At 68.6% G+C, this 228,099-nt stretch carries 193 protein-coding genes and 1 pseudogene (1 of these 194 only partly in view); 96 read left to right on the top strand and 98 right to left on the bottom strand.

Annotation, left to right across the window (positions count from 1 at the left end):
- The 5 genes from narH to AC1DP9_RS17115 all read right to left on the bottom strand — a co-directional run.
- Window positions 1-1,327 carry the 5' portion of a nitrate reductase subunit beta gene (narH, locus tag AC1DP9_RS17135; protein WP_477107997.1) on the bottom strand. It extends 227 nt beyond the left edge of the window, so the window shows 1,327 of its 1,554 coding nt (coding positions 1-1,327); the start codon lies at window positions 1,325-1,327; its stop codon lies off the left edge, out of view.
- Complete coding sequence (locus tag AC1DP9_RS17130; RefSeq protein ID WP_477107996.1) at window positions 1,324-5,052, bottom strand: nitrate reductase subunit alpha; 3,729 nt, start codon at window positions 5,050-5,052, stop codon at window positions 1,324-1,326. The genes narH and AC1DP9_RS17130 overlap by 4 nt, the downstream gene beginning before the upstream one ends.
- Window positions 5,053-5,217: 165 nt before the next feature.
- Window positions 5,218-6,600 (bottom strand): NarK family nitrate/nitrite MFS transporter, encoded by a 1,383-nt coding sequence (locus AC1DP9_RS17125; protein ID WP_092296931.1) that lies wholly within the window; start codon window positions 6,598-6,600, stop codon window positions 5,218-5,220.
- Between the two features lie 37 nt (window positions 6,601-6,637).
- On the bottom strand, window positions 6,638-7,927 hold the full coding sequence (locus AC1DP9_RS17120; RefSeq protein ID WP_092296934.1) for an MFS transporter: 1,290 nt from the start codon (window positions 7,925-7,927) through the stop codon (window positions 6,638-6,640).
- Window positions 7,928-8,092: 165 nt separating this feature from the next.
- Window positions 8,093-9,331: an MFS transporter gene (locus tag AC1DP9_RS17115; protein ID WP_441645589.1), complete on the bottom strand. Its 1,239-nt coding sequence runs from the start codon at window positions 9,329-9,331 to the stop codon at window positions 8,093-8,095.
- Between the two features lie 115 nt (window positions 9,332-9,446).
- Between AC1DP9_RS17115 and AC1DP9_RS17110 the strand changes: the two genes are divergently transcribed.
- Both AC1DP9_RS17110 and AC1DP9_RS17105 read left to right on the top strand, forming a co-directional pair.
- On the top strand, window positions 9,447-10,406 hold the full coding sequence (locus tag AC1DP9_RS17110; protein WP_477107995.1) for a LysR family transcriptional regulator: 960 nt from the start codon (window positions 9,447-9,449) through the stop codon (window positions 10,404-10,406).
- A 196-nt stretch (window positions 10,407-10,602) separates the two neighbouring features.
- On the top strand, window positions 10,603-11,211 hold the full coding sequence (locus tag AC1DP9_RS17105; protein ID WP_477107994.1) for a hypothetical protein: 609 nt from the start codon (window positions 10,603-10,605) through the stop codon (window positions 11,209-11,211).
- A gap of 31 nt (window positions 11,212-11,242) precedes the next feature.
- Here AC1DP9_RS17105 and AC1DP9_RS17100 read toward each other — a convergent pair whose 3' ends face one another.
- Window positions 11,243-11,560, bottom strand: a complete 318-nt coding sequence (locus tag AC1DP9_RS17100) for an H-NS histone family protein (RefSeq protein WP_092296944.1) — start codon at window positions 11,558-11,560, stop codon at window positions 11,243-11,245.
- A gap of 411 nt (window positions 11,561-11,971) precedes the next feature.
- The gene (locus AC1DP9_RS17095) at window positions 11,972-13,372 is read right to left on the bottom strand and encodes an NCS2 family permease (RefSeq protein ID WP_092296949.1); all 1,401 of its coding nucleotides are present in this window, start codon (window positions 13,370-13,372) and stop codon (window positions 11,972-11,974) included.
- Between the two features lie 497 nt (window positions 13,373-13,869).
- On the opposite strand from AC1DP9_RS17095, the gene AC1DP9_RS17090 reads away from it, so the two are divergent.
- Complete coding sequence (locus tag AC1DP9_RS17090) at window positions 13,870-14,832, top strand: chemotaxis protein (protein WP_092296952.1); 963 nt, start codon at window positions 13,870-13,872, stop codon at window positions 14,830-14,832.
- Window positions 14,833-15,133: 301 nt separating this feature from the next.
- Here AC1DP9_RS17090 and AC1DP9_RS17085 read toward each other — a convergent pair whose 3' ends face one another.
- The 5 genes from AC1DP9_RS17085 to AC1DP9_RS17065 all read right to left on the bottom strand — a co-directional run bounded on the left by AC1DP9_RS17085 (window position 15,134) and on the right by AC1DP9_RS17065 (window position 20,309).
- Window positions 15,134-15,787 (bottom strand): peroxiredoxin, encoded by a 654-nt coding sequence (locus AC1DP9_RS17085; RefSeq protein ID WP_092296955.1) that lies wholly within the window; start codon window positions 15,785-15,787, stop codon window positions 15,134-15,136.
- Window positions 15,788-15,945: 158 nt separating this feature from the next.
- Entirely contained in the window at window positions 15,946-17,067 is a 1,122-nt protein-coding gene (locus tag AC1DP9_RS17080; RefSeq protein ID WP_477107993.1) for a dihydrolipoamide acetyltransferase family protein, read from the bottom strand.
- A 9-nt stretch (window positions 17,068-17,076) separates the two neighbouring features.
- Window positions 17,077-18,054 carry an alpha-ketoacid dehydrogenase subunit beta gene (locus AC1DP9_RS17075; RefSeq protein ID WP_092296961.1) on the bottom strand — a complete coding sequence of 326 codons (978 nt, stop codon included), beginning with the start codon at window positions 18,052-18,054 and terminating at the stop codon, window positions 17,077-17,079.
- Window positions 18,047-19,138, bottom strand: coding sequence for a pyruvate dehydrogenase (acetyl-transferring) E1 component subunit alpha (pdhA, locus tag AC1DP9_RS17070; protein ID WP_454757675.1), 1,092 nt, complete (start codon window positions 19,136-19,138; stop codon window positions 18,047-18,049). The genes AC1DP9_RS17075 and pdhA overlap by 8 nt, the downstream gene beginning before the upstream one ends.
- Before the next feature lie 175 nt (window positions 19,139-19,313).
- The gene (locus AC1DP9_RS17065; RefSeq protein WP_477107992.1) at window positions 19,314-20,309 is read right to left on the bottom strand and encodes an aliphatic sulfonate ABC transporter substrate-binding protein; all 996 of its coding nucleotides are present in this window, start codon (window positions 20,307-20,309) and stop codon (window positions 19,314-19,316) included.
- A gap of 233 nt (window positions 20,310-20,542) precedes the next feature.
- Here AC1DP9_RS17065 and AC1DP9_RS17060 point away from each other — a divergent pair, with 233 nt between their 5' ends.
- The 7 genes from AC1DP9_RS17060 (at window position 20,543) to AC1DP9_RS17030 (ending at window position 27,401) form a co-directional block, all read left to right on the top strand.
- A complete protein-coding gene (locus tag AC1DP9_RS17060) occupies window positions 20,543-21,412 on the top strand; it encodes a TauD/TfdA dioxygenase family protein (RefSeq protein WP_477107991.1) in 870 nt (289 codons plus the stop codon).
- Window positions 21,413-21,449: 37 nt separating this feature from the next.
- Window positions 21,450-22,493, top strand: coding sequence for an ABC transporter substrate-binding protein (locus AC1DP9_RS17055; protein WP_255370888.1), 1,044 nt, complete (start codon window positions 21,450-21,452; stop codon window positions 22,491-22,493).
- Between the two features lies 1 nt (window position 22,494).
- Window positions 22,495-23,358: an ABC transporter ATP-binding protein gene (locus AC1DP9_RS17050; RefSeq protein WP_477107990.1), complete on the top strand. Its 864-nt coding sequence runs from the start codon at window positions 22,495-22,497 to the stop codon at window positions 23,356-23,358.
- A 27-nt stretch (window positions 23,359-23,385) separates the two neighbouring features.
- A complete protein-coding gene (locus AC1DP9_RS17045; protein ID WP_477107989.1) occupies window positions 23,386-24,255 on the top strand; it encodes an ABC transporter permease in 870 nt (289 codons plus the stop codon).
- Between the two features lie 73 nt (window positions 24,256-24,328).
- Window positions 24,329-25,096 carry a class I SAM-dependent methyltransferase gene (locus AC1DP9_RS17040; protein ID WP_477107988.1) on the top strand — a complete coding sequence of 256 codons (768 nt, stop codon included), beginning with the start codon at window positions 24,329-24,331 and terminating at the stop codon, window positions 25,094-25,096.
- A gap of 84 nt (window positions 25,097-25,180) precedes the next feature.
- The gene (locus AC1DP9_RS17035) at window positions 25,181-25,963 is read left to right on the top strand and encodes an IclR family transcriptional regulator (protein WP_477107987.1); all 783 of its coding nucleotides are present in this window, start codon (window positions 25,181-25,183) and stop codon (window positions 25,961-25,963) included.
- Between the two features lie 202 nt (window positions 25,964-26,165).
- Window positions 26,166-27,401 (top strand): GGDEF domain-containing protein, encoded by a 1,236-nt coding sequence (locus AC1DP9_RS17030; RefSeq protein WP_477107986.1) that lies wholly within the window; start codon window positions 26,166-26,168, stop codon window positions 27,399-27,401.
- Between the two features lie 6 nt (window positions 27,402-27,407).
- On the opposite strand, the gene hutC is transcribed toward AC1DP9_RS17030, so the two are convergent.
- A complete protein-coding gene (hutC, locus tag AC1DP9_RS17025) occupies window positions 27,408-28,130 on the bottom strand; it encodes a histidine utilization repressor (RefSeq protein ID WP_092296988.1) in 723 nt (240 codons plus the stop codon).
- Between the two features lie 296 nt (window positions 28,131-28,426).
- On the opposite strand from hutC, the gene AC1DP9_RS17020 reads away from it, so the two are divergent.
- Genes AC1DP9_RS17020 through AC1DP9_RS17010 form a run of 3 tightly spaced genes read left to right on the top strand, consistent with a single transcriptional unit; the run spans window position 28,427 to window position 31,248 of the window.
- Entirely contained in the window at window positions 28,427-29,422 is a 996-nt protein-coding gene (locus tag AC1DP9_RS17020) for a tripartite tricarboxylate transporter substrate binding protein (protein WP_477107985.1), read from the top strand.
- Window positions 29,423-29,432: 10 nt separating this feature from the next.
- A complete protein-coding gene (locus AC1DP9_RS17015; RefSeq protein WP_441592864.1) occupies window positions 29,433-30,437 on the top strand; it encodes an ornithine cyclodeaminase family protein in 1,005 nt (334 codons plus the stop codon).
- A gap of 1 nt (window position 30,438) precedes the next feature.
- A complete protein-coding gene (locus tag AC1DP9_RS17010) occupies window positions 30,439-31,248 on the top strand; it encodes a phosphate/phosphite/phosphonate ABC transporter substrate-binding protein (protein WP_477107984.1) in 810 nt (269 codons plus the stop codon).
- Window positions 31,249-31,260: 12 nt separating this feature from the next.
- Here the strand turns inward: AC1DP9_RS17010 and AC1DP9_RS17005 are convergent, their stop codons facing one another.
- The 3 genes from AC1DP9_RS17005 to AC1DP9_RS16995 are packed head-to-tail and all read right to left on the bottom strand — an operon-like array spanning window position 31,261 to window position 34,299.
- Window positions 31,261-32,100 (bottom strand): citryl-CoA lyase, encoded by an 840-nt coding sequence (locus AC1DP9_RS17005; RefSeq protein ID WP_441592866.1) that lies wholly within the window; start codon window positions 32,098-32,100, stop codon window positions 31,261-31,263.
- On the bottom strand, window positions 32,097-33,326 hold the full coding sequence (locus tag AC1DP9_RS17000; protein WP_477107983.1) for a CaiB/BaiF CoA transferase family protein: 1,230 nt from the start codon (window positions 33,324-33,326) through the stop codon (window positions 32,097-32,099). The genes AC1DP9_RS17005 and AC1DP9_RS17000 overlap by 4 nt, the downstream gene beginning before the upstream one ends.
- A gap of 22 nt (window positions 33,327-33,348) precedes the next feature.
- Window positions 33,349-34,299: a Bug family tripartite tricarboxylate transporter substrate binding protein gene (locus AC1DP9_RS16995; RefSeq protein ID WP_477107982.1), complete on the bottom strand. Its 951-nt coding sequence runs from the start codon at window positions 34,297-34,299 to the stop codon at window positions 33,349-33,351.
- A 354-nt stretch (window positions 34,300-34,653) separates the two neighbouring features.
- On the opposite strand from AC1DP9_RS16995, the gene AC1DP9_RS16990 reads away from it, so the two are divergent.
- Window positions 34,654-35,904 carry an Hsp70 family protein gene (locus AC1DP9_RS16990; RefSeq protein ID WP_092297010.1) on the top strand — a complete coding sequence of 417 codons (1,251 nt, stop codon included), beginning with the start codon at window positions 34,654-34,656 and terminating at the stop codon, window positions 35,902-35,904.
- Window positions 35,905-35,937: 33 nt separating this feature from the next.
- Here AC1DP9_RS16990 and AC1DP9_RS16985 read toward each other — a convergent pair whose 3' ends face one another.
- The 8 genes from AC1DP9_RS16985 to AC1DP9_RS16950 all read right to left on the bottom strand — a co-directional run bounded on the left by AC1DP9_RS16985 (window position 35,938) and on the right by AC1DP9_RS16950 (window position 44,752).
- Entirely contained in the window at window positions 35,938-36,636 is a 699-nt protein-coding gene (locus AC1DP9_RS16985) for a phosphorylase (RefSeq protein ID WP_255370890.1), read from the bottom strand.
- Window positions 36,633-38,651 (bottom strand): squalene--hopene cyclase, encoded by a 2,019-nt coding sequence (gene shc, locus AC1DP9_RS16980; RefSeq protein ID WP_441592868.1) that lies wholly within the window; start codon window positions 38,649-38,651, stop codon window positions 36,633-36,635. Before shc ends, AC1DP9_RS16985 begins: the two co-directional genes overlap by 4 nt.
- A gap of 78 nt (window positions 38,652-38,729) precedes the next feature.
- Window positions 38,730-39,578: a presqualene diphosphate synthase HpnD gene (gene hpnD, locus AC1DP9_RS16975; protein ID WP_441592869.1), complete on the bottom strand. Its 849-nt coding sequence runs from the start codon at window positions 39,576-39,578 to the stop codon at window positions 38,730-38,732.
- A 201-nt stretch (window positions 39,579-39,779) separates the two neighbouring features.
- The gene (locus AC1DP9_RS16970) at window positions 39,780-40,385 is read right to left on the bottom strand and encodes a DUF2889 domain-containing protein (RefSeq protein WP_477107981.1); all 606 of its coding nucleotides are present in this window, start codon (window positions 40,383-40,385) and stop codon (window positions 39,780-39,782) included.
- Between the two features lie 94 nt (window positions 40,386-40,479).
- Entirely contained in the window at window positions 40,480-41,628 is a 1,149-nt protein-coding gene (locus AC1DP9_RS16965) for a porin (protein WP_092297020.1), read from the bottom strand.
- Between the two features lie 276 nt (window positions 41,629-41,904).
- Window positions 41,905-42,561: a hypothetical protein gene (locus AC1DP9_RS16960; protein WP_477107980.1), complete on the bottom strand. Its 657-nt coding sequence runs from the start codon at window positions 42,559-42,561 to the stop codon at window positions 41,905-41,907.
- A 13-nt stretch (window positions 42,562-42,574) separates the two neighbouring features.
- Window positions 42,575-43,702, bottom strand: a complete 1,128-nt coding sequence (locus AC1DP9_RS16955) for a CaiB/BaiF CoA transferase family protein (RefSeq protein ID WP_477107979.1) — start codon at window positions 43,700-43,702, stop codon at window positions 42,575-42,577.
- 87 nt (window positions 43,703-43,789) lie between these two features.
- Entirely contained in the window at window positions 43,790-44,752 is a 963-nt protein-coding gene (locus AC1DP9_RS16950) for a tripartite tricarboxylate transporter substrate binding protein (RefSeq protein WP_477107978.1), read from the bottom strand.
- Between the two features lie 287 nt (window positions 44,753-45,039).
- On the opposite strand from AC1DP9_RS16950, the gene AC1DP9_RS16945 reads away from it, so the two are divergent.
- From AC1DP9_RS16945 to AC1DP9_RS16935, 3 genes are all read left to right on the top strand, one after another.
- Window positions 45,040-47,847 (top strand): winged helix-turn-helix domain-containing protein, encoded by a 2,808-nt coding sequence (locus tag AC1DP9_RS16945; RefSeq protein WP_477107977.1) that lies wholly within the window; start codon window positions 45,040-45,042, stop codon window positions 47,845-47,847.
- A 155-nt stretch (window positions 47,848-48,002) separates the two neighbouring features.
- Window positions 48,003-49,088 (top strand): Zn-dependent alcohol dehydrogenase, encoded by a 1,086-nt coding sequence (locus AC1DP9_RS16940; protein ID WP_092297031.1) that lies wholly within the window; start codon window positions 48,003-48,005, stop codon window positions 49,086-49,088.
- Window positions 49,089-49,147: 59 nt separating this feature from the next.
- Window positions 49,148-50,068, top strand: coding sequence for a TauD/TfdA dioxygenase family protein (locus AC1DP9_RS16935; protein WP_477107976.1), 921 nt, complete (start codon window positions 49,148-49,150; stop codon window positions 50,066-50,068).
- Between the two features lie 75 nt (window positions 50,069-50,143).
- Here AC1DP9_RS16935 and AC1DP9_RS16930 read toward each other — a convergent pair whose 3' ends face one another.
- The 3 genes from AC1DP9_RS16930 to AC1DP9_RS16920 are packed head-to-tail and all read right to left on the bottom strand — an operon-like array spanning window position 50,144 to window position 53,374.
- Window positions 50,144-50,974 (bottom strand): SDR family NAD(P)-dependent oxidoreductase, encoded by an 831-nt coding sequence (locus AC1DP9_RS16930; protein ID WP_092297035.1) that lies wholly within the window; start codon window positions 50,972-50,974, stop codon window positions 50,144-50,146.
- Window positions 50,975-51,010: 36 nt separating this feature from the next.
- Window positions 51,011-52,198, bottom strand: a complete 1,188-nt coding sequence (locus AC1DP9_RS16925; protein WP_477107975.1) for a lipid-transfer protein — start codon at window positions 52,196-52,198, stop codon at window positions 51,011-51,013.
- 36 nt (window positions 52,199-52,234) lie between these two features.
- Window positions 52,235-53,374, bottom strand: coding sequence for an acyl-CoA dehydrogenase family protein (locus AC1DP9_RS16920; protein WP_477107974.1), 1,140 nt, complete (start codon window positions 53,372-53,374; stop codon window positions 52,235-52,237).
- Window positions 53,375-53,624: 250 nt separating this feature from the next.
- Between AC1DP9_RS16920 and AC1DP9_RS16915 the strand changes: the two genes are divergently transcribed.
- The 8 genes from AC1DP9_RS16915 to AC1DP9_RS16880 all read left to right on the top strand — a co-directional run bounded on the left by AC1DP9_RS16915 (window position 53,625) and on the right by AC1DP9_RS16880 (window position 63,671).
- On the top strand, window positions 53,625-54,761 hold the full coding sequence (locus AC1DP9_RS16915; RefSeq protein WP_477107973.1) for an acyl-CoA dehydrogenase family protein: 1,137 nt from the start codon (window positions 53,625-53,627) through the stop codon (window positions 54,759-54,761).
- A 30-nt stretch (window positions 54,762-54,791) separates the two neighbouring features.
- Window positions 54,792-55,985 (top strand): lipid-transfer protein, encoded by a 1,194-nt coding sequence (locus AC1DP9_RS16910; protein ID WP_092297045.1) that lies wholly within the window; start codon window positions 54,792-54,794, stop codon window positions 55,983-55,985.
- Window positions 55,986-56,013: 28 nt separating this feature from the next.
- Entirely contained in the window at window positions 56,014-56,457 is a 444-nt protein-coding gene (locus AC1DP9_RS16905; RefSeq protein WP_092297048.1) for a MaoC family dehydratase N-terminal domain-containing protein, read from the top strand.
- 13 nt (window positions 56,458-56,470) lie between these two features.
- On the top strand, window positions 56,471-56,890 hold the full coding sequence (locus AC1DP9_RS16900) for a MaoC family dehydratase (protein ID WP_092297051.1): 420 nt from the start codon (window positions 56,471-56,473) through the stop codon (window positions 56,888-56,890).
- Window positions 56,891-56,938: 48 nt separating this feature from the next.
- On the top strand, window positions 56,939-57,772 hold the full coding sequence (locus tag AC1DP9_RS16895; RefSeq protein ID WP_092297054.1) for an SDR family NAD(P)-dependent oxidoreductase: 834 nt from the start codon (window positions 56,939-56,941) through the stop codon (window positions 57,770-57,772).
- 84 nt (window positions 57,773-57,856) lie between these two features.
- The gene (locus tag AC1DP9_RS16890) at window positions 57,857-59,410 is read left to right on the top strand and encodes a long-chain-fatty-acid--CoA ligase (RefSeq protein WP_477107972.1); all 1,554 of its coding nucleotides are present in this window, start codon (window positions 57,857-57,859) and stop codon (window positions 59,408-59,410) included.
- Window positions 59,411-59,416: 6 nt separating this feature from the next.
- Window positions 59,417-62,194 (top strand): helix-turn-helix transcriptional regulator, encoded by a 2,778-nt coding sequence (locus tag AC1DP9_RS16885; protein ID WP_477107971.1) that lies wholly within the window; start codon window positions 59,417-59,419, stop codon window positions 62,192-62,194.
- Window positions 62,195-62,249: 55 nt separating this feature from the next.
- Window positions 62,250-63,671 (top strand): aldehyde dehydrogenase family protein, encoded by a 1,422-nt coding sequence (locus AC1DP9_RS16880; RefSeq protein WP_092297062.1) that lies wholly within the window; start codon window positions 62,250-62,252, stop codon window positions 63,669-63,671.
- 248 nt (window positions 63,672-63,919) lie between these two features.
- On the opposite strand, the gene AC1DP9_RS16875 is transcribed toward AC1DP9_RS16880, so the two are convergent.
- Window positions 63,920-64,123, bottom strand: coding sequence for a cold-shock protein (locus AC1DP9_RS16875; protein WP_039009350.1), 204 nt, complete (start codon window positions 64,121-64,123; stop codon window positions 63,920-63,922).
- A gap of 851 nt (window positions 64,124-64,974) precedes the next feature.
- Between AC1DP9_RS16875 and AC1DP9_RS16870 the strand changes: the two genes are divergently transcribed.
- The 9 genes from AC1DP9_RS16870 to AC1DP9_RS16830 all read left to right on the top strand — a co-directional run bounded on the left by AC1DP9_RS16870 (window position 64,975) and on the right by AC1DP9_RS16830 (window position 80,192).
- A complete protein-coding gene (locus AC1DP9_RS16870) occupies window positions 64,975-67,863 on the top strand; it encodes a bifunctional glycoside hydrolase/polysaccharide deacetylase family protein (RefSeq protein WP_477107970.1) in 2,889 nt (962 codons plus the stop codon).
- Window positions 67,826-71,968, top strand: a complete 4,143-nt coding sequence (locus AC1DP9_RS16865; RefSeq protein WP_477107969.1) for a tetratricopeptide repeat protein — start codon at window positions 67,826-67,828, stop codon at window positions 71,966-71,968. Before AC1DP9_RS16870 ends, AC1DP9_RS16865 begins: the two co-directional genes overlap by 38 nt.
- A 42-nt stretch (window positions 71,969-72,010) precedes the next feature.
- On the top strand, window positions 72,011-72,568 hold the full coding sequence (locus tag AC1DP9_RS16860; protein WP_092297071.1) for a penicillin-binding protein activator LpoB: 558 nt from the start codon (window positions 72,011-72,013) through the stop codon (window positions 72,566-72,568).
- A gap of 40 nt (window positions 72,569-72,608) precedes the next feature.
- Window positions 72,609-74,111, top strand: coding sequence for a PelD GGDEF domain-containing protein (locus AC1DP9_RS16855; protein ID WP_477107968.1), 1,503 nt, complete (start codon window positions 72,609-72,611; stop codon window positions 74,109-74,111).
- Between the two features lie 3 nt (window positions 74,112-74,114).
- The gene (locus tag AC1DP9_RS16850) at window positions 74,115-75,101 is read left to right on the top strand and encodes a tetratricopeptide repeat protein (protein WP_092297074.1); all 987 of its coding nucleotides are present in this window, start codon (window positions 74,115-74,117) and stop codon (window positions 75,099-75,101) included.
- Window positions 75,098-76,693, top strand: coding sequence for a GT4 family glycosyltransferase PelF (gene pelF / locus AC1DP9_RS16845; RefSeq protein ID WP_441592878.1), 1,596 nt, complete (start codon window positions 75,098-75,100; stop codon window positions 76,691-76,693). Before AC1DP9_RS16850 ends, pelF begins: the two co-directional genes overlap by 4 nt.
- A 1-nt stretch (window position 76,694) precedes the next feature.
- On the top strand, window positions 76,695-78,065 hold the full coding sequence (gene pelG, locus AC1DP9_RS16840) for an exopolysaccharide Pel transporter PelG (RefSeq protein ID WP_441592879.1): 1,371 nt from the start codon (window positions 76,695-76,697) through the stop codon (window positions 78,063-78,065).
- A gap of 266 nt (window positions 78,066-78,331) precedes the next feature.
- Complete coding sequence (locus AC1DP9_RS16835; RefSeq protein WP_092297083.1) at window positions 78,332-79,048, top strand: response regulator transcription factor; 717 nt, start codon at window positions 78,332-78,334, stop codon at window positions 79,046-79,048.
- Window positions 79,049-79,061: 13 nt separating this feature from the next.
- Complete coding sequence (locus AC1DP9_RS16830) at window positions 79,062-80,192, top strand: sensor histidine kinase (RefSeq protein WP_441644286.1); 1,131 nt, start codon at window positions 79,062-79,064, stop codon at window positions 80,190-80,192.
- 125 nt (window positions 80,193-80,317) lie between these two features.
- On the opposite strand, the gene AC1DP9_RS16825 is transcribed toward AC1DP9_RS16830, so the two are convergent.
- A complete protein-coding gene (locus AC1DP9_RS16825) occupies window positions 80,318-81,187 on the bottom strand; it encodes an MlaA family lipoprotein (protein WP_477108009.1) in 870 nt (289 codons plus the stop codon).
- A 167-nt stretch (window positions 81,188-81,354) separates the two neighbouring features.
- Complete coding sequence (hpnN, locus tag AC1DP9_RS16820) at window positions 81,355-84,081, bottom strand: hopanoid transporter HpnN (RefSeq protein WP_477105648.1); 2,727 nt, start codon at window positions 84,079-84,081, stop codon at window positions 81,355-81,357.
- A 168-nt stretch (window positions 84,082-84,249) separates the two neighbouring features.
- On the opposite strand from hpnN, the gene AC1DP9_RS16815 reads away from it, so the two are divergent.
- Window positions 84,250-84,891 (top strand): MlaC/ttg2D family ABC transporter substrate-binding protein, encoded by a 642-nt coding sequence (locus tag AC1DP9_RS16815; protein ID WP_092297096.1) that lies wholly within the window; start codon window positions 84,250-84,252, stop codon window positions 84,889-84,891.
- 45 nt (window positions 84,892-84,936) lie between these two features.
- Here the strand turns inward: AC1DP9_RS16815 and AC1DP9_RS16810 are convergent, their stop codons facing one another.
- From AC1DP9_RS16810 to ispH, 4 genes are read right to left on the bottom strand one after another with little or no spacing between them, the layout of a single operon-like run.
- Window positions 84,937-85,377: a DNA-binding protein gene (locus AC1DP9_RS16810; RefSeq protein WP_454757688.1), complete on the bottom strand. Its 441-nt coding sequence runs from the start codon at window positions 85,375-85,377 to the stop codon at window positions 84,937-84,939.
- Window positions 85,343-85,948: a nucleotidyltransferase domain-containing protein gene (locus AC1DP9_RS16805; protein ID WP_441592883.1), complete on the bottom strand. Its 606-nt coding sequence runs from the start codon at window positions 85,946-85,948 to the stop codon at window positions 85,343-85,345. The genes AC1DP9_RS16810 and AC1DP9_RS16805 overlap by 35 nt, the downstream gene beginning before the upstream one ends.
- A gap of 47 nt (window positions 85,949-85,995) precedes the next feature.
- Window positions 85,996-87,156, bottom strand: a complete 1,161-nt coding sequence (gene hpnH, locus AC1DP9_RS16800) for an adenosyl-hopene transferase HpnH (RefSeq protein WP_477107967.1) — start codon at window positions 87,154-87,156, stop codon at window positions 85,996-85,998.
- Window positions 87,157-87,189: 33 nt separating this feature from the next.
- Window positions 87,190-88,188: a 4-hydroxy-3-methylbut-2-enyl diphosphate reductase gene (ispH, locus tag AC1DP9_RS16795; RefSeq protein WP_092297108.1), complete on the bottom strand. Its 999-nt coding sequence runs from the start codon at window positions 88,186-88,188 to the stop codon at window positions 87,190-87,192.
- A 212-nt stretch (window positions 88,189-88,400) separates the two neighbouring features.
- Between ispH and hpnA the strand changes: the two genes are divergently transcribed.
- Entirely contained in the window at window positions 88,401-89,393 is a 993-nt protein-coding gene (gene hpnA, locus AC1DP9_RS16790; protein ID WP_092297111.1) for a hopanoid-associated sugar epimerase, read from the top strand.
- A 30-nt stretch (window positions 89,394-89,423) separates the two neighbouring features.
- Here the strand turns inward: hpnA and AC1DP9_RS16785 are convergent, their stop codons facing one another.
- The 4 genes from AC1DP9_RS16785 to AC1DP9_RS16770 all read right to left on the bottom strand — a co-directional run bounded on the left by AC1DP9_RS16785 (window position 89,424) and on the right by AC1DP9_RS16770 (window position 92,421).
- Entirely contained in the window at window positions 89,424-90,566 is a 1,143-nt protein-coding gene (locus AC1DP9_RS16785) for a glycosyltransferase (RefSeq protein ID WP_477108008.1), read from the bottom strand.
- A 20-nt stretch (window positions 90,567-90,586) separates the two neighbouring features.
- Window positions 90,587-91,495, bottom strand: a complete 909-nt coding sequence (locus AC1DP9_RS16780) for a ferritin-like domain-containing protein (RefSeq protein WP_477108007.1) — start codon at window positions 91,493-91,495, stop codon at window positions 90,587-90,589.
- A 236-nt stretch (window positions 91,496-91,731) separates the two neighbouring features.
- Window positions 91,732-91,998 carry a hypothetical protein gene (locus AC1DP9_RS16775; protein ID WP_092297117.1) on the bottom strand — a complete coding sequence of 89 codons (267 nt, stop codon included), beginning with the start codon at window positions 91,996-91,998 and terminating at the stop codon, window positions 91,732-91,734.
- A 153-nt stretch (window positions 91,999-92,151) separates the two neighbouring features.
- The gene (locus tag AC1DP9_RS16770; RefSeq protein ID WP_092297120.1) at window positions 92,152-92,421 is read right to left on the bottom strand and encodes a hypothetical protein; all 270 of its coding nucleotides are present in this window, start codon (window positions 92,419-92,421) and stop codon (window positions 92,152-92,154) included.
- A 199-nt stretch (window positions 92,422-92,620) separates the two neighbouring features.
- Here AC1DP9_RS16770 and AC1DP9_RS16765 point away from each other — a divergent pair, with 199 nt between their 5' ends.
- Window positions 92,621-93,733 carry an AGE family epimerase/isomerase gene (locus AC1DP9_RS16765; protein ID WP_477107966.1) on the top strand — a complete coding sequence of 371 codons (1,113 nt, stop codon included), beginning with the start codon at window positions 92,621-92,623 and terminating at the stop codon, window positions 93,731-93,733.
- 28 nt (window positions 93,734-93,761) lie between these two features.
- Here AC1DP9_RS16765 and AC1DP9_RS16760 read toward each other — a convergent pair whose 3' ends face one another.
- Window positions 93,762-94,619: a LysR substrate-binding domain-containing protein gene (locus AC1DP9_RS16760; RefSeq protein ID WP_477107965.1), complete on the bottom strand. Its 858-nt coding sequence runs from the start codon at window positions 94,617-94,619 to the stop codon at window positions 93,762-93,764.
- Window positions 94,620-94,748: 129 nt separating this feature from the next.
- On the opposite strand from AC1DP9_RS16760, the gene mdtD reads away from it, so the two are divergent.
- Window positions 94,749-96,155 (top strand): multidrug transporter subunit MdtD, encoded by a 1,407-nt coding sequence (gene mdtD / locus AC1DP9_RS16755; RefSeq protein ID WP_477107964.1) that lies wholly within the window; start codon window positions 94,749-94,751, stop codon window positions 96,153-96,155.
- Between the two features lie 21 nt (window positions 96,156-96,176).
- Here mdtD and AC1DP9_RS16750 read toward each other — a convergent pair whose 3' ends face one another.
- The 3 genes from AC1DP9_RS16750 to AC1DP9_RS16740 all read right to left on the bottom strand — a co-directional run bounded on the left by AC1DP9_RS16750 (window position 96,177) and on the right by AC1DP9_RS16740 (window position 97,646).
- Window positions 96,177-96,548 (bottom strand): hypothetical protein, encoded by a 372-nt coding sequence (locus AC1DP9_RS16750; protein ID WP_177219960.1) that lies wholly within the window; start codon window positions 96,546-96,548, stop codon window positions 96,177-96,179.
- Window positions 96,545-97,216, bottom strand: a complete 672-nt coding sequence (locus AC1DP9_RS16745; RefSeq protein ID WP_477107963.1) for an alpha/beta hydrolase — start codon at window positions 97,214-97,216, stop codon at window positions 96,545-96,547. Before AC1DP9_RS16745 ends, AC1DP9_RS16750 begins: the two co-directional genes overlap by 4 nt.
- A gap of 118 nt (window positions 97,217-97,334) precedes the next feature.
- Window positions 97,335-97,646, bottom strand: a complete 312-nt coding sequence (locus AC1DP9_RS16740; protein ID WP_092297134.1) for a hypothetical protein — start codon at window positions 97,644-97,646, stop codon at window positions 97,335-97,337.
- Window positions 97,647-98,130: 484 nt separating this feature from the next.
- Here AC1DP9_RS16740 and AC1DP9_RS16735 point away from each other — a divergent pair, with 484 nt between their 5' ends.
- The 5 genes from AC1DP9_RS16735 (at window position 98,131) to AC1DP9_RS16715 (ending at window position 109,252) form a co-directional block, all read left to right on the top strand.
- Window positions 98,131-102,228 carry a cobaltochelatase subunit CobN gene (locus AC1DP9_RS16735; protein WP_477107962.1) on the top strand — a complete coding sequence of 1,366 codons (4,098 nt, stop codon included), beginning with the start codon at window positions 98,131-98,133 and terminating at the stop codon, window positions 102,226-102,228.
- Between the two features lie 112 nt (window positions 102,229-102,340).
- The gene (gene cobN / locus AC1DP9_RS16730) at window positions 102,341-106,168 is read left to right on the top strand and encodes a cobaltochelatase subunit CobN (protein ID WP_477107961.1); all 3,828 of its coding nucleotides are present in this window, start codon (window positions 102,341-102,343) and stop codon (window positions 106,166-106,168) included.
- A complete protein-coding gene (locus tag AC1DP9_RS16725) occupies window positions 106,165-107,202 on the top strand; it encodes a magnesium chelatase ATPase subunit I (RefSeq protein ID WP_092297144.1) in 1,038 nt (345 codons plus the stop codon). Before cobN ends, AC1DP9_RS16725 begins: the two co-directional genes overlap by 4 nt.
- A 62-nt stretch (window positions 107,203-107,264) precedes the next feature.
- Window positions 107,265-107,876: a vWA domain-containing protein gene (locus tag AC1DP9_RS16720; protein ID WP_477107960.1), complete on the top strand. Its 612-nt coding sequence runs from the start codon at window positions 107,265-107,267 to the stop codon at window positions 107,874-107,876.
- 146 nt (window positions 107,877-108,022) lie between these two features.
- Complete coding sequence (locus tag AC1DP9_RS16715) at window positions 108,023-109,252, top strand: methyl-accepting chemotaxis protein (RefSeq protein ID WP_477107959.1); 1,230 nt, start codon at window positions 108,023-108,025, stop codon at window positions 109,250-109,252.
- 26 nt (window positions 109,253-109,278) lie between these two features.
- Here AC1DP9_RS16715 and AC1DP9_RS16710 read toward each other — a convergent pair whose 3' ends face one another.
- Window positions 109,279-110,181, bottom strand: a complete 903-nt coding sequence (locus AC1DP9_RS16710) for an alpha/beta hydrolase (protein ID WP_441592891.1) — start codon at window positions 110,179-110,181, stop codon at window positions 109,279-109,281.
- A 293-nt stretch (window positions 110,182-110,474) separates the two neighbouring features.
- Between AC1DP9_RS16710 and AC1DP9_RS16705 the strand changes: the two genes are divergently transcribed.
- Together AC1DP9_RS16705 and AC1DP9_RS16700 are read left to right on the top strand one after the other, a co-directional pair.
- Window positions 110,475-110,825 (top strand): hypothetical protein, encoded by a 351-nt coding sequence (locus tag AC1DP9_RS16705; protein WP_092297157.1) that lies wholly within the window; start codon window positions 110,475-110,477, stop codon window positions 110,823-110,825.
- A gap of 137 nt (window positions 110,826-110,962) precedes the next feature.
- Entirely contained in the window at window positions 110,963-111,565 is a 603-nt protein-coding gene (locus tag AC1DP9_RS16700) for a TetR/AcrR family transcriptional regulator (protein ID WP_477107958.1), read from the top strand.
- Window positions 111,566-111,684: 119 nt separating this feature from the next.
- Here AC1DP9_RS16700 and AC1DP9_RS16695 read toward each other — a convergent pair whose 3' ends face one another.
- From AC1DP9_RS16695 to AC1DP9_RS16675, 5 genes are all read right to left on the bottom strand, one after another.
- Window positions 111,685-112,431 carry an alpha/beta fold hydrolase gene (locus AC1DP9_RS16695; protein WP_477107957.1) on the bottom strand — a complete coding sequence of 249 codons (747 nt, stop codon included), beginning with the start codon at window positions 112,429-112,431 and terminating at the stop codon, window positions 111,685-111,687.
- Complete coding sequence (locus AC1DP9_RS16690; RefSeq protein WP_477107956.1) at window positions 112,428-113,459, bottom strand: M14 family zinc carboxypeptidase; 1,032 nt, start codon at window positions 113,457-113,459, stop codon at window positions 112,428-112,430. Before AC1DP9_RS16690 ends, AC1DP9_RS16695 begins: the two co-directional genes overlap by 4 nt.
- 64 nt (window positions 113,460-113,523) lie before the next feature.
- On the bottom strand, window positions 113,524-114,438 hold the full coding sequence (locus tag AC1DP9_RS16685) for a LysR substrate-binding domain-containing protein (RefSeq protein ID WP_092297168.1): 915 nt from the start codon (window positions 114,436-114,438) through the stop codon (window positions 113,524-113,526).
- Window positions 114,439-114,551: 113 nt separating this feature from the next.
- The gene (locus AC1DP9_RS16680) at window positions 114,552-116,702 is read right to left on the bottom strand and encodes a phosphocholine-specific phospholipase C (protein WP_477107955.1); all 2,151 of its coding nucleotides are present in this window, start codon (window positions 116,700-116,702) and stop codon (window positions 114,552-114,554) included.
- A gap of 53 nt (window positions 116,703-116,755) precedes the next feature.
- Entirely contained in the window at window positions 116,756-116,971 is a 216-nt protein-coding gene (locus AC1DP9_RS16675; RefSeq protein WP_255370894.1) for a hypothetical protein, read from the bottom strand.
- 451 nt (window positions 116,972-117,422) lie between these two features.
- Here AC1DP9_RS16675 and AC1DP9_RS16670 point away from each other — a divergent pair, with 451 nt between their 5' ends.
- On the top strand, window positions 117,423-117,908 hold the full coding sequence (locus AC1DP9_RS16670; RefSeq protein WP_092297174.1) for a hypothetical protein: 486 nt from the start codon (window positions 117,423-117,425) through the stop codon (window positions 117,906-117,908).
- A 9-nt stretch (window positions 117,909-117,917) separates the two neighbouring features.
- On the opposite strand, the gene AC1DP9_RS16665 is transcribed toward AC1DP9_RS16670, so the two are convergent.
- The gene (locus tag AC1DP9_RS16665; RefSeq protein WP_477107954.1) at window positions 117,918-119,066 is read right to left on the bottom strand and encodes a DSD1 family PLP-dependent enzyme; all 1,149 of its coding nucleotides are present in this window, start codon (window positions 119,064-119,066) and stop codon (window positions 117,918-117,920) included.
- Between the two features lie 106 nt (window positions 119,067-119,172).
- Here AC1DP9_RS16665 and AC1DP9_RS16660 point away from each other — a divergent pair, with 106 nt between their 5' ends.
- The 4 genes from AC1DP9_RS16660 to AC1DP9_RS16645 all read left to right on the top strand — a co-directional run bounded on the left by AC1DP9_RS16660 (window position 119,173) and on the right by AC1DP9_RS16645 (window position 123,121).
- Window positions 119,173-120,525: a tetratricopeptide repeat protein gene (locus AC1DP9_RS16660; protein ID WP_477107953.1), complete on the top strand. Its 1,353-nt coding sequence runs from the start codon at window positions 119,173-119,175 to the stop codon at window positions 120,523-120,525.
- A 43-nt stretch (window positions 120,526-120,568) separates the two neighbouring features.
- Complete coding sequence (locus AC1DP9_RS16655) at window positions 120,569-120,940, top strand: DUF6152 family protein (protein WP_441592897.1); 372 nt, start codon at window positions 120,569-120,571, stop codon at window positions 120,938-120,940.
- 6 nt (window positions 120,941-120,946) lie between these two features.
- On the top strand, window positions 120,947-121,453 hold the full coding sequence (locus AC1DP9_RS16650; protein WP_441592898.1) for a DUF6644 family protein: 507 nt from the start codon (window positions 120,947-120,949) through the stop codon (window positions 121,451-121,453).
- A gap of 120 nt (window positions 121,454-121,573) precedes the next feature.
- Window positions 121,574-123,121: a methyl-accepting chemotaxis protein gene (locus tag AC1DP9_RS16645; RefSeq protein ID WP_477107952.1), complete on the top strand. Its 1,548-nt coding sequence runs from the start codon at window positions 121,574-121,576 to the stop codon at window positions 123,119-123,121.
- A 21-nt stretch (window positions 123,122-123,142) separates the two neighbouring features.
- On the opposite strand, the gene AC1DP9_RS16640 is transcribed toward AC1DP9_RS16645, so the two are convergent.
- Both AC1DP9_RS16640 and AC1DP9_RS16635 read right to left on the bottom strand, forming a co-directional pair.
- The gene (locus AC1DP9_RS16640) at window positions 123,143-123,736 is read right to left on the bottom strand and encodes a 2-hydroxychromene-2-carboxylate isomerase (protein ID WP_092297192.1); all 594 of its coding nucleotides are present in this window, start codon (window positions 123,734-123,736) and stop codon (window positions 123,143-123,145) included.
- Window positions 123,737-123,787: 51 nt separating this feature from the next.
- Complete coding sequence (locus AC1DP9_RS16635) at window positions 123,788-124,516, bottom strand: SDR family oxidoreductase (RefSeq protein ID WP_441592899.1); 729 nt, start codon at window positions 124,514-124,516, stop codon at window positions 123,788-123,790.
- A gap of 133 nt (window positions 124,517-124,649) precedes the next feature.
- On the opposite strand from AC1DP9_RS16635, the gene AC1DP9_RS16630 reads away from it, so the two are divergent.
- From AC1DP9_RS16630 to alaC, 4 genes are all read left to right on the top strand, one after another.
- Window positions 124,650-125,339, top strand: coding sequence for a PadR family transcriptional regulator (locus AC1DP9_RS16630; protein WP_092297198.1), 690 nt, complete (start codon window positions 124,650-124,652; stop codon window positions 125,337-125,339).
- 20 nt (window positions 125,340-125,359) lie between these two features.
- A complete protein-coding gene (locus AC1DP9_RS16625) occupies window positions 125,360-126,172 on the top strand; it encodes a siderophore-interacting protein (RefSeq protein ID WP_477107951.1) in 813 nt (270 codons plus the stop codon).
- Window positions 126,173-126,241: 69 nt separating this feature from the next.
- On the top strand, window positions 126,242-126,631 hold the full coding sequence (locus AC1DP9_RS16620; RefSeq protein WP_092297204.1) for a hypothetical protein: 390 nt from the start codon (window positions 126,242-126,244) through the stop codon (window positions 126,629-126,631).
- Window positions 126,632-126,748: 117 nt separating this feature from the next.
- Window positions 126,749-127,963, top strand: coding sequence for an alanine transaminase (alaC, locus tag AC1DP9_RS16615; RefSeq protein ID WP_477107950.1), 1,215 nt, complete (start codon window positions 126,749-126,751; stop codon window positions 127,961-127,963).
- A gap of 9 nt (window positions 127,964-127,972) precedes the next feature.
- On the opposite strand, the gene AC1DP9_RS16610 is transcribed toward alaC, so the two are convergent.
- Entirely contained in the window at window positions 127,973-128,941 is a 969-nt protein-coding gene (locus AC1DP9_RS16610; protein ID WP_441592900.1) for a Bug family tripartite tricarboxylate transporter substrate binding protein, read from the bottom strand.
- A gap of 134 nt (window positions 128,942-129,075) precedes the next feature.
- Window positions 129,076-129,987, bottom strand: coding sequence for a LysR family transcriptional regulator (locus tag AC1DP9_RS16605; protein WP_092297444.1), 912 nt, complete (start codon window positions 129,985-129,987; stop codon window positions 129,076-129,078).
- Window positions 129,988-130,373: 386 nt separating this feature from the next.
- On the opposite strand from AC1DP9_RS16605, the gene AC1DP9_RS16600 reads away from it, so the two are divergent.
- The 3 genes from AC1DP9_RS16600 to AC1DP9_RS16590 are packed head-to-tail and all read left to right on the top strand — an operon-like array spanning window position 130,374 to window position 135,089.
- Window positions 130,374-131,729 (top strand): MmgE/PrpD family protein, encoded by a 1,356-nt coding sequence (locus AC1DP9_RS16600; protein ID WP_441592901.1) that lies wholly within the window; start codon window positions 130,374-130,376, stop codon window positions 131,727-131,729.
- A 27-nt stretch (window positions 131,730-131,756) separates the two neighbouring features.
- Window positions 131,757-133,895 (top strand): acetate--CoA ligase family protein, encoded by a 2,139-nt coding sequence (locus tag AC1DP9_RS16595; RefSeq protein ID WP_477107949.1) that lies wholly within the window; start codon window positions 131,757-131,759, stop codon window positions 133,893-133,895.
- A 33-nt stretch (window positions 133,896-133,928) separates the two neighbouring features.
- Window positions 133,929-135,089, top strand: coding sequence for an acyl-CoA dehydrogenase family protein (locus AC1DP9_RS16590; protein ID WP_477107948.1), 1,161 nt, complete (start codon window positions 133,929-133,931; stop codon window positions 135,087-135,089).
- A 17-nt stretch (window positions 135,090-135,106) separates the two neighbouring features.
- On the opposite strand, the gene AC1DP9_RS16585 is transcribed toward AC1DP9_RS16590, so the two are convergent.
- Window positions 135,107-136,009 carry a LysR family transcriptional regulator gene (locus tag AC1DP9_RS16585; RefSeq protein WP_441592903.1) on the bottom strand — a complete coding sequence of 301 codons (903 nt, stop codon included), beginning with the start codon at window positions 136,007-136,009 and terminating at the stop codon, window positions 135,107-135,109.
- Between the two features lie 98 nt (window positions 136,010-136,107).
- Here AC1DP9_RS16585 and AC1DP9_RS16580 point away from each other — a divergent pair, with 98 nt between their 5' ends.
- The 4 genes from AC1DP9_RS16580 (at window position 136,108) to AC1DP9_RS16565 (ending at window position 139,673) form a co-directional block, all read left to right on the top strand.
- The gene (locus AC1DP9_RS16580; RefSeq protein WP_477107947.1) at window positions 136,108-137,127 is read left to right on the top strand and encodes a Bug family tripartite tricarboxylate transporter substrate binding protein; all 1,020 of its coding nucleotides are present in this window, start codon (window positions 136,108-136,110) and stop codon (window positions 137,125-137,127) included.
- Between the two features lie 24 nt (window positions 137,128-137,151).
- Window positions 137,152-137,907 (top strand): PIG-L deacetylase family protein, encoded by a 756-nt coding sequence (locus AC1DP9_RS16575; protein ID WP_477107946.1) that lies wholly within the window; start codon window positions 137,152-137,154, stop codon window positions 137,905-137,907.
- Window positions 137,904-138,617, top strand: coding sequence for a 4-carboxy-4-hydroxy-2-oxoadipate aldolase/oxaloacetate decarboxylase (locus AC1DP9_RS16570; RefSeq protein ID WP_477107945.1), 714 nt, complete (start codon window positions 137,904-137,906; stop codon window positions 138,615-138,617). Before AC1DP9_RS16575 ends, AC1DP9_RS16570 begins: the two co-directional genes overlap by 4 nt.
- 114 nt (window positions 138,618-138,731) lie before the next feature.
- Window positions 138,732-139,673: a LysR family transcriptional regulator gene (locus AC1DP9_RS16565; RefSeq protein ID WP_092297234.1), complete on the top strand. Its 942-nt coding sequence runs from the start codon at window positions 138,732-138,734 to the stop codon at window positions 139,671-139,673.
- An 8-nt stretch (window positions 139,674-139,681) separates the two neighbouring features.
- On the opposite strand, the gene AC1DP9_RS16560 is transcribed toward AC1DP9_RS16565, so the two are convergent.
- Complete coding sequence (locus AC1DP9_RS16560) at window positions 139,682-140,080, bottom strand: PIN domain-containing protein (RefSeq protein WP_477107944.1); 399 nt, start codon at window positions 140,078-140,080, stop codon at window positions 139,682-139,684.
- The gene (locus AC1DP9_RS16555) at window positions 140,077-140,310 is read right to left on the bottom strand and encodes a hypothetical protein (RefSeq protein WP_092297239.1); all 234 of its coding nucleotides are present in this window, start codon (window positions 140,308-140,310) and stop codon (window positions 140,077-140,079) included. Before AC1DP9_RS16555 ends, AC1DP9_RS16560 begins: the two co-directional genes overlap by 4 nt.
- Before the next feature lie 275 nt (window positions 140,311-140,585).
- On the opposite strand from AC1DP9_RS16555, the gene tcuA reads away from it, so the two are divergent.
- The 8 genes from tcuA (at window position 140,586) to AC1DP9_RS16515 (ending at window position 148,670) form a co-directional block, all read left to right on the top strand.
- A complete protein-coding gene (tcuA, locus tag AC1DP9_RS16550; RefSeq protein ID WP_092297242.1) occupies window positions 140,586-142,022 on the top strand; it encodes an FAD-dependent tricarballylate dehydrogenase TcuA in 1,437 nt (478 codons plus the stop codon).
- Window positions 142,009-143,181 (top strand): tricarballylate utilization 4Fe-4S protein TcuB, encoded by a 1,173-nt coding sequence (gene tcuB, locus AC1DP9_RS16545; RefSeq protein WP_477107943.1) that lies wholly within the window; start codon window positions 142,009-142,011, stop codon window positions 143,179-143,181. Before tcuA ends, tcuB begins: the two co-directional genes overlap by 14 nt.
- A gap of 42 nt (window positions 143,182-143,223) precedes the next feature.
- Entirely contained in the window at window positions 143,224-144,012 is a 789-nt protein-coding gene (locus tag AC1DP9_RS16540; RefSeq protein WP_092297248.1) for a class II aldolase/adducin family protein, read from the top strand.
- A gap of 116 nt (window positions 144,013-144,128) precedes the next feature.
- Entirely contained in the window at window positions 144,129-145,106 is a 978-nt protein-coding gene (locus tag AC1DP9_RS16535) for a Bug family tripartite tricarboxylate transporter substrate binding protein (protein WP_092297251.1), read from the top strand.
- Window positions 145,107-145,137: 31 nt separating this feature from the next.
- On the top strand, window positions 145,138-146,028 hold the full coding sequence (locus AC1DP9_RS16530) for an amidohydrolase family protein (RefSeq protein ID WP_092297254.1): 891 nt from the start codon (window positions 145,138-145,140) through the stop codon (window positions 146,026-146,028).
- Between the two features lie 72 nt (window positions 146,029-146,100).
- Window positions 146,101-147,096, top strand: coding sequence for a Bug family tripartite tricarboxylate transporter substrate binding protein (locus AC1DP9_RS16525; RefSeq protein WP_092297257.1), 996 nt, complete (start codon window positions 146,101-146,103; stop codon window positions 147,094-147,096).
- Between the two features lie 4 nt (window positions 147,097-147,100).
- Complete coding sequence (locus tag AC1DP9_RS16520) at window positions 147,101-148,141, top strand: D-2-hydroxyacid dehydrogenase (RefSeq protein WP_477107942.1); 1,041 nt, start codon at window positions 147,101-147,103, stop codon at window positions 148,139-148,141.
- Window positions 148,142-148,229: 88 nt separating this feature from the next.
- Window positions 148,230-148,670, top strand: a complete 441-nt coding sequence (locus AC1DP9_RS16515) for a response regulator (protein WP_092297447.1) — start codon at window positions 148,230-148,232, stop codon at window positions 148,668-148,670.
- Window positions 148,671-148,695: 25 nt separating this feature from the next.
- Here AC1DP9_RS16515 and AC1DP9_RS16510 read toward each other — a convergent pair whose 3' ends face one another.
- The gene (locus AC1DP9_RS16510) at window positions 148,696-149,337 is read right to left on the bottom strand and encodes an HD domain-containing protein (protein ID WP_477107941.1); all 642 of its coding nucleotides are present in this window, start codon (window positions 149,335-149,337) and stop codon (window positions 148,696-148,698) included.
- Between the two features lie 133 nt (window positions 149,338-149,470).
- On the opposite strand from AC1DP9_RS16510, the gene AC1DP9_RS16505 reads away from it, so the two are divergent.
- Window positions 149,471-150,457 (top strand): GlxA family transcriptional regulator, encoded by a 987-nt coding sequence (locus AC1DP9_RS16505; RefSeq protein WP_477108006.1) that lies wholly within the window; start codon window positions 149,471-149,473, stop codon window positions 150,455-150,457.
- 3 nt (window positions 150,458-150,460) lie between these two features.
- Here the strand turns inward: AC1DP9_RS16505 and AC1DP9_RS16500 are convergent.
- The 8 genes and pseudogenes from AC1DP9_RS16500 to AC1DP9_RS16465 form a co-directional block, all read right to left on the bottom strand.
- Window positions 150,461-151,636 (bottom strand): annotated as a pseudogene (locus AC1DP9_RS16500) (MFS transporter); the annotation flags it as partial.
- A 33-nt stretch (window positions 151,637-151,669) separates the two neighbouring features.
- Entirely contained in the window at window positions 151,670-152,410 is a 741-nt protein-coding gene (locus AC1DP9_RS16495; RefSeq protein ID WP_477107940.1) for an SDR family NAD(P)-dependent oxidoreductase, read from the bottom strand.
- A 117-nt stretch (window positions 152,411-152,527) separates the two neighbouring features.
- A complete protein-coding gene (locus AC1DP9_RS16490) occupies window positions 152,528-153,457 on the bottom strand; it encodes a LysR family transcriptional regulator (RefSeq protein WP_477107939.1) in 930 nt (309 codons plus the stop codon).
- 24 nt (window positions 153,458-153,481) lie between these two features.
- Entirely contained in the window at window positions 153,482-155,308 is a 1,827-nt protein-coding gene (gene lpdA / locus AC1DP9_RS16485) for a dihydrolipoyl dehydrogenase (protein WP_477107938.1), read from the bottom strand.
- A gap of 103 nt (window positions 155,309-155,411) precedes the next feature.
- Window positions 155,412-156,323, bottom strand: a complete 912-nt coding sequence (locus AC1DP9_RS16480) for a substrate binding domain-containing protein (protein ID WP_477107937.1) — start codon at window positions 156,321-156,323, stop codon at window positions 155,412-155,414.
- 29 nt (window positions 156,324-156,352) lie between these two features.
- On the bottom strand, window positions 156,353-157,219 hold the full coding sequence (locus AC1DP9_RS16475) for an alpha/beta fold hydrolase (protein ID WP_477107936.1): 867 nt from the start codon (window positions 157,217-157,219) through the stop codon (window positions 156,353-156,355).
- A gap of 144 nt (window positions 157,220-157,363) precedes the next feature.
- Window positions 157,364-158,005 (bottom strand): CGNR zinc finger domain-containing protein, encoded by a 642-nt coding sequence (locus AC1DP9_RS16470; RefSeq protein WP_477107935.1) that lies wholly within the window; start codon window positions 158,003-158,005, stop codon window positions 157,364-157,366.
- 51 nt (window positions 158,006-158,056) lie between these two features.
- On the bottom strand, window positions 158,057-159,028 hold the full coding sequence (locus AC1DP9_RS16465; RefSeq protein WP_477107934.1) for a LysR substrate-binding domain-containing protein: 972 nt from the start codon (window positions 159,026-159,028) through the stop codon (window positions 158,057-158,059).
- Between the two features lie 104 nt (window positions 159,029-159,132).
- Between AC1DP9_RS16465 and AC1DP9_RS16460 the strand changes: the two genes are divergently transcribed.
- The gene (locus AC1DP9_RS16460; RefSeq protein WP_477107933.1) at window positions 159,133-160,461 is read left to right on the top strand and encodes a D-serine ammonia-lyase; all 1,329 of its coding nucleotides are present in this window, start codon (window positions 159,133-159,135) and stop codon (window positions 160,459-160,461) included.
- On the opposite strand, the gene AC1DP9_RS16455 is transcribed toward AC1DP9_RS16460, so the two are convergent.
- The 6 genes from AC1DP9_RS16455 to AC1DP9_RS16430 all read right to left on the bottom strand — a co-directional run bounded on the left by AC1DP9_RS16455 (window position 160,449) and on the right by AC1DP9_RS16430 (window position 167,396).
- A complete protein-coding gene (locus AC1DP9_RS16455) occupies window positions 160,449-161,432 on the bottom strand; it encodes a Bug family tripartite tricarboxylate transporter substrate binding protein (RefSeq protein ID WP_477107932.1) in 984 nt (327 codons plus the stop codon). The two genes, AC1DP9_RS16460 and AC1DP9_RS16455, sit on opposite strands and share 13 nt — an antisense overlap.
- A 174-nt stretch (window positions 161,433-161,606) precedes the next feature.
- The gene (locus AC1DP9_RS16450; RefSeq protein WP_477107931.1) at window positions 161,607-163,928 is read right to left on the bottom strand and encodes a caspase family protein; all 2,322 of its coding nucleotides are present in this window, start codon (window positions 163,926-163,928) and stop codon (window positions 161,607-161,609) included.
- Between the two features lie 17 nt (window positions 163,929-163,945).
- Window positions 163,946-164,620 (bottom strand): matrixin family metalloprotease, encoded by a 675-nt coding sequence (locus tag AC1DP9_RS16445; RefSeq protein ID WP_441592918.1) that lies wholly within the window; start codon window positions 164,618-164,620, stop codon window positions 163,946-163,948.
- A 20-nt stretch (window positions 164,621-164,640) separates the two neighbouring features.
- Window positions 164,641-165,429 carry a hypothetical protein gene (locus AC1DP9_RS16440; RefSeq protein ID WP_477107930.1) on the bottom strand — a complete coding sequence of 263 codons (789 nt, stop codon included), beginning with the start codon at window positions 165,427-165,429 and terminating at the stop codon, window positions 164,641-164,643.
- A 12-nt stretch (window positions 165,430-165,441) separates the two neighbouring features.
- Window positions 165,442-166,386: a hypothetical protein gene (locus AC1DP9_RS16435; RefSeq protein WP_477107929.1), complete on the bottom strand. Its 945-nt coding sequence runs from the start codon at window positions 166,384-166,386 to the stop codon at window positions 165,442-165,444.
- Between the two features lie 107 nt (window positions 166,387-166,493).
- Window positions 166,494-167,396: a LysR family transcriptional regulator gene (locus tag AC1DP9_RS16430; RefSeq protein WP_477107928.1), complete on the bottom strand. Its 903-nt coding sequence runs from the start codon at window positions 167,394-167,396 to the stop codon at window positions 166,494-166,496.
- A 131-nt stretch (window positions 167,397-167,527) separates the two neighbouring features.
- Here AC1DP9_RS16430 and AC1DP9_RS16425 point away from each other — a divergent pair, with 131 nt between their 5' ends.
- The 5 genes from AC1DP9_RS16425 to AC1DP9_RS16405 all read left to right on the top strand — a co-directional run bounded on the left by AC1DP9_RS16425 (window position 167,528) and on the right by AC1DP9_RS16405 (window position 172,243).
- Window positions 167,528-168,772 (top strand): alpha-hydroxy acid oxidase, encoded by a 1,245-nt coding sequence (locus AC1DP9_RS16425; RefSeq protein WP_477107927.1) that lies wholly within the window; start codon window positions 167,528-167,530, stop codon window positions 168,770-168,772.
- Between the two features lie 54 nt (window positions 168,773-168,826).
- Entirely contained in the window at window positions 168,827-169,504 is a 678-nt protein-coding gene (locus tag AC1DP9_RS16420; RefSeq protein ID WP_477107926.1) for an RraA family protein, read from the top strand.
- Window positions 169,501-170,568 carry a hydroxyacid dehydrogenase gene (locus AC1DP9_RS16415; RefSeq protein ID WP_477107925.1) on the top strand — a complete coding sequence of 356 codons (1,068 nt, stop codon included), beginning with the start codon at window positions 169,501-169,503 and terminating at the stop codon, window positions 170,566-170,568. Before AC1DP9_RS16420 ends, AC1DP9_RS16415 begins: the two co-directional genes overlap by 4 nt.
- A 76-nt stretch (window positions 170,569-170,644) precedes the next feature.
- A complete protein-coding gene (locus tag AC1DP9_RS16410; protein WP_477107924.1) occupies window positions 170,645-171,658 on the top strand; it encodes a tripartite tricarboxylate transporter substrate binding protein in 1,014 nt (337 codons plus the stop codon).
- 120 nt (window positions 171,659-171,778) lie between these two features.
- Window positions 171,779-172,243, top strand: coding sequence for a RidA family protein (locus AC1DP9_RS16405; protein WP_441592920.1), 465 nt, complete (start codon window positions 171,779-171,781; stop codon window positions 172,241-172,243).
- Between the two features lie 23 nt (window positions 172,244-172,266).
- On the opposite strand, the gene AC1DP9_RS16400 is transcribed toward AC1DP9_RS16405, so the two are convergent.
- The 5 genes from AC1DP9_RS16400 to AC1DP9_RS16380 all read right to left on the bottom strand — a co-directional run bounded on the left by AC1DP9_RS16400 (window position 172,267) and on the right by AC1DP9_RS16380 (window position 178,347).
- Window positions 172,267-173,562 carry a CaiB/BaiF CoA transferase family protein gene (locus tag AC1DP9_RS16400; RefSeq protein ID WP_477107923.1) on the bottom strand — a complete coding sequence of 432 codons (1,296 nt, stop codon included), beginning with the start codon at window positions 173,560-173,562 and terminating at the stop codon, window positions 172,267-172,269.
- Window positions 173,563-173,567: 5 nt separating this feature from the next.
- On the bottom strand, window positions 173,568-174,725 hold the full coding sequence (locus AC1DP9_RS16395) for an acyl-CoA dehydrogenase family protein (RefSeq protein ID WP_477107922.1): 1,158 nt from the start codon (window positions 174,723-174,725) through the stop codon (window positions 173,568-173,570).
- A 27-nt stretch (window positions 174,726-174,752) separates the two neighbouring features.
- A complete protein-coding gene (locus AC1DP9_RS16390) occupies window positions 174,753-175,733 on the bottom strand; it encodes a Bug family tripartite tricarboxylate transporter substrate binding protein (protein ID WP_477107921.1) in 981 nt (326 codons plus the stop codon).
- Between the two features lie 26 nt (window positions 175,734-175,759).
- Window positions 175,760-176,968 carry an acetyl-CoA C-acetyltransferase gene (locus AC1DP9_RS16385; RefSeq protein ID WP_477107920.1) on the bottom strand — a complete coding sequence of 403 codons (1,209 nt, stop codon included), beginning with the start codon at window positions 176,966-176,968 and terminating at the stop codon, window positions 175,760-175,762.
- 65 nt (window positions 176,969-177,033) lie between these two features.
- Window positions 177,034-178,347 (bottom strand): acetyl-CoA hydrolase/transferase family protein, encoded by a 1,314-nt coding sequence (locus tag AC1DP9_RS16380; RefSeq protein ID WP_477107919.1) that lies wholly within the window; start codon window positions 178,345-178,347, stop codon window positions 177,034-177,036.
- A gap of 248 nt (window positions 178,348-178,595) precedes the next feature.
- Here AC1DP9_RS16380 and AC1DP9_RS16375 point away from each other — a divergent pair, with 248 nt between their 5' ends.
- Window positions 178,596-179,762: an acyl-CoA dehydrogenase family protein gene (locus tag AC1DP9_RS16375; RefSeq protein WP_441592924.1), complete on the top strand. Its 1,167-nt coding sequence runs from the start codon at window positions 178,596-178,598 to the stop codon at window positions 179,760-179,762.
- Window positions 179,763-179,861: 99 nt separating this feature from the next.
- Window positions 179,862-181,394: a class I adenylate-forming enzyme family protein gene (locus AC1DP9_RS16370; RefSeq protein WP_477107918.1), complete on the top strand. Its 1,533-nt coding sequence runs from the start codon at window positions 179,862-179,864 to the stop codon at window positions 181,392-181,394.
- A 15-nt stretch (window positions 181,395-181,409) separates the two neighbouring features.
- On the opposite strand, the gene AC1DP9_RS16365 is transcribed toward AC1DP9_RS16370, so the two are convergent.
- On the bottom strand, window positions 181,410-182,312 hold the full coding sequence (locus tag AC1DP9_RS16365) for a LysR family transcriptional regulator (RefSeq protein WP_092297325.1): 903 nt from the start codon (window positions 182,310-182,312) through the stop codon (window positions 181,410-181,412).
- A 428-nt stretch (window positions 182,313-182,740) separates the two neighbouring features.
- Here AC1DP9_RS16365 and AC1DP9_RS16360 point away from each other — a divergent pair, with 428 nt between their 5' ends.
- Window positions 182,741-183,511: an alpha/beta fold hydrolase gene (locus AC1DP9_RS16360; protein WP_092297328.1), complete on the top strand. Its 771-nt coding sequence runs from the start codon at window positions 182,741-182,743 to the stop codon at window positions 183,509-183,511.
- A 73-nt stretch (window positions 183,512-183,584) separates the two neighbouring features.
- Window positions 183,585-184,487: a ketopantoate reductase family protein gene (locus AC1DP9_RS16355; protein ID WP_477107917.1), complete on the top strand. Its 903-nt coding sequence runs from the start codon at window positions 183,585-183,587 to the stop codon at window positions 184,485-184,487.
- A 40-nt stretch (window positions 184,488-184,527) separates the two neighbouring features.
- Here the strand turns inward: AC1DP9_RS16355 and AC1DP9_RS16350 are convergent, their stop codons facing one another.
- The 3 genes from AC1DP9_RS16350 to AC1DP9_RS16340 all read right to left on the bottom strand — a co-directional run bounded on the left by AC1DP9_RS16350 (window position 184,528) and on the right by AC1DP9_RS16340 (window position 187,731).
- A complete protein-coding gene (locus AC1DP9_RS16350) occupies window positions 184,528-186,030 on the bottom strand; it encodes a tripartite tricarboxylate transporter permease (RefSeq protein ID WP_092297334.1) in 1,503 nt (500 codons plus the stop codon).
- A gap of 10 nt (window positions 186,031-186,040) precedes the next feature.
- Entirely contained in the window at window positions 186,041-186,502 is a 462-nt protein-coding gene (locus tag AC1DP9_RS16345; RefSeq protein WP_092297337.1) for a tripartite tricarboxylate transporter TctB family protein, read from the bottom strand.
- Window positions 186,503-186,759: 257 nt separating this feature from the next.
- Window positions 186,760-187,731 carry a Bug family tripartite tricarboxylate transporter substrate binding protein gene (locus AC1DP9_RS16340; protein WP_477107916.1) on the bottom strand — a complete coding sequence of 324 codons (972 nt, stop codon included), beginning with the start codon at window positions 187,729-187,731 and terminating at the stop codon, window positions 186,760-186,762.
- A 176-nt stretch (window positions 187,732-187,907) separates the two neighbouring features.
- On the opposite strand from AC1DP9_RS16340, the gene yddG reads away from it, so the two are divergent.
- Window positions 187,908-188,813 (top strand): aromatic amino acid DMT transporter YddG, encoded by a 906-nt coding sequence (gene yddG / locus AC1DP9_RS16335; protein ID WP_477107915.1) that lies wholly within the window; start codon window positions 187,908-187,910, stop codon window positions 188,811-188,813.
- Between the two features lie 15 nt (window positions 188,814-188,828).
- On the opposite strand, the gene AC1DP9_RS16330 is transcribed toward yddG, so the two are convergent.
- The 10 genes from AC1DP9_RS16330 to AC1DP9_RS16285 all read right to left on the bottom strand — a co-directional run bounded on the left by AC1DP9_RS16330 (window position 188,829) and on the right by AC1DP9_RS16285 (window position 201,304).
- A complete protein-coding gene (locus tag AC1DP9_RS16330) occupies window positions 188,829-189,806 on the bottom strand; it encodes a Bug family tripartite tricarboxylate transporter substrate binding protein (RefSeq protein ID WP_092297346.1) in 978 nt (325 codons plus the stop codon).
- Window positions 189,803-191,119: a DUF1254 domain-containing protein gene (locus tag AC1DP9_RS16325; RefSeq protein ID WP_477107914.1), complete on the bottom strand. Its 1,317-nt coding sequence runs from the start codon at window positions 191,117-191,119 to the stop codon at window positions 189,803-189,805. Before AC1DP9_RS16325 ends, AC1DP9_RS16330 begins: the two co-directional genes overlap by 4 nt.
- A 30-nt stretch (window positions 191,120-191,149) precedes the next feature.
- Complete coding sequence (locus AC1DP9_RS16320; RefSeq protein ID WP_477107913.1) at window positions 191,150-192,469, bottom strand: DUF1254 domain-containing protein; 1,320 nt, start codon at window positions 192,467-192,469, stop codon at window positions 191,150-191,152.
- Window positions 192,470-192,493: 24 nt separating this feature from the next.
- Entirely contained in the window at window positions 192,494-194,647 is a 2,154-nt protein-coding gene (locus AC1DP9_RS16315) for an acetate--CoA ligase family protein (protein ID WP_477107912.1), read from the bottom strand.
- A 100-nt stretch (window positions 194,648-194,747) separates the two neighbouring features.
- Window positions 194,748-195,821 (bottom strand): porin, encoded by a 1,074-nt coding sequence (locus AC1DP9_RS16310; protein WP_369823491.1) that lies wholly within the window; start codon window positions 195,819-195,821, stop codon window positions 194,748-194,750.
- Between the two features lie 46 nt (window positions 195,822-195,867).
- Window positions 195,868-196,884 carry a Bug family tripartite tricarboxylate transporter substrate binding protein gene (locus tag AC1DP9_RS16305; protein ID WP_477108005.1) on the bottom strand — a complete coding sequence of 339 codons (1,017 nt, stop codon included), beginning with the start codon at window positions 196,882-196,884 and terminating at the stop codon, window positions 195,868-195,870.
- Between the two features lie 97 nt (window positions 196,885-196,981).
- Window positions 196,982-198,139: an acyl-CoA dehydrogenase family protein gene (locus tag AC1DP9_RS16300; RefSeq protein WP_477107911.1), complete on the bottom strand. Its 1,158-nt coding sequence runs from the start codon at window positions 198,137-198,139 to the stop codon at window positions 196,982-196,984.
- Window positions 198,140-198,178: 39 nt separating this feature from the next.
- The gene (locus AC1DP9_RS16295; protein WP_477107910.1) at window positions 198,179-199,375 is read right to left on the bottom strand and encodes an acyl-CoA dehydrogenase family protein; all 1,197 of its coding nucleotides are present in this window, start codon (window positions 199,373-199,375) and stop codon (window positions 198,179-198,181) included.
- Window positions 199,368-200,078 (bottom strand): enoyl-CoA hydratase/isomerase family protein, encoded by a 711-nt coding sequence (locus AC1DP9_RS16290; protein WP_477107909.1) that lies wholly within the window; start codon window positions 200,076-200,078, stop codon window positions 199,368-199,370. The genes AC1DP9_RS16295 and AC1DP9_RS16290 overlap by 8 nt, the downstream gene beginning before the upstream one ends.
- Window positions 200,075-201,304 carry a CaiB/BaiF CoA transferase family protein gene (locus tag AC1DP9_RS16285; RefSeq protein ID WP_477107908.1) on the bottom strand — a complete coding sequence of 410 codons (1,230 nt, stop codon included), beginning with the start codon at window positions 201,302-201,304 and terminating at the stop codon, window positions 200,075-200,077. Before AC1DP9_RS16285 ends, AC1DP9_RS16290 begins: the two co-directional genes overlap by 4 nt.
- A gap of 195 nt (window positions 201,305-201,499) precedes the next feature.
- Between AC1DP9_RS16285 and AC1DP9_RS16280 the strand changes: the two genes are divergently transcribed.
- From AC1DP9_RS16280 to AC1DP9_RS16260, 5 genes are all read left to right on the top strand, one after another.
- Entirely contained in the window at window positions 201,500-202,501 is a 1,002-nt protein-coding gene (locus AC1DP9_RS16280; protein ID WP_255370897.1) for a LysR family transcriptional regulator, read from the top strand.
- A gap of 199 nt (window positions 202,502-202,700) precedes the next feature.
- A complete protein-coding gene (locus AC1DP9_RS16275; protein WP_477107907.1) occupies window positions 202,701-203,954 on the top strand; it encodes an alkyl sulfatase dimerization domain-containing protein in 1,254 nt (417 codons plus the stop codon).
- 9 nt (window positions 203,955-203,963) lie between these two features.
- Window positions 203,964-204,983 (top strand): Bug family tripartite tricarboxylate transporter substrate binding protein, encoded by a 1,020-nt coding sequence (locus AC1DP9_RS16270; RefSeq protein WP_477107906.1) that lies wholly within the window; start codon window positions 203,964-203,966, stop codon window positions 204,981-204,983.
- 119 nt (window positions 204,984-205,102) lie between these two features.
- Entirely contained in the window at window positions 205,103-205,720 is a 618-nt protein-coding gene (locus AC1DP9_RS16265) for an ABC transporter ATP-binding protein (protein ID WP_477107905.1), read from the top strand.
- Complete coding sequence (locus tag AC1DP9_RS16260; RefSeq protein WP_477107904.1) at window positions 205,717-206,514, top strand: ABC transporter permease; 798 nt, start codon at window positions 205,717-205,719, stop codon at window positions 206,512-206,514. The genes AC1DP9_RS16265 and AC1DP9_RS16260 overlap by 4 nt, the downstream gene beginning before the upstream one ends.
- Before the next feature lie 86 nt (window positions 206,515-206,600).
- On the opposite strand, the gene AC1DP9_RS16255 is transcribed toward AC1DP9_RS16260, so the two are convergent.
- Entirely contained in the window at window positions 206,601-207,320 is a 720-nt protein-coding gene (locus AC1DP9_RS16255) for a GntR family transcriptional regulator (protein ID WP_092297376.1), read from the bottom strand.
- Window positions 207,321-207,513: 193 nt separating this feature from the next.
- Here AC1DP9_RS16255 and AC1DP9_RS16250 point away from each other — a divergent pair, with 193 nt between their 5' ends.
- The 5 genes from AC1DP9_RS16250 to AC1DP9_RS16230 all read left to right on the top strand — a co-directional run bounded on the left by AC1DP9_RS16250 (window position 207,514) and on the right by AC1DP9_RS16230 (window position 213,030).
- On the top strand, window positions 207,514-208,815 hold the full coding sequence (locus tag AC1DP9_RS16250) for an MFS transporter (protein ID WP_477107903.1): 1,302 nt from the start codon (window positions 207,514-207,516) through the stop codon (window positions 208,813-208,815).
- A 25-nt stretch (window positions 208,816-208,840) separates the two neighbouring features.
- Entirely contained in the window at window positions 208,841-210,034 is a 1,194-nt protein-coding gene (locus AC1DP9_RS16245) for a serine hydrolase domain-containing protein (RefSeq protein ID WP_477107902.1), read from the top strand.
- A 63-nt stretch (window positions 210,035-210,097) separates the two neighbouring features.
- Complete coding sequence (locus AC1DP9_RS16240; RefSeq protein ID WP_092297385.1) at window positions 210,098-210,826, top strand: maleate cis-trans isomerase family protein; 729 nt, start codon at window positions 210,098-210,100, stop codon at window positions 210,824-210,826.
- A gap of 27 nt (window positions 210,827-210,853) precedes the next feature.
- On the top strand, window positions 210,854-212,272 hold the full coding sequence (hydA, locus tag AC1DP9_RS16235; RefSeq protein ID WP_477107901.1) for a dihydropyrimidinase: 1,419 nt from the start codon (window positions 210,854-210,856) through the stop codon (window positions 212,270-212,272).
- Window positions 212,273-212,283: 11 nt separating this feature from the next.
- Window positions 212,284-213,030 (top strand): aspartate/glutamate racemase family protein, encoded by a 747-nt coding sequence (locus tag AC1DP9_RS16230; RefSeq protein ID WP_477108004.1) that lies wholly within the window; start codon window positions 212,284-212,286, stop codon window positions 213,028-213,030.
- Here the strand turns inward: AC1DP9_RS16230 and AC1DP9_RS16225 are convergent.
- The 5 genes from AC1DP9_RS16225 to AC1DP9_RS16205 all read right to left on the bottom strand — a co-directional run bounded on the left by AC1DP9_RS16225 (window position 213,027) and on the right by AC1DP9_RS16205 (window position 219,503).
- Entirely contained in the window at window positions 213,027-214,100 is a 1,074-nt protein-coding gene (locus AC1DP9_RS16225) for an alpha-hydroxy acid oxidase (RefSeq protein ID WP_477107900.1), read from the bottom strand. The genes AC1DP9_RS16230 and AC1DP9_RS16225 overlap by 4 nt on opposite strands.
- Window positions 214,101-214,105: 5 nt before the next feature.
- On the bottom strand, window positions 214,106-214,792 hold the full coding sequence (locus AC1DP9_RS16220; RefSeq protein WP_092297391.1) for a Fe2+-dependent dioxygenase: 687 nt from the start codon (window positions 214,790-214,792) through the stop codon (window positions 214,106-214,108).
- Between the two features lie 76 nt (window positions 214,793-214,868).
- On the bottom strand, window positions 214,869-217,142 hold the full coding sequence (locus tag AC1DP9_RS16215; RefSeq protein WP_477107899.1) for a TonB-dependent receptor: 2,274 nt from the start codon (window positions 217,140-217,142) through the stop codon (window positions 214,869-214,871).
- Between the two features lie 220 nt (window positions 217,143-217,362).
- The gene (locus tag AC1DP9_RS16210; protein ID WP_477107898.1) at window positions 217,363-218,766 is read right to left on the bottom strand and encodes an ATP-binding protein; all 1,404 of its coding nucleotides are present in this window, start codon (window positions 218,764-218,766) and stop codon (window positions 217,363-217,365) included.
- Window positions 218,763-219,503: a response regulator gene (locus AC1DP9_RS16205; RefSeq protein WP_477107897.1), complete on the bottom strand. Its 741-nt coding sequence runs from the start codon at window positions 219,501-219,503 to the stop codon at window positions 218,763-218,765. Before AC1DP9_RS16205 ends, AC1DP9_RS16210 begins: the two co-directional genes overlap by 4 nt.
- 194 nt (window positions 219,504-219,697) lie before the next feature.
- Here AC1DP9_RS16205 and AC1DP9_RS16200 point away from each other — a divergent pair, with 194 nt between their 5' ends.
- The 5 genes from AC1DP9_RS16200 (at window position 219,698) to AC1DP9_RS16180 (ending at window position 226,700) form a co-directional block, all read left to right on the top strand.
- Complete coding sequence (locus AC1DP9_RS16200) at window positions 219,698-220,210, top strand: sigma-70 family RNA polymerase sigma factor (RefSeq protein WP_477107896.1); 513 nt, start codon at window positions 219,698-219,700, stop codon at window positions 220,208-220,210.
- Complete coding sequence (locus tag AC1DP9_RS16195) at window positions 220,203-221,189, top strand: FecR domain-containing protein (RefSeq protein ID WP_477107895.1); 987 nt, start codon at window positions 220,203-220,205, stop codon at window positions 221,187-221,189. Before AC1DP9_RS16200 ends, AC1DP9_RS16195 begins: the two co-directional genes overlap by 8 nt.
- Window positions 221,190-221,289: 100 nt before the next feature.
- A complete protein-coding gene (locus tag AC1DP9_RS16190) occupies window positions 221,290-223,530 on the top strand; it encodes a TonB-dependent receptor (RefSeq protein WP_477107894.1) in 2,241 nt (746 codons plus the stop codon).
- A 52-nt stretch (window positions 223,531-223,582) separates the two neighbouring features.
- Complete coding sequence (locus AC1DP9_RS16185) at window positions 223,583-225,916, top strand: TonB-dependent siderophore receptor (RefSeq protein WP_477107893.1); 2,334 nt, start codon at window positions 223,583-223,585, stop codon at window positions 225,914-225,916.
- A gap of 280 nt (window positions 225,917-226,196) precedes the next feature.
- The gene (locus AC1DP9_RS16180) at window positions 226,197-226,700 is read left to right on the top strand and encodes a helix-turn-helix transcriptional regulator (RefSeq protein WP_092297411.1); all 504 of its coding nucleotides are present in this window, start codon (window positions 226,197-226,199) and stop codon (window positions 226,698-226,700) included.
- Window positions 226,701-226,721: 21 nt separating this feature from the next.
- On the opposite strand, the gene AC1DP9_RS16175 is transcribed toward AC1DP9_RS16180, so the two are convergent.
- Window positions 226,722-227,282: a Fur family transcriptional regulator gene (locus AC1DP9_RS16175; protein ID WP_477107892.1), complete on the bottom strand. Its 561-nt coding sequence runs from the start codon at window positions 227,280-227,282 to the stop codon at window positions 226,722-226,724.
- 172 nt (window positions 227,283-227,454) lie between these two features.
- Window positions 227,455-228,099: UDP binding domain-containing protein (locus tag AC1DP9_RS16170; protein WP_477107891.1), on the bottom strand; the 645-nt coding region annotated here is incomplete at its 5' end.

The following is a 228,099-nucleotide window of genomic DNA, read 5'->3' as shown; positions in this document are numbered from 1 at the left end:
ACATGTCCTCCACCTGCGCCGGGGTCAGCCCCACCTGCCGCAGCACGGCGAGGTCCGCCTCGCCATCCACGACTTCCGAGCGCTTGAACGCCCGCATGGCCAGCATGCGCTGCAGGGCGGTCAGCACTGGCGCCACGTCGCCGGCGGTCAGCAGGTTGGCGAGGTACTTGAGCGGAATGCGCAGGCTCTGCACGTCCGGGATCATCCCGTTCATGCCCATGAAGCCGCTTTCCGCCGCCGACTGGATCGGCGAGAGCGGCGGCACGTACCAGACCATCGGCAGCGTCCGGTATTCGGGATGCAGCGGGAAGGCGATCTTCCATTCGCAGGCCATGCGATAGACCGGCGACTTGCGCGCGGCATCGAGCCAGCTCTGCGGAATGCCCTGGCGCAGCGCCTCGGCCTGCACGGTAGGGTCGTTCGGGTCGAGGAAGACGTCGAGCTGGGACTGGTACAGGTCGCGCTCGTCCTCCACGCCGGCGGCGCTGGCGATGCGATCCGCGTCGTACAGCATCACGCCGAGGTAGCGGATGCGACCGACGCAGGTCTCGGAGCAGACGGTCGGCTGGCCGCCCTCGATGCGTGGGAAGCAGAAGGTGCACTTCTCCGCCTTGCCGCTCTGCCAGTTGAAATAGATCTTCTTGTATGGACAACCAGAGATGCACATCCGCCAGCCACGGCACTTGTCCTGGTCGACCAGCACGATGCCGTCGTCCTCGCGCTTGTAGACCGAGCCGCTCGGGCAGGACGCCACGCAGGCCGGGTTCAGGCAGTGCTCGCACAGACGGGGCAGGTACATCATGAAGGTGTTCTCGAAGGTCGAGTACATCTCCTTCTGCACGTTCTCGAAGAGCTGGTCGCGGCTGCGCGAGGCGAACTCGCCGCCGAGGTCATCCTCCCAGTTCGGCCCCCATTCGATCTTCTCCATCTTCTTGCCCGTCAGCACGGACACCGGCCGGGCGGTAGGCGGCGTCGGCATCAGCGGCGCCTTCTGGAGGTGCTCGTAGTCGTAGGTGAACGGCTCGTAGTAGTCGTCGATCTGCGGCAGGTTCGGGTTGGCGAACAGGTTCGACAGAATCCGCGCGCGGCCGCCCTGGCGTGGCGTGAGCGAGCCGTCGGGCTGGCGCTGCCAGCCGCCGTTCCACTTGCGCTGGTTCTCCCATTCCTTGGGGTAGCCGATGCCGGGCTTGGTCTCGACGTTGTTGAACCAGGCGTACTCCACGCCGTCGCGGCTGGTCCAGACGTTCTTGCAGGTCACTGAGCAGGTATGGCAGCCGATGCACTTGTCGAGGTTCAGCACCATGGCCACCTGGGCACGGATCTTCATCGCGGGGCTCCTTCTTCTTGTGCGGACCGTGGCAGGGGGGTATCCATCCAGTCCACCTTGTTCATCTTGCGCAGGATCACGAATTCATCGCGATTGCTGCCGACCGTGCCGTAGTAGTTGAAGCCGTAGGCCAGTTGCGCGTAGCCGCCGATCATGTGGGTCGGCTTGGTGACCGCCCGCGTGACCGAGTTGTGGATGCCGCCGCGCATGCCGCTCATCTCGGCGCCGGGTACGTTCACGATCTTTTCCTGCGCGTGATACATCAGGCACATGCCTTGCGGCACGCGCTGGGACACCACCACCCGGGCGGTCAGCGTGCCGTTGACGTTGAAGACCTCCACCCAGTCGTTGTCGCGGATGCCGTTGGCGCGCGCCTCGGCCTCCGAGATCCACACGTGCGGCCCCCCGCGCGAGAGCGTGAGCATGCGCAGGTTGTCCGAGTAGGTGGAGTGGATGCCCCACTTCTGGTGCGGGGTGATCCAGTTCAGCACCAGCTCCGGGTTGCCGTTGGGCTTGCGGCCCAGCATCGGCGCCACCGTGCGGGTGTCGATGGCCGGCCTGTAGACGCAGGCGCCCTCGCCGAAGTCGAGCATCCACCGGTGGTCCTGATAGAACTGCTGGCGCCCGGTCAGCGTGCGCCAGGGAATCAGCTCGTGGACATTGGTGTAGCCGGCGTTGTAGCTGACTTCCTCGGATTCCAGCCCGGACCACGTCGGCGCGGAGATGATCTTGCGCGGCTGGGCCTGTACGTCCCGGAAGCGGATCTTGTCGTGCTCCCGACCCAGTGCCAGGTGGGCGTGCGGGCGGCCCGTGATCTTGGACAGCGCCTCCCACGCCTTCACCGCCACGTGGCCGTTGGTCTCGGGCGCGAAGGTCAGGATCATCTCGGCGGCGTCGATGGCCGTCTCCAGCCGGGGCCGGCCGTAGCTGACGCCGGCTTCGGTCACGGTCTGGGTCAGGTGGCCCAGTTCGGCCACCTCGTGCCTGGTATCCCAGCCGATGCCCTTGCCGCCGTTCCCGAGCTTGTCCAGCAGCGGGCCCACGGAGGTGAACTTCTTGTAGAGGTCCGCGTAGTTGCGCTCCACCACGGTCATCGACGGCGCCGTCTTGCCCGGGATCAAATCGCACTCGCCGTGCTTCCAGTCGCGCGGCTCGAAGGGCTGGCCCAGCTCGCCCGGCGTGTCGTGCAGCAGCGGCGTGCAGACCAGATCCTTGCGCGTGCCCAGGTACGGGCCGCCAATCTCGCTGAACTTCTCGGCGATGGCCTTGTAGATCTCCCAGTCGGTCTTGCTCTCCCACAGCGGCTGCACGGCCTCGGAGAGCGGGTGGATGAACGGGTGCATGTCCGACGTGTTCAGGTCGTCCTTCTCGTACCAGGTGGCCGTGGGCAGGACGATGTCGCCGTAGAGGCAGGTCGTGCTCATGCGGAAGTCGAGCACCGTCAGCAGGTCCAGCTTGCCCTCGGCGGCCGGGCGGACGTTGACCTCGCTCGGGCGGATGGCGTCGCGCTCGTCGCTGAACACGGCGTTCTGCGTGCCGAGCAGGTACTTGAGGAAGTACTCGTGGCCCTTGCCGGAACTCCCCAGGATGTTGGAGCGCCACACGAACATATTGCGCGGGAAGTTGGCCGGGTTGTCGGGGTCGTCGCAGGCGAATTGCAGGGCGCCGGACTTGAGCTGGTCGACGGTATAGGCCACCGGGTCCTGCCCGGCGCGCTCGGCGGCGTCCACCACATCGAGCGGATTGGCGCCCAGCTGCGGCGCGGATGGCAGCCAGCCCATGCGCTCCGACTTGGCGTTGAGGTCCAGCAGCGACAGCCCGGCGTAGCGCGCCTTGTCCGCCGTGGGCGCGAGGATCTCGTCCACGGCGAGCTTCTCGTGGCGCCACTGGCTGGTGTGGTTGTAGAAGAACGAGGTGCCGTTCATCTGGCGCGGCGGGCGCGACCAGTCCAGCCCGAAGGCCAGCGGCGCCCAGCCGAACTGGGGCCGCAGCTTTTCCTGCCCCACGTAGTGCGCCCAGCCGCCGCCGCTCTTGCCGATGCAGCCGCACATCATCAACAGGTTGATGATGCCGCGATAGATCATGTCGTTGTGGTACCAGTGATTCAGCGCGGCGCCGACGATGACCATGCTCTTGCCCTGCGTGCGGTGGGCGTTCTCGGCGAACTCGCGCGCCACCTGCGTCACCAGGCGGGCCGGCACGGTCGTGTGCTTCTCCTGCCAGGCGGGGGTGTAGGGCACGTCGTCCTCGAACGAGGCCGCCACGTTCGGCCCGCCCAGGCCCTGGTCCACGCCATAGTTGGCCAGCTGCAGGTCGTAGACCGTGGCGACCAGCGCCGTGCTGCCATCGGCCAGCGTCAGGCGGCGCACCGGTACGCGGCGGCGCAGCAGCGCGTCATGCTCGCCGCCGAAGTAGGGGAAGCCGACTTCCGCCACGGTGTCTTCATGACCGAGCAGCGACAGGCGCGGATCGATCGTCTTGCCGTCCTGGCTGTCGCGCAGCTCCAGATTCCAGCGGCCGGCCGTGTCGTCGCCGGGCGTCCAGCGGAAGCCGATCGAGCCGTTCGGGGCAGTCACCTCCCCGCTGGCATCGTCGATCAGCAGCGTCTTCCACTCCGCATGCCGGGACTCGCCGAGACTGCCGTCGAGATGGGAGGCGCGCAGGAAGTGATCGGGCACCAGCGTGCCGTCCTGCTCGCGCAGCCGCACCAGCATCGGCATGTCGGTGTACTGCTTCAGGTAGTCGCGGAAGTAGGCGGACTTGCCGCCCACGTGGAATTCCTTGAGTACGACGTGGCCCATGGCCATGGCCAGCGCGGCGTCGGTGCCCTGCTTGGGGGCGAGCCAGATGTCGCCGAACTTGACCATCTCGCCGTAGTCGGACGAGACCGCCACGGTCTTGGTGCCCTTGTAGCGCACCTCGGTGTAGAAGTGGGCGTCCGGCGTGCGCGTCTGCGGCACGTTGGAGCCCCAGACCATCAGGTAGGTGGCGTTGTACCAGTCGGCGGACTCGGGCACGTCGGTCTGCTCGCCCCAGGTCTGCGGGCTGGCCGGCGGGAGGTCGCAGTACCAGTCGTAGAAGGACAGGCAGGCGCCGCCGAGCAGGCTCAGGTAGCGCGCGCCGGCCGCGTAGGACACCATCGACATGGCCGGGATGGGCGAGAAGCCGATCACGCGGTCCGGGCCGTACTGCTTGACCGTGAACGCGTTGGCGGCGGCGATGATCTCGGTGGCCGTGGCCCAGTCGGCCCGGACAAAGCCGCCCAGCCCGCGCACGCTCTTGTAGCGGGCGGCGCGTTCGGGGTCCTGGCTGATCCAGGCCCAGGCGGCGATCGGGTCCATGGTCTGGCGCGCCTCGCGCCACATGGCCATCAGCCGGCCGCGGATCATCGGGTACTTCACGCGCTGGGCGGAGTAGACGTACCAGCTGTACGAGGCGCCGCGCGGGCAGCCGCGTGGCTCATGGTTGGGCAGGTCCGGGCGCGTGCGTGGGTAGTCGGTCTGCTGGGTTTCCCAGGTAATCAGGCCGTTCTTGACGTAGACCTTCCACGAGCAGGAGCCCGTGCAGTTGACGCCGTGGGTGGACCGCACCACCTTGTCGTGCTGCCAGCGGGTGCGGTAGCCGTCTTCCCACTTGCGGTCTTCGTTGACCACGGCGCCGTGGCCGTCGGCATAGGTGGACGTGACGCGCGACAGGAACTTCAGTCGATCGAGGAAATGACTCATGGTTTGGCTCCAGCAGGGACACTTGCAGCTTACGGAGCGCGTGCCGCGCAGGCCATTCGCTGGTGGAGCAGGGGAGACGACGGCGATCGGCCTAGGCGGGACCCGTCGGCATCGTCCGGAAGAACTATGCCGACGGGCGGGGTTGACACGCGGGTGATGCACGAATCAGCAGGGCATGGCCGCGTTGCGGCGCGCGTAGCACCACCAGGTAATCGCGGCGCAGCTGATATAGAACAAGATGAAGAGATGGAGCGCAGCGTCCGGCGCGCCGGTCATCTCCAGCGCGGTGCCGAAGCTCTTGGGGATGAAGAAGCCGCCGTACGCGCCGATGGCGCCGGAGAAGCCGAGCACGGCGGCGGATTCCCGGGCGGCGTCCTGCACGGCCACCCGCTGGGCGGGCGCGCCCGGGCCGGCGGCGCGCAGGCGCTCGGTCAGGAAGATCACCGGGATCATGCGGAAGGTGGAGCCGTTGCCGATGCCGGTCAGCGCGAACAGCACGATGAACGCGCCCAGGAAGCCGCTGAAGCTGCCGCCCGTGCCGTTGTGCGGCAGCGCCGCCAGCACGGCCACCACGCCGCCGATCATGCCGAGGAAGCTCCACAGCGTGACCCGCGCGCCGCCGAGCTTGTCTGACAGCCAGCCGCCCACCGGGCGCGTCAGCGCGCCGACCAGCGGGCCCAGGAAGGCGTAGGCCGTGGGGTTCACGTTCGGGAACTGCGACTTGGTCAGCAGCGCCAGCCCGGCCGAGAACCCGATAAACGAGCCGAAGGTGCCCACGTAGAGCCAGCACATCAGCCAGTTGTGGCGGCGCCGGAAGATCACCGCCTGCTCCGCGAACGAGGCGCGGGCATCGGCAATATCGTGCATGCCGAACCACGCCGCCAGCGCCGACACGGCGATAAACGGCACCCAGATAAAGCCCGCGTTCTGGAGCCAGAGCTGTTGCGTGGCGCCGTTGGCCGCGTATTCCTGCCCGGCTCCGCCCAGCGCGCCGAACACGGCCACCGACACCACCACCGGTGTCACGAACTGCACGATCGAGACGCCGAGGTTGCCGATGCCGGCGTTCAGGCCCGTGGCGAGCCCCTTGCGCGCCTTCGGGAAGAAGAAGCTGATGTTCGCCATCGACGAACTGAAGTTGGCGCCGCCCAGCCCGCACAGCAGGGCCAGCCCCAGCAGCGTCGGGTAGCTGGTGGACGGGTCGCGCAGCGCGAAGCCCATGCCGAGCGCCGGAATCAGCAGCAGCGCGGTGGAGATGGCGGTGAAACGCCGCCCGCCGAAGATCGGCACGAGGAAGGAGTAGAAGATGCGCAGCGTGGCGCCGGACAGCGCCGGCAGGGCGGTCAGCCAGAACAGCTGGTTGCCGGTGAAGTGGAAGCCGGCGCGGTCCAGGTTCACGGCCACCACGCTCCAGAGCATCCAGACCACGAAGGCCAGCATCAGCGCGGGAATGGAGATGCAGAGGTTGCGGTAGGCGATGCGCGCGCCCTGGTATTTCCAGAACGCCGGGTCTTCAGGTTCCCAGCGGGTCAGTACGGAGGTGCTCATGGCGTTGTCTCGTCGAAGGGGGGAAGGTGGGAAAGATTCAGGCCACCGCCGGGGCGGCGCCGCGATGGCTGTAGTGCATCCACACCAGGCTCACGCAGACGGTGCCGTACATCAGCATGAAACAGCTGCTGCGCACGCCGGTCAGGTCGGCAAGCGCGCCGAACAGGATCGGCAGGATGAAGCCGCCGAGCCCCCCGGCCAGCCCCACCACGCCGGAGACGGCGCCGATGTTCTGCGGGAAGTCATTGGCGATGAACTTGAATACCGACGCCTTGCCGATGGCGAACGCGATGCCCACCGCGAACAGCAGCACCGTGAACAGCGTGGGGGACAGGCCGAGGTGGAAGGCCAGCGGACCGTTGGCGGTCTGGATCACGAGGTCGGTCTGCGGGTAGCTGAGCAGGAAGAAGCCAACCCAGCTCACCCACATCACCCACCAGGTGGTGCGATGGGCGCCGTAGCGGTCCGAGATCCAGCCGCCGATGGCGCGCAGCATGCCGCCGGGCAGGGAGAAGCACGCGGCCAGGAAGGCGGCGATGCGGATGTCGAACCCATATTCGCCGATGTAGTAGCGCGTCATCCACAGCGCCAGCCCCACGTAGCCGCCGAACACCACCGAGTAGTACTGGGAGTAGCGCCAGACCCGTGGGTCGCGCAGCATGGCCATCTGGGCACGCCAGCCGGCGCTGCTGGCGGCCACGCGGTGCGCCGGGTTGCTGGCCGAGAAGACCCAGAACAGCAGCGCCGTGGCCAGCATCGCCACCGCGTAGACCTTCGGCACGATGGTCCAGGTGCCGGCGGCGGCGATCAGCGCCGGGGCGACGAATTTGGTTAGCGCGGCCCCGGAGTTACCGGCGCCGAAGATGCCCATCGCCAGCCCCTGCCGATGGCGCGGGAACCAGCGCGCCACGTAGGGCGTGCCCACCGAGAACGAGCCGCCGGCCAACCCGAGCAGCAGCCCGAGCGCCAGCAGCTGCCAGAGGGTGGTGGCATAGGCAAGCAGCCAGATCGGCACCACGGTGGCCAGCATCAGCAGGAAGAAGACGATGCGGCCGCCGTAGCGGTCGGTCCAGATGCCCAGCGGCACGCGGATCAGCGATCCGCTCAGCACCGGCATGGCGGCCAGCAGGCCGAATTCGGTGTCGTTCAGGCCAAGCTGCTGCTTGAGCGGAATGCCGAGCACGGCGAACACCATCCAGACAGCGAAGCAGATGGTGAACGCGAACGTGCTGGAGGCCAGCACGCCGTTGGCGCGCAGGGAGATCGCCGGCGCGTCGTGCAGGACGGCGGAGGAGGGGGGAGAGGACGAGGATGAGGGGGAGGCCATCGAGAGGTCCTAATGGACAACAAGGGATGGCCCCCAGCGTAGGCACGGCTGCCTGCCGTGCCTATTCGCCGGCCGGGGAGCGGGCGGGGCGGGTGGCCCCTGTCGATGGAACTAGTCCGGTTGGTGATTATCGATCGGACAAATTCGAGAACGTGGGTCAGGCAGTCACGATGCCTCCGGGGCCAGCCCGGCGGCCTGACCGCCATCGCTCCGCCGTTCGGCCCGCACGGCCAGCAGCGCGATGCCCAGCGCGCCCAGCGGCGCCAGCGCCGCGATCCACGGCAGCGCGGTCAGCCCCGGGCCGTGGTCGACCACCACGCCACCGAGCCACGCGCCAATGCCGTTGCCGAGGTTGAACGCGGCGATATTGAAGCTCGACGCCAGGTTCTGGCCCGCCCCGTGGGCGTGGCGCAGCACGCGCAGCTGCAGCGGGGAGACCGTGGCGAACGCGGCCACGCCCAGCGCGCCGACGAACGCCACCACCGCCACTGGCTGGTGGAGCGCCAGCGTCATCGCGGCCAGCACCAGCGTCAGCACCGTCAGCGAGCCCAGCAGCGCACCCGTGGGACGCCGGTCCGCCATGCGTCCGCCGAGGATATTGCCGATGATCATGCCGCCGCCGAACAGCAGCAGGATGGGCGACACCGCCGCCTCGCCGTAGCCCGAGACCCGGGTCAACAGCGGCTGCACATAAGTAATCACCGCGAAGATACCGACCGATTGCAGCACCGTCATCAGCAGGCCGAGCAGCACTTGGGGGCGGGCGATGGTGCGCAGTTCGTCGGCAAGGCGGGCCGGCGCGGCGTCGTCGCGGCTGCGCTGCACCAGCAGGGCGATCACCGCCAGCGAGGCCAGGCCGATCACGGTCATCGCCCAGAACGTGCTGCGCCAGCCGAAGTGCAGGCCGAGCCAGGCGCCGGCGGGCATGCCGAGCAGCGTGGCCAGCGTGAGGCCGGAGAACATCACCGAGATCGCCGAGGCGCGGCGGTTGGCGGGCACGAGGCCGGTGGCCACCACGGCGCCCACGCCGAAGAACGTGCCGTGCGTGAGCGAGGTCACCACGCGCGCAATCATCAGCGTGGTGTAGTCGGGCGCCAGCGCGCAGGCGGCGTTGCCGATGGTGTAGATCGCCATCAGCACCAGCAGCACGGCCTTGCGCGGCATGCGGCGGGTGAGCAGGGTGAGGACCGGCGCCCCGGCGAACACGCCGAGCGCGTAGCCGGAGACCAGCATGCCGGCGGCGGCGATGGTCACGCCGAGGTCCGCCGAGACCTGGAGTAGCAGCCCCATGATGACGAATTCGGCACATCCGATGCCGAACGAGCCGGCGGTCAGGGCATACAGCGCCACGGGCATCCGCGAGGACGGGCCGGTGGCGGGGGTGGAAGGGAGGGGCGCGGCCATGTCGGGAAGTTGGGGACGGATTCTGGAAGGCGCCAGTGTCGGCCTTTCGCAGCTTCCGAAAAACGGGCAAGATCCAGAATCAGTTTCAAGAAATCATTGAGAATCGGATCGGATCATGGACCGGATTGGCGACATCGGCTTGTTTCTGCGCGTGCTGGACCTCGGCTCGATCAGCGCGGCGGCGCGCAGCCTCGACCTCTCGGTGGCCGTGGCCAGCCAGCGGCTGCAACGGCTGGAGCGCGACCTGGGCGTGCGCCTGCTGCATCGCACGACCCGGCGGCTGCATGCCACCCCCGAAGGCGCGGTGCTGGCGGAGCAGGGCCGGGCGCTGGTGGAAGACCTGGAGGCGTTGTCCGGCTCGCTGCGGCAGGCGGGCGCCGGCGTGACCGGGGTGCTGCGGATTACCACCTCGGCCTCGTTCGGCCGGCAGTATCTGTCGCCGCTGCTGCCGGATTTCCTGCGCGCCCATCCCGGCGTGCGCCTCAGCATCAGTCTGACCGACCATGTGCTCGATCTGGTCAGCAGCGGCTTCGACCTCGCCATCCGCATCGGCACACTGGCGGACTCCACGCTGGTAGCGCGCAAGCTGGCGGACAACCAGCGTCTGCTGTGCGCCTCGCCCGACTACCTGGCGCAGCATGGCGGGCCGCAGACGCCGCAGGACCTCGCCCATCATCAATGCCTGATCCTGGTCGGCAGCCAGGGCCGCTCCGATGTCTGGCGGATGGGCGATGGCGCCGGCGGCGAGGTGGCCGTGCGCGTGCAGGGCCGGGTGGAGGCCAATACGGGCGAGTTGCTGGCCGATGCGGCGCTCGCCGGCTTCGGCATCGCCATGCATTCAGTCTGGCATGTCAGCGCCGACCTGCGGGCTGGCCGGTTGGTGCCGGTGCTGCCCGACTACCCGCTGGCCGACAGCGGCATCTACGCGGTGATGCCGCAGCGCCGGCTGGTGCCGCCGCGCGTGCGGGCCTTCGTCGATTTCCTCGCCGAACGGTGGGGCGAGGCCCCGCCCTGGGCTGCCGGCTGGGCTGATGGCGGGGCTGATGGCGGGGTGGATGGCACCCGGGCTGGGTGATGGTCACGAGACAAACTGCTTAAATCTTGAGCAGTCCGGTGGGGTAACGCACAGACGCGGCCCCGGGGGTGCGACGCCACAGGATATCCACAGAACCTGTGGATATCCTCAACGTGGGCCAGACCACGCCCCAAAAGCGCCTCCTGCGGCTATGCTGTGCCACCATCCTCGGTCAACTGTCAGCTTCGTGCTTCCTATGCGCAAGATCCGGCTTGTTGCGGCAAGGGTTTTCCCGATTTTTCTCGTGGTTGTGGCCGGAGCCGGCCTGTCCGGCTGCGTGGCCCAGTACCGCGTGCCCTCGGGCGCCCCCTATGCCAGCGTGCGGCTGCTGACCAATACCGATGAGAACACCACCTTCAGCGTGGTGGACCCGGCGAAGTGCCCGACGCCGGCCCGGCCGCTTGTGCTGGCCGGCATGGGCAAGCAGCTCGCCGCGATGGGACGCGACCGGGGGCTGGACATGGCAGGTAGTTCCCCCGAGCCGCCCGCGCAGACGCGCGAGCGCAAGGTGGCGGTCGGCAAACGGGTGTATGTCGCGGTGACGTCGATGGCGGCGCCGCCGGCCGAAGAGATACGCTGCGCGGCGGGGGTGTCATTCATTCCGCAGTCAGGCGCGCAATATGAAATCCGCTATACGCGCGATGAAGCGGCGAGCCAATGCGCGGCGCGCGTGCTGCGCCTGCAGCCAAGGCCCGATGGCGGGGCCAATCTGGTGCAGGAAACCAGCCAGCAGGGATTCCGGGCGTTGCGAAAGGAGTTGATTTGCGACGCGCCGGGCGTTGAGCCGGCGCGCGCAGGGCAATAAGCGTCAGCGCTTATCGAGAGGAATATCGAACTCAGGCTTGTTCGATCAGGAAGCGCTCGGGGCGCTTGCCCAGCCATGCCGGGGCGCGGCCACGGCCCGACCAGGTCTTGCCGGTTTTCGGGTCCTGGTATTTCGGGGGCAGCGCTGCGGTCTTGCGTGCCGGGCTGGCACCGCTGCCAGCGGGACGACCACGACGGCGCTTCGGCGCAATATCGTCGACCGTCAGGTCGTAATCGGCCATCAATTGGCGAATCTGCGCCACGACGCCAGAGACTTCATTGGCGCGCACCTCGCTGAGTTTGGCTTCCAGTGCTTCTTTTTCAGCCAGTAGTTGCTTGTAGGTCGGCATTTTGGATCCCCGTTCAGATTGTTGTTCGCGGCATGTTACAGGACATTGCTGACTATTGTCGTGACTAGTGGTCCCATAAAATATTACAAAAGATAAACGGATTTTCCTAATGAAAAACGTTTGTTCCAGATGTGGGATCTGAATCGGACTACGCAAGTCCGTATTTTCGGATTTGAACGAATTTCAATGTCGATGCATTTCGACGAATGCCGACGAATCTCGACCAATGCCGAAATCGCGGAGCGAAAATCGCCGCGCATGACAGGCGCCGCGCAGGATTGGCGGCACTGATATTTTTGGCGACTCGGCAAGAAAAAAACCCCCGGAGGGAAAGACTCCGGGGGCTGCGAATTCCACTGGTTACCCAGGGTGGTACCGCACACATCGTTGACCGATGGGATCGGACATTTCTTAGATTGCCCAGCCTCCGGCATAGAAGGCGGCCAGCGCCACGGCAATGGCCACGGTGCCGATATTGAGCTTGCGCCATTCGCCCGAGACGATTCGGCCAATCACCAGCGTGCAGAAACCGAGCATGATGCCGGTGACGATATTGCAGGTCAGCACGATAAAGACCGCGCAAACCAGACCGGCCATGGCATCGACCAGATCGTCCATATGCAGGCGGCTGACGCTGGACAGCATCAGCAGGCCCACGTACATCAGCGCAGGCGCCGTGGCGTACGACGGCACCAGCCCGGCCACCGGCGAGAAGAACATCACGGCCAGGAACAGCACGCCGACGGTCACCGCTGCGAGGCCGGTGCGCGCGCCGGCGGCCACGCCCACGGTGGACTCGATATAGGCCGCCGCCGGGGCGCCGCCGAACATCGCCGAGAAGATCGAGCTGACCGAGTCGGCGGTCAGCGCGCGGCCGCCGTTATGGATGCGGCCGGTGGCGTCGAGCTGGTTGGCCTGGCCGGCCACCGCGCGGATCGTGCCGGTGGCGTCGAACACGGCGGTCATCACCAGCGCCAGCACGCTGGGCAGCACGGCGGCGGACAGCGCGCCGCGGATGTCCATCGCACCGATCAGCGAGGCATGGCCGGGCGTCGACAGGCTCGGCAGCGCGAACACGCCGGTGTACTTCACGGCCGGGTCGAACATCAGGCCCAGCGCCGAGATGACGATGATGACCAGCAGGATGCCGCCCGGCACGCGACGGCGCTCCAGGCCGAAGATCGCCGCCAGCCCGAGTACCGACATCACCACCGGGAACGCCGTGATGTGGCCCAGTTGCACGGGCAGGCCGGGGCCGGGATTCTTGACCACCAGGCCGACCTCGTTCGAGGCAATCAGCAGTAAGAAAAGTCCGATGCCGATCCCCGCGCCATGGGCTACGCCGGCCGGCAGGTTGCGCAGGATCCAGGCGCGCACGCCGGTGACCGAGATCGCCGTGAAGACCACGCCCATCAGGAACACGGCGCCGAGCGCCACCTCGGGAGAGAGCTTCTGTCCGAGCACGAGGCCGAAGGCCATGAAGGCGGTGAGGGAGATGGCGCAGCCGATGGCGATGGGCAGCTTGGCCCAGAGCCCCATCAGCAGCGAGCCGAAGGCCGTGGTCAGGCACACGGCCACGAACACCGCGCTGGTGTCGAAGCCAGCCTTGCCGAGCATGCCCGGCACCACGAACACGGCATAGACCATCGCCATGAAGGTGGTGGTGCCGGCCACCACCTCGCGGCGCCGCGTACTGCCGCGTGCGCTGATCTGGAAATACTCGTCGATTTTTCCCGCGCGGCCGGCGCGCGTGCCCTGCGCGTGCGCTACGTCATCCACGTCCGTGACGGACGGATACGGCTGTTCGATCATGATGGTCTGCCTCCTTGCAGGGGCGCCGCGCCGGTCCGCGTACGGATACGGCGTCAGCTTGTCTCACGTGGTTCTGGGTGCGAGGGCGGAGGTCCCGGTGGCATCGTGCTCGGGGTGCGGGCGTCTCTTTCCTCGGTGTCCGGCCCGGGGGCCGGTGGCCGGTCGGCTGCCTCTGGCGGGCAGGATCCGGCGAGGCTCAACGGTAGGGGAGCGCTGCGCCGCTTTCATCATCGGGGCGCGATGCGGAACATGCGGGGCGCCGAATAACCACGGGTTTGCGGTGCTTCCGGAGGCTCAGGGATTTCCCTCGGTGGACGGCCGGACGGCGATTTTGGCCTTCGATGGGCCCTGGAAGGTAGGTTCCGGTCACATGGCCGGGGCATCCTGCCGGAAAGCGGGCGGGATCGCTAAAGGTCCCGGCGGCGGCGCCGATAGACCTTTGGCAACACCTGTCCATTTACCCATAGTCACCCCCAGCCAGCAGCGGAGCAAGCACGATGACCAGCGCGATGAGAGACATTGACGAGCGCACGAACCTGACCAACAACAATCAGTTCGAACTGCTGTTGTTCCGACTTGGCGACGCGGCGAACAGCGGGCAATCCGAACTGTTCGGCATCAACGTATTCAAGGTCCGCGAAATCCTGGTGATGCCGTCGGTGACCACCGTGGTGGGCGCCGAGCCGTCCATCCTCGGCATGGCCGACATCCGGGGTCAGGTGATTCCTGTGATCGACCTGCCGCGCCTGCTGGAGTGCCAGCCGAAGTCCGGCCTGAACATCATGCTGGTGACCGAGTACGCGCGCTCCACCCAGGGCTTTGCCGTGGAAGCCGTGGAAGAGATCGTGCGCCTGGACTGGAGCCAGGTGATCTCGGCCGAGACCAGCGTCAAGGGCGGGCTGGTGACCAGCATCGCCAAGCTCGATGTCGGCGGCGAGAACCCGCGTCTGGTGCAGGTGCTCGACGTGGAGCAGATCCTGCGCGATGTGCTGCCCACCCGCCAGCCGGACGTGGACCCTGCCACCGTGGGCCCGGCGCTGAACCTGCGCCCTGGCACCAAGGTGCTGGCCGCCGATGACTCGGCGCTGGCGCGCGGCCTGATCGAGAACGGCCTGAAGGCGATGGGCGTGCAGGTGGTGATGACCAAGACGGGCCAGGAGGCATGGGAGATGCTGGGCAGCATCGCCGATCTCGCCGCCTCGCAGGGCAAGACCATCCGCGACGAGATCGCGCTGGTGCTGACCGACCTGGAAATGCCCGAGATGGACGGCTTCACGCTCACGCGCAAGATCAAGAGCGACGCACGGCTCAAGTCCCTGCCGGTGGTCATCCACTCGTCGCTCTCCGGCGAGGCCAGCGAGGAGCACGTGCGCAAGGTTGGCGCCGATGCCTATGTGTCGAAATTCCTGGCGAAGGATCTCGCGGACACCATCCGCGGCGTGATGGCCCGCCATCCGTAAACGCGTCTTTTCCCCTCTCCCTTTGGGAGAGGGGCAGGGGAGAGGGCCGGCGGTTCAACATGCAGTGTCGCATCGAGAACCACTTGCCCTCTCCCCCAACCCCTCTCCCGCAAGCGGGCGAGGGGAGCAACGCCTCCCCTCTCCGAAACCAGTTGCATAAAAATCGGGCAGTCCAGCTCTTTCCAATGCTGGCGCGGGTTTGCGGGTCGCGGGGTGGGCGATTATCCACTGGAACTGTGGATAGCTCTCGTTCGCATTCTTCGCCCGCCTGCCCCGGCTCTCCGCTGTATACATCAGTCGCTTACTTCGGCTGCTCCACCGTACGCAGGTACGGCTTCAGCGTCTTGAAGCCCTGTGGATATTTCTTCTTCGCATCGTCGTCCGAGACCGAGGTCGGGATGATCACGTCCTCGCCCGGTTTCCAGTTGACGGGCGTGGCCACGGTGTGCTTTGCGTTGAGCTGGAGCGAGTCCAGCAGGCGCAGCACCTCGTCGAAATTGCGGCCCGCGCTCATCGGATAGACCAGCATGGCCTTGACCTTCTTGTCCGGGCCGATCATGAACACCGAGCGGATCGTGGCGTTGTCCACGGCGGTGCGTTTGCCGCCGCTAGCCTCGGGGTGAATCATGTCGTACAGCTTGGCCACGTGCAGGTCCGCGTCGCCGATCATCGGATAGTTGACCGCGCTGCCCTGGGTCTCCTCGATGTCCTTGGCCCAGCGCTGGTGGTCGTCAACCGGGTCGATCGACAGGCCGATGATCTTGGTATTGCGCTTGTCGAATTCGGGCTTGAGCTTGGCCATGTAGCCCAGCTCGGTCGTGCAGACCGGGGTGAAGTCCTTCGGATGCGAAAACAGGATCGCCCAGCTGTCACCCATCCATTCGTGAAAGCGAATCTTGCCTTCCGTGGTATCAGCGGTGAAGTCAGGGGCTTCTTCGCCTAGTCGAATTGCCATGTCGCACTCCTTGTTTCAGTCAGGGCCAGGTGGATGATTGGGCTGCCAGCGTCGCCGGGGAACTCCAGTATAGGAATTACACGGTGAAAAAACTCCCTCCACGGGCGTATGGTCGGCGTAGTCTCGGCGTCACATTTCGGAGGGGGAAAGGGACGGAGCTACGCCGGCCGCTCCAGGTCCACGATCACCGCGCGCAGGAAGCGCGCCGCCTCGCCGCCCGTGACCACGCGGTGGTCGAAGGTCAGCGAGAGCGGCATCACGCGATGCACGGCGGGCTGGCCGCCGGCCGCCACCACTTCGTCACGTATACGCCCGGCGCCAAGGATGGCCACCGTGGGCGGCACCACGATGGGCGCCGCGTAGCGGCCCGCGATCATGCCGAAGTTGGACAGCGTGATGGTGTTGCCGCGCATCTCCTCCGGGGCGATGGTGCGCGCGATGATGTCCGCGCGCATGCGGTCGAGCCCGGTGCGCAGGTCGGCGGCGTCGCGCTTGCCGACGTTGCGCAGCACCGGCACGAACAGACCCTCGGGCAGGTCGGCAGCAATGCCGACGTCGATCCGCTCCAGCACATGGCGCCGCCCGCTCTGGCCCTCGTACCACGCGTTGAGCCCCGGTTCGGCATGCACGCCGGCCACCAGCGCCCGCACCAGCCGGATCGTGATGTCGTTACCCGGCCCCGCATCCTGCTGCCAGGCGTGCAGGTCGGCATCGTCCATGACCGTGGCCGCCGCCACCTCGCTCTGTGCGCGGGCCATGTTCTGGGCCATCGCCCGGCGCACGCCCCGCACCACTTCGGCCGGGCCGAGATCGGCCAGCGTGGTGGCCACGCGCTGCACGTCCGTGGCCGTGATCAGGCCGTCATGGCCGGAGGGCGTGACCATGGCGAGGTCCACCGACAGCTTGCGCGCCAGCGCCCGCACCGCCGGCGTGGCCTTGATGCCGTGCGCGCCACCCGGACCGAGCGGCGCGGCGGCTTCCGCCAGCACCTGCGTGCCGACCTTCACCGCGCCCACCACGGTGCCGGCATCGTCCTGGGCGCTGCCGACCCCCTCGAAGCCCACCAGCGGCGCGCCGAGGTGGACGATATCGCCCGGCTGCGCGAACAGCTTGGCCACCTGGCCGCTGAATGGCGATGGAATCTCGACGATGGCCTTGGCGGTCTCCACGGACAGCAGCGGCTCGTCCGCCGCCACGCTGTCCCCGGGTTTGACGTGCCACGCCACGATCTCCGCTTCCTGCAATCCCTCGCCCAGATCGGGCAGCTTGAAGGTCCGCATGAACGTCTCCTAGGCCGCCAGCGCGCGCCGCGCGGCATCGACAATCCGCGCCACGGAGGGCAGGTAGCTGTGCTCCAGCCGGGCCAGCGGCACCACGGTGTCGTAGCCGGTCACGCGCTGCACTGGCGCGCTGAGCGAATAGAGGCCGGCATCGGCCAGATTGGCCGCGATCTCCGCGCCGAGCCCCGCCGTGCGCGGCGCCTCGTGCACGATCACGCAGCGGCCGCTGCGGGCCACGGATTCGAGGATGGTGTCCATGTCGAGCGGCTTCAGCGTCGCCACGTCGATCACGGCGGCGCCGATGCCTTCGTCGGCCAGCTGGTCGGCGGCGGCCAGCGTCTCCTGCAGCATCGCGCCCCAGCTCACCAGCGTGAGGTCGGCACCGTCGCGCAGCGTGAAGCAGGCGTCTAGCGGCAGCGCCTCGCCATCGTCGGGTACCTCCTGCCGGAACAGCCGGTAGAGCCGCGTCGGCTCCAGGAAGATCACCGGGTCCGGATCGCGGATGGCCGCCAGCAGCAGCCCGTAGGCCCGCGCGGGCGAGGATGGCATGACCACGCGGATGCCCGGCATGTGGGCGAACATCGCCTCGGGGCTTTCGGAATGATGCTCGGGCGCGTGGATGCCGGCCCCGCTCGGCGCGCGCACCACCATCGGACAGCCCAGCCGGCCGCGCGTGCGGTGGCGCATGTGGCCGGCGTGGTTGAGGATGTTGTCGATGGCCGGGTAGATGAAGCCCGCGAACTGGATCTCGGCCACCGGCTTGAGTCCCATCGCCGCCATGCCGATGGCCGCGCCGACGATGCCGCCTTCGGCCAGCGGGGTGTCGATCACGCGCGCCTCGCCAAAGCGCGCCTGCAGGCCCACCGTGGCGCGGAACACGCCGCCGTTGACGCCGATGTCCTCGCCCAGCAGCACCACGTCCGGGTCGTGCGCCAGCGCGTGGGCCAGCGCCAGGTTCACCGCTTCCACCAGATGCAGTTCAGCCATGATGGGCTCCTGGCGGGGTCGTCTGATATTGGCGCGCCATCTCGCGCTGGGCTTCCAGCGCGGCGGGCAGGGTGGCGTAGAGGCAGTCGAACATCGCGCCGGTGTCGGGCGGCGGCAGGGCCAGGTAGGCGTCCACGGCAGCGGCCACGGCCTGCTGGCATTCGCGGATCAGCGCCTCCTCCCGGCCCGGGTCCCAGGCGCCCTGCGCGGCGAGGTAGTCGCGCAGCCGCACGATGGGCTCCTGCGCCCAGGCGGCCTTGACCGTTGCTTCGTCGCGGTAGCGCGAGGCATCGTCGGCCGTGGTGTGGTCCCCCAGCCGGTAGGTCACGGCCTCGATCAGCGTGGGGCCGCCGCCGGCCCGGGCGCGGTCGATCGCCTCGCCCACGCGGTGCCGCACCGCGATCACGTCGTTGCCATCGACCTGCTCGCCGGGAATGCCGGCGGCGATGGCCTTCTGGGCGAGCGTCTGCGCGGCGGTCTGCTTGCTGCGCGGCATGGAGATCGCCCACTGGTTGTTGTTGACGACGATGACCAGCGGCACGTGCCACGCGCCGGCCATATTCATCCCCTCGTAGAAATCGCCCTTGGAGGTGCCGCCGTCGCCGACGATGGTCACCGCCACGCGGGGCTGCCCGCGCAGCTGGAACGCATAAGCCACGCCGGCCCCGTGGCCCACCTGGGTGCCGATCGGCACGCAGTTGCCGAAGTCATGCGGCGCCGCCGCAAAGCCGCTGCCGCGCTCGTCGCCGCCCCAGTACAGCAGGCTCTCGGTCATGGTGACGCCCCGCACAAACTGCGCGGCGTGGTCGCGGTAGGACGGCACCAGCACGTCGTCCGGCAGCATGGCGGAGGCCACTCCGACGCCAATCGCTTCCTGCCCGAGCGCGGACGCGAACGTGCCGATCTGGCCCGTGCGCTGCATGGCGATGGCCTTGAGGTCGAACTGGCGGGTCAGCACCATGGCGCGATACAGCGGCAGCAGCGCGGCCGGGTCGCGGGCGAAGGGGGGAAGGTCTGGGCTGGCGGTGCCCTGGGCGGAAAGGTAGCGGGTAAAGCCGATCTCGAAGCGCGCAACAGTGTCCATGTGGATGTCCCCGTGTTGGAACCCTGTCAGGTTCGCGGTGCCCTGTGCGGCGCAGCATCTTGTGGACGCTGCTGCCTTCGAGTGTAGGGCACGGATGCGGGGAGCGGGCGTGCGCTGCCGCACGGGGCGGCGGATCGGCTTACCGGGGGGACTGAGGACGGCTGACTTCGGCGCCTTACACCGGCTTCCACACCGGCGAGGCCGCCACGGTCACTTTCCTCGGCAGGATGGACTGCGCGGCGAAGGCGTCGGCGATGCGCTGCTGTTCCTCGAGCGAGGCGGCGTCCACGGCCTGTACCTGATAGGTACGGCGCAGGTTGGCGGCCTCCACGGTGGCCGGGTCGAGCCCGATCAGCGGCGCATGCCATGCCGCCGCCGGACCCGGGTTGCGCTTGATCCAGTCGCCCGCGCGGCGCAGTTCGTCATAGACCACGGCCAGCACGTCGGGCCGACGCTTCGCGTACGGCGTGGCGGCGAGATAGAAGCGCCGGTAGCTGGCCAGCTTCGTCCCATCGCGCAGGATGCGGGCATTGGCCTGGCGCTGCACTGCTGCGAGGAACGGGTCCCAGATTACCCAGGCCGCCACGCTGCCGCGCTCGAAGGCCGCGCGGGCGTCGGCGGGCGTCAGGTAGGCCGGTTCGATGTCGCGCACGGACAGCCCCGCTTCGGCCAGCGCCTCCACCAGCAGGTAGTGCGCCCCCGCGCCCTTGGCGAATGCCACGCGCTGGCCCTTGAGCTGGGCGACGGTGCGGATCGGCGAGTCCTGCCGCACCACGATGGCCTGCGCCGTGGGCGAGGGCGTCTCGATGGCGTAGTAGGTCAGCTGCGCGCCGGCGGCCAGCGCGAACGGCGGCACCGCGTCCGCCACATCGGCGGTGAGGTCGAGGTTGTTGACGTTCAGCGATTCCAGCAGCGGCAGGCCCGAGGTGAACTCGTGCCACTGCACGTTCACCTTCAGCGGGGCGAGGGCCTTCTCCAGCGTCTCGCGCGACTTCAGCCAGATCATCAGCGTGGAGGACTTCTGGTAGCCAATGCGCAGCGTCTCGGCGCCATCGGCGGCGTGCGACAGGCTCGACAGGGTCGACAGCAGCGGGAGCGCGGCGCTCCCCAGGCCGGCCAGGACCAGGCGGCGGCGGGTGGGGTCGCGGGTGAGGTCAGATACGTGCGACATGGCGGATTTCCTTCGTTCGGGTGGGTGTCTAGCCCGCCAGCCTAGCCGCCAGCGCCCGCGTGGCGAACGAAGCTTCCCGCCTTTGCTTATGCGGATTGGCGCCATATGCGACAACCGCATAACCGCGCGCGATTTCATTCGTTGTTCCGATATCGCCCGCTCTTTACAGTGCATAGCTTGTACCCGGTTCCCCCCGTTCCCCGGTCCCCCAAGAAGCCGAGAAGCGCATTGCCATGACGACTGCCACCCTTCAGGATTTCGAGATCCGCCCGTTCGACGCCGCGCTTGGTGCGGAAGTGATCGGGCTCGATCTGAACCAGCCGCTTTCCACGACGGACTTCCAGCGCCTCCATCGCGCCCATCTGGACCACCACGTGGTGGTCTTCCGCGACCAGCGCATCACGCCCGCGCAGCAAATCGACTTCAGCCGCCGCTTTGGCCCGCTGCAGATCCACGTGCTGCACCAGTTCCAGTTGCCCGGCCATCCCGAGATCCTGATCGTCTCGAACGTGGTGGAAGACGGCAAGCCGATCGGGCTGGGCGATGCCGGCCACTTCTGGCACTCCGACCTCTCCTATAAGGAGAAGCCCAGCCTCGGCTCGCTACTGCACGCGCGGGAGCTGCCCGAGGAGGGCGGCGACACGCTGTTCGCCAATATGCATACCGCCTGGGACGCGCTGCCGGCCGACCTGCAACGCCGGGTGGAGGGCCTGCAGGCCGAGCACACCTACCTGGCCCGCTACGCCGAGCTGCAGGCGCGCAGCCCGTGGCGGCCCAACCTCTCGCCCGAGCAGATCGCCCAGGTGAAGCCGGTGCTCCAGCCCGTGGTGCGCACGCATCCGGAGACGGGCCGCAAGGCGCTGTTCGTCAGCGAGCACTTCACCACGCGCATCGCCGGCCTGCCGGAGGACGAAAGCCGCGCGCTGCTGGACGAGCTGTTCGCCCATAGCGTGAAGCCCGCGCACGTCTACCGCCACCAGTGGCAGCCGAACGACCTCGTGTTCTGGGACAACCGCTCGCTGCTGCATCTGGCCGCCGGCACGCCCGACCACCTGCGCCGCGTGATGTACCGCACCACCATCGAAGGCGATACGCCGTTCTGAACGCGACACCGAACCGAAATCCATCCGGAGCCCCTGCATGTCCCTGTCCATTCTTTCGACGACCCTGAAACGCCGCGCCGCCGCCGCCGTCCTGACCGTACTGATTGGGCAGTGCGCCAGCCTCGCCCTGACCGGCGTGGCGCACGCCGAGGGCCGCCTGCGCATTGCCGAGCAGTTCGGCGTGGTCTACCTGCTGCTGAACGTGGCCCGGGACCAGCAACTGATCGAGAAGCACGGCAAGCAGCAGGGCGTGGATGTCAAGGTGGAATGGACCCAGCTCTCGGGCGGCGCCGCCGTCAACGACGCGCTGCTCTCGGGCGCCATCGACATCGCCGGCGCCGGGGTGGGCCCGCTGCTGACGGTGTGGGACCGCACGCACGGCAAGCAGAACGTGAAGGGCGTGGCCTCGCTCGGCAACTTCCCGTACTACCTCGTCAGCAACAATCCCAAGGTGAAGTCGATTGCCGATTTCTCCGACAAGGACCGCATCGCGCTGCCGGCCGTCACGGTGTCGGTGCAGTCGCGCGTGCTGCAACTGGCCGCCGCCAAGCAATGGGGCGACAAGGAGTTCAACCGGCTCGACAAATGGACCGTGGCCGTGCCCCACCCGGACGCAGCGGCGGCCATCATCGCCGGCGGCACCGAGATCACCGGCCACTTCGGCAACCCGCCGTTCCAGGAGCAGGAGCTGGCCGGCAACCCCAACGCGCGCATCGTGCTCAGCTCGTATGACGTGCTGGGCGGGCCGAGTTCCGCCACCGTGCTCTACGCCACCGAGAAGTTCCGCAACGAGAACCCCAAGACCTACCGCGCCTTCGTCGATGCGCTGGCCGAGGCCGCGCAGTTCGCCACCGCCAATCCGGAGGCCGCCGCCGACCTCTATATCCGCGTGAACAAGGCCAAGATCGACCGCGCGCTGCTGGTCAAGATTCTGCGTAACCCGCAGGTGCAATTCAAGGTCACGCCGCAGAACACCTTCGCGCTGGCCGAGTTCATGCACCGCGTGGGGGCGATCAAGAACCAGCCGAAGACCTGGCAGGACTACTTCTTCCAGGACCCGGCCACGGCCCAGGGGAGCTGACATGTCTGAACCGCTGCACCCAGGCGCGCATCTGCGCGTGATTCCGGGCCGGTCGCCGTCTTCGTCACCGTCTGCGCCGCTGTTGCAGGTGGATGGCGTCTCGCTCGAATACCGCACCGACGCGCGCGTGGTGCGTGCCACCCACCGCGTGAGCTTCGACGTGCATGGCGGAGATCGCTTCGTGCTGCTGGGCCCGTCCGGCTGCGGCAAGTCCACGCTGCTCAAGGCCGTGGCCGGCTTCGTGCCGCCAGTCGAGGGCGAGATCCGCCTGGAAGGGCGGCGCGTGGCGGCGCCGGGGCCGGACCGCATCGTCGTGTTCCAGGAATTCGACCAGCTGCCGCCGTGGAAGACGGTGAAGCAGAACGTGATGTTCCCGCTGCGGCGCTCGCGCGGCATGGGCGCCGCCGAGGCCGCCGAGGTGGCGCTGCACTTCCTGAACAAGGTGGGGCTGGCGCAGTTTGCCGATGCCTATCCGCACACGCTATCCGGCGGCATGAAACAGCGCGTGGCGATTGCCCGCGCGCTGGCGATGCGGCCCAAGGTGCTGCTGATGGACGAGCCGTTCGCCGCGCTGGACGCGCTGACCCGGCGCCGCATGCAGGAGGAACTGCTCGAACTGTGGCACGACGCCGCCTTCACGCTGCTGTTCGTGACCCATTCGATCGAGGAGGCGCTGGTGGTCGGCAACCGCATCCTGCTGCTGTCCCCGCACCCGGGCCGCGTGCGCGCGGAACTCAACAGCCACCAGTTCAGCCTGGCCAGCCAGGGCAGCGCCGATTTCCAGGCCGCCGCGCAGCGCATCCACCAGATGCTGTTCGATCAGCCGGCAGAGACCGCCGGCGAGCGGGGCAGGGCGCACGCGTAGCGTCCCAGCGAATCAATTCGACCGATCATGACCACCCTCGACACCCCCATCCGCCCTGAATACGAACTGGCGCTCGAGCCGTTCACCGCTGTGCCGCTGTCGCGGCCGTTGCCCTTCCATCGCCGCCTCTGGCAGCAGGGCTGGGTGCGCAAGGCGGTGATCCTGCTGGCGCTGGCGGTGCTCTGGGAAATCCTCGCCCGCATCCAGGACAACGACCTGCTGCTGCCCACCTTCCTGGCCACGGCGCGGGCGTTTGGCGAAGGCATCGCCAATGGCGAGCTGCCGGGCAAGGCGGCGGTGTCGCTGTCGGTGCTGGTGCAGGGCTACGCGGCGGGCATCGCGCTGGCCTTCGTGCTGACCACGCTGGCCGTCTCCACCCGGCTCGGGCGCGACCTGCTCGACACGCTGACCGCCATGTTCAATCCGCTGCCGGCCATCGCGCTGCTGCCGCTGGCGCTGCTCTGGTTCGGCCTGGGCAGCAAGAGCCTGATCTTCGTGCTGATCCACTCGGTGCTGTGGCCGCTGGCGCTGAATACCTACGCAGGCTTTCGGGGCGTGCCCGAGACGCTGCGCATGGCCGGGCGCAACTACGGGCTGCGCGGCCTGCGCTATGTGGTGCTGATCCTGCTGCCGGCGGCGCTGCCGGCCGTGCTGTCCGGGCTCAAGATCGGCTGGGCCTTTGCCTGGCGCACGCTGATTGCGGCGGAACTGGTGTTCGGCGCGTCGTCGGGCAAGGGCGGACTGGGCTGGTTCATCTTCCAGAACCGCAACGAGCTGTACACGGACCGCGTGTTCGCGGGCCTCGCCACGGTGATCCTGATCGGGCTGGCGGTGGAGGGGCTGGTCTTCACCACGCTGGAGCGTGTGACCGTACGGCGCTGGGGCATGCAGCACTGACCCGGTTGGCCCGTTACCCCGTTGCCCGGCGGCGAGGGGCGGAGTAAGGTACGTGGTCTCGTCCGGAGCCCCCATGACCGCCATCCACAATGCCGCCGCCCAGGGTTTTGCCGCCCAGGCCGATACCTACGCCCGCGGGCGTCCCGAATATCCCGCCGAACTGGCGCACTGGCTGCACGACACGCTGGGGCTCGCCCCGGGCAAGTCGGTGGTCGATCTAGGCGCCGGCACCGGCAAGTTCACCCGCCTGCTGGCCGCCACCGGCGCCAGCGTGGTGGCCGTGGAGCCGGTCGCCGAGATGCGCGCCCAGCTTGCCGCCAAGCTGCCGGACGCCACCGTGCTGGCCGGCACCGCCGAAGCCATCCCGCTGCCCGACGCCAGCGTGGACGCCGTGGTCTGCGCGCAGGCCTTCCACTGGTTCGCCAACCCCCCCGCCATGGCCGAGATCCGCCGCGTGCTGCGCCCCGGCGGCAAGCTCGGGCTGGTGTGGAACGTGCGCGATGAATCGGTCGACTGGGTGGCCCGGCTCACGGCCATCATGACCCCGTTCGAAGGGGATGCCCCGCGCTACTACCGGGGTGACTGGAAGCGCGTCTTTCCCGCCGAAGGCTTCGGGCCGCTGCGCCTGACGGAATTCCCCTACACCCACACCGGCGCGCCGGAGCAGGTCATCGTGGACCGCGTGATGTCGGTCAGCTTCATCGCCTCGCTGCCCCCGGCGCAGCAGGACGCGGTGCGCGCCCAGTTGCACGACGTCATCGCCACCGACCCGGCGCTGCGCGGCCAGACGGCGGTGGCGTTCCCGTACACCACGGCCGCCTATTGCGCCGAACGGGGCTGAAACCCTTAGCCCGGGCGGATTGACAAGCCCCGGGCCGTTCTATACGGTGGACGCCCATTCCAACCGGCCGTCCGCCGCTCCCTCATGCCACGTAAAGCCGCCCAACTCTCCGAAGCCGACAAGCATGGCGCCGCAGGCGGCGCCGTGGCCGTGGACCGGGCGCTGTTCGTGCTCTCGGTCTTCCGGGAAGGGGATACCGCGCTCGGCCTGGCCGAACTGGCGCACCGGAGCGGTCTATATAAGAGCACGCTGCTGCGGCTGCTGGCCTCGCTCGAGCATGCCCGGCTGGTGCAGCGGTTGCCCGATGGCCGCTACGGGCTCGGCCCGGAAGTCGCCCGGCTCAATGCGGTCTACGCGGCGTCGTTCTCGCTGGAGCAGGTGGTGGTGCCCGCGCTGCGCGAGCTGGTGCGCGACACACGCGAATCGGCCGCCTTCCACGTGGAGCAGGGCGAGCATCGCCTGTGCCTGTACCGCGTGGATTCCCCCCAGCCCGTGCGCGACCACATCCGCGCCGGCGATCTCCTGCCGCGCAACCGTGGCGCCGGCGGCCGGGTGCTGCGGGCGTTCTCGGGCGCACGGGGCGAGATCTACCAGCGCATCCGCGAGGAAGGGGTGATTGCCATGGTGGGCGACCGCAGTCCGGACATCGCTGGCGTCTCCGCGCCGGTGTTCGGCCCGGCCGGCGAACTGAAGGGCGCGCTGACGCTGACCTGCCCGACGCCGCGTTTCTCGGAAACCTTCCGCGATCAGGTGCTCGCCGCTGCGCGCCAGCTCACGGCGGCACTTGGCGGCACCTTCCCGGAAGTCCAGCCGGCCCGCGCCCCGGCGGTGCCCGCAGGGCAGAACGACCCATCTGACGAAGACTGATCCGCACGGATTTCCGTAGTAATTTCAAAACGTTGCGTGCGCGCTAACCCGGCTTAACGGGGGTGCCGCCGCACGCCGTGCACGGGCTATGATGCGCCTCTCCGGTCGCAATTGCCGTTATCAGCGCGCATCCTGCGGCCAGGATCAGGGTAAACCGCAATAACGGCAGCCGCCCCCGGTCGCTTTAGAGGATGTTGAATCCGTGCACCTGGCCCAGCAGACCATTCTGGTCGTCATGATGGTGGTGTTCTCCAGCACGCTGGTAATGGCGGCGGGGCTCGTGCTCGCGCTGCGCGCCAACGAGGCTGGGCGGCTGTGGGCGGGCGGCCATGTCATCGCCTCCGGGGCCGGGCTGGTCGTGGCGGCCAGCGTGGGCGCCGGGTCGCTCCAGCTCGGGGCGCTCGGCGCGGGAGCCTATATCGTCGGCCGGCTGGCGATCTATCGCGGCGTGCGGGTCTATTACGGCCTGCCCGAGCGCGCCATGCTGCTGCGGGCCACCGGCGCCGTGGTGATGGTCCTGATGGTGCTGATGAGCGGGCTGGCGGACGGCCCGCTGCTGATCCACGCCATCGGCTACGGCGTGCTGGCCATGACGTCGTTCACCACCCTCATTACCCTGCTGCGCAGCGCGCGCGGCCGTACCAGCATCGGCGGGCCGCTGGTGCTGGCCTCCCATCTGGTGCTGCTGGGCTCCCAAGTGGCGGCGCTGGGGCAGGCGGCGTCATTCCACGGGCACGTGATGGTGCCGTTCTTTGCCCAGACCGCCTCGTCGGTCTGGCCGCTGGCGCCGCTGGTGGCGGTGCTGCTGGGCCTGTTCGGCTTCAGCCTGATGGCGATGGAACAGATCATCGCGCGGAACGAGAGCGGGGCGCGGGTCGATGCACTGACCGGCCTGCTGAACCGTGGCGCGCTGGACATGACGGCCATGGGACTGGTGGCGCGCTGGCAGCGCGAGCGCGAGGCGCTGTCCTGCCTCGTCATCGACGTGGACCACTTCAAGCAGGTCAACGACACCCACGGCCACCACGCCGGCGACAACGTGCTGCGCGAGATTGCCGCCGCGCTGGACAACTCGCGCCGCGCTTCGGACATCGCCGCGCGCTACGGTGGCGAGGAATTCTGCATCCTTTGCCCCCACACGGACGAACAGCAGGCCACGGCGCTGGCCAACCGCATCCTGCGCAAGGTGCGCGCGATCGAACTGCCGGGGCGGGGCGGGCACGCCAGCGTCAGCATCGGCGTGGCGCAGCTGCACGGCGGCGCCACGAGCCGCGAGTCGCTGTGGCGCAACCTGTTTTCCGAAGCCGACCGTGCGCTCTACATGGCCAAGCAGCGGGGCCGCGACCAGTTCGTGCTCGGGTCGAGCATGGTGATCGACGAGACCCCGGAAGCGCAAGAAGACACGCCGGCGTCGATGGACTGCGCCACCGCCGCCTAGCCGGGCCTACCCCAGCGCCCCCCCGAAGCGATACCGCTTGCCCGGGTGCCACAACACCACCAGCGAGGCCACCGCATCGCGCGAGAACGTGCGGCGGCGCAGCACCAGCGCCGGCTCCGCCTCGCCGATGGCCAGCATCTCCGCCACCTCGGCCGTGGGCAGTTGCGCCTCGATCTGGTACTCGGCGCGCTGTAGCGGCGCCACCCGCATCAAGTGCTCGTTGGGCGTGACCGCGCCAAAGTCGATTTCCATATAGCCCGGCGCCAGCGCCGGATTGACCCAGCGGTCTTCCACCTGGATTGGCGCGTCGTTCTCGTAGTGCAGGATCACCGAATGGAACAGCATGCTGCGCTCGGCCACGCCGAACTGGGTGGCCAGCATGCGCGTGGCGTGCTGGCGTTCCAGCCGGAACAGCGCGCTGCGGTGGCGGTGGCCGCGCGCGCGGATCTCCTCGGCAATGCTGCGGATCTCCACCACGGTGGCTTGATAGCGCTGCGGCGCCACGAACGTGCCGGCGCCCTTGCGCCGCACCAGCACCTGCTCCGCCTCCAGCTCGTTGAGCGCGCGGTTCACGGTCATGCGCGAGACCCCGAACTGGGCCGCGAGCCGCAGTTCGGGCGGGATGGCGTCCCCCTCGCCCCAGGTGCCGGCCTCGATCTCCCCCTGCACATAGTCCTTGATGCGCTGGAAGGCGGGCGTCGGCGTGGCGGACGATGGGGTCGATGACATGGAGGCTCCTGGCTCTCTGTAATGGTGCGCGCGGTCCGCTTCTGTGAAATGCGGCGCCGGCCACCCCTGACGATGCCCGCGCATTGTGCCGCATCGCACCAACGTCGTGCGAGACATGGTGATGACGCGGCGATTGCACGGCTTATGCGAAAACCGCTTTTCGATCTGCAAAAAGTTGTCTATACAGTATCAGACAGGATCGATAAGATCAGTCTATACAAGCTGCTGCCGAAGACAAGCCGAAGTCACGGTGTCATGGCGACAGCATCGCGATTGAAAAGCACGGGGAGCCCGAAGTGAATCGTCATCTTTCCAGGCTGGCAGCGGCATGGCTGCTGCCGGTAGCGCTGTCGTGGGCGGCGTCAGCCAGCGCACAGCCGGACACCCATTCGACCTATCCCGCCAAGCCGGTGCGGATCATCGTGCCATTCGCCGCCGGCGGTGTGGCGGACGCGCTGCCGCGCCTCATCGGCCAGAAACTGGGCGAGAAGTGGGGAAAGTCCATCGTGGTGGACAACAAGCCCGGCGCCGCCGGGAATATCGGCATGGAGGCCGTGGCCCGCGCCGCGCCGGACGGCTACACGTTGGGCCTGGCCCCGGCCGGCAACCTGACCGTGAACCCCATCCTGTTCCCGAAACTCGGCTATGAGACGCGCGACTTCGTGCCCGTGACCATGCTCGCGGCGTCGCCGAACGTGCTGGTGGTGAATCCGGCCGTCCACGCCCGCTCGCTGAAGGATCTGATCAGCTACGCCAAGGCCCACCCGGGCGAACTCAATTTCTCCTCGCCCGGCAACGGCAGCGGCGCGCATCTGGCGGGCGAGCTGCTGAACCTGGAGGCCGGCATCAAGATGGTTCACGTGCCCTACAACGGCATGGCGCCCGCACTCAACGACGTGCTGGCCGGGCAGGTACAGATGATGTTCGGGGGGATTTCCACGGTGTTGCAGCACATCCGCACCGGCAAGCTGGTGCCGCTGGCCGTGGCCAGCCCGCGCCGCCTGCCGCAGTTGCCGAACGTGCCGACGGTGGCGGAATCGGGCTATCCGGGCTTCGACGTGACCTCCTGGTACGGGCTGGTGGCGCCGAAGGGCACGCCGGACGCCATCGTCCAGAAATGGCAGGCCGATGTGGCCACCGTACTGCGCCAGCCCGACGTGAAAGAAAAACTCGACGCGCTGGGCCTGGAGCCCGTGGGCAACAGCGCGCAGGCGTTCGGCGGCACCATCGCCGCCGAGACGCTCAAATGGCGCGCCATCGTGCACCGCGCCAACATTCCCCCGATGCAGTAAGGAGACCGCCGTGAAAGAGTTGTACCTGACCTACCTGAACGGGCCGGACGTGGCCGAACTGGCGCTGACTGATGCCGAGATCCTGGCGGCGGTGGAAGGCGCGCTGGCCGCGCAGGGCCGCCGCGAGACCGTGATCGAGCCGCGCGTGCACCTGGTGCCGGAGTCGTCGGACAAGGGCCATTTCAACGTGCTGCGTGGCTTTATCAAGCCGCTGCACGTGGCCGGGGTGAAGGTGGTTTCGGACTATGTCGATAACTACAAGCAGGGCCTGCCGTCGGAAATGGCGCTGCTGAACCTGTTCGACCCGGACAACGGCGTGCCGCTGGCCGTGATCGACGCCACGGCCATCACCGACATGCGCACCGGCGCCGTGACGGCGCTCGGCGCGCGGCATCTGGCGCGCAAGGGCAGCAAGATCCTCGGGCATGTGGGCGCTCGCGGGACCTCGTACTGGAACGTGCGGCTGCTCGATTCGATCTTCGATTTCGACGAAATCCGCGTCCATTCGCGCCGCCCGGAGAGCCGCGACGCCTTTGCCGCCCGGCTGACGCGCGACCTCGGCAAGCCGGTGATCGTGACTGACGACTGGGAGTCCTGCGTGCGCGGGGCGGACATCATCGTGGAAGCCTCCCGCCTGCCGGCGCCCACGCCGATGCTGCTGACCGAATGGATCAAGCCCGGCGCGCTGGTGATTCCGTACGGCACGATGAGCGCCGTGGAGCTGTCGCTGACCGACATCATGAGCAAGATGGTCGTGGACGACTGGGGCCAGTGCCGCAAGGGGCTGCCGTTCGGCGCGCTGCGCCAGCACGTGGACAGCGGGCGGCTGAACGAGGAAAACCTCCATGCCGAGCTGGGCCAGATCGTGGCGGGGCTGAAGCCGGGCCGCGAGCGCGACGACGAGACCATCCTGTTCTGGCACCGCGGGCTGTCCACCACGGATATCGCCCTCGGCCATGCCATGCTGACCAAGGCGCGGGCGCTGGGGCTCGGCCAGACGCTGCGGTTTGCCTGAGATGGCGCACGGCGTTGCCTCGACGCGCATGTACAACGCCACGCCGGCAGTGGCCGAGGCGTGGCAGCGGCTGTTCGTGCAGGTCTTCGCCGATCTCGACTGGCCGGTGCGCGTGATTCCGCACGCCTGGCCGGCCTCCCTGAAGGCGCTGTGGCAGCGGCGCGACCTGGTATGCGGCTTCATGTGCGGGCTGCCGTTTGCCGAGCACGTGGCGCCCGTGGTGCCGCTGGTGGCGCCGGTGCCGGCGGTGGCGGCGTACGGCGGGCTGCCGCGCTATCGGAGCGAACTGCTGGTGCGGCGCGAATGCGGCTGGCGCAGCCTGCCCGATACCTTCGGGCAGCGCTTCGGCTGGATGGTGCCGCATTCGCAGTCGGGCTATCAGGCGGCGCGGCTGCTGCTGGCCCCGTACGCGGGAGAGTCGGGCAGCGCGCTGTATTCGGCCTCGGTCGGCCCGCTCGACACGCCGCCGCGCGTGCTGGAAGCGCTGCAGGGGCGACAGATCGACGTGACCGCCCTCGACAGCTATTTTCTCGAACTCGTACGAAAGCATGAGCCGGCGTGGCTGGCCGGGGTGGATACCATCGCGGTCACGCCCTGGACGCCGATCCCGCTACTGGTAGCCGCGCAGACCCTGCCGGCGCCGGACCGGGAGCGGCTCGTGGACAAGCTGTGCAGCCTGCACGAGGACGCCCGCTACGTGGCCCTGCTTGAGGCGGTGGTAGTGCAGCGCTTCGTCGTGCCCGACGTGGCCGCCTACGACAGCCTGCCGCTGGCAGCGGCAGGGGCGACGCAGTATCCGGAGATCCGCTGACGGCGTCTCGGGCTATTGCGCGCCCGGCACATCCCGCTGCGGCACGCCGTCGTACGTCCAGATGAACTGGCGGGGGATGGGGCCCTTGTTGCGGCCGCCTTGCTGGGTTTGTTCCCAGGCGTGGGAGAGGATGCCGACCGAGCGCGACAGGCAGAACAGGCCGCGCGCGAGCGGGGCCGGGAAGCCCAGTTCGGCGTAGATCACCGCCGTGGCGCCGTCGATATTCATCGGAATCGGCTTCGCCCGGCCGGCGCCGAGCGCCTGCTCCACCGCGCGGGCGATGCCCGCGTAGCGGCCGGAGACCACACCGGCGGCGGCCGCCTGATCCACCAGCGCCAGCAGGCGCGGGGCGCGCGGGTCGAGCGGATGGAAGCGATGCCCGAAACCTGACACAAACTTGCCGCGCAGCTCCCGGTAGGCCTGCAGCGCCGCCGCCACGGCTGCCTCGCGCGTGGCGCCGGCATCCTCGCGCTGCGCCACGTCCTGATACAACTCCACCGCCTGTTCGCCGGCGCCGCCGTGTACGTCGCCCAGCACGTTCACGGCCGATGCCATCGCGTTGTTCAGCCCCACGCCGCACGTGGCCGCCATGCGCGCAATGGCGATGCTCGGCGCCTGCGGGCCATGGTCCACCGCCGCCATCAGCGCGGCGTCGAGCAATTCGCCCTGGCCGGGCCCCGGCAGGTCGCCGCGCAGCATCAGCCAGATCATCTGGGCGAACGAGACATTGCCGATCAGTTGCTCGATGGGGTAGCCACGATAGCGGATCTCGCCCGGCTTCATGTCGATGATTTCGGTGTGCCACCAGTCCTGCGAGGCCTGCTGGCCGGCGTCGATCGTCTTGTCGCTCATAGCGCGCGCTCCTGTTTCAGGGTGTCGATGTCGGCGTCGGCGTAGCCGAGTTCGACGAGGATGTCGCGGGTGTGCTGGCCCAGTTCGGGCGGCGGGGTGTCCACGGCGGGTGCCTGCCCGTTGACCTTGAAGCCGGTGCGCACCAGCCGGATGTCGCGGCCCACGCCGGGCACATCGGGGAAATCGCCGATCATGCCGCGGTCGCGCACCTGCGGATGGGCCAGCGTGTCGGGCACGTTCAGCACCGGCCCGGCCGGCACGCCGGCCTCGTTCAGCCATTGCCACCAGACCGTGGCGGGCTCGCGGGCCAGTTCCGCCTCGAGCGCCTCGGTCAGCGCGCGGCGGTTGGTCAGCCGGGCCTGGCGCTGCGCGAAGCGTGCATCGGTGGCCAGTTCGGGGCGGCCCAGCACGCGGCACACGGCCTCGAACTGCTCCTGCTTGTTCGCGGCGATGTTGAGCAGGCCGTCGCCGGTGCGGAAGGTGCCGGACGGGCTGGCCGTCATGTTCTCGTTGCCCATCGGCGAGGGCGCCTTGCCGGCGATCAGGTGGTTGGAGACCACCCAGCCCATCGTGGCGAGCGTGGCTTCCAGCATCGACACATCGAGGAAATAGCCCTCGGTGCGCGTGGTGTCCGCCAGCGACGCCGCGATGGCGAAGGCCGCCGTAATGCCGCCGATGGTGTCGGAGACCGGATAGCCCACGCGGTACGGCGCGGTTTCCGGGTCGCCGGTGATGCTCATCACGCCTGACATGCCCTGGATGATCTGGTCGTAGGCAGGCAGGTCCGAGAGCGGGCCGTCCTGGCCGAAGCCCGAGATCGCGCAGTAGATCAGGCGCGGATTCACAGCCTTCAGGTCTTCATGGCCAAGGCCGAGCCGCTTCATCACGCCGGGCCGGAAGTTCTCGACCAGCACATCGGCACTGGCCACGAGCTTGCGGAACACCTCCTTGCCGCGCGCGTGCTTGAGGTTGAGCGTGATCGAGCGCTTGCCCGGGTTCTGGGCGAGGAAGGACACGCCCATCAGGCGCTGGTTCAGGTCGGCATCGGCGCCAAGCTGGCGCGCGAGGTCGCCGGTGCCCGGCGTCTCCACCTTGATCACCTCCGCGCCCATGTGCGCCAGCTGATGGCAGCAGAACGGGCCGGCCAGCACGTTGGTGAGGTCGAGCACGCGGATGTTGCGGAGCGGCTTGTTCGGTTGCGGGTGCGGTTGCGGTTGCGGTTGCATGACGGGTCCTGCCTTGAAAAGATTACTCAGCCTTGGCGCCGGACTCACGCACGATGGTGCCCCAGCGCGTGTTCTCGGCCTTGATGACGCTGGCCAGGTCGGCGGGGCTGCCGCCGCGCGGCTCGCTGCCTTCCTCGCGCAGCCTGGCCACGGTGTCCGGGTCCTTCAGGGCCTTGTTCACCTCGGCGTTCAGGCGCTGCACCACCTCGGCGGGCGTGCCGGCCGGGGCCACGAGCGCCTTCCAGTCCTCGGCCTGGAAGCCGGCGTAGCCCTGTTCGGCCACGGTGGGCACGTTGGGCAGCAGCGGCAGGCGCTTGGCGGAGGTCACGGCCAGCGCGCGCAGCTTGCCGGCCTTGAGCATCGGCAGGGCGATGGGCGGCGTGGCGAAGTAGAAGTCGGTCTGGCCGCCCATCAGGTCGGTCAGCGCCGGGGAGGCGCCCTTATACGGCACGTGCAGCGCCTTGATGCCGGCGCGGCGCTGGAACATCTCGCCGGTCAGGTGGCCCACGGTGCCGGTGCCGGCGGACGCCATCGACAGCTGCTTGGCCTTGCCCGCCGCCACCAGATCGGCCAGCGTCTTGAACGGCGCATCCTGCCGCACGATCACCACCACCGGCTGGGCGGATACCAGCACCACGGGCGTGAAGTCGCGCACGGCGTCGTACGGCATCTTGGGATAAAGCGACGGATTGATGGCGAGGTTGGCGGTCTGGCCCATGCCGACCGTGTAGCCGTCCGCGCGGGCCTTGGCCACCGTATCCAGCCCGATATTGCCGCCGGCGCCGGCGCGATTCTCGACCACCACGGTCCAGTGCGTGGCCGCCCCGACCTTGTTGAAGACGAGGCGCGACAGCACGTCCGTGCCGCCAGCCGGCGGGAACGGCACCACCAGCCGCACGGGCTGGTTCGGCCAGGCATCGGCAGCCAGCGCGGCGGGAGCGCCGGTCAGCAGCGGGGCCGCAAGCAGCGTCATCGCCAGCGCGCGGGCCGGCAACGGAAGGGCGGAACGGAGGCGGGAACGAAGGCGGGAACGAAGGCGGGAACGGATAGGGGCGGAACGGATAGGGGCGGAACGGATAGGGGCGGAACGGATAGGGGCGGAACGGAACATGCGGGTGTCTCCAGCGGTTTTCGTGTTTCCGGATGTGCTTTAAGAAGTTCTGTAAGATAGAACATCGATCTTAAAGAAGGAACACGCGAAGGATAGGAGGACGCGACGGGGCATGTCAAGTCGGCAATGACGAGGGGGTGGGCATGGCCATTGCGTCTGCCTGAGCCGTCCGGCTCCACTACAATAGCGGCCCAGAATTGAAAGGTAGGCAGAACAATGTCCCACGCTTGCGGTCTCGACTTCGGCACGTCCAATTCCACGGTAGGCTGGCTGCGCCCCCACCAGCCGGTGCTGTTGCCGCTGGAAGATGGCAAGACCACGCTCCCGTCGGTGATCTTCTTCCATGCCGAGGACCCGCTGGTCAGCTATGGGCGCGCCGCGCTGGGCGACTATCTGGCCGGCTACGAGGGCCGGCTGATGCGCTCGCTCAAGAGCCTGCTCGGCACGTCGATGATGGACGACAGCACCGAGGTCATGGGCCAGGCAATGCCCTTCCGCCAGCTGCTGGCCCATTTCATCGGCGAACTGAAACGCCGCGCCGAACTGGCGGCCGGCACCACGTTCACCAAGGCGGTGCTGGGCCGGCCAGTGTTCTTTATCGACGAAGACCCCAAGGCCGACCAACTGGCCGAGGACACGCTGGGCGAGATCGCCCGCGCGGCGGGCTTCCAGGAGATCGCGTTCCAGTACGAGCCGATTGCCGCCGCGTTCGACTACGAGGCCGGCATCTCGGGTGAGGAACTGGTGATGGTGGCCGACATTGGCGGCGGTACGTCCGACTTTTCGCTGGTGCGGCTGTCACCGGACCGCGCCAAGAAGCTCGACCGCAAGGCCGACATCCTGGCCAACGGCGGTGTCCATATCGGCGGGACCGACTTCGACCGCGCCCTGAGCCTGGCCAGCGCCATGCCGCTGCTGGGGCTGGGCAGCCAGCTACGCAACGGCAAGGAAATGCCGTCGAGCCAGTATTTCGATTTGGCGAGCTGGCACACCATCAACCTGCTCTACACGCGCAAGGCGTGGTCGCTGGTGATGGATAACTACCGTGACGCCGCCGAGACCGAGAAGCTGGACCGCCTGATCCGGCTGATCAAGGACCGCGCCGGCCACTGGCTCGCCATCCAGGTAGAGGCGGCCAAGATCGCGCTGTCCGAGGAAGAAAAGACCTGGGTGGACCTGCACCGCATCGCCCCGGACACCCAGCTGCTGATTACGCGCGACGACTTCGATGGCGCCATCGCCAAGCTGGTGACGAAGACCGAGAGCACGGTACGCCACATGCTGGACACAGCCGGCGTGACGGCGGATCAGGTCGATACGATCCTGTTCACCGGCGGCTCCAGCAGCGTGCCGCTGCTGCGCCAGCGCCTGGCGGAACTGCTGCCGGGCGCCAAGCGCGTGGAAGGGGATCTGTTCGGCGGCATCGGCTCAGGCCTCGCGCGCGATGCGGCGCGGAAGTTTGGGTGAGTTGGTTGGCCGGTTCGCCGGTTAGGACGAGTCCTAAGCCAGCGCCGACGCAGGCAAGCCGAATTCCTCGCCCAGCGCCCGGCGGGCGGCTTGCAGCGCGCGGCGGGCTGCCGCGGCGTCCTGGCCCAGGCGCAGCAGGCCGGGCAGGTGATGGGGGGCCTTGAGCAGGCCGATGAGGATGGCGCCGATATCGGTGCTGCCATCGGCGCCCATGCCGGCCACGGCCAGCGGTGGCACGGGGCGGTCGGCCGGGTCCACCACCACGCGCAGCGCGGTGAAGGGCAGGCCGTGCGCGCGGGCTATGCGGGCGGCGATGTGCGATTCCATGTCTACCGCCAGCGCGCCGTGCAGGCCATGCAGCGCGGCCTTGTCCGCCACGGTGGTCACGGCGGTGTCGGCGCCGGCCAGCAGGCCGGGCACCGCCTGCGGCAGCGCGCGGCGTAGGGCGGCGCTCCAGAACGGGTCGGTGCGGAACGATTCGGCGCCAGCGCGCACGCCGGTGGCCACGATGACCGTGCCCGGCGGCAGCGTCGGGTCGAGCCCGCCCGCCACGCCAAAGCTGATCACCCCCGCGAAGCCGCCCGCGCGGCCATGCTTCAATGCTTGGTCGAGGGCCCGCGCCAGCGCGGCGTCACGGCGGCCGTACAGCGTTTCGATACCGGGGCCGGCTGCGATCTGCGCCTCGAAGCGCATGCCGCTCACCGCCAGCACCGGGGCGTGGGCGGGGCTCACAGGCCCCACGCCACGGCGTGGTTACCCTCGCGCAGCAGGTTGCGGAAGCGCGCCAGCGCCCACAGCGGGAAGAAGCGTGCATAGCCGTGGTAGCGCAGGTAGAACACGCGCGGGAAGCCCACGGCCGTGAAATACGGCTCGTCCCAGAAACCATGGCTGGCCTGCGTGCGCAGCAGGAATTCCACGCCGCGCACCACCGCCGGATGGTCGCCGGCGCCGGCTGCCATCAGGCCCAGCATGGCCCAGGCGGTCTGCGAGGCCGTGCTCGGCGCGCGCTCGTAGCCGCGATAGGCGATCTTGTAGCTGTCGCCCGACTCGCCCCAGCCGCCGTCCGGGTTCTGGATCGACAGCAGCCACTTGGCCGCGCGCTGCACTTCGGGCGCGTTGGCGCCGATGCCGGCGGCGTTCAGGCCGCACAGCGCGCTCCACGTGCCATAGATATAGTTGGTGCCCCAGCGGCCGAACCAGCTGCCGTCCGCTTCCTGCTCGTCCAGCAGGTAGCGCAGCGCGCGCGCGGCGGGCTCGCTGTTGGCCGGCATCTGGCCGAGCTGGCAGAGCATGGCCAGGCAGCGCGCCGAGACATCGGCCGTGGGCGGGTCCAGCAGCGCGCCGTGGTCGGCGAACGGGATGTTGTTCAGGTAGAGATGGGTGTTCTCGGGCTCGAAGGCGCCCCAGCCACCGTTGCTGCTCTGCATGCCGACGACCCACTCGCAGGCACGCGCCACGGCGGTCTTGTAGCGGTCGGTCCGGTCGCCCTTGTCGGCGCGGTCCATCGCGGCGGCCACCACGGCGGTGTCGTCCACGTCCGGATAGTGGGCATTGGCGTACTGGAAGGCCCAGCCGCCGGGCCGCACGTCCGGGCGGCGCACGATCCAGTCGCCCTTGAGGTCGAGTTCCTGCAGCGGCACCAGCCAGTCCAGGCCGCGCACGGCGGCGGCGATGGCGCGCGGCTCGCCCACTTCCAGCAGCGCGTGGCTGGCCAGCGAAGTGTCCCAGACCGGCGACAGGCAGGGCTGGCAATAGGCTTCATCGTCGCGGACGACCAGCAGCTTGTCGATCGAGCGGCGCGCGATGGCGCGGTCCGGGTCGCTCTCGGGCACGCCGAGCACATCGAACATCAGCACCGAGTTGACCATCGCCGGGAAGATGGCGCCGAGGCCGTCTTCGCCGTTCAGGCGCTCCACGGTGAACGTGCGGGCGCGCTCGATGGCCCGCGCGCGCAGGCTGCGCGGGAACAGCGGCTCGGCCACGCGCACCACGGCGTCCAGCGCGCGGAACACGCCCACCCAGAGCGGGCTCTGGTGCGGCGCGCGCGCCGGCAGCCGGGTGGACTGGGCCGGGCGCAGGAACAGTTCGTCGATGCCGATCTTGCGCGGGTTGCGCGCCCGCGGACGCAGGCTGTTCAGCACCAGCAGCGGCACGATCACCGTGCGCGCCCAGTACGAGACCTTGGAGAGATGGAACGGGAACCACTGCGGCAGCAGCATGATTTCCACGGGCATCATCGGCACGGCCTGCCACGGCATCACGCCGTACAGGGCCAGCAGGGTGCGCGTGAAGACGTTGCTCGCCTCGGCGCCGCCCATCCCGTGGATGGCGGCGCGGGCGCGGCGCATGTGCGCGGCCTCGGGGTCGTCCCCGGCCATCTTGAGCGCGAAGTAGCCCTTCACGCTGGCGCTGATGTCGGAGGCGCCCGCGTGAAACAGCGGCCAGCCGCCATCGGCGTTCTGGATGCGGCGCAGGTAGTTGGCGATCTTGCCCTCGAGCACCGGGTCGGCCTGCTCGCCGAGGTAATGCACCATCAGGATGTATTCGGCCGGGATGGTGGCGTCGGCTTCCAGCTCATAGACCCAGTGGCCATCGGCCTGTTGCTGGGCGAGCAGGGTATCCACGGCATGGGCGATGCCGGCGTCGAGCGGGTCCGGCAGGGCAGGCTGGGCGAGCCGGTTCACGCTGGCGGCCAGCGCGTCGGTGGTGGCGAATTCGGGGCGGGTGATCGTTGCGGCCTGGTTCATCAATTCTGGGGGCACTTCTCTCTCTGCGGATGGCGCGCCGGGCGGCGGCCCATCCTCTTCCATATTAGGTGTGTCGGGTCAGGCAATGGCATGCCGGAGCAGGATCCACACGAGCTTGGCCTTGGGCACGCGCACACGCGTGCGCGGCGGCTGCCAGCCACGCGCCAGCAGGCGCGTGAGAATGCCGTGGTAGACCTCGAACATGATGCGCGGCGAGCGCACCACGCGCGCCGGGCAGCGCGCCATGATGGCGGCGGAGGCGTCGTAGTGGGCCTGCGCTTCCCGCGCGAGGCCCTGGCAGACCGTGCCGATGGCGGGGTGATGGATCACCGCGTGCGGCGTGCCGATCGGGATGCCGGCGGCGGCCAGCGCCTCGGCGGGCAGGTACAGGCGGCCGATGCCGGCGTCCTCGTCGATATCGCGCAGGATATTGGTCAGCTGCAGCGCGCGGCCCAAATGGTGCGCCAGCGCAATGCCGGGTGCTTCGTCGATGCCGAACACGCGTACGGCCAGCCGGCCCACGGCGCTGGCCACGCGGTCGCAATAGGTGTCCAGCGTGGCGGCGTCCGGCGCGACGATGGTCGACACGACGTCCATGATCATGCCGTCGATGACGTCGCAGAAGTCTTGCTGCTGGAGGTTGAATGCCTGGATCTGCACATTCAGCGGCTCAAGCGCGGCGGGCGCCCGGCCGGCGTAGCAGGCGGCGATGTCCGCGCGCCACTGCTCGAGCGCGGCCAGACGATCGGCGTGCTGGGTGTCGCCATCGGCAATATCGTCCACGGCGCGGCAAAACGCGTAGATCTCGAACATGGCCTGCCGCTGGGAGGCGGGCAGGATGCGCATGGCCGTGTGGAACGAGCTGCCCGATGACACGGCGGCTCCCGCGAGCGGGGCGCCTGGCGTTGCGATTTCAGTACCGGCCACGGGTTTCCTCGGCACGCTTGTCGGGTCCGCGGGGCCTGTCAGACGCCGTCCGGTGGACTGCCATGGAAACTGCGGGATGGCGCTGTGCGGACGGAGCCGCGGGCGGGGCGCGGATTCGGAGTTTTTTGAAGTCGGGCGATTATAACAACTTCATTGCAAGCGAGCGATGTGGCGAAATCCGCACTATATGTGGATGGACGATCACTCTTGCGGCGTGGACTCGCGTACCGGCGCTGCCCGGCGGTGCATCGGCCAGATAACCTGGGCGGCCTCGCCGTCCAGGCGGTAGGCGTGGCAGGTATCCAGCACCCAGGGCTGGGGCAGCGGGGTGCTGCCGTGGAGCTTGGTGTGCCAGGGCGTTTCCTCGCGCTGGATCGACATCATGGTCTGCATCGCCGTGGTGGCGAGCGGGCCGAGCAGGTCGGTCAGGTGCGTGCAACCGCGCACGCCGGCCAGCCGTTGCCGGGCTGCCTGATGAAAGCCCTTGCCGATGCGCAGCCCGATCAGGGTGGCGTAGGCGGCGTTGATCTCGGCGCAGTAAGGCGTGGGGCCGGTCTCGGTACGGGCGGCGAAGTGGTGGATCACCATGCCGGCATCGACGGTCATGGTCAGGTGCATCCGGTGCAGGTGGCCGCCGGCGGGCAGGTCGGTGAACGGCAGCTCGGTGGCGACGGCGGAGATGTCCTGCATCTCGGCCTCGATGTCGTAGCGCCCATCGTCGCGCAGGTAGCCGCGGCACAGGATGCTGCGGGTATGCCGCAGCGTACGGCCGGGGGGCGTGGTGGCGTCTGGTACGGCGTTGGCCATGGTCGTCATCCTTGGGACTGTGGGGGTCTGTCAGGGATGATGCCGTTCCCGGGGGGGTGGGGGTCCCCCCCAAGAACGGGTGGCCGGGGGGCGGTCAGAAGATCTGGCGCACGCCGATCGTGACGCCGACCATGTTCTGCTGGCCAGACATGGTCGGGTACTTGAAGGCGTAGGCCGTGGCCAGGCCGTCGAAGCTCAGCCCGCCGTTGTGGGCGTAGCCGACCGACATATAGACGTCGGTGCGCTTGCTGAAGTTGTAGGTGGTGGTGAAGGTGACCTGCTGCATATTGGGCGGATTGGTCTCGGCCGCCGTGGCCGTGGCGCGCGCGCCCTTCACGTCCGCGTAGTAGTAGGCCAGCGAGAGGCCCCAGGCCGGCGTGGCCTGGTAGTTCACGCCCGCCCACCAGTAGTCGTCACGCAGCAGCGTGGCGCCGCTGGCGAACTCGCCTTTGTTGTAGCGATAGCCAAGCGTGAACTTGAACGGGCCGGTGTTGTAGAGGCCCGCCGCGCCGAGCTTGGTCATCTTGCCCGGTGCGCCGACCTGCGCCGCCGGGCGCCATTCGTCGGCAGCAATCGCCAGGCCCAGGCCGGTGCCGTTCAGGTACATCAGCGAGGCGCCGTAGCCGGTGTTGTCCTTGAAGTTGCCCGGCACCTCGCCGGCGCCGCCGTTGGCCAGGGCGATGGCGGCGTTCTGCACGGCCACGCCGGTGCCGAACGAGAAGTGCGCGGCGGCCTGGATCGGGCCCCACTTGCCGATGTACTTGGCCATGTTGTCTTCGCGGTAGTTCAGGCCCATCCACCAGATGCCCGGCTCGTACGTGGCGGCGAAGCGCATCGGCGCGAAGTTGGCCATGCCCTCGAAGAACGAGGTGTACTGGCGGCCGAAGGTCAGCTTGCCGAAGGCATCGTTCTGCAGGCCGACGAACGACTGGCGATTGAACAGCGGTACGCCCTGCAGGGAACCGCTATCCCACTGGAAGCCACTTTCGAGCACGAACAGCGCCTGGTTGCCGGCGCCGAGGTCTTCCACACCACGCAGGCCCCAGCGCGAGGCGGACAGGCCGCCCACGGAGGGCATGCCGACGCGGCTGCCGCCCTGGTTGGGCGTGGCGGCCGAGGCGGCGACCCGGTTGACGTACTCGATGGAACCATCGACCACGCCATACAACGTGACGCTCGTCTGCGCATGGGCCGTGATCGCGAGCGGGGCCAGCGCTGCCAGGGTAATGAACTTCCGTTTCATGCTTGAGGGTCTCCTTATCGTTCTAGGAACCAGCGCATTGGCTGGCTGCGCGTCCGCTTTCACGGCGCACGCACAGTAAAGCGCGGATGCCCTTCAAACCTGCCCACTCCCGATGGGCGGACTGTGGCATTTGCGCACTACCCATCCGTGCAGACCCTTACCTCCTTCGCACGCTGTCTTGCCCAACATCGCCCAAAAAAAATCCGACCCTGAGGTCGGAGTAAAGGCCATCGCCGGAACCGACATCCAGCGATGGAGGGCCTGTTCAGGAAAGCTTCAGCGGTACAGCGGGGCCGCATGCCGGGCGGGTACCACGGCCCAGACGGCAAACGGTTCGAACGGGGGCACGCGCCGCACCCATTGCGTGGCGCAGGTGCCGCAGCGATACCGGCATTCGGCCGCCCCATGGGGCCGGGGCGGCTCGTTGACGCCGTCCCGCGCCAGTTCGGCATGCGGGGTATAGCGGCGGATGTCCTGGCGCAGGTCGTCGCAGTCGCCGCACATGTCGGGCGCGACGGCTGGCGATGTCGATGGCGCTGCCACAGACGTCGCCGGGGTGTCGTCGCGCATCGGACGGATGCCCGGCGCGCGGCTCCATCGCTGCACGCTGGCCCAGTAGAGCGCGCGCAGGGCGCGGTCCGTGGTGCCGGCGGCGGTGCGCCGGCCGATCTCCAGATGCCCCTGCTGGAGCAGCCCCTGCTCCGCGCCGCAGGCCAGGCAGACCAGTTGCCGCCGGCCTTGCGCCTGCCGGATCCATTGGTCGAGCAGCCGCGCGCGCGAGGCCGCCGCATCGCGGCTGGGCATGCCATGCCGCGCCAGCGTGCGGTCCAGCTCATCGCGCACCGCGCGCACCTCCGCGATCAGGGCGGACAGCTTCGGCTGGAGGCGCCCGGCCGGTTGCGGCGCGGCGCCGCGTTGGGTTGCACTCGCCATCACAACGCTCCGCTCAAGCCTTGGCGGAAGAACGCCAGACGCTGGCGGCGCCTTGCGCCAGCCCGGCCGCGATTTCGGCCGTATGCTGACCGTGCGTCGGGATGGCGCCCGGCTGGCGCGCTTCGCCGTCGAAGCGCGGCGCCGGCGCGGCCTGGAGCCGGCCTTCGCTCTCCACATAGACGCCACGCGCCACGTTGTGCGGGTGCCTGGCCGCTTCCTCGGGGCTCAGTACCGGGCCGAAGCAGACGTCCGTGTTCTCCAGCAGCGCGCTCCATTCGGCGCGGGTGCGGCTGGCGAACAGTTCCGCGAAGTGCCGGTGCAGTTCTGGCCAACGCTTGCGGTCCCACTGCCGTGCGAAGCGCGGATCCTCGGCCACGCCGAGCTTTTCCAGCAGCAGCGCGTAGAACTGCGGCTCGATCGACCCGACCGTGATGCAGTGCCCGTCCGCGCAGCGGTAGGTGGCGTAGAAGTGCGAGCTGTCGAAGATGTTGTCGCCGCGCTGGCCGGTGACGAAGCCCTTGGCCTGCGTGGCGAGCAGCAGTTGCAGCATGTGCGCCGAGCCGTCGACGATGGCCGCATCGACCACCGTGCCCTTGCCCGTGGCGCGCGCGTTGAGGATGCCGGACAGCAGGCCAATCGCCAGATACAGCGCGCCGCCGCCGATGTCGCCCACCACGGTGATGGCGGAGGAGGGCGGCTCGACCGGCCCGCCGTTGTAGTACAGCGCGCCGGACAGCGAGATGTAGTTGTTGTCGTGCCCGGCGGCCTGCGCCATCGGGCCGGACTGGCCCCAGCCGGTCATCCGGCCGTAGACCAGGCGGGGATTGCGCGCGTGGCAGGCATCGGGGCCCAGGCCCAGGCGCTCCATCACGCCGGGACGCATGCCTTCGATCAGCGCGTCGGCGTCCTCGATCAGGCGCAGCACCAGCTCGCGGCCTTCCGGCGTCTTGAGGTCGGCCACGACCGAGCGCTTGCCACGGTTGATCACGTTGCCTGCGGGGGGCGGCGTGCCCGTACCCGTGCCCGGGGGCAGGCTGCGTTCCACCGCGATCACATCCGCGCCGAGGTCCGCCAGATGCATGGCGCAAAACGGCCCCGGGCCAATACCGCAGATTTCCACGATCCTGATGCCAGACAACATGATGTTCTACCGTTGGATGAAGGGAGGGGCCTAGGTTACGGTCAGGCCCTCCCACCCCCTCCCCCCCGCATCGGGTAGGTAGCGGGGTCAGTCCAGCCGGGCGCCCGTGCTCATCACCAGCCGCTGTTGCACCGGGTACATCGCCTCGTAGTTGGCCAGCGCCTGCTTGCTGCTGTTGCCGATCGGCTCCATGGCGATGGCGCGCATGCGGGCGCGGATCGGCTCCGAGGCAATCGCGGCGCGTGCAGCACTTTCCAGCTTTTCGACGACCGGGGCGGGCGTGTTGGCCGGCACCATCATCACCACGCGGCCGGTGACCTGGAACTCCGGATCGGTCAGGCCGGCCTCGGCCAGCGTCTGCACGTTGGACAGGCCGGGCAGGCGGCGGTCCGACGCCACCGCCAGCACCTTGAGCTTGCCGGTTTCGACGAACGGCTTGGCGGCGAAGGCGGAGACGAAGGCGAGGTCGATCTGGCCGCCCACGAGGTCCTGGATCATCGGTGCCTCGCCCTTGTAGGCTACGTGCGTGATGTCGGCCTTGCGCGTGCGGGCCAGGTGCGAGCTGACCAGATGGCCGTAGGAGCCCACCCCCCACGAGCCGAAGCTGGCGTGGTGGTGCGCGGTCCAGTCCAGCAACTCCTTCATGTCCTTGGCCGGCACGTTCGGGCTGGCCACCAGCAACACGCCGGCGGTGCAGATCTCGGTGACGAAGGCCAGTTCCTTGCGGGTGTCGTACGGCAGCTTCGTATACAGGAACTGATTGTTCAGGATCGCCTGGGTCAGTGTGATGCTGACCGTGTAGCCATCGGCAGGTGCCTTGGCCACCACATTCGTGCCGATCATGCCGGATGCGCCGGGACGGTTTTCGACGATGACCGGCTGGCCGAGGCGCTTGCCCATGTCATCGGCCAGCGCGCGCGAGACAATGTCGGCGGCGCCGCCCGGGGTGAACGGCAGGACGAAGGTGATCGGGCGGTTGGGGTAGGGCGATTGCGCCGCCGCGGCCTGGGCGAGGCATGCCAGTACGAGCATGCAGGTCTTCTTGAACATCGTGTCTCCTGGTCGGCGCGGTCAGGCCGCGCATCGTGATTTTTGGCGCTGCGGCGGGAAGGGGATCCCTGCCGCCGACGCCATCATGCACGGCGCCTGCGCGTCACGACCCACCCGGTCCGGGTGGACGTTGGGGAGGCCCGGGCCCCCGTGCGCGCCGGAAACCCAGGCGCGGCGCGGCCTCCAGACTGACCCCGATGGTCCGGCCGGTGGCGCGTCTCTATAATGCGGACTTCCCATCGCGCAGAACTCCTGCCTGGGTGACGAGCCCGGCACAATCGACACACATGTCTTCGTTTGACCCGGCGCCCAAGCCATTGTCGGAGGCTTCCGCGCGCAACTTCGAGCCCATCGCCGGTACCAAGCTGGTGCCGCCGAGGCCTGCCCGCCGCCCGCTGGCGCGGGAGGCCCTTGCGGCGCGCCTGCTCGAAGCGCGGCACAAGCGCTGCGTGATCGTTCAGGGGCCGGCCGGGTGCGGCAAGACGTCCGCGCTGGTGAGCTGGCGCCAGTCGCTGGTGTCGCTGGGCTTCGAGGTGGCGTGGCTGTCCTTGTCCGAGGAGGACGACGATCCGGCCCGCTTCTTCGATTGCCTGCTCGCCAGCATCGGCTTGATCGATGCCGACATCGTCCGCGACGCGGCGTCGCTGGTGGGCGACGGCAGCGATGCCTCGGCCATCGAGCATTGGGTGGTCACGCTGATCGAGGCCATTGCCGCGCAGCCGCGCGACCTCGTGCTGATCCTGGACGATGTGCACCTCCTAGAGGACGCCCGCATCTGGCAGATGCTGCAATGGCTGTTCGACTATGCGCCGCCGCACCTGCACATCGTGCTCTGTTCGCGCGCCGCGTTGCCGCTCTCGCTGGCGCGGCTCGATTCGCAGGGACTGGTGGCCACGCTGGACCTGCGCGACCTGCGCTTCAGCCCCGAGGAGTCCGAAGCCTACCTGCGCGACCAGCTCGGCGAGATCTCGCCGCGTGACGCGCGCCGTCTGCACGAGCTGACCGATGGCTGGATTGCTGGCCTGCAGCTGTTCGCGCTCGACATCAAGGCCAAGCACGGCACCGGCACGCCGGGCTTCTTCCCCGGTTCCACCAGCACGCTGCGCGACGCCAGCGCCTTTGCCGATTATTTCGAGCACGAGGTGCTGCGCCAGCTCGGCACGGACGACCAGGAACTGCTGACCTGCGTGGCCATCTGCAGCCGCTTCTGCGCGCCGCTGTGCGCCACGCTGGTGGGCGAGCCGCGCGCCGTGGCGCGCATGACCACCCGGTTGGTGCGGCTGGACAGCAGCAACCTGTTCATCATCCAGGTCAGCGGCCACGACCATGAAAGCTGGTACCGGCTGCATCCGCTGTTGCGCGAGGTGCTGCTGGCGCGCGTGGCGCGGATGCCGCAGGCCCGGCAGCATGCGCTGCACGCGGCCGCGTGGCGCTGGTTCGAGCAGCGCGGGCAGGTGGAGGAGGCGGTCCGGCACGCGGTGATGGCCGGCGAGGCCGGCGCGGCGGCCGACGCCATCCAGACCTGCGCGCCAGAACTGCTCGCGCGTGGCAGCTTTCGCCAGCTGAGCGGCCTGCTGCGCCTGCTGCCCGTCGCGCAGATCGAGTCGCGCTTCGCGCTGCAGCTGATGCAGGCCCACGTGGATTTGCGCTCGCTCAGGCTGGACGCCACCGCGCGGGCCATCCCCCGGCTGGAAGCCCAGGCCGCCGCGCTGGGCGCCCGCGAGCGCTTCGCGGTCATCGTGCTGCGCGGGGCCATGGCGCTGATGCGCGACGATATCGGCGCGGCGGTGGCCCTGCTGCCCGAACTCGAAGCCGCCCCGCCCGATGCCGACGATTTCGTGCTGACCTCGCGCGCCAACGTGCTGGGCTGGCTGCACATGCATCGGGGCGAGTACGAACGCGCCCGCCAGATACTGGCCGATGGCACGCATCACGGCGGTGGCGGCATGCTCAGCAACCTGATCGGGCGATGCCTGTCCGGCCTGAGCCTGTCGATCGAAGGCAGGATGCTCCAGGCCGAGCCCGTGTTCCGGCAGGTGCTGCACGAGGCCGACCAGCTTGGCGCCGAGTACGTCGGCGTGGCCCACATGGCGGCGGTGCTGCTGAGCGAGACGTTCTACGAACTCAACGAGATCGACGCCGTCTGCACGCTGCTGGAGCGATGGATTGGCCAGCTGGAAACGGTGTCGGTGCCGGATGCGACGCTGCGCGCGCTGCTGATGCTGTCGCTGTCGCACCGCGTGGCTGGCCGGCGGCTGGAGGCCGCGGCCTGCCTGGACCGCCTGGAGGACTACGCGGTGCGCAACAACCTCGACCGCCTGCTGGTGATGGCGCTCAACGTGCGCTCCCGCTGGCAGTTGCGCGAAGGCGAGACCGATCTGGCCGAGGCGACCATCGAGCGCGTGCGCAAGCTGGCCGCCGTCAACGCGGGCCGGACCGATGTGTGGGAGATCGCCGCGCACGCGCAGTTGGCCTGCATCGGCCTGTGCCTGCATCGGCATGATTTCGACGGGGCGCTGGCCCGGCTCCACCCGATGCTCTCCAGCCCGGTGCTGGCGTCGCGCGGCCGGCATGGCGCCATCGTCCATATGCAATGCGCGGTGGCCGAGAACGGCCGGGGCAATGGCCGTGCCGCGCGGGAACATCTGGTCGAGGCGCTGCGCCTGGGCCACCGGCTGGGCCTGCTGCGCAGCCTGCTCGATGCCACCTCGGGCGGCGTCACGCTGCTGCGCACGGTGCTGGCCGAAGGCACGCTCGATCCCGTACTGGCGTTTTATACGAAGCGGCTGCTCGAGGCATCGGGCCGCTGGCGCGAGCGCGAGGCGCCCGCCGCGCCGGCCCGCCGCTCCGCGCCGATCAAGGCCCTGAGCGAGCGCGAGACCGAGGTGCTGACCTTGATCTCCCAGGCGATGTCGAACAAGATGGTGGCGCGCACGCTGGCAGTCTCGCCCGAGACCGTGAAGTGGCACCTCAAGAATATCTTCATGAAACTGGGCGTGAGCGGACGCGACGAGGCGGTGGCGCTGCTGCGCGACCTCGCCGCCGATGCGCCCGCCAGCGGCAAGCCGTCCGCCAGCCGTCCGTCTTCCCAGTAGTTCCGCCGTACCGCTGCACCGCCACCCCCCCTTCCCGGGGAGGGGTGACGCCGTCGCACCGCTGTAACGTCCAGATCCGTGGGCGGGCGTCCTTCCGGCATCTCTTTCGGCATGCCCGCCTGTTTGTCCGTCCCATCGCATTTAGAGGTTCAGCCATGAAAGCTGCGGTATTCCATCGTCCCGGCCAACCCCTCAGTATCGAGGACATCGCCATCGCCAAGCCCGGCCCGCGCGAGGTGCTGATTCGCACCCGCGCCGTCGGCGTCTGCCATTCCGACCTCCATTTCGTCGACGGCGTGTTTCCGCACCCGGCGCCGGTGGTGCTGGGCCATGAGGCCGCCGGCGTGGTCGAGCAGGTGGGCTCGGAGGTGCGCACCGTCAAGCCGGGCGACCACGTGGTGACCTGCCTGTCGGTCTACTGCGGCCACTGCGAGCACTGCCTGACCGGGCACCTGTCGCTGTGCGAGTCCCCCGACACCCGCCGGTCCAAGGGCGATGAGCCGCGCCTGGCCTACCAGCACAAGCCGATGCCGCAGTTCGCCAACCTGTCGGCCTTCGCCGAGCAGATGCTGGTGCACGAACACGCCTGCGTGGCGATCCGGCGCGACATGCCGCTGGACCGCGCCGCGCTGATCGGCTGCGCCATCACCACGGGCACCGGCGCGGTGGTCAACACCGCCAAGGTGGCGCCCGGCGAGACGGTTGCCGTGATCGGCTGCGGCGGCATCGGGCTGGCCGCGATCAACGGCGCGGCGCTGGCCGGCGCCGGGCGGATCATCGCCATCGACATGCTCGACAGCAAGCTGGAACTGGCGCGGCAGTTCGGCGCCACGGACCTGATCCAGGCGAAGGACATCGACGTGGTCGCGGCCGTGCGGGAGCTGACCGGGCAGGGCGTGCACCACGCTTTCGAGTGCATCGGCCTGAAAGCCACTGCCGAGCAGGCCTTCGGCATGCTGCGGCGCGGTGGCACCGCCACCGTCATCGGCATGATCAAGCCAGGTACCAAGCTGGAGATCGATCCCTTCCATCTGCTGTACGAGCGCCGCATCCAGGGCTCGATGATGGGGTCCAACCGCTTTCCGGTGGATATGCCGCGCCTCGTCGATTTCTACATGGCGGGCAAGCTGCACCTCGACCAGATGATTTCACGCCGCCTCCGGCTCGAGCAGATCAACGAGGCCTTCGACGAGCTGCGGCGCGGCGAACTGGCGCGCTCGGTGATCGTGTTCGACAGCTAAACCGCCCCGCACGTCCGCGCGGGGCTGCATTCCCACGACGATAAAACGAGGAGACAACCATGCAACCTGCAGCAACCGCCGTCGCCGAAGACGCGCCCCCCGCGCGGACCCCCGCCCAGGACACCGAAGCCTGGCCGTTTGGCGTGCGCCGCTCCACCCCGACGATCGGCGCCGAGATCACCGGCATCGACTTCGCCCGGCCGCTCGATGAAGAGACCCACCTCGCCCTGCGCCGCGCGCTGCTGCTGTACAAGGTGCTGTTCTTCCGCGACCAGCACATCACGCCGGCGCAGCACGTGGCCGCCGCGCGCCGATTCGGCGAGCTGGAGGTCCATCCGATGATCCCGCACCATCCGGAGCACCCGGAGCTGGTGGTGTTCGGCCGTGACGGCAGCGCGCGTGGCCGCGAAAACCTCTACCACTCCGACGTGACGTGGCGCCAGATGCCGTCGATGGGCTCGATGCTGCGCTGCGTGAGCTGCCCGGAGGTGGGTGGCGACACCATCTGGGTGAACATGGTGGCGGCGTACGAGAACCTGCCGGACGAGATGAAGGCGAAGATCGCCCGACTGCGCGCGGTGCATGACGCCATGCCGACCTTCGGCCAGGCCCTCTCCGACGCCAAGGTCGAGGAACTGCGCAAGCTGTATCCGCCGATGGTGCATCCGGTGGTGCGCACCCATCCGGAGACTGGCGAGAAGATCCTGTTTGTCAATGAAGGCTTCACCACCCATTTCGACAACTTCAGCAAGGTGCAGCCGTACCGCATCGGCTCTGATTTCCGTCCCGCAGAGCTGGACCTGCTGCAATACCTGTTCCGCCAGGCCGCCGCGCCCGAGTATCAGGTGCGCCTGAAGTGGGAGCCGGACACCATCGCGCTGTGGGACAACCGCTCCACGCAGCACTATGCGGTGCAGGACTACTTCCCGGCGCCGCGCCATATGAACCGCGCCACCATCATCGGCGACCGCCCGGTCTGAGCGCGCGGGGCAGGGAATGAAAAACGGGGCGCATGCCGCAGTGGCATGCGCCCCGTTCTCATTGGAGCGTGGGGATCAGAACCCGCCGCGCCCGCCGCCGCAGATGATGGTCTGGCCGGTGACGTAATCGGACTCGGGGATGCAGAACATGAAGACCGAACCGGCGGCTTCCTCGGGCGTGCCCGGGCGGCCCAGTGCGATTTCCTTGCTGGCCTGCACGATGCGGTCCGGGTTCACGCCGACCTTGATGTCGCGCCCTTCGATGCTGACGGTCTTCTCTTCGGCGGTCGGCTCGGTCAGGCGCGTGGCGATGAAGCCGAACGCCACGCAATTCACGTTGACCTTCATGCGGCCCCACTCGCGGGCCAACGTCTTGGTCATGCCCATCACGCCGGCCTTGGCGGCCGAGTAGTTGACCTGGCCGGCGTTGCCCTGCGTGCCGGAGGTCGACGAGATATTGACCACCTTGCGGAACACCTCGCGGCCGTCCGCCGCCTCGGCCTTGCTGGCCTCGCGGAAGTAGGGCTGGGCGGCGCGCAGCAGGTTGAAGGGCGCCTTGAGGTGGCAGTCAAGAATCGCGTCCCACTGCTCGTCGCTCATCTTCTGGATCACGTTGTCCCAGGTGTAGCCGGCGTTGTTGACGATGATGTCGATGCCGCCGAACGATTCCAGCGTGGCCTTGACGAGGCGGTCGCCGAAGTCCGGCGCCGTGACGTTGCACGGAAAGGCCAACGCCTGGCCGCCGGCGGCGCGGATCTCCGCCACGACTTCGTTGGCCGGGGCCGCGTCGAGGTCGTTGACGACCACGCTGGCGCCCTCATTGGCGAATTTCAGCGCGATGCAGCGGCCGATGCCGCGTCCCGCACCGGTGACGATGGCGACCTTGCCTTCCAGTTTCCTGCTCATGGTGTGACTCCTCTTGTCTCTTGTAGATGGGTAGCGTCAGTTCTTGCCGTAGAGCGTGACCACGCACGCGCCGCCAAGACCGAGGTTGTGTTGCAGGGCCAGGCGCGCGCCTTCCACCTGGCGCTTGTCGGCCGTGCCGCGTAGCTGATGGGTCAGTTCGTAGCACTGGGCCAGCCCGGTGGCGCCGAGCGGGTGCCCCTTCGACAGCAGGCCGCCGGACGGGTTGGTCACGACCTTGCCGCCATAGGTGTTGTCGCCGTCCATCACGAACTTCTCGCCCTCGCCGGTGGGGCAGAAGCCGAGCGCCTCGTAGCTCAGCAGCTCGTTCTGGGCGAAGCAGTCGTGCAACTCGCATACGTCGATGTCCTGCGGGCCGATGCCGGCACGCTCGTACACCAGCTTGGCGGCGGCGCGGGCCATATGGCCGCCGACGTAGCTGATCATCGAGGGCGGATCGAACGATTCCACCGGGTCCGTCGTCATCGACTGGGCCACGATGACCACATCCGAACGCAGGTTGTGCTTGCGGGCAAAGCGCTCCGAGACGATCAGCGCGGCGGCGGCGCCGCACGTCGGCGGGCAGGCCATCAGGCGGGTCATCACGCCGGGCCACATCACCTTGTCGTTCATCACGTCTTCGGTGGTCAGCACGTTGCGGAACAGCGCCAGGGGGTTGTTGGCGGCGTGGCGGCTGGCCTTGGCGCGGATGGCGGCAAAGGTCTCCATGCGCGTGCCGTAGCGCTGCATGTGCTCGCGGCCGGCGCCGCCGAAGCTGCGCAGTGCCTGGGGAATGTCCGTGACGTCCTCGGTCAGCTTCTTGAGGATCGGCTGGAAGCGTGCGCGCGTGGGCGGGCGGTCGTCCCAGTGGGACTTCAGCGCGCCGGCCTGCATCTGCTCGAAGCCGAGCGCCAGCACGCAGTCGGCATCGCCCAGCGCCACGGCCTGGCGGGCCAGGTACAGCGCGGTGGAACCCGTCGAGCAGTTGTTGTTGACGTTGACGATGGGAATGCCGGTCAGGCCCACCTCGTACAGCGCGGTCTGGCCGCAGGTGGAGTCGCCGTAGACGTACCCCGCATAAGCCTGCTGGACCAGCTCGTAGCCGATGCCGGCATCGGCCAGCGCGCGGCGCACGGCTTCGGCGCCCATGTCGGTGTAGCTGGCGCTCGCGCCGGGCTTGGCGAACGGGATCATGCCCACGCCGCCGATGATGACTTTCTCGCTCATATCTATCCTCTCTCTATAGGGGGGAGCCGCCCGCCGTTACAGCTTGCGGGCAATCAGGTCGCGCATGACCTCGTTGGCGCCGCCCACCACGCGTGAGACGCGGTAGTCGGTAAAGGCCCGCGCGATGGGGTACTCGAGCATGTAGCCGTAGCCGCCATGGAGCTGGACCATATCGTCCAGACACTTCCACAGCGTCTCGGTGGCGTGCATCTTGGCGATGGCCGCCTCGTTCACGGTCAGCTTGCGGCGCAGGTGCTCGCCGAGGTAGTAGTCGACCATGGTGCGGATGGCCACGGCATGCGCCTTGGCGTCGGCCAGCTTGAAACGGGTGTTCTGGAAGTCCCAGATCGTGCCGCCGAAGGCCTTGCGCTCCTTCACATAGTCCACCGTGATGCCAAGCAGGCGCTCCAGCGCCACGGCGGCGTAGAGCGCGATGATCAGGCGCTCCTGGGCCAACTCCTGCATCAGGTAGCCGAAGCCCTGGTTCACCTCGCCCAGCAGGTTGCTGGCCGGCACGCGTACGTTGTCGAAGAACAGTTCGGCGGTGTCCGCGGCGGGCTGGCCCACCTTGTGGAGCTTGCGGCCCCGGCGGAAGCCCGCGCGGTTGGTCTCCACCATGATCAGGCTCACGCCCTTGGCGCCGGCCGCCGGATCGGTCTTGCAGATCACCATGATCATGTCGGCGCTCGTGCCGTTCGAGATGAACGTCTTGCTGCCGTTGATGACCCACTCGTCCCCATCCCGGACTGCCGTGGTGCGGCAGGCCTTGACGTCGGAGCCGCCACCGGGCTCGGTGATCGCCACGGCGAGGATGGTCTTGCCGGCGCAGATGTCGGGCAGCCAGCGCTGCTTCTGTTCCTCGGTGCCCAGCCGCGCGATATAGGGCGCGACGATGTCCGAGTGCAGGGAAAACCCCGAACCCGAGATCCCGGCGCGGTGCGTTTCCTCGAGCACGACCGCCGAGTGGCCGAAATCGCCGCCGCCGCCGCCGTATTCGGTGGGGATGGCCACGCAGAGCAGTCCTTCGCGGCCGGCCTTCAGCCAGCTCTCGCGGTCCACGCGGCCGTCCGCGTCCCACTGCGCCTGGCGCGGGGCGCATTCGCGCTCGAAGAAGCGCCGCGCGCTCTCACGGAGCATTTCGTGGTCTTCACGGAAAACGGTACGGGTTACTTCCACGGCACACCTCCTCTTCTGGTTATGGTCGGCGCGGCGTTGGGGGCACGCGCGGCCTGACGGAGATGATGGAGGGGGGGAAGGGGGGTGCGGCCTCCCCGGTTTGGGGAGGGGCGCGGCGCCGGGGGGCAGGGCGGTGGCGACTACCCGATTCGGGGAGGGGTGGTGCGCAATGCGGCCCCGCATCATTTCGCTCACCGCAGGCAGCCCGGGAGCCGCCAGGCGCTTGTCAATTCCGAACAGGAGAGTCTTCGTGGAAGTCGTTCGTAATGTTTATCGTGAAGATCACGAGCAGTTCCGCACCACCGTGCGCCGTTTCCTCGAGCGTGAATGTCTGCCGCGTCAGGAATCCTGGCTGGCCGACGGCATCGTCGACCGCGAGACCTGGCTGAAGGCCGGGCGCGAAGGCTTGCTGGGCACGTCCCTGCCGGAAGAGTATGGCGGTGGCGGTGGCGACTTCGGCCACGCGGCGATCATCGCCGAGGAAATGGCCGACGTGGGCGTCAGCGTGAGCTTCGGCCTGCATTCGGACATCGTCGCGCCCTACATCGCGCGGCTGGGCACGGAGGAGCAGAAGCAGCGCTGGCTGCCCGGCGTCTGCGCCGGCGAGACCATTCTCGCCGTGGCGATCACCGAGCCCGGCGGCGGCTCCGACGTCAAGGCCTGCCGCACCACGGCGGTCCGGGACGGCGACGAGTGGGTCATCAACGGCAGCAAGACCTTCATCTCCAACGGCTTTATCTCGGACATGGTGATGGTGATCTGCAAGACCGATCCCGCCGCCGGCGCCAAGGGCGTGAGCCTGATCATGGTGGAGACCAACCGCGAGGGCTTCCGCCGGGGCCGCAAGCTCCACAAGGTGGGCATGCACTCGCAGGACACCGCCGAGCTGTTCTTCGACAACGTGCGCGTGCCGGCCAGCAACCTGCTGGGCGAGGTCAACAAGGGCTTCGGCTACCTGATGCACGACCTGGCGCAGGAGCGCTTCATCATCGCCGTGGGCGCCGCCTCCAAGCTGGAGCGTCTGCTCGCCCAGACCGTCGATTATGTGAAGGACCGCAAGGCCTTCGGCGGCACGATCTGGGACTTCCAGAACACCAAGTTCAAGCTCGCCGATATCAAGGCGAATGCCGTGGCGCTGCGCACGATGGTGGACTACTACCTCGGCGAGCACATGCGCCGGGGCCTCTCGGGCGAGGAAGCCGCGATCGCCAAGCTGTACTCGACGGAAGTGCTGTGGAAGTGCATCGACGACATGGTGCAGCTGCACGGCGGCTACGGCTACATGCTCGAGTACCCGATCGCCCGGGCGTTCGTGGACATGCGCATCGCCCGCGTCTATGGCGGATCCAATGAAGTCATGCGTGAGCTCATCACGCGCAAGATGTAAGCACAACAAGACCAGCGAGGAGACAAGGCAATGTCAAAGCATGCAGTGGTAGCCGGGGTCGGCATGATCCCGTTCAAAAAGCCGGGTCAGAGCGAGTCGTACAGCGTGATGGGTGCCACGGCGGCGAAGCTGGCGCTCGAGGATGCGGGCCTGCCGTACGACAAGATCCAGCAGGCCTTCGTCGGCTACGTCTATGGCGATTCCACCTGCGGCCAGGCCGCGCTGTACAAGGTGGGCGTGACGGGCATTCCCATCGTCAACGTCAACAACAACTGCTCGACCGGCTCCAGCGCGCTGTTCCTGGCGCGCCAAGCCGTGGAGTCGGGCGCGGTGGAATGCGCGCTGGCGCTGGGCTTCGAATTCATGCAGCCGGGTGCGCTGAAGGGCAAGTGGGATGACCGCGAGGGTCCGCTCGATGGCTTCACCGCGATCGGCGGCCACCTGATCCAGGACGCCGTGGATGCCGGCGTACCGCGCGCGCTGACGCTGTTCGGCGGCGCCGGCCGCGAGCATATGGAGCAGTACGGCACCAAGCTGGAGACCTTCGCCCGGATCCGCGCCAAGGCCAGCCGTCACGCCGCCAACAACCCGCTCGCTGTGTTCCGCGACGTAGTGACGCCGGAAGACGTGATGAACGAGAAGGTGATGTGGCCGGGCGTGATGACGCGCTCGATGGCCTGCCCGCCGACGTGCGGCGCGGCCGCCGCCATCGTCTGTACCGAGGCCTTCGCGCGCAAGCACAACCTGCGGACCGACGTGCGCATCCTGGCGCAGTCGATGACCACCGACGTGCCGGACAGCTTCGCGCCGCCGTCGATGATCCGCCTGGTGGGCTTCCACATGGCGCAGAACGCCGCCAAGGCCGTCTACGAGCAGGCTGGCGTGAGCCCGTCCGATATCCAGGTCTGCGAGCTGCACGACTGCTTCGCGCACAACGAGCTGCTGACCTATGAGTCGCTCGGGTTCGCCAAGGTGGGCGAGGCCGAGAAGATGGTGATGGATGGCGACAACACCTACGGCGGCAAGGTCGTCACCAATCCGTCGGGCGGCCTGCTCTCCAAGGGCCATCCGCTGGGCGCGACGGGCCTGGCCCAGTGCTACGAACTGACCAACCAGCTGCGCGGCACGGCCGACAAGCGTCAGGTGGAGAACGTGCAGCTCGCGCTGCAGCACAACCTCGGCCTGGGCGGCGCCTGCGTGGTGACGCTCTACGGCCGCGGCTGAACCGTCCAATCGAAGAGGAGACAAGAACATGGCAGACAAGAGCATGATCGGGCTCGGCCTGGGCAAGGGCTCGATCGAGGTCGAGAAGGGGCGCCTGCGCTTCTTCGCCAAGGCCATCGGCGAGACCGATGCGATCTACACCGACGAAGCCGCCGCGCGGGATGCCGGGCATCCCACGCTGCCGGTGCCGCCGACCTTCCTGATGTGCCTGAACAGCGACGTCTCGGCAGGCGTGGACCGCATGGGCCTGCTGAAGCTGGACCTCGCGCGCATCCTGCACGCCGAGCAGGCGTTCGACTATCACCAGATGGCCTACGCCGGCGACACGCTGCATTTCGAAACCACCGTGACCGATGTGTACGACAAGAAGGGCGGCGCGCTGCACTTCGTGGTCAACACGACGCGTGTGACCAACCAACGTGGCGAGCACGTGGCCGACATGCGCGGCACGCTCGTGGAACGCCGTGGCTAAGGAGACAACGACCATGCAAGCCCCCCGTTTCAACGATGTGAAGGTTGGCGACCAACTCCCGCCGCTGGCCCTGCCGGCGATCAACCGCACCACGCTGGCGCTGTACTGCGGCGCCTCCGGCGACCACAACCCGATCCACATCGATCTCGACTTCGCCCGCAAGGCGCGCATGCCGGACGTGTTCGCGCACGGCATGCTCTCCGCCGCCTACCTGGGCCGCCTGCTGACCGGCTGGGTGCCGCAGACGCAGGTGCGCAACGTGGCCATCCGCTTCACCGGCATCACGCACCTGGGCAACCAGCCCACGTGCACCGGCGTGGTGACCGAGAAATTCGAGGCCGATGGCGAGCAGCGCGTGAAAGTGGCGCTGCGCTGCGCCAACCAGTATGGCGAGGACAAGCTGCTGGGCGAAGCCATCGTCGCCCTGAAGTAAGCCGGCTCCCCATCGCACCCCAGACGAATCGATACAGGAAGAACAGACATGAGCAAACTCGCAGGCAAGTCCGCCATCGTCACCGGCTCGGGCCGTGGCATTGGCCGTGAAGTGGCGCTGAAGCTGGCATCCGAAGGTGCCCGCGTGGTGGTGAACGACCTGGATGCCGATCCGGCCGCCGAAGTGGTGGAGCTGATCCGCGCGCAGGGTGGCGAAGCCGTGGCATGCGTCGGCAGCGTCACTGCCCCCGATTTCGCCGACCGCCTGGTCAAGACAGCCGTCGAGCACCACAAGGGCATCGACATCATCATCAACAATGCCGGCTACACCTGGGACAACGTCATCCAGAAGATGACCGATGAGCAGTGGTATGCCATCCTTGACTGCCACCTGACCGCGCCGTTCCGCATCCTGCGCGCCGCCCAGCCGGTGATCAGCGCGGCGGCCAAGGCCGAAGCGGCCGAGGGCCGCGAAGTGTTCCGCAAGATCGTCAATATCTCGTCCGGCGCGGCGGGCGGCAACCCGGGCCAGTCGAACTACTCGGCGGCCAAGGCCGGCATCCTGGGCATGACCAAGACCCTGGCCAAGGAATGGGGCCGCCTCAAGGTCAACGTGAACGCGGTGGCTTTCGGCCTGATCGAGACGCGCCTGACGCAGGCTCTGGCCGGCGACCAGAGCAAGACCGTCAACATCGAAGGCCGGGAGATCAAGGTCGGTGTGCAGCAGGCGATGCTCGACGGCGTAAGCCGCATGACGCCGCTGGGCCGCGCCGGCAAGCCGGAAGAGGCCGCTGGCGCCGTGTACCTGTTCTGCACGCCGGAGTCGAACTTCCTGTCCGGGCAGGTCGTCTACTGCGGTGGTGGCCCCGGCGGCAATTTCTAAGCCCGGCTGCACCCGGAAGACCCACAGAGCGGCCCGCCAAGAGGCCGCTACCGCCCCTCTCGGTTGGTGACGGAGACACATCCCATGTACATGACACAATCGCTGCACAGATCGTTGCAGCAACGGCCGGACAAGACGGCCGCGCGTTTCCAGGGCCGCAGCCAGACCTATGCCGAACTGGCCGATCGCGTGGCGCGGCTGGCCGGCGCGCTGAAAAAGCTCGGCGTGACCGACGGCGAGCGCGTGGCGATGTTCTCGCTCAATTCGGCCCGCTATATCGAGTACTACATGGCCGTGCCGTGGGCCGGCGCGGCGCTCAATCCGGTGAACACGCGCTGGAGCGCGGCCGAGATCCTGTATTCGTTCAATGACTCGGGCACCGCCGTCCTGATCGTCGACGACCCCTTCACGGTCGTCGCCCGCAAGGTGGCCGCCGAATGCCCGACGTTGCGCCACGTCATCTACGCCGGCGACGGTGAGACGCCCGAGGGCATGCTGAACTACGAGGCACTGGTCGCCGACAGCGAACCGGTGGAAGACGCCTACCGCCACGGCGACGACCTGGCCGGCATCTTCTACACGGGCGGTACCACAGGCTTCCCGAAGGGCGTGATGCTCAGCCACACGAACCTCGTTTCCTCGGCTTGCAACCAGCCGATGACGGGCACTTTCGACGAAACCATCGTGATGCTGCACGTCATGCCGATGTTCCACCTGGCGTGTTTCGCGGCGATCAACGCCGTCTTCCTGGTCGGTGGCACGCACGTGCCGATGACGGCTTTCGATCCGGGCCAGATGCTGGAGACCATTGCGCGCGACCGCGTGACCTCGGTGCTGCTGGCGCCGACCATGATCCAGATGGGGCTCGACTGGCGCGAACAGAATCCGCAGCGCTCGGCCGATCTCGACCTGTCGTCGCTCGGCCTGATCCGCTACGGCGCTTCGCCGATGACGCCCGCGCTGCTGGCCCGTACCCGGGCCGCGTTCCCGAACGCGCAGTTCGCGCAGGGCTATGGCATGACCGAATTGGCGCCAGTGGCCACGCTGCTCGGCCCCGAGTATCACAGCGAGGCCGCCCTGGCGAGCGGCAAGATGCACTCGGTGGGACGCCCCGCGCCGATGGTGGAAGTGAAGATCGTCGACCAGCAGGGCCGCGAGGTGCCGCGCGGCACGGTGGGGGAGATCGCCGTGCGCGGCCCCAACGTGATGCTCGGCTACTGGAACCAGCCGGAAGCGACCGCGGAGGCCGTGCGCAACGGCTGGATGCATACCGGCGACGGCGGCTACATGGACACGGACGGCTTCGTGTTCCTGGTCGACCGCATGAAGGACATGATCATCAGCGGTGGCGAGAACGTCTATTCCGCCGAGGTGGAGCGCGCGCTGGCGAGCCACCCGGCGGTGGCGCAAGTCGCCGTGATCGGCGTGCCGCACGAGAAGTGGGGCGAGTCCGTGCATGCGGTGGTGGTGCTGAAGGCGGGTGCGGAAGCCACGCTCGAGTCGATCCAGAACCATTGCCGGGAGCTGATCGCGGGGTACAAGATCCCGCGCAGCGCCGACTTCGTCGACGGCCTGCCGCTGTCCAGCGTCGGCAAGGTGCTCAAGAACGAGCTGCGCAAACGCCACTGGAAGTCGTAGACGTCGATGGTCGCGTCTCCCTGCATCCTGCCCAAGATCGTGCCGCCGCGCCCCGCAAGCGACGCGATCTCGCGCGATCGGCTGATCGGCCGGCTGCAGGCCGCCAGCGACCGCAAGCTGGTGCTGCTCACGGGCGGCGCCGGCTTCGGCAAGACGACGCTGATGGCGCAGTGGCGCCAGCGGCTCGACAAGGCCGGCGCGCGCGTGGCCTGGCTCACGCTGGCCATGCAGGATGGTGCATTGCCGACGTTCCGCACCATCCTGGCCGGGGCGCTCGGGCACGCGGGCCTCGCCATCGAGGCTGGCGAGGGCGGGGAGGGTGGGGAGGGCGGGGAGGGCAGCGAGGCGTTGATCGCGTCGCTGCTGGAAGTGCTCGCGCGCACGCCGGCCGACCTGTACCTGATGATCGACGATTTCCATCATGTGCAGGACCCCGCCACGCTGACGCTGGTGCAGGCGTTGACCGACGCCATCCTGCCCGGCCTGCATCTGGTGATCGCCTCGCGCACCGTGCCTGCGCTGCGGCTCGGGCGCCTGCGGGCCATGGAAGAGTTCGTGGAAATCGACGGGGCCGAACTGACGTTCGACTTCGACGAGACGGCGGCTTTCCTGACGGCGCGTGCCGGCGTGCCGGCCAATGCCGAGGTGGCGCGGCAGGTGCACGAGATTACCGAAGGCTGGCCGGTGGGCGTACGGCTGGCGGGCCGCACGCGCGACGCCGCCTGCGATAGCGCCGGCGATATGCCGGCCCGCGTGGGCGACGGCGGCAACCTGGAGGCTTACCTGTCGGAGGAGGTCATCGACGAACTGCCGGCCGAGTTGCTCGACTTCATGCTGCATGTGTCGGTGCTGCGCAGCTTCCAGGCTGACCTCGCGGCATTCGTCACCAGCCGCGACGATGCCGCGACCCTGATCGACCAGATTCTGGGGCGCCACGTGTTCCTGCGGCGCGTGGACCGCCGCGACGATCTGGCGTGGTATCGCTTCCATCCGATGTTCGTCGCCTACCTGGACAAGCGCCGGGCGCAGGCGGGCATCGACCCGAAGCCACTGCACCGCCGCGCGGCGCTCTGGTTTGTGCAGCAGGGGCGGTTCGCCGACGCGATGCGCAGCGCCGCGCTCTGCGACGACCTGGAGCTTGCCACGCAGCTGGTCGATGGCGGGCTGCCGCCGGCGCATTCGCTGGCGCACCTCGGCGTGGTGGCGCGCTGGACCGAAAGCGTAGGCGGCAACCGCATGGCGGCCCATCCGCGCCTGTTGCGCATGGGCGCGTGGGCGTCCGCGCTGACCGCGCGCATGGACCTTGCCGAACGCTGGCTCACGCGTCTGGAGACCACGGCGGAAGCCGACGGCCTGGCCGAAGACCCCATCGAGCTGCGCCATCGGCTGCTGCTGCGCGCCGTGCTGGCCACCCATGGCGACGACGAGCCCAGCGCGCGCGCCGCCTTGCAGGGGCTGGATGCGATCCCGGCGCGGTCGCTGCCGGGTGGGCTGGAGGATGTTGAACTGGCGGTGCGCCTGCACTGGCTCTCGGCACAGGGCCACCATCTGGCGGCGCGCTGCCTGTACAGCGCCCCGGCGGCACGCGCCACGCGCACCGGCCGTGGCGAGCTGGCGCTGGTGGCGGCGGCCGCGGCGGCCAACGTGGCGATGCGCGAAGGCAACGCGCTCGAGGCGGAGCGCATCGGCGCCGCCGCGCTGCGCCGCGCGCGGACCATCCACGGCAGTGGGGCGCTCTGCGCGACCCTTTGCGCCGGCGTGGTGGCGCAGGCATGGTTCGAACTCGACCGCCTGGACGAGGCGTACGCCGCGCTGGCGGCGTGCCGGGTGCGCCTGCGCGGGGCCTCGGCGGAACTGCAGGTACGCGCCGCGCGCGTCTTCGGCCGCATCCAGGCCCTGCGCGAGGCCCCGCAGGATGCGCTCGCCTATTTCACGCGCGCGGAGGCGCATTTCCGGGCGACGGGCATGGATCGCGGCGTGGTGGCAATGGTCGCCGAACAGCAGCGGCTGGTGCTGTCCTATGGCGACCGCCGTCACGCGCAGGCCCTGCAGGCGGTGCTCGACGGCTACGCGGCACGGCATCCGGGCGATGGCATTCACGATGTGGAGATTGGCGCGACGGCGGCGTTGGGACGCGCGCGGCTGGCGCTGGCGCAGGACGCTCCGCAGGAGGCGCTGTCCGCGCTGGAGACGCTGCGACGGTTTGCTGCCGGGCGCGGGTGCGAGCGCCTGCAGGCCGTGGCCGACCTGCTACAAGCCCGCGCGCTTGAAGCGCTGGGCCGCAGCGCACAGGCCCAGGCTTGCGCGCAGTCGGCCGTGGCCACGTGCTACCGGCTCGGGCTCCATCGCACCTTGATCGAGGAGGGCGCCGGCCTGCACCCGATGCTGCTGCGCGCCGCCACGCATGGTGGCGCGGCGCTGGTCGACCATGTGCGCGCGCTGCTGGGCGAGTCGGGCGGTGTCTCGGCGCCAGCCATGGCCCCCGCGCCCGTTTCGACCGTTTCGACAGTTTCGACCGTTTCGACCGCTTTGCCCGCCTCACCCCCGCCGGCACCCGCCGCGCCGGTGCGCACCATCGCCGCCACGCCGGGACTCACCCGGCGCGAACAGGAGGTGCTTGCGCTGCTCGAACAGTCCATGTCGAACAAGCGGATTGCGCTGACGCTGAACATCAGCGTGCAGACGGTCAAGTGGAACCTCAAGAAGATCTTCGTCAAGCTGCAGGTGACCAGCCGCTACGAAGCCATCGTCGCGGCCCGCAAGCTCGCCACCTGCGAGCAGTGAGCCGGGCATCCTCGTTTCAAACACCCGAAGTCCAACCCTCAGGGAGACACAGCGCATGTATCAGCTCGACCATTTCTATATTGGCGGCCAATGGGTGGCGCCAGCGGCGGGCGCCGGCCGCTTCGACATCGTCAATCCGGCCACCGAGGCGGTGATTGGCCACGTGGCCATGGGCGGCGCGGCCGATGTCGATGCCGCCGTGGCGGCGGCCCGGGCGGCCTTCCCGGCCTGGTCGGCCACCACCCGCGAAGCCCGCGTGGACGTGCTGACGCGGCTGATCGCGCTGTACAAGACGCGCATGGACGATATCGCGCTGGCCATCCACCACGAGATTGGCGCGCCGCAATGGCTGTGCAAGGTCAAGCAGGCGCCGCTCGGCCTGCAGATGCTGGAGTCGGCGCTGGCCGCGCTGAAGGAAGCGGATTTCACGCGGCAGCTGGGCGGCACCGAGGTGGTCAGCGAGCCGATTGGCGTGGCCGCGCTGATCACGCCGTGGAACTGGCCGGTGACGACGATCGCCACCAAGGTGGGTTCGGCGCTGGCGGCGGGGTGCACAGTGGTGCTGAAGCCGTCGGAGCTGGCGCCGCTCGATGCGCGGATCTTCGCCGAGATCGTGCACGCAGCCGAGGTGCCGGCGGGGGTCTTCAATATGGTCTATGGCGATGGGCCGACGGTCGGCGCGGCGCTGTCGCGCCATCATGACGTCGATGTGATCTCGATTACAGGCTCCACGCGGGCCGGGATCGAGGTGGCGGCGGCTGCCGCCGGCACGGTCAAGCGCGTGCTCCAGGAGTTGGGCGGCAAGTCGGCCAACGTGATTCTGGACGATGCGGACCTGCGCGCGGCGGTCTCGGACGGCGTGATCAGCTGCATGATCAACTCCGGCCAGACCTGCGTGGCGCCTACGCGTATGCTGGTGCCGCGCCATCTGCACGAGCAGGTCGTGGCCATCGCGGGGGCCACGGTCGCCGCGCTGAAGGTGGGCGACCCGACGCAGCCCGACAGCAAGGTCGGTTCGATGGCCAACCGGGCCCAGTTCGAGAAGGTCCAGCGCCTGATCGGCATTGGCATCGAGGAGGGCGGGCAGGTGGTGGCGGGGGGTGTCGGCCGGCCCGAAGGGCTGGCGTCGGGCTATTTCGTGCGGCCGACCGTCTTCGCCAACGTCCGCAACGACGCCACCGTGGCGCGCGAGGAGATCTTCGGCCCGGTGCTGGCGATCATTCCTTATGACTCGGAGGAAGAGGCGATTGCCATCGCCAACGACACCGAATATGGGCTCGCCGCCTATGTCTGGTCGGGCGATCCGGCCCGGGCGCGCCGCGTGGCGGGACGTCTGCAGGCTGGCATGGTGCGGATCAACGGCGCCCAGCCGCACAGCGGCGCGCCATTCGGCGGATACAAACGGTCTGGCAATGGCCGCGAGTTCGGCAGCTACGGGCTGGCTGAATATATGGAAGTCAAGGCCATCGCGGCCTGACCGGCGCCTGCTCCGGGTCTGGCGCCGGCTGGCGTCGGGCCCGATCTGAGACAGGAGGCGCCGAAGATTTCTGTCCCGGCAATGCGCGTAGTCATTCCCGCGACATGGAATATGGGTATACGAGAACTAAAACAGATGCCCCGGGAAACGTTCCCAAAGCCATACATTATCAAGACTGCAAAAAGCAGAAAGCCCCGCCAGTGGCGGGGCTTCCCAGGCAAGATATTGCCGGGCGCTTCAGGCGGTTATCAAACTGCCTGAATCTTCGTGGCCTGTTCGCCCTTCTGGCCCATTGCCTTGACGTAGCGGACCTTCTGGCCTTCCTTCAGCGACTTGAAGCCATTGCCTTCAATCGCCGAGAAATGCGCGAACAGGTCGTTGCCGCCTGCGTCCGGGGTGATGAAGCCGAAGCCCTTGGCGTCGTTGAACCACTTAACGGTACCGGTTTCCATATATCTTTCCAACCTTGAATTTCAGATGAGCGTAATCGCCCGACGAGGCATGATCTTCGCAACAGCCCGCGTCGAAAAATTCGTTAGAGGGCAGTGCGCATGCGAGGACCCATTCTGCCGGTTTTTTTTCGCGTGTCAATCGGACTAAGCCCCTAACGGTATTTCGGCATGCAAACAGCAGATATTAGAGTTTTCTACATCGAACACGGTTTTGTCTGACATCTCAACACCTTGGACGATGGTAAGACAGGGTTATCCGCATACCGAGTATCGATAGTCGGTACGAATTCGCGCGATTCCGTTCCGCCGGGCAGTTCGGTGGCCCCCTTCCCGCCATGGCGCCGAATGCTTCAAACTCCTGTACTCCATATGGACTATGGCATTTGGCGGAGGATGCCACGACAATTGCCGCCAATAGAAAACAACGTCGTCTGGACACCAGGCGGCGCGCGCCCAAGGCGCAATTTGAACGTAGAACGGGGATTTTCATGTCAATCGAGCCATAGCCTGGCCGACCGGACGTGCATGCGCGCGTCGCCAGGGTCGGCCTGCCTCGGTCCCTATCGGCCCATATCCGGGCTGGACGGACTCCCGCCACAATTTTTCACAATCCATTCCCAGCGAATGCCCTAGCATCGCCCCTTGCCCGGCACATTAGGGAAAATCCCGTATCGATGGCCACGGGGACGGGCATCGCGCGGGCAGCGCCGCCAACGGCGCGCCCAAGGCATAACAGAAGAAGCGGATAACAGCCAGTGAAGCAAGTGCAACGTTCAATCCGGGGACTTTTCGGCCATGCCGGCGATGCCAGCCAGGCGCCGTCGCGGGCTACCGCCCCATGGCAACGCGCCATGGCGGTCGTGGCGGTGCTGGCGTCCGCGCTCGGCGTGGTGCTGGGCACGCTGACGCCTTCGACGGCGGTTCAGGCCCAGCCGGCGGCCGATCTGGCCCGGCCGGCCGCGCCCAACGTCGCCTTCCATTACGGCAGCAAGCCCCCCGTGGACGCCCTGCAGGCCTTCGACGTGGCCGTGGTGGAGCCCGACAGCGGCTTCGACCCGCGCCGCGTCTCCACGCCGCAGACGGCGTGGTTCGCCTACGTGAGCCTGGGCGAGGTGCTGCCCAGCCGGGCCTACTTCCCGGACATCCCCAAGAACTGGCTGGTGGGCAGCAACGACGCCTGGCAGGCACGCGTGGTCGACCAGGCCGCCGACGGCTGGCCGGCATTCTATGTCGACAAGGTCATCGCCCCGCTGTGGGAGCGCGGCTATCGCGGCTTCTTCCTCGATACGATGGATTCCTATCACCTCGTGGCCAAGACCGACGCAGAGCGCGCCCGGCAGGAAGCCGGCATGGTGCGTGTGATCCAGGCCATCAAGGCCCGCTACCCCGAGGCCCGGCTGCTGTTCAACCGGGGCTTCGAGATCCTGCCGCAGGTCCACAGCCTGGTCTACGGCGTGGTGTTCGAATCGCTGTTCCGGGGCTGGAACCAGGCGCAGGGCCGCTATACGGAAGTCAGCCAGCAGGACCGCGACTGGCTGCTGGCACAGGCCCGCGTCATCCGCGAGCAGTACAAGCTGCCGGTCATTTCCATCGATTACTGCCCGCCGGCCGACCGCCGCTGCGCGCGTGACACCGCGCGCCGCATCCGCGCGCTCGGCATCACGCCGTATGTCACCGATTCCGGCTTGCAGACCGTGGGCGTCGGCCAGATCGAGGTCATGCCGCGCCGCGTGCTGGTGGTGCAGGAGAGCGAGCCCGGCGTGGCCATCGACAACACGGAAGGTGTGCGTTTTGTCTCCATGCCGATCAATTACCTGGGCTACCGGGTGGACTTCGCCGAGACGCGCGATCCGTTGCCCGAGATCGGCCCGGACCGCTATGCTGGCGTGGTGGTCTGGTCCAACGGCTATTTCACCCAGCAGCCCGGCCGTTTCCTGGCCTGGGTGGAGAAGCAGATCGCCCAGGGTGTGCCCGTGGTCTTCATGAACGGCTTCGGCGCTCCCGTGGCCGGCTCGCTGGCGCGCACGCTGGGGCTCAAGCCGGTGAAGGGGCGCGTTTCCGGGCCGGTGTCGATTGTGTCGAAGGACCCGATGGTGGGCTTCGAGATGCCGGTCGCCCCGGACCGCACGGAGGCCGTGCCGGTGCAGGTGCAGGACGGCGCCGCCAACACGCGGTCGCTGCTGCGCATGCGATCGGGCACGCTGACCTTCGACGCCGCTGCCATCACGCCATGGGGCGGATACGTCACAGGCCCATACGCGGTGCGCCAGAACGTGGCGACCGACCAGGACCGCTGGACCATCCAGCCGCTCCAGTTCCTGCGCGAGGCGCTGCGCCTGCCGCAGATGCCCGTCCCCGATTCCACGACGGAGAGTGGCCGCCGCCTGCTGACCATCCATATCGATGGCGACGGCTTTGCCTCCAAGGCCGAGATCCCCGGCGGCGGTTTTTCGGGCGAGGTGCTGTTCCGCGAGATCTTCGACAAATACCGCCTGCCGATGACGATGTCCGTGATCGAGGGCGAGGTGGGCAAGTCGGGCATGTACCCGAAGCTGACGGCCGAGCTGGAGCCGATCGCCCGCAAGATCTTCGCCCAGCCCTACGTGGAAGTGGCCAGCCACACCTACTCGCACCCGTTCGAGTGGGGCCGCACCGTGCCCGGTCACGAGAACGACGCCCGGATCCAGGAGGGCGACGAGGCCTATCACCTGGCGATTCCCGGCTACAAGATGGACCTGAACCGCGAGATCGGCGGGTCGATCGACTATATCAACAAGGTGCTGGCGCCCCCGGGCAAGCCGGTGAAGATGGTGCTGTGGCCCGGCGACTGCCAGGCCCCGCCCGAGGCGCTCAAGCTGACCGAGCAGGCCGGCGTGCTGAACATGAATGGTGGCGACACCATGATCACGCGCAGCAACCCGAGCTGGACCGCCATTGCGCCGCTGGGCATCCACAAGGCCGACAACACCTTCCAGGTCTTTGCGACCAACCAGAACGAGAACATCTACACCAACCTGTGGCACGGCCCGTACTACGGCTTCGAGCGCGTGATCGAGACCTACGAGCTGACCGAGAAGCCGTACCGCTTCAAGGCCGTGAACATCTACTACCACAGCTATTCGGGCACCAAGGTGGCGTCGCTGCGGGCGCTGCGCAAGGTCTATGACTACGTGCTCACGCAGCCGCTGCTGCCGATCCATTCCACTGACTACGTGCTCAAGGTCATCGACTGGCAGGGCATGGCCGTGGCGCGCGAGCTGGGCGAGGGCGCGAATGGTGAGAATGGTGAGATGGGCGCGCCGGCCGCCGGGGCCTGGGTGGTGCGGGGCGATGGCAACCTGCGCAACCTGCGCTGGAACGGCACGGGCGTGCCGGACGTGGCCACCGCGCGCGGCGTGACCGGCTCGTCGCCGGCGCCGGGCGGCGGTACCTACGTCCACCTCGACGGCGGCAATGCACGCTTTCAGATCGTGCCGGCCGCCACGCGCGCCGTGCCCGAGATCCCCGAGGCCAACGGCCTGGTGCGAGACTGGCAGCGCGACGGCCAGGTCACGCGCTTCCGTTTCAGCGGCTACTACAAGCCCTTCTTCCGGCTGGCCAATGCCGGCCAGTGCAGTGTGACGGTCGACGGCAAGCCCGTCGCCGGTGTGCGCGAGCGCAACACACTGCGTATCGATACCCCCGCGGTGAATGATCCGATCCATGTCCAGCAACAAGTCGAAGTCCGCTGCGCCGGCTGAGCGCGAGCGGCTGTTGCCGCCCGCGCTGGTCCTGACCTTCACCGCCATGGTGGGGGTGGGACTCGCGCTGATGTTCCCGCGTGAAACGCTGCGCGAGCGCCTGCTCGGCCAGGGCCGCACCGTCGACGGCCTGACCGTGGCCTACCTCGAGGCGTGGTCGCGCGTGGCCCCCAACGACACCAGTTTCATGGGTGTGCTGGCGGAGCAGTACGCCCGCAGCGGCCGGCTCGACGACGCCGAGGCCATGCTCGCCCGCATGCAGGCGGTGCAGGGCGCGGACCTGAGCGGCCCGATCCTGCGCACCCGGATCGAGATCTCCCAGCAGCGCGCCTACGCGGCGCTGCCGGAGACGCCCGAGCGCGCGCGGCGGCTGGCGACGATGAACGACCTGCTGAAGGACGCCACCACGCCGGCGCAGATGCGCAAGTGGTCGCTCGCCGATCTGCAGGCGCTGGCCACGCAGTCGCGCCAGATCGGTGCGGCGGACCCGGCCGGCAAGCTGTTCCGCGAACTGGCCGTGCGTGACCCCGGCAACGCTGACTTCTACAACAAGCAGCTCGCCGGCATCGCGCTGGCCGGCGGCAACTATCGCGACTCCGCCCAGGCGCTGTTCGACGCCCAGGCGCGCGCCAAGAACCTGTACGAGCAGCGCACGCTGTTCCTGCAGGCGCTGCAGACGCTGCAATCGGGCAACCTGCTCGACGAAGCGCTGGCGGAAGCCGAGCGCCGCGGCGGCAAGCTGCTCGATGATGCCGAAGTGCTGCGCTACCTGACCAAGCTGGCGCTGGCGGCGGGCAAGCCCGAGGTGGCGGCGAAGTACGTGGAGCGGCTGCTGAAGCTGTCGGCCAACAAGCCGATGGGCGCGACGCTGCTCGCGCAGGCCCATCTGCGCCGTGTCTCCGACACCGAACCGTGGCTGGCCCGCGAGGTGGTGTTCCTCGACGGCCCGCGCGGCGTGAAGCTGCGCGACAAGCTGGCGGCAGCCGGCGAACTCGGCGTGCGCCACGTGGCGGACACCGGCAATGTCTCGCAGGCCGACGCCCAGGCGGCGGCCAAGGCCGAAGTGGCGGCTGCGGCAGCCGAAGGCAAGGCGTTCAATGCCGACGACTACGATCTCGCCTATCGCGTGTTCCTGGCCGCCGGCAAGCTCGACCAGGCGCAGCGCGTGGCGCAGACCGCCGTGCAGAAGCTGCCGAACGAGCCGGTCTGGCGTGAGCGGCTGGCGCAGGTGGCCGAATGGAACCGCCAGCCGATGATCGCGCTGCAAAGCTGGCTCCAGTACGCCCAGGCCACCAACGACGAGCGCGCGTGGAACAACGTCATGCGGCTGGCCCCGGGCCTGTCCGACGACCGCGCCTATCTGGCGGCGCTGCGGCATCGCGCCGGCGGCGGCGACCTGAAGACCATCGACGAAGTGGTGGCTGCCTACGAGCGGCTGGGCGAGCCCGAGGCCGGCATGGCCTTCCTCGATTCCCTCAGCAGCGGCCCGCACGCCCGCGAGGTGATGGAGCGTAACGCGCAGCTGGCCGAGCGCGCAGGCCGCGACGGCCGTGCCTTCGAGCTGTACGGCCAGCTGCAACAGCGCTTCGGCCCCCGGCCCGAGTACGCGCTCAAGCGCGCCAATATGCTCTACGTGGGTGGCCGGCTGACGCAGGCCATGGACGCGATGCTGCCCGCGCGCGCCAAGGCCGGCCCGCGCGACCTGCTGTACTGGCGCACCTACACGGACCTCGCGCGGCTGACGCAGCGCGACGACCTGCTCGCGGACGGCTACCGCCAGATGATGATCGCGGTCAGCAACACGCACGACGACCATTGCATGACGATGCCGCCCGGCGCCGCGCGCAACGACTGTCTGGCCGAAGTGCGCGATACCGAGGAAGCCGATTTCTCGAACCTGATCCAGTACTACGACAAGACGCCGATCGATGCCGGCCGGATTGCCGAGGCCGGCTGGCGCAAGGGCGGCAAGCGCGAGCAGCTCGAACTGGCTATCTATTACTACACGCGCGCCCATGCCTACGTGCGCGTGGAGCGGCTGTTCGCCAGCCTGACGCCGGAGCAGAAGCGCGACGCCGAAGGATCGGCCACGTTCCTGATGCGCCGCGCCGAATACTGGCGCCTGACCGGCGACCGCGAGCACGCGCTGGCCGACCTGCGCCACGCGGTGGGCCAGCCCGATGCGGACAGCGAGACCTTCGCCGCGCTGCTGTGGGCGCTGGTCGACATGGGCACGGACAGCGAAGTGCGCGCCGTGATGCTGCGCCTGAAGCCCGAGGCCGAGGACGATCCCGGTCTCTGGGGCGCCTACGCCGCCGGCGCCATGCGCTTCCAGGACGGCCGCACGGCGCTGCACTACCTGCACAAGATCCAGATGGGCAAGAGCGCCGATCCGCTCTGGCTGGGGCTGCTGGCCGATGCGTACGAGGCCATCGGCCAGACGCAGATGGCGTGGCGCATCCGCAAGCAGGCGTGGATCGACCTTCACAAAGCGTGGTCGCCTGCCGGGCTGCAGGGTGCCGATGCACCGCAGGCCGGCGAGGAGGACGACGCGGCCACTGACCCCGAAGACGAGGAAAACGCGCAGGGCGCCCCGGCGCGCGCGGACCTGCGCCGCCAGACGGTGGCGCTCGGCCAGGTGTTCGCGTCGGGCGATGTCTCGCGCAGCCTCGTCATCGAAATGCTGCGCCGCGACCGCGCGGAAGTGGCTGCGCGCCGTCAGTCGCCGGGGGATCTGCCGTCGGTCACCGGTGCGTCGAAGCTAGGCGAGGTGCCGGGCCTGCCGCCGCTGGTGGTGGCGCCGCCGGCCGAACTGACCGAGCGCGAGCGCCGTCGCCAGAGCCTGATCTCGGCCGCCAGCCGCGAGGTGGCGCTAGCCTGGGCGATGTCGTCGGAGTCGAACGAGCTGGCCCGCGCGTGGCTGGCGCGGCAGTACGTCAAGACGCTCCAGCGGCCGGCGTACGCCGAAGTGTCGATCGCGCTCGACAACAACGACCTGAACGCGCTGGACCGCATCATGGAGCGCCAGGCGGGCCGCGTGCCCGTGGCGAGCCAGATCGAGGCCAATCGCCAGCTTGACCGCATCTCGGCCGCGCAGACCCAGGCGTTCGAGACCCAGGAGCTGGCCCGCACCGACGACACCCTGCAGGAGACCCTGCAGGATGCGCTGCTGTTCAACGCGCAGGCCATCGAGCCGCGCGTGACCTTCCAGCACCAGAAGCCGCTCGAATACTTCGAATACAGCCTGGGCGCCGGTGCCCGGCTGTGGGACGGCTACGCGGTGGGCCTGCGCGGCGTGTTCCGCGACCAGCGCAGCACCGATCCGACCCAGCTGGCCAACGTGCCGGCGGGCGACCGCCGCGCCGAGCTGACGCTGGACTACCGCGACTCGCAGAAGCGCTGGCTGGTAGGCGTGGGCCGCCGCGACGGCCTGGAGAGCTTCACCACCGCGCGCATGACCGGCCAGTGGAATCTGGAAAGCCGGGTGTCGTTCACGACGCTGGCCGGCTACAACCAGCAGGCCGACGAATCGTCGCAACTGCGCGTGGGCGGCATGAAGGATGTGCTGGGCGCCGGCGCCACGTGGCGGCTGGGCCTGCGCGAGTTCATCAGCGGACGCTTCGAATACAGCCATTTCTATGGCCAGGACCGCAGCGCGCTGGGCCATGGCCTGCTGTTCGACGTGGAGGCCGGCTACCGCATCCGCACGCAGTATCCGGACTACACGGTGCGCGCCGTGGCCACGCGCGGCATCTACACCCGCAACAGCGGCACGCTCACGCCGGCCCTGCAGCGGCTGATGCCGGCCGATGACGACGAGGCGAACACCGCGTTCTACATGCCGCAGAGCTTCACGCAGACCGGCGTGCTGTTCGGCTTCGGCACCGATCTGCTCGCCGAATACACGCGCAAGTGGCGGCCGTTCGCGGAGGTGGGGGCGCTGTACGACTCGCGCGCCGGCCACAACTTCCACGGGCAGGCAGGCCTGGCCGGGTCGGTGTTCGGCAACGACCACCTGGCGCTGTATATCTCGCACGACACCGCGGCCCGCACCAGCGGGACGCCGCTGACCGAGGTCGGCCTGCGCTATCGCTGGCTGTACTGACGATTGACGACGAAGGTTTTCAAGGTAAACGAGGGGAATCCCATGAAAAAGACAATGACTGGCAAGGGCCGCATCGGGCGGATGGCAGCATGGATCGGTGCCGTTGGCGCGGCACTGTGGCTGGCGGGTTGCGCGGTGACGGATGTGGGCCGCGCGCCGCAAATGTCGCCCGGCGACACGGTGGCGGTGCTGCCGATCGTCAACTACACCGAGACGCCGCAGGCCGGCCTGCGCGCCGAAGCCATCGCCGAATCGCTGCTGAAGACCGGCGGCATCGCCAACCTGAAGCGCTACCCGGCTTCGCTGAACCCGGAAACGCTGTTCGAGCCGGCCGAGCGCGAGTCGGTGGGCAAGGCGCTGGAATGGGCCCGGGGCGAGCGCGCCCGCTACGCGCTGACCGGCGCGGTGCAGGAATGGCGCTATAAAGTCGGCGTGGATGGCGAACCGGCAGTGGGCATCTCGCTGCAACTGATCGACGTGGCCAGCGGCCAGGTGGTGTGGTCGGCCACGGGCAGCGACAGCGGCTGGAGCCGCGCCTCGCTGTCGGGCACCGCGCAGAAGCTGCTGCGCCGCCTGCTGGCACCGCTGATGCAGGGTTGATCGCGTTTTCGGACGCTGTAGAAAAGGACAGGTGACACGCGTGGGGAATTCTGCGGAAAAAAGGCGCCAGGGGCAGGGGATCGGCCTCGGCGGGCGCTATGCGCGCTGGCTGGCGCCCGCGGTGAGCGGGCCGGCTGCGGTGCTGGAGTTGATCGCCACGATGGTGGTCGCGATGGGGCTGGCCTATCTGGTGCTGCCGCAGAACCCGCTGCTGCTCGGCATGGGTTTCCCCTGGGCGTGGTTGCTGCCGGTGATCCTGGCGCTGCGCTATGGCACGCTGATCGGCGTGGGCTCGGTGCTGATGCTGCTGGGCGGCTGGTTTGTCTTCGAAGCGCTTGGCAGCTACACCAGCGCGTTCCCGCGCATGTTCTTCCTGGGCGGGCTGCTGCTGGTGCTGATCTCGGGCCAGTTCGGCGATGTATGGGGCACGCGGCTGGCGCGCGCTCGCGCCGTCAACCGCTATCTGGACGAGCGGCTGGCCGCGCTGACCAAGAACCACTACCTGCTGCGCATTTCCCACGCGCGGCTGGAGAACGACCTGCTGGCACGCCCGACCACGCTGCGCGACACGCTCTCGCAGATGCGGGCCGTCGCCATGGGCGACGCCGCCCGGGGTGGGGTGGACCAGCCCGAGACCACGCTGCCCGGCGCGCAGCCGATGCTGCAAGTGGTGGCGCAGGCCTGCCAGATCGAAGGCGCGGCGCTGTTCGCGTGTGATGGCGAGCGCATCTCGCCGCAGGCTGCCGCGAGCATCGGGCCGGGCTTCGAACTGAATATGGACGACCCGCTGGTGCGCCATTGCCTCGACACGCGCGAGCTGGCCCACCTGCGTTCCTCGGGCCTGCAGCAGGACGCCGAGACCCGCTACGTGGCCGTGGCGCCGGTGCTGGCCGGTTCCGACCGCCTGATCGGCGTGCTGGTGGTGGAGCGCATGCCGTTCCTCTCGCTGACCTATGAAAACCTCCAGCTGCTGATGGTGCTGATGGGCTACTACGCCGATGGCGTGGAGCACGGGCAGGCCACGCACGGCATCCAGGCGCTGATGCCGGCGATTCCGTACGCGTTTGCGCTCGACTACGCGCGGCTGTCGCGGCTGCGCCAGGAAACCGGCGTCGAAAGCTCGGTGGTGGCGCTGGTGTTCGACCTCGACGAAGCCCGCGACGCGCTGTTCGAACAGGTGGTGCGCAGCCGCCGGGCGCTGGACGTGGCCTGGCCCGCGCGCAGCCCGCGCCAGCGCGCCATGCTGACGCTGATGCCGCTGTCCGACAGCCAGGCCGTCTCGGCCTATCTGGTGCGGATCGAAGACATGCTGCGCGCGCAGTTCGGCACCGATTTCGCCACCTCGCACATCGGCGTGTACTCGCTGACCGTGCCGGCCACCGGCGCCGAAGACGCGCTGGTGCGGCTGTTGCAGCGTTGCCAGATCGATGGCGCCACGGCGACCGATGCCACGGCGCCGCGCTCGGTGGCCCCCGGCGTGGTAGCTGGCGCCGCCGGCAACAACGCTCCGGTGCCGGCTTCGGCCGGCACGCAGGCGGGCTGACGCATGGGCAAGCTGACCTTCGGCGGCACCGCCTTCCAGATCGCCGCGCTGGCGCTGCTGTTTCAGGGCGGCACGGGCCTGCCGCTGCTGCTGGCATTTTTCGCCCTGCAGGCGGCGGCCTCCGGGTTGCTGGGGCTGGCGCTGTGGCGTCTGCTGCCGCGTCGCTTCCGCGCGCCGTTCGCGTGGACCTATGCCTACCTCGCCGCGTTCTGCTTCTTCGTGCCGCTCGGCGGGACGCTGGTCTGCCTCGGCAGCCTGCTGTTCGCGCGGCTGTTCCCGGGCCGGCGCGATGCGTCCGGCATTGCCTCGGTAGCGCTGCCGGCCTTCGTCACCCACCTGATCCAGCGCGTGACGCACGGTGGCGGGGCGCGCCTGCGCGCGCAGCTTGGCAATACCCGCGCGCCGCTGCCGGAGCGCATGAACGCGCTGGTGGCCATGCAGTCGATGCCCACGCGCACGGCCAGCCCGGTGCTGCGCGAACTGCTGGCCGATAGCACGGACGATATCCGCCTGCTCGCCTACGGCATGCTCGACGGCGCCGAGAAACAACTGACGCAACAGATTTTGGCCGAACTGCCGCGCCTGGAAGCCGCCGACACGCCCCAGGCGCGCGGCGAGATCAACAAGCGGCTGGCCGACCTCTACTGGGAACTGATCTACCAGAACCTGGTACAGGGCGATGTCTACCGCTATACCGCCAGCCAGGTGGAGCGCTACGCCAGCGCCGCGCTGGAGACCGACGACACCAACGCCGCGCTCTGGTACATGCGCGGCCGGCTGGCGCTGACGCGTAATGCGCCGGCCGAGGCGCGCGCGTGGCTCACGCGGGCGGAGTCGCTTGGCTTCGCGCGTGAGCGCGTGCTGCCGCTGCTGGCGGAAGCCGCCTACCTGGAACGCGACTACGCCGCCGTGCATCGCCTGATGGCGGCTTTCGACAGTCCTTCGCCGCTCCCACTGGTGCGGCCCCTGTTGCGGTACTGGCAATCATGAGTGAAATACTGGTCAAGGGAACGTCCGCCGACGTCATGCTGCTGCTGGAAGGCACGTTCCCGTATGTGAGCGGGGGCGTGTCCAGCTGGGTCAACCAGATGATCCGCGCTTTCCCGGACATCCGCTTCGGCATCGTCTTTATCGGCAGCCGCCGGCAGGACTATGGCGAGATGGCCTACGCGCTGCCGGACAACGTCGTGCATCTGGAAACCCATTTCCTGTACGACTTTCCGCCGCCGCCGATGGTGCACGGCAGCGCGGGCGACCCGAAGGCTTTCGAGAAGTCCGACGCGCTGCACGAAATGCTGCGGGAGCCCGGCAAGGAACAGGAGGCGGGGGAGCTGATCCGCGAACTGATGCCGGCGCTGCGCGAGGGCGGGGCGCTGTCCGAGGATGCCTTCCTCTACAGCCGCCGCGCCTGGCAGACCATCACCGAGCAGTATCGGCAGTTCTGCACGGACCCGTCGTTCACGGACTACTTCTGGACCATCCGCATCATGCACAAGCCGCTGTGGCAGCTGGTGCGGATTGCCGACTCGCTGATCCCGGCGAAGATGTACCACACGGTGTCCACCGGCTACGCGGGCTTTCTGGGCGCGATGCTGCGCTACCGCAGCGGGCGGCCGCTGCTGGTGTCCGAGCACGGCATCTATACGAAGGAACGCAAGATCGACCTGTTCCAGAGCCAGTGGATCCGGGACAACCGCAACATCTTCGAGCGCGACATCTCCCAGATCAGCTACTTCCGCGAGCTATGGGTGCGTTTCTTCGAGACGCTGGGCCGGGTCTGCTACGACGCCGGCGACGAGATCGTGGCCTTGTACGAGGGCAACCGCCGCCGCCAGGTGGCCGATGGCGCGGTGGAAACCCGCACGCGCAATATCCCGAACGGCATTAACCTGCCGCGGCTGTCGGCGCTGCGCACGCAGCGGGCGCCGGGCGTGCCGCCGGTGCTGTGCCTGATCGGCCGCGTGGTGCCGATCAAGGACATCAAGACCTTTATCCGCGCGATGCTGACCGTGGTGCGCGAGTACCCGGACGCCGAAGGCTGGATCGCCGGCCCCGAGGACGAGGATCCCGAGTACGCGCAGGAATGCCGCAGCCTGGCGGAAAGCCTGGGGCTCGGCCAGAAGGTCAAGTTCCTCGGCTTCCAGAAGATCGACGAACTCCTGCCGAAGGTGGGCGTGCTGATCCTCAGCTCGATCTCGGAGGCGCTGCCGCTGGTGGTGCTCGAGGGCTTCGCGGCGGGCGTGCCGTGCGTGACGACTGACGTGGGCTCGTGCCGCGAACTGATCTTCGGCCTGCCGGGCGAGGATGCAGCGCTGGGCGCGGCGGGCGGCGTGGTCCGTATCGCCGATCCGGCCGCACTGGCTGGTGCCGCGCTGGAACTGCTCACCGACCCGCCGCGCTGGCAGGCTGCCCAGGCGGCCGGCATCGCCCGGGTGGAGCGCTACTACACGCAGGAACAGATGGTGGGCAGCTATCGCACGTTGTATGCGTCGCTGATGGACAAGCCCGATCACGCGGGGCGCACGGATGGGGTCGCGCCCGCCGGCAATCCGGCAAAGTGCCCCGTGCACGGAGGACGCTGACATGGCCGGGATTGGTTTCGAACTCCGCAAGATGCTCCGGCGCGACAGCCTGTCCGGCATGCTGAGCGCCTACGCCTACGCCGGCGTGATCAGCTCCGGGCCGTGGGTGCTGTCGATCCTCGGCATCCTGCTGATCGGCCTGCTGAGCATCGGCTTCGTGATTCCGGGGATGCTGATCACGCAGTTCCAGGTGTCGGTGACCTACCTGATTGCCTGCAGCCTGATCCTGACCGGGCCGATGCAGCTGTCGTTCACGCGCTTCACCTCGGACCGGCTGTTCGAGCGGCGCGACCACCTCGTGCTGTCGAACTACCACGCGGTGGCGCTGCTCTCCACCGGGCTGGCCGGCGCCATCGGCGTGGGCTGCGCGGTCTGGGCGTTCCCGGAGCAGTCGGTGCTGTACCGGCTGCTGATGATCGCGGGCTTCGTGATCATGAGCAATATCTGGATCGCGGCGATCTTCCTGTCGGGCATGAAGCAGTACAAGGCCATCGTGTGGACGTTCTTCGTCGGCTACACGATCACGGTGCTGGGCGCGCTGGCGCTGCGCTCGCGCGGGCTGGAGGGGCTGCTGGCCGGCTTCGTGGTGGGGCAGCTCTGCCTGCTGGTGGGCATGATCACGCTGATCTACCGCAACTACACCAGCCAGCGCTTCATGTCGTTCGAGGTGTTCCAGAAGCGCTACGCCTATCCGAGCCTGGTGGCCATCGGCCTGTTCTACAACCTCGGCATCTGGATGGACAAGTTCATGTTCTGGTACGCGCCGTCCACGGGCCAGCAGGTGATCGGCCCGCTGCACGCGTCCATCATCTACGACATCCCGGTGTTCCTGGCCTACCTCGCCATCATCCCGGGCATGGCCGTGTTCCTGGTGCGTATCGAGACCGATTTCGTCGAGTACTACGACGCGTTCTACAACGCGGTGCGCGGCGGCAGTTCGCTCGAGCACATCGAGGACATGCGCAACACGATGGTCCAGACCATCCGCCTGGGGCTGTATGAGATCGTGAAGGTGCAGGCCATCGCGGCGCTGCTGCTGTTCGTGGTCGGGCCGTGGGTGCTGCGGCTGCTGGGCATCTCCGAGCTGTACCTGCCGCTGCTCTATGTCGACGTGATCGGCGCGAGCTTGCAGGTGGTGCTGCTCGGCGTGCTCAACATCTACTTCTACCTGGACCGCCGGCGCGAGGTGCTGCTGCTGACCGGGACCTTCGTGGTGCTGAACTTCGTGCTGACCCGGCTCACGCTGGAGCTGGGCCCGGCCTGGTATGGCTACGGGTTCGCGGTGTCGCTGCTGATCGTGGTGGCGCTGGCGCTGTACCTGCTGGACCGCAAGCTGGAGCGCCTGGAGTACGAGACCTACATGCTGCAGTAGGGCGGAGCGGGCAGGGGAGGGTTGTTGTAGCTTTTACACGCGGCGGGGCGCTTAAGGGCGCCTCGCCAGCCATCGTTTCAAACGTGCCGGCCCCATGTGGCCCAATGTGGCCCAATGGCTGCGCTTGCCGCGCGCCATCCCCCGCCGTCGCGGCGGCGCCGCAACACTGGTGCATGCCCCCCGAACGGAGCCTCGACGCGCCATCGTGCGTTTGGGTAACATGACGCGGCCGCGCCACACATTGGCGGTAGTCATCAGAGGGATGTATGAGAATTGCCTCCGTGGAGGACGACCCCAGCCAGGCCGCACAGATCCGACAACTGCTCGAGGAGGCCGGCTTTACCTGTACCAGCTTCGCCGCCGGATCGGATTTCCTGCGCGCGCTGCGCGACCAGGTATTCGACCTGCTGGTCATCGACTGGCAACTGCCCGACATGAGCGGCTACGAAGTCGTGAACTGGGTGCGCCAGCATGCCGGCCGGCTGCCGCCCATCCTGTTCCTGACCAGCCGGATCGATGAGTCCGACATCGTCGCCGGCCTCGCCGTGGGCGCCGACGACTACCTGGCCAAGCCGGTGCGCCCCGCCGAATTCGTGGCCCGGGTGCGTGCGTTGCTGCGCCGCGCCTATCCGGCGGTGCCTCATGACGATCAACTGCTGCGCCAGGGCCGCTATGTAGTGGATGCGCGCCGTCGATCCATCACGCTGTCGGGCACGCTGGTGGAACTGTCGCCGCGCGAGTTCGACCTCGCGCTGTTCCTGTTCCGCAATATCGGCCGGCTGCTTTCGCGCGAGGTGATCGAGCAGGCCGTCTGGGGCCGCGCCATGGAGGCCGGCTCGCGCACGCTGGACACCCATATCTCGCGGCTGCGCATCAAGCTGGAGATGCGGCCCGACAACGGCGTGCGGCTCATGTCCGTCTACTCGCACGGCTACCGGTTCGAAGAGGCCAGCACGCTGGCCGCCGGGCAGCCTGATGCGTAGCCAGGCGCCGCCGTTGCCCCGGTATCTCGACGGCCTCGAGAACCTGCCCGAGGCCACGGTGATCGTCGATATCGACGGTGGCATCCTCGTGGCGAACCGCCGCGCGGTGGCGCTGGCGCCTGCCATGCTGTCCGGCATCGAGGATCTGGCGGCGGGCGCATCCCTCGATTTCCCCGATTTCCCCGAAGATGCCTATGGCGGCCTCGCGCCGCCGGGCCTGCCGGACCTGATCGAAGCGCTGTTCCCGGTGCCGGGCCCCGGCCTCGCCTACTGGGACGGGCTCTGCGCGGTGCTGGATTCCCACGCGCCGGTCATGTCGTCCGACGATTCCCAGGGCGTGGAACTCGCCACCGAGGACGATCGCCGCTTCCTGCTCCACGGCGCGCCGCTGCAGGGCGAGGCGGGCTGCCCGCCCGGGGCCATCGTCAGCCTGATCGACATCACCACGGTGCGCCGCGCCGAGCGCCAGCGCGCCCAGATGCTGCATTTCCTGTCGCACGACATGCGTTCGCCCCAGGCGTCGATCCTGGCGCTGATCGACATGCAGTCGCGGCCCAACCGCGCGCTGCCGCCGGAGGTGCTGCTGGCCCGCATCGCCGAGCACGCCCACCGCACGCTGGCGCTGGCCGATGACTTTATCCGGCTGGCGCAGGCCGATTCGGAGCGGCTGGAATTTGCCGAGGTGGAACTGACCGGGCTGGTGCTCGATGCCACCGACGAACTCTGGGCGCTGGCCAAGGCGCGCGGCATCGAGCTGCAACTGAGTCTGGAGGCGGAGGGTGAGACCCTGCGTGCCGCGCCGGTGCTGCTGGTGCGCGCCATCGCCAATCTGGTCAGCAATGCCATCAAGTTCGGGCCGCCGGGCAAACCGGTGTCGGTGCGACTGCGGCGCATGGGGCCGTTCCTGGCGGTGGCGGTGTCGGATTCCGGCCCAGGGATTTCCTACGCGGATCAGGCACGCCTGTTCGAACCGTTCCGCCGCGTGCATGCGCCGGGCGCCGATGCGCCGGGCGGCAGCGGGCTGGGGCTGGTGTTCGTGAAGACCGTGGCAGAGCGGCACGGTGGTCGCGTCATGGTCGACAGCGCCGCCGGCGCCGGGGCCACCTTCACGCTGTTGCTGCCGTTGCGCCGCCGCGCCGGCTGATCCGGCCGCGCCGACACAATTGTTGGCAATCGGCAGAACCGAATTTGCCTACGATGGGTGGGGCCACGGACTCCGCATCCGAGGCTTTAGTGTCCGCGCTGGCCTCGGCGCGGACACGGCTTTTTTTACTTCGCCATCCCCGGTGCAGGCGCCGGCGTGGCGGCCGGCACCGGTGGGGTGGGTTCGGGCTTGGCGCCGTCGGCGTCGGGCTTGGCCGATGCATCGGGGGAAGCCGGCGTATCCGGCTTGATCCGCTTCGGCACGTCCGAAGGCGTGCCCTCATCTTCATCGTCATACGACGGCAGATCGTCGCCGCCCTGGCCCAGCAGGTAGCGGCGGCGCTGCAGATAGCCATCCCGCACGAAGGAATACTTGTCCAGCGCGGCCAGCGAGAGCAGGTCCGTCGCGCCGAGCAGGTTCGTCCGCACGTTCACCACGTTGAGCGCGAACAGCGAATTGCGCCACGCCGGGTCGAGGTAGTGCGCTGGGTCGAGGTAGAAGCTGCCGGCCAGCCCGATGCCATCGCGCACCGTGCTCGGCCCGAACAGCGGCAGCACGATGTACGGCCCCTGCGGAAAGCCCCACACGCCCAGCGTCAGCCCCAGATCCTGCGAATGGCGCTCGATGCCGGCCGCCGTGGCGATGTCGATCAGGCCGCCGATGCCGAGCACCGAGTTGATCGCCACGCGCATCAGCGTCTCCGCCGCGGCGGTGCCCTTGCCTTGCAGCAGGTTGTTGGCGAAGTTGCCGACGTCGGCGAGGTTCGAATAGAAGTTGGTCACGGCCAGCCGCACCGGCTCGGGCGTCACGGCCTTGTAGCCCTTGGCGACGGGCACGGCCACGTACTGGTCCACCGTGTCGTTGACCTTGAAGGTCACGCGGTTCATCGGCTCGAGCGGATCGTCGGGGTTGGCTTGCGGACCGGAGGCGCAGCCCGTGATCAGGGCGGAGAGGGCGGTAGCGGCCAGCACGCCGGCGATCCGCGAGCGGCCCATCGAGCGGGGAACAGAGGGGGAAACCGGAAGATGGCGGGCGCCGGGCATGAGCGGGAGACGGGAGAGCATGGTGAGACGGTTGGTCTTTCTTGATTTCTTGTGGTTATGGGGGCCGGCCGCCGGTACTTCAAGGGCGGCGGCAGGCAACAATACCGCATCACCGCCACTTACCGCCTGGTATTCCCGTTGTCTGCCCCATGGTGGTTATCGGCGGAATTCCCCAGCGTCGTAGCCACCGTCAAGGGGGGTAGCGAGGGGCCGAGCGGGTCATGGCGCCCCACCGGCGCCCGGCGCGGCCGGCCCATCAGGATCGGCTGGAAGAACACCGCGCCCGCCAGCGTGGTCACCAGCGCCAGCGCCAGCAGCTTGCCCATGCTCGCCGTGCCCGGGTGGTGCGACAGCCAGAGGCTGCCGAACGCCGTGGCCGTGGTGGCGGCGCTGAACAGCACCGCATGCGTCAGGCTCGATTGCAGCAGCTTGGTCTTGCCGTTGCGCCACGCAATCACGTAGTAGATCTTGAACGCGACGCCGATGCCGAGCAGCAGCGGCAGCGCAATCACGTTGGCGAAGTTCAGCGCGATGCCGAACACCACGCACAGCTCCAGCGTGACGATGCCGGACACCAGCAGCGGAATCAGCGTGCGCAGCACGTCGCCGATGCGCCGCAGCGTGATCCAGAGCAGCACCGTGATCGACAGCACGGCCCATAGGCCAGCATGGCTGAACGCGGTCATGATCGTGTCCGCCGAACCGCGGATCGCGATCGGGCCGCCCGTGGCATCGGGCTGCACGCGGGCCATCACGTCCAGGAAGTGGTCGAGCGCGGCGGCGCGCGCGGCCTCGTTCTTGACGCCCGGCGGTGGCAGCTTGGGCGTGACGCTGAGCAGCGCCTTGCCGTCCGGGGCCAGCCAGTCGCGCAGGAGTTCCGGCGGCAGGGTCTGCTGCGACACCGGCTCCGGCTGCAGCGAACGTTGCAGCGTGGCCAGCGCAAGCCGCAGCGGCAGGGCGATGGCGCGCTCGGCACGATCGCGCGTGGCGGGTTCGGCATCGGACAGCTTCTTCAGGGAACGCGACAGATGCGCGGCGGCTTCCGCGCCCGGGCCGGGATGATCGAGCGCGGCCAGGTCGAGCTGGCGCGAGGCGTTGCGCAGTGATGCCACGCGCCGCACATCGTCAGCCGGCGCGGATGGGGTTTGCGTCAGCGCCGGCATCATCGTCTTCGCCAGCCCGGCGATGATCGCCAGCTTCGGCGCCTGGTCGTCAGGGATGAAGGTGCGCAGCGTGACCACGCGCTCCACCTCGGGCAGGGCCTTGAGCTTGTCGGCGGTGCGCTGGGCGGCGGCCAGGGACGGGGCCAGCACCTTCACGTCGTCGGTGCCGGCCTGCGGGGCATCCTTGAGCGCCAGCAGCGTGGACATCGACTCGGAGTGCGGGTCCTTCAGGTGCAGCGGATCGAAATCGAACTTCAGGTGCGGCAGCAGCGGGGCGCCGCCGATGATCAGCACCAGTACGCCCACCAGCACGCCCTTGCGATGGCGCTCGAAGAACGCATCGGCCGGGGCCAACCAGCCGAAGCCGGGCAACTCGGCTTCGCCCTTGGGGCGCAGCACGCGGATCAGGGCCGGCAGCAGCGTGAACGTGGTGGCGTAGGCGATGAACATGCCCACGCCGGCGATCTTGCCCAACTCCGCCACGCCCCGGTAGTCGGTGGGCAGGAAGCAGAAGAACGCGGCGGCAGTGGCGGCGGCGGCTAGCGTCAGCGGCGTGCCGACGTCGCGCGCGGTCAGCCGCAGGGCTTCGTCGAGGTCGTCGTGCTCGTGCCGCTCGGCACGGTAGCGCACGCCGAACTGGATGCCGAAGTCCACCCCCAGCCCGACGAACAGCACGGCGAACGCCACCGAGATCATGTTCAGCGCGCCCACCATCATCAGGCCCAGCGCGGCCGTCATCAGCAGGCCGGCCACCAGGCTGGCCAGCACGGCCACGATCAGGCGCGCGGAACGCAGCGCCATCCAGAGAATGCCGATGACCACCACCAGCGTGAGCAGGCCGTTGAGCACGGCACCTTCGCTCACGGATGCGAATTCGTCATCCGCCAGCGGCTGCGGGCCGGTGAGACGGACGGCGGCGCCATAGCGCTGGTCGAGCTTGAGATCGGCCGCGGCGCGACGGATGGCCTCGCTGGCGCCGGCGCCGGCCTTGAGGTCGCTGAAGTCGAGCACCGGCGACAGCGTGACGAAGCTGAACGCCCGGCCATCGGCATTAGGCTTCAGGCTGTCGTCGACCAGCCCCATCCAGGACAGCGCCACGGGTTTGTTGGCCAGCACGCCGTCCACGGTGGTGGCGCTGGCCGCCAGCAGCTTCTCCATATCGCCCAGCTTGATCTGGCCCAGTTGCAGCGGCAGGGTCAGCGTGGTGGTCAGCAGGTCGGACAGCCCACGCAGGGTGGGGTCATGGGCGAGGTTGTTGATCAGCGGTCGCGCCTGGGTGAGCTTGGCGGCCATGTCGTTGACCGAAGCCGTATCGGCGAACAGCAGGCCGTTGCGCTCGAAGAAGGCGCCCGCGCCGGGCTGGCCTACTGCGCGGAAGCGCTGCGGCTGCTGGCGCAGGGCGTCGGCCAGCTCGTTGGCGGCGGCGTCGGCCAGTTCCTTGGCCGGGGCCTGCACCACGGCCAGGATCATTTTGTCGCGCTGCGGAAACGCGTCGCTGATGGCCGCGTCGTTCTGCGCCCACGGCGCGTCGGACTCCAGCAGGCGGCTGATATCGGTATTGATGGCGAAGTTGCGCGCCATGTAGACGCCGCTGGCAATGGTGAGCAGCAGCGAGACGCCGATCACGGTCCAGGCGCGAACGGTGGAAAACTTGACGATACGGGTCAGCGTGGATCTGATCATTTGCGTGGGGTTCTGGCACCCGGCCCGGCCGGGGCGCACGGAGGCGGCAGCCCGGAGTATAGCCGCTGGCAGCGGCTTCTCCGCACCCGCCGCGGTCCGGCCGCGCCGCGATCCGCTATATACTGGGCCGACTGGCCCTGTGGTCGATTATCCCTGCATCGGAGACTCATGAACCGACAATTTCCCAGCGCCATCATTGCTCCCGCGATTGCCCCCGTTGCCGTGGCGATTGCGGCCGTAGCGATGATCGGCACCGCGCACGCCCAGACGTCACCTGACAAGCTCGTGCAAACCGCCGTCGAAGGCGTGATTGCCAAGATCAAGGCCGATCCCGAGACGCGCAGCGGCGATCTGGCAAAAATTACCGCCGTCGTGCAGCGCGAGTTCCTGCCTTACACGGATTTCGGCCGCACCACCCGCCTCGCGGTCGGGAATGCCTGGAAGCAGGCTACCCCTGAACAGCAAAAAACACTCCAGGAGCAATTCACGGCCCTGCTGGTGCGCAGCTACGCGGTTTCGCTCTCGCAACTGCGTGACCAGAGTCCCAAATTTACCTACAAGCCGGCCAAGGCTGGCAGCAGCGCCAACGACTCCGTGGTGGCCACCCGCGTGCTGAACAATGGCGACGAGATGCTGATCGACTACCGCCTCCAACGCGGCAACGACGGCTGGAAAATCTACGACATCAATATGATGGGCGCGTGGCTGATCGAGGTGTACCGCAAGCAGTTCGCCGACATCGTCGCCCGCGACGGCGTGGACGGCCTGATCAAGTATCTGACCAATCACAACGCCCGGGCGGCGGCTTAATCGGTCCTAGGTGGCTTGAGCGGTGAAGGGCGGGCCTCGTGGCCGTCATCCCAGCAATTGGGGATGATGACCCCGGAGCCAGCCGGTCACGTCATCCAGTAGTTCCGCGGCGCAGGCGATACATTCGCGCACGGCGGACAACGGCACCAGATCCCCTGAATAGTCGGAAAGGTTGCGCTGTTTGCGCAGTGCATCAAGCACGATAAGCCGCTCGGCGGGCAGGCTGATGGTCAGGCTCAACGTCTGCAGCGCAGTCTGGTGATGGCCGGGTCGGCTGGTCAGCGTGCGGTAGCCGCGGGCGTTGAGTGCGGCCATGGCGCACTGCAGGATGGCCTTGTAAGCGGCATCGAAGCGGTTTTCGTGGCTGACGGCCTCGATCCGGGCGTCGGCGAGGTTGCGCCGCGCGGCACCGAGCAGGCGTTCGATTTGCTCCCGGCTTGGCGCAGTCGCGTCAAGGCTCAGTCCCAGCAGGTTCTCCAAGGTCATCGTCGTTGCCGATCAGGAAAAGCTTCGGTTTCGCAACCACATCCACGACGAACGGATCCCGGCGCTGGACGAGTGATTGCCATTCCTCCGCGGAGAACACCTTTGCGTTGATCTCGCGGGCGAGCGACGACTGTACCGGATACAGCAGCTGAACACTGTCCCGAAAGGTAATAGACCCGATGATGGCGACGTCGATGTCACTGTCGGCCACGTCACGGCCCGCTGCCACGGAACCGAAGATGAACGCCGCCTGGATTGAGGCGGCGACTGGCGCGAGGGCAAGCGTCAAGGCCTCGACTGCGCCGGACGTCTTGCGCATGATCCCGGCCAGTTCCTCGAACACCGGGGAAGCCCGGTTCGCGCGATAAAGCACCTGGTTGCCCTGGGGCGTACGCGTGAGGATGCCGGCTTCCGCCAGCTTGCTCAGTTCTTTATGGAGGGTGCCGGGCGCCGTGCCGGTCAGGCGGGCAATCTCTCGGACGTGATATGACGCCTCCGGGCGCAGCAGAAGCAGGCCCAGAACACGGCGCCGGTATTGGCTGAAGAGGGTGTCGGAAAGAGATTGAAGCATTTTTGGCTACGATTGTAGCCAAAAATGCTTCGCCTGCGAGATTGCGCTCAATGCGTCGCTTGCACGGCTTCGGCGCGGCTGCCCTGAGCCTTCTTCAGGTTGCCGATCTCGGCCAGCTTGATCTCGACGTGGCGCGAGAACACGTAGTCGGCCGGGCGTTGCTTGTCCAGCGAGATGTCCGGGGTCATGGCGCCGGTCGTCTTCACGCCGCGCAGGGTCACGCCCAGCGCCTTGAGCGGATGCGAGAACGTGTCGGCCACGGCGGTGGCTTCGAAGCCGCTGTGGACCATGCAGTCGGCGCACTTTTCATAGTTGCCGACACCATAGGCGTCCCAGTCCGTGTCTTCCATCAGTTCCTTGAAGGTCTTCACGTAGCCTTCGCCCACCAGGTAACACGGGCGCTGCCAGCCGAACACCGTGCGCGCCGGGTTGCCCCAGGGCGTGCACTTGTAGGTCTGGTTGCCGGCCAGGAAGTCCAGGAACATCGTCGACTGGCTGAATGCCCAGTTCTTGCCCGCACGGCCGCGCGACAGGATGTCGCGGAACAGCTGCTTGGTCTTGTTGCGGTTCAGGAAGTGCTGCTGGTCCGGCGCGCGCTCGTAGGCATAGCCCGGCGACACCGTGATGCCGTCCACGCCCATCGCCTTGACCGAGTCGAAGAACTTGGCCACGCGGTCCGGCTTGGCGTCGTTGAACAGCGTGCAGTTGATGTTCACGCGGAAGCCGCGTTCCTTGGCCATGCGGATGGCTTCCACGCAGCGGTCGTACACGCCTTCCTGGTTGACCGAGTGGTCATGCATCTCGCGGTCGCCGTCGAGGTGGATCGACCACACGAAGTACGGGCTCGGCTCGTACTGGTCGATCTTCTTCTCCATCAGCAGCGCGTTGGTGCACAGGTAGACAAAGCGCTTGCGGGCGATGATGCCGCGCACGATCTCGGGCATGTCCTTGTGCAGCAGCGGCTCACCGCCGGCGATGGACACCACGGGCGCGCCGCACTCGTCCACGGACTGCAGGCATTCCGCCACGGACAGGCGCTGGTTCAGGATGGGATCCGGATAGTCGATCTTGCCGCAGCCGGAGCAGGCGAGGTTGCAGCGGAACAGGGGTTCCAGCATCAGGGCGAGCGGGTAGCGCTTTTGCCCGGAGAGGTGCTTGCGAGCAATATAGGCGCCAACGCGGGCGACCTGCAGAAACGGAATGGCCAAGGGGTGCTTCCTGTGAGGGTTCGGCGGTGCGGTTCAGCCTGCCGCCGTCTGGTCGGCGAGGCGCGCATCGCGCTGTTCGGTTGTCTTGCTGGCGGGTTGTGCCAGTGCTGTGTCGGCCAATTCGGCCGGCAGGCGGAATTCCGCGTGTTCCACGATGCCTTCCATGGTCGATACCTCGACCGGCCCGAGTCGGCGTAACGCCGCGATCACGTCTTCCACCATCGCCTCGGGCGCCGAGGCCCCCGCGGTAATGCCCACGACATCGGCGTCCCGAACCCAGGCGGGATCCAGCTCGCTGCCATCGGCAATCAGGTAGCTCGGCACGCCGCTTTCCGTGCCAATTTCGCGTAAACGGTTGGAATTGGAGCTATTTGTCGCCCCGATCACGAGAATCACATCCACCCGCGACGACATCTCGCGCACCGCACTCTGGCGGTTTTGGGTGGCGTAGCAGATGTCGCGCGTGTTCGGCCCCACCAAATTGGTGAAGCGCGCCGCGAGCGCCGCAATGATATTACGGGTGTCGTCCACGGACAACGTGGTCTGCGTGATATAGGCCACGGGGGCATCTATCGGCAGGTCCAGCGTGGCGACTTCCGCTTCATTCTGGACCAGGATCACCTTGCCGGGGATCTGGCCCATCGTGCCTTCCACCTCCGGGTGCCCGGCATGGCCGATCAGGATCACGTGACGGCCGGCCGCAGCATACTGGCGGCCCTGGGTATGCACCTTGATGACGAGCGGGCAGGTCGCGTCGATGGCGTGCAACGCTCGGTGCCGGGCGTCCGCCACGACTTCCCGCGAGACTCCGTGGGCGCTGAAGATGGTAACCGCGCCACCGGGCACTTCTTCCAGTTCCTCGACGAAACGCGCGCCTTTCTGCCGCAAGCCTTCCACCACGTGCTTGTTGTGGACAATCTCGTGCCGGACGTAGACGGGAGCGCCGTGCTTGACGAGCGCGCGGTCGACGATCTCGATCGCACGGACCACGCCGGCACAGAAGCCCCGAGGCTGGGCGAGTATTACCTGCATAGGGACGGCCCCCCGACCCACTGACGAATATTCAACATTTTCTTATCTTGGTATGCCGGCATCACTTTCCGGCTCACGGTGGTTACTATATACCGGTGCAGAAATTTCTGTCTGGCACGTTGGCTGCGGCCAACACGGGCTTTTGGGTCACAATGCGCGTGGTTTAGGGCCTTAACGGCCCAAAATGGCAATCTGTAGACAGGGGAACTGAAATTAACAATTGCATTTTGGTGACAGGCGCGTCGGGTTTTCTTGGCTCTTCTGTGATGCGGCAGGCCCTCGACCGGGGTTTCCAGGTCCGGGTGCTGGTGCGGGCCACCAGCCCGCGTGCCAACCTTGCCGGGTTGCCTGTGGAGGTGGTGGAGGGCGATATGCGCGACGCGGCGTCCATGTCGCGCGCGATGGCGGGCGTGCGCTATCTGTTCCACGTGGCGGCCGATTACCGGCTCTGGGCGCCCGATCCCGAGGAAATCGTCCGATCCAACGTGGATGGCACCGTCACTGTGATGGAAGCCGCCCGGCAGGCCGGCGTGGAGCGCATTGTATACACCAGCAGCGTGGCCACGCTCCGGGTGGCCGGCGCCACCGCGCCCGTGGACGAGACGGCCGCCATGGCCGGCCACGAGGCCATCGGCGCCTACAAGCGCAGCAAGGTGCTGGCCGAGCGCGAAGTAGAGCGCCTGGTCGCCGAGGGTTTGCCGGCGGTCATCGTCAATCCGTCCACGCCGATCGGCCCGCGCGATGTACGGCCGACGCCCACCGGGCGGATCATCGTCGAGGCGGCCACGGGCAAGATCCCGGCGTTCGTCGATACGGGCCTGAACCTCGCCCATGTCGACGACGTCGCTACCGGCCATTTCCTGGCGCTGGAGCGCGGCAAGATCGGCGAACGGTATATTTTGGGTGGTCAGGACGTCACTTTGCAGCAGATGCTGCAGGACATCGCCGGCATGACCGGCCGCAAGCCGCCCACCGTGCAACTGCCACGCTGGCCGCTGTACCCGCTGGCGCGGGTGGCCGAGACCGTGGCGCGTTTCACCGGAAAGGAGCCGTTCGTGACCGTTGACGGCCTGAAGATGTCCCAATACCGGATGTTCTTCACGTCGGACAAGGCGCGGCGCGAACTTGGCTACACGCCGCGGCCGTATCAGGAGGGGCTGCGTGACGCCCTGACCTGGTTCCGCGAGGCCGGCTATCTCAACTAGCACTATTAGATACAGATAGGGCGATCGCGCTCACGAGCGAATCGGCGCCTGGGCGCGGCCTTTCCACTGGCCGCCCCGGCGTAGCCAGTAACGGCGCGCCGAATCCAGCGTCGCGCCCAGATAGAACAGCGCGGTGAGCGGCAGCAGCGGTGCCAGCCAGGCCGGCTGCCGGTATTCGCGCAGCATCGGCCGATAGCTGACCGCCATCAGAATCCACGCCAGCCACGCCGGCCACACCGCGGCGCCACCGGCCAGCGCCAGCACCGGTGGGGCCAGGTAGGTCAGGATCATGCCGAGCGTGGCGCCGGCCAGCATCCAGGGCGAGTAGTGCAACTGGGTGTAGGCGCTGCGCGCGATCATGTTCCAGAGGCTTTCCCAGTCGTCGTAGGGACGCAGCGAGATGCTGTTGTCCGCCAGATCGAGCCGGATCGGGCCGCCTTCCTTGATCCGCGCCGCCAGGCTGCAATCGTCGATCAACTCCCCGCGAATGGCATGGAAACCGCCGATACGGGCCAGCGCCGAGCGCCGCGCCAGCATGCAGCCACCCGCGGCCGCCGCAACGCGGCTCGACGGGTCTGCCACCCGCGCGAACGGGTAGAGTTTGGCGAAGTAGAAGACAAAAGCCGGTACGATCATGCGTTCCCAGGCCGATTCACAGCGCAGGCGCACCATCAGCGAAACGAGGTCGCGGCGCTCGTGCTCGGCGCGGGCCACCAGTTCTGTCACCGTTTCCGGGCCATGCCAGATGTCGGCGTCGGTGAGGAAGGCGAAGCCGGCGTCCGGCATCTGCACGTCGGCGGCGGCCAGCCCCTCGGACTGCGCCCAGACCTTGCCGCTCCAGCCGGCAGGCAGGTCGCGTGCCGCCACCACGGTGAGCTGGTCGGCCTTGCCGATCGACAGCGCAGCGGCGCGGGCGATATCGGCGGTGCCATCGCTGCTGTGGTCGTCCACCACGATCAGGTGAAGCCGGCCCGCGTAGTGCTGGCCCAGCACGCCGGTTACGGCGCGGCCGATCACATCGACCTCATTGCGGGCGGGGATGATGCCGACGACGGGCGGCCACGCGGCCGGGCGGGGGGAGGGCGCGGGCTTGCGCACGCGCCAGAAGCCGGCGCGGGCGAAGACCAGTACGCACCAGATCAGCAGGACCAGCAGGGACAATCCAAACGCCATGGCGTGCGTCAATTCCAGATTCATTTGAGAAAGCGGCGCACCAGCCGGGCCAGCCGGGGCACCGTGGTCGGGCGCAGAAGCCGCGCATCATACCCCGCCATGCGCCGCGCGTCCTCGGCCAGGCAGAGGTCGATCATGGCGCCGGGGGAGAGCGTCTGGCCCAATGTGTCGGCGGCGTTCATCGGAAAATTCGCATCCTGGGCGGCGCCGTCCACATCCACGTCAATGCCGCGCGCGATGCCGATGCGCTCGCGGATCAGGAAGAACCAGACCCGCCAGACCTTCCAGGCGAAGGCGGGCTTGCGCCACCACGGCAGGCTGGCGCGGTACCACGCCGCCCAGTTCGCAAAAAACAGGATATGGCGGCCTTCTTCCTGGATCACGGGCTCAAATGTCTCGACCAGCTCGGCCGGAAAGAAGCCGGAGTCCTTGGCGGCGGCGAACAGCCCGAACGCGGCGAAGCTGTCGATGCACTCGCTGTAGCCGGTCACCAGCCAGCCCCATTCGGGGTCGGCGGGCGGCAGGTACTCGGGTTCGGGCGCCAGCGTGATGCCATACGCCTCCACCAGCTTGGCCAGCACCACCTTGTGGCGCGCTTCCTCGTCGGCATCCATCTCCAGCGCGCTGCGCAGCAGCGGGTCGCGCACGGTGCGGGCATAGCTGTGCACGCGGATGGACGCACGGCCCTCGGTCTGCACGGCGATGTCCCAGATCGGCAGCGAGGTCACCCGGCGCAGCGCATCGGGCGGCAGCACCGGCCAGTCGATCACCGACGGTTTGTAGGGGTTGTGGGTCTGCAGCAGCATGTTGCAGAACATGCGCAGGTGTTCGGGAGAGCCGATGCGGAGCCGGTCCGGCAAGGGATCGGTCCAGTGGCGCATCGCATGGTCGGCCTGCTCCACCGCTGTGCGGGCGATGGTCGCCGCCACGGCGGCGGCACGCGCCTCAGCGCTGGCGGGGGCAGACGGGCTCGGCGAACTGGCGGTGTCGGCAGGGGCGGATGGCAGGTCCGCGACGCTGCCATCGGCTTCGAAAGCTCTTTTCATTGGCGCTCCGGGCAGGGGATGCGGAGGCCATTGTATCTAGGGCCGGTCAATATCGCAGGCCAGGGTGGCCTGATTTTTTCGGGGGCGCACTGCCGGAAGCGGGATTTCGGTGAATTGTCTTACCGCGCACGCGATTCGTGTCCGGGGCGGCGATGCGGGTCGGGCGGGAATTCGGGGAAGACATCGCATTCGCCCCGCACGATGTTCTCGATGGTGGCACAGATGCCCTCGGTGCCGCGCGGGCCCACGCAGACCAGGCTGCGCGGATGGTCGGAATGCGGCGGGATGGCGTAGACGTGCATCCCTTCACGATAGAGAGGATGCCGGGCGAGCCGCTCGTTCATCAGTTCGACAAAGCGGCGGGGGCTGACAGTGGGCTTGTCCATCGCTTTTCTCCGAGAGGCATACGGGAAAAAACGGGACAAAGCGTCCCGTGCCGTGTGCCGCCACGCTTTCAGACTAGGCCGGCGGCCACGGTGGATCAAGGGCAAACAAGCGCTAACGTCGCTTAATGCCTGCCAAACGGATGTTCGATGCGTCTAATGGCGCATGTCCTTCGGATACATGCCGGGCAGTTCGCTTGCCGCGCGCTGGCCGTCTAGCATGCTGTTGCCGGCGGCCCAGCAGGCCGCTTCGGCCTCAGCCTGGGAGCCGTAGTCGGTGGCCGCCTCGATCATGCTGTCGCATTCGGCGCCTCCGCATTTCTCCTCCACCACGATGCGCCATGTATAGCGTCCGGGTGGGTCTTCCATCACATGCATCACGAGGGTGCGACGGTGGTCGGCGATTGTCGTGGGATGAGCGGACATGGCGGTTCTCCCGGAGGGCAGAGTTACGACCGGTGGTGGACTTTCAACATAGCACCGCATGGCCGCTTTGCCAGTGTCATCTGCCGCCGTGCGGCGCGCGCGGCGCCTGGCGCCTTCCGCCGCCCTGTCATTTCCAGTATCTTGTGTCGCCTGGGCAGTGGCCGCGCAACGCGGCAGCGCCCGCATTTCGCTCACCCCCATGCTCGCCTCTCCGACACTTTCCGAACGGATCGCCTCGCTGATCGCCCATTTCGACACGGCCATCCTGCCCGCCTGGACCGGTCCCGGCTGGCGGGCAGACCTCCGGCTGGCGCATGAGGCGCTCGATGGCGCCACCAGCCAGCCCTTGCCAGACAAGCGTTTCCGGGCGATGGCCTGCGCGCGGCAACTGTACGTCTTCGCCACCGCCGGCCACCTCGCGCATGCCGATACGCTGTTCGCCTCGCTCCAGCACTATTTCGGTGATGGCGCAGGCGGCTGGATCTACAGCACCGATGCCGATGGCGCGCCGCGCGACACGACGCGCGACCTCTACACCCACGCCTTCGTGGTCTTCGCCTGCGCCCACTACCATCGCGCCGGGGGCAGTGCGGCGGCGCTCGAGACCCTGCGCCGCACCGTGGATGTGATCGAGAATCGATTCGGCGACGGAAACGGCCTCTATCACGCGGCGTTGTCGCCCAACTTTGCGGTCAACGGCGGCGGCGTGCTCCAGAACCCGGTCATGCACCTGACGGAGGCCTACCTCGCCGCGTGCGATGTCACGGGCGATAGCTGGTTCACCGCCCGCCTGCCAGAGATGGCGGCGGCCGTGGCGGAGCGTTTCGTCGATCCCGCCAATGGCTGCGTGGCCGAGCAGCCGCAGGGCACGCCCGGCAACCGGATCGAGCCGGGACATCAGTTCGAGTGGTATTCGCTGGTGATGATGGCGCCGGCCCTGTTCGCCGATACGCCGTTGCCGGCCTCGCTGCGCCGCGCGTACGACTTCGCACGCACCCATGGTGTGATCAATGACACACTCGGTGTCAGCGCAGCGCTGGATCTCGACGGCACGCTGCAGGACGGTACCCAGCGGATCTGGGCCCAGACCGAATTCGCCCGCGCGTTGGCCGTAAAGGGCACCGTGGAGCCAGACGCGGCGCCGCTGATCGAACTGGAGCAGTGGATCGACCGCTTCCGCAGCCGTTTTCTCCATGCCGATGGCTGGCACGAATGCGTGGCGCCGGACGGCGAGGTGGTGCGCGCCGAAATGCCGTCCACCACGCCTTACCACCTGCTCACGGCCTACCAGGCGCTGCGCACGCTCGGCTGAATCGGCGACGAAGCGGGCTGCTGACGCCTCAATCCATGCGCGATGCGCGCAGATCACTCTTGCGCAGCAGCGTCAGCAGCGTCTCCGCCGGCTCCGACAGGCGGCCAGCCGCCAGCGAGATAAATTCCACTTCTGGCAGCGCCGGCAACTCCTGACTGTTGACGGGCGGCACCAGCCCGCGCCCCGCCAGCGCATGCGCCCGCACGGTGATGCCGAGCCCGCCGCGCGCGGCCGCGATGCAGCCGGAATGGCTGCTGCTGGCGCAGACCACGCGCCAGGGCCAGCCGGCCTTGGCCAGCGTGGCGAGCACAATCGAGCGCGTGACGCTGGGCTCGTTCACCAGAATCAGCGGCAGCGGCTGGCGCACGTCGATCACCGTGCCCGGCCGGGCCAGCCATTCCAGCGGCCCCCGGAACAGCGACACGCCGCGCCGGTCGCCCTCGCGCCGCTTGCCGATCATCAGATCCAGCATGCCGGCATCGACCAATTCATAGAGCTTGCCGGTCATGCCGATGGTGATTTCGAGTTCCACGTCGGGATGGGTGTCGCGGAACGCCGCCAGCACATTGGGCAGCGGGCCCTGGGCGAGGTCGTCCGAGGTGCCCAGCCGCACGCGGCCGCGCAGCCGGGGCGCGCTGAACTGCGATTCTGCGCGCGCCAGCGCCTCCAGGATTAGCCGGGCGTGGACCAGCAGCGCTTCGCCATCGGCAGTCAGACGCAGGGAGTGGGTGTCGCGCACGAACAGGCGCCGCCCCACGCTGTCTTCGAGCCGGCGGATATGGTCGCTGACCGACGATTGCGAGAGGCTGAGCTGGCGGCCGGCATCGGTAAAACTGCGCGCCGTCGCCACGGTGGCGAAGGTCTGGATCCAGACGGGATTGAGCATCGGGCCATTGTCATCGGCTTTTCCGATTGCAGTCAATAACGCCAGAGGGGTTCCCGATGGGCAGCCCGGTGTTTACCATAGGGTCCATTGTTCCTGGCCACTGCCGACCAGGGATTACAAAGAATCACCATGACCACCGCTTCAGCCCCCGTCAGCCCAGCCGCCGCCTCGCAGAAGGCCATGCTGTGGATCGTCTTCGCCGGCTTCTTCATGCAGACGCTGGACACCACCATCGTCAACACCGCGCTGCCCTCGATGGCGCACAGCCTCGGCGAAAAGCCCCTCGACCTCAAACCGGTGGTGGTGGCCTACACGCTGACCATGGCGATGCTGACCCCCGCCTCCGGCTGGCTCGCCGACAAGTTCGGCACGCGGCGCGTGTACTTCTGCGCCATCCTGATCTTCGTGCTCGGCTCCATCTACTGCGCCACAGCCCATACGCTCACGCAACTGGTGATCGCGCGGGTGCTGCAGGGCGTGGGTGGCTCGATGCTGCTGCCGATCGGCCGGCTGGCCGTGCTGCGCAATATCCCGGGCGAGCAGTACATCGCCGCGCTGGCGTTCGTGTCGATCGCCGGGCAGGTGGGGCCGATCTTCGGCCCGGTGCTGGGCGGCTGGCTGGTGCAGAGCGCGTCCTGGCACTGGATCTTCCTGATCAACGTGCCGGTGGGGCTGGTGGGCCTGCTGGCGGTGCGCCGCTACCTGCCGGCGGGGGAGGCCGGCGTGGCGCCGCCGTTCGACTGGGTCGGCTGCGGGCTGCTGTCGCTATGCATGGTGGCGTTCTCGCTGGCGCTGGACGTGCCGCACGGCGCATCCCACGCGCTGCTGTGGAGCCTGGGGCTGGCCGCCGTCAGCATCGTCGCCGCGCTGCTTTATATCCCCCATGCACGCCGGCACGCCACGCCGCTGTTCCGGCTGGCGCTGTTCCGCGAGCCGAACTTCAGCGTGGGGCTGGTGGGCAATCTGGTCTGCCGCATCGGTTCCGGCGCGGTGCCGTTCCTGCTGCCGCTGCTGATGCAGTTGCAGCTCGGCTATTCGCCGTTCCATTCGGGCCTGATGCTGCTGCCGGTGGCGGTGGCCGGGACCGTGTCCAAGCGCTGGATCGTGCCGCTGGTCAACCGCTACGGCTACGACAACTTCCTGCTGGTGAACACGCTGATCGTGGGGGCCTCGATTGCCTCGTTCGCGGCGATGTCGCCGGGCTGGCCGCTGGCCCTGTCCATCCTGCAACTGGCCACGTTCGGGGCCTCGAACTCGATGCAGTTCGCGGCCATGAACAGCGTGACGCTGAAGGGCCTCTCGCGCGAGGACGCCGGCAGCGGCAACAGCCTGTTCTCGATGGTGCAGATGCTGGCCATCGGCCTGGGCGTGACGATTGGCGGCGGGCTCGTCAGCCTGTTCTCGAACGAGCTGGGCGTGGCCGCGCCCGCCTATCGGCTGGCCTTCCTGGCGGTGGGCATCATCACGCTGCTGTCGGCCTTCGTGTTCCGGCGACTGGACGGCGAGGCACTCAATCCGGTGCGCCGCGCGGTCTGAGCCCGGTCTGAGCCCTAGCTCTCACTCGGTCACGCCGTTCTCATGGAGCAGCCGTTCGCATTCGTCCAGCATGTCATGGGCGAAGGCGGACTGGTAGTTCGGATCGAGCGCCTCCATCATCTCGTGCGTCGCGTAGAGGCCGGCTTCCCGCGAGAGCGATTCGGACAACTGGCGCGCGAACTGATCGCTCAGCTCCGAAAGCAGGCGCCGTTCCGATAGCGCCAGTTGCAGCTTGGAGCGCGACAGCCACATCCCGGCCAGCGTGGCGCCCTGCGCGTCGGTCATCCATTTGCCGTGTTCGTAGAACGCTGCCAGCCGCTCGGCCGTCAGCGCGAACAGCAGCGCCTTGCGGGTGTTGAAATCGATGCGGGGCGGGGGCGTGGTGGGAATCATGCCAGCCGCTCGCGCAGCCACTGGCCGATATCGGCAATTTCTTCCAGGCAGACCGAGTGCGGCATGCGGTACGTGTGCCAGGCCACCGGCTGCTCCCGCGCGGTGAGGAAGTCCCGGGCGCGCGTGCCCAGGCCCAGCGGCACCACGTCGTCCTCCGTGCCGTGCGCGGCGAACACCGGCGTGGCGGCATTGGCGGGCGTGGCCTCGGCGGCGATCAGGTCTGGCGAGGGGATGTAGGTGGAGAGCGCGATCACTCCGGCCAGCGTCTCCGGGTGCGTCAGCGCCGTGGTGTAGGCGATGGCGCCGCCCTGCGAGAACCCGGCCAGCACGATGCGGCTGGTCGGCACGCCGCGCGCGTTCTCGCGCGCGATCAGCGCGCGGATGGCCTCGCACGAGGTGCGGATGCCCGCCTCGTCGGCGCGCCGGCCGGCTTCGTCGAGCGAATAGATGTCATACCAGGCCGGCATGACGTAGCCGTTGTTGCAGGTGACGGGAATCGCCGGGGCATGCGGGAAGATGAAGCGCACCGCCAGCGTGGCGGGCAGGCCCAGTTCGGGCACGACGGGGACGAAATCGTTGCCATCGGCGCCAAGGCCGTGCATCCAGATCACGCTGTGCGTGGGGTTTGGCGCGGTCTCGAGGTCAATCGCGGGCAGAAGGGTGCTCATGGGCCGGTTCCTTGAAGTCTGGTGCAGACGTGCGCATGCCGCCCCGGAGTGGGGGCGGCATGGCATCGAACGCGGCGAGTATCGCACAGCCGGGCATGCCGGCCGGGCGAAGGAACGGTCAGGCGGCCGAGGGTACGATGGGGACGGTGGTCAGGCCCGGCGCCACGCGCGCGGGCTGCGAGGCCGGCGGCAGGGCGGGTGCCCCGGGGGTGGGCGACATGGCCGCATGGCGACGGTCCGCCACGCCTTCGACACCGGTCGCGCCCACTTCCTCGAGGAACGAGATCATGTTGCGGTAGTAATCGACTTGCATCTGCGCTTCCAGCAGGCGACGCTCTGCCTGAAAAAGCGTCAGCCTCATGTCTTGCAGTTCCTTCTCGGCGATCTTCTCTGGCGTCGGCGGACTGAACAAGTTGGCAAGCGAACGCATGGCAGTTACCTCCAGGGCTGTCTTACGGCTGGGTGATTCGGGATGTGCGCGCCATAGGTCAAATATAGTCGATTCGCCGCGAGGTACACGATGGGTCACCACAATGCATGTGGCGTCGCCCACAAGGATGATTGCCGCCACTTACCTGGATGAGTAGATTGTTCGCCCATTGGCCTCCCGCCCCGTGATTGCGGGGGATCCGGGCGCGATCCGGGGCGATTCCGGCGCCATACTTTGTGATTACTACCGGCGGCTGTGTGACGTAATTGCCTGTCATGGTCAACATTGCAAAGCGGACCGCCGGCGCCCATCCGATGAAAAAAACAACACCCGCGTGGGTGGCGCGCAACAGCAGGTGATCTGCACGCATCAAACATACGTACGAATGGCGCGCGGCTGCCGCATCCACTGCGGGTAAAATGCCGGGCCAGCCGTTTCCGCGATGTGCGGTGTGCTGCCCGTCATGCCATCCTGCCCCCTCCGAGTGACTCCCCATCCTGCCGTCGCCCGCTGCCTGCGCCTGTGGCTCGCGCTGCTCTGCTGCCTGCTGCTGCCCACTTCGGTGGTGGCTGCAGTCGCCGCGGTCGCTGCCGCGCCGGTGCGCGTGCTTGTCGTCACGTCGAACGCCCACCTGCTGCCCGCCGCCGAAGCCGCCTTCCGCGCTGCGCACGGCAACGCGCTGGCCATGTTCACCTTCCGCACCGATGCCCCGGACGCCGCAACGCTGGCGCACGCCGATGTCATCTATGCACGATTCGCCCCGACCACGGTGCTGCGCGCGATGGCACCCGGCGTGCGCCAGGCCGCCGCGCGCGGTGTGCTGGTCTTCGGCGCCCCGGCGGAGAGCGTCGATGCGGCGTGGGGCCCGGTAGCGGCCCGGCGCGATGTTGCTGATGCCGCGCAGCCCTATTGGGAAGCGGGCGGCGTGGACAACCTCGCCGCCTTCCTCGCCCTCGCCGTGGCGGCGCGGCAGCGCATGCAAGGGCTGCCGGCGCAGGACGTGGTCGCCGTGCCCGCCGTGCGCCCTGCGCCGGCGGCCGGCATCTACCATCCGCGCGCGGCGCAGCCGTTCGCGTCGCTGGCGGACTACCTCAAGTGGTACCGGCAGGCCGGCATCGTTGCCGATGGCGCGCCGCTGGTCGGCATCGCCTTCTACGCCACCCACTACCGCCAGCGTGACCTCGCCCATATCGACGCCCTGATCGCCGCGCTGGAGCGCCAGGGCGTAGGCGCGGTGCCGGTGTTCGGCTGGCCGCTCTCGGGGCTCGATGCGCTGGTCACGCAGGATGGCACCACGCCGCTGCGCGCGCTGCTGGCGCTGAACCTGACCATTCCGCGCGCCGAGGACAAGGACTGGCTGGCGCGGCACGGCCTGCACACGATCAACCTGATTGCCACGCGCGACAGCGAAGCCGGCTGGCGTGCCGATGTACGTGGCATCGCCGGGGAGCGGCTGCCGTTGCTGCTGACCGCGCCCGAGCGCAGCGGGGCGACCGAGCCGATCCTGTTCGCCACGCAGGAAGGCGGGGAGGGGAGCCAGCGCAGCGCGGCGGTGCCCGAGCGCGTGGAGGCCATCGTGGCGCGCGTGCGCCGCTGGATCGCGCTGCAGGACAAGCCGCCCGCCAGCAAGCACGTGGCGGTGCTCTACTACAACAACCCGCCCGGGCGCGGCAATCTCGGCGCCAGCTACCTGGCCACGCTGCCGTCGCTCACGCAGATCCTGCAGCGGCTGCGCGCGGCGGGTTATCAAACGGGCGATGACCTGCCAGACACCGCCACGCTGACCGCGCTGCTGGAAGCGAACGGGCGCAACATCGAAACCTGGTCGCCCGGCGAGCTGGCGCGCATGGTGCGCGGCGGCCACGTCACGCTGCTGCCGATGGCGCAGTACCGGCGCTGGTTCGACGCGCTGCCGCCCGCCTTCCGCGCCGCCGTCACGCGGGCCTGGGGCCCGCCCGAGCGCAATCCGCTGATGGTGGCGCGCGACCCACAGGGCGAGCCGGCCTTCGTGATTCCGGGCCTGCGTTTCGGCAATGTGTTCGTCGGCCCCCAGCCGCTGCGCTCGACCTTCGCGCGCGCGATGGATACCTCGCACGACACCATCACGCCACCGCCGCATTCCTACCTCGCCGCCTATCTCTGGTACCGCCATGCCTTCGGCGCCGATGCCGTGGTGCACGTGGGCCGGCACGGCACGCTGGAGTGGCTGCCCGGCAAGCAGGTGGGGCAGGCTGGCGACGACAGCGCCGAAGTGCTGCTCGGCGACCTGCCCAACGCCTACGTCTACATCCAGGATGGCGGCGGCGAGGCGATCCAGGCCAAGCGCCGCAGCGCCGCCGTGCTGGTGAGCCATCTGTCGCCGCTGCTGGCCAGCGCCGGCCAGCCACCCGTGCTGGCGCAGCTCGACGAAGCCATCGAGCAGGCCGAGGCCACGCGGGACAGCTCGCCCGAGCTATCGGCGCAGTACCGGCAGCAGGCCATCGCCCAGATGCGCGCGCTGAAGCTCGACCAGCAACTGGGTCTCGACGCCAACGCACCGTGGGCGCAGATCGAGCCGATCCTGCACGCCTTCCTGCACAAGGTGGAGGCCGAGCCGATGCCGCTGGGCATCCACGCGCTCGGCGAGATGCCGCCCGAGGCCGATCAGGCGGACGCGCTGGCGCTGCTGCTGTCGTCCCAACTGCGCAATTCCGCCCATGACGCCCGGGTGCACGGCTGGGCCGAGGATCTGGTCGCCGGCCGCGCGCCGTCGCTGGACGGACTGGCCGACGATCAGGCGCCTACTGTGCGGGCCGCGCTCCAACTCGCCCGGCAATGGCTGGCCGATCTGCGCGCATCGCCCCGGGGCGAACTGGATGGCCTCGTCACCGTGTTGTCAGGCCGCTATCTGCCGACCGGGCCGCTCGGTGACCCCGTGCGCACGCCCGACGGCCTGCCCACGGGCCGCAACCTCCATGCCTTCGATGGCGCGAAGATCCCCACGCCGGCAGCGTGGGCGCTCGGCAAGACCATGGCCGCGCAGACGCTGGCGCGCTATCGGCAGGAAACGGGGCGGCTGCCGGAGTCGGTGTCGATGGTGCTCTGGTACGGCGAAACGGAACGGCATCAGGGCGCGATGGAGGCCGAGGCGCTCTGGCTGATGGGCGTGACGCCGGTATGGAACGCGCGCGGCGGCGTGGAGGACGTGCGGCTGATTCCCGATGCCGAACTGGGCCGGCCGCGTGTGAACGTGCTGCTGACGATTTCCGGCATCTACCGCGATGGGTTTGGCGACAAGGTGGCGCTGCTTGACAAGGCCGCACGGCTGGCCGCTGCCGCCGGCGACAACGCCATCAGCCGTCACGACCGCACGGTGGCCGCCGCGCTGGTCGCCCGGGGCACGGACCCGGACACCGCCGGCAAACTGGCCCGCGCCCGCGTGTTCGCCGCCAAGCCCGGCAACTACGCCATCGGCGTGCAGCAGATGGTGGAGCAGAGCCGCGATGCGCAGGACGGCCCGGACGCCCTCGCGCGGCAGTACCTGCGCTACATGAACTTCGCCTATTCGGCCGAAGGCTGGGGCGCCAGCGCGCCGGATGCGCTGGCGAGCCATCTGGCCTCGAACGAGGCCGTGCTGTTCTCGCGCACCAGCACGCTGTACGGCGCGCTGGACAACGACGATACCTACCAGTACGCCGGCGGCCTGACCGCCGCCACGCGCGCGGTGCGCGGGCAGGCGCCGCGCTTCTGGCTGCACAACCTGCGCCGCGCCGGCGAGACGGATACCGTGGATGCCCGCACATGGCTGGCCACGGAGTTGAATGCGCGGCAATGGAACCCGAAGTGGATCCGCGCGATGCAGCGCTCGGGCTATGCCGGCGCGCGCGAGATGTATAAGGAGATCGAGCATCTTTACGGCTTCCAGGCCACCGTGCCGGAGCAGATGCCGGGCGAGTTCTGGCAGCGCACCTATGACGTCTACGTGGCCGACAAGCTCGGCCTCGGCATGGACGCCTTCTTCCGGCAGGCCAATCCGCACGCGCAGCAGGGCATTCTGGCGCGGCTGCTCGAGGTGGACCGGCAGGGCAGCTATCGCTTCACGGACGAAGAACGCGCCGAGCTGCTGCGGCGCTACGCGGATGCCGTGCGGCGGGACGGCCTCTCCTGCACGGCCAATACTTGCGGCAACCCGGTGCTGATGGCGCACATCGCGCAGGCGGGCCGGGCCGCGCGGGTGGACCCGGCGCTGCTGCGCGCGCTGGGCCGGGAGTTGGCCGATGCGATGGTGGCGCCGGGGCCGGTGGCGCGGCCGTCGATGACGGCGAAGGCTGCGCCGACGCCGACGCCCGCGCCCGCGCCAGCACCCGCCCCATCGCCACAGGCCGACCGCGCCCAGTCGGTGACGGGTCAACACCTCGTTCCGCGCGTGGCGCCGGTAGCGGCGGCATCGCCCGCCCGCTCGCACCATGGCCCGATAGCGCTGGCGCTGGCTTTGCTCGCCATCGCGCTGGGCGCCTTCCGGGAATGGCGTCGGGCGCGGCGCGCGGCGCCATCACCGTCGTCCGCCGCCGATGGACAGCCATCCCACATCTCTTTATCCTGATCGCCTTCACGCGACCCGCCCCGCCACTGGATTCCGCATGCACACCGCCATGATCCCCGCCACCCTCGTCGCCGGCTTCCTCGGCAGCGCCGCGCTGTCGGCGCGCTGACCCATGCACCTGCTGTCCACCCGGCCCGGCGGCTTTGTCGAGGACAGCGCCGTCGTGCTGCGCATCGCGCAGACGCCCGGCGAGATCGTCGTCCTGAGCGCGGCAGATACCACGCTGTCGCTGCTGGCCGGCGCGGTGCCGCGCCTCGGCCCCGGTTACCCGTCCGTGCGGTTGGCCAACCAGATGTACCTGCGCCAGCCGGCCTCGCTCGATCTCTATATCGACGAAGTGCTCCAGCACGCGCGCGTGGTGGTGGTGGACCATCTGGGCGGCGTCAACGACTGGGCTTACGGGCTGGAGCGGCTGCCGGAACTGGCCCGCGCGCGTGGCCAGTTGCTGGTGATGGGTTCCGGTGACCTGGCCGAGGACGACAACCTCGCCCGGCACGGCAACGCGCCCGCCGCGCTGTCCCATCAGCTCTGGCACTACCTGCGCGAAGGCGGCGCCGGCAACGCCGAGCAGTTTTTCCGCTGTCTGGCTCACCATGCCTTCGGCTGGGGCACACTCGCGCTGCCGCCGCAGGTGCTGCCCGAAGCCGCCATCCATCACCCGGAACGGACGGTCGCCACCGTCGAGGACTGGGCCGCGCGCTGGGCCGCCCACGGGCTGGCCGACGACGCCCCCGTGGTGGCGCTGCTGTTCTACCGCTCGCACCTGCAGGCCGGCAACACGGCCGTCTTCGACGCCATCGCCGATGCCTTGCTCGATGCCGGCCTGCGCCCGCTGCCGCTGGCGGTGACCTCGCTGAAGGCACCGCTCTGCCGTGAAGTGCTCCAGCGCCTGTGCGATGCGCACGAGGTGGCGCTCGTCCTCAACACCACGGCGTTCGCCGTCGCCTCGCTCGACAGCGTCGATGGCGAGGCGGACGCCCCGCTCGCCAACGATGCCCCGGTACTCCAGGTGATCCTGAGCGGCGGCAATCGGGAGGACTGGCTGGCCGACAGCCAGGGGCTGGGCACGCGCGACGTGGCGATGCACATCGCGCTGCCCGAGGTCGACGGGCGGATCATCACGCGCGCGGTCAGCTTCAAGGGGCTGGCCTACCGCTGCCCGCACACCGAGGCGGACATCGTGCAATACCAGCCGGACGCGGAGCGCGTGCGCTTTGTGGCGGAACTGGCGCACCGCTGGTGCCGCCTCCGCACGCTGCCCAACGCCGGGAAGCGCGTGGCGCTGGTGCTGGCCAACTATCCGGCCAGCGAAGGGCGCATCGGCAACGGCGTGGGGCTCGATACGCCGGCGTCGGTCGTGCACATCCTGGCCGCCCTCCATGCCGAGGGCTACGCCATCGACGCGCTGCCGGAGAACGGCGATGCGCTGATGCAGGGCCTGACGCGCGGCATCACCAACGACCTCGACCAGCACGCCGTGCGGCCCGCGTTCCAGAGCGTGACGGTGGACGACTACCGGCGCTGGCTGGCGGCGCTGCCGGCGGCGCTTCAGGACGCGATGACCGCGCGTTGGGGCGCGCCCGAAGCCGACCCGATGGTGCGTCAGGGCCGCTTCATGATCGCCGGCGTGCGCACCGGGCAGGTGTTCGTCGGCATTCAACCCGCGCGCGCCTATGGGGTGGACGGCGATGGCCTGGATGGCTACGCGAGCTATCACGATGCCGAACTCGTGCCGCCGCACGGCTACCTCGCGTTCTACTTCTGGCTGCGCCACGTGTTCGGCATCGACGCCATCGTGCACGTGGGCAAGCACGGCAACCTCGAATGGCTGCCGGGCAAGAGCGTGGCGCTCTCCGACGCCTGCTGGCCGGACGCCATCCTCGGTCCGCTGCCGCACCTGTACCCGTTTATCGTCAATGATCCGGGCGAGGGCGCGCAGGCCAAGCGCCGCACGCAGGCCGTGATCATCGATCACCTGATGCCGCCGCTCACGCGCGCCGAGAACTACGGGCCGCTGCAGGATCTGGAGCGGCAGGTGGACGAGTACTACGAGGCGCTGACCGTGGACGCGCGCCGCGCCCGGCTGCTGCGCAAGGAGATCCTGGCGACGATTGTCGGCCAGCAGCTGCACACGGAACTGGGGCTGGCGGCGCCGGCCGGCGGCGAGGAGGAAGACGCGCTGCTGAATCGCACCGATGCGTGGCTGTGCGAACTCAAGGAGTCGCAGATCCGCGATGGCCTGCACGTGTTCGGCCAGTCTCCGGCCGGCGTGCAGCGCCGGGACACGCTGGCGGCGCTGGCGCGTTTTCCGGTGGGCGATGGCCGGGACGCCCGGGCGGGGCTGCTGACGGCGATGGGCGCCGACCTCCTGCTGGGCGACGACTTCGACCCGCTCGACGCCGACTGGGCCGCGCCGTGGCTGGGGCCGCGCCCGGCGCTGCTGGCGGACATCGACGCCGGCCCGTGGCGCCACCATGGCGACACGCGCGAGCGGCTGGAAATGCTGGCCCTGCGCCTGCTCGACGGGGGGGTGGAAGGCGGGCTGGAGGCCGAAAAAGCGCTGCCGCACACCGCGCAGGTTCTCGCCCGGCTGCGCCAGGAAGTGGCGCCACGGCTGGACGCCTGCGGCGCGCAGGAACTGACGCAGCTAATGCGCGGCCTCGCCGGGCGCTTCGTGCCGCCCGGCCCGAGCGGGGCGCCCTCGCGCGGCCGGCCGGATGTGCTGCCCACCGGCCGCAACTTCTATTCGGTGGATACCCGCGCGGTGCCCACGCGCACGGCGTGGACGCTCGGCCTGCGCGCGGCCAACCTGCTGATCGAACGGCACCTGCAGGAACACGGCGAATATCCGCGCGCGGTGGGCCTGTCGGTCTGGGGCACGGCGACCATGCGCACCGGCGGCGACGACATCGCCCAGGCCATGGCCCTGCTCGGCGTGCGGCCCAAGTGGGCGCAGGGCAGCCATCGCGTGGTGGACTTCGAGATCCTGCCGATGGCCAACTTCGGCCGCCCGCGCGTGGACGTGACGCTGCGCGTGTCCGGCTTCTTCCGCGATGCCTTCTCCAACCTCGTGGCGCTGTTCGACGCCGCCGTGCGCGCCGTGGCGGATCTCGACGAGCCGGCGGACGTCAACCCGATCCGCGCCCGCGTGCTGGCGGAGCAGGCGCGGCTGCAAGCCGGGGGCGCCGCGCCGGACGAGGCGCGCGAGCGCGCCGGGTGGCGCGTGTTCGGCGCCAGGCCCGGCGACTACGGCACCGGCCTCCAGGCCCTGATCGACGGCCGCCAGTGGCAGGACGACGCGGACCTCGCCCACGCCTACCTGCACGCGGGCGGCTACGCCTACGGGCAGCGTGCCGATGGCATCGACGCGCGCGACGCCTTCGCCACCCGGCTGGCCGAGATCGACGCCGTGGTGCAGAACCAGGACAACCACGAGCACGACCTGCTCGACGCCAACGACTACTACCAGTTCCAGGGCGGCATGGTGGCCGCCGTGCGGCATCTGGGCGGCGAACAGCCGGCGATTTACCACGGCGATCACGCCAACCCGGCCGCGCCGCGCGTGCGCACGCTGGGCGAGGAAATCGCCCGCGTGATCCGGGCGCGGGTGGTCAATCCCAAGTGGATGGATGGCGCGCGCCGGCACGGCTACAAGGGCGCGTTCGAGATGGCCGCCACGGTGGACTACCTGTTCGGCTACGATGCCACGACCCGCGTGGTGGGCGACCACCAGTACGCGCTGGTGGCGGACGCCTACGTCCACGATCCCGTCAATCGCGAATTCCTCGCCCGGCACAATCCGCGCGCGCTGCAAGGCATCTGCGAGCGGCTGCTGGAGGCCATGGAGCGCGGGCTCTGGCAAGAACCGGGCGCCCAGCGCGGCCGGATCGAACAACATCTGCTCGATAACGAGCAGCGCATCGAAGGTCAATCCTTATGAGTCCCGTCACCGTCGTGCGACATCCGTTTCCGTTCAGCGCCCTGGTCGGCCAGGCGCGGCTGCAACAGGCGTTGCTGCTGGCTGCCGTCGATCCCGGCATCGGCGGCGTACTGGTCACCGGGCCGCGCGGCACGGCCAAGTCCACGGCGGCGCGCGCGCTGGCGGAGTTGCTGCCGCATGGCCACTTCGTCACGCTGCCGCTGGGCGCCAGCGAGGAACAGCTAACCGGCACGCTGGACCTGAGCCACGTGCTGCAGCAGGGCGAGGTGCGCTTCGCGCCGGGCCTGCTGGCGCGCGCGCACGAGGGCGTGTTGTATGTGGATGAGGTCAACCTGCTGCCGGACCCGCTGGTGGACCAGCTGCTCGACGTGGCGGCCAGCGGCGTGAACGTGGTGGAGCGCGATGGCGTGTCCCATCAGCACGCGGCGCGCTTCGTGCTCGTCGGCACGATGAATCCGGAGGAGGGCGAGTTGCGCCCGCAGCTGCTCGACCGCTTCGGCCTCGCGCTGGCGCTCGACAACTACGCCGACCCGGCCACGCGGCAGGCCATCGTGCGCGCCCGGCTGGCGTTCGATACCGACCCGGAGGCGTTCCGCGCCGCCGTGGCGACGGCCCAGCAGGCGCTGGCGGCGCAGGTCGCCCGGGCGCGCGGCGCGCTCGGCGGGCTGGATTTCTCCGATGCCGTGCACGCCCATGTCAGCGCGCTGTGCCTGGCGGCGGCGGTGGATGGCGTGCGGGCGGACCTCGTCATGCTGCGCGCCGCACGCGCGCTGGCCGCGTGGGACGGCGCCCCGGCGGTGACCGTGGCGCATGTGGATGCCGTGGCGGAGCTGGTGCTCCATCATCGTCGCCATGCGGGGTCGCCGGCATCCCCCGAAGCTGGCCAAGTGGAATCGGCCGGGGAGCGTGCCACGGCGCCCGCGCCGCAGGACAACCCGTGGGGCGCCATGCCGCCCCCGGCTGACACCGCCGCCGGCATCGCCAGCATCAAGCCGCTGCGCGCCTTCGGGAATCGCCCGCCAAAAAAAGCCTGAGCCACCGGCAGGCCGCCGGGCAGGTCCGGCAAGGCGGCAACCGGTGGCAGACTCTGCGTCCGATGCCACGTCCCGCCACACCGGGCGCGGGCGTGCCCGGGGCGCGCATCCACTGGCCGCGCACGCTGGCGGCCAAGCGGCAGGCGCGGCTGGCCGCCGAGCACCTGCGGCACCGGCGTGCCGACGCGCGCGCCGGCGTGCTGCATTGCGTGGCGCTCGACTGTTCCGGCTCGATGACGCAGGGCGAGCAGCTCGCGCTGGCCAAGGGCGTGCTCGTGCGGCTGCTGGAGCGCGCCTACCAGTCCCGCGCGGACGTGGCGCTGGTCAGCTTTGCCGGCCAGCAGGCCGAAGTCCGGCTCGCGCCGTCGCGCGCACGGTACTGGAACGCCGACTGGATCCGCCCGATTGCCGGCGGCGGCGGCACCCCGCTGGCGCTGGGCGTGGCGCGCGCCGGCCAGTTGCTCGAGGCGCAGGCCCGCCACCGGCCGATGCAGCGGCGCTGGCTCTGGCTGCTGACCGATGGGCGCAGCGGTGAACTGCCGCCCCGGCCCGCCTGGGCCGATCACGTAGTGGTCGTCGATGTGGAGCGACGCGCCGTGGCGCTCGGCCGCTGCCGCGCGCTGGCCACGGCGTGGGACGCCGACTACCGCGACGCCGCCGCATTGATCGACTAAGTTCGACTAAAAGCCACCCTTGCGCCACATCCCCCTTCCGTGGGGCATGCCCGGCCTAAAGTCCCGGACCCGACTGACCGTTAGCCCATCGATAGCCCCGACACGCAACGACGAACAGCGGGGCACTACGAGGAGCGGACGGCATCATGGCTTGGGACAACTTGAGTATGCGCACGCGGCTGGGCGCGGCGTTTGGCGTGGTCGTGCTGTTGGTGGCGGTCATGATGACACTGGCGCTCGGGCGCATTGGCGAGCTGGAGCAGCGCGCGGCGGCCGCGCCGGACAAGCCCGCCGCCACGGCTCAGGCTGTGCCCCCGAACGAGGACAACACCCGCACCTGGATCTGGGGCCTGGGCGGCGCCGTGCTGCTGGCTAGCGTGGTGTGCTGGTTCCGCCTGACGCGCGCCATCGAGATCCCGCTCAAGGAGGCCGAGTTCATCGCCGAAACCGTGGCGGCGGGCGACCTCAGCAAGGAATTCGAGACCGAGCGGGGCGGCGATTTCGGGCGCCTGCTGGGCGGGCTGGGCGAGATGGAGGACATGCTGACGGACCTGGTCACGCGCATCAAGGCGTCCAGCGATTCGATCTCGTCGGCGTCGCACCAGATTGCCGCTGGCAATACCGATCTGTCCCAGCGTACCGAGGAACAGGCCGCCACGCTTGAGGAAACGGCGTCGAGCATGAGCGAGCTGACCGCCATGGTGAAGCAGAACACCGAGCGCGCACGCACGGCCAACGGGCTGGCGGCGTCCGCGTCGGGCGTGGCCGAGCGCGGCGGCGCCATCGTCGGCAATGTCGTGGAGACCATGCAGGCCATCAGCGCCAGCTCCCGCAAGGTGACGGACATCATCGCCGTGATCGAGGGCATCGCCTTCCAGACCAATATCCTGGCGCTGAACGCCGCCGTGGAAGCGGCACGCGCGGGTGAGCAGGGACGCGGCTTCGCCGTGGTGGCGGGCGAGGTGCGCACGCTGGCCCAGCGCAGCGCGGCGGCGGCCAAGGAAATCAACGTGCTGATCAACGATTCGGCGCGGCAGGTGGAGTCGGGCTCGTCGCTGGTGGGGCAGGCCGGTCAGACCATGGCGGAAATCGTCCAGTCGGTGCGGCATGTGACCCAGATCCTGGGCGAGATCGCCGAGGCGTCCGAGCACCAGAGCGGCGGCATCGAGCAGGTCAACGAGGCCGTGGCGCAGATGGACGAGGTGACGCAACAGAACGCCGCGCTGGTGGAAGAGGCCGCCGCGGCGTCTGCGGCGCTGGCCGAGCAGGCCCAACAACTCCAGCATGTGGTGGGCGAGTTCAAGCTCGACGACGAGCCGGTCCGGCCGGCGGCACGCCAGGTGCTGGGCGTCCAGGCCAGGCTGGCGCGCGCCTGACTTTACTCATATCTGATACCTAATATCTAAGGGGCGATGTCCGGCGCGGCGGCGACGCCCAGGTCGCCGCTCTGGAGATAGGCGATCACCGGCGCCCAGAACGCCTGCGCGTGCGCAGGTTCGATGGCGGCGTTGTGGGGCAGGTCCTCGAAGATCTCGAGCCGGCTCGGCGCGCGCGCCATCCGCGCCAGATATTCGCCATGGCTGAACGGGATGGTCTGGTCCTGCCGGCTGTGGATCAGCAGCAGCGGCATGCGCAGCTTGCGGATGCGCGCGGCGTTGTTCCACGGCTCCGGCAGCATCCACGCCAGCCACGCGGGCACCCGCCCCGTGACCACCGCCGCCGCACGCGCGGAGCGGAAACCGGCGCCAATCACGGCGCCGTCCGGGCTGGGCCGCAGCCGGCCAATCACATCGAGCAGAATCCCACTTCCCAGCGAATAGCCCATCACGTGGCGCCGCGCCGCATCGGGCGTGGCGGCGATGAACTGGAGGTAGCCGGCCAGCGCGTCCTGACGCAGGTTGCGCACCGAGGGCCGCCCGGTACTCGCGCCATAGCCGCTGTAATCGAACACGAAGGAGCCGATGCCGGCCGCGTGGAGCATGGCCTGGACCGGCGCCCAGTCGGTCAGGGATTCGGAATCGCCGTGAAACACGCACAGCGCCGGGCCGCTCGGATCGGGCGCGGCGACGAACGAGGCGTGCAGCGAGCGATCCCCGCTGGCGAAGGTGTACTGGCGGGACGGCACGCCGAGGTGGTCTGGGGTGACATCCCCGATCGGGATGGTGACGAAAGCGTCACGTTCCATCATCCGGAAGACCAGCCAGCGGCCTAGACTTGCGGCCACTGCGACGCCAGCCACGCCGGCAACCCAGCGTTTCAGGGGACGGGAGCCAGCAGCGGGCGGGGTGGGCAGCGGGGCAGACATGGCGGGCCGGGGCGCGGGGGATGTGATAAGCCTAGCACCCGATGGGCCGGGGCGCCGGCCGCAAGAGAGACAGGCTATCGGCCTCATAAATAAGTTTTCGGCGCGATCCCCAGATTCGCCTTGCTTGTCTATCTACCAGTAGATATTATCCAACCCATGGACTCGCCGCACAAACCAAGCGGTGGTCTGAGCAAGACCTCGAACGGGGCCTTCCAGAGCCAAAATATCTATCTAGTGGTAGATAGCATCGGAAGGTAGCCCCGGCAAACGCAGCCAATACAAGGAGCTTCACCATGAACGCCAAGACCATCCTCAGTGCCGCCGCTCTCGCCGCCGCCTTCGTCACGGGCGCTGCCCAGGCCGCTCCCGCCAGCAACCAGACCGGTGAAGCCTACGGTTACGGCTACCGCGTGAACGACGCACGCAGCCCGTACAGCGACGGTGCCCGCGACGTACATCGCCCCCGCAACCCGTTCGTGGACGGCGCCCGCGTGAATGATCAGCGCAGCCCGTTCTCCGATGGCGCCCGCGCCGGCAAGTTCGACCCGTACACCGACGGCACCCACACCGTGGCCGGCCGCGACCGCACCGGCGTCTCCGCCGAACCGGGCCGCGCGGATGATTCGGCTGTCGAAACCGCTTAAACCATTTCTACCATCGCCCGCCGCGGATCGCGGCAAGCGGTACCGGCCGGCGCCCCAAAAGGGTGCCGGCCTTCCTGACGTTGACATCGGGGTAATCCCGGTTGAGTATCTATCTGCGTGTAGATAAACTTTGCCCCATGAAAACCCAACCCGTCCGTGAGCAGCTGCTCGAACACACGCTGGTACTGATTCGCCGCCGTGGTTTCAATGGCTTCAGTTACCGCGATCTGGCCGAGCTGGTGGGGGTCAAGACCTCCAGCATCCACTATTACTTTCCGTCGAAGGACGACCTCGTCCTGGAAGCGGTGAAGGAATACAGCGCGCGCATCGTCGAGCGCCTGCGCAATATCGACCCCGCGCTGCCGGTGCTGGAACAGGCCCGCCAGTACCTGGAGCCGCTGCGCGCCACGTGCGGATCTGACCAGATCTGCCTGGCCGGCATGCTCTCCACCGAGGTGCTGTCCCTGCCCGAGCCCGTGCACAAGGTGCTCAAGGATTTCTATCACATCAACGAGGCCTGGCTCGCCAAGCTGCTCGAACGTGGCCAGGAGCAGCGCGAGACCTTGTACCCCGTGCCGCCCGAAATGCTCGCGCAAGTACTGTATGGCGCGCTCCAAAGCGGCCTGATCGCCGCGCGCCTGTTCGGCACCCAGGAGCGCCTGGAAGCCGCCGCGGAAACCCTGCTCGGCGCCCTGTGCAACAAACGCGCCGCCGCACTGCTGGGCAAGACCTGCGCCTGACGTAGACGCTGCATAAAAAACCGCCGGATGGCCGCAAGGCCTCCGGCGGTTTTTGTTTCTCGAACTGGGAATTGCACCCGAACAGGCAACGCGCCTCGACGCCGTGTCCCGGCAGCAGATCAAAGAGGACCGTTCTTCTCGACCATCGCGCACAACCACCCCCCATCGTCATGCGGCAGGTCATGTCCCGCCCACGGGTGGCGGAGGTGCTGCGCCTGCCAGGCCGCCGCGATGCGGGTCGAGCAGATCGGGTTGACCAGACGGTCGGCGTCCGAGGAGAGGATCAGCGTGGGGCAGGGCGGGGCGGAGGGGGCGGCCCGGTAGCGGGCGGCTGCCAGCAGTTGGCGGAGGGCCGCCGAGCGGGTGACCGGGGCGGATTGGCCGATGGTGACCCACGTCGCCAGGTCGGCGTCGCGGGTGTCCATCCGTTCGCAGGTCAGCCGGTGGACCGTGCGCTCGCAGCGGGCGCGGTCGTGCCAGTGGTTGGCCATGCCGATGAGCGCGGCCCAGTTCTGGGGGCGCAGGCGCTGCGGCATGGTGCTGAAGGGGCGCATGCTGGTGTTGATCAGCACCAGTCCGGCCACTTCCCCGGGATAGCGCTGGGCCCATTCGGTGGCGACCATGGCGCCGAGCGACATCGCCAGGATGCGGCATGGCGCGGCCACCCCGTCGGCGCGGGCCGTGGCGCGTACGGCTTCCATGATGCCGCGCACGTCGACGGGCACCATCGCGTGGCGGGCGGTGCCGTTGCCGGGCAGGTCGATCAGGGACGGGTGGCCCAGGCCGCGAGCGGTCCATAGCGCCGGCAGGTCGCCCCAGTGCCGCGATTCGCGGGTGAGGCCGCGCAGGAAGATCCACGGGTTCATGGTGCCGGTTTCCGGTCTTGCCAGTGCGCGCTTGCCTGCGCCAGCAACTGCTGTCGATGGTCGCCCTGGGGCAGCCATCGCTCCGGGGCGAAGGCGGTGCGCCCGAGGAAATCGAACAGGCTCACATGCCGGCGCAGCACGCGCGCCGTGCGGTGGGCCTTGATCGGATTGAAAATGCCCGCGCGCGAGAAAAGCTGGCGGGGATTCTTCTTGATCCACAGCCACGAGCCCAGCTCCAGCGTCATCGGCAGGAATAACGTGCCCGCCGGCGCGCGGTCGTAGGCGTAGTCCCACAGGTCGCCGTGCAGCAGGTACTGGTGGCTCTGCGGCTCGAAGGCGTAGCCGTGGTGCGGGTGGGCCTGCTCGAACATGGTCTTGAGCAGGTACATCTCGGGCAGGTGCGCCATCGGCGCGTGGGTGCGCGCGTAGGGGAACCAGATGCTGTCGCGCCAGCCATAGCCGGAATGGCAATCGACCGCGAAACTGAGGGGCCGGCCCAGCAGTTCTTCCTCCACCACGCGCAGCAGCGCGGCGGCCTCGGGCTCCATCGGCGCACCGGCGCGGCCGCGATACCACGGCAGCCACGCGCCGAGGCGCTGCCCGCCGGCGAGGAAGGGCACGCGCGCATCGGCGTTCTGCGGCGCGTTGCGCATCAGGTCCACACCCCGGGGATTGGCGCGCGTGGCCGCGTACATGCCGCCCGGGTTGACGATCGGCATGAAGACCAGCTTCACGGCCTGTAGCTCGCGGTGGAGCAGTTCGTCCCATTGCAGGCGGCACAGCAGCGAGCGCATGTAGTCCAGCACCAGTTGGGTGCCGATGCGCTCGAGCCCGTGAATGCCGCCGAAGATGCCGATGGCCGGCGCGTCGGGCGCGTCCGTGCCCAGCGCCGCCACGTGGACGCCGAACGAGCGGTCGTCCATGGCTACCTGGCACGCCACGCGCGACCGGAACCACGGGGCGCCCAATTCCAGCAGCGTCAGCAGCTGGTCGTACTCGGGAAAGCTGGGGCGGCCCGGGTCGGTCATCGGCGGAGGGGGTCCTTGGGGGCGGTGCGGTGGGGGCGTGAGGCTCAGGTCAACTCAGGTCAACTCAGTTCAATATAGGTGCAGGTTGCAGAACCTCGCAATGCCGTTGCGCCGCGCTGCCCGGCAGGACCAGGCAGTCCAGCAGCGCGCGCACCAGCCGTGTCCCGCTGCGAATCTTGAGGCTGTAGAGATATTCGTGGATGACCGGCGCCTGGCTGGCGAAGGGCACCACGCAGAGCGCGGGGTCGCGCGGGACCTCGCCCACGGGCATCACGCTGGCACCGAGGTTGTGCCGGATCGCCTCGCAGATGGCTTCGCGGCTGCCGATCACGGTATGGGGCGGGAGGTCGATGCCCACCGCGCCCAGCGCGGCCTCGGTGGCCTCGCGGGTCATCGACCCTTGTTCGCGCACGATCAGGTGGCAGGTGGCCAGTTCGGCCACCTCCACGCGCGGACGGCGCGCCAGCGGGTGGAGCGGATGGGCGACCAGCACCATCGGGTCGGCGGCGAGCATGACGCGGGAGAGCCGGTCGTCGTCCACCGCGTGCGACGACACCGCGGCATCGATCCGGTATTCGAACAGCGCGTCGAGCATCTGCCGGGAATTGCCGATCTCGATGCTGATCGCCACGGCCGGGTAGCGCTCCCGGAACGCGGCCACGCTGCGCAGGATGTAATAGGGGCCGGTCGCGCCAATCCGCAGGCTGCCGAGCCGCAGGTTGCCGGCGTTGCGGAGCAGGAAATCGGCCTCGCCCTCCTGCTGCATCATCTGCTCGGCCAGCGGCATGAGGGCCACGCCGACGTCGCTGAGGTCGAGCCGGCTGGCGCGGCGGTGGAACAGTTCCACGCCGTAGAGCACTTCCAGCTGGCGGATGCGGCCGGTGACGGTGGGCTGGCTGAGGCGCAGCTGCCGGGCCGCGCTCGTGATGCTGCCTTGTCGCGCCACTTCATAGAACGTCATCAGCAGATCGCCAAGCATGGGGCTCCCATCGAGTTCAGGACGAACCCGCGAGCCTAGCCCGGCAATGTGACAGTGGTGGGTACGACGGCGCCCCCCTCCCCGCAGGGAGAGGGGGAACGCCGGGCGCGGGTTTAGCTCCCCATCGCCGGATCGGACACCGTGTGGGTGCCGTTCTCCAGGCGGCCGGCAAAGCGGCGCGAGAAGCCGCCCTGCTGGGTGGTCACCGTGAAGTCATACCAGTTGCCCTGCGACTTCACCGGGAAGGGCTGGTCGAGTTCCTTGCCGGCGGGCAGCTCGAAGGTCCACGGGCCGTCCGTGCGGTAGGCGTTGGGCACCACCGTGAACGTGCAGGCCGTCGTGCCGCGGTTGATCAGCGTCAGCCAGACCTTGGGCTCGTCGGATTCCTCGTAGCACACGCGGATCTCCGGCGCGGCGCCGCCGCCGGCTTCCTTCTGGGCGCTCACGTCGCCGATAAAGGCGCGATGGTAGCCATTCGGGCCCAGTACCCACAGGTCATAGCGGCCGCTGTCGGTGGCGTAGACATCCCAGGTGGCGTCGATGCCCTTGCCCGCCTCCACCGCATAGCGGCGCGGCACGCTGCCCAGGTGCAGGCGATCGTACACATGGAACACTGCGGCCTGCGTGCCGTCATTGCGGAACTTGAGGACCATGGCGCGGTTGACCGGATCTTCCAGCCCGCTGGTGTGCAGCGTGTACGGCAGCGCGCGCGAGGGCCGCGTGCCGCTGGCCTGCGTCGGCATGGTCTGCGCCGCCACGGTCGGGGTGGGAATCTGCGCCAGCGCTTCCTGCTGGGTGCGCTGGGCGTCCGCGCCGGTCTTGTCGAGGCCCGTGAAGGAGATCGACGTGGTGCCGTTCGGGTTGATGAAGTCGAACGCAGTCATCATGTCGCCCATCACCGCGCGGCGATAGGGGCTGATGTTGGTCTCCTGCACGCCGAATCGCTGTTCGAGGAAGCGCAGCACCGAGGTGTGGTCGAACGCCTGCGAGTTGACCCAGCCGCCACGGCTCCACGGCGACACCACGTACATCGGCACGCGCGGACCGGGGCCGAACGGGGTCTTGTCCACGCTGTAGTACTCGGTGGCGGCGTCCATCGTGGTAGCGCCGACGGGCTTGCCCGCCGCATCCAGCGCCGGCGCGCAGGGCGGCGGCACGTGGTCGAAGAAACCGTCGTTTTCGTCGAAATTGATCAGCAGGACGGTCTTGCTCCAGATGTCCGGGTTGGCCGTCAGCGCGTTGAGCACCTCCTGGGTGTACCAGGCGCCCTGCACCGGGCTCGACGGCCCCGGGTGCTCCGAGTACGTGGCCGGTGCCACGATCCACGATACCTGCGGCAGCGTGCCGGCGGCGATGTCGTCGCGCAGCGCCTGCAGGAAGCCGCCGTCCGGCATGGTGTTGGCGATGCCTTTGAACAGCGGGTTCACGGTGTCGTTGGCCGCCGTGTAGGCCGGGTAGGGCGCACCGTTGGCCGCGTTGCCGAGCGCGGCGTTGGCGGCGCGGTACTGGGCGAAGCCGGCCAGCGGGTTGTCGGTGAAGTTGTCCGGCATGTTCTGGTAGACCTTCCAGGTCACGCCGGCGGTCTGCAGGCGTTCCGGGTAGGTCGTCCAGGTGTAGTTGATGCCGGTGGCGTCGAGCGAGTCGCCGCTGTTGTCGATCACCGGGCCGCCCTTCTGGCCGAACGGGTCGTTGGTGCCGGTCCAGTGGAACAGGCGGTTGGTGTTGGTGCCGCCGTGGAAGCTGCAGTGGTAGGCATCGCACAGCGTGAAGGCGTCGGCCAGCGCGAACTGGAATTCCACCTCCTTCTGCTTGTAGTAACCCATCGACTGGCGCTGCTTGGAGGTCGGCCAGGCGCTCATGCGGCCCAGGTCCCAGGCGGCCTGGCCGTCCGGCTGGCTGTGCGGGGTGCCGCTCACGCGCTGGGCGTTGCCGGCGGTGCTGTCCAGGTGGTACGGCAGCACCACGCGGTTGGTGTTGCCGTTGGCGTAGGTCTGCTGGAAGACGTTGCGGCCGCCCGGCAGCGGGATCGGGAAGCGGTCACCGAAGCCCCGCACGCCCTTGAAGGTGCCGAAGTAGTTGTCGAACGAGCGGTTTTCCTGCATCAGGATCACCACGTACTGCACGTCCTGGATCGACTTGTTGACGTTGTTGGCCGGAATGGCCAGTGCGCGGCGAATAGCCGGCGGAAACGCGGCGAGCGCGGCGGTTGCGGCGGCACTGCCGCCTGCCATCTTGAGAAAATTGCGTCGGCTGCTGGAGTTCATGTCGAGTTCTGCCCTGAGCGGTTCTGGATTCGAGGAGGTGGGATCGCGGCGCTTCAGGGCGCGCACTTCATCTGGGGCTTGACCGTGGGCTCGCCCGGCTGGGTCGGGGTGCCGCCGCCCGGTTGTCCGGGGGTGGGCGGGGTGTCGTCGCCGCCACAGGCGGTCAGCGCCGCGCAGAGCAGCAGGGCGGCGGCCAGCCCGGCCAGGGGGCGCGGGGCTTTGGGTGGCCGCACGTGGGCAAGGCGTGCAAGGGTGCGGATGTCGTGCATGGTCTGGATTCTCTTGCGGTGGGGAGGGACGGGGGCCTTCAAGCGCCCTATGCGTTGCTCGCGTCGTTCGCGTGGCTCGCGATGCGCTTCGCAGCGTACGGTCCCGCCTTGTCCCGGCGGTGACATATGCCCCAAGAATCCTGATACGGACATTCGCGGATTTGGCCCCAAAGGGCGCCTGACGCACATTTGACGGCGTCAGTTGCTGCGTCGCACCAAGTCCTGTGCTATGGTGTTTGGAAGGTTTCCTCCAATTTGCCCCCGAATCCCGTTTACCTGTCAGACTGCCGGACTCGGGAAGATCCTTGCCCAGACCGGGCTGCAGGACCGGCACATTGGATAGCCCCCCACAAACGCATTTTTGTTGCACTTGCAACGTGGCATGACCTTGCTTGTTAGCAAGGCTTTCCGCCCCCATTCTGCAATGCGGAAGGGCTTGCAGGAGCGGTACATGAACACCGAATCACGTTACGTCTGGCATTACACCGTGGGTACGCCACTGGCCGCAATTGCGCGGTCGGGACGGCTGCGGCCCGCAATGGCCCACGGCCGTCCCGCGCGTCCGGGCGAGCACGACATCCTCTGGTTTTCGCGCAATCAGCAATGGGATCCATCCGCCACCCAGGACGATGGCCTGAGCGAGGCGCGTCACGCGCTCTCGCGGGCTGCCCTGCATGCGCGCTTTGGGCTCTACCGGTTTGGCATCGCCGCCAACGACTCGCGCCTGCTGCCGTGGCCGACGGTCACGCGCGTGGCCGATATCGAGGTGCCCGATGCCATGGCGATGGTCGCCGCCGGCCTGCGCTGCGGCGCCGCGCCCACCGACTGGATCGGCACGCTGACCGAGATTCCGCTGTCCGAACTGCGCTTCGAGGCGTGGACCGGCCGCGAATGGACCACGGCCGATCTCAACGAGCTGGCCGCACAGCTCGCCTAGCTCACCCCGTCAGCGGCTGAAGCCGCGCGCGGCCACCGGCCACACCGCTTCCACCACGCCGCCGCGCACCGTCACCAGTGCATCGTAGAGATTGAGGGTCGGGTCGCAATGACCCGGCACCAGCAGCACGCGGCTGCCCAGCGCCGGCAGGGCGGCGACGTTGCCCGCCTGGCGGGGTTTGACGATGCCATGCTCGTCGTTCGCCGCCACGTACTCCAGCGCCTCGGACGCCGCGCCATCGGCCCAGATCCACGGCAACCCCGAATCCACCGCCATCGACTTCAGCCCCGCATCGAGGATGACGCGGTCGCCGGCGGCCACGCTCATCACCGTCGTGGCGATAAACAGGCTGTGTTCGAAGCGCAGCGCACCGGGATAGGCGTTGCTGCCGTAGTCGGCATCCATGAACACGTACGAGCCCGGCTGGATCTCGGTGTAGACGCCGCTGCCGAGGTCGAACTCCACGCTGCCGCTGCCGCCCCCCGTTACCACCTCGCACTGCACGCCCGCTGCCGCCAGCTTCGCCAGCACGGCGCCGGTGCGTTCGGCAGCTTGCGCGGCGGCGTCGCGGCGGGCCGCCCAGTCGCGCAGATGCTGGATACCGCCGTGGTACGCCTGCAAACCGCGCAGGGACAGGCGGGGCTGGGCGGCGATTCTTTCCGCCAGCGCGATGGCCGCCGGGGCATCGGCCACGCCGCAGCGGCCCTGGCCGACATCGATCTCGATGAAGACATCCAGGTGTGTGCCGGCGGCTTCTGTGGCTACCGCCAGGGCGTCAATTTGTGATGCATCGTCTACACACACGCTGAGGCGCGCATGGCGGGCCAACTCGGCCAGCAGCGCCGCCTTGGCCGGCGACGCAATCTCGTTACTGATATGGATGTCCGTCACGCCGGCCGCCACGAAGGGCACGGCCTCGCTGACCTTCTGGCAGCAGATGCCCACCGCGCCGCGCGCGATCTGCGCCAGCGCAATCTCGGGGCACTTGTGCGCCTTGGCGTGCGGGCGCAGCTTCACGCCGGCGCGGTCGGCGGCGTCCTGCATCCGCGCCACGTTGCGCGTGAAGGGGTCGAGGTCGACGATCAGGGACGGTGTGTCGATGGCATCGACGGACTGGCCAGGGGTGGCGGCGGGCGGCAAATCGAAAGGCAGGGGCATGAGCAGCGAAGATGTGATGAATGGGGCCGGAGCGGAAGCGTAGCACGCGCGATTCCACTACGATGAGGAAGTCCGCGCCGATGCGGACCCAAACCGGGAGGGCGCCATGGCACATGATGCAAGAGGCCTGGAGGTCACATCTGATCATCCCGAAGCGCTCGCGCACTACGAGACCGGGCTGGCGCTTCTGCATGGCTTCTACGGCGATCCACTCGCGGCGGTCGATGCCGCCCTGGCCGAACACCCTGACTTCGCCATGGGCCACGCGCTGCGCGCCGCGCTGATGGTGACCTCGGGCGACGGCACCGCCGTGCCGCTGCTGCGCGAGAGCGTGGAGGCTGGCGAGGCATTGGGCGACCGCGCCAACCCGCGCGAGCGCCGCCATCTGGCCGCCGCGCGCGCCTGGCTGGATGGGCGGTTCGCCGAGTCGGTGCAGGCCTACGGCGACATCGCCATCGACTATCCGCGCGACATCCTCGCCGTGCAGGTGGCTCATCTGGGCGATTTCCTGCTCGGCCAGTCGTCGATGCTGCGCGACCGCATCGCGCAGGTGCTGCCCCATTGGGATAAGGATGTGCCCGGCTACGGCTACCTGCTCGGCATGCATGCCTTCGGGCTCGAGGAATCCAATCGCTATGAAGACGCCGAGGCGCGTGGCCGCGAGGCGGTGGCGCTGAACCCGCGCGATCCGTGGGCGATCCACGCCGTGGCGCATGTGATGGAGATGCAGGGCCGGCTGGACGATGGCGCGGCCTGGCTGCACACGCGCGTATCGGACTGGTCCGAAGACAACATGCTGGCGGTACATAACTGGTGGCATCTGGCCCTGTTCCTGCTCGAGCAGGAGCGCTACGACGAAGTACTGGCGCTCTACGACGCCCACCTCAACCGGCCCGCGCCGGCCATTGCGCTCGATCTGGTCGATGGTGCCGCGCTGCTGTGGCGCCTGCACCTGCGCGGTGTGGACGCGGGCGCGCGCTGGGCCGCGCTGGCCGACGACTGGTACACGCGCGGCGACGCCGGCTACTACGCCTTCAACGATGTGCACGCCATCATGGCGTGCCTGGGCGCGGGCCGCGAAGACGCCGTGGCCGAGATCCGCGCGGCCATGGCGGGCGCGGCGATCGGGCAGGGCACCAATGCGATGATGTCGCGCGACGTGGGCCTGCCCGTGGCCGACGCGATGATCGCCTTCGCGCGCGGCGACTATGCCGCCACGGTGATGCTGCTGATGCCGGTGCGCATTCTCACCCATCGCTTCGGCGGCAGCCATGCCCAGCGCGACGTCTTCGCGCTGACCCTGATCGAAGCGGCCCTGCGCGGCCGCCACGCCAACCTCGCCGCCGCGCTGGTGGCCGAGCGTGCCGCGCTGAAGCCGATGAACCCGAGCCTCGCCGCGCTGGCCGGCCGCGCACGGCGGACGTCGCAGGCGCAGGCAGCCAGTTCGACGCTGCACTGATCCATCCACCCTGTATCTACCCGTAGTCACCCTGGAGGTCACCATGCATCTACCGACGTTCCGCTCGAAGCCCCTGCGCCTCGCCGCCGTCCTGCTCGCGATGGCCAGCCTGCCGGCCATCGCCCATCATGGCTGGTCCACCTATGACCAGACCAAGCCGCTGACCGTGACCGGCAAGGTGGTGGAGAGCCACTACGAGAACCCGCACGCCACGATCCGCGTGGATGCGGAGGGCAAGCGCTGGTTCGCCGTGCTGGCACCGGTGTCGCGCATGGAGTCGCGGGGCGCCACGCAGGAGAAGGTGGCCGTGGGCAAGCAGGTGACCATGGTCGGCTACCAGAGCAAGGAAAAGGCCGACGAGATGCGCGTGGAGCGCATCACGCTCGACGGCGGCCAGACCGTGGAACTGCGCTGAGTGACGATGGAGGCACTTGGCGAGTGGGGCGCCACGCTCGCCGCGTGGCCGCTCTCGGTGGCGCTGCGGGCGTCGTCCTGGGCGTATCCGATCATCGAGATCGTGCATCTGGCCGGCATGGCGCTGCTGTTCGGCTCCATCGTCGTGGTGGACCTGCGGCTGGCCGGGCTGGGGCGCCAGTTGCCGGTCACCACGCTGCTGCGCCATGCGCTGCCGGCCTCGGTGGCGGGCTTTCTCGCCGTGGTGGCCAGCGGGGCGCTGCTGTTCCTGGCGCATGCCGATGAACTGATCGTCAATCGCGCCTTCCTGATCAAGATCGTGCTGATCGGGCTCGGGCTGGCCAACGCGCTCTGGTTCCATCAGGGGCCTTACCGGCAGTTGCATGCCGCGCCCGCCGGCGCGAGTTGGGACATCGGCCGGCCGCCGCCCACGGGCGCGCGCGCCTGTGCCATGGTGTCGCTGCTGACCTGGGGGCTGGTGATCTGCGCGGGCCGGCTGATCGCCTACGTCTGAGCGGTTTGCAACCTCGCAATTTGATGTAACGCAAATGGCGTGCAGGCGTCGCTCAAGGTTTAAGGGGGTGGGTCGTTAAGCCTGATCGGTACTCCATCGATCCAACGAACAACCTGCCCCATGAATAACCTCAGTATTCGCCATGGCCTGCTGGCCACCCTGGTGGTCTTCGGACTGATGATCCTGTTTGGCGCCGCGCTGGGCGTGACCGAGCTACGTGCAGCAAGCGGCGCTTCCGAGCGCATTCACGTGGTGGCCACGCGCGCGCTGCTGATCAACGACGCCTATAAGGACATGACGCGCGCGCGCTCGGCCCTGACCCGCGCGTACAGCTCCGCCAAGGAGTCCGGCGCGGTGAACGCCGACGCCATCGCCAGCGCCGAGAAGTCGATGCGCAAGTCCGCCGATGAGCTGAACGCCTTCGAGAAGGCCGCGCCCATCGAGGGCCTGGAAGCCGGCGCGCGCGACGAGATCATCGGCGCCGGCCGTGCCCATATGGATGCCGTCCAGCGCGCGCTCGAGGCGCTGCGCAACAATGATCCGGCGGCCTACGCGGCGATCAACGACAAGGACATCACCGCTTCCGGCGGGAAGTACTCGGCCGGCGTGGAGCGCTTCCAGAAATTCGCCGAACAGCATAACGACGAGGCCGTGGCTACGGGCCGCAGCCGCTTCCAGCGCGTGCTGGTGCTGGTGGGGATTGGCCTGGTGGCGTCGGTGCTGCTGATCGTGGCGGTGCACGTAGCGCTGCGCCGGCTGGTGGTGGCGCCGCTCAACGCCGCCTGCCAACTGATCATGCGCGTGGCCGATGGCGACCTGACCATGACCGTGCCGCCGGCTGGCCGCAACGAGATTGGGCAACTGCTGGACGCGCTCGCCCGCATGCGTGCCGGCCTGACCGAGACCGTGCGCAAGGTGCGCGCGGGTTCCGATGCCGTGACCACCGGCGCGCGCGAGATCGCGGCGGGAAATACCGAACTGTCCTCGCGCACCGAGGAACAGTCGTCGGCGCTGGAGCAGACCGCCGCCAGCATGGAGGAACTGACCTCCACCGTGGGCAATAACGCCGAGAGCGCCACCCGGGCCAGCGCGCTGGCGCGCGACGCGGCGGACCTCGCCCAGCGCGGCGGCGACGTGGTGCGCGGCGTGGTGCAGACCATGAGCGACATCAACACGAGTTCGCAGAAGATCGTCGACATCATCGGCGTGATCGACGGCATTGCCTTCCAGACCAACATCCTCGCGCTCAACGCCGCCGTGGAAGCGGCGCGCGCGGGCGAGCAGGGCCGGGGCTTTGCCGTGGTGGCGGGCGAGGTGCGCGCGCTGGCGCAGCGCAGCGCCGGCGCCGCCAAGGAAATCAAGGCGCTGATCGATTCGTCGGTGGAACGCGTGGACGCCGGCAGCACCCAGGTGGAGCAGGCCGGCGACACCATCGGCGAGATCGTCGGCGCGGTGCAGCGGCTGGCGGCCACCGTCAACGAGATCTCGGCGGCGTCGCAGGAGCAGTCCAGCGGCATCACGCAGGTCAGCGAGGCGGTGTCCCAGATGGAGCAGGTCAACCAGCAGAACGCCGCGCTCGTGGAGCAGGCCGCCGCGGCGGCCGACTCGCTCGAAGCGCAGGCCAACCAGCTGGCGGCGGCCGTGACGGTGTTCCGTCTGGCGGCTTGAAACTGTATTAATTAGCAGGCATTACGCCGCCAGCCGTTCTTCCACGAACAGCAGGCGGTCGTTGCCCCAGAACAGCTCCCCATCGACGATAAAGCTGGGCGCGCCGAAGATGCCGCGCGCCACGGCTTCCTCCGTCACCCGCTTGAGTTCGGCCTTGACCTCGGGGTCATCGAGCATGGCCAGGGCCTGCCGGGGATCCATCCCTGCATCGACCAGCACTTTTCCGATCTCCTGCGGATCGTTGAGGTTGCGGCCGTCCTCCCACATCGCACGGAAGATCGCGTCCACGTAGCGCGCGAAGGCGTCCGGGCCCTGGCGCTGGTAGCCGATGGCGCCGCGCATCAGCGCCAGCGTGTTGATCGGGAAATGGGGGTTGTGGCGGAACGGCACGTCGTAGCGGCGCGCCCAGTGCTCGGTGTCCGTCTTCGACCATTGCGACTTGAGCGGGATGTCGGCCGGGCTGTGGTTGCCGGTGGCCTTGAACACGCCGCCCAGCAGCATCGGCCGCCAGACGATGGTGGCACCGGTGCGGGCCGCCACGCGCGGCAGTTCCTTGTACGCCAGGTAGGAATAGGGGCTACCGAAGTCGAAGAAGAACTCCACCTGCTTGGTCATCGCATGTCTCCGTTGTAGTTTGTGACGGTTGTCCGGGGCGGCGGGGTGGGGCTACCAGTGCTCGATCCACGGGCGGATGTCCAGCTCGTGGGTCCAGGCATCGCGCGGCTGCTGGTGCAGCATCCAGTAGGTATCGGCGATGTGGTCGGGATTGACGATGCCGTCGCGCGCCTTGGCCGCGTAGCGGTCTGGAAAGGTCTCGCGGATAAAGGCGGTGTCGATGGCGGCATCGACGATCAGGTGCGCCACGTGAATGCCCTGCGGCCCCAGTTCGCGTGCCATGCTCTGCGCCAGCGCCCGCAACGCGTGCTTGGCGCCGGCGAACGCGGACATGCCGTCGCGCCCGCGCACGCTGGCCGTGGCGCCGGTGAAGAAGATCGAGCCCCGCTGGCGCGGCAGCATCGCCCGCGCGGCCTCGCGGCCCATCAGGAAGCCGCCGAAGCAGGCCATCTCCCACACCTTGAAGTAGACGCGCGAGGTGGTCTCCAGGATCGGGAAGTTGACGTTGGCGCCGATGTTGAACACGGCCACTTCCAGCGGGGCGATGTCGCGCTCGATGCGTTCGATCAGCGCCACGGTGTCTTCTTCCTTGCGGGCGTCGCAGCCGAATGCGTGGGCCTCGCCGCCTTCGGCGCGGATCTGGTCCACCAGTGGCGCGAGCTTGTCCGCGCTGCGCCGGGTCACGCAGGCGATATAGCCCTCGCGCGCAAAGCGGCGGGCAATGGCCCCCCCTGTGGCGTCTCCGGCACCGACTACCAGGATGGCTTTCTTGTCAGGCATCGCGTCTCCTCCGTGGTTTGCGTCGCATTGTGACAGCAAAGGCAGAATCGCTTTGGGCTTGACTTTATATCGTACGATATATATCTTATGATACGTCGTACGATAGATTCGTACCCAGGCAACGGAGTGCAGCATGCGACATCTCTTTGGATTTCCCTTCGGTTCTCCCTTCGGTGACCACCATCATCACCGCGCCCACGACGGCTGCGGCCACCGCTTCGGCAAGCACGCCATGTCCCGCCGGGGCGGCGGTTTCTGGTCGCAGGGCGGTGGCCCGGATTTTGAGGGCGGCGATGGCTTCGACGGCGATAGCTGGCGCCGGGGCCGCAAGTTCAGCGCGGAAGACCTGCAACTGCTGCTGCTGTCGCTGCTCGAGGAAAAGCCGTCGCACGGCTACGAGCTGATCAAGGCGCTGGAGGCGCGCACCGGGGGCTTCTACAAGCCGAGCCCGGGCGTGGTCTATCCCGCGCTGACCTTCCTCGAAGACCTCGGCTACGCCACGGTCATCACCGAAGGCAACAAGAAGCGCTATGAACTGGCCGATGCGGGCCGCGCCTATCTGGCCGAGAACCGCGAGCGGCTCGAGCACATGGTCGCCCGGCTGCGCCATGTGGCGCGCAAGATGGACTTCATGCGCCGCGCCATGAGCGGCGAGCCCCAGCGCGAGCCGGAGCAGGGCGGCTGGCTGCCCGAGTTCGTCGAGGCGCGCCTGCGCATCAAGCGCGCGCTGACCCAGCGCAGCGAGGCCTCCGCCGACGAACAGCGCCGCATCGCTGCCATCCTGGCCCGCGCCGCCGACGAGATCGAAGCCGGCCAGCCCTGAACCCTAATACAAGGTATTCCATGACGATTTCCCGTGACCTGACGGTCCAGCGCGTGCGCCATCCGCTCAAGATGCGCCTGCTCCAGGTGCTGCGCACCCAACTGCTGTCCCCGCAACTGCTGCGCGTGACGCTCGGTGGCGACGATCTGGCCGATTTCACCTCCAGCTCCTTCGACGACCATATCAAGGTGTTCTTCCCCGCGCCCGGCGCCGAGCGCCCGGTGCTGCCGGTGGTGGGCCCGGACGGCATCGTGTTCCCCGAAGGCCAGCCGCGCCCGCAGGCGCGCGACTATACGCCGCGCCGCTACGACCCCGTGGCGCGCGAGCTGGACATCGAATTCGTGCTCCATGGCGATGGCCCCGCTTCCACATGGGCGGCGCAGGCCCGGCCGGGGCAGTATCTGGGCGTGGGCGGCCCGCGCGGCTCGTTCGTGATTCCGACTGAATTCGACTGGCACCTGCTGATCGGCGATGACACGGCGCTGCCGGCCATCGCCCGCCGCGTGGAGGAACTGGGGCCCGATGCCCAGGTGATCGTGGTGGCCGAGGTGCCCAGCGCCACCGCGCAGATCCCGCTCGCCGTGGGGCCGCGCGCGCAGGTGCATTGGCTGCATCGGGAAGACCAGCCCGAAGGCAGCCTGCTCGCGCCGGCGCTGCAATCGGTGGACTTGCCGGATGGCGAGGGCTATGTCTGGGCGGCCGGCGAGGGCGCCGCGATGCGCGCCGTGCGCCAGCACCTGGTGGGCGAGCGCGGCGTGGACAAGGCCCGCATCCGCGCATCGGCCTACTGGAAGCGTGGCAACGCGGCGGTGCACGAGACGCTCGACGATTAAGCGGGTCGGGTTTGGCCGGGCGGCGTGCCTCGCCTACACTGGCGGCATGCCAACCGCCCGGGATGTGCCATGCCGCTGAAGCGCCCAACCTTGCTGTCGATTGCTGCTGTGGTGTCGATGACCGTTGCCGCCTGCGCCCCAGACGCCGTGCGCAATGTCGAAGCCAAGGGCTTCAACACCTATCTCGATACGGTCCAGAAGGCATGCGCCAACACCCGCCTCGGCTCGCACCCGCTGGGCGAGTGGCTGCGCAGCGGCGGCGACGACAGCGACAGCGACTACGTGTTCTGGCTCGACCAGACCTCGCGGCTCTACTACCAGCGCATCAGCGTGCCGCAGTACCGCAGTTCCATCGCCGGCGCCATGGGTGGCGACAAGGCCAACGCCGCCGCGCTCGACTGCATCGTCCGCCATCTCCCGGCGGACCGTCCCACCAAGGTGCCCGGCGGGCTGCTGTAGTAAAAAAGCCCGTTGTGCAAACGGGCAAGGCTGGATAAGATCGATTCCCGGTGGCCGAGACAACGGCCGCCGACGTCGCTCGGACGGTTCCGGGCGCTTACGTAAAGGACTCCCGCCATGACTGCCGATTCCGGCAAGCGCCGCTTTGCGCGCATCGATCGCCTTCCCCCGTACGTCTTCAACATCACCGCCGAGCTCAAGATGGCCGCCCGCCGCCGCGGCGAGGACATCGTCGACATGAGCATGGGCAACCCCGATGGCGCCACGCCGCCTCATATCGTGGCCAAGCTCGTGGATGCCGCGCAGCGGCCGGACACGCATGGCTATTCGGCCTCGAAGGGCATCCCCCGGCTGCGCCGCGCCATCTCGCACTGGTACCGCGAGCGCTATGACGTGGAGATCGATCCGGACAAGGAGGCGATCGTCACCATCGGCTCGAAGGAGGGCCTCGCCCACCTGATGCTGGCCACGCTGGACCGGGGCGACACCGTGCTGGTGCCGGACCCGAGCTACCCGATCCACATCTACGGCGCGGTGATCGCCGGCGCCGACATCCGCTCGGTGCCGCTGTCGCCGGGCATCGACTTCTTCGCCGAACTGGAACGCGCCATCCGGGGCAGTTATCCCAAGCCCAAGATGATCGTGCTGGGCTTCCCGTCGAACCCGACGGCGGCCTGCGTGGAGCTGGACTTCTTCGAGCGGGTGATCGCGCTGGCGCGCAAGCACGACATCTTCGTGGTCCACGACCTGGCCTACGCCGACATCGTGTTCGACGGCTGGAAGGCCCCGTCGATCATGCAGGTGCCGGGCGCCAAGGACATCGCGGTGGAGTTCTTCACGCTGTCCAAGAGCTACAACATGGCGGGATGGCGTATTGGCTTCATGGTCGGCAACCCGGACCTCGTGGCCGCCTTGACGCGCATCAAGAGCTACCACGACTACGGCACCTTCACGCCGCTCCAGGTGGCGGCAATTGCCGCGCTGGAGGGCGACCAGCAATGCGTGAAGGACATCGCCGCCCAATACCAGTCCCGCCGCGACGTGCTGGCCAAGGGCCTGATCGAAGCCGGCTGGCCGGTGGAGATCCCCAAGGCGTCGATGTACATCTGGGCCCGCATCCCCGAACCCTACCGCGCGCTGGGCTCCCTCGAGTTCGCCAAGCAACTGCTGGCAAAGGCCAAGGTATCGGTATCGCCGGGCATCGGCTTCGGCGACTACGGCGACGAATACGTGCGCTTCGCCCTGATCGAGAATGAATCCCGCATCCGCCAGGCGGTGAGGGGCATCAAGTCGATGTTCCGGGCGGATGGGTTGGTTGGGGCGGGGGGGTAGCCCCGCCAATCAATCGATCCGCGCCCCCGACTGGATCACCACGGGCTTCCACTGTTCGTATTCCGCCAGCACGAATTTGCCGAAGGCTTCCGGGGCCAGTTGCATGGCCTCGGCGCCTTGCTGGGACATCTTCGTGCGCACTTCCGGCTTGTTCAGTGCATCGTTGACCGCCTTGTTGAGCGTGGCGACGATGGCCTTCGGGGTGCCCTTGGGGGCGAACAGCCCGAACCACGCACCGGTGACCAGGTTCGGCACGCCGGCTTCGGCCATGGTCGGGATCTCCGGCAGGGCGGCGGAGCGCTTGCGCGAGGTCACCGCCAGCGGACGCAGCGCGCCGCCGCGGATGTGCGAGATCACCGACGGAATCGTCGCGAACATGAACTGCACGCGGCCGGCCAGCAGGTCGTTCAGGGCATCGGCGCCTTTGTAAGGCACGTGGGTGGTCTTCACGCCGGTGCGTTCGTTGAACAGCACGCCAGAGAGGTGCGCCGCCGTACCCACCCCCGTCGAACTGAAATTCAGGGTGTTGGGGTGGGCCTTGGCGTAGGCCACCAACTCCTGCACGGTCTTCACCGGCAGCGTGGGGCTGACCACGAGCACATTCGGCACGTCCGCGATGGGCGCCACGGCGGCGAGGTCGGTCTGCGGATTGACCTTGAGCTTGCTGTACAGCGTGGGATTGATCGCCACCGGGCCGACCGAGGTGGCCAGCAGCGTGTAGCCGTCCGGGTCGCTGCGGCCGACGTAGTCCGTGCCGATATTGCCGCCCGCGCCGGGCCGGTTCTCCACCACCACGCTCTGGCCGAGCGTCTGGCCAAGCTGCTGGGCGACTTCGCGCGCCAGGATGTCAGTGGTGCCGCCGGCGGTGAAGGCCACCACCATGCGTACCGGCTTGGACGGGTAGGGTTGCTGGGCGCCCGCCGTGGCGGCGCAGCACAGCAGCAGGCCGGCGGCCGTGCGCCGCAGGATCTTGTTCATGGCTGTCTCCGAATCGTGTCGTTATGTCAGCCATGTTAGGAAGCCGCCAGCCGCCAGCTTTGAAAAAAGAGCAACGCAGCGTTCTTTGCGCGCATGGCGGAAAACCCTGATCGGGCCGCCCGGGGGAATGCCCCCTACCTCGGTTTCTGGAAGTGCTGCTCCATCGCCGCGCACCGGCTCAGGTATTCCAGCAGCCGTCCCACGCCCGCCGGCAGGCAGTCCTTGTCGCGCACGCACACGTAGAAATCCCGCACCGCCCAGGCATCGTTCAGCGTCAGCAGGGACAGGCCCATCATCGCCAGATAGTTTCGGGCGATGCCCTCGGGCACCACGGCGATCCCGAGCCCCTCGCGCACCATGCGGCAGCGCGCCTCGAAGTTCGACACCTGCGTCTTCACGGTCAGCGGCCGGGAGATGGTGCCGGACACCAGCGTCAGGAAGGCATCGAAGGTATGCCGGGGGAAGTAGCCGAGAAAGTCGTAGTCGAGCGCCTCTTCCAGCAGCAGCGCGCCCTTGGCCTCCAGCGGATGCCCGCGCGGCACCACCAGCCCCACACGGTCCTTGCGGTACGGCAGCGAGTACACGCCGGGGCTGGGGCTGCGCGCGTGATAGATGCCGATGTCCACGTCGCCATTGGAGACCATGCGCGGAATATCCATGCTGAAGGACTCCACCAGGTCGATGCGCGCCTCCGGGTCGTGCTTGAGATAGCCGCTGATGTCGGTCGGCAGGAACTGGAGCACTGTGGAACGGTTGGAGGCCAGGCGGATCTTGGCGATGCCGTCGGTGGAGTAGGCCGCCAGCGCATCCTGCGCGAGCTGCACGCTCCGCACGATGGCCTTGGCGCGCTGGTAGAGCATGGCGCCGGCCGGCGTGGGCTCCACGCCCCGGCCATGGCGGCGCAGCAGGGCGGTGCCGGCGCGGCGCTCCAGTTCGGCAATGCGCTTGCTGGCGGCGGAAGTGACGAGGTTCTCGCGCTCCGCGGCGCGCGAGAGGCTTTTTTCCTCGACGGCGGCGATCAGGATGGCGAGCGAGGGGATATCCATGTCCATGGGCGCGGGCGTTCTCCAGACGGAAAGGGTTCCGGGGCGCGCGGCCGGGCGGCGGATCTGGCGATGCGGGTTTTCCCGGAATCGCACGGCATCGGCGCACGGCGCGCCTGCGGAGTATGCACCGGCCCCGCATACCCCGGAATACACGGCGCGGCGCGGGAGCGTTCTCCAAATGTCAAAGCTCGCGCCGGCGGCGTCCCTACCATGTTAGGCATTGAGGCGCCCCGCTTTTCTCCCCTCTCCCGCTTGCGGGAGAGGGGCCGGGGGAGAGGGCAGGAGCGGAATGCGCGGTATCGCATCGACGATACGCCGTCCCTCTCCCCCGACCCCTCTCCCAGAGGGAGAGGGGAGAAAGGCGCCCCGGAACAAGGAGACAACACATGCTGATAGACGAATTCGCCGCCTACGTGAGCCGTGCCGCCACGGCGGAGCTGCCCGCTCCGGTGCTGCATCACGCACGCCGCGCGGTCATCGACTGGTTCGCCGCGCTGCTGGCTGGCGTACCGATGGCGCCGGGGCAGCCGCTGGTGCGGGCCCACAGCGCGGAACTGGGCGTGGGCGCGTCCACGGTGGTCGGCCACGCCACCACGGCGTTTCCGGCGCTGGCGGCGTGGATCAATGGCAGCGCGTCCCACGCGGCCGAATTCGACGACATTTTCCGCGATGCCGTCTATCACCCGGGCTGCCCGACCATCGCGGCGGCGCTGGCCCTGGCCGAGCAGGCCGACGCCAGCGGCACCGATTTCCTGCGCGCCGTGATCGCCGGCTACGAGGTCTCCACGCGCATCGGCGCCGCGATCCAGCCGGCGCACTATCGCTACTTCCACACCACCGGCACGGTGGGTTGCCTGGGCGCGGCGGCGGCCGGCGCGCTGCTGGCGGCGCCGGGCGATGCACGCGTGGCCGCCGACGCCATGGCCACGGCCACGACGTTCGCCTCCGGCCTCCAGCAGGCGTTCCGCTCCGATGCCATGACCAAGGCGCTCCACGCCGGCCACGCCGCGCAGGTGGGCGTGCAGGCAGCCCAGGCCGCCGCGCATGGTGTGAACGGCGTGCACGACATCCTTGAGGGCGACGCCGGTTTTGGCGCCGCGCTGTGCGGCAAGCCCGACTGGCGCGACGTTACCGCCGGCCTCGGCACCGACTTCAATATCACGCGGATCACCCAGAAGAACCACGGCTGCTGCGGCCACACCTTCGCCGCCATCGATGCCGCGATGCAGATCGTGCGCGACCACGGGCTCGATCCGGCTCGCATCGCCGCCGTACGCGTGGCGACCTACCAGGTGGCGCTCGACGTCACCGGCAATTTCCAGCCGACCACCGCCTTCGAGGCCCGCTTCAGCCTGCCCTACGTGGTGGCGCACGGGCTCTTGCACGGCGCCGTGCGGCTCGATGCCTTCCAGCCCCAGCGCATGGCCGACCCCGCCATCCGCGCGCTGATGGCCCGCATCACGCTGACCGCCGACGCCGACCTGACCGCCGCCTTCCCGCGCCAGCGCGCCGCGCGCGTGGAGATCGAGATGGCCGATGGGAGCCGGCACACCCACTTCGCCCCGTACCGCCGGGGCGACCCCGAGGCGCCGCTCGATGACGCCATGCTGACCGACAAATTCATGGAACTCGGCGCGCCCGTGATCGGCGCCGGCCCCGCCGCACGCCTGCTCGACGCGCTCTGGCAACTCGGCGACCGCCCGGTGCGGGCGCTCGGCCTCGGCCAGCTGCGCGCCGGCTGACCCGCAACCCTTCAGACAGATACCGATATGACGAGAGTGGACGAACACGTGGCGCCGGACGCGACGGTGACCGGCAGCGCGCTGGCCCGGGCGCTGTTCACGCCAGCCGCCGTGGCGCTGGTGGGCGCCTCGGCCGACGAGAGCAAGAACACCGCCCGGCCGCTGCGCTTCATGCGCAAGCACGGCTATTCGGGCCGCATTTTCCCGATCAACGCGGGCCGCACCGAGGTGATGGGCCTGCCCGCCTACCCGAGCGTGGCCGCGCTGCCGGAGACCATCGACCATGCCTTTGTGATGGTGCCGGGCCGCCATGTGCCCGAGGTGCTGGAGCAATGCGCGGCGCGTGGCGCCAGCGTGGTGACGGTGTTTTCCGATGGTTTTGCCGAACTGGGCGAGGCCGGCATGGCCGCCCAGCAGGCGCTGGCACTGCGCGCCCGGGAGCTGGGCGTGCGGCTGCTCGGCCCGAACAGCATCGGCGTGGTGGACGTGCACAGCGGCGCCATCCTGTCCGTGAACGCCGTGCTGGAGACCGACACCCTGCACGCGGGCGGCATCAGCGTGATTTCGCAGAGCGGGTCGATGCTGGGCGCGCTGCTGTCGCGCGGCGCGGCGCGCGGGCTGGGCTTCGCCAAGCTGGTGTCGGTGGGCAACGAGGCGGACATCGGCGTGGGTGAACTGGTCGACCTGATGGTCGATGACAGCGCCACCGAGGTGATCCTGCTGTTCCTGGAGACTATCCGCGACGCCGCCGTGCTCGGCCCGGCCCTGCGCCGCGCCCGCGCCGCCGGCAAGCCGGTGCTGGTCTACAAGCTGGGCCGCTCCGCGCAGGGCGAGGCGCTGGCGCAGTCCCACACCGGCGCGCTGGCTGGCAACGACGCCGCCGTGGATGCCTTCCTGCGCAAGCACGGCGCGATGCGCGTGGAGATGCTGGAGACGCTGTTCGAGGCCGCCCCGCTGGCGCGCCGCTACGCCAGCGCCATCCCGCCGCTGGACCGCAATCCGCGTATCGCGGTGGTCACCACCACGGGCGGCGGCGCGGCCACGGTGGTGGACCGGCTCGGCCTGGCCGATGTGGAGGCCGTGGCGCCGCCCACGGCCTTCATCGAACACATGGCCGCGCGCGGCCTGAAGATCCGCCAGACGCCGATTCTCGACCTGACGCTGGCCGCCTCGCCGGCGCAGTACCGCGACCTCGTGGAGCAGATGCTGCAGAGTGACTGGTGCGATGCGGTGCTGTGCGTGGCGGGTTCGTCGGCGCAGTTCCACCCGGCGTACGCGGTGCGGCCGATCGTCGAGGCCTCGGCGGTGCAGGGCAAGCCGCTGCTGGCGTTCCTGGCCCCGGAGGCCGGGCAGTCCCTGACGCTGTTGCAGGAAGCCGGCGTGCCGGCGTTCCGCACGCCCGAATCCTGCGCGGACGCCCTGGCCTGCCTGTTCCGCGCCGCACGCACGCCGCTAGATGCTGGCACGCCGCCCGAGCCCGTGGCGTGGCCCGCTAGCTTGCCGACGCATGGCGACCTGTCCGAGTTCGAAGCCGCCGCCGCGTTTGGCGAACTGGGCGTGCCGATCGCCCCGATGGCGCTGGTGCAGCCCAACGCGCTGCAACACGCGGTGCCGTACCCGGTGGTTGCCAAGATCTGCTCGCGCGACATCCTGCACAAGACCGAAATCGGCGGCGTGGAAGTGGGCGTGCGGGACAACGAGGAACTGGCCCGCGCGGCGGCGCGGCTGGTCGACAACGCCGGGCGGGGCGCCCCCGCCGCGCGGCTGGACGGCATTCTGGTCCAGCGTATGGAACACCGGCTGCTGGAACTGATGCTCGGCTATCGGCACGACCCGCTGGTCGGCCCGATGGTCATGCTGAGCGCGGGCGGCATCACGGCGGAATTGCACCGGGACGTGAGCCTGCGGCCGGCGCCGGTCAGCCTTGAGGAAGCCCGCGACATGATCGGCGAGGTGCGTTCCACACGCCTGATCCGTGGCTTCCGGGGCCTGCCGCGCGGCGATTTGGATGCGCTGGCGCGCGCCATCGTCGATTTCTCGCGGCTGGCAGTGGTGCAGGGCGTGCGCATCGACGAAGCCGAGATCAACCCCTTGTTCGTGCGCGCCGAGGGCGTGGTCGGTGTCGACTGCGTGCTGCGGCTCAGCGCCACGCCAGATGCGGCGTAATCATCACCAATTTAGAGAATTCGGAGACTGAACATGAACTTCACCCTCACCCCGGAACAGCAGGAGTTTCAGGACGCCGTCAGCCGCTTCGCCGAGAAAGAGTTGCGTCCTGGCGCCCACCAGCGCGCCCACACGGATGCCTACCCCTGGGACGTGGCGAAGAAGATGGCCGCGCAGGGCCTGCTCGGCATCACCATTGCCGAGGCCGACGGCGGGCAGGGCGGCACGCTGATGGACGCCATCATCGCCATCCAGGCCGTGGCGGCGCACTGCCCGCGCAGTGCCGACGTGATCCAGGCCGGCAACTTCGGCGCGATCCGCGTGCTGGCCGAGTATGGCTCGGCGGCGCAGAAGGCCAAGTGGCTGGCCCCGCTGCTGGAAGGTAGCGCGCTGATTTCGGTGGGCATGACCGAGCCCGAGGCCGGCTCCGCCGTGACCGAGCTGAAAACCAGCGCCACGCCGGACGGCGCGGGCTTCCGCATCAACGGCAGCAAGGTCTTCACCACACACGGCCCCCATGCGGACGTGATCCTGGCCTACGTGCGCTTCGGCCCGGGCGTGGGCGGCATCGGCTCGGTGCTGATCGACACCAAGGCGCAGGGCGTACGCATCGGCCAGCGCTCGAAGTTCATGTCGGGCGAGGAGTGGGCACAGATCTATTTCGACGATGTGTACGCGGCGCCCGAGGACGTGCTGCTGGGCGAGGGCGGCTTCAAGAAGCAGATTGCCGGCTTCAACGTGGAGCGGATGGGGAACACGGCGCGCTCGCTGGCGCTGGGCCGCTATGCCTACGAGGAAGCGCGCCAGTGGGCCATGCAGCGCAAGCAGTTCGGACGCCTGCTGTGCGAGTTCCAGGGCCTGCAATGGAAGTTCGCCGAGATGAAGATGAAGCTCGACGCCGGCCAGCTGCTGCTCTACCGTGCCGCCGCCAATGCCGACAGCGGCATCCCGTCCGCCGAGGAAACCGCGATTGCCAAGGCGTTCTGCAACCAGGCTGGCTTCGACATCGCCAATGAGGCCATCCAGGTGATGGGCGGCATGGGCTACAGCCAGGAAGCGCTGGTGGAGTACTGCCAGCGCCGCTGCCGCGGCTGGATGATCGCCGGCGGGTCGATCGAGATCCTCAAGAACCGCATCGCCGAATCGGTGTTCGAGCGGACGTTCTCGCAGCGGCCCGAGAAGGCACGGGCCTGATCGCTTCGTCCGTTCGATCAGAAATAGCCGATAAACCGCGCCATGATTGGCGACAGGGCGCCGGCGCGGTGGGCCATCAGGACCCGGCTGCCGGCGTCCGGGCCGGCCAGCGGCAGGTAGGCCACGCCGGGAATGCCGGTGCGCGCGTAGATCTCGGGCAGCACCGACACCCCGGCACCGCTGGCCACCAGCCCGATGATGGTGGTGGCCTCGCGCGCCTCCTGCGCGACGTTGGGCGCGTAGCCGGCCCGGTTGCATAGCGTGGTCACATGGTCGAACAGCCCGCAGCCCAGCCCGCGCGGGAATAGCAGGAAGCGCTCGGCGGATAGCTCGGCGATGTCGATGCCTGCCGCGCCATCCCGGTCATCGCTCCCTTCGCGCGCCAGCGCATGGCTGACCGGCAGTACGGCCACGAGGCGGTCTGCCAGCACCTCCCGCACCGTGATGCTGGCCGGTGGCCGGAACTGTGGCGACGGCCGCAGGAAGCCGATATCGATCTCGCCCTGCTCAAGCTGCTGCAGTTGCTGCCCGGTCGACATATGCACCAACTGGAGGGTGGCGTTGCGGTGTGCCTCACGGAACTGATGCACGGCGCGCGGAAAGACGTCATGCATCGGCACGGATGCCGTGAATCCCACCCGAATCTCCCCGGCATCGCCCGATGCCACCTGCTTCACCACCTCGCGCGCCTGATCCAGCGTGGCCAGCGCATCGCGGGCCTTGTCCAGGAACAGCGCCCCGGCGGGCGTCAGCGCCACGTGATGGCGGGAGCGTTCGAGCAGCGCACTGCCCAATTCCTCCTCCAAAGCCTTGATCTGGATGCTGAGTGGCGGCTGGCTCACATGCAGCTTGCGCGCGGCTTCGCTGAAGCTCAACGCCTCGGCTACGGCCACGAAATATCGGAGTTGGCGAAAGTCCATGATTCGAAATCGAAATAACAAGCCATCTGAAAACATATTGGACAGTATCACGACGGCTGCACAGAATGGGCGCACTTAAAAGAAACCTGGAGAAGACAATGCGCGGGTCCGCTCGTCGTCGTGTTTCGCAGGGCGCGCGCCGCCCGTTCTTGATCAACTCGCTCGCCACGCTGCTGGCCGCCACCCTTGGCCTGGCCGTCTCGGCCCCGCAGGCCGCCGAGGCGTATCCGGACAAGCCCATCCGTCTGGTCGTGCCGTACGCCGCCGGCGGCGCGGTGGACATCGTGGCGCGCGCCGTCGGCCAGAAGATGAGCCAGGCGCTCAAGCAGCCGATCATCGTCGACAACCGTCCGGGCGCCAGCACCAATATCGGCCTGGACATCGTCGCCAAGTCGCCGGCGGACGGCTACACGATCATGATGGCGTCCAACAGCCTCGCCACCAATTCGGCGCTGTTCGCCAAGCTGTCGTTCAACCCCGCCGCCGACTTCGCGCCCGTGGCGCGCGTGGGCGAGGCCTCGCTGGTCGTGGTAGTGCCGGCCAAGTCGAAGATCGACTCGCTCAAGACCCTCGTCGCCCAGGCCAAGGCCCAGCCCGGCAAGCTGGCGTACGCGTCCGCCGGCAACGGCAGTTCCGGCCATCTGGCCGGCGAAATGCTCAAGGACACCGCCGGCATCGACGTGCTGCACGTGCCGTACAAGGGTGGCGCCCCCGCCATCACCGACCTGCTCGGCGAACGCATCACCTTCATGCCGATCAACCCGCTCGAGGTCATCACCCATATCCACGCCGGCACGCTGCGCCCGCTGGCCGTGGCGAGCGCCAAGCGTTCGGCCCTGCTGCCGGACGTGCCGACCTCGCGCGAGGAAGGGTTGCCCAACTTCACCGCTTCGGTCTGGTGGGGTCTCGTGGCGCCTGCCAAGACGCCGCCCGCGATCATCAAGCAACTCAACGCCGCCGCCAACACCGCGCTGGCCGACGCCGACGTGCGCAAGCAGCTCACCCAACTGGGCGTGACCATCCTGCCCGGCACGCCGGAAGCCTTCGGCCAGTTCGTGCGCACCGAAACCACGACCTGGGCGGGCGTTATCCGCAAGGCCGGTATCACGGCCGACTGAGTCTCACCCTGACTGGTATTAGGTATGTCCCAAAACACTGCTCCTTCCACTGCCACGGCCGCGGCTACCCAGCCGTCCATCCTGGTTGTCAGCGCCCACGCGGCTGACTTCGTCTGGCGCGCCGGCGGCGCCATCGCGCTCTACGCCGAGCGCGGCTACCACGTGCGCATCGTCTGCCTGTCGTTCGGCGAGCGCGGCGAATCGGCCAAGATGTGGCGCCAGCCGGGCATGACGATGGACCGCGTGAAGGCCGCCCGTCATGAAGAGGCGCAGCGCGCCGCCGAGATCCTCGGTGGCACGCTGGAGTGCTTCGACCTCGGCGACTATCCGATGCGCATGCCCGACGAGGCGCTGCTGCGTCTGGCCGACATCTACCGCGACATCCGTCCCGAACTGGTGCTGAGCCACTCGCGCGAGGACATCTACAACTTCGACCACCCGCTCGCCACGCATGTGGCGCAAGAGGCACGTGTGATTGCCCAGGCCCACGGCTACAAGCCCGAGGTGCCCGTGATCGGCGCGCCGCCGGTGTTCCTGTTCGAGCCGCACCAGCCCGAGCAGTGCAACTGGAAGCCGGACGTGCTGCTGGACATCTCCTCTGTCTGGGAGAAGAAGCAGCGCGCGTTCACGACCATGGCCGCGCAGGAGCACCTGTGGGAGTACTACACCCGGGTGGCGCTCCAGCGCGGGGCGCAGGCCACGCGTAATTCCGATCGCAAGGTGCAGTACGGCGAAGGCTATGCACGCGTGTTTCCCCAAGTTTCGGAGGTGCTGGCATGAAGACGATTGCCTACCGCAATATCCTGCGCGCGGCACCCGCCGTGATCGAGTCGCTCGGCAAGCTGGGCGTGGCCACGGTGCATGAGGCGCAGCGCCGCACCGGCCTGATGAAGCCGTACCTGCGGCCGATCCAGTCCGGCACGGCGATCTCCGGCAGCGCCGTGACCGCGCTGATGCACCCCGGCGACAACTGGATGATCCACGTGGCCGTGGAAATGATCCAGCCGGGCGACGTGCTGGTGGTGGCCCTGACCAGCGACTGCACCGACGGCCTGTTCGGCGACCTGCTGGCCACGTCGCTGAAGGCACGCGGCGCGCGCGGCTTGATCATCGACGGCGGCGTGCGCGATGTCAGCACCCTCAACGCGATGGGCTTCCCGGTATGGTCCCGCGCCGTGCACGCGCAGGGCGCCGTGAAGGAAACCGTGGGTGCCGTGAACGTGCCGGTGGTCTGCGCCGGCGCCACTGTGCGGCCGGGCGACGTGATCGTGGCGGACGACGACGGCGTGGTCGTGGTGGCGCGCCCGCAGGCGCAGGACATCGCGCAAAAGGCGGCCGAGCGCGAGGCGCTGGAGCTGTCCAAGCGCGACAAACTCGCCTCCGGCGTACTCGGCGTGGACATGTACAACATGCGCCCGGCCCTCGCGGCCAAGGGTCTGGTCTACCTCGACCAGACCGTGGACTGGTACAGCGGCGCCGACGAAGCCTGACGGCGCCCGGGGTGCCCGCGCCACGCGCGGCCCCCGTACATCTGGTATAAGACCCCGGAACAACAGGTCGAATCCCGCCGGCGCGGCAGGGATCCGCGAGAACGGGGGAGACAGATGGAACTGCGCCAGCTTCAGTATTTCGTCCGGGTGGTCGAGCTTGGCAGCATGAGCCGTGCCGCGCTCGAGCTGGACATGGTGCAGTCGGCCGTCAGCCAGCAGATCAGCCGGCTCGAAGGCGAGCTTTCCACCCGGCTGCTGCGCCGAACGCCGCAGGGCGTGACCCCCACCGAGGCCGGCCTGGCCTTTTTCCACGAAGCCCAGCTGACGCTGCGCCATGCCGAGCAGGCGCGGCGCGCGGCCCATCACGCGCGCCTCTCCGGCACCGTGAGCGTGGGGCTGGCGCCGACCACGGCGTCGGTGATCGGCGTGCCGCTGATCCGCGCCATGCGGGAGCGTTACCCCGATGTGCGCCTGCATATCGTCGAAAGCCTGTCCGGCCACCTGACCGCCATGCTCAACGCCCGCCAGCTCGACCTCGCGGTGCTTTTCGACACGCATGCCGCCCGGCGCTGGACCGTGCTGCCGCTGCTGGAGGAGACGCTGTTCCTGATCCAGTCCCGGCAGGCCCTGCCCCAGGGCAAGGCGGAGCCGCCCACCCAGCTTGGCATGGCCGACCTTGCCGAGGTGCCGCTGATCATGCCGACCGGCGTGCACGGCCTGCGCAGCACCCTGGACGCCGCGTTCGCCCGCGCCAAGGTGGCGCCGCGCGTGATCCAGGAGGTGGACTCGCTGGCGATGCTGATGTCCGCCGTGGACATGGGCTTCGGCGCCACGCTCCAGCCCTGGGCGGCGGTAGGACGGTACCCGGACGCCGCCACGCGCTTCCACCTCGCCCAGATCGACGACCCGAGCGTGGGCCGGCGCAACCTGCTGTGCAGCCTGTCCGACGACGAACTGTCGCCCGCCGCCCTGGCGCTGCGGGTGGTACTGGCCGACACTGCCCGCGGACTGGTGAAGTCCGGGGGGTGGAGAGGGGCGCGGTTGATCGAGGGGTGACATGCGCGTCAGTCGGGAACGCGGCGGAAGCCAGACACGCGTGACGCGCGCCTGTCGAACGTGTAGATGAACCTGCATCTCATGCTCTGGCAGCTTTCCAGAATGACGCAATCGCCGAAGTCGATGCCTGTCTTCCCGTAGCGGACCATGGCACGGCATACGGTTGCGTACGATTCCAGGACGATCCAGTGGGATTCGAGGAAGGCCACCAGCACGCGCGTGATGCGCTTGCGGGTGAAGGCGTAGCGCTTCTTAAGGACCCAGACGAGTTCAACGAGGGCGGCCAGCGGCACAAAATCGCGGCACCCACTGGAAAACGATGCGATCACGCGGCTGGCGTGTCGAGCCTGAGGGGTATCGTCCTGCGTGAAGTGCCGGACTAACACACAAGTGTCGAGTCCTATCATTGGCGCTCCTCCGCAGCATATCTCTGCAACACCTTTTCCAGCCGCGCCTCAATGTCCGCGATTTCCTCGGGGCTCAGCGGCCCGTCATCCGGATCGTCCTCGTACGGCCCATTGAGTTTCCGGAGCACCGATTCAACGATGGCGTCGCCGATGGCATCGTCTATTTCCTCAATCGTCAAGGGTTTGGGCGGCTCGGGAAGGGTGGCCGGGTCGGTGGGATGTTCGTTCATGGTCTTGGACTCCAAAAGTCGGGGAAGCGGGCACCTGGAAGGTGCCGCCAACGCAACTTTCCCCCACCGCGAGCCCCTTGCCTATGAGACAGCTCTGAAATTTCCCCGGACCCGCCCGGAACTTCCCCGGACCCCCATCACAAATCGTGATACCCCCATGCCCGTCAAGGGGTTAGCAGCGGTCCGGCGGGCGGATACAGTCCGGCTCAGACTCCCGAAGCCATAGAAAAAGTCGTGTCCAACCCCACTCAAACACCCCGCGAGGGCGCCCGGCCATGATCGACGTCCTTGTGATTGGCGGCGGCAACGCTGCCCTGTGCGCTGCGCTGATGGCCCGCGAGGCCGGCGCCAGCGTGATGCTGCTCGAATCCGCTCCGCGCGAATGGCGCGGCGGCAACTCCCAGCACACCCGTAACCTGCGTTGCATGCATGACGCGCCGCAAGACGTGCTGATCGATGCCTACCCCGAGGAGGAGTACTGGCAGGATCTGCTCAAGGTCACCGGCGGGCTGACCGACGAGCGGCTGGCCCGGATGGCCATCCGGGCCTCGTCGAACTGCCGTGACTGGATGCGCAGCCATGGCGTCCACTTCCAGCCGCCGCTCTCGGGCGCGCTGCACGTGGCGCGCACCAATGCCTTCTTCATGGGCGGGGGCAAGGCCCTTGTCAACGCCTACTACCGCAGCGCCGAGCAGCTCGGCGTGCAGATCCGCTACAACGCGCCGGTCGATGCCATCGAGCTGGATGGCGGCCGCTTCGTGGCGGCGCGCATCGGCGCCGAGCGGATCGAGGCCCGCGCCTGCGTGCTGGCCGCCGGCGGCTTCGAGTCGAACCGCGAATGGCTGCGCGAGGCCTGGGGCCAGAACGAGCGCGGCGAATGGCCGGCGGACAACTTCCTGATCCGTGGTACGCGCTTCAACATGGGTGTGCTGCTGAAATACATGATCGAGGCGGGCGCGGATGCCATCGGCGATCCGTCCCAGTCGCACTGCGTGGCCATCGACGCCCGCGCGCCGCTCTACGACGGCGGCATCTGCACGCGGATCGACTGCGTGTCCCTGGGCGTGGTGCTGAACGCCAATGCCGAGCGCTTCTACGACGAAGGCGAGGACTTCTGGCCCAAGCGCTATGCGATCTGGGGCCGGCTGGTGGCCCAGCAGCCGCAGCAGATCGGCTACTCGATCATCGACGCCAAGGCCGTGGGCCGCTTCATGCCGCCAGTGTTCCCGGGCGTGAAGGCCGACACGCTGCCGGAACTCGCGCGCAAGCTCGGCCTCGACGAAGCCACCTTCATGCGCACGATCAACGACTACAACGCCGCCTGCCGCGTGGGCAAGTTCGACCACACCGTGCTCGACGACTGCCACACCGAGGGCGTGACCCCGTCCAAGACCCACTGGGCCCGCCCGCTGGATACCGCGCCGTTCTACGGCTACGCGCTGCGCCCCGGCATCACCTTCACCTACCTGGGTTTGAAGGTGAACGAGGATTCGGCCGTGCATTTCGGCGGCCAGCCCAGCGACAACCTGTTCGTGGCCGGCGAGATGATGGCCGGCAACGTGCTCGGCAAGGGCTATACGGCCGGCGTGGGGATGGCCATCGGCACGGCGTTCGGCCGCATCGCCGGCACGCAGGCAGCCAAGGCGGCACTCGCCCCGGCAAAGGGCCAACGCGCCCGTGCATCACAGGAATTCGACCATGCAACATCTTGAAGCGCTGACGCGCGAGGCGGCGGCGCTGGCACAGGGCGTGCTGCCGCTGACCGCCGACGAGGGCGAAGTCGCCCGGACCCTGCAGATCTGCAACGCCTGCCGCTATTGCGAGGGCTTCTGCGCCGTGTTCCCGGCCATGACGCGCCGGCTGGAATTCCCGAAGGCGGACATCCACTACCTGGCCAACCTCTGCCACAACTGCGGCGCCTGCTACCACGCCTGCCAGTACGCGCCGCCGCACGAGTTCGCGGTGAACATCCCCCAGGCGATGGCCAAGGTGCGCGTGCAGACCTATGGCGACTACGCGTTCCCGGCTGCGCTGGGCGGGCTGTACCGCCGCGCCGGCCTGACCACGGCGCTGGCGCTGTCCGGCGGGCTGGCGCTGTTCCTGCTGATGGTGCTCGCCATGCGCGGCAGCCTGCTGCATGCACCGCTGGCCGGCAATTTCTACGCGATCTTCCCGCACAACCTGCTGGCGGCGATGTTCGGCGTGGTGTTCCTGTTCGCGATCGGCGCGCTGGGCGTGGGTGTCACGCGCTTCTGGCGGCAGGTCTCGCCGGGCGCGCGGCCGGGCGAGTCACGCGGTTCGGCCGTGGGCGGCGCCGCGCACGACGCGCTGCGGCTCAAGTACCTCGACGGCGGTCATGGCCAGGGCTGCAACAATGCCGACGATGCCTTCACGCTGGCGCGCCGCCGCTTCCACCATTTCACGTTCTACGGCTTCATGCTGTGCTTCGCCGCCACCACGGTGGCCACGCTGTACCACTACCTGCTGGACTACCACGCGCCGTACCCGGTGACGAGCCTGCCGGTGCTGCTGGGCATCGCGGGCGGCATCGGGCTGCTGGTCGGCCCGGCCGGCCTGCTGTGGCTGAACCTGCGCCGCGACCCCAACACGGGCGATGCCAGCCAGCGCCCGATGGACCGTGGCTTCATCGCGCTGCTGTTCCTGACCAGCGCCAGCGGCCTGGCGCTGCTGGCCTGGCGCGACACGTCCGCCATGGCCGCGCTGCTGGCCGTGCACCTGGGCATCGTGATGGCGCTGTTCCTGACGCTGCCGTACGGCAAGTTCGCCCACGGCATCTTCCGCAGCGCGGCATTGCTGAAGTGGAATATCGAGAAGCGTCGGCCTAGCGATCTCGCGCTCGGCGCAGACTGACAAGCTCGCACAGAATCCAACCATCCCCAAAGGAGACTCATCATGACAAAGCCCGGTGTGCTGAACATTCCGTCGATGCGCGGCCAGTGCAGCGAGGCGGAGTGGCAGGCCCGCGTGGACCTGGCCGCCTGCTACCGCCTCGTGGAGTTGTATGGCATGGCAGACATGATGGCCAACCATATCTCCGTCCGCGTGCCGGACGAGGAGAACGCCTTCCTGATCAACGCCTACGGCATGATGTACGAGGAGATCACCGCGTCCAGCCTGATCAAGGTGGACCACGACGGCAAGATCCTCGCCAAGCCGGACTTCGGCGACCTCGGCTACGGCATTAACAAGGCCGGCTACGTGATCCACAGCGCCGTCCACCACGCGCGCCCGGAAGTGGCGTGCGTCATCCACACCCACAGCTGGGCATCGATGGCCATTTCCTCGCTCGACTGCGGGCTGCTGCCGATCACCCAGACCGCCATGCGCTTCCTGAAGATCGGCTATCACGAGTACCAGGGCGTGGTGCTCGACACCGCCGAGCAGGAATCGCTGATTGCCGACCTGGGCACGGGTGAGGCGCTGATCCTGCGCAACCACGGCGCGATGACCGTGGGCAACACCGTGGGCGAAGCCTTCAACTGGATGCACCGCCTGGAGCTGGCCTGCCGCTCGCAGGTGGCCGCGATGTCGTGCAGCACGCCGCTGCGCGATGTGCCGGCAGACGTGCTGCAGGAAACCTGGAACAACTACCAGCCCGGCACGCGCCGTCCGTACGGCGTGATGGAATGGCCGGCGCTGCTGCGCAAGCTCGATCGCCTGGACCCCAGCTACCGCGACTAAGACGTAAATCAGACGGCGGCGGAGTCCCCCAGGGGCCGCATGGAACGGGATTGCAGGGCGGCCTCGCCTTGAACGATGAATCAGGTCAGAAGAAAGCCCTGAACGGAGTGAGATGTATGAAACGCAGAACCCTGCTGGCGCAAATGCTTGCGCTCGGCGTCGCCCCCTATGTCATGTCGGCCCGCGCGCAAGGCGGCCTGCCCAACAAGCCGATCACGCTGGTCGTGCCGTTCGCCCCGGGCGGCAACCTGGACGTGGTGGCCCGCGCCATCGCCCCGGCGCTGGAGCAGAGCCTCGGCCGCAACGTCATCGTCGATAACCGGCCCGGCGCTGGCGGCGTGATCGGCGCGACGGCGGTCTCCCGCGCCGAGCCGGACGGCAGCACGCTGCTGGTGACCACGCCCAACGCCATCGTGGTGCTGCCGAAGATGACGCGCACCAGCTTCAAGCTGGCCAGCTTCAGCCCGGTGGGGCTGGTGTCCACCACGGCGCTGGTGATCGTGGTGAAGGGCAACGACACGCGTTTCAAGGACATCGGCGCGCTGCTGGCCCACGCGCGTGCCAACCCCGGCAAGACCACCACCGGCCACGCCGGCCCCGGCACCACCAACCACATGGCCACGCTCCAGCTCGAGGACGCCGCCAGGATCCAGTTGAACGAGGTGCCCTACAAGGGCTCCGCGCCGGCGCTGATCGACCTCATGGGCGGCCAGATCGACATGGTGGTGGACCAGCTCACCAGCTCGGCACCGCATATCCAGTCCGGCGCCCTGCGTGCGCTGGCCGTGATGTCGCGCGAGCGCGATGCCGCGCTGCCGAAGGTGCCCACGCTGCGCGAATCCGGCCTGGCCAACTTCGAGGCGACCACGGCTACGGGCCTGCTGGCCCCGGCCGGCACGCCGGCAGCGGTCATCGAGACGCTGAACAGCGCGCTGCGCAAGGTGCTGGCCGAAGGCGCCGTCAAGAGCCGGCTGCTGACCGTGGGCAGCGTGGCGCAGGCCTCGTCGCCGCAGGAACTGCTGGCCTCGCTGCAACGCGAGGATGCCCGCGCGCAGACGCTGGCCGCCGCCGGTCGCCTGAAGGCCCCGGAATAACGCCGAACGTATCGACCGGACGCCATCGACCATGACCCGCCCCTGCCTGCCCCCGCTCCAGACCCTCACCGCACCGGTGTTCCGCGCGCCCGCCGGCGCCTGTGACAGCCATGCCCACGTGTTCGGCCCGTTCGCGCGCTATCCGCTCGCGATGGACCGCAGCTACACGCCGGCCGAGCATCCCGCCGACGCCTTTATCGCCCATCTCGATGAACTCGGGCTCACGCGCGGCGTGCTCGTCACGGCCAGCGCCAGCGGCACCGACAACAGCGTGGTGACCGACGCCCTGCGCCAGTACCCCACGCGCCTGCGCGGCATCGTGGTGCCGTCGCCGGACACCACGGACGCCGAGCTGGACGCCTGGCACGCCGCCGGCGTGCGCGGCGTGCGCATCAACCTGTATCAGGTGGATGGCCACGCCGTGTATCGCAACGGCGTGGGCATCGAGGTGCTCGAAGCGCTGGCCCCGCGCCTCGCCGCGCGCGGCTGGCACGCGCAGATCTGGATCCATGCGCCGGACCTCGTCACGCTGGGCCCGCGCCTCAAGGCGCTGGGCCTGCCGCTGGTGATCGACCACATGGGCCGCATGGCCACCTCGCGCGGCGTGGCGGACCCCGGCTTCCAGGCGCTCTGCGCGCTGCTGGCGGAAGGGGTGGCCTGGACCAAGATCTCGGGCGCTGACCGGCTCCAGCCGGCCGGCGCGCCGTACGAGCAGGTCGATCCCTTCGTCGCGGCGCTGATGCAGGCCAACCCGGAGCAGGTGGTGTGGGGCTCCGACTGGCCGCACATCAACTACTTCGAGTCCGCCCAGATGCCTGACGACGGCGTGCTGTTCAACCTGCTGGCGCGCTGGCTGCCGGACGCCGCCAGCCGCGAGCGCGTGCTGGTGCACAACCCGGCACGGCTGTACGACTTCGGCTAAGCATTGATTTTTGCGTCTTATCACCACGACGGCGGCCGCGAAGACGGCTGCCGCATCAACAGGAGAACCAACATGCCTCGATTCGCCCCCGGTCGATGGTTGACCCCCTACCTGAGCGCGGCACTGGCTGCCGGCGCCGCGCTGGTCACCCTGGCCGCCCCCGCCCAGGCCGCCGACGAATACCCGACCAAGCCCGTGCGCGTGGTGGTGGCCTTCACCGCCGGCGGTACCACCGACATGCTGGCCCGCAGCGTGAGCCAGCACCTGGGCCAGCGCTTCAAGCAATCGTTCGTGGTGGAAAACCGCCCCGGCGCGGGCGGCAACATCGGCACCGAGTACGTGGTGCGCGCCCCGGCGGACGGCTACACGCTGCTGGTGGACTCGGTCGGCCCGATCTCGATCAACCAGACGCTCTACAAGAAGCTGAACTACGACCCGCTGGCGGACCTCGTGCCGGTGGTGCAGATCGCCGACGTGCCGAACGTGCTGGTGGTGCATCCCTCGGTGCCGGCCAAGACCTTCGAGGAGTTCGTCGCCTACATCAAGGCCAACCCGGGCAAGCTGAACTATGGCTCGACGGGCGTGGGTACCTCGTCGCACCTGTCCGGCTTCATGCTGTCGGAGCGCATCGGCGCGCCGGCCACGCACGTGCCCTACAAGGGCGCCGATGCCCTGAACGACCTGCTGTCCGGCCGCATCCAGTTCATGTTCGCGACGATTCCGTCGGTGATCTCGCATATCCAGGCCGGCAAGCTGCGCGCGCTGGCGGTGACCAGCGCCAAGCGCTCGCGCTCGCTGCCGGAGGTGCCGGCAGTGGCCGAGAAGGGCTTCCCGGGCTTCGAGGCCGGCTCGTGGTTCGGCATCTTCGCGCCCAAGGGCACGCCGAAGACCGTCATCACGCAGGTGAATCAGGCCGTGAACGAGGTGCTGCCGTCGCTGCAGGCGCAGATGATCCGCGAGGGCGCCGACCCGGTGGGCGGCACGCCCGAGCAGTTCGGCAAGTTCACGCGCAAGGAGTATGACAAGTGGAAGGTGGTCGTCAAAGCCTCGGGAGCGACGGTAGACTGACGCCATGACTGCATCCGCTGCCTCCTCCGCCTCCGCCTCCGCTGCGCCCGTGCGCATCCTGCTCTCCGAAGCGGCGCTGCGCGCCCATGGCGACGCGATCACCGCCACCATCGCCGCCGCCATGGCAGGCCGGGACTGGGTGCCCGTGGCCCCGCCGGCCGTGGACGACGCCCGGCCCATCGACGCCGACATCGCCTTCGTCTCGCGCGATGTGACGGGGCGCTCGACCAAGCACGAGGTGCAACCGGCCACGCGGCGCTTCTACACCGCGATGCTGGAGGCGCCCTCGCTGCGCTGGACCCACACGCACTCGGCCGGCGCCGACCGCCCGGTGTTCGGCGAACTGCGCCAGCAGGGGGTGACGGTGACGACTTCGTCGGGTGCCAATGCCAGCGTGGTGGCGCAGACGGCGCTGGCCGGGCTGCTGGCGCTGGCGCGGCACCTGCCGCAGATGCTGGCCACCCAGCGTGAACGCCGCTGGGCCCCGCTGATGGGCGCCGACATGCCGCGCGACCTGCACGGCCAGACGGCGACCATCGTCGGCTGGGGGCCGATCGGCCAGCAGATCGGCGCGGTGCTGCGCCTGTTCGGGATGTCGGTGGTGGTGGTGCGCCAGCGCGCCACGCCGGCGGGGGAGGGCTTCGAGACCGTGACCTTCGCCGATGTGCCGGCAGTGCTGCCGCGCACGGACTGGCTGGTGCTGGCCTGCCCGCTGACGGATGAAACGCGCGGGCTGCTGAGCGCCGCCGCGCTGGACAGCCTGCCGAAGGGCGCGCGGCTGGTCAACGTGTCGCGTGGCGAGGTGGTGGACGAGCCGGCGTTGATCGCCGCGCTGCAAGGCGGCAGGCTGGCGGGTGCCTATCTCGATGTCTTCGCCCATGAGCCGCTGCCCGCGGATTCGCCGCTCTGGACGCTGCCCAACGTCATCGCCACGCCGCACAGCGCCGGCTTTTCCGATGGCAACGCGGCGCGCGTGGTCGAGGTCTTCCTCGACAACCTGGGCCGCTGGATCACGCAGACGCCGCTCCGCAACGCCGTGTCGTAACAAATCGGACACCATCTTCGGAAATTTCCGCAGCCATTTGCAGAAATTTCCGCACCTCTGCGGCGACTTCCGCAGGCAGGATGACAGCATGTTCTGCCACCTGCCTGCCGCCGCCGTGCCTGCCCCCTCCCAGTCTTCCCAGCTACCCGTTCCCCGCATCGTCGTGGCCGAGGACCATCCGGTCAGCCTGCTGGTGCTGGAGGACCAGCTCGCCGGCATCGGCGGCTGCGTGGCCCAGCCCTGCCGCTCCGGCGAGGAAGCGTGGGCCGCCGTGCAGCAGGACCCACGGCCCGCCTTGCTGCTGACGGACCTGGGCCTGCCGGGGCTGGACGGACTGGCGCTGGCCCGCCGGATCCGGGCGGCGGAGGGCGGCAAGCGCGCCGGGCGGCTGCCCATCGTCGCCATCACGGCCACGGCCGGCCCGGAGGCGCGGCTGGCCTGCCTCCGGGCCGGCATCGATACGGTGCTGTCCAAGCCGGTCAGCTTCCAGACCCTCCGCGCCGTGGTGAGCCGCTATCTCTCTATATAGATATAGAGAGCGGGGCGCGCGGGCCTCAGCCGTGCCAGTGCGAGCAGCGGATCACGCTGCAGAAATTGCCGCGATGGAAGTGCGGGTCCTTGTCGGCCAGCACATCCGCCTTCACGTTGCCGAACGTGGTGTCCGGCTTGTGGCGAATGCCATCGTAAAACGCTTGAATAATGTCTTCCTTGAAGCGCGGGGTGCGCGGATACGCCTGCACCACGCGCTCGCGGTCTTCATCGGCAAACGTCTCGTAGCGGATGCCCAGCACGTCCATCTCCACGCCAGCCGTCACCAGCGCCACCACCGGGTCCATGAACTCGGGAATGCCGGGCGTGGTGTGCAGCGCGATACCTGTCCAGACTTTGTCGATGTCCGCCTGCGCGATGCCACGGCTGCGCAGGAAGTCCGCCGCCGCGTTGGCACCATCCACCTCGAAGCGCTTGTCCGGGCTGCTGTGCGCCGGCGTCAGGCCCATGTCGTGGAACATCGTGCCCGCGTAGAGCAGTTCCGGGTCGTATGGCAGACCGCGCTGCTTGCCGGCCAGCGCCGCGAAGTAGTACACGCGGCTCGAGTGGTTGAACAGCAGCGTGGATTCGGTGTCGCGGACCAGTTGCGTGATGTCGCGGGCCAATTGGCTGTCAGGGATGGCGATGTCGCCCAGGGTGAATTGCATGGCTGGCTCCTTTCGTTTGGGGTTGAAACGAGTGTAGGAGCGGGAGTACCATGTCTTCAATCGTCGTAGTGCGACGTTTTGGGCCAAACCGGACGGATCGCGACGCGACAGCAATGCTCAGGGATTTTTCACCATGACCACCCCCCGCCCCATCGTGCTGCTGGCCATCGAAGGCGTGCAGTTGCTGGATGTCTCCGGGCCCCTCGACGTCTTCGCGGAAGCCAATGCCCAGGCCGGCCGGCAGGTCTATGCACTCCAGGTGGTTGGCGTGCGGCGCGGGCCGATCCGGGCCTCGTCAGGCGTCCGGCTGCTGGCGGATCTGCTGGTCGAGGAAGACCCGCTCGGGGCGGCGCTGCCCCGTCCCCATACCGTGCTGGTGGCGGGTGCGCCACATGCGGGCGAGACCCCGACCGAACCGATCGTGCTGGACTGGATTCGCGCCGTGGCGCCGCGCGCGCGCCGCTATGGCTCGGTGTGCAGCGGCGCCTTTCTGCTGGCCGATGCCGGCCTGCTGGAGGGGCGGCGCGTAACCACGCACTGGGCGGGCGCGGACCGGCTGGCGGCGCGTTTCCCGGGCGTGACCGTGGATGCCGACGCCATCCACGTGCGCGACGGCAAGCTGCGCACGGCGGCCGGCGTGACGGCGGGGCTGGACCTTGCGCTGGCGCTGGTCGAAGAGGATCTCGGGCGCGAACTCGCCATGCGCGTGGCCAGCCAGTTGGTGATGTTCTTCAAGCGGCCCGGCGGGCAGGCGCAGTTCAGTCGCAGTGCGGCGCCGGCGCTGGCCAACCGCTCGGCCTTGCAGGAACTCCAGCGCTGGGTGGCCGCGCATCCGGCGGATTCCCACGATGTGCCCAGCCTCGCCGCGCGCGTCGGCGTGAGTCCGCGCCACCTGACGCGGCTGTTCCGCGAGGAAGTCGGCATCACGCCAGCCAGCTGGGTGGAAGCAGCGCGCGTGACTGCCGCGCGGCAACTGCTGGAGGCCGGCCACCTCGCGCCCAAGCAGGTAGCAGGCGAATGCGGCTTTTCGAGTGTCGATACGCTGCGCCGCGCGTTCATGCGCGTGGTGGGGGTGACGCCTGCGGACTATCGCAAGCGTCACGCCTCGACCGCCGATTGACGGCAGCGCGGTCGGTCGCCCCAGCAACCGCCACGCCAGCACCGCCGACCCCGCCACCACGACTGCCGCCGCCACGCCGATCCACGCGATGCCGGGCCCGTCGATCACGCGCCCGCCCAGGATGGCCCCGATGCCGATGCCCGCGTTCGCGCCCGAGATATTGAGCGCGGAGCCCAGCGCCTGCGCCGAGGGTGCCGCCTGCATCAGCCGGACGTTATTGACGATAAACAGCGCCGACTGCGCGATGCCCCAGACCGCCAGCACCGCGAACAGGGCGGGCGTCCACGGCGCCGCCCACGCCACCAGCGCCAGGCTGAGTGCCAGCCAGCCGCTGAACACCAGCGTCGCGCGCAGGGCGCTGCGGTCCACCAGCCGGCCGCCGAAATGGTTGCCGACCAGCCCCATCGCGCCGAACGCCATCAGCGTCCAGCCCACCGTCGGCCCGGACAGCCCGCCCAGCCGCTCCAGGAAATCGGCCAGATAGGTGTAGGCGATGAACATCCCCGTGAACGACAGCACCGACAGCGCCACGTGCCCGAGGATGGCCGGCTGCCGCGCCAGCCGTAGCTGCGCCGCGAACGGCAGCGGCGGGGTGGGGGCGGCGGTGGGCGGCAGGCGCGTCAGCAGCAGCGCCTTGACCAGCGCCAGCGCGGCCAGCACGCCGAAGGCGGTGCGCCAGCCGAAGGCATCGCCGATCAGCGTGCCGAGCGGAATGCCGAACACGGTGGCACCGACCATGCCATAGGCCATGATCGACAACGCCCGCCCGGCCCGGGCCGCGCCGAGCGCCGCCACGGCGGTCTCGCAGGCGAGCGACCAGAACACGGCCACGCCGAGCGCCGGCACCAGCCGCGCGATGGCCAGCACGCCGAGGTTCGGCGCCATCGCCGCCAGCGCGTTCGAGAGCGCGGTCAGCACGAGGATGACCACGAACACGCGCCGCCGCGCGTGCGGGCCGGTGTGTGGGCCGGTGTGTGGGCCGATGTGCGCCGCCACGCGCGCGGTCAGCAGCGGGCCGGTGACGGCCACCGTGAAGGCGAACAGCGAGACCAGCAGCCCGGCCTGCGCCACGCTGACGTGGAGGTCGCGCGCAAGCCCGGGCAGCAGGCCCACGATCAGGAATTCCGTGGTCAGCACGGTAAAGCCGGCCGCAGCCAGCAGCAGAATCGGCAACAACATGGGGGAGGAAACTCCTGAGGGGGGATGGCGGCGTCAGTCGGTGAAGCCGCCATCGGTAAGGATCGACCGCCCGGTGACCCAGGCCATGTCCGGAGACGCCAGCGCCACGATCACGCGGGCAACGTCCTCCGGCTCGGCCAGTCGGCCCAGCGGGGTTTCGGCGGCAAGGTGCCGCCGTTCGTCGTCGGGAATGCCCGCGGTCATGTCCGTGCGCGTGATAAACGGGGCGACGGCATTGACGCGGATGCGGCGCGCGCCAAGCTCCATGGCGAAGGCGCGGGTGAGGGCGTCCACGGCGGCCTTGCTGGCCGAGTAGACGCTGGTCGGCGCGGTGGGCGCTTGCGCGAGGTTGCTCGACACGTTGACGATGCTGCCGCCATGATCCCCAAACAGCGGGGCGAAGGCTTGCGTCGTCAGCATCACGCTGAGCGCGTTGTTGTCGAACTGTTCGGCAAAGAATGCCGCGTCGAGTTCCGCCAGCGGGCGGGCGCCGAACACGCCGGCGTTGTTGACCAGCACGTCGATGCGCCCGTGCTGTTGCCCCACCGCCTGCGCCAGCGCGCGCACCGAGGCCGGATCGGCCACATCGGCCTGGAAGGCGTCCGCCTGCCCACCGGCGGCCCGGATCGCGGCCACCACGGCCTCCGCCGCCGCGCGCTGCGCCTTGTAGACCACCGCCACGTGGGCGCCGCGCGCCGCCAGCGCCAGCGCCGTGGCCTTGCCGATGCCGCGCGAGGCGCCCGTGACCACCGCTACCTTGTCTTGCAGGGACATGATTGTTGCTCCGTTACCAGGTTGTCGATGACGGACAAGGTAGCGGGGCGCCCCCGGGGCGGGAAGCCGGAAGACTGGAACGTCGCGTTCCGATTCTGGAACGGGTGGGCGAGGGAGTCAGCCCTCGTCGGGCCACTGCTCCCGGAGTAGGGCCAGCAGGGCGCGCACGGCGGAGGTCATGCCGCGCCGGCTCGGGTACATCGCGTAGATCGTGGCATCGCGCGAGCGTACCGCGCCGAGCACCGGCACCAGCGTGCCGGCTTCGATGGCGTCCCGGCACATCGTCATCGGCAACTGCGCCAGCCCGGCGCCGCGCATCGCCAGTTCGCGCATTGCCATCAGGTTGTCCACGGCAATCGCAGGCGTGATCGGCCAGTCGAACGGCTCGCCGGCATCGTCGACGAACTGCCACGGGCGCGGCTGCGCCAGCGTGCCTTGCGCCAGGCAGGGGTAGCCGGCCAGGGCGTCGAGCGAGGCGGGCAGGCCGGCGTCGCGGAACAGGTCAGGATGGCCGACCACCAGCGAGCGCGACGTGGCGATGGGCGTCGCCACCACGTCCTCCGAGGCCAGCGGCACCACCGCCGCGCGGATCACGAGGTCGAGCCGCTCCTCGGTCAGGTCCACGAAGCGGTTGGACAGCGTCAACTGCACGCGCACCTGCGGATGCGCCCGCGCGAACGCGGCCAGGATCGGCGCGAGCGTGGTCTCGGCAATCAGTACGGAGGTGTGGAGGTGGATCACGCCGGACGGCTCGGCCAGCGACTGGCGCGTCAGCGCGCCAATCTCGGCCACATGGGCCGCCGCCTGGCGCGCATGGCCGGCCACGGCCTCGCCCACGGGCGTCAGCCCGAACGCCTGTGTGGAGCGGTGCAGCAGCCGCACGCCCAGCGCGCGCTCCAGCTCGGCCACGCGGCGCGAGAGGCGGGATTTGGCGATGCCGGTCTGGCGCTCGGCCGCGCTGAAGCCGCCGGCCTCCACTACGTGGAGGAACAGCAGCAGGTCGTCGAGGTGGGTGGCTGGGGGCGGCGGAGCGGTCTTGGCGTCCATGCCCCGCAGCTTATCACCGGGCCGCTACATGTTCAGCGCACGCTTCTGCACCGCCAGCGCGGCCTCGCGCATCACCTCGGACAGCGACGGATGCGGATGGCTGATCATGCCGATGTCCTCGGACGCCGCCTTGAACTCCATCGCCACCACGCCCTCCGCGATCAGGTCGGACGCATTGGCGGCGATGATATGCACCCCCAGCAGCTCGTCCGTCTTCGCGTCGGCAATCATCTTGATAAAGCCGTCCGGCCGGCCCATGCCCAGCGCCCGCCCGTTAGCCGACATCGGGAACTGGCCGGTGCGGATCTCGCGGCCCTCGGCCTTCAACTGCGCCTCCGACTTGCCCACCCAGGCAATCTCCGGCTCGGTGTAGATCACCCACGGAATGCAGTTGTAGTCGATATGCGGCTTCTGGCCGTCGATCACCTCGGCCACCATCACGCCTTCGTCCTCGGCCTTGTGGGCCAGCATCGGGCCGCGCACCACGTCGCCAATCGCGTAGATGCCGGCCACCGGCGTGCGGCAAAGATCGTCCACGGGGACGAAGCCGCGCGCGTCGGCGGCCAGCCCCACGGCCTCCAGCCCGAGGTTGTCCGTGTTCGGCACCCGGCCGATGGAGACGATCAGCCGGTCCGCGTCCAGCGTCTGCGCTTTGCCGTCCTGGTCGGTGTAGGCGATGCTCACGCCCTTGCCGCTGCGCTTGATCTCGCCGATCTGCACGCCGAGGTGGATGGCGAGCCCCTGCTTCTTGAACTGCTTGGCGGCCTCCCGGGCGATGGCTTCGTCCACGGTGCCGAGGAAGGTCGGCAGCGCCTCAAGAATGGTCACTTCCGAACCCAGCCGGCGCCAGACCGAGCCCAGTTCCAGCCCGATCACGCCCGCGCCGATCACGGCGAGCTTCTTGGGCACCGAATCGAAGGACAGGGCCCCCTCGTTGTCGGAGACGATGACGTTGTCCACCGGCACGTTAGGCAGGTGGCGCGCCCGGGAGCCGGTGGCGATGATCACGTTGCGGGCCGTGTAGGTCTTGGCCTTGGCCGCCCCCTCGCCCCCGCCCTCGCCCCCGCCCCCATCTTCACTGGCTTCCACGGTGACCACGCCGTTGTCTGCGCGGCTCTGCAACTTTCCGTGGCCCTTGATCCAGGTGACCTTGTTCTTGCGGAACAGGAACTCCACGCCGCCCGTGAACTTGTCGACAATGGCGGCCTTGCGCGCGATCATCGTGCCGAGGTCCAGCGTCACGCCCTTGACCTGCACGCCGTGCTCGGCCAGCCCGTGCTGGGCCTGCTCGAAGTGCTCGGACGAGGCCAGCAGCGCCTTCGACGGAATGCAGCCCACGTTCAGGCAGGTGCCGCCCAGCCGGGGCTTGCCGGCCGGGTCCTTCCATTCCTCGATGCAGGCCACGGTCTTGCCGAGCTGCGCGGCGCGGATGGCGGCGATGTAGCCGCCGGGGCCGGAGCCGATCACGATCACGTCGAAGTCAGCGGTGGCGGAAGCGGCAGCACCGGCGCCGCCGCCCTGCACGGCCGGGGCGGAGGCCGCAGCGGGAGCGGGTGCGGCCTTGGGCGGCGCTGCGGCGGTAGCCGGGGCCGAAGTCACCCCCGGCTTGCCTTCCGTATCGATGGTCGCAATCACCTCGTCGGCGTGCACGGTCGCGCCGTCCGGGTGGACGATGCTGGCCAGCACGCCGCTGGCGGGCGCAGGCACCTCCAGCGTGACCTTGTCCGTCTCCAGTTCCACCAGGATCTCGTCGCGGGTCACGGCCTCGCCGGCCTGCTTTTTCCATTGGATCAGCGTGGCTTCGGAAACGGATTCGGAGAGCTGCGGCACCTTCACTTCGATCGCGGCCATGGTCTTCCTTTTCTAGATGGAGTGACAAAGACCTTCAGTCTAGGAGAGACGCGAGACAGACATGTCGCCGACGCGGCGAGCGTTGCTAGGGGTTTACCCTGGATCAAGCCGCGAACTTGTCCACCAGAAAATCGACGAAAGCCCGCACCCGGCGCGAGACATGGCGCGCGTGCGGGTAGAGCAGCATGAAGGGCCGCGTGCAGCCGCCGTAGGGCTGCAGCACTTCCACCAGCGTGCCGTCGCGCAGGTCCTGCTCCACCACGAAGCGGTAGGTCTGGAACAGGCCGGCGCCGGCGCGGGCCAGCGTGGCGCCGCCCAGTGCGTCCTCGGCCGTGCCATAGGCGCCGGCGGTCACCATCTCCAGGGTCTCGCCCTCCTGCTGGAAGATCCACGGCAGGCGCCGGCCGCTGCTCGGGACATCGAACTGGATGCATTCGTGCGCCGGCAGGTCGTCCGGCGTGGCCGGCGTGCCGTGCTTGCGCAGGTAGGCGGGCGTGGCCACCACCACCATCTCGGCGTCTTCGAGCTTGCGGGCGATCAGCGTGGAGTCATCGGGCGCCCGGCCGCGCACGGAGAGGTCGAAGGTATCGTCGGCAAAGTCCACGTTGCGGTTGCTGATATGGATCTCGACGTCCACCTCGGGATAGCGCTCGCGGAAGGCCGGCAGCACCGGCAGCACGCGGTAGTGGGCGTAGGGCGTGGGCAGGCTGATGCGCAGCCGCCCGGCGGGCGTGCCGTGCTGGCCGCTGATCTGGCGCTCGGCGTCCACCAGCTGCGCCAGCGCCGGCCGGCTCTGCTCGAAATAGACCCGCCCCTCGTCCGTGAGCCGGATCTGCCGCGTGGTCCGCACGAACAGCCGCACGCCCAGGCGCTCCTCCAGCCGGGACACACTGCGGCTCACCGCCGCCGGCGTGACCCCCGCCGCCACCGCCGCCGCGGTAAAACTGCTCAGTTCCGCGGCCAGGCAGAACAGTTCGATGCTGCCGAGCTGGAGATCGTCGAATTGGCGCGTCATAAGCAAATAGGGTGGGGGTTAGCGGCGAATTAGCGAGCCAGCACGTCGAGAATGCGTTGGCCGATGTAAGGGCCATGCGTCTCCAGCGCGAAGTGGCCGGTGTCCAGCAACTCCACCACGGCGGCCGGGTTGTCGCGGCGGAACGCCTCGGCGCCGGGCGGGATGAAGAACGGATCGTTGCGGCCCCAGATTACCAGTGTAGGCACCTGCGCCTGGCGGAAGAACGCCTGGAAATCGGGGTAGCGCTTCAGGTTGTTGGCGTAGTCGAGGAACAGGTCGAGCTGGATGTCCTTGTTGCCGGGCCGTTCCAGCAGCGCCGCGTCCAGCGTGTACGACTCGGGGGCCACGCTGTCCGGGTCGGCCACGCCGTGCACGTACTGCCACTTCGTGCCTTCCAGATGGAGCATGGCGTCGTGCAGCACCTGCCGGTTGGCCGCGCTGGGCTCGGCCCAGTACTGGCGGACCGGCGCCCACGCATCGCCCAGCCCATCGAGATAGGCGTTGCCGTTCTGCGCGACGATGCCCGTCACGCGCTCGGGGTGGGCCACGGCCAGCCGGAAGCCGGTGGGCGCGCCGTAGTCGAACACGTACATCGCATAGCGCTCCAGCCCGAGGGCATCGACAAAGGCACCGAGCGTGGTGGCGAGGTTGTCGAAGGTGTAGCGGTACTGGCGCGCGGCCGGCACCTCGGTAAAGCCGAAGCCGGGCAGGTCTGGGGCGATCACCCGGAAATGGCTCGCCAGTTGCGGAATCAGGTGGCGGAACTGGTGGGACGAGGTCGGAAAGCCGTGTAGCAGCAGCATCACGGGGGCCTGCGGATCGCCGGCTTCACGGTAGAAGACGCGCACGCCGTCGGCGTCGGCATAGCGGGTGAAAACCTGGGGGCTGGCAGTCATGGCAATTCTCCGGAAGCGAAAGCGAAAGCGAAAGCGGAAGCGGGAACGAGGGCCGTCATCGGCTTGGTTCCGAAGTGTATGCCAATTTGGTAACCTGTAAAACTTAATTTTAACGGTTACCAACGAATGCCCGATGGCATGGCCTCATGCAGCGTCTTCATCGGCAGCCGCCTCGCGCTTGCGAAAGGCGGCGACCTTGTGGCGATTGCCGCAGACCGCCATGCTGCACCAGCGGCGCCGGTGCGACTTGGTGCGGTCATAGAACCAGAGCGTGCATTCGTCGCTCTCGCATTGGCGGACCCGCCCGAAGTCGCCGTGGGCGAGCAGGTCGGCGGCGGCTTCCGCCAGCGGCACCAGGCATTGCGCGGCGTTACCGGCGGCGTGGATGCGGGCGATGCGGACGCCGCCGTCGGGCAGCGGATGCACGGCCAGATGGCTGCCGCCGGCCGCCAGCGCGTCATTCAGCGGCGCCAGATCCGGCTTGCCGCCGGCCTTGCCGTCAGCCTTGCAGGCCACGATCAGCCGGATGGCCTCGCGCAGCGCGCGTGCTGCTGTGGCCAGCCCCTTGGGCGGCGCGGCGCGATCGTCGCCGGGCCAGAGCGCCACCTGTTTCAGCCAGGCGAGCACATCGGCATCGGTCTGCCAGTGGTCGCGCGGCGTGGTGTCGGCCCGTTCGATGGTATTGAGCAGGTCCAGCGCAACGTGATCGGCCAGCAGGCGGGGGCCGGTTTCCGGGGTGGCCGCAGGATTGGCAGGTTTGGGGGGAGGGGTGTTCGAGGCGGGCATGGCGTTCTCCTGTGCCGATCCAATGTAACCGATTAAACGCCAGCATCCAAGTTACGGATATTTTGGGGCTGAACCGTCCAGCGCCAGCAGGCGCCGTCGTGCCGTGTCGAAGGCGGCACCTTCGGCCAGCAGCCAGGCTTCGACCTCCGCCACCTGCGGCGAGGGTGTCGGGGCGCGCACCAGGTGGTAGGCGGCCTCGCTGCGCACATGCAGGCCCCACAGGTCCACCAGCCGGCCCGAGGCCAGTTCGTCGAGGACCAGCGCCGTGCGGCCCATGGCCACGCCCTGGCCGGCCAGTGCCGCGCCGATGGCCAGTTGGGACAGGTTGAAGTGCTGGCCGCCCGCCATGTCGGGCAGCGTCACGCCCGCGTGCCGCAGCCAGACCTGCCATTCGTGGCTCTCGCCGGCGCCTTCCCACGGGCTGGCGTCGTGCAGCAGCATCGAGGCGCGCAGGCCGTCCGGCGAACGGAGTGCCGGGTGGGCCGCCAAATAGGCCGGGCTGGCCACCGGCAGCAGCCATTCGTCGAGGAAGGGCGTGGCGCGGAGGTCGGGGTAGCGGCCGGGGTCGAAGCGCACGGCGGCGTCGATGCCCTCGCGCAGCATCCGCGAACGATCCAGCGCGTGGAACTCGCCATGCACGCGCAGGCCGATCTCCGGGTGCTGGCGGAAGAAGTCGCCCAGGCGCGGCGTGAGCCAGACCATGGCGAACGAGGGCGAGCAGGACAGCGCCACCGGCGGGCGATGGCCGGGTTTGCGCAGTTGCGCCAGCGTGCTCTCCAGCGCCTGGAACGACTCGCGCGCCACACCGCGCAGCCGCTCGCCCTCGGGCGTCAGCACCAGCGCGCGCGGCGTGCGCACGAACAGCGGCCGTTCGAGCCACTGTTCCAGCTTGTTCACCTGCTGGCTGACCGCGCCCTGCGTCACGCACAGCTCCCGGGCGGCCAGCGTGAAGCTGCCATGGCGGGCCGCCGCCTCGAAGCAGCGCAGCCAGCTCAGGACGGAGGCGTTGAGGGTGTTTGTCATCAGTAAAACTAATGGATCGATCAGTACAAATCGTTTGTCAGGCGGGGTGGGGGCGTCAACAATGAGCGGTCTTCTTCCCCATCCCTCTTCCCCGTCCGCCTGCCATGACGCTCCATCTGTCCTCGATTTCGGCTGCATTGCTGGCCGACCTGCAAGCCGCCCGACCGCTGATGTGGACGAATCCGCACCGCAGCGCGGAGGCCGACGTCCAGACCGTGGTGGATGGGCGGCGCATTAGTCTAGCTGATATGCAGGCGGCACAGGCGCGGTTCACCCGCTTCGCCCCGCTGCTGGCGCGGCTGTTCCCGGAGCTGGAGGCCAGCGCGGGGCGGATCGAATCCGATCTGCTGGGCGCGCCGGACATGCAACAGGCGCTCGGCCTGCCCACCCGCCACGGCTCGCTGTGGATCAAGGCCGACCACAGCCTGCCTATCGCCGGGTCGATCAAGGCGCGCGGCGGCATCCATGAGGTGCTCGAATTCGCCGAGTCGCTGGCGCTGCGCCACGGGCTGGTCGATGTCGATGGCGACTACGGCGTGCTGGCCGACGCCCCGGCGCGCGCGCTGTTCGGCCGCTATCAGGTGGCGGTGGGCTCCACCGGCAACCTGGGCCTGAGCATCGGCGTGATGGCCTCCTCGCTGGGTTTCCGGGCGGCGGTGCATATGTCCGCCGACGCCAAGGCATGGAAAAAAGCGCGCCTGCGCGCGCGGGGCGTGGAGGTGGTCGAGCACACGGGCGACTACGCGGCGGCGGTGGCCGCTGGCCGGCGCGAGGCGGAGGGCGATCCGCACTGCTACTTCGTCGATGACGAGCGCTCGCTCTCGCTGCTGCTCGGCTACAGCGCTGCGGCGCTGCATCTGCACGATCAGCTCGAAGCGGCCGGCCTGCGCGTGGACGCGGACCATCCGCTGTTCGTCTACCTGCCGTGCGGCGTGGGCGGCGCGCCGGCTGGCATCGCCTTCGGGCTCTGGCAGTTGTATGGCCCGCACGTGCATGCGTGCTTTGTCGAGCCGACCCAGTCGCCGTGTTTCCTCGTGGAGATGCTGGCGCCCGGCGCCTCGGTCTATGACGTGGGCCTGACCAATCGCACCGAGGCCGATGGGCTGGCCGTGCCGCGCGCCTCCGAGCTGGCCGCCGAGGCCATGGGCCCGCTGCTGGCCGGGGTGTGCACGGTGCCGGACGAACGGCTGTTCCTGGACCTGCACCGGGTGCGCGAGACGGAAGGGCTGCGGATCGAGCCATCCGCCGCCGCCGGCTTCAGCGGGCCGCGCATGCTGACGGACAGCGCAGCCGGCCGCGCCTACCTCGCCCGGCACGGCCTGGACACGGTGATGCCGCAGGCCACCCATCTGGTGTGGACGACCGGCGGCCTGTTCGTGCCGCCGGACGAGTACGCCCGATTCGCCGAACGCGGCGCCGCCTACTCGGGCTGAATCCCCGCCAGCTTGATCATGCGCTGCCAGTTGCCTTGATCCTCGACGATGGCGCGGGCCAGCTGCGCGCCTGGCGCCGGGTAGGCATTGGTGCCGCGCTGGGCGTGGTGGGCGGCGGCTTCCGGCGAATTGACGAATTCGAGCGTCCAGGCCTGCAGCTTGTCCAGCACCTCGGGCGGCGTGCCCTTGGGCGCGAACAGGCCGGTCCAGCTCACCACGGTGATGGCCGGCAGGCCCGCTTCGGCCATGGTCGGCACATCGCCCATGATCGGCACGCGGCGGTCGCTCATCACGGCCAGCGCGCGCATCTTGCGTGATTCGATCATCGGCACGGCGGCGGAGATCTCCAGCACGGTGAAGTCCAGCGTGCCGCCGAGCAGGTCGGGCAGCAGGTTGGCCATGCCCTTGTAGGGCACGTCCTGGGTGCGGATGCCGGCGGCATCGTTGAAGGCGGCCAGCATCACGCGATAACCGGCGCTGCTGGTGCCGTAGTTGAGCGTGCCCGGCTTGGCGCGCGCGGCGGCGGTCAGGTCGGCCACGGTGCGGTAGGGCGAGTTTGCCGATACCACCAGCGCCACGGGCACGGTGGAGAGGCGCGCCACGGGCACGAAGTCGCGCGGGCTGTACGGCATCGACTTGAACAGGTAGGGGTTGGCCGCCATGGTGGAGGCCGACGCGAACAGCAGCGTGTAGCCGTCCGGTGCGGACTTGGCGACGTAGTCCGCCGCGATCATGGTGTTGGCGCCGGGCTTGTTCTCGACGATAAAGCTGCGCCCGGCCTTCTTGTGCAGGTATTTGGCGAGCAGGCGGGTGTAGTCGTCGATGCCGGTGCCGGCGCTGGTCACCGAGACGATCTTGACCGGCCGCTCGGGGTAAGCCTCGGCATGGGCGGGGGTGGGTGCCGTGGCGGGTAGGGCACCCAGCAGGATGGCGGCGGCCAGCCACCGCGTCGGGAAGGTATTGCGTAGCATTCCGGTCTCCGTGTCAGTGCAGTCGAGCGATGCGCGATCATGGCGCCGGAGGCCAGCTTCAGACCTCCCCGAGGCGGGGGGGCAGGGTCTGCCCGTGGTTTTGATCTTCGCCGTCCTTCTCTTCCTTCCTCTCTCCCTTCCTCTTTCCCTTCCTGTTTCCCTTCCTCTTTCCCTTCAGGCCGTCAGCACCCGCAGGCCCGCAGGCGGCACGCTCGCGCGGAGTGCCCGGGCCGGCACGGAGCGCAGGCTATCGGTGGCGGTCTGGCGCACGCTGTCGTCGGCAGCCCAGACCATCAGCGGTGGCAGGGCGGTCTGCGCCACCACGCGCCGCCACATCGCCTCGGGAATCCAGTCCTCGCGCCGCTGCGCCGCCGTCACCAGCAGCTTCCAGCTCCGCTGGAACATCGGCGGGCCGGTTAGCGGGCCGAAGCGCCGCAGGCTCGCTGTCGCGCATTGCTGGCCGAGCGCGGCGACATCGGGATGGTGATCGCCCACCAGCTTGCGCAGGCGCGTCACCACCACATCGAGCCCGGACATGTCACGGCCCGGGTCGCGCTCCCGCTCCACCAGCAGCAGATGGCCGCCGATCATCCCGGCAATCGGGTTGGTGCAGTTGCGCAGCAGGATGTCCTCCAGCTCGGGGCTCAGGATGCGCCGCTCATCGGCCAGCGCCAGCCGGGCGGTCTCGATGATCTTCTCCAGCGCGGCATCGGGCTGCTGGTCTGGCCGCCGCATCATCAGCGACACCCGGGGCCGCGCGCTGGGCGCGTGCTCGCCGGGCTGCGTGCGGCGCAGGACGTAGGCTTCCAGCCCCCAGGCTTCGCAGGCGATCAGGCTCTGTTCGATGACCGGGCCGTTGTCCACCTTCTGCCGCAGGTAGTAGGCGCCGGGCGTCACCGCCTGCACGGCGCAGGCGTGGGAGTCCGCATCGGTGTTGCGCGCGCTGCCGCGCTCCATGCTGATGACGATGTTGTCGTCGGCGTCCACCACCTGCACGTCCCGCCAGGGGGCGATGTTCTGCTGGGGCACCTCGGCGCTGCTCGCCGCGCGCACCATCACCATCAGCGTGGCCTGCTTGCCGTCGCCCTCGCTCTGCAGGCGCAGGGTGGTGGCCAGCGCTACCTGCCGGTCGCGTTCCTGGGCGCCGTCCTCGGGCAGGCCCACCGGCGGCAGCACCGACGAGGCGGGCTTGGCGATCTGCGCGACGGCCAGCGGCGGGCGGTCACTGTCGAGCAGGATCACGTGCTGCGCCAGGCTGCGCCCGATCCGCGTCTTGATCTTGAACAGCCCGAACGGCAGCGGCGTGGAGAGCTTCGACATGCCGTTGTCGACCAGCGAGAAGCGGCTGTCGATCACGAAGATCTCGGCGGCGGGGTCGGCCGGGTCGATGTCGAGCGGGAACATCGTGCCGTCGGCGGCCTGCGTGACGGGCGGGCCGGATGCCGTGATGGCAATCGACACATCGTTGGTCACGTCGAATCCCTGCCGCAGGCCGGCTTCGGCCACCTCCACCACGTACAGGCCCGGCGACAGGGGCAAGGTCATGACGGGCTGCGCGGTCATCGCCTCCGCGCGGGGCGGGATGCCGGACCACAGCCGCAGCGGCTTGCCGGCGGCCTCGGGCGGCAGGGTGAGCGTGACCGTGTAGCGCGGCGGCGCCACGCCGCGCGCGAAGATCAGGCCGGCATCCTCCTGCACGATCTCGGGCTCCTTGGCCACGTCGCCATCGCGCAGATGCGCCGGCGTCATGCGGGCGCAGAGGGCGTTGCGCAGCCAGTCCGCCAGGCTGCGCCCGGTGACGCGTCCGTTGGCGTCGGACGCCGCCCCGCGCAGCCCTTGCAGCAGCGCCCAGGTAAAGGCGCCGTGGATCTTGTCGCCATCTTCGGGAATGCCGATCTCGATGGCCTTGAGCGGGCGCTGCGCGGCGAAGGCGACGAACGTGGCCGCCGGCGGGTCCGTGGCCTGTACCGGGGAGAGCTGCGGGTCGCGCGGCTGCAGGAAGGAGACCCGGTTCATGCAGCAATCCATCCACAGCACGAACTCGCGGAAGTAGCCGGCGTCCTGCAGCCAGCTCAGCCAGCCCGTGGCGTGTACGTTGAAGGTGCCGAGCGTGGCGCTGGCGTTGGCCGCGAACAGGCAGCCGCGCTCGCGCCCCGGCGAGAAGCCGTGGCCGGAGACGAAGATATACAGCCGGCGGCCCACCCGCAGCCCGCGCCGTTTGGCCTGGTTCTCCCGGGCGATGGCGTTGAGCCGGCCAAAGGCGGTTTCGATCTCGTCGGTGGTCGGCAGCGCGGTGTCGCCCGCCTCGGTCAGGCGGGACTTGATCACCTGGATCTGGTCCTCGCTGGCGAAGGCGCCGCCGTTGGGGTCCATCAGCCACGCCTTCACCGCATCGACATCGTTCGCGGGCCCGTGGAGGTTCGCGTCCGCGCCCGGCTCGCCGAGCTGCGGGTAATGATTGATCCCGATCAGGATGGCTTGGTCGTCGGCATTCATGGCGCGGCGGGCAGGCCCTACTGCGGATAGGCCTGGCGGATGAAGTCCTTGTCCGACTCGGACAACGCCGAGTTCATGCCGGCCGTCACGCCGTTCAGCGTCCAGGCGGGGGGGATCGGATACATCATGATCGAGCTCGGGTCCACCGCCGTGCCGGCCACGTCAGCGGCATTGAACGCCGCGAACATATTGTTTTCGATGGTGGCCTTGTCCCAGTTGTTCGGGGGGCCGGACAGATCCTTGATCACCTGCTCGCGGTTCCACTGGATGGCATTGAGCGGGTTCTGGTGCTCGTGGATCAGCCCGATGGCGTGGCCGAACTCGTGCAGGGTCACGCGCAGGATCTCGTCTTCCTCGGTGTCGTCGGTGAACCAGCCGTAGTTCATGGTTGGCTGCGGCGCCTGGATCAGCCGGGCGTCGGTGCCGATGAACGACCACGAGCCCTTGCCCTCCAGGAAGTCGATGCGGATGTCGGTCGGGCCGCTGTCCCGGACATCGAACTGGAGGTTGGCGAATTGCAGCCAGATATTGGCGGCGTTCATCACGCGGTCCTGGAGCGCGCGGGAGCCGGACAGGAAGCTGATGGTGAGTACCGTACCAGGCTGCCACCGTTTGCCGGTCAACATGGCAATCTTGCCGGGCACGCCGTTCGTCATCGGGAAGCCGGCGCAGAAACGCTTGTCGTTGCTCATGGTGCATGCTCCATTTTTGACTACAAAACCCCACCCACAAGGTTTGTGATAACCCCTACCGCCTTGGTGGCACGGTCGATCAGTTGCGACGCCTTGGTCAGGACGTCCGTGGCCTGGCGCATTTCGCCCGCCGTGCGCGTGAGGTCGCTGGTGATGCCTTCCAGCGTTTTCAGGCTGGCGCGCACTTCGTCCGATTCCAGGATGTCTTTCAGCCGCAGTTGCGCCAGCGTGTCGAGCTGATCGGTGATGTCGACCAGACTGGCCTGGAGGCTGTTGCGCTCGGCGTCCGTGGGCGCGAGGCCGATGCGGCGCAGCAGCTCGCGCTGCGCCACGGTCAACGCGGTCAGGGTCTGGTCGCGGGCGGCGTTCAGGCGCGCGCGGGGGGATTCGGTCGATGGGCCGACCGGCTCGGGCGCGCCGAAGGCCATCGGGGCGGCGGCACTCGGCCCGGGGCGCTGGGGCGCCATGGGGGCGGTCGTCGCGCGCACGTCGCCCGGGATGACCCAGCCATCGGGCAGCGCCTTGCGGCGCCCGTCGAGGAACCAGGTGGCGTCGAACTGGTCCGAGCGCGCCACCATCAACACCAGCACCAGAAAGTAGGCGAAGAAGCCCACCGCGAGGCCCACGCCGTAGTAGCCGAACAGCGTGCCGCTGGCGCCGCCGAACAGCGCCGTCACGGCTGCGCCGCCAATCACGCCCAGCAGTGCGATGAGGTCGCTGAACTGCACGTCCCCCTTGCGGTAGCGGTTGGTGAAGTACACGAACCAGCCCAGCACCACCCCAAACGCGAAGGCTCCACATTCGGCCATGTCTGTCTCCGATCAGCTCGCAAAGGCTTCCTGAACCGCGCGGGCTTTCTCGCGGAACGTCTTCAGGGCGGTGACCACGGCGGCCACCTGCCGGGTGTCGTCGTTGAGCGCCTGCGCCAGCGCGGCGTGCGCCTTGACCATGTCGTCAGCCGCCGCGCGCGCGTTGGTGCGCCGGAGCGTTTCGATGGCATCCGTCTTCGCCTGCAAGGTCGTGAGGGCGGCCGTGTAGTCGTCCGGGCTCATCTTGGCGTTGATCTGGCCGGCCATGGTCGTGCCCGCCAGCAGCAGCCCGTCGGCACGCGCCTTGCGCAGGGTGTCCAGCGCCTGCCCCATGGCATCGCCCAGCACGGCAACCGGCTCGTTGGCGGCGGTCACGCCGCGCTTGAGCATGTCGAAGCGCCGCTGGTTCAGCGTGGCCACGCCCACGCTGAACGCCAGCCCGGCAATCGCGCCGAACTCGTTCGGCAGGCCCACCTTGGCCGTGTTGGCCAGCCCGGCGAGCGAGCCGGTCAGCTTGGAATTCGCCGCCTCCAGCGCTTCCTGGTCCTGGGCGTTGGTGATGGCGGCGAGGGCATCGGCGTAGTCGCGCAGCGCGTGGATCAGCGGCGCGGCGGAGGTGGACTCGCCCGGGGCCGACTGGCGCGGCGCCATTGCCGGGTCGGCCGGATGCAGGGCACAGGGCAGCGCGTTATCCGCCGCTGGGGCGGCCGAGACCGTGGCAGGCAGCGCGCAGCCGGGGCTCAGCGCCACGCGCGTGCGCGTTGGCGTCAGTTGTGTCTGCTGGATGACAGCCCGCTCCGCCGCCACGCCCTTCGTGCCGGACTGGTAGGCCGTGGCGAGGTCATTGACCCCGGCGCGGAAGCTCTCGACTTCGGACTTGTAGAGATAGGGCGAGCAGGCGGCGAGGCCGGCGCACAGGCAGGCGGCCAGCATGCCAAGCGGCGTGGATCTGCGCATGCTGGCTCCTTTGGCCGGGAATCTCATCAGGGATAGATGATAAAAATGCCAAAGGAAACATTTCTGTGTTCGGTGGCGAACGGAAGCAAATCGGCGTGTGCGCTTTGCTAGGCCAGGCCGCGCGGCGCCTGAAAGTCGATCACATCCTTGACGATGTCCCGCATGGCCGTAATCAGCACGCGCGAGTCGTCCCGGCGCCATTGCACGGCATAGTGGAGCGGCTCCAGCGCATGGCGCCCCGGCAGGATGCGGAGCTTGCCGCGTGTGGCCAGCGCTTCGGCCCAGCGGTCGGGCATGAAGGCAAAGCCCAGCCCTTCCGCCACCATGCCGACGACGGCGCCCCAGCTATTGCACATCAGGCGTCGGTTCACCATCAGGCCCCGGCTGGCCAGCCATTGGTCGAGCACGCGCGTGCCGCCAGCGCCTACCGGCAGCGTCAGCAGCAGGCGCTCGCGCATCAGCGCTTCGGGATCGTCCGTGCCGGCCTCATCGAGAAACGCCTGGCTCGCCACCCACGTGAAATTGACCTGGCTGATGCGCTCGGCGGCGAGACTGCTGCGCGTGGAGGGTCCGGCCAGCACCGCCACGTCCAGTTCGCCATCGTGAAGCCGCTGTTCGAGCACCTGGCCGATATCGACATACGGCTCCAGCAGCAGCCCGGGATGGGCGGCGGATACCGCGCGCACCAGCTTGGGCAGCCAGGTGAGGCCGCTCAGTTCGCCCAGCCCCACCCGGCAGCGCCCCACCAGGCCGTGATGCTGGCCGGCTGATTGCTCCAGTTCGGAGGCCGCGCGCAGCAGGTCGCGGATCTGGGGCAGCATCTGCTCGCCCTGGGCGGTCAACTCAGCGCTTCTGCCGCTGCGGTCGAACAGTTGCACGCCCAGGGACGCCTCCAGCTCGGCCACCCGTTTCGACAGGGACGACACCGAGAGGTGGCACCGTTCGGCCGCCACCGAGAAATTGACGCAGGTGGCGGCCCAGTAGAACGCTTCCAGTTGCTTGAGAGTCATGGCGGGAACCGGCGGGCGGCCTCGACTGTTTCAATAAAGCGAAATTATATCTTCGTTATTTTTCGCTTTTGTAGTTGCGTCGCGGTTGCTAGATTGAGGGCGACATCACCCGCCACCGACCCGCCGCCCCCATGACCGTTGCCCCCGCCGACCACGCCCCATCCACCGTTGCTTCCCGGCCGGGCGCCACCGTGAGTGGCGCATCGCCGGCTGGCGCCGCGTGGCTGGGGCGGCGGGTGCTGGCGCTGAACGATTTCGAAGCGTTGGCGCGGCGCCGGCTGCCCCGGCCCCTCTACGCCTATGTGAGCGGGGCGGTGGAAGACAACGTGTCGCTGGCGTGGAACCGGCGCGGGTTCGAGGACATTGCCCTGCGCCCGCGCGTGCTGGCCGGCGTGGCGAGCCGAGACCTGCGCATCGAACTGTTCGGGCGGACGTATGCCGCACCGTTCGGCCTGGCCCCGATGGGCATTTCGGCGCTGTTCGCCTATCGCGGCGACATCGTACTCGCGCAGGCGGCCCGGCAGGCCGCCGTGCCGGCGATCATGAGCGGTTCCTCGCTGATCCGGCTGGAAGCCGTGATGGCAGCCGCGCCGGGCACGTGGTTCCAGGCCTACCTGCCGGGCGATGCGGTGCAGATCGAGGGCCTGCTGGCGCGCGTGGAAGCGGCGGGCGTGGAGACGCTGGTCATCACCGTCGACACGCCGGTGGCCGGCAACCGCGAGAACAACCTGCGCGCAGGCTTCTCCACGCCGCTGCGGCCCAGCCTGGCGCTGGCGTGGCAGGGCCTCACGCATCCGCGCTGGCTGATTGCCACCTTCGCGCGCACGCTGGTGCGGCACGGCGTGCCTCACTTCGAGAATGCCTATGCCCACCGGGGCACGCCGATCCTGTCGCCCAATGTGGAGCGGGACTTTTCCGACCGGGCGCATTTCACGTGGGCGCACCTGGCGTCAATCCGGCGCCGGTGGAAGGGGCGCCTGGTCGTGAAAGGCATCCTGACCGCGGAAGATGCGCGGCTGGCCCAGCAGCACGGCGTTGACGGCGTGATCGTGTCCAACCACGGCGGGCGCCAGCTCGACGGGGCGATTGCGCCGATCCGCGTGCTGCCGGAGATCGTCGCGGCCGTGCCGGACCTCCCGGTGATGCTCGACAGCGGCGTGCGCCGGGGCACGGACGTACTCAAGGCCCTCGCGCTGGGCGCCCGGTGCGTGTTCGTCGGGCGCCCGTTTGCCTATGCAGCCACGGTGGCTGCCAGCGCCGGCGTGGCGCACGGCATTGCGCTGATGCATGCCGAGATTTCGCGCGACATGGCCATGCTCGGCCGCACCCGTGTGGCCGATATCGGTCCGGACTGCATCCGGCGGCCATCGCCCTGAACGCGCCACACCCAGATCCACACCCAGACCCATAACAACGCAGGAGACAACCCAATGACCACGCTTCACGGCTTCCGCATCCATGCCCGGTCGGCGCCGACCGTCGGCGACGCGCTGCTCGCGCGCTTCAAGGGCTATCCGGTGGCGAATATCAGCGACGCCATGAGCCGGACCGTCGGCACCACCCAGCTGCGCCCGTTCCACCGCCGGGCGGGCCCGCTGGTGGGCCGCGCACTGACCGTGCGCACGCGCCCCGGTGACAACCTCATGGTCCACAAGGCCATCGACATCTCCGGGCCCGGCGATGTGATCGTGGTGGAGGCAGGTGGTGTCGGGCCCAACGCCATCATCGGCGAGATCATGCTGGCGCTGGCCATGGCGCGTGGTGCGGCGGGCTTCGTCATCGACGGCCTGATCCGTGATAGCGACACCATCGGCCAGGAACCGCTGCCGGTGTATGCGCGTGGCGTGTCGCATCGCGGCCCGTACAAGGACGGCCCCGGCGAACTGCACGTGCCGGTCTGTATCGATGGCATGGTGGTGCGTCCCGGCGACCTGATCGTGGGCGATGGCGACGGCCTGTTGGTGGTGCCCGCCGAAGAGGCCGAGGCCATCGCCGCGCGCGTGGACGATGTGCAGCGCACCGAGGCCGCCGTGCTCGAATCCATCGCCGCCGGTCGCGCCGACCGCGCCTGGGTGGAGCGCTCGCTGCGCGACAAGGGGGTGCTGTGAGCGCGCCGGCGCGTCCGCCGCATGCCAGTCAGCGCGTGGTCCGCTTCGACTACTGGCTCGACCCGGCGTTCGATCGTATCGTCACCGAGGCCCCCGGCCTGACGCTGCACACCTGCGCCCGCGAGGGCGCCGATGACGCGGCGTGGCAGCAACTGGCCGGCGCGCAGGTGTACCAGATCACGGCGGCCAAGGACGAGCTGCCGCGCCGGTGGTTCGTCACGGCGGAGCTGCTGGCGCGCTGCCCCGCGCTGCTGGCGGTGTCCTCCAGCGGCTCCGGGTGTGACACCATCGACATCGACGCCTGCACCGCCGCAGGCGTGGTGGTGATGAACCAGGCCGGTGGCAACGCCGACTCGGTGGCCGAGATGGCGCTGGGCCTGATGCTGGCCGTGCTGCGCCGCATTCCAGAGTCCGACCGGCGCATGCGCACCCACACCACCGGCAGCCGCGAGGACCTGATGGGGCACGAACTGCGCGGCCGCACGCTCGGGCTGGTAGGGGTAGGGCATGCCGGGCGGCGGGCGGCCGCGCTGGGACAGGCCTTCGGCATGCAGGTGATCGGTTGCGATCCGGCGCTGGACGCGGCGGAAATGGCGGCGCGCGGGGCCCGGAAGGTGTCGTTCGAGGAACTGCTGCGCACCGCCGATGTGGTCTCGCTGCATTGCCCGCGCGATGCGAGCACGCTGGGGATGATGAACGCCGCCGCCTTCGCCGCGATGCGGCCCGGCAGCCTCTTCGTCAGCACGGCGCGCGGAGGCATCCATGACGAGCATGCGCTGCACGCCGCCCTGGCCAGTGGCCACCTGGCAGGCGCCGGGCTCGATGTGTGGGACCAGGAGCCCCCGCCAGCCGGCCATCCGCTGCTCGGGCTGGACAACGTGGTCGCCACGTTCCACACGGCCGGCGTCACCCACGAGGCGCGCCGCCGCAACGCCACGCTGGCCGCCACCCAAATTGTGGAACTGCTGGCGACCGGGGCGCCGCCCGAGCGGATGGTGAACCCGGAAGTCTGGCCACGCGCGCGCCAGCGTATCGACTCCGCGCTGCAAGCGGCGCTGGGCTAGCCCGACCGCTTACTGGAAGCTTTACCAAAAACTATGCCGCCCCCGTTCCCAAGGAGGGCAGGCAAGGAGACAGACCATGTATCGCATTGCAGACCTTTCGGGTCGACGCCTGGCGCTGCGCGCCGCCGCTTCATTCGCCCTGGTCCTTGGCACGCTGGGCGCCTCGCTGCCGGGTGCTGCCCGGGCCGAAGCTGCCCCGTGGCCGAACCGCCCGATCGAGATGATCGTGGCCTACGCGCCTGGCGGCGGCACCGACCTCGTGGCACGCCTGCTCGCCCGGCATCTGGAGAAGCAGCTTGGCGCCACCATCGTGGTGCAGAACAAGCCCGGCGCCGGCGGCGCCATCGGCTTCGCGGAACTGGCGCGCGCCGCGCCTGACGGCTACACCATCGGCTTCATCAACACGCCGAACCTGCTGACGATTCCCATCGAGCGGAAGACCACCTTCACGTGGAAGAGCTATGACCTGATCGGCAACCTCGTGGATGATCCGGGTGGCTTCACCGTGAACAACGGCAATGCCATCGATTCGCTGGCGGCACTGGTGAAGTACGCCAAGGCGAACCCTGGCGCCGTGACCGTGGGCACTACAGGCGTGGGATCCGATGACCACCTGGCCATGCTGCTGTTCGAGAAGGCATCGGGCACCAAGCTGACCCACGTGGGCTACAAGGGCGCCGGGGAGGTGCGGGGGGCGCTGGCGGGCCAGCAGATCACTGTGGGGGCGATCAACGTGGGCGAGGCGCTGGCGTTCCAGAAGGGCGGCACGCCGCTGCGCTTCCTGGGCCAGATGGGCGCGGCGCGCGCGGTGCTGGCGCCGAACGTGCCCACGTTCCGTGAGCAGGGGTTCGATATCGAGCTGGCGTCGCTGCGCGGGCTGGCCGCGCCCAAGGGGCTGCCTGAGCCGGTGAAGAAGAAGCTGGTGGAAGCCATGGCGAAGGTGGCCGCCGATCCGCAGTTCCGCCAGCAAGCGGATGCGATGTACGCCCCGCTACGCTACCTGGCGCCAGCCGCCTACGCGGCCGAACTGGAGCGCGGCGAGGCATCCTTCCGCCAGCTCTGGAAGGACATGCCCTGGCAGGAGAAGTAGCGGCCGGCGGACTTGTTCCGCCGTGTATCAATTCAAGTTCTGCCCAGCGGGTTTATCGGCACATGGCGCGCTCCTATAGTGGCTTCCAAGGAACCGCTGTATCGATATAGGAGCTTGATCATGACCGTTGAATCCAGACTCGCCGCGCGCGGCCTGACGCTGCCGCCGCCCCCGCAGCCGCTTGGCAGCTATACCGCTGTCAGCCGTGCCGGCGACCTGCTGTTCATTTCCGGCCAGCTGCCGTTGCAGGACGGCAAGGTGGTCTGGCAGGGCCAGGTCGGCAAGGACCTGACCGTGGCGCAGGGCCGGCAGGCGGCCGAGCTGGCCGCCCTGAACGTGCTGGCGCAGATCCACGCCCATCTGGGCGGGTTCGACCGGCTCGATCACATCGTCCGGCTGGAAGGGCATGTGACGAGCGCGCCGGGGTCGTTCGACCAGCCGGCGGTGCTCGACGGCGCGTCCGACCTCTTCGCCGAGGTGCTGGGCGAACGCGCCGGCCATGCCCGCGCCGCCTATTCCCAGACCCAGCAGCCGGGGAATGCGGCGGTGATCCTGGTGGTGATCGCGCAGGTCAAGGGCGCCTGACCGGGGATTTTGTCGGCGTGCCGCTACACCACGCCCTTGGCCCGCAGCGCGGCCACGTCCTGCGGGGCGAGTTGCAGGTAGTCGCGCAGGACCTCTTCCGTATGCTGGCCGAGCGCCGGCGGCGCGTAGCGCAGCGTGGTGGGCGTGTCCGAGAGCCGCAGCGGGCTGGCGGTGGTGCGCACGCGGCTGACCGGGTCGCCGGCACGCGGTTCGTCGGCCCGATAGCGTTCCTGCTCGATCTGCAGGCCACGGTGCTGCACGTGCGGATCGGCGAACGCCTGCTCGACGTTGTTGATGGGGCCGCACGGCACGGACTTGGCTTCCAGCAGGCGGATCCAGTCGTTCGTGGGCTTGCCGCGCGTGACGGCGACCATCATCGGGATCAGCGTCTTGCGGTGGGTCACGCGGGCGCTGTTGGTGGCGAAGCGCGCGTCCGTCGCCCAGTCGACCTCGGCGGCCTCGCAGAAGCGGGCGAACTGGCCGTCGTTGCCGATGGCGAGCAGCATGTTGCCATCGGCCGTCGGGAAGTCCTGATAGGGCACCACGCTCGGATGCACATTGCCCTGCCGCGTGGGCACGTTGCCGGCGTTCAGGAAGCCGGCGCCCTGGTTGGCCAGCACCGCCATGGCGACGTCCAGCAGCGCCACGTCGATGCACTGGCCGCGCCCGGTGTGGCGGCGGGCTTCCAGCGCGCCGAGGATGGCCGTGGTGGCGTACATGCCCGTGAACAGGTCGATCACGGCCACGCCCACCTTCATCGGGCCGCCGCCGGGCTCGCCGTCCGCATGGCCGGTGATGCTCATCAGCCCGCTCATGGCCTGCACCAGCAGGTCGTAGCCGGGGCGGGCCGCGTACGGGCCGGTCTGGCCGAAGCCGGTGATCGAGCAGTAGATCAGGCGCGGATTCAGCGCGCTGAGCGTCTCGTAGTCGAGCCCGTAGCGCTTGAGGCCGCCGGTCTTGAAGTTCTCGACCACCACGTCGCTCTGCTTGGCCAGCTCGCGGATCATGGCCTGGCCCTCGGGTGTGGACATGTCCACGGTCACCGAGCGCTTGTTGCGGTTGCACGCCGCGAAGTAGCTGGCCTGCGCGGTCGGGCCGTCATCGCCGGCAAGGTAGGGCGGGCCCCAGAGGCGGGTGTCGTCGCCTTCGGCCGGCTTCTCGATCTTGATGACATCGGCGCCCATGTCGGCCAGGTTCTGGGTGCACCAGGGGCCGGCGAGCACGCGCGAGAGGTCCAGCACGCGCAGGTGGCTGAGGGCGCCGGTCTGCGGGGACGGGCGGGGCAGGTCGGGGTGGGTCTGGGCTTGGGGTGTGGTCATGGGGCTCAGCCGTTGCGCGCGTCGCGGATCATGTTGCGGGCGATGATGACCTGCTGGATCTGCGTGGTGCCTTCGTAGAGGCGGAACAGGCGCACGTCGCGATAGAAGCGCTCGATGCCGTATTCGGCGATATAGCCCGCGCCGCCCAGAATCTGCACCGCGCGGTCCGCCACGCGGCCGACCATTTCGGTGGCGAACAGCTTGCAGCAGGAGGCTTCGGTGGAGACGTTGCGGCCTTCGTCGCGGCGGCGTGCGGCGTCGATCACCATGCACTCGGCGGCGTAGAGTTCGGCCTGGCTGTCTGCCAGCATGGCCTGGATCAGCTGGAAGTCGCAGATCGGCTGGCCGAACTGCTGGCGCTCGACGGCGTAGTTGAGCGCATCCCGCAGCACGCGCTTTGCCACGCCCACGCTGACGGCCGAGATATGCAGGCGGCCCTTGTCCAGCACCTTCATGGCGGTCTTGAAGCCCTGGCCTTCCTTGAGCCCGATCAGGTTGGCAGCCGGCACGCGCACGTTCTCGAAGATCACGTCGCAGGTGTGGGCGCCTTTCTGGCCCATCTTCACGTCGCGCTTGCCGAAGCTGATGCCCGCCGACTTCGCATCGACGATAAAGGCCGAGACGCCGGCCGAGCCCTTGATCGACGGATCGGTGCGCGCCATCAGCGTGAACATGCCGGCCTGCGGCGCGTTGGTGATGAAGCGCTTCGTGCCGTTGACGACGTAGTCGTCGCCATCCCGCACGGCGGTGGTGCGCAGCGAGCCGGCGTCCGAGCCGGCGTCCGGCTCGGTCAACGCGAACGAGGCGAGGATCTCGCCCGTGGCCAGCCGGGGCAGCCAGGCGGCCTGCTGCTCGGGCGTGCCATCCATCAGAATGCCCTGCGAGCCGATGCCGACCGTGGTGCCCAGCAGCGAGCGGAAGGCCGGCGCGGTCTGGCACAGCTCCATCACCACGCGGGCCTCTTCCTCCATGGTCAGTTCCAGGCCGCCGAAGCGCTCGGGAATGGTCATGCCGAACAGGCCCATCTCGCGCATGTCCTGCACGATGTCCTGGGGGATTTCGTCGGTCTCGGCCACGAGTGCCTCGGCCGGGACCAGCCGCTCGCGCACAAAGCGGCGCACGCTGTCGAGCAGGGCTTCGAGGGTGTCGTTATCGCGGATCATGGTTGGTCGTCCTTTGCTTCGTCTCGGTCAGTCAAGTGTCACGCCCTGCAGCACGCTGGCCCATTGGGTGCGTTCGCGTGCGGCGGTGTTGACGAGATCCTCGGTGGTGCCGTTCCACTGCTCGTAGCCCAGTTCGGCGTAGCGCTTGCGCAGGTCCGGGTCGGCCACGGCGTGCTTCACGGCGGCGGTCAGCTTCTGGGTGACCTCGGGCGTCAGGCCCTTGGGCGCGTAGACGGCGTACCAGCCGCCGGCCTCGTAGTCCTTCAGGCCGGCAATGCCGGATTCGCGGAAGGTGGGCACGTTGGGCAGCGCCGGGCTGCGGTTGGGCGAGCCCACGGCGATGGCGCGGACCTTGCCGCCGTTCACGTAGCCGCTGGCGGTGCTGATGATGTCGAACAGCATGTCGATCTGGCCGCCGATGGTGTCCGTCATGGCCGGCGCGTTGCCCTTGTACGGGATGTGGTTCAGCTCGACATTGGCCTGCCGGGCGAACAGCGCGGCGGCCACGTGGTTGGAGCTGCCCACGCCCGACGATCCGTAGCTGAGCTTGCCCGGATGGGCCTTGGCGTAGCTGACCAGTTCCTTGGTGGAGGTGAACGGCTCGCTGTTGTTGACCACCAGCATGTTGTAGTAGCGCGCCACCGGGGCGATCGGCGTGAGGTCCTTGGCCGGATCGAACGGCATGCGCTTCATGATGTTGGGGGCGACCGTGATGCCGGCGCTGGCCGCGAACCACAGCGTGGTGCCGTCCGCCTTGGCGCGCACGACCTCGTGGCCGGCCAGCGTGGCGTTAGCGCCGGGCTTGTTGTCCACCACCACCGTGGCGTTGAGGGCCTTGCCGAGCGCGGCGGCGAACAGCCGCGCGCCCTGGTCAGCCGGGCCGCCGGCCGCGTAGCCCACCACGAGGCGGACCGGCGGGTTGGACTGGGCCATGGCGGTGCCCGCGCCCAGCACGGCGGCGCCAAGGATCAGGGCCGAAAGCAAGGTCCGTCGAAATGATGTTTGCATGGTTGTCTCCTTCATCCTTCTTGTTGTCAGTAGCGCTCGAAAACGGCCGCAATGCCCTGGCCGCCGCCGATGCACATGGTTTCCAGGCCGTAGCGGCCGCCCCGGCGTTGCAGTTCGTGCAGCAGCGTGGTCAGGATGCGCACGCCCGTGGCGCCAATCGGATGGCCGAGCGAAATGCCCGAGCCGTTGACGTTGAGCTTGCTGTCGATCTCGCCCTGGTCCTGCCAGTTCCAGCCCTTCAGCACGGCCAGCACCTGGCAGGCGAAGGCTTCGTTGAGTTCGACCAGATCCATCTGGTCCAGCCGCAGGTTCAGGCGGGCCAGCAGCTTCTTCACCGCCGGCACCGGGCCGATGCCCATGTGCGAGGGCTCGCAGCCGGCGGCGGCCCAGCCCACCAGCGTGGCCATCGGCGTCAGGCCGAGTTCGGCCAGCTTGTCTTCGGCCACGATCAGGCAGGCGGCGGAGGCGTCGTTCTGCTGGCTGGCATTGCCAGCGGTCACGGTGCCGCCCGGCATCAGCGCGCGCAGCTTGCCGAGGGATTCGGTGGTGGATTCCGGGCGATAGCCCTCGTCACGCGCGAAGCGCAGGGGCTCGCCCTTGCGCTGCGGTACGGAGACGGGAACGATCTCGGCGTCGAAGCGGCCGGCTTCCCACGCGGCGGCGGCGCGCTGGTGGCTGCGCAGCGCGAAGGCGTCCGCGGCTTCGCGGCTGATGCCGTAGTCGCGCGCCAGGTTCTCGGCGGTTTCGATCATCCCGGAGATCTCGCCGAAGCGGGACACCGGCTGGGAGCGCTCGCGGCCCCGGTCGAGCCGGTCGTAGAAGCGGACGTTGCCCGAGCGCGCGCCCCAGCGCATGTCGGTGGTGTAGTACTCGATATTGCTCATGCTCTCCACGCCGCCCGCGATGACCACGTCGGCGGCGCCGCTCTGCACCATCATCGACGCCGTGACCACGGCCTGCAAGCCGCCCCCGCAGCGGCGGTCGAGCTGCATGCCTGGCACCTCCACCGGCAGGCCGGCCTGCAGCGCGGCCCAGCGGCCCACGCAGGGGACTTCGCTGTTGGCGTAGGACTGGGCGAACACCACATCGTCGATGCGCGCGGGGTCGATGCCGCTGCGCTCCACCACGGCACGCACGGTGGTGGCGGCCAGTTCCTCGACGGGCACCGGGCGCAGGCTGCCGCCGAAGGTGCCAACCGGGGTGCGGACGGGGGTAACGATTGCGGCTCTGCGCATGGTGGGTCTCCTGTGGATCTGGTCTGGGATGGAAATCGATAGGAATCGATAGGAATCGATAGCAATCAGGCGGCGGCCGGCACGGTGACGAACGCGGCGCCGCACTGGCGCAGCAGTGCGTGGGCCTGGCGGTCCAGCGCCTCGCGGTGTTCCGGCGCGGCGATGTCGATCATGCGGCGCACGCGCTGCGACAGCGGCAGCCCGCGCAGGTCGGCCACGCCGTATTCGGTGACGATGAGCCCGGCGTCCGATCGGGCCGTGCTGACCGGGCCGGACAACTGGGCGACGATGCGGCTGGCGCCCTTCGCGGTCGCCGGCAGCGCGATGATCGGCAGGCCGCCGTGGCTGCGCGCGGCACCGCGCAGGAAGTCCGCGGCGCCGCCCACGGCGCCCATGTAGACGCCGCCGGCTACCTCGGCATTGATCTGGCCGGTCAGGTCCACCTCGATGGCGCCGTTGATGGCCGCCAGCTTGTACTGGCGCGCCAGTACCTCGGGATCGTGGGTGTAGGTGGTTTCGCGCAGCTGCAGCAGCGGGTTGCGATGTGCCCAGCGGCGCAGGCGCTCGCTGCCCATCAGGATGCCGCCGATGCCGACGCCGGTATCGACAGTCTTGCGCGCGTGCGTCAGCGCCCCGGACTCGGCCAGCGCCACCACGCCATCGCCCACGGCGCCGCTGTGCAGGCCCAGGTCACGGTGGCCGTGCAGCGCCGCCAGCACCGCTTCGGGCAGGTTGCCGATGCCCATCTGCAGCGTGGCGCCGTCCTCGATCCGGCCGGCGATGTGGCGGGCAATCGCCAGTTCCACCTCGGAGGGCGCGCCGCGTTCGAGGTCGATCGGCGCATATTGCGCATCGACGGTCAGGGCGATGTCGTCGGCGGTCAGGTAGCGGCTGCCATGGGTCCACGGGATGTCCGGGTTGACCTCGGCGATGATCACGCGCGCCCGGTCCAGCACGGCGGGGAGGTATTCGTGCACCAGCCCGAGGCTATGGCGGCCCTCCGTGTCGGCGGGGGAGACCTGCACCAGCGCCACGTCCACCGGCAGCGTGCCGGACCGGATCAGCCCGGGCAGGTGGGAGTAATGGCTCGGCACGATGTCCAGCAGGCCGGCGCGGGCCAGTTGGCGGTGCGGGCCGCGGGCGGCGTAGCCGAAGAAGTCGATCACATCGGACTGGTCCGGCCGGAGCGTGTCTGACTGGCCGATGCCGACGAAGACACCCAGCCGCCCACCCTGGGCGATGGCGTGCCGATGGGCCACCAGCGCCCGCGTGAGCGTCAGCGGCTCGGCGGTGGCCTGGCCCCACCAGATGCGGTCGCCGGGGCGGATCAGGGCGCGCAGCGCGGCGGCCAGCGAGTGGGCATCCGAGTGGGCATCCATGTCCGGCGTGTCTCCTGTTTGTCATTTTTTGGTATGGGCTGGAGCATGTTGGCATTTGCGCGCCGGCGCTATTTGAGAATGCCAATGGCGGACTTCGCCTGTTGCGAAATCAGCGTGCCGGCGCGGGTTGGCAGGCTGCCTGGCGGGCTGCCTTCTGCTCCGGCAAAGGCCCGGTTCCGCAAACGTTGATTGCGCCACACGCCAAACCTCGCGAGCATGGCAACGCCAACAAAAGCGGGAGACGCGCCATGATCGAACAGACCCAATCGAATAACTTCCAGGAAATCCGGGACGCCGTGCGCAGCCTCTGCGCGGAGTTCCCCGACGAGTACTTCCGCAAGATCGACGAGCAGCGGGCCTATCCGGAAGCCTTCGTCAACGCGCTGACCGATGCCGGCTGGCTGGCGGCGCTGATTCCGCAGGAGTACGGCGGCTCGGGGCTTGGCCTGACGGAAGCGTCGGTGATCATGGAGGAGATCAACCGCTGCGGCGGCAACTCGGGCGCCTGCCACGGCCAGATGTACAACATGGGCACGCTGCTGCGCCACGGCTCGGACGCGCAGAAGCAGAAGTACCTGCCGAAGATCGCCTCGGGCGAGTGGCGCCTGCAGTCCATGGGCGTGACCGAGCCGACTACCGGCACCGACACCACCAAGATCAAGACCCGGGCCATCAAGAAGGACGGCCGCTACGTGGTCAATGGCCAGAAGGTGTGGATCAGCCGCGTGCAGCACAGCGACTTCATGATCCTGCTGGCGCGCACCACGCCGCTGGACGAGGTGAAGAAGAAGAGCGAGGGCATGTCGATCTTCCTGGTGGACCTGCACGAGGCCCAGAAGAAGGGCATGGTGGTGCGTCCGATCCCGAACATGGTCAACCACGAGACCAACGAGCTGTTCTTCGAGGACCTGGAGATCCCCGAGGAGAACCTGATCGGCGAGGAAGGCAAGGGCTTCAAGTACATCCTCGACGGCCTGAACGCCGAGCGTACGCTGATCGCCGCCGAGTGCATCGGCGACGGCTACTGGTTCATGGACCGCGTGACCAAGTACGTGACCGAGCGCCAGGTCTTCGACCGGCCCATCGGGCGGAATCAGGGCGTGCAGTTCCCGATTGCCGAGTCGTTCATCGAACTGGAAGCCGCCAACCTGATGCGCTGGAAGGCCTGCGAACTGTACGACGCGCACGCGGCGATGGGCGCGCAGGCCAATATGGCCAAGTACCTGGCCGCCAAGGCGAGCTGGGAGGCGGCCAACGTGTGCCTGCAGTTCCACGGCGGCTTCGGCTTCGCCTGCGAGTACGACATCGAGCGCAAGTTCCGCGAGACGCGCCTCTATCAGGTGGCGCCGATCTCCACGAACCTGATCTACTCCTATGTGGCGGAGCACATCCTGGGCCTGCCGCGCTCGTTCTGAGCGGCAATCGACCTTGTCCGTTGCACGCCAGATGCACCGCCCCTACACTGGCGGCACTCAAGCCAAAGCCAGCCTTCATTGATCGAGGAAGACCCAGACATGTGTTCGGACCGAACCCCCGCCCAACGCATCAGCGACATCCCCCGTCACTGGGCGCTCGCCACGCCTGACCGCCCGGCGGTGGTGGGGGAAGGGCGCGCCGTGTCTTATGGCGAACTCTGGGCCGATATCGAGGCCGCGCAGCAGTATCTGCGCACACAGGGCGTGGCCGGCGGCGACCGGGTGATGATCGTCGCCGAGAACTCGCTGTCCGTGGTGACGCTGCTGTTCGCGCTGTCCGAGATCGGCGCGTGGCCGGTGGTGGTCAATGCGCGGCTGTCCGAGCGGGAAGTGGAGGTCATCCGCGCGCATTGCCGGCCCCGGCTGATGCTGTTCACCCATGGCGCCTCGCCCGATGCCCTGCGGCACGGCGTGACCTACCGCACCCGGGAAACTGCGCCGCCGGGCCTGGGCCCGCTGATGGCCGGCGCGGTGGACCCGACCAGCGAGCGCGTGCCTGAGGCACTGGCGCAGGAAGTGGCGGCGCTGATCTACACCTCGGGCACCACCGGCCAGCCGAAGGGGGTGATGGTGTCGCATCGCGGCCTGCTGCACTTCGCGCGGGTCACCGTGGCGTCGCGGCGCATGGTGCCGGACGACTGCGCCTACGCGGTCATGCCGATGTCGCACATCTTCGGCATGGGCACGGTGCTGCTCGCCACCTTCCAGGCGGGCGCCAGCCTGTACCTGTCGTCCCGCTTCAATGCGGCCGATGTGACGCAGGCCATCGAAGCCGGGGCGATTTCGATCCTGCAAGGCGTGCCGACGATGTTCCAGCGCATCCTCGCCCATCTGCGGGCGGCCGGGGTGCAACGGCTGGCCTCCACCCGGCTGCGCTATCTGTATACCGGCGGCGGACCGCTCGACCCCACGCTCAAGCAGGAAGTGGAGGGCATGTTCGGCCAGCCGCTGCATCATGGCTACGGCATGACCGAGTACGCCGGCTCGCTGTTCGTCACCCATATGGATCGCCCGCGCACCGATTGCGCGGCGGGGGAGATCGTGGAAGGGGCCGAAGTGCGGTTGATCGGCGCGGATGGCCAGCCGGTGGAGACGGGCACGCCGGGCGAAATCTGGGTCCGGGGGCCGGGCGTCATGCTTGGCTACTACCTGGCGCCGGAACTGACCAGGCAGGTCATCGACGCGGACGGGTGGCTCAATACCGGCGATATCGGCCGGTTAGGGGCGGACGGCGCGCTGACCATCGTCGGCCGGACCAAGGACCTGATCATCCGCTCGGGCTTCAACGTCTATCCGATCGAGGTGGAGTCGGTGCTGAACGCCCATCCGGCGGTGCTGGTGTCGGCGGTGGTCGGCGTGCCGACGTCGGACGGCAACGAGGAAGTGGTGGCCTTCGTCGAGATCAAGGAGGGGGAGAGCTTCGACGCGGACGCGCTGCGTGCCTTCGTGATGGATCGGCTGTCGCCCTACAAGCGGCCGGAGCGCTACCTGCGCCTGGGCGCGATTCCGAAGACAGCCAGCGGCAAGCTGCTCAAGCACCAGCTAAGGGAAATGCTGGCCGTGCAGGGGTAGGCGCCCGCCGCCACGTTAGTCCTGGCGGCCCTGGCCGTCCTCGACCAGCAGATCGACCAGCTTGCGGGCGAACAGCGGCAGCGCGGCCAGATCCGCCACGCAGATCTGGAGCCGGCGCTCCGCCCAGTCGTCCTCAAGCTGGACGATGCTCAGCGCCATCGACTTGGCGTGCCGGACGGCCGTGCTCTCCGGCAGCACGCCAATGCCCACGTTCGCCTCGATCATCCGGCAGGCCGTCTCGAAATTGCTGACCTGCACCCGCCAGCGCAGCGAGCGCTGGAGGTCAGCGGCGGCGCCTTGCAGGAAGGTATGGATGGCGCTGGCCTCGGGCAGGCCGATGATGTCGTACTTCAGCGCCTCGATGAAGCCCACGCGCTTGCGCTGCGCCAGCGGGTGGCTGAGTGCCACCGCCAGCACCAGGCGGTCATTCCGGTAGGGCATCATCTCCACCCCTTCGGCACGGAGATTCCCCGCGACGATGCCGATATCGACGGCGCCTTCCTGCACCGCGCGCAGAATGTGCGGACTGAGGCGCTCCTGCATGTCGATCGTCACATCAGGATGATTCACCAGATAGGTCCGCAGCACGGCGGGCAGGTACTCGCTCATCGCCGTGGTATTGGCGAACACGCGCACATGGCCCTTCACGCCGGACGCGTACTCCTGAAGGTCGCCACTGAGCTGCTCAAGCTGGCGAATCACGCGCCGCGCATGCGCCAGCAGCGTCTCCCCGGCGCCGGTGACCTTCACCCCATGGCTGCTCCGGCTCAGCAGCTTCACGCCCACGTGTTCCTCCAGATTCTTGATCCGGGTACTGGCCGCCGCGAGCGAGAGGTGGGAGCGTTCGGCGCCGCGAGTGAGGCTGCTGGCCTCCGCGATATGGGTGAAAAGCTTCAGGTCAACGAGATCAAAGCGCACGAGCGGGTCCCTGGCGGCGGGGCCGCGTCCAGGATCGAAATATGAAGTGGGGGGATTTTGCGCTTGCATCCCGCCCAATGCAAAGGCGCGGAATGCCTGTTCTGCCTTGCAGTATGTCGCGCCGAGCCCCCGCAACCTTTGTAGCGAATCAGGCACCTTTCGCGGAGGCGCCTGCTGCAAAAGGCGCTTCAGCGCATCGCGCGGCGGATTCCGGTAGCATCCGGCTCGCTGTGGATCGGGCACTGCGGATGCGGAGAGCCGAGCCTTTGTATCGGCATGTATCCGGGCGGTCCGCCGATACATCCGCATACCCATCCACGCATTCATCACACGGGGGCGATACATGGGCGCGATTCAATGCATGCATGGCAGACGGCAGCCACGCAACGCCCGCCGCCTGTGTCCCATCACCCATTGAAAGGATCGACATGTTGACTCGCACGCTTGCATCGCTGGCCGTCGCGGCCCTCGCTTTCTCGGCCGGTTCGGCCGCCTACGCAGCAGAGAAGGCCCCCACCTCGGTCGTGATCGTGCACGGCGCGTTTGCCGATGGCTCCGACTGGGCCAAGGTCATTCCGCTGCTGCAGGCCAAGGGTGTCAGGGTGCAGGCCGTGCAGAACGGGCTCAACTCGCTGGCGGACGACGTGGCGGCCACGCGCCGCGCGATCAACAACCAGCCCGGCAAGGTCGTGCTGGTCGGCCATTCGTGGGGCGGCACGGTGATTACCGAGGCGGGCGCCGTCGACAAGGTGTCCGCGCTCGTCTACGTGGCCGCCTTCGCACCGGATGCGGGCCAGTCCACGGAGGAAGCGGGCAAGGCTCACCCGCCCGCGCCGGGTATCGGCAAGATCGTCGCCGATGCGGAGGGCTACCTCTCGCTGCCGCCCGAGGCGCTGGCCAGCGATTTCGCGCAGGACGTGCCGGCCGCCCAGGCGCGCGTCATGGCCGCCACGCAGGGCCCGATCCAGGCGAAGGCGTTTGGCGAGAAGACCACCGTCGCCGCATGGACCACGCGGCCTTCCTGGTACATCGTCAGCCAGAACGACCGGATGATCCCGCCCGCGCTGGAACGTGAAATGGCCAAGAAGATCGGCGCGAAGGTGACGACGCTGCCGACCAGCCACGTGCCGCAGCAGTCCCGGCCGGCCGATGTGGCGAAGGTCATTCTCGACGCCGTGCAGACGGTGCAGAAGCAGTAAGGCAGGTGGCAGTAAGGCAGGCGGCAGGGCAGTCCGCTGCGCAGGCATTCCCAAACCATGCGAGGAACGACACATGAAAATCGCGGTGATTGGCGCAGGTGCGGTGGGCTGCTTCTATGGCGGGATGCTGGCGCGGGCCGGTCAGGATGTGGTGCTGATTGGCAGGCCGCGGCATGTCGATGCCATCCGGGCGCGTGGCCTGCGATTCGAATCCAGGCTGTTCGATGAACAGGTGACCATCGCGGCAAGCGCCAACGCGGCGGCCGTGGAGGACGCCGATATCGTGCTCGTCTGCGTGAAATCCGTCGACACCGAGCAGGTTGCCGACGAGATCCGCAGCCACCTGAAGCGCGAAGCGCTGGTCGTGTCCCTGCAGAATGGCATCGACAACGCAGGGCAGTTGGAGCAGGCGCTGGCACGCCCAGTGATACCCGCCGCCGTCTACGTCGCCAGCGAGATGGCCGGCGATGGGCACCTCAGGCATCACGGCCGGGGCGATCTGGTGATCGGGCAGGAGCAGGGCAGCGAGCTGGTGGCGCGCCTGTTCCACGACGCCGGTGTGCCCACGGTGGTCTCGGCCAATGTGGCGCGCGCACTCTGGGAGAAGCTGATCCTGAACTGCGCCTACAACGCGCTCTCCGCAATCGTCAATCTGCCTTACGGCAAGATTCGCGGCGTGGCATCCGCCGAGGAAGCGATGCGCAACCTCATCGCGGAATGCCTCGCTGTGGCGCACGCCGAAGGCGTCGACATCGACCTCGATGCGGATGGCCAGCTTGAACGGATTCGCCGCACCATTCCTCTTGGCCAGTACTCGTCGATGGCGCAGGACTTCGCCCGGGGCCGCGCCAGCGAGATCGCGGCCCTGAACGGCGCCATCGTCCGGCGCGGCAACGCGCGGGGCGTGCCGACACCGGTCAACCAGATCATCGTGGCATTGGTGGAGCTGCTGGAAAGCCAGCCCCCCCAGAAATGACAATCGCGGACAGCGCCTGACGGCCTGTCCGCGTTCGCGTTTACTCCTCCTGGAATGCCTCCTCGCGCTTGGCCTTGATCGCGGGAAGCGCCACGACTGCCACCAGCGCCGCGGCCGCTATCAACAGCCCGAGCGACAACGGACGCGTCGTGAACACCGTGTAGTCGCCGCGCGACAGCAGCAAGGTGCGCCGGAAATTCTCCTCCATCATCGGCCCGAGCACAAAGCCGAGCAGCAGCGGCGCTGGCTCGCACTTCAGCTTATGGAACACATAGCCGATGAGGCCGCAAGCCGCTGCGGCGAAGACATCGAACACCGTGTTGTTGACCGAGTACACGCCGATGCTGCAGAACACGAGGATGGCCGGATAAAGGAAGCGATACGGCACCGTCAGGAGCTTGACCCAGACGCCGATCAGCGGCAGGTTCAGCACCACCAGCATCAGGTTGCCGATCCACATGGAAGCAATCAGGCCCCAGAACAGCGCCGGGTTGCTGGTCATCACCTGCGGGCCGGGCTGGATGTTGTGGATCGTCATCGCGCCCACCATCAGCGCCATCACGGCGTTGGGCGGAATACCCAGCGTCAGCAGCGGGATGAAGGACGTCTGCGCCGCAGCGTTGTTAGCCGATTCCGGACCCGCCACGCCTTCGATCGCGCCCTTGCCGAACTCATGGGCGTACTTCGATGTCTTCTTCTCCAGCGAGTACGCCGCAAACGAGGCCAGCGAAGCACCGCCGCCCGGCAGGATGCCCAGCGCCGAGCCCAGCAGGGTGCCGCGCAGCACCGCCGGGATCATGCGCCGGAAATCCTCCCTGCTCGGGAAGAGTCCGGTGACGCGGTCCGTGAAGGTCTCGCGGTGTTCCTTCTGCTCCAGGTTGGCGATGATCTCGGCAAAGCCGAACAGTCCCATCGCCAGCGCGGTGATGCTGATGCCATCGGTCAGCTCGGGCACATCGAACGAAAACCGCGCGGCGCCGGAGTTCACGTCGGTGCCCACGAGGCCGAGCAGCAGGCCAAGGACGATCATGGCCACTGCCTTGACGAGCGAGCCCGACGCCAACACCACCGCGCCGATCAAACCGAGCACCATCAGCGAGAAGTACTCCGCCGGCCCGAACTTGAACGCCAGCTCCGAGAGCGGCGTGGCAAACGCGGCCAGGATCAGCGTGGCGACGCTGCCCGCGAAGAACGAACCCAGCCCGGCGGTGGCCAGCGCCACGCCGGCACGGCCGCGGCGCGCCATCTGGTAGCCGTCCAGCGTGGTCACCACGGCGGACGACTCGCCCGGCAGGTTGACCAGGATGGCCGTGGTGGAACCGCCGTACTGCGCGCCGTAGTAGATGCCGGCCAGCATGATCAGCGCGGCCACCGGGGGGAGCGTGTACGTGATGGGCAACAGCATGGCGATGGTCGCCAGCGGCCCCAGACCCGGCAGCACGCCGATCAGCGTGCCCAGCACGCAGCCCAGGAAGGCATAGGCCACGTTCTGTAGCGAGAGCGCCGTGGAAAAGCCGAGCGCGAGATGACTGAGCAACTCCATTCCATTACTCCTAGTTGGTCAGGAACGCCGGCCACACCGGCATCTGCAGGTTGATGCCGTAGACGAATGCCACGGTACTGATCACCACGAGCACCACGGCATTGAGCGCGGCACCCTTCCACGTGAATTCATGGCTGGCCATCGACGAGACGAGCACCAGCGCCAGCACCGACAGCACCATGCCGAGCGGCTTCAGCAGCAGGCCGAACAGGACCACGGAGCCAAGGATCCACAGCAGCGTCTTGATGTCCCAGCGCGCCATGCGATCCGCTTCACCTTCGCGGGACATGGACCCGGCCGCCACCACGGCGCCGAGCAAGGCCAGCACGATGCCGAGCCAGAACGGGAAGTAGCCCGGCCCCATCTTGGCGGCTGTGCCCATGGAGTAGCCACGGGCAACGAAGGAAAAGCTGAGTCCGACGATGACGAACATCAGCCCGGAAAGTAGGTCTGTCTGCCTGCGTATGCGCATGCGAGGTCTCCTTGGGGGCGCGCGGATCGGACGACGCGCAACGCGCCGACACAACCGACTCTGTTTTTGGAGTTCCGAAAGATACATCATGTTGTGATGTATTTTGATGAAGACAAGGGTTATTCCCTAGAAATCCGTGGGGCCGGTTCCTGCGGTGGTGCCCGGGCCGCCACAATGAGAAAAGCCCGGCAGCCTGATGGGCTGCCGGGCTTTTGGCCGGGCTTTTGGGGGGTGGCCGCATGGGGCGGCCAGGTCTGTCAGTCCGCCGTCGCCCCCGACCGCTTCACCACCGTCGACCACTTGCGGATCTCGCTGTCCACGAACTTGCCGGTCTCGGCCGGGGTCATCGGCATCGGCTCGGAGCCGCGGTCGGTGATGAATTTGCGCAGTTCTGGCGATTGCAGCGCTTTCACCGTCTCCGCGTTGAGCTGGTTGACGATGGCCGGCGGCGTGGCTGCCGGCGCCATCATCACCGCCCAGCCCAGCGCCTCGAAGCCCGGCACGCCTTCTTCTCGCACGGTCGGCACCTGCTGCAACTGGGGCACGCGTTTCGCTGTGGTCACGGCCAGCGGCACGGCCTTGCCGGACTGGATCAGCGGCATGGCGGCGGTCACGGAATCGACCATCAGCGGGATCTGGTTGCCCAGGAAATCCGCCTGCGCCGGGCCGCTGCCTTTGTAGGGAATATGCACGATGAACACGCCGGTCTGCGCCTTGAGCATCTCGGCGGACAGATGCTGCGTGCCGCCGATACCGGCGCTGGCATAGCTGTACTTGCCCGGTGCCGCCTTGGCCTTGGCGATCAGTTCATGCAAGGACTGGAAGCCCGACTGCGGCGTGGCCAGGAAGACCAGCGGCACCGAGAACACCCCGGAAATCGGCGCGAAATCCTGGCGCGGATCGTAGTTGATCTTCTTGTAGAGCGTCTGGTTGATGGCCATCGCACTGCCGCCCATGACCAGCGTGTAGCCATCGGCCGGGGCTTTCGCGGCCACTTCCATGCCGATATTGCCGCCGGCGCCGGCGCGGTTTTCCACCACGATGGACTGGCCGAGCTGCTTGCCGAGTTTCTCGGCCAGGGCACGCGCGAAGATGTCGGTGGCCTGTCCGGGCGGGAAGGGCACGATCAGCTTGATGGGACGGTCCGGGTAGGCGGCGTGGGCGGTGCTGGCGATGCTGAGCAGCAAGGCGAGAAGGGTAGTGTGCGGGGTAGTGCGCGACGGCTTCAACGGAATCTCCTCAAATGATGGGCAATGACGTGACGTCTCTCGGTGGCGTCTACGGGCGAGATTCTACGCTCCCGTGCCCGCTCCGTGCCCGCTACCAGTCGACCCAATTTCGGGAAGCCACTGCCCGGGACGATTAGAATGCCGCTCCAACCGTCCACATCGTTGTATCCGAACACATGGCAGTCACGCATAGCAGAAAGCAGGCCACGCTGATCGGGCTGCTCGCGATCCTCCTCTGGAGTTCGATCGTTGGCCTGATCCGGGGCGTCAGTCAGAGCTTTGGCGCCACCGGCGGGGCGGCGCTGATCTACACCGTGGCCTCGGCCCTGCTCTGGCTGTCCGTCGGCGCCGTCAAAATCCGGACGCTGCCGCGCGCCTACCTGATCTGGGGCAGCCTGCTGTTCGTGTCCTACGAACTGTGCCTGTCGCTGTCCATCGGCTACGCCAACAGCGGCAGGCAGGCCATCGAGGTCGGCATGGTCAACTACCTTTGGCCAAGCTTCACGATGCTGGCCGCCATCGTCTTCAACGGGCAGCGCGCCAACTGGCTGATCGTACCGGGCTTCCTGATGGCGATCCTGGGGATTGCATGGGTGCTCGGCGGCGAGCAGGGCTGGGATCCGGGCGAGATGGCGCGCAACGTGCAGGACAACCCGCTCAGCTACGGCCTGGCGTTCGTCGGCGCCGTGATCTGGGCCGGCTATTGCACGGTGACCAGCCGCATCGCGCAAGGCAAGAACGCCATCACGCTGTTCTTCATGCTCACGGCGCTCGCCCTGTGGGGCAAGTACCTGTTCACGCATGGGGAGACGATGGTGTTCAGCTATGCCGGCCTGATCTACCTGGCGCTGGCGGCCTGCGCGATGGGCTTCGGCTATGCGGCGTGGAACGTCGGCATCCTGCATGGCAATGTGACTGTGCTGGCCGGCGCCTCGTACTTCATTCCGGTGCTCTCGGCGGCGCTGGCTGCCGTGCTGTTGCAGACGCCGCTGTCCCTCGCGTTCTGGAAGGGCGCGTCGATGGTCTGTGGCGGGTCCATCCTCTGCTGGCTGGCCACGCGACGCGTGGACCAGCCTAAGTAGCCCCGACAGCGCCCCTTACTCCAGCACAATCCCCCGCGCCTTCACCAGCGCGCCCCACTTGGCCACTTCGCTGTCGATGAATCCGGCAAAGTCGGCGCTGGTGCCGGGCGCCGGCTGCAGCCCGAGCGCCAGCAGCCGCTTGGTGACCTCCGGGTCGCCCAGCGCCTGCGTCGCATCCCGGTTCACCTGCTGGACAATGGCCGCCGGCGTGCGCGCCGGGGCGACGATTCCGAACCAGCCGTGCCCCACCACGCCGGGCACGCCCTGCTCGGCGAATGTCGGCGCATCCCGATAGACCGGCGTGCGCGCCTCCGCCGCCACGGCAATCACGCGCAGCTTGCCGGCCTGGATGAACGGCAGTGCCGTGGTGATCGCGGTCAGGGTGGCATCGACGCGGCCGGCCAGCAGCTCCGTGTACGCGGTGGCGTCGCCCCGATAGTGCACGTTCAGCGCCTTGAACCTGGCCTGCTGCGCGAACAGTTCCGCCGTCAGGTGCGGGCCGGAGCCGATACCGGGCGAGGCGAACGTCACGCCATCGGGCTTCTTCTGGGCCAGTTTCACGAAGTCCGCCACCGTCTTGACCGGCGAGCTGGCGTTGACGATCAGGAAGATCGGCCCGAGCACACGCGGCCCCACGGCGACGAAGTCCTTGTGGATGTCGAACCGCTGCGACAGCCCCGCGCCCGTGTTGATCGCGAACGGCGCGGCGGCCCAGAGCAGGGTGTAGCCGTCAGGCGCGGCATGGGCCACCGTCTCGCTGGCCAGCCGCGTGCCGGCGCCGGGCTTGTTCTCCACGACCACCTGCTGGCCATACTTGCGGCTCAACGCCTCGGCCAGCACGCGCGCCGAGGTGTCGTTGGACCCGCCGGCCCCGTAGGGGGAAATCAGCCGCACCGGCTTGGCGGGGTAGGTCTCCCCGAACGCAGCGGGCGCCACGCCCGCCAGGGCCATGGCGCCGAGCAGGCGGCGGCGCGTCAGTTGTCGTGGCGTCACGCGGCACCTCCCGTGCGCTGGATGACCGGATACCGGTAGGTCTTGTCGAGGTGGGCGGCCTGCGGCACGTAGAGCCGCAGCGCCACGTAGAACGGCCCCGGCGGTGCCGGCAGCCAGTTGCCGTGCCGCGCCGGATCGGCCGGCGGCTGCGCGGAGAGCCACAGCGTGAGGCCCCCATCGGCACCGCGCTGGAGCGATGCCGAACGGTCCCCGAGCGAATAGCGGCCGATTGCGTTCGGCACCAGCATGCAGTCCTGTTTGTCGTACATCGTCAGCGACCAGAAGGCGCCGACCTGCGGCGGATTGTCGGCGGGGAAGTCGAGCCGGTATCCGTGCCGGCCGTCGAGCGGCTCGCCATCGCCGCTGCGGTCCGCAATCACGTACATCGCCTCCTGCACGCCCAATGCGCCGATATAGTTGCGCGCCACGTGCGCACGCTGTGCGAAGTTGTCGCCATACGAGTCGCGGACTTCGACCGACATCGCCCAGCCGCCGCCCATGTCCGAAGACTGGGGCACGGCCAGCGCCTCAAGCACGTTGTGCAGCGCCGCGCCCAGCCCATCGCGCTGGCTGGCATTGGGCACGACATCCGGACCGAGGCCGACGCTGGCGAAGCTTGCCACCAGCCCCGCCTCGGCAGCCGGGGGAGGATTCTCGCGCAGCGCCCGCGCGACGACTTCGGCGAAGCGTTGCGGATCCCCGAGCTGCTCGGCCGAATGCATGCCCGTATCGAACGGCTGCGCGGCGTCGGCGCCATCGAGCGTGGTCAGGTGGATGGCGTCCTGCAGCGCGTGCACCACCGGCAGGTCCGCATCGCCATCCACCAACAGGCGGCCGATCATCCAGACGCCATCGGTCGGGCAGGGCACGGCCTGCATGTCCGCCGGCACCTCGCCACGCCACGACGGCCCGTGCAGCAGGAAGCGTCCCGCCGCCGTGCCCGTGGTGCGGCTGCCGATATAGCCGAACGGATTCGTGTAGAAGTCGAGCAGGCCAAGCACGTAGTAGCGCCCGTTGAAGTCCGGCACATGCAGCACAACGGGCCCCTGCGAGAGATCGAGCCACGCGTTGGTGTAGAGCGTGTCGTTGTTCGGCGTGACGACTTGCCGGTGCTGCGGGCCGAGCAGCTCGCGCGTGTGGATCACGTGGTTGATCCAGCGCAGCGTGGATTCGGGGCCGTCGCCAGCGAACTTGCCGGCGCGGTTGCGTCGCGGACACGTGGCCGCACGCATGCGCGCCATCTCGTACAGCGGCAGCGTGTAGATCACGGCATCGCGCGCCAGCGCGGGTGTGCCGGTTACCTCTTGGGGCATGGTGTCTCCTGTCTTGTTCTGATGGACTGCTCAGCCGGCGCGGCGCACGGCGGGAATCGTGTACTGGCCTTCCATGAATGCCTGAGCCGGATGATAGAGCCGCAGGATCAGGTAGAACGGGCCTGCCGGCGCCGGCAGCCAGTTGTCATCCTGCGTGGGCCGCGCGTGGCCCACCGGTATCACCAGCGTGCCATCGGCCTCCATGCGCAGGCCCGGCGTGCGGTCGCCCACGGCATAGCGGCCGATGGCGTTGGCGGTGAAGAAACGGTCCTCGCCATAGAGGGACACCGACCAGAACGCATCGGCCGGCGGCAGCATGCCCGGCGCAAAGCGCAGCTCGTAGGCGTTGCGGCCATCGAGCCGCTCGCCATCGGCGTCGAAGTCTGCCATGGCATAGACCGCTTCGTCCGCGCGCAGCGCGCCCAGCCCCTTCATGGCCGTGCAGGCGCGCAACAGCCAGTCGTCGCCATAGGTGCCGAGCCGCATGCTGTAGCCCCAGGCCTTGTGGCCCTGGCTGCGCGTGTGTGCCTCGATCATGGCCAGGCCCTGCTGGTAGGCGCTGCGCAGGCCGGCGACGACCGACGCCCGCAGCGAGGCGAAGTCGACATCCTCCCCGAGCCGCAGCCCCGCCTTGCGCAGCAGCGTGAACAGTCCCTGTTCGGCCGGCGCGGGCGGGAAATCGCCCATCGCGCGGTACAGGTTCTGGAAGAAGTCGATGGCCGCGTCGCCGCTGTCCTGCCATTGCTGAACGCTTGCGGGGCGCGCCGGCCCCGCGCTGCGCAGGATCTCGAAGCCCTGTTCGAACGCATAGGCGCGCGGGAGGTCGTCGGGGCCCTGCACCAGCACGCGGCCGATCAGCCAGACCAGCGAGGTCGGCGCGTGTACGACCTGCGCGTGCGCGCCCGAAGGCTGCTGTCCGGGCCCGAGCAGTTCCACGTCCGCACCGGTGAGCGGCACGTTGCGCGGCCCGAGGTTCGTGAAGTTGTTGGTGTGGGCGTCGAGCAGTTCGATGACGTAGTAGCGGTCGGCATCAGGGAGCGGCGGCACGCGCAGCGTGACGGGACCATCGGCCAGATTCAGCCAGCCGCAGAAGTAGAGCAGGTCATTGGCGGGCGTCACGATGTCGCGGTCTTCGTGCGTCCACTGCCGCGCGCTGGCGGAGAGCGTGTTCATCGGCGCGCGGCCATAGCGCGTGGGCGCATCGACAGAAGTTTGCAGGCGGCAGGTGCGCAGCGTTTCGATCAGCGGATAGCCGTAGATCACGAGCGGCAGCGCGGCGGCGGCGACCAGGGCCTCCTGCGGGCTGGCATGGACGGGCGCGGCGAAGACGGGCGGTGCGGGATGGTTCATGTCGTTGGGCAAGGGGGAATGGAGTCAGCCGGGTTGGCGGAGCGTGATGACGGCGTCGGCGGCGCAGAGGCCATCGGCGCCGACGATGAATGGGTTGATCTCCAGCGTATCGAGCCGGTCCCCGAGGGCGGCAGCGGCGCGGGAGACCTTGACGAGCACCTCCGCCACCACGTCGAGATCGAGGGGCGGGTGGCCCCGATGCCCGGTGCAGAGCGCCTCCGCCCGGCTCTGTGCGAGCATGGCGCGCGCGCGGGCGCGGCTCAGCGGGGCGAGTCCGAACGCCATCTGCCGGAAAATCTCGACGGCCGTGCCGCCGATGCCGGCCAGTGCGACGAGGCCGAACACGGGATCGCGCCGCACGCCGACCATGATCTCGCCCCAGCCGCGCACCATGCAGGCGATGATGGCGCCTTCGAAGTGCGCGGGCTGGCCATCGGGATCGCGCGACTGCAGCACGGCGGCTTGCACGCGCGCGAAGGCGTCGCGCACGGCGGCTGCGTCCTTGAGGTTGAGCACCACGCCGCCAATGTCGCTCTTGTGCAGGATGGTGCGCGAGCACAGCTTCACCGCCACCGGATAGCCGAGCGATTCCGCGATGCGCACGGCTTCGTCGGCGTCCTGCGCCACGCCGTGCGCGGCCACCGGTACGCCGGCTTCGGCCAGCCACGCCATCGCTTCGGCTTCTGACAGCGCGGTAGCGTCATCGGGGAAATCGGGCGGGGCGATGGCGGCGGGCTTCGAGCTGTCCTCAGCCGGGACGCCAGCCAACGCTTCCATTGCCGCCGCCTTTGCGAGCGCAGCCACCGCTTCCATCGTGTGAGCCGGTTCGCGGAACACCAAACATCCACGGGATTCGAGCCAGGCGCGCTTCTCGTCGTCCATCACGCCCGATACCAGCAGCGGGGCGGACTCCGGTTCCGTGGCCAGCGTGGCCACGGTCTGCTGCAATTCGGTCCACAGGCGGGGCGCGTTGGCGCCGCCGGCCAGGAACGCCGCCACGCTGCCGTACTCGCCGCAGCGCGCCACGCCGGCCAGCGCATCGAGAAAGATCTTCGGTTGCGACACGACCTGTCCGGTCACGTCGATCGGATTGGCGGTACTGGCGAACGGAATCGCGGTGCGCAACGCATGGGCGGCTGCGTCGGGCATGGGCGGCAGCGGTAGCCCCAGCGACTCGGCGCTGTCCGCCATCATGATGCCGACGCCACCGGAGACCGTGACGATGGCCACCGGCGCCACGGCATCGGCCGGCAAGCCGCCGCGCGCGTGCCAGCGCGCAGGCCGGCGCCCACGCGCCAGCGTGTAGCCGAGGCGGAAGAACGCTTCCAGCGTTGGCGCGCGGTGCACGCCGTATTCGTCGAACACGGCCTGATAGACCGCATCCTCTCCCGCCAGACTGGCGGTGTGAGATTGCGCGGCGCTGGCGCCGGCAGCTGTGGTGCCGACCTTGGTCATCACCACCGGCTTGCCGGCGTCACGCGCGGCTGCCAGCGCGCGGCGCAGCCGTGCGCCGTCGCGGGCGCCTTCCATATAGGTCAGGATCACCCGGGTGTCGGGGTCGTGCGTCAGCCATTCGATCACATCGGCTACCTGCACGCCGGCTTCGTTGCCGGTGGTGACCCAGTGGCTCAGGCCGAGCCCCGCCTCGCGCGCCAGCGCAAACGCATACGCGCCGAACGCGCCGCTCTGGCTGACCAGACCGACTTCGCCCACGGGCGGCACGCCGGTCAGCGGGATGGGCGAGAACGTGGCGAACATGCGCGCGCGCAGGTTCATCGCCCCGAGGCAGTTGGGGCCGAGCAGTTGCACGCCGTGCGCCCGGGCGTTCGCCGCCAGCGTTTCTTGCAGCGCCGCGCCGCCGGCGACTTCCGCGAAGCCGGAGGTGAACACCACGGCAGCGCGGGTGCCGGCGCGGCCAAGCTGCGTCATCACGTCCGCCGCGCTGGCGGCGGGCACGGCCACGATGGCGAGGTCCACCGGCTCGCCGATGGCGTCGATGGTGGGATAGGCGCGCAGCCCCTGCACCGTGTCCGCGCCGGGATTCACCGGATAGACGCGGCCGGCATAGCCGAGTTCGCCGAGCAGGCGGATGGGCATGCCGCCCACCTTCTCGGGTTGTGTGGAGGCGCCGATGACCGCAATCGAGCGTGGACGCAGCAAGGGTTCCAGATCCAGCATGTTGTCTCCGTATGGCGCGGCGTGGGGCACCGCTTTTGCAGAAATATAGACCGATCGCCGGCGTTCCGATACCGGCCCGCCGACGTGCCTGCCGCTGGCGTCAGAAGCGGTGCCGCAGGCCCACGCTGATCGAGCGCGCGTCATCGCCGCTGCCCGGATCGATCGCGATGCTGTTGTTGGAGACGCTGCCGCCCGGGCTGTTGTGGACGTAGACCGCGCGCAGGTAGGCGGTGGTGCGCTTGCTCAGGTCGTGGTCCCAGCCGATGGTCATCGACCATGGCCGCTCGCCGCCGCCGAGCACCTGCCGCTTGAGCGCGGCGGCCTTGAAGGTGTCGCTCGCGGTGACGTTCCAGTTGAACGTGACGCCATAGTGGCGTGCCACGCGTGTATTGGGCAGGCGGCTGTTGGCGGTGCTGAACAGCAGGCCCACTTCCACCGGCTTGAAGCGGTAGGAGCCGCCGACGAAGTGGTTGGACGTCAGCGCCGTCTCCACCTGCGGCGTGGCCGCGCCGGTGTACATCCCCTGATAGCTGTAGAACGCGTAGGCGTTGCCGGCTTCATAGGCCACGTTCATGCCGAAGTTCGTCCCGGAGCGCGGCGCCCCGGGCACTTCCCCCGGCGCCACCGCGGCGCCGAACGAGAACCCGCCCCAGGTGGGCGAGAAGTACTGCACGGCATTGTCGAAGCGCGCGCCGTAGGCCACCTGGCCCGTGCCCTGCGACGCCGTGGCGCTGAGCAGGTTGAACGGCGACACCATGCCGTTGAGCAGGAACGGGTCCAGCCGCAGCAGCGCGTAGAACGATGGCGTGTACTGGCGGCCGAGGCGGAACTCGCCCCATGTCTCGTTGGACAGGCCCATCCACGACTGGCGGCCGAACAGGCGGCCATTGCCGAAGAACTCGACGCCGGTGTCGATATTGAAGCCCGATTCGACCAGGAAGTTGGCCTTGGTGCCGCCGCCCAGATCCTCGATGCCGCGCAGGCCCCAGCGCGACGCGGCCTGCTGGCCCTCGCGCATGCGCACCACGCTCTCCGACCCCTTGGCGTACTCGATCGACGCATCGACCACACCGAACAACTGCACGGTCACCGCAGATGCGCTGCCGCATCCCACGGCCAGCCCCATGCCGATGGCACGTTGCACGCTTCGCCAGCGGCTCGACTTCTCTCTCATTGCTGTCTCCCGTTCTTTGTTTTGGATGTTGTGCTTTGACGTTCGGTTACTGAGGCGTTACGCCGGACACCTTCACCACCTCGCCCCAAGCGCCAAGGTCGGCGCGCACCAGCTCACCGAGTTCGCCGGGCGTGGAGGGCTTGCCCGGCTTCAGGTACATCGCGGCAAAGCGCTGCTGTTCCTCGGGGGACTGGAGGATGCGGTTCACCTCGGCATTGAGCCGATTGACGATCGGCGCCGGCAGGTTCTTCGGGCCGAACAGCGCGAGCCAGCTGGCCTGATTGAAGGGCGTGCCCTGTTCGCCCATGGTGGGCACGTCCGGCGTGGTCAGCCCCCGCTCCGGGCCGGAGGCGGCCACGGCCCGGATGCGGCCCGATTTCAGGTGCGGCACGGCAGAGAGCGAATCGGTGAAGGCAATCGTCACGTGCCCGGCCGCCAGGTCGTTGGTGCACTGGACGGCGCTCTTGTAGGGCACGTGCCGCAGGCGCATGCCGGTCTTGGCTTTCAGGTACTCCATGGTGAGGTGGCCGCCCGAGCCCACGCCCCAGGAGCAGTACGCCAGCTCCGTGGGGCTGGCCTTGACGTAGGCGATCAGCTCCTTGAGGTTGTGCACGGGCAGGGTGGACGTGACGACGAGCAGGTTGCCGCCGGGGGCGCTGGGCCGGGCGATCGGCGTGAAGTCCTTGAGCGGATCGTAGGGCAGGTTGGCCGTGATCCACGGGTTCACGGTCAGCGTGGCCGAGTAGGTGAAGAGCAGCGTGTAGCCGTCGGGCTCGGCGCGGGAAACCATCTCGCTGGCGATGATGCCGTTGGCGCCCGGCCGATTGTCCACCACCACGGGTTTCTTCAGCGCAATCGACAGCCGCTCGGCCACGAGGCGTGCGGTCTGGTCCGTCACACTGCCGGCCGCAGACGGCAGGATCATGCGAATGGGCCGATTGGGGTAGGGCGCCGTTTCGGCATGGCCCAGCGCGGGGCCCAGGGCGGACAACGTGGCCAGCGTGGCGAACGTTGAGGCAAGGGTCGGTAACACCCCGCGCGTGCCAGTGTGCTGGCTTTTCATCATGCTGTCTCCGTCGCGGCGCATTGGCCGCGCAAGCCGGTACGTTGCCGGCATGTCGTGGTTGGGCCCACATGCAGTGGGCCCGGGTGAATGCCGCTCAGGCGGATGCCGGGGCGGCGGATTCGAGTGCGTCCAGCCGGGCGAGGTGCCAGTCGGCATCGCCGAACAGGTTCGCCTGCGCGGCCAGCCGCTTGTAGCAGTGGCCGACCTCCATCTCGTCGGTCATGCCCACAGCGCCATGGAGCTGCACGGCGTCTTCACCGAGCGCGCGCCCGGCCGTGGAAACGAACGCCTTCGCGCAAGACACCGCGCGCATGCGCGTGGCGTCATCGGCCTGCAAGGTGGCGGCGGCGGCTTCCGTGATGGCGCGGGCCTGCTCGATGCTGACGAACAGGTCGACCAGCCGGTGCCGGATCACCTGATTGGCGCTGAGCGGGCGGCCGAACTGCTGGCGCGTCATCACGTACTCCCGTGTCAGGGCGAAGGCCCGCGTCATCGCGCCCACCGCTTCGGCGCAGGCCATGACCGTGGCGCGGTCGATGGCGGCCTGCACCATCGGCCAGGCCGCGCCGACCGGGCCGATGCGCGTGTCGTCCGCCACCAGCACGCGTCGCAGCGTCACGGTGGCGGTCTGGCGGCCGTCGTAGGTGGGTAATCCCTGCACGCTGACGCCGCGCGCGCTGGCCGGCACGGCGAACAGGGTCAGCCCCTGGCGGTCGCGGCGCGTGCCTTCGGTACGGGCCAGCACCAGCAGCACATCGGCGCACCCGCCGCCGAGCACGAGCGTCTTGCTGCCGTCGAGCACCCACTGGGCCGCGCCGCGCGGTTCGGCCTGCGTGGTGACGTCGAAGGCGTCGTGGCGGCCCTGCACCTCGAAGGCGGCCAGCGCGGCGAGGCTTTCCCCGGCGGCGATGGCCTCGGCCATGGCGAGATGTGCCGCGCTGCCCGCGTTTGCCAGCAGCGGCGCGCACAGGGCGACGTTGGCCAGCCACGGCTCGGCCGGCATGGCCTGCCCCAGCGCCTCGGCCAGCAGGGCCTGATCCATGTCGTCACCGAGTCCGCCGCAGGCTTCGGGCAGGCCGAGCGCCAGCCAGCCCATCTCGGCGAAGGTGCGCCAATGCTTGCGCGAGAAGCCATCGGGCTCCGCCAGCGCGGCCCGGCGCTGGGCGAAGTCATAGCCGCGCGCCACAAAGCGCTCCACGCTTTCCTGCAGCATGCGGCGCTCTTCGATGCGCGCGTCGTCGCGGTCTTCCATGCTTGAGTGTCCTGTCATGTCGTGTGGAGGTGCCGTCCCTCAGAGTCCGAGTACCTGCTTGGCGAGCAATTCGTGCTGGATCTCGCTCGATCCGCCGGCGATGGTGTAGCCACGCGTCACGAAGCGGCGCGCCGAGGCAGCGGGCGCGTACTGCGAGCGATCGGCCTGCGTGGCGGGCGGCTCGAAGTGCGCGGCGCGGTCATAGGCCAGCGTGTCCGGGCCGAGCGCATCCACGGCAAGGTTCTCGATGTCCTGGATCAGCCGGCTGCCGATCAGCTTGAGCATGCCGGTCTCCGGGCCGAGTGCGCCGCCGGCCCGTTCGAGCCGCCGGAAGCGCAGCACCGTGGCGGCCAGCGTTTCCAGCCGCACTTCGAGTTCCCGCAGCCGCCGCGCGAACCACGGGCGGCGCAGCAGCGGTTCGCCGGCTTCCTCCACCTCGGCGCCAATCGCCCGCACCTTGGCCAGCCGCCGGCGATTCTCGGCCACGCGGGCGAGGTTCAGCCGCTCATGTTCCAGCAGGGACTTGGCGATCGACCAGCCCGCGTTCTCCTCGCCGACGCGCATGTCCACCGGCACTTCCACGTCATCGAGAAACACCTGATTGAACAGGTGCCAGCCGTGAATGCCGATCAGCGGTCGCACGCTGACGCCGGGGCTGCGCATGTCGATCAGCAGGAAGCTGATGCCCTGCTGGGCGCGCGCCTCGGTGTCGGTGCGCACGAGGCAGAACATCCAGTCCGCGTACTGGGCGTAGGACGTCCAGATCTTGCTGCCGTTGACCACGTAGACCTCGGTGCCGTCCGGGCGGGTGCGGCGCACCGCGCGGGTGCCCAGCGACGCGAGATCCGAGCCGGCATTCGGCTCCGAGTAGCCCTGGCACCACCAGTGTTCGAGATTGAGGATGCGCGGCAGGAAATGCTGCTGCTGCGCGGGCGTGCCGTAGCGGATCAGGATCGGGCCGATCATTTCGATCGAGATGCCACCGGTCTCCGGCGCGTGGGCCAGCACCAGCTCTTCCTGCAGCACGGCGCGCTGCGCGGCGCTCCAGTCGGCCCCTTGCCAGGCTTGGGGCCAGTGGGGCGCGAGCCAGCCGCGCGCGGCCAGCCGGCGCTGCCAGTCGATCATCTCGTCCTTGCTGACTTCCAGCCCGAGGCGCACTTTCTCGCGCACGGGCGGGGGCAGGGCTTCCGCCACGAAGGCGCGGACCTCGTGACGCAGTGCATCGAACTCAGCCATGACGGATCTCCTTGTCGGCGCAGGCATCGAACCATTCGGCCGGCGGTCGGCGCGTGCTGGCGGCGCGCAGGCTGCCCTTGATGGCGGCCACCGCTTCGGCGGGGAAGCCGGCAATCGTGGTGGCCAAGGTCTGGGCGCGAGCGACGACGTCCGCGTCGGCAATGACTTCCGTCGCGATGCCCAGCCGCAGCAGGTCGCTGGCCGGCACGCGCTCGCCCAGCAGGCACAGCCGGGCCGCCACGGCCTCGCTGTGCCGCAGGGCCAGCCACGCGATATTGCGCGGCGCATTCATGCCGATGCGCACCTCCGCGATTTGCAGGAATGCGCGCTCCCCGCAGACGAGCAGATCGCCAGCCAGCGCCAGCGCGGCGCCGCCGTTCACCGCGTGCCGTTCGAGCGCCACGATCCACGCCTTGCGGCTGCGCATCAGGCCGCCATGCACGCGATCCCAGCGTGCTGCGAAGCCGTTCATGCCGGCCGGATGGGCCTGCAACGCTTTCAAGTCGAGGCCGGAGCAGAACGCGCCATTGGCGCCGCGCAGCACCACCGCCCGCAAGCCGGGCTCGCGTTCGAGCGTTTCGATGGCCTCGCCGAGCGCTTCGGCGGTGGCCATGTCGATGGCGTTGCGGGTTTCCGGCCGGTTCAGCGTGATCTTGGCCCAGCCCTCGTGCCGGTCGATCAGGATGGGGGTGTCGGCTGTCATGCGCTGGCCTCCGTGGTGTCGAGCGATTCAATGGCGATGGCGCGTGCCTGCGCCATCGTGCGGATCGCGACGTCGTCATAGCCGAGTTCGCGCAGCACCGCTGCGGTGTGCTCGCCCAGCCGCGGCACGGCGGGCGTGGCGGCGGGAGGCAGGCTGGCCATCGTGAAGGGCAGGCCCGGGAGGGCGATCTCGCCGCCGAGGCCGTCGCCGACGCGCATCAGCAGGCCGCTCGCCAGCACATCGGCGCTGCGTTCCACCTGCTGGTAGTCGCGCACCACGCCCACCACCACCTGATGGCGTTCCAGCAGCGCGCGCGCTTGTTCACCGGTGTAGCCGCGCAGGGCGGCGTGCAGCACGTCCAGCAGGGCAGGGCGGTTTTTCACCCGCAGCGGGTTGCTCGCGAAACGCGGATCCTGGGCCAGCGCGGGTTGTCCGATGGCATCGCACAGCCGCGCCCAGTGTTCGTCGAGATAGGCCGACAGCACGATATGGCCATCGGCCACGGCGATAACATCCGCCGCCGGCGCCGCCTTCGGCTGGCTGTTGCCGCTGCGCACCGGCAGGGCGCCCGAGCACTGGTATTCGGACCAGAGTTGCGCCTGGAGCTGGATGCCCACGGTCAGCAGCGAGGTCTCGATGGTTTCGCCCTGGCCGGTGCGCAGGCGCCGGAACAGCGCGGCGAGGATGGCGTTCGAGGTGGCGAGCGCCGTGGCTGCGTCGATCAGGGCGAAGCCGGCCTTCAGGGGCTGGCCGCCCGCTTCGCCTGTCACCGACATCATGCCGCTTTCGGCTTGGGCCGCGATGTCGAGCCCGGGCCGCAGGCGCGACGGACCGCGCGTGCCAAAGCCGGTGACGGAGGCATGGATCAGCGCCGGTTTCGCGGTGCGCAGCGTGGCGGCGTCGAGGCCCATCGATTCCATCGTCCCCGGCCGCGCGTTGTGAAGCACCACGTCGCAAGACAAGGCGAGCCGGCGGGCGGCTTCCGCGCCGGCCGGCTGGCGCAGGTCCAGCGCCATGCCGCGCTTGCCACGGTTGTAGGCCAGGAACATCGGGCTTTGCGAGCTGGTACCGTCGAAGCGCCGCGCGCTGTCCCCGCGCAGCGGTTCCACCTTGATCACATCGGCGCCCAGGTCGGCCAGCATCATCGCGGCGCCGGGGGCGGCAATGAACTGGCCGAACTCGGCCACGCGGATGCCTGCCAGGGGCAGGTCTTCTGGAATTGCCATCGATCTCTCGTTTCATGACGATGCGGGGCATCGATGGAAGGGGATGATGGGCCACGCATTGCAATGCCAATAGCCTCCGCAACACGCGGTGTGTGAACCCACGGTTAGCACCTCGGGTTATCACTGATGCCCGCAAATCCCGCTATGCTCGCGGAGCAGGGCGTTATCACACGGTCTTTCGGGAGGAGGCGAGTCATGCGTCTGAGCCAGTTGCAGGATTTCATTGCCGTGGCGGAGAGCGGCAGCATTCGCGCCGGCGCCAAGGTGCGCGACGTGTCGGCGCCGGCCATCACCAAGAGCATCCGGCAGCTCGAGGAAGAGCTGCACGTGCCACTTCTGACGCGCACCACGCGCGGCGTGGTGCTGTCCCGCTTTGGCGATGCGTTCCTGCGCCGGGCGCGCCTGATCGCCACCGAGGCGCGCAAGGCCACGGACGAGATGACCCAGATGCTGGGCACGCGCAACGGCACGGTGCGCATCGGCGCCACGGGCGGGCCGGCCAACCTGCTGCTGCCGGCGGTGCTGAAGCGCTTCCGCACCCAGCATCCGGACGTGCAGGTCTGCATCGACAGCGGCGTTTATCCCGAGCACCTGGCCGACCTGCGCGCCGGCGTGATGGACATGGCGGTGAGCCCGATTCCCGATGAAGGCATCGAACGCGAATTTGTCTGCGAGACGCTGTACCACAACGATTCGGTGGTGGTGGCGCATCAGGAGCATCCGCTGCGCCATGCGCGGACGTTGCGCGAGCTGGTCAATTCCGACTGGGTGCTGACCGGTCGGCGCATGCAGGGCCCGGGCGCGGCGATCCTGGACGCCTTCCGCGCGCTCGACCTGCCGCTGCCCCGCGTGGCGGTGCGCTGTGACACCATCGGCATGATCCAGACGCTGCTGCAGGACCGCTCGCTGCTGTGCCTGCTGCCGCGCCAACTGGTGCCGGGGCGCCTGGCCACGGCCGGTCTGGTGGCGTTGCCGATCGAAGACCCGCTGCCGAGCCATGCGGTCAGCCTGATCTACCGCGCCGATTCGCCGATGACGCCGGTGGCGGAGCAGTTCGCCACCCTGCTGCGCCGCGAGGTGCATTACATGAGCAAGATGCCGGACAGCCCGCTGCGGCGACAGGTGCCGCACCCGGCACCTGCGGCCCGCGCCACCCCGGCCCCGATCGCCCCGATCGCCCCGATGGCGGCTGGCTAGCGCAGCCACCGCGCGCCGGGAACTCCCTGCGCCACGCAGGTGATAACCGGCGGTTCACAGCGAAAATTTCCGATCCATCGCCAGGGCGCCCCGGCGCTGGCGCCGCAGGCTGCGCGCCGTGCCGGCCGGGGACTTTCCCCACTGACGATAGTGCGCCGTCTGCGCGTGAATATCCCTTCGCCAAACTGGAAGGGATGCCATGAACGAGATCGAGGATCGTCCGGCCGCACTGATCACCGGCAAGGGGATCGACCGCATTGCCGAGGGTGTCTGGCTGCTGCATGGACAGGGCCAGACCTTCGTCGCTGACGTCGGCGACGGCCTGCTGGTGGTGGACAGCGGCCCCGGCGGCTCCGTGACGGCCGGCATGATCGAGGCGCTGCGCATGCAGACCGAACTGCCGGTGATCGCGCTCTGCTACAGCCACGGCCACCTCGGCTACAACGCCGGCGTGCAGCAGTGGATCGACCATGCCACGCAGCGCGGCGAACCGGCCCCGCGTGTGCTGGCCCATGTGAACGTGCTGGCGCGCCAGAGCCGCTACCGCGAAACGCAGCGGCTGCAGGAGCGCATGGCCGAGATCCAGTTCCGGCATCGCGCCGGGGCGCTGGCCGGCAAGCTGCGGCATACCACGCCGTCCGAGACGTTCCGGGACGGCATGACCGTGGGTCATGGCGAACAGCGCGCAGAGATTCTCTGGGCACCCTCCGAGACCGACGACGCCGTGGCGGTCTGGCTGCCCGGCCGGCGGCTGCTCTATGGCGGCCCGGCCATCATCGATTCCATTCCCAATATCGGCACCCCGTTCCGCACCATGCGCGACACCGTGCGCTGGGCCGAGACGCTGGAACGGCTGGCCGGCCTGCGCCCGCAGACCGTGGTGCGCGAGTTCGGCGCCACGCTGGAAGGGGAGGACATCTGCCAGCACGTGCTGCTGCACACGGCGCGGGCCTTGCGCTGGATGCGCCAGGAAGTGGTCCGCCTGATGAACGCTGGCTGCAACGAGCGGGAGATGCTGGCCGCGCTGCGGCCGCCGCCGGACCTGTTCGAGCAGCCGTGGATGCGGCCGACCTACGGCGACCCGAGCTATATCGCCCGCGATATCTATCGCTCCGAAAACGGCTGGTGGGACCGCAACGCCACTACGCTGCATCCAGCCCCGCCGCAGCAGGTGGCCAGCGAGATCGCGGCGGCTATCGACAACCACGCCGCGGTGGTGCGCCACGCCCAGGCCCTGGCCGCGCGTGGCGACCTGCAACTGGCGCTGCATGTGATCGACCTGCTGGCGCAGGCGCCCGGCGATGCGCCGCACGTGGTCGAGGCGCGCCAGCTCAAGGCGGAATGGCTGCGCGCACGGGCCAAACAGGTGCAGAGCTATGTGTCGCGCAGCCTGTACGTGGCTGCGGCCACGGTGCTGGAGGCGGGCGCCGATGACAACTTCGGCATGCATTGAGGGATGGCGATGACACGACTCCTCTCCCTTCCCGATGACGACGAGGCAGATGCCCGACGCCGCGCGCTGCTGAAGTCGATAGCGATGCTGGGGTTGGCCGCCGCTGTCACGCCGGCCCGCGCCGCCAGCCCGTGGCCGTCCCGCCCGGTGCGGCTGGTGGTGCCGGGGTCCGCCGGCAGCGGTCCGGACCTGTTCGCCCGGCCTATCGCGGACCAGCTTGGCAAGGTCCTCGGCCAGTCCTTCGTGATCGACAACAAGCCCGGCGCCACCGGCATCATCGGCAATGACATCGTGGCCAAGGCCGCGCCGGACGGCCATACGCTGCTGTTCACCTACGCGGCGACGGTGGTCATCAACCAGACCCTGCAGCCGAAGATGCCGTATGACGGGCTGCGCGACCTGATCCCCGTGGTGCAGGTCGGCGGCGGCGGCAACTTCCTGGCGGTAACGCCGGACTTCCCCGCGCGCGACCTGAAGTCCTTTGTCGAGCATGTGCGGTCGCGGCCGGACGCCTACGACTACGCGTCGTGGGGCATCGGCTCCGGCGGCCACCTGACCATGGAGGCCCTGAAGATGCAGACGGGCATCCGCATCCGGCATGTGCCGTACAAGACCGTGCCGCAGATCCTGAACGACATGCAGGGTGGCATCGTGCGGGTGGCCTTTGTCGATACCTCCTCGTCGGTGCCGCTGATCCGTGCCGGCAAGCTGCGCGCGCTGGCCATCAGCGGCACCCGGCGCGGGCCGGCCACGCCCGAGGTGCGGACCATGACCGAGCAGGGCTATCCATTCGAGACGAATAGCTGGTACGGCATGTTCGCGCCGGCGGGCACCAGCGCCGCCATCGTGCAGCGGCTGAACGCGGAGGTGAACCGGATTCTGACCAGCCCGGACATGCGCGAGCGCTTCCTGCTGCTGAATATGGCGATGCCGCCGGTCAAGACGCCGGAGCAGTTCGCGCAGACCGTGCGCGACGATGTCTCGGTCTGGGGCAACGTGATCCGCACCAACCACATCACCGTCGACTGACCAACAAAAAGGGCGGGTGGGCGATGAGAGCAAGACCGCGCGGACAGATAATCTGCGCTTAAGGAAATCGCGGTAGGCTGTGGTCCCCACAACTGTGCCGACGCTCACCCGTGCGCCCGATGGACGGTCATCTTCATATCCACAACCTGACCGGCCATGGCCGGGGTCCCTATACCTTCGACGTGCCGCCGGGCAAGTGCACGGTGCTGTCTGGCGCGTCCGGCAGCGGCAAGAGCCTTTTGCTGCGCATGATTGCCGACCTCGACCCCAATGACGGCGACGTGCGGCTCGGCAACCTGTCGCGCGAGGACCTGAGCGGGCCGGCCTGGCGGCGCGAGGTCATCTATGTGGCCGCCGAGTCGGGCTGGTGGGCCGACGATGTGCGCGCCCATTTCGGCGAAGACGACGCGATCGACCCCCGGCTCGACCAACTGGCCCGGCATCTTTGCCTGCGCGCGGACATCCTCGCGGCCCCCGTCAGCCATCTCTCCACCGGCGAGCGGCAACGCCTGGCGTTGCTGCGGGCTGTCATGCGCCGGCCGCGCTTCCTGCTGCTCGATGAGCCCACGTCCGCGCTGGACCGCGATACCACGCTCGCCGTGGAAGCGGTGCTGAAGCGGGTGATGACCGAAGGCATCGGCCTGCTGGTGGTCTCCCATAACGAGGAACAGGCGGCCCGGCTGCGCAATGCGCAGTTCCGGCTGTGCCAGAACGGGCTGGAGGCCGTGTCCCCATGAGTCCGATCCTGTTGACCACGGGCGATCTGGTGCTCGCCAGCCTGCTGATCGTGGCGGGCGCCGCGCTGTCGCTGGCGATGTCCCTGCACATCCATCGCACCCTGCTGTGGGCGGCGGTGCGCATGGTGGTGCAGCTGATGCTGGTGGGGTTGATCCTGCGGGCGGTATTTGAGCTGTCGTCGCCGTGGGTGACGCTGCTGGTGGTGCTGGCCATGATCCTGGCCGCCGCGCGCGAGGCCGGCAGCCGGCAGGAGCGCCGCTTCGATGCGCGCTGGCAGTTCATCATCGGGCTGGCCACGGTGAGCGTGCCCACGCTGGTCATCACCGTACTGGCGCTGGTCGCGGCGCTGCGGCCTTCACCGTGGTACGACGCCCGCCACGCCATCCCGCTGGCCGGCATCATCCTCGGGAATGCGATGAATGCCGCCAGCCTGACGCTGCAGGCCACCTTCACGGCCGCCTGGCACCAGCGCCAGGCCATCGACGCGCGGCTGGCACTGGGCGACGACCGCCACACGGCCCTGCGTCCCATCCTTCGCCAGGCCGTGCGCAGCGGGTTGCTGCCGACCGTGAACACCATGGCGGCGGCCGGCATCATCACGCTGCCCGGCATCATGACCGGCCAGATCCTCGCGGGGATGGACCCGATCGACGCCGCACGCTACCAGATCCTGCTGATGTTCCTGCTGGCCGGCGGCAGCCTGCTGGCGGTGGTGCTGGCCGCCTGGCTGGCCGCGTGGCGGCTGACCGACCCCCGGCACCGGCTGCGGCTGGACCGCCTGCAGGTGCGGTGAAGCCTGCCGCGCCGGCTTACCAGCGCGTGCTCACCGTGGCAATCACCGTGCGGCCGTTGCCGTAGTAGCACTGGATCGTCGAGGCGCTAGCGCGAGGCGCCGGCCACCCGCGCGGCAGGTTCGGCCAGGGTCTGCTCGAGTACCCGCAGGACTTCCTTCGCGGTATTTTCGGAATGCTCGCGCAGGATCTGCGGCAGTCGTGGGCGGCCCGCTTCGCGCAGGGCGGCCATGATGGCCTCGTGTTCCTCGTGCGATTCCTGCCAGCGCAGCATTTCGGTGTTGGCCGCGCCCCGGGCGCGATGCACCTTGCTCATCAGCGTGGCGTAGATGCCGGACAGCACGGCGTTGTCCGCGCTATCGACGATCAGCTGGTGGATTTCCTGGTTGATGCGGAAGTAATCCGTGCGCCGGCCGGCCGCATGCGCGTCGATCATGGACTGGTGCTTGCGCTCGATCTTCGCCAGCGCCGCATCGCTCATGCGCCGCGCCACCAGTCCCCCGGCGTGGGCTTCCAGCCCGTGCAGGGTTTCAAAGGTTTCGCGCAGTTCCTCGAGGTCCAGCGGCGCCACGCGATAGCCGATGTATTGGCGATGCAGCACCAGCCCTTCGGACACCAGCACCTTCAGCGCCTCACGCAGGGGCGTCTTCGACACGTCGAACGCTTCGCAGAACGCTTTCTCGTCCATGCGGACCCCGGGCGGCAGCTCGCCCTCCTGAATCATCGTGCGCAGCCGCGCCGCGATTTCGGCGGACATGCCAAGTGTGCGGAGTCGGGCAGTTTTGGGCAGCGCTTGTGTCACGGACATCACCAGAATGGGGAAATTGCACTGAAGCGAAGCGTATCACACCCGGAATTGGTGCTTACCCTATGCATATAAATCAATGACTTACACGCGTTGTAATTACAGATTACGTATCCTATACTCCGTCACAGTTGCGCGACACCCGGATTAGAAACGCCTCGACAACGCAGCACCAAGGAGCAAGGAGACCCCCGTCATGCCATCCACGAGCCAGGCCGCCGCCACCATGCCGGCCCCGCGCAGCACCGTCCGCTGGAAGATCTTCCTGATGATGCTGTTCCTGATCGCTATCAACTACATCGACCGCGCGTCGTTGTCCGTGGCCATGCCGCTGATCGCGAAGGAGTTTGACCTCAGCCCCACCATGCAGGGCCTGATCCTCAGTTCGTTCTTCTGGACTTACGCCCTGATGCAGGTGCCGGGCGGCATGCTGGCGGACAAGTACAAGCCGCGCATCGTGATTGCCTGCGCCACCGTGTTCTGGGGCGCGTTCCAGGCCATGGCCGCCGTGTGCACCAGCGCCACGACGTTGCTGCTGACCCGCCTGGGCCTCGGTGCCGCCGAGGCGCCGATCTATCCGGCCGGCGGCAAGCTCAACGCCATCTGGATGACGCAGAACGAACGCGGCCGTGGCGCCACCCTGCTTGACGGCGGCGCGCCGCTTGGCGCGGCACTGGGCGCCATCATCATTACCTGGCTGATTGCCGCGCTCGACTCCTGGCGCCTGGCCTTCGTCGTCGCCGGCGTGGGCACCGTCATCGCCGGTGCCGTGGCCTGGTGGTACATCCGCAATTCCCCGCGCCAGCACCCGGGCGTCAACGAACTCGAGGCCCGCTATATCGAGGAAGCCCAGGCCAGCGAGCACCGCGCCGAGCCGGCCAACCTGTCGGGCCGCTCGCTCGATTTCTTCAAGTACCGCTCGGTCTGGTGCATGGCCATCGGCTGGATGTGCTTCAACACCGTGTTCTACGGTCTGCTGACGTGGATGCCCAACTACCTGAACAAGGTGCACGGGTTCGACATCAAGGCGATGGGCGGTGCCAGCTTCATCATTTTCTTCAGCGGCTTCGTCGGCGAACTGATCGGCGGCTGGATCGCGGACAAGTGGAAGGAGGCCGGCGGCCGCCCCAACGTGGTGATGCGTACGCTGTTCGGCATCGCCGCCGTGGTCGCCACCGCGTCGATTTTCTCCGTGGCCTATGTCACCAACGCCACCGTGGTCGTGGCGTTGCTGTCCTCCACGCTGTTCTTCCTGCGCTGGTGCGGCCTGTTCTGGTGCATCCCGTCGATCCTGGGTACCCGTGACAAGATCGGCTTCCTGGGCGGCGTGATGAATCTCGGTGGCAATATCGGCGGCATCTGCGTGCCGATCATCGTCGGCATGATCGTGCAGTTCACCGGCTCGTACTTCCTGGCGCTGATGTTCTTTGCCGCCGCCGGCGTGGGCCTGCTGCTGTCGTCCACGGCTATCGACTACGAAAAGAAGATCCCGGTCTGACGGGCATCGGCTGGAGGAGACCATCATGCAACGATTCCACCCTGTCGTGGCGGCGCTGCTGGCCGCTGGCGCCTTGCTGGCCCAGCCGGCCATGGCCGGCACCGCCACTGCCACCGTCGAAGGCATTCCCACGGCACAGCCCGAGTCGGTCGGCGTGGATTCCACGCGGCTCGTCGCCTTGTCCGAATGGATCCGGCGCGACAAGCTCGACGTGCGCAGCCTGCTCGTCATCAAGGACGGCAAGATTGTGTTCGAGCGCTACGGCGACGGCCTCTCGCGGGACTACAACCACGAGCTTTACTCCGTCACCAAGTTCATCAGCGCGCTGCTGGTGGGCACGCTGGTCGGCGACGGCAAGCTCAGCGCGAGCGACGCGCCGGCCCCCAGGCTGGCCGCCGCGCGCCCCGACCTGGCCCCGTCACTGGCGGACAAGCAGCAGATCCAGCTCCGGCACCTGATGTCGATGTCGAGCGGGCTGTCGTACAAGCTGGTGGAGGGCACCGACACGCTGTACTACGGCGTGCCGGACCGCCTCAAGGTGGCCGCCTCGGCCAGTGTGCGCGCCAGGCCCGGCACGGAGTTCGACTACATCGACGTCAACCCGGTGCTGGTCGGCGCCACGATCAGCCAGGTCACGGGCATGCCGGAGCAGCAGTACGCCGCGCAGCGCCTGTTCAAGCCGCTGGGGATGTCGCACTACCGCTGGGACGGTGCCGACGGCAAAGGCGCGGTGTCCGGTGGCTGGGGGCTGCGCCTGCGCTCGCTCGACATGGCACGGCTCGGCATGCTGATGCTGAACCAGGGCCGCTGGAACGGCCAGCAGATCGTGCCCGCATCGTGGGTGGCCCAGATGACCACGCCGTCCGGCCCCGCCGGGGACTATGGCTACTACTGCTGGGTCAACAACATCGTCAAGAGCGAGCGCGAGTTCAGCGCGATGGGCTACAAGGGCCAGTTCATCACGGTGCTGCCCAAGCAGAACGCGGTGATCGTCATGAACAGCATCATGTCGACGCAGGGCGGCCTGCGCGATGCGAAGTACCTGGACCTCTATCGCCAGATGATTAACGACTACGTGCTTCCCGCGCTGCAGGCCGGCAACACCGTCAAGCCGGACGCCGCGCGACAAGCCGCGTTGAAGCGGGAACTGGAGCTGGCGCGTACCAGCCAGGGCGTGCCCGGCACGCAGCTCGCCTTCAACGACAAGCCCGAACAATAAAACCAATACAACCCGCAGAGGCGCCGCTCCCAGACGGTGCCCGCAAACTCCTGAGAACCAACCATGAGCAAACAGATTCGCCTTGGCATGCTGACGCCGTCTTCCAACACCGCGCTGGAGCCTATTACCAGCGCGATGGTCAGCGGCTTGCCCAACGTCAGCGCGCATTTCTCGCGCTTCACGGTCACCGAGATTTCGTTGCGTGACCAGGCGCTGGGTCAGTTCGACCTGGAGAAGATCCTCGCGGCGGCCCGCCTGCTGGCCGATGCCCGTGTCGACGTGATTGCGTGGAACGGCACGTCGTCCGGCTGGCTCGGCTTCGACCGTGACCAGGCGCTGTGCAAGCAGATCACCGAAGCTACCGGCATTCCCGCCACCACTTCGGTCCTGGCCCTGAACGAGATCCTCGAGAAGACCGGCGCGCGTCGCTTCGGCCTGGCCACGCCCTATCTCGATGACGTGCAGCAGCGCATCATCGCCAACTACCAGCGCAGCGGCATCGACTGCTCGGCGGAGCGCCACCTGGACCTCCACGTGAACTACAGCTTCGCCGAGGTCGAGGAAGACACCATCCGCACGATGGTGCGCGCGCTGGCGAAGGAGAACGTGCAGGCCATCTCCACGTTCTGCACCAACCTGCACGCCGCCCATCTGGCGGAGGAACTGGAAGCCGAGACGGGCATCCCGCTCTACGACACGATCTCCACGGTCGTGTGGAAGTCGCTGCGCCTGGCCGGCGTGGACACCCGCGCCCTCAAGGGCTGGGGCCGGCTGTTCCGCGAAGTCGAGTAATGAAGGACGCGTAACGGAGGGATGACCATGCCTGCAGACAACATTCTTGACCTCGTGATCCGCAATGCCGACGTGGTCACCGCTTCGGACCGCTTCCGCTGTGACATCGGCGTGCGCCACGGCCGCATCGTGGCGCTCGGGCACGACCTGCCCGCCGCCGCAACGGAAGTCGACGCCACGGGCCTGCTGGCCTTGCCCGGCGGCGTCGACGGCCATTGCCACCTGGACCAGCCCATGCCGGAAGGCATGCGCATGGCCGACGATTTCTTCACCGGCACGCGCGCGGCGGTGTGCGGCGGCACCACCACGGTGATCCCGTTCGCCGCGCAGGAGAAGGGCCATTCGCTGCATGCGGCGGTGGCCGACTACCATCGCCGCGCCGAGGGCCGCGCGGTGATCGACTACGCTTTCCACCTGATCGTGGCGGACCCGACGCCCGCCGTGCTGCAGGACGAACTGCCGGCGCTGATCCGCCAGGGCTACAGCTCGTTCAAGGTCTACATGACCTACGACGACCTGAAGCTGTCGGACCGCGAAATGCTGGAAGTGCTGGACGTGGCCCGCCAGAACAAGGCGCTGGTGATGGTGCATGCCGAGAATGCCGATTGCATCTCGTGGCTGACCGACAAGCTGGTGGGAGAAGGCCGCATCGCGCCGCGCTTCCACGGGCTGGCGCGCCCCGCCGTGGTGGAGCGGGAAGCCACGCATCGCGCGATCTCGTTCGCGGAACTGGTCGATGTGCCGATCCTGATCGTGCACGTGTCCGGCAAGGAAGCCATCGAGCAGATCCGCTGGGCGCAGGGCCGTGGCATGAAGATCCTCGCCGAGACCTGCCCGCAATACCTGTACCTGACCGCCGAAGACATGGGCCTGCCCGGCGACGACGGCTACGAAGGCGCCAAGTGCGTGTGCAGCCCGCCGCCGCGCGACCCGGAGAACCAGGCCGCCGTGTGGCGCGCGCTGGCCAACGGCGTGTTCAGCGTGTTCTCGTCCGACCACGCCCCGTTCAACTACGACGATCCCGAGGGCAAGAAGCTCGGCGGCACGGCGCAACCGTTCGACCACATCCCCAACGGCGTGCCCGGCATCGAGACCCGCCTGCCGCTGCTGTTCGATGGCGTGGCGCGCGGCAAGCTGTCCCTGCACCAGTTCGTCGAACTGACGGCGTACCGGCCAGCCAAGCTGTACGGGCTCTATCCGCGCAAGGGCACCATCGCGATTGGCGCCGATGCCGACATCGTGCTGTGGGACCCGGCGCGCCAGGTGCGCATTGCCAACAGCAACCTGCACCACGCCGTGGACTACACGCCGTACGAGGGCATCGAGGTGACCGGCTGGCCGATGACCACGTTCTCGCGGGGCGAGATGATCGTGCGCAATGGCGAATATCTGGAGCCGACGGCCGGCCGCGGCCGGTTCCTCGAAGCGGGCCAACCCGAGATCTGATGGCGCAAACCATGAACCTGTTGATCGTCAATCCCAATATCAGCGCGTCGGTGACCGACCTGATCCACGCGGAGGCGCAGCGTACCGCCGCGCCGGACACCCGTATCACGATGGCCACGGCGGCGTTCGGCGTGGCCTATATCGAAACCCGCTTCGAGGCGCTGGTGGGCGGCTATGCCACCGCGTGCGCGGCGGCCGAGCATGCCGGCCAGTTCGACGGGCTGGTGGTCGCCGCCTTCGGCGATCCCGGTCTGGCCGGCCTGAAGGAGCTGTTCGATGTGCCGGTCGTCGGCATGACCGAAGCCGCGCTGGCCAGCGCCTGCCTGCTGGGACAGCGCTTCTCGATCATCGCGATTTCGCATCGCATTGAAGCGTGGTATCGGGAGTGCGTGGCCGCCAATGGCCTGACGTCGCGCCTGGCCAGCATCCGCTCCTTGCAGTCGCCGCTGCGCGATATCGGCAGCGTGCAGGAGGACCACGCGGAACGGCTGGAGGCGATGAGCCTGCAAGCGGTGCGCGAGGACGGCGCCGATGTGATCATCGTGGCCGGTGCGCCGCTGGCCGGGCTGGCGCGCTCGCTCAAGGGGAAGATTCCGGTGCCCGTGGTGGATGGCGTGAGCAGCGCCGTGCGGCACTGCGAGTCGCTGGTGGCCCTGCAGGCCGGCAGCGCGCGGGAGGGCAGCTTCGCGCGGCCCCCGCAGAAGCCCAACACGGGCTTGCCACCGGCGCTGGAGCGGCTGCTGGCAGAGGGCCGTTAGAGCACGCTGGAGGGGCCGATGGCCGCGAGCGTGGGGCAACCCGCCAGCGCCATGGCCACTTCCAGTTCGGCTTGTAGCAACGTCAGCATATGGGCCACGCCGGGCATGCCGCCCACGGCCAGCGCATGCAGTACGGGCTGTCCGACCAGGACGGCCGAAGCCCCGAGTGCGATGGCCTTGACGATATCCGTCCCACGCCGCACGCCGCCGTCGAGCAGCACCGGCACGCGGCCGGCCACCGCCGTGGCGACGGCGGGCAGGCAGTCGATGGTCGCGGGAACGGTGTCGAGCGTTCGACCCCCATGGTTGGAGACGATGATGCCCGAGACGCCTGCGTCCAACGCCGGGCTCACATCGGCCGGATTGAGCAGCCCTTTTACCAGCACCGGCAACGCCGTCTGCCGGCACAGCGCCTCGACATCGGCCCAGGTGGGCGCGTGGTCCAGCATGCCCTGGAAGACCGGGCTGCCGTGCGTGGCCCGGGCGGGCGGATTCGGCGGAAAGGCGTCCAGGTTCACCGGCCGGACATCGTCCGGCAGGCGGAATCCTGCACGCTGCTCGATATTGCGGATGCCGCTGACAGCGGCGTCGATGGTCAGGACGATCGCCTTGTAGCCGGCCTGTTCGGCCCGGCGCACCAGCGCCTGCGTGTCCTGCGGCCGGGTCTGGAAATAGAGCTGGAACCAGAGCGGCACCGTCGCGGCACGCGCGACTTCCTCCAGCGTCACACTGGCCTGCGTGCTGACCGTCATCCACGTGCGCGTCAGCGAAGCCGCCTGCACCGTGGCCAGTTCGCCGTCCGGGTGCACCAGCTTGTGGTACGCGGTGGGGGCTATCAGGATCGGATAGGCGAGGGCTTCACCGAACAGGGTCTGCTGCGCGGACGCTCCCGACAGTTCGACAAGCGCCCGTGGCATCAGCCGCAAGCGCTGGAATGCGGCGCCGTTCTCGCGCTGCGTGATGCCATCCGCCGCCGCCCCGGCGATGTAGGCCCGGATCGACGGCTCCACCCGCGCGTGGAAGTGGCGCTCATAGTCGCCCAGCGACACGGTGTCCGGCGGAATCTGCATCGCGCTCACAGCTCGGACCAGCGCCTGAGCAGGTTGTGATAGTGGTTGACGAGGGACAGCACGGCGGGCTTGTCATCGCCCAGTTCCTTGCGGATCTCGATGATCGCCAGGTCCAGTTCGTAGAGCATGCTGCGCTGGCCCTCGTCCTTGACCAGCGACTGGGCCCAGAAGAACGACGCCCAGCGCGCGCCGCGCGTGACGGGCGTCACGGCATGCAGCGAGGACGCCGGATAGACCACCAGATGCCCCGCCGGCAGCTTCACCGAGTGGGAGCCGTAGAGATCCTGGATCACCAGTTCGCCGCCATCGTATTCGTCCGGATCGGACAGGAACAGCGTGCTGGACACATCGGCGCGAATCCGCATGCCGCCCGTGCCGGGCACGGTGCGGATGGCGTTGTCGACGTGGTTGCCGAACGTCATGTCGCTTTCGTAGCGATTGAACATCGGCGGCAGCACTCGCAGCGGCAGCGCGGCGGAGTGATAGCGCTCGCTGCGGCCCAGGGCATTGAGAACGAGTTCGCCGAGTTCCTGCGCCTCGGCGCTCTCGACGGGAATCTGCAGGTTGCGCTTGGCCCTGGCGGCGAGGTCACCGGCCGACACGCGCCCGTCGATCCATTGCGATTGCTCGAGGCGACCTCGGCAATACTGGATCTCGGCAGGGGTCAGCACATCGGGAATCTGGACAAGCATGGCGTTTGAGACGATGAGACGGTGAGACGGAAAGGCGGTGAGGGCCGGCTGTCCGGCCGGCCCGGGGTACTTCAGCTTAGAACGTCATGCCGACGTTCAGCAGGAACGTGCGGCGCGAGGTCGGCACGGCACGCACGGCACCGAACGACGACTGGTAGTTCAGGTGGTTCGTGAGATTGTAGCCGTTCAGGGAGATGCGGTACTTGCCCTGCTTGTAGCCGATCATGGCATCCAGCGAGAAGTTGTCCGGCATCTTGGTGGTATTCGCCGAATCCGCCCAGTAGCCGGTCGCGTACTGCAGGCCGCCGCCGATGGTCAGTTGGCCCGGCACCGGCAGGATCGAGTGGGGGATGTCGTACGCGGTCCACAGCGTGACGTTGTGACGTGCCACGCCCGGTGCCACATTGCCCACCGTGGAAGCGGTGGAGGCCGACGTGACCTCGCCGTTCAGGTAGGCGTAGGCCACGTTGGCGGTCCAGCCGCCGACGATGCGCCCGCTCAGGCCCAGTTCCAGGCCACGGATGCGGCGGCCTTCGCCTGTATCGGAGAAGCCGTTGGTGATGTCGCCGGTGGTCGGGTCCACCGTGTAGGCGTTGGTCTTCTTGGTCTGGAAGAGGGCACCGGTCACGCCCAGGCGCTTGTCCAGGAAGTCGAGCTTGGCGCCCACTTCGATGGTGTCCGCGCGTTCCGGCTCGCTGTTGACGCCGTTCTGCGGCACTTCCGAGGCCACGCCGCCTACCGCCACGGCGATGTCCGTGCCCACCGGGCGATACGTGCGCGAGAACGACGTGTAGAACATGTAGTCCTTGGTCGGCTCCCAGATCGCGCTGATGGCCGGGCTCAGCTTCTTCGAGTCGGCGGCGCCGCCCAGCGACGAGGCGCTCGTGGCGTACTCGCTGCGGAAGTAATCCCAGCGCAGGCTGCCGAGCACCGAGATCTGTTCGGTCAGCCAGACGCGATCGTTCATGAACACGCCGACGTCGATGGCGTTGGCATCGCGCGTGCTGTTGTAGGCCACCGTGGCGTTCGGGCTGTTGTAGAAGACCGGGTTCACCACCGTCTGGTTGTTCATGCGGCCGGTCCACGTGCCCTGGTCGCGGTGATCGCGCTGGTACATGGTGTCCAGGCCGACCATCGCCTTGTGGCGGAAGCTGCCGGTATGGAACTCGCCCTTGGCGCTGAGCACATTCTGGATGCCCCAGCCGCGCTGCAGGTAGCTCGAGCCGCCGCCGGCACCGTAGGACAGGGCCACGTTGCGGCCCGCCATCAAAGACTGGAGGTTGGCGTAGGACAGGGCGGCCGGGGCGGTCGACGAGAAGTCGCGCTCGTAGAAGCTGAAGCGCGTGTCGTTGCTGATGGTGATGCCGTTGTCGAGGCGCGTGAAGAAGTTCGACGAGACGATGTGCGCGTCGGTGGTGTCGCGGTCGGTGTTGCGGATATACGAGGTGGACGACGAGATGCCCGGCACGCCGTACTGCGTCAGCGGGCGATAGATGCCGTCGGCACCGGCCGCGACGGGCACGCCGTAGTCCGGCGCGCCGCTGCGGTGCAGGTAGGAGTAGTTCAGGTGCCATTCGGTGCTGGTGCCCAGACCCGTGCCGAAGTCGATGGCCACGCCGCGACGGTCGTCGTCCACGTGATCGCGATCGGCCACGCGGCCGTTCTGGAACACGCCGTTCACGCGCAGCGCCGTCGTATCGTTCAGTCGGAAGTTGCTGTCCAGCGTGGTGCGATAGGTCGCGTCCGTGGCGAAGCCCTGGTCGATGCTGGTGCTGGTGTTCAGGTTGGCTTTCTTGGTGGTCTGGTTGATCAGGCCACCGATGTTGCCCACGCCGAAGCTCTCGCCGGACGGGCCCTTGATGACTTCCACGCTCTCGGTATTGAACGCGTCGCGCTTGTAGGCGCCGAAGTCGCGCAGGCCGTCGACGTAGATATCGCCCTTGGCCGACAGGCCGCGAATGCGGAACTGGTCGCCGTTCTGGCCGCCGTTGCCTTCCCCGGTGGAGATGGTGATGCCCGGCACGTTCTTCAGGATCTGCTCCAGCGACGTGGCGTGCTGCTGCTCGATGATCTCCTGCGGCACCACGTTGATGGTCTTCGGCGTTTCCTTGACCGTGTCCTGCAGGCGGGAGATGCCCAGCGTCGCCTCGTTGGTGTTGCGCGAGGACTGGCCGACCACGGTTACCGGGGGCAGGACGTTGCTGGGCTTGGCCGTGCCGGCGGGCGCGTCTTCCTTGCCTGCCGTCTGGGCGTGGACGGCCAGCGGCAGGGTGGTGGCGGTCATGACCAGGCCTGCGGAGGCGCCCGAGACCAGCAGGCGGATCGCGCCCGATATTGCTTTTTGTTGCACTGTGACTCCAGCTTGATTGACAACGGACTTGACGTTCTGCCGTGCCCAAACTGGACCAGAGACCTTCCCCGTCAGAAGGTGGAATGCACATCGCCGCCGATAAGGCGGGCACTAGTCATCACGTCAAAATGAGAATGATTAGCATTTAATGTTGTCCGGGTTTGTTCGATTGTGGCGAAATGTTGCAGCGCTGTGAAAAGCGACGGCGGCGGGCCGGCGCCTAGTTCGGCAGTTCGATCACCGCACGCAGGCCGCCTTCCCGGCGATTTTGCAATGTGACGTCTCCGCCATGTGCGCGAATGCAGGAGCGGGCGATGGCCAGCCCGAGGCCCAGGCCGCCCCCCATTCCACCCGTGTCCATGCTGCGTGCGGAGTCCAGCCGGGCAAACGGCTCGAAGACCCGGCCCAGATGTTCCGGCGCAATGCCGGGGCCGCTGTCGTCGACCTCGATCCGCAAGGTCTGGCCCAGCGTGTCCGCCAGGACCGTGACGCACACGGCGCCGTAGCGCGCGGCGTTGTCGATCAGGTTGTTCAGCGCGCGCTTCAGATGCACGGGGCGGCAGCGGTAGAACGCCGCCGTATCCACGTGCGCGCTCCAGGCGACGTCGCGGCCCTGGATGCGGTGGCTGTCCACCACGTCGCCAACCAGTTCCCCGATCGGCACGTCCTGCGTGGCCTCCTGCAGGGCATCGTCGCGGGCAAACTGCAACGTTTCCTCCACCATTACGCTCATTTCCTCGAGCGTCTGGATCATGGCCTCGCGCAGTTCGGCATCGTCGATCAGCTCTACCCGGATGCGCAGCGAGGTCAGCGGCGTCCGCAGGTCATGGCCGATGGCGGCAATCATCTGCGTGCGCCCGTTGACGAAGCGCACCAGGTTCTCCTGCATGTCGTTGAATGCCTGGGTGATCTCGCGCACGCCGCTCAGCCCGTCCGGCCGGGGCAGCACCACCTGTTCGCCCCGGCTGACGCGCCGGGAGGCTTCCGTGAGCAGCCGGAGCGGCCGCATGATGCGCCGCCCGAACAGCAGCGCAATGAGCGCCGTGGGCAGCATGCCCACCAGCAGCGAGAAGGTCAGCACCCGGCTCCAGTGGGCGGGCAGCATGGTGGGCCAGTGCCGGCTCTCCAGCCATTGCCCATCGGCGAGTTTGAGATCGACATCGAGCGCCCACGCGTGTGTGCCGCGGAATTCCCGCTCCAGCCAGTTGCTGTTGCCGGCCACACGCTGGGCGGATTCCACCTGCCGCAGATGCACCTTGACCGACCCATCGGCCGGCAGCTTGAGCAGGGTGCGCAGCCGCTGCGCCAGCGCGCGTTCCTGGTCGCTCGGCTCGGCGATATCGGCGGGATCGGCATGATCGGGGCGCGGCGCGGTGGCCAGCCGGAACGTGGAATCCGGCAGGCTGATGTCCTCCAGCAGCATGTCCGGATCGGCCGAACGGCCCACCGCGCGGTAGGCGGACTGGATCCGCGTCTCGATCGAGCGGACGTACAAGGGGTGGATGGTCTCGTTGTCGGCACGCCACCAGGACAGCACCAGCACGGCGATGACATGGGCGGCCAGCATCGCCAGCAACCACAACGCCACGAGTTGCCCGGACAGGCTGCGCGGCAACCACTTCATGATTTTTCGACCGTGACCCGGGTGGCGAGCAGGTAGCCGTCGCCGCGCACGGTTTTCAGCATGGCCGGGCGCCGGGGGTCGCATTCCAGCTTCTTGCGCAGCCGGCTGATCTGGCTGTCGATGCTGCGATCGAACGCCACCGTGTCGGTGCGCTGGGTCAGGTCCAGGATCTGGCTGCGGCTCAGCACGCGGTTGGGGTGCTCCAGCAGGGCGCGCAGCAGGTGATATTCGGCGGTGCTGAGCGGCACTTCCTCGTCGGAGGGATTGCGCAGTTCGCGGGCGCGGGTGTCGAGGGTCCAGCCGCTGAAGAGGAAACGGACTTCGGAAGGCGCCGGCGCGCGCCAGGCATCGGCGGGCGGTACGGGGGCCTGGTTACGGCGCAGCACGCTGCGGATCCGGGCCACCAGTTCGCGGGGGTCGAACGGCTTGACCACGTAGTCGTCCGCGCCAATTTCCAGCCCGGCGATGCGATCCGCCTGATCGGTCACGGCGGTCAGCAGGATCACCGGGGTGCGCAGATGTTCGGACACATAACGGCACAGCGACAGGCCGTTCTCGCCGGGCAGCATCACATCGAGCACGATGAGACTGAAACTGCGCTCCTCCAGCCGTTCGCGCATGGCCCGCCCATCCTCCACTGCCTCGACTTCAAAGTCGAAGCGGCGCATATAGGTGGCTAATGGGTCACGTATGTTCTTGTGGTCGTCGACCAGGAGGATGCTGGGGCGTACATCCATGGCAGGGCAGTACTAAATAAGAATCATTCTATTTTACCGCAAAGCCGCTAGCGTTCCCGGAATCGTCTACGCCAAAGCTGTTGTTTGTGCGCGAAGCGGCGGCGGCGCGCTTGCCGGGGGCTTGCCCATCTTTTAAGATTGGAACAATTCTCATTTGTGTTTGGCTGCGCCAGGCATTTCACTCCAGAGGGCGCATGGCTGCCGCCGCTGAACCCGCAATCCAGGAACACGTCGACGCGCTCTACCAGGGCCACCACCGGTGGCTGCAGGGATGGCTCGGTCGCAAGCTTGGCAATGCCTGCGATGCGGCCGACCTCGCGCAGGACGTCTTCGTGCGCCTGCTGTGCCGGCAGCCCTGCGAGGTGCAGGAGCCGCGCACCTACCTGAGCGCCATCGCCAACGGTCTGGTGATCGACCTGTGGCGGCGCCGGGAACTCGAGACCGCCTGGCTCGAGACCCTCGCCCAACTGCCGGAGGCCCACGCGCCATCCCCGGAAAGCCGGCTCCAGTTCCTCGAAGCCCTGATCGCCATCGACCGCATGCTCGATTCGCTGAAGCCCAAGGTGCGCACCGCGTTCCTGTGGGCGCAGCTCGAAGGGCTGACTTGCCGGCAGATCGGGGAGCGCATGGACGTCTCGCTGGCCACCGCCGAGCGCTACGTCGCGGCGGCGCTGCGGCAGTGCTACGCCATGCGTTTCGATGTCTGAGGCCGACGCGCCATCCATTCCCCTGCCTATCGTCGATCGCGCGATCGACTGGGCGGTCAAGCTCAACTTTGGCGAGCCCGACCCCGCCGCGCAGCGGGCGTTCGAGCAATGGCTGCAGGCGGACCCGCTCCACGGCGCGGCATGGCGGCGCATCCAGTCGATGCGGGCGGAGTTTTCCGGCGTGCCGTCCCGGCTGGCCCTCGATACCCTCCAGTCCGCCGATGCCCTCCGGGCCGCGCGCGCCCGCAAGCGCCGTCAGGTACTCCGCGTGATGGCACTGGCAGGCGTGAGCGTTGTTGCCGCGTCCGGCGTGCGCGAGCTGGCGCCCTGGGAGCGCTGGGTGGCGGACGCGAGTACCGCCACGGGTGAGCAACGAACGCTGCGGCTGGCGGACGGCACCACGCTGGTCTTGAACACAGATACCGCCGTCGGCATCGCGCTGGAGACGGACCGCCGCGTGATCACGCTGCGCCGGGGCGAAATCCTCGTCACGACGGGGCACGACGACCGGCCATTCTGGGTCCGCACGCCATCCGGCAGCATGCGTGCGCTGGGCACGCGGTTCATGGTCCGGCTGGACGGCGACCGCTCCCGCGTCAGCGTGCAGGAGGGCGCCGTGGCGCTGCATCCGGGTGGCGGCGGGGCCGGCGACATCGCCCGGCCGGGCACCACGTGGTGGCTGGCCGAGGACGCCGTCGCGCTGGCCCCGGCCCAGCCGTTCGCGGCCGATGGGTGGGCGGAAGGGGTGATCGCCGGCAACGACATGCGCCTTGCCGATGTGCTCGCCGAACTCGCGCGCTACCGGACCGGGCGCCTCGTCTGCGATCCACGGGTGGCCAACCTGCGGGTGTCCGGCGCCTATCACGTCGACGATACCGATAGGGCGCTGGCCTTCCTGTCCCAGACCTTGCCGGTCAGGGTGTCCTATCGCACCCGCTTCTGGGTCGTGGTGGGGCCGCAAGATGGCAGTGGCGGCTAGCCGCGGCCGTCTCGCTAAAAAAATCAAGAAATGTTGAGGGGATCTGGATTCTCGTCCGGCCTGTTCTTCAGGAACTCCATTCATACCGGAACAGGGAATCATGCTCGTCAACCGTCTTGCCACCATCGTCCGTACCCCCCGCCTTGCCAGCGCGCCGCAGCTTACGCCGCTGACACTGGCCGTGCACAGCGCCGTCCTGTGTCTTGGCCTGATCACGGGGGCCGCGCAGGCTCAATCGCCGGCCGCCGCTCCAACAACCGCCCCGACCACCGCACCGACCGCCGCCCCGGACGCGCCGACGCTGCCGGCCGTCACGGTCTCCGCCAGCACCGAGGGCGACCTGCCGCCGGCCTACGCGGGCGGTCAGGTGGCGCGCGGCGGGCGCATGGGCATGCTGGGCAACAAGGACGTGCTGGACACGCCGTTCGCCACCACCAACTACACGTCGCAGCGCATCGAGGACCAACAGGCCGTGACGCTGGCTGACGTGCTGAACAGCGACCCTTCGGTCCGCTTCACCGGGCAGACTGGTGGCGTCACGGACTCGTTCTTCATCCGCGGATTCCCGATCAACGAGGGCAATCTGTCCGAGATTGCGTTCGATGGCGTCTATGGCGTGTCGCCGAACTACCACCTGTTCACTGAATATATCGAGCGCGTGGAAGTGCTGAAGGGCCCCGGCGCGCTGCTGTATGGCATGTCGCCGAACAGCGGTGTGGGCGGCGTGGTGAACATCGTGCCCAAGCGCCCGCTGGCCACCGACCTGACGCGCTTCACGCTCGACTACGCCTCCGACGCCCAGGTGGGCGGCGCGGTGGACCTTAGCCGCCGCTTTGGCGAAGAGAAGCAGTGGGGCATCCGCTTCAACGGCCTGCACCGCCAGGGCCCGACCGCGCTGGACAACCAGAAGTCCCGTGCCGAGGTGGCCGCGCTCTCGCTCGACTACAAGAGCGACCGCCTGCGCGCCTCGCTCGACGTGATCGAGCAGTACCAGTGGATCGACGCGCCGACGCGTCCTTTCCTGGTCGCCGCCGGCATTCAGGTGCCCGACGCCCCGGACGGCCGCCGCAACGTGACGCAGCCCTGGGGATGGTGGAAGTCCAACGACATCTCCACGTTGCTGCACGCCGAGTACGACGTGACCGACAACGTGACGATCTTTGCCGACGCCGGCGGCACCCGTTCCGACGTGGCGCGCCTGTCCGACCAGACGCCGACCATCCTGAACAGCAGCGGCGCGACCTCGGCCGTGCCGCAGAACTGGAAGTTCCAGGTCAACCGGTCGACCTTCGATACCGGCGTGCGCACCAAGTTCGACACCGGCCCGGTCCGCCACGCGCTGGCGCTGCAGGCCAACCTCTATATGGACCGGATTGCCAACGCCAACGTGGCCGGCACGCCGGTGCTGTCCAATATCTACGCGCCGGTCGACCGCCCCGAGCAGCACATCGCCACGCCGCAACGGGTGCCGAAGGTGTCGGACTCCACGCTCTCCGGCGTGGCGCTGGCTGACACGCTGAGCGCGCTCGATGACCGCGTCTCCCTGACCCTCGGCCTGCGCTACCAGCAGGTGAAGTCGGGCAACTACAACGCCAGCGGCGTGAAGACCGCTGACTACGACGAGAGCGCGGTCACCCCGCTGGCCGGCATTGTGTTCCGCCCGTGGCAGCAGGTGTCCTTCTACGCGAACTACGTGGAAGGGCTGAGCAAGGGCGACATCGCCCCGGCCACGGCCGCCAACGCCGGGCAGGTGTTCTCGCCCTACAAGACCAAGCAGAAGGAGGTGGGTGTCAAGGTCGACACCGGCAAGATGATGGCCACGCTGGCCGCGTTCCGCATGAACAAGCCCAGCGGCCAGCTCACCGGCACGATCTACAACGTCGACAGCGAGCAGCGCAACCAGGGCCTGGAGCTGACCCTGTCCGGCGAGGTGGTCAAGCACGTGCGCCTGCTGGGCGGCGTGACCTGGCTCGATGCCGAGCTGACCCGCACCAACAGCGCCGCCACGCTCGGCAACCGTCCAGTGGGCGTGCCTACCGTGATGGCCAATGTCGGCGCGGAATGGGACCTGCCCTCGGTGCCCGGCCTGACGCTGACCAGCGCGGTCAACTACACCGGCGGCGAGTACGTCAACCAGGCCAATACGCAGCGCGTGCCGTCCTGGACCACGGTGGACTTCGGGGCGCGCTACCGCACCTCGGTGTATGGCAAGCACACGACCTTCCGGGCCGGCCTGTTCAACGCCTTCAATCGCAACTACTGGTCCGGTGTTGCATCTTATGGAACCATTTCCCTCGGTGCGCCGCGTACCTTCCTGGCTTCGGTTTCCGTGGACTTCTGACGCATCGCCGGGGTGGTCGCTGACCGCCCTCGGCCTGGCCGTCTCCTCCGCGATGTCACTGTCGGCGTATGCCGAGGTGGCGCAGGTGGTCGCGCTGGCTGGCCAGGCCGGAACCTTCTCCATCGCGCCGGGCCCGCTGCACGCCACGCTGCTGCGGTTCGCGCGCGAGACCGGCATCGATCTTTCCTACGACACGGCCCTGCTCGGCGATTTGACGAGCCCGGGCCTGCACGGCACCTACACGATTCCCGATGGCCTGCGTGCGCTGCTCGAAGGCAGCGGCCTGCAGGCCGTGGCGCTGCCCGGCGGCGGATTTGCCGTGCGACGCGTGCCGACGCTGCCGACCGTGACCGTGACGGACGCGGCCCTGCACCCGGGACAGCCGGCGCCCGGGTTTGCCGGCGACCAGATCGCGCGGACGGCGCGCCTCGGCATGCTGGGCGATACGGATGTGATGGACGCGCCCGTGCAGGTCCTCAGCTACACCGACACTGCCATCCGCGACCAGCAGGCGCAAACCGTGGGCGACATGGTGGCGAACGACGCCTCCGTGCGCTTCGCCAGCCAGCCCGGTGGCATCCTTGACGCCTTCACGATCCGCGGCTTCCCCGTGAACAGCGGCAACTTCGGCGAGGTGGCGCTGGACGGCATGTATGGCGTGGCGTCCAACTACCGCGTTTCCACCGGCTATATCGAACGCGTCGAACTGATCAAGGGGCCGACCGGCCTGCTGACGGGCATGGCGCCGGGTGGCAGCGTCGGGGGCAGTCTCAACATCGTTCCCAAACGGGCCACGGACGCCGACCTGACCCGCGTGACGCTGGACTACGCCACGGCCGCGCAGCTGGGCGGCAATCTCGATCTGGGCCGGCGCTTCGGCCCGGGCGGCGCCTTCGGCGTGCGGGTGAACGGCAACTACCGGGCGGGCGAGACGGGGCTGGACAACCAGTCGCGCAATGCCGGCGCCGGCGCACTGGCGCTGGACTATCGCGGCCAGCGCCTGCGCGCGACGCTCGATGTCATCGACCAGTACGAGAAGATCCGCGCGCCGTCGCGGCTGCTGCATATCGTGCCGGGCATCGAGGTGCCCGAGGCGCCCAATGGCCGGCGCAACATCACGCAATCGTGGGAAAACTCGCGTATCCACGACCAGTCGCTGCTGGCCCGGGTGGAATATGACGTGGCCGACCACGTCACGTGGTTCGCCGGCGCGGGGGGCGGGCGGACCCGCGTGGCCCGGCTGTTCGCCATCACGCCGACCATCGTCAACGCAGCCGGCGACGTGCTGGCGTCGGACTCGAACTATCGCTTCAACGTGGCCCGATCCAGCGCGGAGACCGGGCTGCGCGCCCGCTTCGATACCGGCCCGGTGCGCCACCGGCTCAGCGTGGTGGTGAATGCCTACCGGGATCAGCTCGACCGCAATCTGGTGAGCAGCGCCACGATCTCGCAGACGAACATGTACAACCCGGTGCCGCTGCCGGCCCAGGCCATCGACGCCCCGGCGAACGTACCGAAGGTCTCGGAGAACTGGCTCTCGGGCGTGGCGCTGGCCGATACGCTGTCCATGTGGGATGAGCGCGCGCAGCTGACGCTCGGCCTGCGCCACCAGCGTGTGCGGTCGGAAAACTTTCTGCCGACCGGCGGCACGGCGTCCAGCTATGACCAGACCGCGCTGACGCCGATGGTGGGGCTGGTGGTGAAGCCGGCGGATCACGTGTCGCTGTACGCGAACCGGATCGAAGGGCTGAGCCGGGGCGACACCGCCCCCAACAGCGCCAGCAACGCCGGCGAGGTCTTCGCGCCCTACAAGTCGCGCCAGTACGAGGTGGGGGTCAAGGTCGAGGGGCGGCAGATCATCGGCACGATCAGCGCGTTCCAGATCACCAAGCCGGGCGGCCAGATAACGGGGGCGGTGTTCACGGCCGATGGGGCGCAGCGCAACCGGGGGCTGGAGTTCGCCCTGTACGGCACCCCGGTGACGGGGCTGCGCCTGCTGGCCAGCGCCATGGTGCTGGATGCCACGGTCACGGGCAGCACCGCGCCCGGCACGCAAGGCAAGGCGCCGATCGGCGTGGCGCCGCTACAGGCCAATTTCGGGGCGGAATGGGATACCGGCATGCTGCCGGGGCTGACGCTGACCGGCGCGGTGGCCTACACGGGCCACCAGTATGTGGATGCGGAAAACACCCAGCGCATTCCGCACTGGACCCGCCTCGACCTCGGCCTGCGCTATCGGACCACGGCGCAGCGCAAGCCGGTGGTGCTGCGGCTCAATGTCCGCAATGTGCTGAACACGCGCGGCTGGGCGGCGGTGGATGCCTACGGTGGCCTGGCTATCGCAGACCCACGGACCGTGCAGGTGTCGGTCTCGATGGACTTCTGAGGACGCTAGCGACGACAGCGACGACAGCGGCAAACCGGGCCGGGGCGTTGCCGCCCGGGCCCGGTTGCGCGTGTCGGAGGTACTGTCAGTGCCCTCGGTGCTTCAGTGCGGCATGGAAGCCTGCCAGGACGTCGGCGTGCGCCTTTTCATCCACTTGGAGGCCCGCTTCGCGCATGGGGTTCGTCTCGTCTTTTCTTCAAAACGAGGAACAGTTACATTTCAATTCACCCGTTCCCACCCCGGCTCCGGCGCCATGCCGCGAGCCCGACATCTGCCCTCCATGCCGCCGAAGTTTCTGTTCCTGCTTGCTGTGTTTCCTGCCTATCAGATCTGGGACATCTGGCAACTGCATGGCGCGGTCGGCGTCAACTACCACCTCTTGGCCGAGACGGCAGCTACCGTCGTGTTCCTGTGGATCCTCACCGTCGTCTGGCGCGAGCGTCGCCGGACCGCGCGGGAACTGGCCGAGCTGAAGACCTCGCGGCTGGCCGGGGAGCGCGCGGCGCAGGAGCGCGATGCCACGGCGCGCCAGTCGACCCGGGACTTCCTGAAGCAGATGCAGGCCCAGTTCGAGGCATGGCGGCTGACGCCAGCCGAGAAGGAGGTGGCGCTGCTGCTGGTGAAGGGGCTGTCGCTGGAAGCGATTGCGGGGCTGCGGGAGAGCGGCGCCAAGACGGTGCGCCAGCATGCCGCGAACATCTATGCGAAGGCCAAGCTGGAAGGGCGCCATCAGCTGGCGGCTTACTTCCTGGAAGACTTGATGGCGCCAGTCACGGTGGACTGAGCCAGCCGCCAGCCAACTACCTTAGCGGGCGCTGATATCGATGGCGCCATCAGCCTGGCACGCCGCGCAAAGGCCGACCCAGGCGGTCTGGACCAGCGCGTTGGGCGTCAGCCCGTGGCGCAGCAGGCGCCGGTTTTGCAGCGAGATCAGCGGGTCGTCGTGGATTTCCTCGATCCGCCGGCATTCGGTGCAATAGAAGTGGGCGTGCGCGGGATGGTCGGGCAGCTCGTAGAAGTTGATGCCGCTGCCCGAGCTGGGCACGAAGATCCGGGCCAGCAGGTTCAGGTGGGCCAGTTCATGGATGGCGCGCCGGAAGGTCGAGATGCCGGTGGCATCCGGCAGCCGCGTCATCGCGGCGCAGAGCTGCTCCGGGCTCATATGCCGGACGGGATGCTTGCGCAGCAACAGCAGGACCAGCCGGCGGGAGATCGTCGCAGGCAGGCCGGCGCGCCGCAGTGTCTCGTGGATCCACGCCGCATCTTCCCGCGAGCAGGTGACAGGGAGGGCGCGACCGTCCTCGGTCGGGGTGGACGGCGTCACCTCGTGCTGGAGTTCGGTTCTTCGCGCGGCAGAAACTTTCATCCTCGGGCTACGTGGCATGTCAGGGCGGCCGCGTGGGAACGCGACCAGATCGAGAATGCTAATAAGAACCGCCGCACGCTCGGGGCGGCCGCGGGGCCTTCAGGCACAAATGTCCCGTGGCTGGAGGCCGAAATCCGGCGGTACGGGACAAATAGCCCGGACGATCTGTGACTTAAGCGGCACTTATCGTGCCGCGCCCGATGGCGTGGTACTCGATGCCGGCGGCCGTCATGGCTTCCGGGTCGTACAGATTCCGGCCGTCGACGATGACCGGCGCCTTCAGGCTGGCGCGGATGGCGCGGAAGTCCGGGCTGCGGAAGACCTTCCACTCGGTGGCGATCACCAGCGCGTCGGCGCCCTGCAGGGCGTCCATCTGGGCATCGCAGAAATGCACCCGGGCGAAGCCGCCGGGGATGTCCGCAAGATCCGTCTCGATCACACGGCGCGCCTCGGCCATCGCCACCGGGTCGTGCACGCGCAGCGCGGCGCCGCGCGACACCAGCTCGCGCGCCAGCACCCGCGACGGCGCTTCCCGCATGTCATCGGTATTCGGCTTGAAGGCGAGGCCCCAGATTGCGAAGGTCTTGCCGGTCAGGTCTTCGCCGAAGCGCTTGATGACCTTGTTGGCCAAGACCTGCTTCTGGGCGTCGTTGACGGCCTCCACGGCTTCCAGCACCCGCATCGGCTTGCCGTACGAGGTGGCCGTGCGCATCAGCGCCTGCACGTCCTTCGGGAAGCACGAGCCGCCGTAGCCGGCGCCGGCGTACAGGAAGCTGTAGCCGATGCGCGGGTCGGAGCCGATGCCGAGTCGGACCAG

The sequence above is a fragment of the Cupriavidus sp. 01L43 genome, from assembly GCF_056399925.1.
The sequence above is the reverse complement of the archived record's forward strand: the minus strand, read 5'-3'. Positions and strand labels throughout refer to the sequence as shown.

Coding starts and splice junctions, on each gene's coding strand:
- AC1DP9_RS17130 (WP_477107996.1), bottom strand. CDS start 5,052: ATGAGTCATTTCCTCGATCGACTGAAGTTCCTGTCGCGCGTCACGTCC.
- AC1DP9_RS17125 (WP_092296931.1), bottom strand. CDS start 6,600: ATGAGCACCTCCGTACTGACCCGCTGGGAACCTGAAGACCCGGCGTTC.
- AC1DP9_RS17120 (WP_092296934.1), bottom strand. CDS start 7,927: ATGGCCTCCCCCTCATCCTCGTCCTCTCCCCCCTCCTCCGCCGTCCTG.
- AC1DP9_RS17115 (WP_441645589.1), bottom strand. CDS start 9,331: ATGGCCGCGCCCCTCCCTTCCACCCCCGCCACCGGCCCGTCCTCGCGG.
- AC1DP9_RS17110 (WP_477107995.1), top strand. CDS start 9,447: ATGGACCGGATTGGCGACATCGGCTTGTTTCTGCGCGTGCTGGACCTC.
- AC1DP9_RS17105 (WP_477107994.1), top strand. CDS start 10,603: ATGCGCAAGATCCGGCTTGTTGCGGCAAGGGTTTTCCCGATTTTTCTC.
- AC1DP9_RS17100 (WP_092296944.1), bottom strand. CDS start 11,560: ATGCCGACCTACAAGCAACTACTGGCTGAAAAAGAAGCACTGGAAGCC.
- AC1DP9_RS17095 (WP_092296949.1), bottom strand. CDS start 13,372: ATGATCGAACAGCCGTATCCGTCCGTCACGGACGTGGATGACGTAGCG.
- AC1DP9_RS17090 (WP_092296952.1), top strand. CDS start 13,870: ATGACCAGCGCGATGAGAGACATTGACGAGCGCACGAACCTGACCAAC.
- AC1DP9_RS17085 (WP_092296955.1), bottom strand. CDS start 15,787: ATGGCAATTCGACTAGGCGAAGAAGCCCCTGACTTCACCGCTGATACC.
- AC1DP9_RS17080 (WP_477107993.1), bottom strand. CDS start 17,067: ATGCGGACCTTCAAGCTGCCCGATCTGGGCGAGGGATTGCAGGAAGCG.
- AC1DP9_RS17075 (WP_092296961.1), bottom strand. CDS start 18,054: ATGGCTGAACTGCATCTGGTGGAAGCGGTGAACCTGGCGCTGGCCCAC.
- pdhA (WP_454757675.1), bottom strand. CDS start 19,138: ATGGACACTGTTGCGCGCTTCGAGATCGGCTTTACCCGCTACCTTTCC.
- AC1DP9_RS17065 (WP_477107992.1), bottom strand. CDS start 20,309: ATGTCGCACGTATCTGACCTCACCCGCGACCCCACCCGCCGCCGCCTG.
- AC1DP9_RS17060 (WP_477107991.1), top strand. CDS start 20,543: ATGACGACTGCCACCCTTCAGGATTTCGAGATCCGCCCGTTCGACGCC.
- AC1DP9_RS17055 (WP_255370888.1), top strand. CDS start 21,450: ATGTCCCTGTCCATTCTTTCGACGACCCTGAAACGCCGCGCCGCCGCC.
- AC1DP9_RS17050 (WP_477107990.1), top strand. CDS start 22,495: ATGTCTGAACCGCTGCACCCAGGCGCGCATCTGCGCGTGATTCCGGGC.
- AC1DP9_RS17045 (WP_477107989.1), top strand. CDS start 23,386: ATGACCACCCTCGACACCCCCATCCGCCCTGAATACGAACTGGCGCTC.
- AC1DP9_RS17040 (WP_477107988.1), top strand. CDS start 24,329: ATGACCGCCATCCACAATGCCGCCGCCCAGGGTTTTGCCGCCCAGGCC.
- AC1DP9_RS17035 (WP_477107987.1), top strand. CDS start 25,181: ATGCCACGTAAAGCCGCCCAACTCTCCGAAGCCGACAAGCATGGCGCC.
- hutC (WP_092296988.1), bottom strand. CDS start 28,130: ATGTCATCGACCCCATCGTCCGCCACGCCGACGCCCGCCTTCCAGCGC.
- AC1DP9_RS17010 (WP_477107984.1), top strand. CDS start 30,439: ATGGCGCACGGCGTTGCCTCGACGCGCATGTACAACGCCACGCCGGCA.
- AC1DP9_RS17005 (WP_441592866.1), bottom strand. CDS start 32,100: ATGAGCGACAAGACGATCGACGCCGGCCAGCAGGCCTCGCAGGACTGG.
- AC1DP9_RS17000 (WP_477107983.1), bottom strand. CDS start 33,326: ATGCAACCGCAACCGCAACCGCACCCGCAACCGAACAAGCCGCTCCGC.
- AC1DP9_RS16995 (WP_477107982.1), bottom strand. CDS start 34,299: ATGACGCTGCTTGCGGCCCCGCTGCTGACCGGCGCTCCCGCCGCGCTG.
- AC1DP9_RS16990 (WP_092297010.1), top strand. CDS start 34,654: ATGTCCCACGCTTGCGGTCTCGACTTCGGCACGTCCAATTCCACGGTA.
- shc (WP_441592868.1), bottom strand. CDS start 38,651: ATGAACCAGGCCGCAACGATCACCCGCCCCGAATTCGCCACCACCGAC.
- AC1DP9_RS16970 (WP_477107981.1), bottom strand. CDS start 40,385: ATGGCCAACGCCGTACCAGACGCCACCACGCCCCCCGGCCGTACGCTG.
- AC1DP9_RS16965 (WP_092297020.1), bottom strand. CDS start 41,628: ATGAAACGGAAGTTCATTACCCTGGCAGCGCTGGCCCCGCTCGCGATC.
- AC1DP9_RS16960 (WP_477107980.1), bottom strand. CDS start 42,561: ATGGCGAGTGCAACCCAACGCGGCGCCGCGCCGCAACCGGCCGGGCGC.
- AC1DP9_RS16955 (WP_477107979.1), bottom strand. CDS start 43,702: ATGTTGTCTGGCATCAGGATCGTGGAAATCTGCGGTATTGGCCCGGGG.
- AC1DP9_RS16950 (WP_477107978.1), bottom strand. CDS start 44,752: ATGTTCAAGAAGACCTGCATGCTCGTACTGGCATGCCTCGCCCAGGCC.
- AC1DP9_RS16945 (WP_477107977.1), top strand. CDS start 45,040: ATGTCTTCGTTTGACCCGGCGCCCAAGCCATTGTCGGAGGCTTCCGCG.
- AC1DP9_RS16940 (WP_092297031.1), top strand. CDS start 48,003: ATGAAAGCTGCGGTATTCCATCGTCCCGGCCAACCCCTCAGTATCGAG.
- AC1DP9_RS16935 (WP_477107976.1), top strand. CDS start 49,148: ATGCAACCTGCAGCAACCGCCGTCGCCGAAGACGCGCCCCCCGCGCGG.
- AC1DP9_RS16930 (WP_092297035.1), bottom strand. CDS start 50,974: ATGAGCAGGAAACTGGAAGGCAAGGTCGCCATCGTCACCGGTGCGGGA.
- AC1DP9_RS16925 (WP_477107975.1), bottom strand. CDS start 52,198: ATGAGCGAGAAAGTCATCATCGGCGGCGTGGGCATGATCCCGTTCGCC.
- AC1DP9_RS16910 (WP_092297045.1), top strand. CDS start 54,792: ATGTCAAAGCATGCAGTGGTAGCCGGGGTCGGCATGATCCCGTTCAAA.
- AC1DP9_RS16905 (WP_092297048.1), top strand. CDS start 56,014: ATGGCAGACAAGAGCATGATCGGGCTCGGCCTGGGCAAGGGCTCGATC.
- AC1DP9_RS16900 (WP_092297051.1), top strand. CDS start 56,471: ATGCAAGCCCCCCGTTTCAACGATGTGAAGGTTGGCGACCAACTCCCG.
- AC1DP9_RS16895 (WP_092297054.1), top strand. CDS start 56,939: ATGAGCAAACTCGCAGGCAAGTCCGCCATCGTCACCGGCTCGGGCCGT.
- AC1DP9_RS16890 (WP_477107972.1), top strand. CDS start 57,857: ATGTACATGACACAATCGCTGCACAGATCGTTGCAGCAACGGCCGGAC.
- AC1DP9_RS16885 (WP_477107971.1), top strand. CDS start 59,417: ATGGTCGCGTCTCCCTGCATCCTGCCCAAGATCGTGCCGCCGCGCCCC.
- AC1DP9_RS16880 (WP_092297062.1), top strand. CDS start 62,250: ATGTATCAGCTCGACCATTTCTATATTGGCGGCCAATGGGTGGCGCCA.
- AC1DP9_RS16875 (WP_039009350.1), bottom strand. CDS start 64,123: ATGGAAACCGGTACCGTTAAGTGGTTCAACGACGCCAAGGGCTTCGGC.
- AC1DP9_RS16870 (WP_477107970.1), top strand. CDS start 64,975: ATGGCGGTCGTGGCGGTGCTGGCGTCCGCGCTCGGCGTGGTGCTGGGC.
- AC1DP9_RS16865 (WP_477107969.1), top strand. CDS start 67,826: ATGTCCAGCAACAAGTCGAAGTCCGCTGCGCCGGCTGAGCGCGAGCGG.
- AC1DP9_RS16860 (WP_092297071.1), top strand. CDS start 72,011: ATGAAAAAGACAATGACTGGCAAGGGCCGCATCGGGCGGATGGCAGCA.
- AC1DP9_RS16850 (WP_092297074.1), top strand. CDS start 74,115: ATGGGCAAGCTGACCTTCGGCGGCACCGCCTTCCAGATCGCCGCGCTG.
- pelF (WP_441592878.1), top strand. CDS start 75,098: ATGAGTGAAATACTGGTCAAGGGAACGTCCGCCGACGTCATGCTGCTG.
- pelG (WP_441592879.1), top strand. CDS start 76,695: ATGGCCGGGATTGGTTTCGAACTCCGCAAGATGCTCCGGCGCGACAGC.
- AC1DP9_RS16835 (WP_092297083.1), top strand. CDS start 78,332: ATGAGAATTGCCTCCGTGGAGGACGACCCCAGCCAGGCCGCACAGATC.
- AC1DP9_RS16825 (WP_477108009.1), bottom strand. CDS start 81,187: ATGGGCCGCTCGCGGATCGCCGGCGTGCTGGCCGCTACCGCCCTCTCC.
- hpnN (WP_477105648.1), bottom strand. CDS start 84,081: ATGATCAGATCCACGCTGACCCGTATCGTCAAGTTTTCCACCGTTCGC.
- AC1DP9_RS16815 (WP_092297096.1), top strand. CDS start 84,250: ATGAACCGACAATTTCCCAGCGCCATCATTGCTCCCGCGATTGCCCCC.
- AC1DP9_RS16810 (WP_454757688.1), bottom strand. CDS start 85,377: ATGACCTTGGAGAACCTGCTGGGACTGAGCCTTGACGCGACTGCGCCA.
- AC1DP9_RS16805 (WP_441592883.1), bottom strand. CDS start 85,948: ATGCTTCAATCTCTTTCCGACACCCTCTTCAGCCAATACCGGCGCCGT.
- ispH (WP_092297108.1), bottom strand. CDS start 88,188: ATGCAGGTAATACTCGCCCAGCCTCGGGGCTTCTGTGCCGGCGTGGTC.
- AC1DP9_RS16785 (WP_477108008.1), bottom strand. CDS start 90,566: ATGGCGTTTGGATTGTCCCTGCTGGTCCTGCTGATCTGGTGCGTACTG.
- AC1DP9_RS16775 (WP_092297117.1), bottom strand. CDS start 91,998: ATGGACAAGCCCACTGTCAGCCCCCGCCGCTTTGTCGAACTGATGAAC.
- AC1DP9_RS16770 (WP_092297120.1), bottom strand. CDS start 92,421: ATGTCCGCTCATCCCACGACAATCGCCGACCACCGTCGCACCCTCGTG.
- AC1DP9_RS16765 (WP_477107966.1), top strand. CDS start 92,621: ATGCTCGCCTCTCCGACACTTTCCGAACGGATCGCCTCGCTGATCGCC.
- AC1DP9_RS16760 (WP_477107965.1), bottom strand. CDS start 94,619: ATGCTCAATCCCGTCTGGATCCAGACCTTCGCCACCGTGGCGACGGCG.
- mdtD (WP_477107964.1), top strand. CDS start 94,749: ATGACCACCGCTTCAGCCCCCGTCAGCCCAGCCGCCGCCTCGCAGAAG.
- AC1DP9_RS16750 (WP_177219960.1), bottom strand. CDS start 96,548: ATGATTCCCACCACGCCCCCGCCCCGCATCGATTTCAACACCCGCAAG.
- AC1DP9_RS16745 (WP_477107963.1), bottom strand. CDS start 97,216: ATGAGCACCCTTCTGCCCGCGATTGACCTCGAGACCGCGCCAAACCCC.
- AC1DP9_RS16740 (WP_092297134.1), bottom strand. CDS start 97,646: ATGCGTTCGCTTGCCAACTTGTTCAGTCCGCCGACGCCAGAGAAGATC.
- cobN (WP_477107961.1), top strand. CDS start 102,341: ATGCACCTGCTGTCCACCCGGCCCGGCGGCTTTGTCGAGGACAGCGCC.
- AC1DP9_RS16725 (WP_092297144.1), top strand. CDS start 106,165: ATGAGTCCCGTCACCGTCGTGCGACATCCGTTTCCGTTCAGCGCCCTG.
- AC1DP9_RS16720 (WP_477107960.1), top strand. CDS start 107,265: ATGCCACGTCCCGCCACACCGGGCGCGGGCGTGCCCGGGGCGCGCATC.
- AC1DP9_RS16715 (WP_477107959.1), top strand. CDS start 108,023: ATGGCTTGGGACAACTTGAGTATGCGCACGCGGCTGGGCGCGGCGTTT.
- AC1DP9_RS16710 (WP_441592891.1), bottom strand. CDS start 110,181: ATGTCTGCCCCGCTGCCCACCCCGCCCGCTGCTGGCTCCCGTCCCCTG.
- AC1DP9_RS16705 (WP_092297157.1), top strand. CDS start 110,475: ATGAACGCCAAGACCATCCTCAGTGCCGCCGCTCTCGCCGCCGCCTTC.
- AC1DP9_RS16700 (WP_477107958.1), top strand. CDS start 110,963: ATGAAAACCCAACCCGTCCGTGAGCAGCTGCTCGAACACACGCTGGTA.
- AC1DP9_RS16695 (WP_477107957.1), bottom strand. CDS start 112,431: ATGAACCCGTGGATCTTCCTGCGCGGCCTCACCCGCGAATCGCGGCAC.
- AC1DP9_RS16690 (WP_477107956.1), bottom strand. CDS start 113,459: ATGACCGACCCGGGCCGCCCCAGCTTTCCCGAGTACGACCAGCTGCTG.
- AC1DP9_RS16685 (WP_092297168.1), bottom strand. CDS start 114,438: ATGCTTGGCGATCTGCTGATGACGTTCTATGAAGTGGCGCGACAAGGC.
- AC1DP9_RS16680 (WP_477107955.1), bottom strand. CDS start 116,702: ATGAACTCCAGCAGCCGACGCAATTTTCTCAAGATGGCAGGCGGCAGT.
- AC1DP9_RS16675 (WP_255370894.1), bottom strand. CDS start 116,971: ATGCACGACATCCGCACCCTTGCACGCCTTGCCCACGTGCGGCCACCC.
- AC1DP9_RS16670 (WP_092297174.1), top strand. CDS start 117,423: ATGAACACCGAATCACGTTACGTCTGGCATTACACCGTGGGTACGCCA.
- AC1DP9_RS16665 (WP_477107954.1), bottom strand. CDS start 119,066: ATGCCCCTGCCTTTCGATTTGCCGCCCGCCGCCACCCCTGGCCAGTCC.
- AC1DP9_RS16660 (WP_477107953.1), top strand. CDS start 119,173: ATGGCACATGATGCAAGAGGCCTGGAGGTCACATCTGATCATCCCGAA.
- AC1DP9_RS16655 (WP_441592897.1), top strand. CDS start 120,569: ATGCATCTACCGACGTTCCGCTCGAAGCCCCTGCGCCTCGCCGCCGTC.
- AC1DP9_RS16650 (WP_441592898.1), top strand. CDS start 120,947: ATGGAGGCACTTGGCGAGTGGGGCGCCACGCTCGCCGCGTGGCCGCTC.
- AC1DP9_RS16645 (WP_477107952.1), top strand. CDS start 121,574: ATGAATAACCTCAGTATTCGCCATGGCCTGCTGGCCACCCTGGTGGTC.
- AC1DP9_RS16640 (WP_092297192.1), bottom strand. CDS start 123,736: ATGACCAAGCAGGTGGAGTTCTTCTTCGACTTCGGTAGCCCCTATTCC.
- AC1DP9_RS16635 (WP_441592899.1), bottom strand. CDS start 124,516: ATGCCTGACAAGAAAGCCATCCTGGTAGTCGGTGCCGGAGACGCCACA.
- AC1DP9_RS16630 (WP_092297198.1), top strand. CDS start 124,650: ATGCGACATCTCTTTGGATTTCCCTTCGGTTCTCCCTTCGGTGACCAC.
- AC1DP9_RS16625 (WP_477107951.1), top strand. CDS start 125,360: ATGACGATTTCCCGTGACCTGACGGTCCAGCGCGTGCGCCATCCGCTC.
- AC1DP9_RS16620 (WP_092297204.1), top strand. CDS start 126,242: ATGCCGCTGAAGCGCCCAACCTTGCTGTCGATTGCTGCTGTGGTGTCG.
- alaC (WP_477107950.1), top strand. CDS start 126,749: ATGACTGCCGATTCCGGCAAGCGCCGCTTTGCGCGCATCGATCGCCTT.
- AC1DP9_RS16610 (WP_441592900.1), bottom strand. CDS start 128,941: ATGAACAAGATCCTGCGGCGCACGGCCGCCGGCCTGCTGCTGTGCTGC.
- AC1DP9_RS16605 (WP_092297444.1), bottom strand. CDS start 129,987: ATGGATATCCCCTCGCTCGCCATCCTGATCGCCGCCGTCGAGGAAAAA.
- AC1DP9_RS16600 (WP_441592901.1), top strand. CDS start 130,374: ATGCTGATAGACGAATTCGCCGCCTACGTGAGCCGTGCCGCCACGGCG.
- AC1DP9_RS16595 (WP_477107949.1), top strand. CDS start 131,757: ATGACGAGAGTGGACGAACACGTGGCGCCGGACGCGACGGTGACCGGC.
- AC1DP9_RS16590 (WP_477107948.1), top strand. CDS start 133,929: ATGAACTTCACCCTCACCCCGGAACAGCAGGAGTTTCAGGACGCCGTC.
- AC1DP9_RS16585 (WP_441592903.1), bottom strand. CDS start 136,009: ATGGACTTTCGCCAACTCCGATATTTCGTGGCCGTAGCCGAGGCGTTG.
- AC1DP9_RS16580 (WP_477107947.1), top strand. CDS start 136,108: ATGCGCGGGTCCGCTCGTCGTCGTGTTTCGCAGGGCGCGCGCCGCCCG.
- AC1DP9_RS16575 (WP_477107946.1), top strand. CDS start 137,152: ATGTCCCAAAACACTGCTCCTTCCACTGCCACGGCCGCGGCTACCCAG.
- AC1DP9_RS16570 (WP_477107945.1), top strand. CDS start 137,904: ATGAAGACGATTGCCTACCGCAATATCCTGCGCGCGGCACCCGCCGTG.
- AC1DP9_RS16565 (WP_092297234.1), top strand. CDS start 138,732: ATGGAACTGCGCCAGCTTCAGTATTTCGTCCGGGTGGTCGAGCTTGGC.
- AC1DP9_RS16560 (WP_477107944.1), bottom strand. CDS start 140,080: ATGATAGGACTCGACACTTGTGTGTTAGTCCGGCACTTCACGCAGGAC.
- AC1DP9_RS16555 (WP_092297239.1), bottom strand. CDS start 140,310: ATGAACGAACATCCCACCGACCCGGCCACCCTTCCCGAGCCGCCCAAA.
- tcuA (WP_092297242.1), top strand. CDS start 140,586: ATGATCGACGTCCTTGTGATTGGCGGCGGCAACGCTGCCCTGTGCGCT.
- tcuB (WP_477107943.1), top strand. CDS start 142,009: ATGCAACATCTTGAAGCGCTGACGCGCGAGGCGGCGGCGCTGGCACAG.
- AC1DP9_RS16540 (WP_092297248.1), top strand. CDS start 143,224: ATGACAAAGCCCGGTGTGCTGAACATTCCGTCGATGCGCGGCCAGTGC.
- AC1DP9_RS16535 (WP_092297251.1), top strand. CDS start 144,129: ATGAAACGCAGAACCCTGCTGGCGCAAATGCTTGCGCTCGGCGTCGCC.
- AC1DP9_RS16530 (WP_092297254.1), top strand. CDS start 145,138: ATGACCCGCCCCTGCCTGCCCCCGCTCCAGACCCTCACCGCACCGGTG.
- AC1DP9_RS16525 (WP_092297257.1), top strand. CDS start 146,101: ATGCCTCGATTCGCCCCCGGTCGATGGTTGACCCCCTACCTGAGCGCG.
- AC1DP9_RS16520 (WP_477107942.1), top strand. CDS start 147,101: ATGACTGCATCCGCTGCCTCCTCCGCCTCCGCCTCCGCTGCGCCCGTG.
- AC1DP9_RS16515 (WP_092297447.1), top strand. CDS start 148,230: ATGTTCTGCCACCTGCCTGCCGCCGCCGTGCCTGCCCCCTCCCAGTCT.
- AC1DP9_RS16510 (WP_477107941.1), bottom strand. CDS start 149,337: ATGCAATTCACCCTGGGCGACATCGCCATCCCTGACAGCCAATTGGCC.
- AC1DP9_RS16505 (WP_477108006.1), top strand. CDS start 149,471: ATGACCACCCCCCGCCCCATCGTGCTGCTGGCCATCGAAGGCGTGCAG.
- AC1DP9_RS16495 (WP_477107940.1), bottom strand. CDS start 152,410: ATGTCCCTGCAAGACAAGGTAGCGGTGGTCACGGGCGCCTCGCGCGGC.
- AC1DP9_RS16490 (WP_477107939.1), bottom strand. CDS start 153,457: ATGGACGCCAAGACCGCTCCGCCGCCCCCAGCCACCCACCTCGACGAC.
- lpdA (WP_477107938.1), bottom strand. CDS start 155,308: ATGGCCGCGATCGAAGTGAAGGTGCCGCAGCTCTCCGAATCCGTTTCC.
- AC1DP9_RS16480 (WP_477107937.1), bottom strand. CDS start 156,323: ATGACGCGCCAATTCGACGATCTCCAGCTCGGCAGCATCGAACTGTTC.
- AC1DP9_RS16475 (WP_477107936.1), bottom strand. CDS start 157,219: ATGACTGCCAGCCCCCAGGTTTTCACCCGCTATGCCGACGCCGACGGC.
- AC1DP9_RS16470 (WP_477107935.1), bottom strand. CDS start 158,005: ATGCCCGCCTCGAACACCCCTCCCCCCAAACCTGCCAATCCTGCGGCC.
- AC1DP9_RS16465 (WP_477107934.1), bottom strand. CDS start 159,028: ATGACAAACACCCTCAACGCCTCCGTCCTGAGCTGGCTGCGCTGCTTC.
- AC1DP9_RS16460 (WP_477107933.1), top strand. CDS start 159,133: ATGACGCTCCATCTGTCCTCGATTTCGGCTGCATTGCTGGCCGACCTG.
- AC1DP9_RS16455 (WP_477107932.1), bottom strand. CDS start 161,432: ATGCTACGCAATACCTTCCCGACGCGGTGGCTGGCCGCCGCCATCCTG.
- AC1DP9_RS16450 (WP_477107931.1), bottom strand. CDS start 163,928: ATGAATGCCGACGACCAAGCCATCCTGATCGGGATCAATCATTACCCG.
- AC1DP9_RS16445 (WP_441592918.1), bottom strand. CDS start 164,620: ATGAGCAACGACAAGCGTTTCTGCGCCGGCTTCCCGATGACGAACGGC.
- AC1DP9_RS16440 (WP_477107930.1), bottom strand. CDS start 165,429: ATGGCCGAATGTGGAGCCTTCGCGTTTGGGGTGGTGCTGGGCTGGTTC.
- AC1DP9_RS16435 (WP_477107929.1), bottom strand. CDS start 166,386: ATGCGCAGATCCACGCCGCTTGGCATGCTGGCCGCCTGCCTGTGCGCC.
- AC1DP9_RS16430 (WP_477107928.1), bottom strand. CDS start 167,396: ATGACTCTCAAGCAACTGGAAGCGTTCTACTGGGCCGCCACCTGCGTC.
- AC1DP9_RS16425 (WP_477107927.1), top strand. CDS start 167,528: ATGACCGTTGCCCCCGCCGACCACGCCCCATCCACCGTTGCTTCCCGG.
- AC1DP9_RS16420 (WP_477107926.1), top strand. CDS start 168,827: ATGACCACGCTTCACGGCTTCCGCATCCATGCCCGGTCGGCGCCGACC.
- AC1DP9_RS16410 (WP_477107924.1), top strand. CDS start 170,645: ATGTATCGCATTGCAGACCTTTCGGGTCGACGCCTGGCGCTGCGCGCC.
- AC1DP9_RS16405 (WP_441592920.1), top strand. CDS start 171,779: ATGACCGTTGAATCCAGACTCGCCGCGCGCGGCCTGACGCTGCCGCCG.
- AC1DP9_RS16400 (WP_477107923.1), bottom strand. CDS start 173,562: ATGACCACACCCCAAGCCCAGACCCACCCCGACCTGCCCCGCCCGTCC.
- AC1DP9_RS16395 (WP_477107922.1), bottom strand. CDS start 174,725: ATGATCCGCGATAACGACACCCTCGAAGCCCTGCTCGACAGCGTGCGC.
- AC1DP9_RS16390 (WP_477107921.1), bottom strand. CDS start 175,733: ATGCAAACATCATTTCGACGGACCTTGCTTTCGGCCCTGATCCTTGGC.
- AC1DP9_RS16385 (WP_477107920.1), bottom strand. CDS start 176,968: ATGCGCAGAGCCGCAATCGTTACCCCCGTCCGCACCCCGGTTGGCACC.
- AC1DP9_RS16380 (WP_477107919.1), bottom strand. CDS start 178,347: ATGGATGCCCACTCGGATGCCCACTCGCTGGCCGCCGCGCTGCGCGCC.
- AC1DP9_RS16375 (WP_441592924.1), top strand. CDS start 178,596: ATGATCGAACAGACCCAATCGAATAACTTCCAGGAAATCCGGGACGCC.
- AC1DP9_RS16370 (WP_477107918.1), top strand. CDS start 179,862: ATGTGTTCGGACCGAACCCCCGCCCAACGCATCAGCGACATCCCCCGT.
- AC1DP9_RS16360 (WP_092297328.1), top strand. CDS start 182,741: ATGTTGACTCGCACGCTTGCATCGCTGGCCGTCGCGGCCCTCGCTTTC.
- AC1DP9_RS16355 (WP_477107917.1), top strand. CDS start 183,585: ATGAAAATCGCGGTGATTGGCGCAGGTGCGGTGGGCTGCTTCTATGGC.
- AC1DP9_RS16350 (WP_092297334.1), bottom strand. CDS start 186,030: ATGGAGTTGCTCAGTCATCTCGCGCTCGGCTTTTCCACGGCGCTCTCG.
- AC1DP9_RS16345 (WP_092297337.1), bottom strand. CDS start 186,502: ATGCGCATACGCAGGCAGACAGACCTACTTTCCGGGCTGATGTTCGTC.
- yddG (WP_477107915.1), top strand. CDS start 187,908: ATGGCAGTCACGCATAGCAGAAAGCAGGCCACGCTGATCGGGCTGCTC.
- AC1DP9_RS16325 (WP_477107914.1), bottom strand. CDS start 191,119: ATGCCCCAAGAGGTAACCGGCACACCCGCGCTGGCGCGCGATGCCGTG.
- AC1DP9_RS16320 (WP_477107913.1), bottom strand. CDS start 192,469: ATGAACCATCCCGCACCGCCCGTCTTCGCCGCGCCCGTCCATGCCAGC.
- AC1DP9_RS16315 (WP_477107912.1), bottom strand. CDS start 194,647: ATGCTGGATCTGGAACCCTTGCTGCGTCCACGCTCGATTGCGGTCATC.
- AC1DP9_RS16310 (WP_369823491.1), bottom strand. CDS start 195,821: ATGAGAGAGAAGTCGAGCCGCTGGCGAAGCGTGCAACGTGCCATCGGC.
- AC1DP9_RS16305 (WP_477108005.1), bottom strand. CDS start 196,884: ATGAAAAGCCAGCACACTGGCACGCGCGGGGTGTTACCGACCCTTGCC.
- AC1DP9_RS16300 (WP_477107911.1), bottom strand. CDS start 198,139: ATGGAAGACCGCGACGACGCGCGCATCGAAGAGCGCCGCATGCTGCAG.
- AC1DP9_RS16295 (WP_477107910.1), bottom strand. CDS start 199,375: ATGGCTGAGTTCGATGCACTGCGTCACGAGGTCCGCGCCTTCGTGGCG.
- AC1DP9_RS16290 (WP_477107909.1), bottom strand. CDS start 200,078: ATGACAGCCGACACCCCCATCCTGATCGACCGGCACGAGGGCTGGGCC.
- AC1DP9_RS16285 (WP_477107908.1), bottom strand. CDS start 201,304: ATGGCAATTCCAGAAGACCTGCCCCTGGCAGGCATCCGCGTGGCCGAG.
- AC1DP9_RS16280 (WP_255370897.1), top strand. CDS start 201,500: ATGCGTCTGAGCCAGTTGCAGGATTTCATTGCCGTGGCGGAGAGCGGC.
- AC1DP9_RS16275 (WP_477107907.1), top strand. CDS start 202,701: ATGAACGAGATCGAGGATCGTCCGGCCGCACTGATCACCGGCAAGGGG.
- AC1DP9_RS16270 (WP_477107906.1), top strand. CDS start 203,964: ATGACACGACTCCTCTCCCTTCCCGATGACGACGAGGCAGATGCCCGA.
- AC1DP9_RS16265 (WP_477107905.1), top strand. CDS start 205,103: ATGGACGGTCATCTTCATATCCACAACCTGACCGGCCATGGCCGGGGT.
- AC1DP9_RS16260 (WP_477107904.1), top strand. CDS start 205,717: ATGAGTCCGATCCTGTTGACCACGGGCGATCTGGTGCTCGCCAGCCTG.
- AC1DP9_RS16255 (WP_092297376.1), bottom strand. CDS start 207,320: ATGTCCGTGACACAAGCGCTGCCCAAAACTGCCCGACTCCGCACACTT.
- AC1DP9_RS16250 (WP_477107903.1), top strand. CDS start 207,514: ATGCCATCCACGAGCCAGGCCGCCGCCACCATGCCGGCCCCGCGCAGC.
- AC1DP9_RS16245 (WP_477107902.1), top strand. CDS start 208,841: ATGCAACGATTCCACCCTGTCGTGGCGGCGCTGCTGGCCGCTGGCGCC.
- AC1DP9_RS16240 (WP_092297385.1), top strand. CDS start 210,098: ATGAGCAAACAGATTCGCCTTGGCATGCTGACGCCGTCTTCCAACACC.
- hydA (WP_477107901.1), top strand. CDS start 210,854: ATGCCTGCAGACAACATTCTTGACCTCGTGATCCGCAATGCCGACGTG.
- AC1DP9_RS16230 (WP_477108004.1), top strand. CDS start 212,284: ATGAACCTGTTGATCGTCAATCCCAATATCAGCGCGTCGGTGACCGAC.
- AC1DP9_RS16225 (WP_477107900.1), bottom strand. CDS start 214,100: ATGCAGATTCCGCCGGACACCGTGTCGCTGGGCGACTATGAGCGCCAC.
- AC1DP9_RS16220 (WP_092297391.1), bottom strand. CDS start 214,792: ATGCTTGTCCAGATTCCCGATGTGCTGACCCCTGCCGAGATCCAGTAT.
- AC1DP9_RS16210 (WP_477107898.1), bottom strand. CDS start 218,766: ATGAAGTGGTTGCCGCGCAGCCTGTCCGGGCAACTCGTGGCGTTGTGG.
- AC1DP9_RS16205 (WP_477107897.1), bottom strand. CDS start 219,503: ATGGATGTACGCCCCAGCATCCTCCTGGTCGACGACCACAAGAACATA.
- AC1DP9_RS16200 (WP_477107896.1), top strand. CDS start 219,698: ATGGCTGCCGCCGCTGAACCCGCAATCCAGGAACACGTCGACGCGCTC.
- AC1DP9_RS16195 (WP_477107895.1), top strand. CDS start 220,203: ATGTCTGAGGCCGACGCGCCATCCATTCCCCTGCCTATCGTCGATCGC.
- AC1DP9_RS16190 (WP_477107894.1), top strand. CDS start 221,290: ATGCTCGTCAACCGTCTTGCCACCATCGTCCGTACCCCCCGCCTTGCC.
- AC1DP9_RS16185 (WP_477107893.1), top strand. CDS start 223,583: ATGTCACTGTCGGCGTATGCCGAGGTGGCGCAGGTGGTCGCGCTGGCT.
- AC1DP9_RS16180 (WP_092297411.1), top strand. CDS start 226,197: ATGCCGCCGAAGTTTCTGTTCCTGCTTGCTGTGTTTCCTGCCTATCAG.
- AC1DP9_RS16175 (WP_477107892.1), bottom strand. CDS start 227,282: ATGAAAGTTTCTGCCGCGCGAAGAACCGAACTCCAGCACGAGGTGACG.